Here is a 230,686-nt window from a genome sequence, read left to right as displayed (position 1 = left end):
CCGTATGAGAATAAATCGGCCTTAGCAATTGAAGTGTTTCAATAATCCCTTGTGGTGTTAAATTAAATTCAGATTGAATCGCTTTCAAAATACAATCTTTGGAAATCTTTTCAGTTCCATATGTTTCAACAAATACACTGGTTGGTTCTTGAACACCAATAGCATAAGACAATTGAATTTCAACCTTATCACATAATCCAGCAGCAACAATATTTTTAGCCATATATCTTGCCATATACGCTGCACTTCTATCTACTTTAGATGGATCCTTTCCAGAAAATGCTCCACCACCATGACGAGCAGAACCTCCATATGTATCAACAATAATCTTTCTTCCTGTTAATCCAGTATCTCCATGAGGACCACCAATGACAAAGCGTCCTGTAGGATTGATATAAACTTTATAATCGGTGTTCATATCATATTTTTTGACTACTTCTTTCATAATCACATTTTGAATATAATCTTTAAACTCCACTTCATTAAAATCATCATCATGTTGAATAGACATCAAGATTGTATCAATACGAGGTTGCATTGGATCAGTGTAATCAACAGTTACCTGAGATTTCATATCAGGACGAGCCCATTTGAATTCACCAGCATGTCTTTTTTCTGTTGCATAACGAACCAAATGGTGAGCAATAGAAACAGGCAAAGGCATATATCCTTCTGTTTCATTACAAGCAAACCCAAACATGATGCCCTGGTCTCCTGCACCACCAACTTCAACATTTGTTCCTAAAGCAATATCACTTGATTGACTATCCATCACAACTTCAACACGACAATTATCACAATCAATTCCTAAATCAGCACTTGTATAACCAATTTTTCTTAAAACCCCTCTTGCAATCTCTTCATAATTGACTTTAGCATTGGTAGTAATTTCTCCACCAATAACTAATAAATCAGTTGTTGTGAAGCATTCACAAGCAACCCTTGAATAAGGGTCTTCCTTTAAACATGCATCCAAAATTGCATCACTAATCTGATCGCAAACTTTGTCTGGATGCCCTTCTGAAACCGATTCAGATGTAAACAGTATTTTTTCCATTCTTTTCTTTCCTCCCACATTCAATAAAAAAAGCTTTCAAGAGGAAAGCTTTAAGGCTTCCTCTTATTGTTCAAGTAAACTTGCTAGGTCAGGCACCTTCTTTATTAAGGGTTGCCACCACTTCGTCGATCCTCATCTCGTGGTTCTGAATAAGAGCTTCTATTATTGATAAAATTTTGTTAATTCATCATGATCCAAGGATGTCATAGCTTCTATAAGTTCCATATCCAATCCTAAATCATATAGTATTGCAGCTATTTTTAACTGCTCCTGTTTTCTTGTATTCATAACATCACCTCTTATAGTTTATCCCTAAAAAGGAGACATTATTCTACAAATCAAGACTTTTTACATTATATGCGAACACTCTCTATAAATCAAGAGATATTTTCACACAATAAGATTATAACACATATTTTTGACAATTTTTCTCAAATTTGTCTCAATTTTATTTTTCTTTTAACAAATCCCTAATTTCAATAAGTAATTCCTCAGTCGTTGGTCCTTTTTCTTCCCTCATATCTTCTTTCTCTTCCTTTTGTCGCAATGAAGATATCTTCACTATAAACTTTAACATCAAAAAAATAACAAGGGCAATAATTAAAAAATCAATAACATTCTGCAGAAAACTTCCATACATTAAAGAAATTCCCTGACTTCCATCAACGGGTTCCTTCAAAACAATAGAAAGTCCAGAAAAATCAGTTGCACCAGTCATCAGAGTCACAATCGGCATAATGATATCATTGACAAGTGACGAGACAATTTTACCAAAAGCACTCCCAATAATGACACCAACTGCCATATCAATTACATTTCCCTTAACTGCAAACTCTTTAAATTCACTTATCAATTTTTTCATTAAATCGCTTGTACCTCTAGAACACCAGGGACTTCTTCAATTAAGATTTGTTCAACACCATCTTTAAGAGTTGCATCAAGCATTGTACATCCAGCACAGGCTCCATGCATCTGGACATAAACAATTCCGTCTTCAAACTTTATAAATTCAATATCTCCACCATCTCTTTGTAAATATGGTCTCAATTTATGGATAACTTTTTTAATTTCTTCTTCTTGATTCATGGATACTCCTCCTTCACGTCTACATATTATACCATAAATTTCAAAATATAAAAGTCACATGACTATCTTTTGACTTTATTGTAAAAGTGAATTGTGATATAATCACCTTGATTGGAGGGCTAGAAATGGAACATCGCGTTAAAGTCGGTGACATTATTGATGTAACCATTACTGGAATTCAACCTTATGGTGCTTTTGCATCTTTACCTGATCATTCATCAGGCTTGATTCATATTTCAGAAATTTCTGATAAGTTTGTCAGAAGTGTAGAAAGCTTTGTCCATGTTGGGGAAAGCATTCGTGTAAAAGTTATTGATATTGATGAAGTTACTCATCAAGCCAAACTATCTTTAAAAGCAATGCATTCAGCCAAAAGAAAGTACAAAAGAGCTTATAAGAGTCAAAGAGAAAAGATACAAGAAACACCTTTAGGATTTAGTCCATTAAAAGAGAAATTGCCTGAATGGATAACCATAGGCATAACACAGGAGGAAGAATTATGATTAAAGTTGATTTATCAAAAGCAAAATTAGCTGAAAATATGGATACATATAAAGAACAAGTTGCTTCTATTCATGATATGATCCATAACAAAACTGGTAAAGGTAATGATTTTTTAGGTTGGGTTGATTTACCTGTTAATTATGACAAAGCCGAAGCTGAAGCAATCAAAGCCAAAGCAGCAGAACTTAGAAAAGAAGTAGATGTTTTATTAGTTTGTGGAATTGGTGGATCTTATTTAGGAGCAAGAGCTGCTATTGAAGCAATAAACGGATTATTTCCTACAAATGATGTTCAAATTATTTATGTTGGAAATACATTTTCTTCTAACTATTTAGCTCAAGTTAAAGAATATGTAAAAGATAAAGAATTTGCGATTAATGTTATATCTAAATCAGGAACAACAACAGAAACATCTATTGCATTTAGAATCTTTAAAGATTTATTAGAAACAACAAAAGGAAAAGATGTTGCACAAAGAAGAATTGTTGCAACAACTGATAAAGAAAAAGGTGCATTAAAAACACTAGCTAACAATGAAGGATATACAACATTCGTTGTGCCTGATGATGTGGGAGGACGCTATTCTGTCCTAACTGCAGTTGGTTTATTCCCTATCGCAATGGCGGGAATTGATATTGATGCCATGATGAAAGGTGCTGCTGATGCAAGAGAAAAATACAATACTCCTAATTTATCAGCAAATGATGCTTATCAATACGCAGTCGCAAGACAAGTTTTATCAAAACAGGGATACCCTGCCGAAATGTTTGTCACTTATGAATTACAATTGGCTATGGTTGCTGAATGGTGGAAACAATTATTTGGAGAATCAGAAGGTAAAGAAGGTAAAGGAATTTTACCAACAAGTGCAACTTTCTCAACTGATTTACATTCACTTGGTCAGTTCATTCAAGAAGGAACAAAAGTTTTATATGAAACAATCTTTAAGATTGAAAAACCAGTTGCAGATTTAGAAATTCCTAGCGATGCAGGAAATTTAGATAACTTAAATTACTTAGCTGGAAAAACAGTTGATTATGTCAATAAAAAAGCTTGTGAAGGAACTATTGATGCTCATGTCAATACTGGAAATGTTCCAAATATTCAAATTACTTTAGATGAATTAACTCCATATTCATTTGGTTATATGGTTTATTTCTTTGAAAAAGCATGTGCAATGTCAGTTTATTTATTAGATGTTAATCCATTTAATCAACCTGGTGTTGAAGTCTATAAGAAGAACATGTTTCAATTATTAGGAAAGCCTGGTGCTTAAGAAGTGGGAAACCACTTCTTTTATTTTTGTGAATTTTGTCTTGACTTGAAAATATGTCCTATGGTATTATTAGTAAGCACTAAGAAAAACGGAGGTTTAGCTCAGTTGGGAGAGCATCTGCCTTACAAGCAGAGGGTCAGCGGTTCGAGCCCGTTAACCTCCACCATTTTAATACGCCGGCTTAGCTCAATTGGTAGAGCAACTGACTTGTAATCAGTAGGTTGAGGGTTCAAGTCCTTTAGCCGGCACCAGTGATGGGGAGGTAGCGAAGTGGCTAAACGCGGCTGACTGTAACTCAGTTCCTTTCGGTTCGGTGGTTCGAATCCGCCCCTCCCCACCATCTTATTGGGATATAGCCAAGCGGTAAGGCAACAGACTTTGACTCTGTCATCTCCCTGGTTCGAATCCAGGTATCCCAGCCAATTTATATTTGACCCGCTAGCTCAGTCGGTAGAGCATCTGACTTTTAATCAGAGGGTCAGGCGTTCGAGTCGCCTGCGGGTCACCATTCTTATATGCGGGTGTAGTTCAATGGTAGAACTTCAGCCTTCCAAGCTGACTACGTGGGTTCGATTCCCATCACCCGCTCCAATTATCCATAGCACATTTACTTTTATGTAAGTGTGTTTTTTTATTTCAGATTGTCAGGAGAGATGCAGTTATGATGCAACTTTGATGTATAATAGAGACAGAGGAGAACAATTTATGAATAAAATATTAGTCGTTGAAGATGAAAAAACAATTTCAGAACTCATAAGAATTAATCTGGTTGATAGTGGCTATGAGTGCCAATGTGTATATGATGGCAAACAGGCAGCTGACCTAATTGAAAACAAAAATTTTGATTTAATCCTACTCGATATTATGTTACCAATTATAGATGGCTATGAACTCATTGAATATATTAAACCATTTCATATTCCTGTCATTTTTTTAACAGCAAAAGCAGATGTCAAAGAGCGTGTCAAAGGATTAAAACTTGGTGCTGAAGATTATATTATCAAACCCTTTGAAATCACAGAACTCTTAGCACGTGTAGAAGCAGTCCTGAGAAGATTTCATAAAACATCTCAATTCTTAAGTGTTTACGATGTTACAGTTGATACATTATCGAGAATTGTTAAAAAGAATAATCAAATTATCAATCTCACTGTGAAAGAATACGATCTTCTTATTCTTTTTATTCAAAACAAAAATATAGCCCTTTTTAGAGACCGTATTTATGAAAGCGTTTGGGGAGAATGTTATATGGGAGATAGTCGAACAGTTGATTTACACGTTCAAAGAATGCGTAAAAAATTAGGACTTGAAGACAAAATTGTACCAGTTTATAAAATTGGTTATCGTTTGGAGGGAGAATCATGAAATTCTTTTGGAAGCTCTATCTAAGTATTATGTTGATAACCATTACTTTCTTTAGTATTGGAGGATATTTTCTTATTCAATCAAGTTTTCACAATTCGTTAGAACGCGAAATTGAAAGTGTTTATAAAGAGAATGATATTTATATTTCTTCATTACAAAGAGAATTCAACATTCCTATTGATGATCAAGAAGATTCTACCCTCGTTATCAAGCTTCTTCAAAATTCTATCGGAACACTAACAATACAGACCCTAAGTGGTAATCTTTCATTTTGCTTAAGAGATACACAAGGACAGATTATTTATCAAAATGGTGGTTTCAGTGATAAGAATAATTTTATAGATAAAGTTGAAGATAATCAGAGAGCCTATAAAATATTTAATGAAAAAAATCAATATACTCTTCATACTTTACGTCCTTTTCACTTTGCCAATGTTAATATATACATTCAAAATTCACGTAATATCTCTTCTCTTTTTCAAACACGCAATGATCAATATCAAATCTTCATTACTTATACAATTCTGTTATCTTGTATAAGTGCTATTGTTATTTTCATGATTACCAGATGGCTTATGAAACCACTCCATAAACTTTCTCTTGCGACCAAAGAAATTGCAAATGGAGATTTTATTGAAGATATTCCTGTGTCTAGTGAAGATGAAATTGGACAATTTACAAAAGACTTTAACACAATGTCTGCACGTTTAAAAACATCTATTGCATCTTTGCAGGATTCTGTAGAACGTCAGGAAATCTTCGTGAGTAATTTTGCACACGAGCTCAAAACACCTCTTACATCAATGATTGGCTATGGTGACATGATTCGCTCTAAAACATTGACTGATGAACAAGTCGTGACTTATGCTCATGCTATTGTTCAAGAAGGAAAGCGGTTAGAATCGATGTCAATGAAACTTATGGATTTAATTGTTTTAAAGAAACAAGATTTCATAATGCATCATATATCAGCCCATGTATTCTTTGAAATGGTGAAAGAAACATTTACACCAATTATCAATCAAGAAAACATTAATTTCACTATGGATATTGAAGAAAGTGATTTGTGGATTGAACCTGATTTGATGCAAACTGTTTTTTTCAATCTTTTAGACAATGCTCGCAAAGCAATAACAACAGATGGACAAATCTCTATTATTGGAAGAAATACACTTCAGGATTATGAAGTCAAAATTATCGATAATGGATGTGGTATTGATTCGCAAAACCTCAATAAAGTCAAAGAAGCGTTTTATATGGTGGATAAATCTCGCTCTCGCAATGCTGGAAGTGCTGGATTAGGATTAGCTATTACTGATCAAATTCTTCAACTTCATCATGCTACAATGACAATTGACAGCACTCTTTATATAGGAACAACAATAACTGTTCATTTAAAGAAAGGTGAAAACAATGAAAAAATATAAACATGTCTTTTATTTTTTAACTCCTATTTGTTTGCTTATTCTTATCCCACTTATTCCTTTCGCACTTTCAAAATGGGATGATGAAAGACTTTTATCTTCAATAAATATTGAAGAAGTTAACGATAAATCGCAACAAGCCTTTCAAACAAGCCAATTAAACACTTCAGAGAAAATCGGACTTTTATCTTCTTTTTATGGAGAAAATGAACAAAATATTATCCTTGTCAGTCAAAAAGAAACAAAACTCAACACTCATATACATGACATCAAATCTCATGTTCAAGTTGAACTTAACAAATTACAAAAACTCAATATTTTCCCAGTTATTGATTTTGAAAATGACTATAACTCATACAGTTATATAACAAGAGTATACAGTCAACCAACGAACCCTGAAAAATCTGTTGTTGTTGATATTATCACTTATTCAAGTAAAGATGGTTTTATAGAAATTTGGATAGATGCTCAAACCCAAACAATCTATCAGTATTTATTTTATTCAGATCAATTTTTTACAGTCCCAAGTCAAGAAAGCCATTCTGTATTTGGACATCAATATTTACATATATCTGAAGAAGATATACAAAGATATTATTATATGATTTCCAATGAAAAGAACCTTTGTATAGGTATAAATAATTTAAAAAACAATTAATGATGCAGATATGATGCCAAAAGTTTGTAACTCTGATGTTTCTCTTTTGTAAACTTTTATAAACAAAAAAAGATCAAGGAGGAACAAAGATGAAGTACAAACTTAAAAAATGGTGTGCTTTTTTACTAACATGTATAGGATTGATAAGTTTTAGTTTTATGATTTTCTTTTACTTTACAGATCAAAACGAACCAACTGTACCTGCTAGTCATAAAGCCACCCAACAAACCCAACAGACAAAACCCAAAAAGGATGAATTATTAACACTTGTTAATTACCAGAATCAGATTCCAGATAACTGGCAAATTGATTTGGTTAAATTAAGCAATGGCCAATCGATAGACAAACGCGCTTACCCAGATCTCCAGCAAATGATGGATGATGCAAGAGCACAAGGTCTTAGTCCCCTCATCTGTTCATCTTATCGTACCAAAGATAAGCAGCAAAGACTTTTCAACAATGAAGTTGTTGCTTACCAGCAGCAATCCTCAAGTCAGAAAGAAGCAGAAGAAAAAGCCTCTTTTTGGGTAGCAAGACCTGGCACAAGTGAACATCAGATGGGCTTAGCTGTTGATATTGTCGCAACAAGCAATCAACAATTAGATGAAAGTCAAGAAAGAACTGCTGAACAACAATGGCTTATTCAGAATTGTTATAAGTATGGTTTTATCTTACGTTATCCTAATGATAAAAATCAAATCACTAAAGTTGGATATGAGCCATGGCATTATCGTTACGTTGGTAAAGAACATGCTCAAAAAATTATGAAAGAAGGAATTTGTCTCGAAGAATATCTGGATAAATATTTTTAAAAAAATTCACAAAACCTCTTGCAATATTTTCATTATAATGGTATTATATACAAGCAGTAGTTGAGATGCTCTGTATATGCGGGTGTAGTTCAATGGTAGAACTTCAGCCTTCCAAGCTGACTACGTGGGTTCGATTCCCATCACCCGCTCCATATGATGATTAACACTTACTTCTTGTAAGTGTTTTATTTTATACTTAACCTAGAGAATGATTACAAGAGTCCAGCTCTGTTTGATTTTTTGCCCTCTGGATTATATTAGTCTGTCTATCAGATAATATTCATTGTCTGTAAGTCTTTTGATATGGACTGATAAATACTGATATCATGATGAGATAGTAATCTTAGACATAATAGCAGAATAAAGAAAGAACAAAACAAAGATACATATCACAAGCAGCAAACCAAAATATGTAATAAGCAAATATATTTCATAAAATATTTAACTCCTCCAAATTCTTAATAAATAAAAAGACCTTACTTTTTTATGAAGTAAGGTTTTCATTATCTATTTGGTAATTTTTTCTTTTCAATAATAATGGCTATAACAATAAATAAAATTGATATAACAGCAACATACAATATTCCTAATACAGGTACTGCCGTATGGTTTTCAAGAGACAACAACAATGACATGATTTGTTTTTGAGGAAAAACCTGAACAACTGCATTAAAGATTTCATTATCAGTCACCTGAACAAATCCACCTGAAACAATCGTCCCCACAATAGCAAACATATTACCAAGCATCATACTTTCCTCTAGTGTTTTTGATAAAACATTAATCCAAAGGCCAAATGCAGTTGCAAAAAAGCATAACAACATTAAGGTGAGAACAAATTGCCATAAAGCAATAGACAATGCGATATCAAAAATAAATAGAGCTCCACATATCACAGTAACAGCTGGAACAAATAGAAAACTAAAAACAACAATAAAATGACTTAACATATATTGATAACAATGTACTGAGGTTCCTAGTATCCTTTTATTAATCCCTTTTCTTTCATCAAAATAATATGAATAAATCTGAACTCCCAATAATGAAATAACCATCATTAAAAAACCTAGAATATTAGAGGCAGTTCCACGCCCTTTATCAGTAGATAGAGAATCTATTTGACCATTCATCAACAATTGGATAGCCTGATTATACTCTTCACCTTTTGTAGATAATACTTTGACATTGAGTCCTTCCTGATAAACAACAGCATCATATTGATTTAAAACCATCTGTGAATTTTTTGGAATCTCTTTTAATGGAATATATTGAATTTCATCATTAACAACTGTTTCAATATCCCCCACGACTCCTATTTGCATTTGATAAGACATAGTGTTCGTAAAATAAACAGCAATACCCATCACAATTGGAATTAAAACAAGATAAACTATTAAAAACGCTTTATCATGGCTAATACGATAAAATATTAATTTCATGAGTTTTAACATAATTCTTTCCTCCTAAATATAATCCTGGGGACGATAATTTCTATGAACAATCAGCAATAACAACAAAGATAAAGCAAGGAGTCCAAGAATAATCCACCAATAATTTGAACTGACTCCATCATAAATCAGCTGAAAGACACAGTCCACAGTCCATTTAATTGGAGAAAAGCTTGCAATTTTCTCAAAGAATGCTCCTAAACTTGCAATAGGAAAGAATATTCCTGATAGGAAGCCTAAAACTGCTGTTGAGTTTGATAAAATTATATTTGTCATTTCTTCATTACGGATAGTAACACAAATGGCACTGCTTAGTAATGTCAGAAACAAGACAAAATGACTTAATAACAAAATAACATAGATCATATTATTGCCACCAAAATTAACAAAAGAAACCCCTGAAAGACAATGATATTGAATGCTAGACATAATGACATAAATAGAAAGCAAGCCAATATTTTAGAAGAATAAACACTCACTCTTGATACTGGGCTATAAAAAATTCTTGTATTTGCATTTTTAAGATGTTTTTCCAAGAAAATATTCGCAGGAACAGTCGCTCCCATCATAGCAATAAAAATAATCATAGTCACACCATAAAAATCATAAGAACTGACCAAAGATGTGTTATACAGATTCTCAAATAAAAAACCCATTAATGAAATTAAAACAGTTGGAAAGATAAGAAAGATGCCTATAGTGCCAGGCGTTAAGAGATGATTTAAAGTTTGTTTAAATAAAGTCTAAAAGCCTCTCATCATCAATCCCTCAACTTCTTTCCTGTTAATTCCAAAAAGACCATCTCTAAATTTCCTTCTTCTGTTTCCATTTTTGTAATATGACAGTTCTGTTGAACCAATAACAAAATGATTTTATCTAATGCATCATCATTCTTAGAAACTGTAATCTTGAGCGAATCTTCAGTTTGTTCCACCGCTTCAACACCATCAATATCTGATAGTTGTTTTTCAACATCTGATGAGAACTTCTCTAAATATAATTTATATACCAATGTATCTTTATATCTTTCTAAAAGCTGTTTCAATGTTCCTTCAGCTATTTTTGTTCCTTTATCCATAATGACTATACGATCAGCTATTTCTTCGACTTCTTCCATATAATGAGTTGTATAAATAATTGTTGTCCCCATTTCCTTTAAACGTTTTAATGAAGATAAAATATGATTTCTAGATTGTGGGTCAATCCCTACAGTCGGCTCATCTAAAATCAACAATTTGGGTTGATGGGCAATTGCACAAGCAATATTTAATCTTCGTTTCATCCCACCACTAAATGTTTTAGGTGCATCATTTTTTTTATCTTCTAATCCTACAAATGCTAATGCATTCATCACACGTTCTTCTAATTGATTCTTTTTAAGACCATACAACGATGCAAAGAAAGCAACATTGCGATATGCTGAAATATCTTCATAAATCGCTATCTCTTGAGGGACAATACCTAATTGTCCTTTAATTTCATTGATATGTGATTCTAATGGTAAGTTAAATATATTTATCTTGCCAGCATCATTTTTTAAGATTGTAGACAGAATGCTAATTGTTGTACTTTTACCTGCTCCATTAGGACCTAACAAGCCAAGAATTTCACCTTCATTGACATGAAAAGACAAATCATTCACCGCTTTATTTTCACGATAACTTTTTTCTATATGTTGAACTTCTAAAATTTTATTCATACTATTTCCTCCTTGTCACCACTATAAAGTATTTTCATGAATTGCACTACACACTCTACTTTCCTTTTGAGAAACTATTGGTTGCAAATACTGGTTGCGGGCATTTCAAACACACATTTTCATAACTAATCATCTATTTTATTTTGAAACAAATAGAAATGTTATTTTCCATTTTCTTATGAATGATTGCATTCCTTTATGAATACTATGAGAAAGAAAGGAGTCCTTATGTTTTATATTCAATCTAATGACTGTACAAAATTAGCTGTTTATGATTATAACCCTCATGGCTCAAGGACAATTATTCTTGTGCATGGCTGGCCATTATCTCACAAAATGTTTGAATATCAAATTCCCACCTTATTACAATATGATTACCGTATTGTGACAATGGATATTCGTGGATTTGGGCAATCTGATGAATCAACCTGTGGATATGATTATAATCAATTGGCAACAGATTTATTTTCTATTATTCATCAAATGAATCTTTACAACTTTGCTTTGTTAGGGTTTTCAATGGGTGGAGCGATTGTTACACGTTATATGTGTCTTTATCAGGGATATGGTGTCTCTAAACTCTGTTTATTAGATGCTGCTGTTCCAACTTATTGTCAATCACCCCAAAATCCTTATGGCCAATCTGTACAAGATACAGATAAGCTTATTCAACTGGGTTATCATGACCGACCAAAGCTTAATCAATATTTTGGGAGTATTTTCTTTGCAAAAAAACATTCTCATCCATTTATGAATTGGCTGCAAGGTATCAGTGATGATGCTTCTGGTCTTGGTCAGATGCAAACTTTATTTTCTTTACGTGATGAAAATGTGTTTTGTGACCTCCAATCCATTCAAGTTCCTACAGCTATTTTTCATGGCACAAAAGACCAAATTTGTCGTTTTGAAATGGCTGAGATCATGCATCAAAATATCTCATCTTCCCAATTGTTTCCATTAAAAGATGCTGGTCATGGTGCTTTCTATGATAATTTAGAGGAATTCAACAATTTATTAATTCATTTTTTAGATGATAATAATGAAAAGCAGACAACCTAGTCTGCTTTTTGATTGCTTATCATTTTTTTAATATAAAAAGCTAACATGTAGGGAAGTTTCTCTTCAAAAGTAGAAAGTTCACAACTTAGCAATTCTTTGATTTTTGTCAACCGATAATTAATCGTATTTCTATGCATGTAAAGATGTTTAGCCATAGCTTGCTGGCTTCCATCATACACGAGATAGTAATATAGCGTTTTCTCCAATTCCCCATGATGCTGATAATCATAAGCTAGTAAAGGATTTAACAATTGATGATACATATCTTCTAAAACTTGATGATCCTCAATTAAAAACAACAATTGATAAACCCCCATTTCATCAAATGACATTAATGGATAATCAAACTGTTGTGCCATTTGTTGAGCAGCATAGGCACGTTTATAACTTAAAATAACATTTTTATAATCAAGCATTCTTGTACCGATACCAATATGAATAATGATATCTTTCATTCTTTTTTTAGATCTTCTATACATTTTATCAACAATCTCTTCTAAAACATCAACTTCTAAATTATTGACAACCAAAACAAATGCACCATCAAACCAAAAGAAACTATAAGGGCTCTCAATCTTTTCAAAACAGATTTCCAACTGAAATGCTATACGTCTTCTTGCAATGGTATCAAAACGGTCTGAATCTTCTATCCCTATTAATAGAATCTGAAAATAGCCATCTACATCAAATGTACTCATAAGCTGCTGACGATATTCTGCACTCAAATGTGGATTTATAAAAGTTTCTTGAAAATATTTTGAAATCTGACGATCTTCTTTCTCAGAGCTTAAACATCGCATACTAAAGTCCTTAATTAAATCTGCCATATGCACTTCCCATGGTGTTGTCAACAATGGAAAATCCTGTTCGTCACAATACCTCAAAATATCATCCGGAATATCAAAAATATATTTCCCTGTATTTATAATCAATCCAACACTATGATATTTAACAAGACATTGTACAAAATCCAATAAAGCATCATGTGTCTGAAACCCCAATCCCGTTGTAACTGCCAATTCTTTTCCCCACAACTGTTGAATAATTGTTGTATCTTCTATCATGTGTACCCAGCTAATCGCATTGCTGCAACCCGCTTTACCAGCTAGTAATGTTAAACAATACTGATCTTGTGTTTGGACCAATGCATCCTCAATTGTAAATCCCATGTTCTCACCTTCTTTTCTTTCATTGTAACATCTTTTGTGCTTAATGCACAAAAAAAGAATGTTTTTTTATATTTTCTGTCTCTTTCATTCTTGTTTATATATTATATAATAGAATTGTATTAAAAAGAGAACAATAAATCATAAAAATGGAGGGAACAAAAATGAATATCACTTATGACTATTATCTTATCTCACATGCATCTGAAGACATCTATCCAGCATGGATTAAAAGTGAACGATATGACTATTGTGAAAACTTCACACGTTTCTTATCATTCTTCAGAAGAAAATAATATAATAAAAAAGCAGGGATACATCGAGTATCCCTATTTTTTTAATTTATCTTCAATTTGTTGATATAAACTTTTGGTTTTTGCTTCATCTTTATCATTAAATACAACAATGCCAGATTCAGTATGCAAAACAATATATTCTTTACAACTTGTATAAGCATATAAATTGTAATCTCCATAAGTCTTATTTTTAAAATGCCCAGCATTTAAAACTGCACTTCCTACACCAAATGTTCTCTTGCCTAACTCAATATCTGAAACATACTCAATATTCCCAATATTTTCATAATCAACTTCAATAGTTTTTGTTGCCCATGAATCAGACCCTACACTTAAATACTGATCATAAAATTCAACTTTTACATGACCTGTAAACAAAGTCACTCCTACAAAAAGACACACACCAACTGTAAACAGTCCACTCCAAAATCCTTTGCTTTTCAAGATACCTTTTTTACCTGTTTTATCATTATTTTTCTCACCTTTATTATTACAGAAAAAGCTTGTTCCAACAAACATAACAATGACTCCCAACAATATACCAATAGAACAAAAATAAACTGCCATCTCTTCAAAAAGTTGTGCCAACAATAAGGAAATTGTTACTATAAGACAACCAACACCTATAACTCTGCAAAGTTTCTTTTCATCATATTTTAACTTATCCTCAACTTTTGCTGTATTATAGCCCGCAATCAAGAAAGCACCTTTCCCCATGAAGAAAACAATTGACAAAACTCCAAAAATTACAATCATAATCCAAATAATCATTTTTAATCACCCTTATTCTTTATATATTTTCTTTTTAAACGGAAATATAAATATGTATATATCCCCGTAGATATCACAATGCCCAATAAAAATATTCCTATGATAATAAGCAATGAAGCACCGAGTTCAATTTGGTAAAACATAATATTTATACATATGCCTATGCCCAACATAAATCCCATCAGTAATTGTGTATCTTTTTTCCAATAAAATTCTTTTTGACTTTTCGGCAAACTTTCATAGAAAGCATATCCGTTATCCAGCATTCTTATCATTTGATTTGAAGAATGACGTATTTTATAAATTCCCCATATCAAAACCAAATAAAGGATATCAATAATCAGATACTGCATATCATCACTCTCCTTATTTCATATACAATCCTGAAAGTTTCATATCTTTATCAAAAGAAATAGTATATGTTACACTTCTTTGATCATATAAAGCAACTAGTTCTCCTACTACATTGACTTCTCCTTTTTGAGTCACTTCAGCATAATTTTGACTTGTAATCTTTTCAAATTCGCCAATATCGCCTAGCCCATTCACCGCTGTTTCCAAGCGCTCCTGTGACAATGCCCCCTGTAACTCTTGATTAGATATATCATGAATGGCTTGGTAGTTTCTTTGACTAAGATTGACTACAATATCTAAAGATTGTTTTTCAACTTCACTCTGCTGAAAATAACCAGATGCACCTATATTACTGACTTGTGGTATTAATGAGTTTATATAAAAGAACCCTGCTAATAACAACCCAATAACAACAATACCAATATAAATCCATACCTTCTTTTTCGGAGAACTATTTTTAACACCTAAATTCTCATTAAATTCATTAGCTAAAACATGGGGTTCACCTAATCTTTCTTGAATATCTGACCAACTCTCACCATTTTTCATTGCTTCTTGAATATCTGCATCTAATTCCTCACAAATTAAATTCTTTTTCTCCTTATTACAACCAAGACTCTTTTTAAAAACAGACATATATCTTTCTTTATTCATCTTAATCATTCCCCCATTATATCTGTAACTGTCTTTGAAAATTCAGACCATAATATCCGCAATTCTGCCAATGCTTCTTGACCTGCATCAGTTATTAAATAATATTTTCTTGAAATTTCCTTACCTTGTGGCTCACTCCATTGACTTACAACCAAACCATCATCTTCCAATCGATAGAGAATAGGATAGAGCGTCCCTTCCCTTAATGTAAACATTTCATGACTCAATTGTTTCATTTCGATAATCAATTGATAACCATACATCTTTTTCTGTGATAATAATTTTAAGACCAATATCTCTAAAACTCCTTTTTTTAATTGTCTTTCATATTTTGGATTCATTCTTTCATCTCAATTCTATTTAGTATTACTAAATACATTCTAATACTTATATATAAAATAGTCAATATCTTGTCAATGAATTTTATAAGAGTTAATATTTAGGACATACTATAAGTCAATACTATCATAGAGGTGATAAAAAAATGGCTCAAAAAAGATTTGTATTTGACGATGAAAAAGAGACTGTCCAAACACAACAATCACTTTCACAAATAGATCAATATGAAAACTATAAACACTCAGAAGAAAAAAAGATTATTGATAAAAAAGAAACAATTTCAAAAATACCTAAAGATTCTTTTTCCCCTCAGTATTCAATGAAAGAAACAAGAGAAGAACCTATTCCCACAATGATTCACAAAAAAACAAAACCTCAACAGACAAAACTTATAGAAACCAGTAAGGAAGAACAACCAAGAAATCGTTCTTACAGTAAAAAGCCAAGGCAAAAGGTTAAGAAGAAAACCAAGAAAAAAACCAAAAACAAAACAAAAGTTATTAAAGAAAAAAAGCATCGCTCATGGTTTTCAACACTTATTCTCTTTTTTATCAGTTTATGTATTATTGCAGGTATTTGTGTTGGTGGATATGTCGCTTATCAGTATTATTTAAAACAGCAAGATCAAATTAATAATCTCCAAAATCAGTTACAAGACCAAGAAAAAACACCCACTCAAGATCCTCCAGTTCAAGACACTCCTCAAGACCCTGAAGAACAAAAGCCACCACAAGAGAATCAACCAACTGAAACGCCAGAGACAACTCCTCAAGAAACACCCGAAGATAACAGAGATGCACTTACAGATTAATCCTATGATTCTTATAAAACTGCTAATTTACAAATAATTTGTTTAGCAGTTTTTATTATATTTAGGTTTTTTTAAATATAATAATTCCTCATGATTTTATCATATATTTATGTCCATTTTATATTTTTGACATAGTATAAATAAGGAGGTTCATTATGCATATACTCTCTGTCATTCTTTTTGCACTATCAGCCAATATTGATTGTCTCGTTATTGGTTTATCGTATAGTCTCAAAAAAACCATTATTGATATCAATAGTAATTTATTAATTGCCTTTATGTCAACAATAGGTACTTACTTTTCTATGATGCTAGGAAGTTTATTAACACGGTTCTTATCTATAAACACAGCAAACCATATTGGATCATTAATCCTCATCGTTATAGGTATCAGTATGATCTTACAAAAACAGCAGGATATAAAACAATTTCAATCTCATAAGAAAATCACACTAAAAGAGACTTTCTTACTTGGTTTTGCATTATCATTAAACAACATAGGCTTGGGTATTGGTGCAAGCATCACAGGCTTACCATGCTTTTACACCTGTTTAGCAACACTGTGTGCATCTTTTGTTTTTATACTCATATCTCAATGGCTTGGTAAAACTTATTTTTCCAAATATATTTCTTCTTATGCTTCACCAGTTTCTGGTTTATTAATATTTCTATTGGGATTCTATGAATTGTGTATTTAAAAATGTATCTGAAAACATTCAGATACATTTATTCTTTAACAATATCTACTATAACATATTCGCTATGAGAGCCAGTTCTTAGTGGATATCCCCAGCCTGCTATACCCGAAGACACAATAACTGTCATATCACTCATTGCTTGGTAACCGTAATTCATTTCACCAAACCCCAAAACAGAAGTGATAAGGCCCACAGGAAACATCTGTCCGCCATGAGTATGACCTGATAATTGTAAATCAACATGCAGTTCATTATTCTTTTGAAGGTCTACTGGCTGATGATCCAACATTAAAATAAAATTTTCGTGATTAACATTCTTTATCAACTGCTGAGTGTCTTCACGCTCACCTAAAGAACGATCTTGACGACCAATGATAGTCATTTCATCTTGTATATTGACTTGGGAATCCAAAAGAATAGAAATGTGATGCTCTTCAATACTCTTTTTAAGCTGAGAAGGTGTAAAATGAGGAGAATTCAAGTAAAGAGCTTGATCATGATTTCCATAAACATAATAAATTCCATATTGATTTTCAATTTGTCCCAATACTTCAAATGCTTCTTTCATCTCTTGATACGTTGTATGTTCATCAACAATATCACCACCTAACATGACAATATCAGGTTTCTGTAAAGAGATATCTTGACAATATTTTTCTAGTTCTGATTTATTCATTGTATTACCAAAATGTAAATCTGAAAGAAAGGCAATACGATAGTCTTGAGTTATGGTTTTGTGAGTTGTAACACTATAATGTATCTTCAAAACATTTTTCATGTTCCAATACCCGTATCCTAACATAAGAAATAAACACAATATAGGTATAACCCCTATTTGATAAACCTTTAAAAAGATTTGATTTGTCATATGAAACTTTTTGTAGATAACAAAAATGCAATCCATAATAATAGCAAATGCAAAGAGATGCAAAACAACGACAGCCCAAAAACTAAAGAAAGAAGAAGCTGGAAGAACAAAGACAACCGCCAATAATGCACATATTATTTTATGCCATTTGTTTATATTTTGAAAAATACAGAGACATATTCGTTTTATGAAAAAATAAAAGTATATAGCCAAAGGAATCATGATTATGATGGGTAGAATTCTAAATATAAAATACATATCCTTGTCTCCTCTCTTGGGTTTCAAACTGTTTCTTGATTATTTTTAGCACCTTTGATATAAGGATTATGATAAAATGACCACGCGAGTTGTAGACACATGCAGCACCAAATCACTGGTTCACATATAATCACACCAAAATAATGGAGAACAGGTATAAATAAAGCAACAAATACAATTTTGCCTAAACATTCAATAACGCTTGAAACTAGAGGGATAATTTTCATACCTAATCCTTGTAAAGAATTACGTAAATTTAACAGTATTCCCAAAACAGCATAGAATGGTGCATTTATTCGTAAGTACAAAGTAGCATTATCAATGACAGTAGGTTCACGAGAACCAGAAATCAATTGAACAAGTAATGGAGCTCCAAAAAATAAAATCACTGTGATAAGAGCACCCCATGCACAAGCAATAAGATTCCCATATCTGACCCCATCTCGAATTCTTTGTTGCTGATTAGCACCTTTGTTCTGAGAAACAAAAGTAGATAACGCCAGTCCTATTGTTCCAGCTGGCATCATACAAAATGAATTGAGTTTACGCGCAGTTCCATGACCAGCAATAATCAGATAACCAAAATCATTAATAGCACTTTGTAAAATAACAGTCCCAGCTGAAACAATTGACATCATAAAGCCCATCGAAAATCCTTGTCCTAATAATTCTTTATAAAGTCCCTTATCAACAGTAAAATGTTCTCTACAAGGAATCAAGATAGGTGTTTTTTTGTATATATAAAAAATACAAAGAATAACTGAAATAGCTTGCGAAATCACTGTAGCAACTGCTGCCCCTTGAACTCCCATTGCAAATTGCGTAATCAATAAAATATCTAGTCCAACATTAATGAGTGATGAAATAATCAAAAAAATCAAAGGCATAACACTATTCCCAATCGCACGCAACAATCCAGCACACAGATTATAAGCAAACATAACTCCTACAAATATGGTCACTACAAATATATATGAATATGCCTCATCTATAATATGAATAGGTGTATGTAAAAGTTGTAATAAAGGATATAGAAACAAAAGAGAAATAAGCATAATTAATAATGTCAAGCCAATACCAATAACAATTGATCCAGCTACCGATTTCTTAATCTGATTCTCATCATTTGATCCATAATTTCTCGCTGTAACAATTGAGAGTCCATTACCGACTCCCAAAGCAAATCCAATTAACAATTCATAAACAGCTCCACAAGCACTAATTGCTGCTAATGATGTATCACCTAAGAAATTCCCTACAATCATCGTATCCATTGTGTTGTAGAGTTGTTGAAAAATATTAGCAATCAGAATTGGAAAAGCAAATAACAATAAAGCCTTTAATATATTGTCTTTTAATAAATCAATTTTAAAATGAAACATATTTCCCCTCTTCCCTATATTAAGTGCATTCAATACACTCACTATAATTCATCCAAGTGCGTTTATCTGCATCTCAAACAGGCAAACGCACAAACCAAAATTCTCACTCTTTAATGATCAAACTCTGCTCTTATCTATTCATTTTTAATGCTTGCTGTTTAAGAATTAATGCTTCAAATGCTTCATTTAAATCATTGATGTCATAAACTGTTGCTTCCATTGGACACATTCCTGTTTGATCTCTATTTTCAATATAATCAACAAGTTTTCGATATTCAAAAGGAACATGGTATTGTTCTAATATTTCCATTGCTTTTTGACTCAAAACATATGCATAAATAAATTCAACACCTGATAGAATCAATAACATAGCAGTGGCTTTCCCAATCACTTTATCAACAACAATAGCACCTTTAAAAAAAGATTGATCATCTTTCATTGGATCTAAGATTGGTGCAATCCCCCTTGAATAAGAAGTATAATATTCACCATTCTTATCAGCAATGAGTGTATAATTTTCTTTATTAAGCTTCTCTTGTAAAAGTTTCAGGTTCATTGAAATATCCTCCTCTATCAACAATTGTAACAATTGCAGGGACAAATAACAATTGGATGACAATTCCTGGCAATCCTGTCATTGTTGCCATAATAACCGCTTGAATCCCACCTAGAGGAATTCCAAAAACATAAGTTGCAATAGAAATAACAAAACCATAAACCAAACGACCAGCAATCATAGAAAGAAGAAGTGCCATGACTGAACCTAATTTCTTTTTAGAAAAGTGGAAATGATGGAATAATAAACCACTTACCATCCCATAAGTTGCAAGTTCACTCATCATAAATAAAACTCTTTCTGCAGTAGGCATTCCTGTCACAACAAAACTTGTAAGTGGTGCAAAAATGCCTAGAAACAAACCATAAATTGGTCCTAGTAGCATTCCACCAATAAAAACAGGAATGTGCATTGGCAAGAAAACTGATCCAGCTTGCTGCATACCAATGAGATGAAAAGCTTGAGGTAATAATAATGATAATGCTAAACACATCGCTCCAAATGTTATTTTTCTTGTTTTCATAAAAATTCTCCTATATTTCTTTATTTAATATTTTTTCATAGTTTTCAATCTTATAATTTAATTTCTCTAATGATTTATGAATCAATGATTGTTTTTCAATCAATTTATCACGTTCATTCACTAATAAATTCTTACGTTCTAAAATCGTTCCATCACCCTGTTGATAAAGCTCAATATATTTTTGTAAAACTTGAATACTTAATCCAGCATCACGCATACAACTGATAAACTCTAAGCGTCGAATATCTTTTGGCTGATAATCTCGATTTCCCTTCTTATCTTTACTTACAGGATCTAACAGACCAATTTTTTCATAATAGCGTAAAGTATCCTGAGTCAAATGAAACATATCACTAATCTCGCATATTCTCATAAGCACTCCTTAGTATCCAAATAACCAAACTGCATCTTTCATCTTCTGAATAATATTAACTTCAAATGGACAATTTGATAAACACTTACCACATGCAATGCAATCAGAAGCATGATGTTCCAAAGCAGCATAATGTTCACGTACTGTTTCTGGAATTTCTTGTTGTGCAGTACATAAATTAGCAAATTTGTTAACATCTGCTACCGATATCCCTTTTACACATGGTGCACAATGTCCACAATATACACAATTTCCAATAAAACTGTGTTTTGGGACACGACTTAACACCTCTGCAAAATCCTTTTGCTCATAACTTGCATAACAATAATCTATAGCTTCATTTAATTCTTTGACACTATGGCTTCCTGCCATAACAGAAGCAACACCAGGTCTTGTTAAACAATAATGAAGACATTGTAATGGTGTCATCTTGACTCCAAATGGTGATAATTTTTCATCTAGCAGATCACCACCGCCAAAAGCTTTCATAACGGTCAATGAAATATTTTCTTTTTCACAGTATTGATATAACTCCTGACGCGCAGGATCAATTTGAAATAATGGTTTTTGATAATTCTTATCGTCCCATAAGTCATCTACATTTTCACTTGGTGGTAACATATCATAACATGGATTTATAGAAAACATTATCACATCAATTAAGCCTGTCTGTGCTGCCTGTAAAGCAATCAAAGGATTATGAGAACTGATACCAATTGTACGAATAATTCCTTTTTCTTTAAGTTCTTTTGCAAATGCAATCACTTCACCACCAAAAACTTCATCAAAGTCTTTTTGAGCATCAATATAGTGAATCATTCCAACATCAATATAATCAGTATGTAAACGCTCTAACAAATCTTGAAATCCTGATTTCACTTCATCCATTTTTCTTGTTCTTTCATATTGACCATTTTTCCATGTTGTACAAAGATGACCTTGAATAATCCAATCTTGACGATGATTAATAATAGCATTTCCAAATGCACTTCTTCCTTGTGGATTAGACGAAAAGAAATCAATAAAATTAATCCCTTCCTGATGAGCCTTATCAACTAAAACTTTCACCTCATCATCACTTTTATTCATAAAGCCTTCACATCCCAAACCAATAATACTGACTTTTAAATCAGTTTTTCCTAATCTTTTGTACTCCATATATTTTCTTCCTCTCATAGAAAAGTTTGATAATCTTCATAATTTTTTTGTAAGAGTTCTGGTGTATTTAAACCATAGGGACAATGAGTCATACACTTCCCACAATGTATACAGTCTTTAATTTTATTCATTTCAGCTTGCCATTTTTCTAAGAGCCAGTTTTCAGCAGGTGCTCTTCTTAACATTAAGGACATACGAGCACATTGATTAATGATAATACCTTGTGGGCAAGGCATACAATATCCACAACCACGGCAGAACTGACCAGCCAATTCTTTTCGATCATGTTGAATAATCTCTTCAATGTCTTTCGTTAAAACTGGTGCTTGCTTTTGATAAGAGATAAATTCATCAAGTTCACTTTCTTTTTGAATTCCCCATATTGGTAGTGCATTTTTATATTGTAACAAATAAGCATAAGCAATATCACTTCTTGTAATTAACCCTCCTGATAAAGCCTTCATACATATAAAACCTACATTATGTTCTTCACAAAGGCGAACCAGTTCTTCTTCCTTTTCACTTGCTAAATAACTAAATGGAAACTGTAGTGTATCATACAAATCAGATTCAATAGCTTCCTTTGCAACCTCCCAGCCATGATTTGTTAAACCAATATAATGAATTTTTCCTTGACTTTTAGCTTCTAGCATTGCTTCATACAAACCCGTTCCATCTCCTGGTTTAGGACAAAAAGATGGATTATGAAATTGATAAATATCAATATAATCTGTCTTTAACATTTTTAAACTTGTTTCTAAATCTTCCCAAAAAGCTTGAACAGTCGTTGCCATTGTTTTGGTTGATATATAAATATTTTCTCTCACATCACTTAATGCCAAACCAATTTTTTCTTCACTGTCACTATAAGCTCTTGCTGAATCAAAAAATTGAATGCCATTTTCATAAGCTTTACGCAAAATGATTTTTGCTTCATTTAGTGATACACGTTGAACTGGTAATGCTCCAAAACCATTTTTTTGAACACATATACCCGTTCTCCCCAATATAACTTTTTCCATTATTTTCATCTCCTATGGTTTCTATCATATCACTTAGAGTCAACTCTAAGTCAAGCCATTTTCTAAAAAAATAACAAAAAAGAACATTTTATACAAACGCTCTTTCTTATTATTCTTTCTAAGACATTGTTTTCTCTATTTCTAATAAAACATCATCATATGTTTCAATCTTTTTATTTAAATGCTCTAAAGTCTCTTGAAGTTCTTTCATTTTTAATAAGATGACTTCACGCTGTTTCATTAGAATTTCTTTTCTTTGTGGAATCGTGTGCTCCCCTTGATGAAGTAATTCTATATATTGTAATAACATATCAATGCTCAAGCCAGATAAACGCATACATTTTAAAAACTGAATTCTTTTTAAATCTATTTCCTTATAATCACGAATACCATTTTCATTACGTTTAACTGGATCAATAAGTCCTATCTTTTCATAATAACGTAAAGTATCTGCTGAAATATTATACATTGTACTGACTTCCTTAATTGTCAATTCAATCATCTCCTTTACTTTATTTTATCATAACTTTATGTGAAATAAAATCATATTGACGCTTGTACACTGCTATGTCAATTTTCTCTTGTAAATAAACAGATATATACTGATTATCAAAAATAATCTGTTCTTTCTGGGACTTATCAAGCGTTTTTAACCAGTATTCTAACTGCGATGCTACCCTGCGATCTTGACAACTCCAATAAGCTTCAATCTGTAAAACACCATGAACTCTTGTATATTTAGCTGATTTCTTCCCTTGATTCAAATGTTCCTGATAACGTCTTCTTATATCTGTTGTTATACCAGTATATAAACTATTATCTTTACATCTTAACATATATACATAATACATATATTCTCCTTTGAAAAAAGCCCTACAATGTAGGACTTACTTAACTTTAATAATAAAGAAATAAAACATGTTCTTTCCTCTAGGAACTTCATAATGTTCCTCTAAAGAAAGATAACCTTCCTGTAATCTTAAATTCTTTCTCACAAGCGATATTTCACTTGTATATAAGAAAACATAGCCTCCAGGTTTGACCAAACGACGAATACGTTCAAAGAATCGATCATATAGATTTTGTAATTGTTCTTGATCTTTCATTTGAGCAAATGTAGGCATATCAGTTATGATTTCATCAAACATCTCATTATTCACAAAACGCAATGAATCTTTATGAACAAAATAAATATTCTGACCAGCTAATTTCGCATTCTTTCTTGCCGATTCTATTCCTTGCCCATAAACATCAATTCCCATAACAAAATGAGCTGACTTTGCAAAACAACGCTCAATTAATAAAGTTCCTGTTCCGACAAAAGGATCTAAAACCTTTGCATCCTCTATCATATATGGTTTCGCTAATTGAACCATTGTAGCCGCAACATAAGATTGCATAGATGTTGCACTCACCTCTCTACGATACTGAAAACGAGGATTGTTCAAATGTATTAATCTCAAATAAGCATTGACTTTTCCTCTTTGTACTTCCTTAATGACAATTTCTATATCATAATTTTCAGTAGCATTCAACAATTTCTGAGGGTAAAGTTCAAATAGCTTTTCTGATATCTTTTTAATCAATTGAGGTTTCTTTTCACGCATAGCATCAACAACTCTAAAATAGAAAACAGAATGATCATCATATAATCTATCAAAGATATCTTCAATATTACATCTTTCAAAACCATTCATAATTGTTTCTAATGACATATCTAAACCAGAAGCACCCTGCAAAGGAATTAACATATCTTTATAAGTACGAATTGGCAAGAGATCATAAATAGAATCAGTTCTCACCAAGACACCTTGTGATACAGGTTTATATCTTAAATGTAAAACATCAGCAAATAATACAAATTGATAATAAGGAAGAGAAGTTAATATAACATCTACAGGTGTATGTTTTAATTTAATAATTTTCTTTTTATGAATTTGATTTTTCAGAATTAAAGGATTTAAAATCTTTAACTGAGCTTGAACATGTTTTGGAGTTGTATCTTCTAAATTCATCAAATGACTTTGAATCATTTGCAAATCACGAAAATACAGGCGACAATCCTGCATACTCATCCCTTTTAAATAAGCATCTTTGACGTAATCTGTTTTCTCATGTTTATAAGCTTCTAATAGAATATCTACAGTACCTGGATAATGTCCTAATAAGACAGCACTGTTCTTTCTAACTTTTGGATCTTCATCATTTAATAAATGAATAAGTTTATCTTTTAATTCAGTATCATTTTGAATTGATGCTTCTTTTTGTACTTGTAATTTTAATCCTATTAAAGATTCTCTAATTTGTTCATTGTTTTTAATATTTGTTGCAAAATCCATATATACTTCCCTTTCAGTTAACTAGTATATATTATACCATATTATTGTCATTTATCCAACTTATTTTAGGTAGTGTGACATAAAAGGATAAAATATCCATCATTTCCTTATACATATTTCTTTCTTCTTCTAAATGAAAATAATAATTTTGAATATCTTGTGTACTCAATTGTTTCTTTAAGAATTGATCAAAAAAGGTTGAAGGGTATAAAATTCTTGCATATAAATAAATAATTTCATAAACATCATAATATTGACTTTCTAACAATTCTTGAATATTTTGATAAGTTATAAAGTGACTTCTTAATAAATTTACAATTTGACGAGGTCGTGTTGAAATAGTATAGTTTGCCGGATTGACTATTTCATAGACATAATTTTGAACTGGATATGTGAGTGATAAAGATAAAGTTATTGAAGCTTCTTGATCAATAATAAGAATTTCATTGAGAATATTAATACTGTTTTCAGCAATCCCACAATAGTAATATATCAAAGATATCATATCTTGATCATGTTTGAAACTATATGCATAGTCTTGAACATGTTCTCTGACGCAATCAATTTTATGAATCCATTGTTCTTTTATATCTCTAATCTTCATTTTTTGATAAGGCAGAGGCTGCATAAAAACTTGCAAATATGACGAAAACGCAAATGTACCAGAATGATACATTAACAAGATATGCTGTTGTGAAACAATATCCTGATTATGATTTTTCACAAGTGAATAACCCTCAATACCACACATATGCATTAAATATCGATAATAACGATATGTGTCTAAAAATTTTCCTACATCTGGAACAAAGCAAAAATAATACAACTGATTCTGATAATGAAAATATCCATCTTCATTAAGAGAAACATCAATACCGTAATACATTTTTAAAATATGAGACATAGACATTCTTCTTTCTATTGAGAATATACGAGAGGAACTTGTCCTTGAAATATTTCTAATAATACTGGAATTTTAATACTGTGAGTATGATATTGTTCAAAAAAAGGATAAACCATTGTTAAATTCATATTGATTTCTATAGAGAGTTCAACCATAACATGGTTAACTCCATAATTCTCAACATTCTTGACAATTGAACTTCCTACACTTGATAAATGTTTATATCTAACTGGTATACTTGGTGAGACAAAGGAAAAAGCGGGCAGATTCAATAAAGTTGCTATGGGAATATTTGAAATAATCCCACTCCTACTAACCTGTTGCAAACGTCTTTGATAATAGCTATCATCACTTGCTAAATAAGTGCCCTCTTCTAAATCAGCATATGTTTTCTCTATATCCATAACAATCGCTGTTGCAAGTTGATTCACTTTCACCATATCAAAATCAAGCAATTCAATCTCATTGTCTTCACCTCTTTCAATAATGACTAAATTATCATATTGGGAGTCACTTGTGAAATAACAATGTGAAATAATCAATTGATTAAATCTTTCAATTTCTAATTTTCCATATTCTTTAAGACTTGGTATCAATTTGATATATATCCCCGTACCAGACAGGGCAATAATTATGAAAAACACCAATATCACAATAAGCCATTTTTTCATCACATTCACCAAAACATTATATGAAATGACAAAACAAAAAATGCTATATCCTATCTAATAAATCAAATAACACAATGATGATACTTAGTATTTTTCAAAGAACTCAATTTCTTTTTAAATATATCTTAATATTTTATATATAATGATATAGAAAAAAACACATCTCAAATAATGTGCTCTATTCCAAGATATTCTCAACAATAATTTCATCCAAACAATAATCATATTGATCAATATCAATACTATGAATATATTGAAACGAAAAAGCTAATCCTAATTTATATCCCTGATATCCACTTGCAAAATATTTATCATAATAGCCTTTACCATATCCAACTCGATATTTGAATTGATCAAAAGCTAATAGTGGAACAATCATAAGATCAATATCTTGAGGTTGGATTTGTTTTGTTGTTATGGGTTCTAAAACATGAAAACATCCTTCTTTTAAATCATCTAAAGATTCAATTTCATAAAAATGCATGATATCCCCATGAACTTTAGGAACACATACACGATGAGTCTCAAGAGTTTTTTTTATGAGTGATATTGTATCAACTTCATACTGCAATGAAACATAGCAAGCTATTAACTTTGCTGATTGATAATATGGGTGATGAATAACTTGATGATATATACTTTGATTATATAAAGAAAACGTCTCTTGATTTAACAAAAGACGTTTTTCTTTCATCATTTGACGAATGGATTTCTTATCCAATGCTATCTTCTCCCATATCAAGCTTAATCAACTGATTTAACTCTACAGCATATTCCATTGGTAATTCTCTTGAGAATGGTTCAATAAATCCCATAACAATCATTTCTGTTGCTTGTTGTTTTGTAAGACCTCTACTCATCAAATAAAACAATTGATCTTCAGAAACTTTAGATACTGTTGCCTCATGCTCAATAATTGAATCATTATTCATCATCATATTGGTAGGAATTGTGTCACTCGTTGATATTGGATCAAGAATTAACGTATCACATTCTACCTTACTTTTTGCATCCATTGCTTTTTTAGAATGTCTTACCAACCCACGATAATTGACTTTACCGCCATTTCTCGCAATAGATTTAGAAATAATCTGACTTGAAGTATTTTTACCAAGATGAATCATCTTTGAACCAGAATCAATAATTTGAACATCATCTGCCACAGCAATTGTAATACATGTTCCTTTAGACCCATCGCCTGCTAAAATGCATGTTGGATATTTCATTGTGACAAGTGAACCTATATTTCCATCTACCCATTCCATAGAACCATTTTTTTCAACCTTAGCTCTTTGTGTTACAAGGTTATAAATATTCTTAGACCAGTTTTGAATGGTTGTATAACGACATTTTGCATCTTCCAACACAACAATTTCAACCACACCAGCATGTAAAGAATCTTTTGAATAAGACGGTGCTGTGCATCCTTCTACATAATGAATATCAGATCCTTTATCAACAATAATAAGCGTTCTTTCAAACTGTGCCATTCTTTCAGAATTAATTCTAAAATACGACTGTAATGGCTTGTCTAACTTTACACCAGGAGGAACATATATAAATGATCCTCCAGACCAAACTGCTCCATTTAAAGCCGAAAACTTATTATCATTATAAGGAATAACAGTATCAAAATATTTTTTAAATATTTCCGGATACTCTCTGAGTCCACTATCAATATCTAAGAAAATAACACCTTTTTCTTTCACTTCTTCTAACATATTGTGATAGACCACTTCTGACTCATACTGTGCAGAAGCACCTGCTAAGAAATGCTGTTCAGCTTCGGGAATACCTAGTTTATTAAAAGTATTCTTAATTGTTTCTGGAACTTCTTCCCATTTATCAGTCAAATTATCACTTGGACGACTATAATATGTATAATCATCAAAATTCATTTGACTCAAATCAACACCCCAAGTTGGCATTGGTTTATCTAAAAAACACTGCAAAGACTTTAAACGATATTCTAGCATCCATTCAGGTTCTTGTTTGATTTTTGAAATTTCTCTTACAATATCTGCATTTAATCCTTTAGGTGTCTTAAACACTGAAACATCTTCATCACGAAAATCAAATTCAGTATTATTTGTAGGAATATCAAGATCTTCAATAGCCACTATCTTATTCCTCACTTTCTTCTATTAACTTGACAAGCCCATTCCATCCAAGTGTTGCACACTTAATACGGTTAGCTTGTTTATGTGTATTTTTAAAAGCAATTGCTTCCTCTAATAAATCTTCATCATAATCTCTTTCATAGATCATGTTCATATAATTTTCAATAATTCTCTTTGCTTCTTCTTTCGTTTTACCAATCACAAGTTCACTCATAATTGATGTTGAAGAAGTACAGATAGCACATGCTTCTCCATCATAACGAACATCAGCAATCTTATCTCCATCAAACTTGACTTGAATATCTAAATCATCAATACATGTGTCTGAATTCATATTGACTTTTTTGTATGTTTCATCTTCAACCAATCCACGATTACGTGGATGATCATAATGATCCATAATAATTTCTCTCAATAATTGAGGGTCATCCAAAGAACGCATCTAAAAAGTCATCTCCTTTCTTACACACTTCAATAAATTGATCAATCTCTTCTTTTGTGTTATAGAAGTAGAATGATACTCTCAAAGTTGTTGAAACATTCAAAAATTCATCTAGTATCTTTGCACAGTGCTGCCCTGCTCTAACAGCAATCCCATATGTATTAAACAAACTGGCAGCATCTTGTGAGAAAACGCCTTTGATATTAAATGCAACTGCCCCATCACTATGAACATTATAAATTTCAACATTATCAAGCTCTTGCATTTTTTTAATACAATATTGGCGTAATTCTTTTTCATGAGCACAAATATTATCCATACCAATTTTAGATAGATACTCAACTGCGGCTCCTAAGCCTATGACACCTTCAATATTTGGCGTTCCTGCTTCAAATTTATAAGGTGGATTCTTAAGTGTCACAACACCACAACTGTTATAACGTGAATTTGATCCTCCACCTAAACGAGTAGGCTTTGTTTCACATAATAAATCATATTTTCCATACATAATTCCTACACCAGTAGGTCCACACATCTTATGCCCTGAAAAAGCGAGAAAATCAACACCACTGGCTTGAACATCAGTCACTTGATGAGGAACACTTTGAGCCCCATCAGCAACGACAATAATCTCACGTTCATGAGCATAATTACAAATTTCTTTCATTGGTGCGTCATATCCTAAAACATTTGTGACTTCAGCAATCGCAATAATCTTTGTTTTTTCGGTCACTGCTTTTTTCACATTTTCCAGTGTTAAACTTCCAGTTTCATCCAAATCAATGTAATGAACAATAGCACCAACTTTATTGGCGACATCAAACCATGGCAATGTATTGGATGCATGTTCAGCAACTGTCAGTAAAATCTCGTCACCTGCCTGTAAATGATTGAGCCCATATCCATAAGCAATCATATTAAGTGAATCAGTTGAACCAGAAGTAAAAACAATTTCTTCAACACGTGCTGCATTTATAAAGTCTTTAATCAATCTTCTGGCATCTTCAAAACGCTCATCAACTTCATGTGATAAATCATAATCACCACGATGTGCATTTCCTGAATAATGTGTTAAATAATCACATACAGCATCGATCACAGCTTGTGGTTTTAAAGTTGTCGCTCCATTATCAAGATAAATCAGAGGATGGTCATGCATAGTTTTCCCATTTAGCATTGGGAAATCTTTTCTAATGCTTTCAACATCTAACATGATTTAATCACCTACCTTTGATAAGGCTTCTTCAAAACGTTCCTTCAACATTTCATTATCAATCACTTCAATAACCGGTTTTAAATAACCATAAGTAATTAAATGCATAGCTTGTTTTTTAGAAAGACCACGACTTTGTAGATAATACAAATGATCTTCATCCATTTTCCCAACACCAGCTGCATGTGAAGCTTTCACATCATATTCATCAATATATAAATAAGGATTAGCACTAGCAATGCAATTCGCATCAAAAACCATAATCTTATTGGTTTGATGAGCGGCAGAGCCATGTTGACCTTTAGTAATAGTGCCAATTCCATCTATAACCAACTTTCCTTGATCTTTAACAACACCATAATTATCCATTTGACCAAACGTATGTGGCTGATTATGTTGAATCAGCACTTCATAATGTTTTTGTTCTTGTTCTTTAGACAAGACCGCCATTCTTATTTTGGCATCAGCACCTTCACCATCTAAATAATAGTGATAAGTTCCCTGATAACTTCCATCAGATAATTCAGCATAGCCACATTGGCAGATAGCATTTTCTTTTAAATAAACATTTTCATAACATTCAACTGTCTCTTGATTTTGACAGTTATTTTCACTGAAAATATGTACAACTGCATTCTCATCAATATGCATATCTTTATGTAAAACTGCACCTTGTGATAACACTTTTGTTTCAATGAAATTAACTTTAACGTTTTTCTTGATTTCAAAACAAATATTCATTTTTATATCTGCTTCTAATATATAAACAATCTGAACTTCTACAGGCTCTTGATTTTCAAATACAAAAACAGAATCTTGATAACTGATATGATCAGGCAAATGAGATTCAATGATTTCTCCATTCTTTAAAACAAGTGAGTAAGAACTACTCAATATATAATTATCCATTATTGATCTGTTCCTTTTTTCCACATGATTCTAAAATAATTGGTTTTCTTTCTTCATCCTGTTCAATTTCAATTCCAAGTTCTTTGACCCATTCATAACCTTCGCTATCAATTTTTTCAACAAGCTCATATCCACCAGTCATAACGATTTGTCCTTTCACCAGCACATGAACATGAGTTGGCTTAACAAGTTCAAACAATCTTTCATAATGAGAGACCATCACACAACCAAAATCATCATTACGCATAGAATTAATAGCTTCACTGACAACTCTCAATGCATCAACATCTAGTCCTGAATCAATTTCATCTAATAAAGCAAACTTTGGCTGTAATAATTTCATTTGCAGAATTTCATTACGTTTCTTTTCACCACCAGAAAATCCTTCATTTAAATATCGATGTGCTAAGTTTTCATCCATATCTAACTCTTCAATATTTTTATCCAATGTACGAATAAACTTAAATAATGAGACTGGTTTCTCTAATCTTGCATTCATAGCGGCTTTTAAAAAGTCTGAATTTGTGACACCAGGAATTTCTTGTGGATATTGCATACCTAAGAATAGTCCTGCTCTTGATCTTTGATCGACTTCCATTGATAAGACATCCTGTCCATCTAATTCAATACTTCCTTGTGTGACTTTATATTTAGGATGCCCCATAATGGCTGAAAGCAATGTTGACTTCCCATTTCCATTGGGTCCCATAATAGCATGAACCTCTCCAGTATTGACAGTTAAATCAATACCTTTTAAAATTTCTTTTTCTCCGACTTCAACATGTAAATCTTTAATTATTAAAGTTGACATAAAATACGCCCCTTTCGAACATATATTTTACGTAAATTTGTCAAAAATGACAAGTCATACGATAATAATTTTATTATAGACAGATTTTCTATTTTCAAAAGAAAAACTCTATAGAGCTTTGTCTATAGAGTTACCTGCTAACAAATTCCACAAATGATGACTAATAAAATAAATAATACAAGAATTAAAGTAAAAGATCCTTGATGAGCTAACATAGAATTCCCTCCTTTTTTTATTAAATACAACAACAGAATATAATCAACAAGATGAATAAAACAATTGTTGTCTCAATTCGACAACCATGACTTCCCTTATCCATGTCATGCCCTCCTTCTATGCACATTATATATTATGGTAAAATATCAATAAATTTTGTGTTATTGCCTACATAAGTTGAAAAAATATTGATATCGTGTATAATTATAGTGTTTATATCAAGGAGGTTTATATGAAACAAAAACGACTTTTAGGACTTGCCCTCGCAAGTTTGCTAGTTCTCAGTGGATGTTCTTCATCAGCTGTGAAAGAAGATGGTAAATATGTTGTCGCATCAATCGATGGCAAAAATATTCTTGCTGATGATATTTATGAAAAGCTATCTTCGTCTACTGCAGGGAAAAATGCTTTATTTACTTATTTATTAGATCAACTTATTACTGCAAACTTTCCTGTAACATCAGATATGAAGGATAATGCCTCTAATATTGTTTCTAATATTGAAGCAAGTTATAAAAATCAATACAGTGATAATGATGAAGCTCAAAAACAATTAGAAAGTGCATTATCATCAAGTGGTTATGAAAGTATGGATGCATATAAAGAATCATTAATTCAATCTTTACAATATTCTGAATTTATTAAAAAATATGTAAAAGCAAATTTTGATGAAGTTTTTGAAGATTATTATAAACAAGAAGCGCCTCGTTATATCAGTATGATTAAAGTATCAATGAGTGATCCAGACAAACCAACAGAAACTGAAACTGAGAAATTGAATGAAGTCAAATCACTTTTAAAAACTGATAAAGGATTTGCTGAAATTGCTTCTTCTTATTCAGATGATGACTCAAAGAGTGCTAAAGGTAATTTAGGAATTATTGATTCAACATCAGGATTAAAAGATTCTTATGGTGAAGATGTTGAAAAAGCAGCTTTATCTTTAGAAAAAGGAAAAGTATCTGATGCAATTAAAGGAACGAATGGTTATTATTTCTTATATTGTACAAGTACTGACAAGGATACAATCAAGAAGGATTTAGAGACAATCGATATTGATTCTCCTTTACTGGTTTATGATAGTTACATTGTTTATTTAGCTTTTAACACTTATGAATTAAAATATAGTGATGAAAAAATTGAAAAAAATGTTAAAGAAATCGTTGATGAAGCTTTAAAAGCGAGATCTGAAGAAAGAGAGGGATAAACATAATGAAAAAATTAATGATGTTACTCCTCTGTGGAGGATTATTAGTTGCTTGTTCATCTGATTCAGGCTATAGTGTAAAAGTCAGTAAAAGCGATGATGCTATGATTACTGGCAGTGAATTAAAAATGACAAAACAAGATTATTTCAATCAACTTTTAGATCAATATGGTGCTCAACAAGTGTTGAGTGAAGCTTTAACAACTATTGCTGATAAAGAGGTCACTGATCAAGAAGAAATTAATAAGCTCGTTGCTGAAAGAGAGAAAACATATGCTAAAAATGCGAATGGCGATTTAGAGAAATATGCAAAGAGTTTAGGATATGATTCTAAAGAAGAATATAGTCAAGAAGTTTTGGTTCCTGATGTTAAGCAAGAACTTCTAAGAAATAAGTATATCAAGGAAAATCTAGAAAAGATGATTAAAGATTATCAAGTTGTAAGTTTTAAGAAGATTGTTGTTACAAAAGAATCAGAAGCTTTGACAATTATCAAAGAATCTACAAGTGCAGAAATATTTGATAAAAAATTAAAAGATGCTGGTACAAATGGTGAAGATGCTGGAATTGTTACAAAGAATTCAACATTGGATGATAATTTAAAATCACAATTAAGTCAATTATCTGCTGTCAATAAAGATGGTGTTTATAGTGAAGCTATTAAGTTAAGTGATGATTCTTATGCAGTTTTATATCTTTATAATACTGATCATAAAAACACTGATGAGTTAATTAATAAATTAACTAGTGACGGTGATGTTCAAAAGGAAATTGAAGGTATCTATCTTAAAAAATACAATTTTAAAGTCAATGATTCAAAAATAAAAGATGCGATAAAAAAACTTTCTAGTGAATATATTGAATAAGGGTTCCCCTTATTCTTTTTTTGTTGTAAAATATGAGAGATGGAGGTTATGATTATGGATAATTGTATTTTTTGTAAGATCGCAAGTCACCAAATTCCTGGTAAAATTTTATATGAAGATGATGTTTGTATGGCGTTTCTTGATTTAAGTCAAACAACAAATGGACATACCCTAGTTATTCCTAAAAAACACTATCAGCATGTTTTAGATGTTGATCAAGAGACATTAGGACATATGATGTCTGTTGTCCAAAGAGTTGCATGCCAGATTGAAGAAAAAATGAATACCAAAGGATTCAATATTGTTTCTAATATGAATGAAGTTGCAGGTCAAAGTGTTCATCATTTTCATATTCACATTATTCCTCGTTATCAGACAGATGATCCTTTCCATATCCAATATACTGATCGCTCAGGTGATGTGGATTTAGAGACTATTTATCAACAAATCATAGATTGATAACGTGAAGCAAGAGTCATGAAAACAATTGAATTCTTGCTTTTTGTTTTAGACATACATATAATAAAAGAGTAAAGGAGTTTACCATGAAAAAAATTAAAATTAACATGTTATCAAATGCTGATTCAGTAGATGGTCAAGGAGTTGGAAGTGCATATTTAGAACAGGTTTCATTAATTCGAGATGAATTAAAAGATGATTTTGAAGTTGTTATTAATAATTCAAAACCTGCTGATATTATTCATTGTCATACAATTTTACCAAAATATCTCATTCAGATGAAGAGAAATAAATCAGTCAATGTGGCTTATGTTCACTTTTTACCAGATACACTTGATGGCAGTATCAATTTGCCAAAATCTGCTTTAAGTGTTTTTAAGAAATATATTACTTATTTTTATAATACTGCTGATTATTTGATTGTTGTTAATCCTATTTTTATTGAAGATTTGGTTTCTTTTGGGATTCATCGTGATAAAATTAGATATATACCTAATTATGTATCTAAGGATGCTTTTTATAAAGAAAATGATGATTCTATTGAAAAAACACGTCAAGATTATGGAATCAATAAAGATGCTTTTGTTGTTTTAGGCGTTGGACAAGTTCAAACCCGTAAAGGCGTGAAAGATTTTGTAGAAGTTGCCAAACAATTACCTGAAATGACATTTGTATGGGCTGGTGGCTTCTCTTTTGGAAAGATTACTGATGGTTATGAGGAATTAAAAGAAATCTATAACAATCCCCCTCAGAATGTTAAATTCATTGGAATTATACCTAGGGAAAAAATGAATCATATTTATAACATTGCTGACGTGCTCTTTATGCCTTCATATAACGAGTTATTTCCAATGGCTATATTAGAAGCCGTTAACAGTCAAAAACCTTTGCTATTGAGAGATTTAAACCTATATAAAGATATTCTATTCCAAAAATACTTATCAGACATATCGAATGAGGGTTTTGTGAATAAAATCAAAGAACTCCAAACAAATCAAGAACTCTATAATCTATATAGCCATTATTCTCAAGAAATTAGTGAATATTACTCTAAGGAAAATGTTAAAAAAATCTGGAAAGATTTTTATAACAGTATTGTCAAAAATAAGAAAATATCTCATAAATAAAAAAACAAAGAAAGTGGAGACATTCGCTCCACTTTTTATAAAGGAGGATATCTTTAATGAAAATAGCTATTATTTGTGCTAGCGATGATGAACTTGCTCCTTTTTTAAAAGCTCTTGAAAATGTTCAAATATCAGAAAAAGCAATGTTAAGATTTTATGAAAGTCAAATTGAAAATGTTGAAATAGTGACATTATATTGTGGGGTAGGAAAAGTTAATGCAGCATTAGCAACACAAATCCTTATTGATACTTTTCATGTTGATATCATCATTAATGCAGGTACTGCTGGAGCAATCTGTAATACGTTAAAACTTTTTGATACGGTTATTTCTAAAGAGATTGCATACCATGATGTCCAAGAAGATATACTTACAGAATTCCATCCATATCTTCCTACAGCTACCTTTTTTGTTAATAATAAATTATTGGATATTGCAAAAATAATATGTCAGCAAAATCAAAATACCTATTTAGGAAAAATAATAACTGGTGACTCATTTATTGACAAGGGACAACATGAAGCATTAAACAAAAACTTTGCAGCCCTTTGTGTTGATATGGAAAGTGCAAGTATTGCTCATGTCTGTTATGTCAATGCTATTGATTTTATTGTCATTAGGACAATAACTGATACACCAGTACTAACTGGACATCAAGCATTTGAGCAGAATTGTAAAAAAGCATCTGACCAAACAAAAGATATTGTTTTCAAATTTATAAACATGATTAAAAAACAGTGGCATTAGACCACTGTTTTTAATCATACATTTTTGGTTTATAAATCATTCTATTTTCTAAAGCAAAAACACGTTTTGAATATTCACCTGGTTCAACTTGTTCAAGAGCTTTATCAAACATATGCATTCTTGCATCTATATTATCTATGAGATAAACAATCTCAGCCTCTCTAATTTGAGGAAGAACAGGAGATCCAAATTCATTTTTACCATGATGGGAGAGAACCATATGTTGAAGTAAAATAACCTCTTCTCCTTCAATATTTAATTCTTTAGCAGCTTCATGAATCATTGCTTGAGATATTGAAATATGTCCAAGTAATTTTCCTTCAAGTGTGTATGTTGGAACAACTGGTCCACTCAATTCAACAGTCTTTCCTAAATCATGTAACAAAATACCTGCATAAATTAAATCAGCATTCAATTGTGGATAATTCCCTATCATTGCATCAGCCAATTTCAACATAGACAGTGTATGATATGCCAGTCCAGAAACAAATTCGTGATGATTTTTACTTGCTGCTGGATAAATCTTCAATTTTTCAATATTTTGCTCAAGAAGATACTTTGTTAATGTGTAAAGTTTCATATTAGATATGCGCTTGACATATTCCATCATTTCCTTAATCATCACATCAGCATCCAAAGGTGCTTTTGATAAAAATTGAACTTGTTGATTTTCTTGATAAGAAACATTGTCTATTCCAATGACTTTCATTTGGCGATCATCACTGTATTTGATAATATCCCCTTTTCCTCTTACAACTGCACCAGTTGTTAATGTCTTGATTTGCTCATCTGATGCATTCCATAATTTTGCATCAATTGTTCCAGTTTCATCTTGAAAAACAATACTAAGATAATTACTTTTGTTAGCTCCATTAGTTTTTCCAGTTGTGACATGAGAAATCATAGCTGTAAATTCTACATTATCATTTCCACATTTCATATCTTTAATTTTAATCATTCGGATCCTCCCATAATTCACTAATAATATTAACAACATCATCATATTCATAGCCTTTTTGGACTAAAAATGTAATAATCTTACTCTTCAATTGATGACTGTCATATCTCGTCTTATAACGATTATATACACGTTCATATTCTTTCGTTAATAGTTTCTTTGTATGTTCTTCTGGAAACACAAAATCAAAATTATTAATTGCACGTTCTACAACATCCTGTGAAAAACCTTTATTGAAAAGTTTATGTTTAATGTTTTGAATAAGTGCATATTGTGGTTTGTTTGTATTTTCATTATACAATTTCTTAACGATTTCAAAAGCCTTATCATATTCTAAATCTTGTGAGTAATTCGCTAAAAATTCATCAATGACAAATGGTGAAACACCATTATTCTTTAAATTAAATATAATCTTATTCATACCAAGACCTAAACGAATAGAACGCTGGAAATAATTTTTAGTATATTCCGCATCATCAATTAAATTCTTTTGAACCAGAATATCCATTGTCATATCAATCTGGATATCATCAAAGTCACCTTTATCAGCTAACTTTTTTTGCATCTTAGCATAAGTATAGTCCTTATATGTTAAATACTTTAAAGCCAAATGATACGCTCTAGAGACCTGCTCTTGATCTTTTAAGGCATCTAGTTCTTCTCTATCAACAACCTGTCCAACACTCAGACCATAGCGATCAATAACCTGTGAAGAAAGAGTGAGCATAACTTGATGATTATCAAATTGAAAAGAAACCTGATAAGTTTTGCCTTTATCTGGCACCATCGAAACAACCTTATAACAATAATGATGTTTCGATAAAGCCTTACGATAAGTATTCATAATCTTTTTATAAAAATTTTCACTACTATATTGCATAGCATCTTCAACAGCATGCATAGATAATTGGCTAAGATCAGTTTGTGCTAATTCTAATATCTTTTGAGTCAAATCTACCTTATCCTCAAAAAAGAAACCATTACGCCCATCCAAAATAACTCCTTCTAAATTTTTATCATAACGAGCCAAAGCAGGTATTCCACTTGCCATTGCTTCAATAAATGTTAATCCCTGTGTTTCAGTAATAGATGCAGAAACAAAAAGATCAGAGACATGATAATATGAAGGAACTAAATCAGCTTCTTTAGGACCAGTAAAATAAACACAATGTGTCAATTGTAACTCTTTTGTTAACTCCTGAAGTTCTTCAAGTTGTGGACCACCACCTACAATCATTAAACAAATCTGATGATTCTTTGAATAAATATCCTGCATCGCTTCAATCAATAAGTCTACACTTTTCTCAGGAGCTACTCGCCCTAAAAAAGTAACAACAAATTTATTTTCCAATTGATATTCTTTAATAATGTCATTCATCACTTTTTGATTCTTGTTTTTAACAGAAAATTTATCTAATTGCAATCCTGTCCCAATCACATTAATTGAATTTGAAATTCCATATTCTCTTAATGCATCTGCCGTCTTTTGCGAGGGAACAATCAGTTCTGAACAACTGTCACCATATATTTTAGAAATTTTTTCTATAATTTTTTTGGCCGCATGATCAACAGCTTTAATATTCCCAGGCGCAATATAATGTGAATAATCAGCCCACATTGTATGGTATGTATAACATACTGGAATATTTAAAATTTCACCAGCAATCTTCCCAAATATACCAATTCCAAACTCTGTCTGAATATGAATAATATCTGGTTCAAATTCTTTTAATTCTTTCATTCCTTTAAAAGAATAGATATTAGATGCTCGATAACCATATAGTTTTTTTAAATCTAAACCAGGTAAACGAAGAACCATATCATCTTCATCAATATAATCGCTATCATTTGGTAATATTGTTGTTACAACCAAAACATGATGACCATGTTTTTTCAACTCGTTTTTTAAGATATGTGTAGATGTAGCAACACCATTAATATCAGGTAAATAAGTATCACTTAATAATGCAATATTCATTTAATCACTCCAATCTCGAACTATTAATTTCTTTGTTTAATGAGAAAACCAACCCTCCAATAATAAGTCCTAAGTAATAAGACATAAATCTCCATAAAAATAATGAAGAAGACGTTCCAACAGTTCCTAAGAAACTAAATAACAAAACATAAATACCTTCACTACCACCACTGGCACCAGGAATTGGTAAGAAAGCATTAATTAAATAGATAAACGAACATAATCCTAAAAAATCTAAAAACTCCCACCACGAAACATTTAAATTCAATGCCTTTGCTGCAAAGAAAGGCATACTATAAATAATTGTTAACTTAACAAAATTACATAAACAAGATTTTACCAAAACCATCCTATTTTTTTGTAAAAATTTTAACTGTTCCCTAAAATCAGCCAAATACTGTTCTATTTTAGCACATGTCATCTCATAATCCTTAATAATATGCATCTTACATAATAACTTTAAAACATTATGCGTAACAAAATGTTGTAACCTTTTTGATTTAGCTCCACCAAACAACCCTAAGATAACAGCAAAATTGATCATAAATCCTAATATAGCTAGACTAAAAACACCTGCTTGTTCAGTCACAAAATAATTATATTTCAACAATACAACAACACCAGTATATAGAACCAATACACTTTGATAACAAATAAAACACATTAATAAAATACTTGATGAATTTGTAGGAACTATGCCTTGTTTATTAAAAATGTAAACTTGAGCAAATTGTCCACCACTTGCAAAAGGAGTTATGCCATTAAAGAAAGTACCACTAATTGCATTCACAAATGATTGTTTAAAAGTATAATCCTGTTTATATGCTTTTCCAAAATACCAAAGCGAAAGAGCATCAAATAAATAATAACTGAACATAATCAATCCCATAATAACAATCCATGATATTTTTGCTTCTTGAAATGATAAAAGTACTTGATCAAATTGTTCTCCAATTGATAAATAGATTGAAGTTCCACCAATGAGTAAAATAATAAGAATATTTAAAAAATATTTTTTATTTCTCATAAGTCATTTCTTTAAAGATAAAATATATCTTATCTTTAAAAACTCCTTTCTGATGATAAGAGAATCAGTTATCTATTATCTCAACCATCGCTATTTATAGATATCCATATATTTTATGTTTTGATTCTACAAAAATATACCTATCTTTATCATAATAATTTTACTACATTTTATCATATAAGGAAAGAAAAAGGGGAATAAAATAGGAAATGAAGGAAAGACAAAAAAAAGGATATCCAGTGTGGATATCCGAAGTGAACTGGCAGCTTGCTATTGTCGCGATTGCTCACTATCGTCGCCGTTATGATGCTTAACTTCTGTGTTCGGGATGGGTACAGGTGTTTCCATCATGCTATCGCTACCAGATCTCTCCTGGTGCCTTCCTCTCGGAGCACTCAAAACTGAACAGTAATCTCGCCTTCTTCTTGAACAACCTTCTTCTGGTTAAGTCCTCGACCTATTAGTATCAGTCAGCTTCGCACATCGCTGCGCTTACACCTCTGACCTATCAACCTCATCGTCTTTGAGGGGTCTTACTTCCGAAGAATGGGAAGTCTCATCTTGGAGGGGGCTTCACACTTAGATGCCTTCAGCGTTTATCCCTTCCAGACTTAGCTACCCAGCTGTGCCACTGGCGTGACAACTGGTGCACCATTGGTCTGTCCACCCCGGTCCTCTCGTACTGAGGGCAGCTCTCCTCAAACTTCCTACGCCCACGACAGATAGGGACCGAACTGTCTCACGACGTTCTGAACCCAGCTCGCGTACCGCTTTAATGGGCGAACAGCCCAACCCTTGGAACCGACTTCAGCTCCAGGATGCGATGAGCCGACATCGAGGTGCCAAACCTCCCCGTCGATGTGAACTCTTGGGGGAGATCAGCCTGTTATCCCCAGGGTAGCTTTTATCCGTTGAGCGACGGCCCTTCCATTCGGCACCGCCGGATCACTAAGCCCGACTTTCGTCCCTGCTCGACTTGTTGGTCTCGCAGTCAAACACCCTTTTGCCTTTGCACTCTACGCATGATTTCCAACCATGCTGAGGGTATCTTTGGGCGCCTCCGTTACTCTTTGGGAGGCGACCGCCCCAGTCAAACTGCCCACCTGACACTGTCCCGTCGCCAGCTTATGGCGTCCGGTTAGAACTTCAATACATGAAGGGTAGTATCCCAACGGCGACTCCTCGAATACTGGCGTATCCGTCTCTTCGTCTCCTACCTATCCTGTACATCATGCATCAAAATCCAATATCAAGCTACAGTAAAGCTCCATGGGGTCTTTCCGTCTAGTCGCGGGTAACCTGCATCTTCACAGGTACTAAGACTTCACCGAGTCTACAGCTGAGACAGCGCCCAAATCGTTACGCCTTTCGTGCGGGTCAGAACTTACCTGACAAGGAATTTCGCTACCTTAGGACCGTTATAGTTACGGCCGCCGTTTACTGGGGCTTCAATTCATGGCTTCGCTTGCGCTGACCACTCCTCTTAACCTTCCAGCACCGGGCAGGCGTCACCCCCTATACTTCGACTTGCGTCTTGGCAGAGAGCTGTGTTTTTGGTAAACAGTCGCTTGGGCCGTTTTACTGCGGCTCATCTCTCAATGAGCACTCCTTCTCCCGAAGTTACGGAGTCATTTTGCAGAGTTCCTTAGCTATAGTTCTCTCGCTCACCTTAGGATTCTCTCCTCACCCATGTGTGTCCATTTTCGGTACGGGCTGACAAAGAGTTGATTGCTAGAAGCTTTTCTTGGAAGCTTGCTTCGGCGACTTCTGTACTTATCGTAATGTTCCATACGCGTCACGCCTTCGGGTTTCAACATCCGGATTTGCCTGGATGTCCCCTACCTCGCTTGCACCAGCTATTCCAGCAGCTGGATCGCCTAGCCTGCTCCGTCACTCCATTGCCTCTTCATCAGGTACGGGAATCTCCACCCGTTGTCCATCGACTACGCCTTTCGGCCTCGCCTTAGGTCCCGACTTACCCAGAGCGGACGAACCTTCCTCTGGAAACCTTGGGTATTCGGTGCGTGGGATTCTCACCCACGTTCCGCTACTCACACCGGCATTCTCTCTTCCTGCCGCTCCACATGTCCTTGCGGTCATGCTTCCTCGCTGACAGGAACGCTCCCCTACCACTTATACTTGTCGTATAAATCCATAGCTTCGGTATTATGCTTAGCCCCGGTAAATTTTCGGCGCAGAGTCATTCGACCAGTGAGCTGTTACGCACTCTTTAAAGGGTGGCTGCTTCTGAGCCAACCTCCTGGTTGTCTGGACATCTCCACATCCTTTTCCACTTAGCATATATTTTGGGACCTTAGCTGATGGTCTGGGCTGTTTCCCTTTTGACTACGGACCTTATCACCCGCAGTCTGACTGCCAGATATGTTCCTGTGACATTCGGAGTTTGATTATATTCAGTACCTCGGGATGAGGCCATCACATATTCAGTGCTCTACCTTCACATAACTTTCACTCTGACGCTAGCCCTAAAGCTATTTCGGGGAGAACCAGCTATCTCCGAGTTCGTTTGGAATTTCACCCCTAGCCACAATTCATCCGCCAACGTTTCAACGGGGGTCGGTTCGGTCCTCCATCGGGTTTTACCCCAACTTCAACCTGATCATGGCTAGATCACTCGGTTTCGGGTCTATGACATACAACTCTCGCCCTATTCAGACTCGCTTTCGCTTCGGCTCCGCATCTCCTGCTTAACCTCGCTGCATATCATAACTCGCCGGCTCATTCTACAAAAGGCACGCCATCACCCCTTAACGGGCTCTGACTTCTTGTAAGCATATGGTTTCAGGTTCTCTTTCACTCCCCTCCCGGGGTTCTTTTCACCTTTCCCTCACGGTACTGGTTCACTATCGGTCACAAAGGAGTATTTAGCCTTTCGAGATGGTCCTCGATAATTCCGTCAGGATTCCACGTGCCCCGACGTACTCAGGTACTGTCTCGCATCACTTCACGATTTCGGATACGGGAATGTCACCCTCTTCGTCGCTCCTTCCCAGAAGCTTCTCCTATCATGTCATGTCTGCTTCGCTGACAGCCCTATAACCCCATCTTTGCGATGGTTTGGGCTCCTCCGCTTTCGCTCGCCGCTACTTACGGAATCGTTCTTTACTTTCTTCTCCTGCAGGTACTGAGATGTTTCAGTTCCCTGCGTCTCGCCACGCATCACTATTTATTCATCATGCGCTGACATCCCATTACGGATGCCGGGTTCCCCCATTCGGACATCGACGGGTCCTTGCCTGCTTACTGCTCGCCGTCGCGTTTCGCCGTTTGCTGCGTCCTTCTTCGCCTCTTTGTGCCTAGGCATTCGCCATACGCTCTTTCTTACTTAACCTAAAGTGTTCAAGTTCTACTTGTTTTTTTGTTTCGTGATCTCTCGATCACTCAGCTTGTTATCTTAGTTTTTTTACCACTTTGACTAGATGATTCAACCTTCTCATGAATTTCTATTCCTGATCTCGTTTCTTTCATCTTATCTTTTCGTTTGTAAAAAGTTTTGTTTTTACTAGATTACTATTCAGTTTTCAATGTTCCCTGAGTTCGCCCTCTTCAAGCTCACTCAAAACTAAACAGAAACTCACGCTCTTCTCCCTAGAAAGGAGGTGATCCATCCCCACGTTCCCGTAGGGATACCTTGTTACGACTTCACCCTAATCATCAGTCCCACCTTAGACAGCTCTCTCCTTGCGGTTAAGCCACCGGCTTCGGGTGTTACCAACTCTCATGGTGTGACGGGCGGTGTGTACAAGGCCCGAGAACGTATTCACCGCGACATTCTGATTCGCGATTACTAGCGATTCCAACTTCGTGCAGTCGAGTTGCAGACTGCAGTCCGAACTGAGAACGGGTTTTTGGGTTTCGCTCCACCTCGCGGCTTCGCTTCCCTTTGATCCGTCCATTGTAGCACGTGTGTAGCCCAGGTCATAAGGGGCATGATGATTTGACGTCATCCCCGCCTTCCTCCTCCTTGCAGAGGCAGTCTCGCTAGAGTCCCCAACTTAATGATGGTAACTAGCGACAAGGGTTGCGCTCGTTGCGGGACTTAACCCAACATCTCACGACACGAGCTGACGACAACCATGCACCACCTGTATCCCCTATAGCTATCTCTCTATCTCTAGAGCCTTTAGAGGTATGTCAAGACCTGGTAAGGTTCTTCGCGTTGCTTCGAATTAAACCACATGCTCCACCGCTTGTGCGGGCCCCCGTCAATTCCTTTGAGTTTCATTCTTGCGAACGTACTACTCAGGCGGAGTACTTATTGCGTTAACTGCAGCACTGAGGTTTGACCCCCAACACTTAGTACTCATCGTTTACGGCGTGGACTACTAGGGTATCTAATCCTATTTGCTCCCCACGCTTTCGGGACTGAGCGTCAGTTGCAGCCCAGATCGTCGCCTTCGCCACTGGTGTTCCTCCATATATCTACGCATTTCACCGCTACACATGGAATTCCACGATCCTCTACTGCACTCTAGCTATTTGGTTTCCACGGCTTACTGAAGTTTAGCTTCAGGCTTTCACCGCAGACCTCTATTGCCGCCTGCTCCCTCTTTACGCCCAATGATTCCGGATAACGCTCGCCACCTACGTATTACCGCGGCTGCTGGCACGTAGTTAGCCGTGGCTTTCTCATAAAGTACCGTCACTTATGAATCATTTCCTATTCATACCGTTCTTCCTTTATAACAGAGGTTTACATACCGAAATACTTCTTCCCTCACGCGGCGTTGCTCGGTCAGGGTTTCCCCCATTGCCGAAAATTCCCTACTGCTGCCTCCCGTAGGAGTCTGGGCCGTGTCTCAGTCCCAGTGTGGCCGTCCACCCTCTCAGGTCGGCTACGCATCGTCGCCTTGGTGAGCCGTTACCTCACCAACCAGCTAATGCGCCATAAGTCCATCCTCCTGCTATCCATACGGATATTTAATGAAGCGGTCATGCGACCCCTTCACCTATGCGGTCTTAGCTATCATTTCTAATAGTTATCCCCCTCATGAGGGCAGGTTACTTATGTATTACTCACCCGTTCGCCACTCACTGATAAAATCAGTGCGTTCGACTTGCATGTATTAGGCACGCCGCCAGCGTTCATCCTGAGCCAGGATCAAACTCTCCATTGTTTATCTCAAACAATAACTTGTTCTCTTGACTCTTTTTTCTTACTACTTTCTTTGACGTGTTTTCTGTTTAGTTTTCAATGTCCTTGACCCGTTTTTGGCACCTCTCTGGCGCCTCTCTCGTCGAGTGCTCACTTATAATATCATTTCTCCTCTCCCTTGTAAAGTCTTTTTTTCGTTTTTTTTATATTTTTTTCTACACAAATAGACACAAAATAAAAAAAGGTTGATTTCATCAACAAAAATGAAACATAGCCTTTTTAATATTTTATTTATAATGTAAAGCAGCTGAAATAGCACTAATGAATGTTGCTCTGATATTGCCTTTTTCCAATGCCTCAACGCCTCTAATTGTTGATCCACCTGGCGAACAGACATTATCCTTTAATATACCAGGATGTATATTTGTCTCTAACTGCATTGCACCTGATCCAAGAACAGTTTGAGCAGCCAATTTATAGGCCATACTTCTTGGCATTCCTTCTTTCACAGCGCCATCTGCTAGCGCTTCAATAACCATATATATGAAAGCCGGTCCACAACCACTAACTGTACCAGCAACTCCCATGAGATGACTAGGAACAATCTCTACTTCTCCAATAGAGGCAAACATATCTAGTGTAAAAGCAAATTCTTCTTTAGTTAATGAATGTGTTTCTTCTAACAACGACATTCCTTTTAATACAAGAGCTGGTGTATTAGGCATAACAAAAATATGCCTTGTAGATGCATCAAGTATTTCATTATACTTAGCATAATCATATCCTAACACAATTGAAATTATTGCCTTTTCTTTTAATAGGTCTTTCAATGGTTGTAAAACCTTCTCAACGACTTGAGGCTTAACACCTATAAAAACCATTTCACTTTGTTGTACAACATCTTCTTCACTATCCGCAATTGAGAAACCTAACTCTTTGACTTTATCTAATTGTCCATCCATAATATCAAAAGCAATCATATCACCTGCTTTTAAAAATCCAGACTTCTCAATGCCGCAGGCAATTGCTCCTGCCATATTCCCCATTCCAATAAATCCTATTTTTTTCATATATCCTCCTTATACAAGAAAAGCTAACATCAAGTTAGCTTATAATTTTCTATTTCTTAAAAATGCTGGAACATCATCGTCATCATCATCTTGAGTTTCAAAAACTGTAGGTCTTACAGTTGATTCATAAGGTGATGTTTGTCTAGGCATACTTTGTGTTTGAGTAGGCATTGGGGCAGGTTCTTCATCATCTTCAAAACCAGTTGCAATCACAGTAACAATAACTTGATCATCTAAGTTTTCATTAATAGCAACTCCCAATACTGTATTGACATCATTTCCAACTGCCTCTCTAATTGTTGCAAGAGCAGTATTCGCATCATATAAAGTAATATTTGTTCCACCTGTCACATTAACAATAGCATCTTTTGCACCTGCAATAGATACATCTAATAATGGCGAAGAAATAGCACGCATTGCTGCTTCTTCAGCTTTATTTTCACCATCACTCATTCCAATACCAATTAACGCAGAACCTCTATCTTTCATAACTGACGAAACATCAGCAAAATCAAGATTAATAAAGGCAGGAATAGCAATCAAGTCAGTAATTGTTTGAACCCCTTGTCTTAAAACATTATCAGCTTCTCTAAAAGCTTCACCCATAGGCTTTCTTCCAATTGCATCTAATAAACGATCATTAGAAACAACAATAATAGAATCAACATTTTCTCTAAGTTCAGCCAATCCACCTTTTGCTTGTCTTAAAACCTTTGGACCTTCAAAAGTAAACGGTGAAGTCACAACTCCTACTGTTAATGCTCCTAATTCTCTACAAATTTTCGCAACAACTGGTGCAGCACCAGTTCCAGTTCCTCCACCCATACCAGCAGCGACAAAAACCATATTAGCTCCTGATAGAGCTTCTTTAATTTCCTGTTCAGTTTCTAAGGCAGCTTTGCGTCCGACTTCTGGATTTCCTCCCGCTCCTAGACCATGAGTTAATTCTCTTCCTAAAATAATTTTATTTTCAATATCTATTCCTTTTAAAATTTGAGCATCAGTATTTGCAACATAAAAGTCAACACCCCTTACTCCATCTTTAGCCATTCTAGCGACAGCATTACAACCACCACCACCAACTCCAATGACCTTAATCTTTGCAACTTGTACAAAATCTAAATTACTATCCATATTTCCATCCTCACTTTTATATTAATCTTCTTCACTAAAGAAATTCTCAATAACCTTCGAAAATCTACTTTTATTCTTTTTATCACTATGAATCGGTTTGGATTTCGTCAATCCCTTAAATCTGATACTCATCGTACTTGAAATATCAGGTAAAATTAATGAAGGATCCATTTTTCCTAATATTCTTGAACGATCATTTAAATAATACATCATTCCTAAACAAGAGACAAAAGACATATCTCTTGCTCCGATTGTATCAGGTCGATAAGTTCTCACTGCACTCTCTAAAACAACGCTAGAAACTTTTTCAATATCAGGAAGTTCTCCACCACCACCCACAATGACTGTTTCATAACTTCTACCATCATTAATAATATCAATTTTCGTTTTGATGACTTCCATAATATCTTTAACACCTTCACTTAATACTTCAGCTAAATCTCTCTGTGTGTAGTGTGTCTCTTTGTCCTGATTTCTTGTTGTATGTATAATATCTTCATCACCAATATGGTAATCACATGTTCCATATTTGACTTTATAAACCTCTGCTCTATCCATCGGAATTTGCCAAGAGGTAGCAATTTTCTTTGTTAAATCATATCCTCCAACACCAGCTTGCGCGATATATTTCAAATAACCACCCTCAAAGAATGCAACTGTTGATGTCTTATAACCAATATCAATTAATATTGCTCCTTCTTGAAGATATACAGCATCGAAAGCTTCTTTGGCACATGCATAGGCATTAATTGTAATATCCAAAACCTCAACACCTGCTTTTTCGACTGCACTTATATAACTATAAAGAAGTTTTTTCTTTGTTGTAATGACTAATGATTCCGCTTTTAATGATGCTGATTTTTGCCCAATTGGAATCTCTCTCATAACTTTAGTATCTAACTGATATAATGTTGGAATGACAGAAATAACCTCTTCATTATCATCACGCTCAAAACGTCTTGATAATTTCAATGCACGAACAACATCATCACTTGTAATTTGATCTGAAGGAGAATTAACTTTTGTGATTCCATCACTTTGATAGATATGTGCGTGAAATGATGGAATACATAAAGCGACTTTTGTAATTGTTGCCCCTAACGCTGCTGAAGCTTCATCTAACAATGTTTTAATCTCACTTACAACAGTTGGCATACTTTCGATTTTCCCTTTACGAATACCATGACTCGTCATCTTTTTAGAAAATAATATATTTATATTTGCACTTACAACTTCACCCACTAAGAGTTTGACAGTTGCACTTCCTATATCTAATACAGCATAGATATCTTTCATAAATGATTCTCCTTTAAAAAATACTTCTACAATATTGTATCATAAAACCAACGATAAGAAAACAGATAATCTTGAAAGAATATATGTTTTTTTTGTCGAGAAAAAGAATTGTTTTCAGTCCCTCACTTCATTGATGACAGGTTGAAGTTCATTTTTTAAATTCAAGATAAAATCTTCACTTTTCTCATAGAGTGTTATCATTATTATATTTATTACTGTTAACTCTAAAATAATTTTCTATATTTAAATATACAATTTTTACAGGCAAAGGAATAATTAAAAATTATTCCACCACTCTATAATCTCTATTGCATAGTTCCAGTTGGTTTCTATCCTCTAAATCATATTATAGCTATCTGTCTGTTAGATAATTCCGATTGTCTGTAAGTCAGCTTATCGATATCAGTTATAACTTTTTTCTTTCATGATGATTATTTCGTTCACTATAGCTGTGTGTTATACCCTTGTTTACCTCATAACTATAATGATAATCCTCTTTAACTTTCCTCTATACATTATCCCTCTTCTTGCGATACCATATAATGCTACTTTATGGATCAGTATCCTTTAGGCTTCACTGGTGGTACTTAAGGAAAAACAATTATTGGTATGATAGATATTTTTAAGAGACTTCGAAATTATGATAGTAAATTGTAGAGATAGTGCTCTTAGGCATAATGAGACTCGTTCTTAAAAAAGAGCAAAACAAATACACATAAACATATGTATATTCATTTCACTTGGAAACCTTCCGCATTCTTGTTACAAAGCAAATGAACATCAAAAATTCTTAATAAATAATAAAAAAACATCAAAAGCAATATATCTTATTTCAAGATTGCCATAACATCACTAGATCTTATATCATCCTTATCATGCCTAAAAAAGGAGGGATTTCTCCCTCCTTTCATGCTAACATCCTTTGGGGTAATCCCCCCTTAAAAAGTTATATTAACGCTTTAAACACAGCACTGTTTTCAATCACCTTTTGTATAATGAACTGACTTTAAGCATCAATAACTTATTGTGAACTCTGTCCTTCTTCCTTCTTACCAAGAGTTTGTGAAGTTCCTTGACTTGGTACTGTTCCTGTACTTGGAACAGTGTTAGGAACAATAACTTCATTCACATGAACTTTAACACTTATGCTTTTTTCAATCACTTTTGGCTCAACGATTACATTTTCTTGTTTTGGTTTTACAAGAGGAGTAACAGCATACGTACTATTCGCTGTCTTAGGTATCCATGTAATAACTCCAGAAGATGGATTCGAAGCTATATAATCTGTAATCACTTGATTTGATGGATTATAATAAACAACCAAAGGAGTCGTATAACCTTCAACATTATCTCCATTATGTCCTGCATCTCTAAAACAATCCGTTATTGATTCGAGATTATCAGGCAATGAAATTATTCCGCTCATATATTCACAGAAATCAAATGTATAATTCATAGAAGTAATTGAATTTGGTAATGTTAATGTTACTTTTTTAAGAGCAGCATACTCAAACATATAATCAATATTTGTAAGTTTCTTAGCATTGGCAAATAAATTCGATGGAATTTGTTCAACCATTGACATCTCAAACATGGAAACAGCTGATTCGACTCTATTCGATAATTGATAATCATTAGGGACATTAGTAAATTGACTAGACTTAAATAAGTTATCAAAGTTGGAAATTGTATCTGGCAGATTTTCAGGAAATGCCTTAAGGTCAGGTGCTAAAAACGATATTGGCATTCTCCAATCGAGTGCATTACCGTTCTTGGCAAATCTTATATAACTTCCTCCAAGGGTGTTGCTAGTGAGATTAGATACTTCTTGACTAATATAGAAATTAGCAGTAGTAAAATTTGGATCAGTTAATAACTCTCCTATATTTTCATCATTTACATAAAGATAAGCTCTGGCATCAGAAGCACCCGTAAATGTCATCTTATAATCATCACGATAATCACCAAGTTCTTGTTTGAAAATCAAACGTTTTTTCGTTGTCGTATTTTCAAATATATTGCTTTCAACTTTATAACCACTAGTACTACTTGAACTAAAACTTTTTGGAAGAATTACATCCTCTGTATTATTTTCACCTGAAAACATCTTGTAAGTTGAAGTCACTTCAATTGATTCATTTTTCCCTTGCCACATAATTTTACCATTCATATCTGCATAAGCACTTAAATCCACTGTTTCTTCTGTTCCAATGTATTTAAGATAAGCACCATTATATGGACCATTAGGATCACTGACTTTTACAAACATTGTCTCATCTAAACTTTTACTTATCCAATCAATACGCGACTCTGGACTATCATCATAAAAATACTGAACATAATTAGCAATCTCCTCATTTGATCCATTATAATAAACTTTTAATCGTGGATTGTCTACATTAGTAGCAGCATAATCAAAAGACCACATCATATTATTAATATAATCTCCCAGTGTGATTTCTCCAGTGAGGTTTTCACAATTTTCAAACATAGCTTCTACATTTTTAATTGAGTCAGGCAATTTTATATTAACGTTTTGAAGCTGAGTACAACCATTAAATGCATGAGGTGCATTAACAAGACGTTTTGTATGATCAAAGAATCCATCTGGAATACTAGTGATTTGCGTATTCCTAAAGATAGACTCAATATCAACAAGGCTTGAGGCGTTATCTAAAAAGCCTTGTGGAATTTCGTCAATTGCTGTATTCTCAAACATACCTACTGCAGTAGTAACATTATTTGATATTTTAAAGTCATTAGCTATTTTTTGAATCTTCGAATCAGAAAATGCATAATTCAAATCAGTCAGTGTATCAGGCATATTTTCTGGAACTTCACGTAAATTATCCTTTATTAATGATAGTGATGTCCAATTCTTATTTCCTTCCTTGGCAAATCTAATAATGCTTCCTGATATATCAGTCAGATCAGTTGTTTCTGAAGAAATATATAAATACCCCTGCGGATGAGCAAAATTTATATCCAGTTTATTATCATCATTTACATAAACGTAAGTTCTTGCATCAGTAGCATCTGTAAAATTGATATCTTTATCATATTTATGATTAACTTCCAGCATCGTTTTATAAACCAAACGCTTTCTTGTTGTTGTTCCAGCAAATATATTTTCATTTACTGTATACTTCGGTCCGTACCGCATCCATTCTTCATAAAATGGGTTAAAGTGTACTGGAAGAATAATGTCTTCAGCGTTATTTACACCCTCAAACATCTTATAAGTTGAAGTCACTTCAATGATGTCATTATCACCATGCCAATAAAGATGCTCGACATTTCCATAAGTTGGACTTCTCTTGACAACCATATAACGACTTAAGTCTACTGTTTCTTGCGTTCCTATATATCTAAGATAAGAGCCATTATACGGTCCTGCAGAATCAGTCACTTTCTCAAACATTGTTTTATCTAAAATATTGTTTGTATCAAACCACATGACCTTGTCTGATTCAAAGTTTCCTGAATTCACATAATCTTTAATTTGAGAATGCGATGAATTGTAATAAATATGTAATGCTGCTGGAGTTTCTACCGGAATCTCTGAATCTGACGCAGATAAATAAAAACTATCCCTCAATGTAAATACACTGTTGTTAGGAAGATAAAGTCTTCCACATAATGTGCTCGCATAAGCAAAGAAAGCATCCATATTTGTTATTGAATCTGGTAATTTAATATTGAATTGTGTTTTCACATTAGTCGAACTAAACATCCCGCTAATATCAGTTAGTGATGATGCATCATCAAATAGATGTGATGATATTTTATTTAAGTTTTCTATAGATTCAAACATATCTTGAGTTGTTGTAACTTTATCAGACAGTCGGAAAGATTCTGGAATTTCCGGAATCGTAGAATGTCCAAATGTTGTTATATAAGAAGTCGTATTATCTGGCATATTTTCTGGGAATTCCTTCAACTGACAACCCTCAAATGTATTATTCATTTCAGTCCAATTAACATTTCCTTTTTTATCAAAGCGAGCATAATCTATTTCTCTATTCTGTAGTAGCGAATAGGAAAAATCATTCAAATTATCAAAATGTGAAGAAATATAGATATTCTTGTGCCCACTAGAGCCTACTTGTTGCACATTAGCATTATCCACATAAACATAAGCTCTTGCATCAGCAGCACCATCAAAGGTCATATCAGATATATTTTCCGACACATCCCTAAAAGTTAGACGTTTTTTCGATGTTGTACCTTCAAATATATTCGTATTGATGATATCTCTTGTAAAGTACTCATTTAAGATAATATCCTCTACATGATTATCTCCCTCAAACATTTTATATGTTGAATTAACTGGAATAATGGATTCTCCACTTCTCCAATACAATATTCCATCATCATTTACATAATCCGCAAAATCTATTGTTTGTTCTGAACCAATATATCTAAGGTAATGACCAGAATATGGTCCATTAGGATCTTTTACCTTCTCAAACATACTGTCTGTCAAATATTTTGCCATATTGCTATAGTCTATCCAAGTGATTTTATCATCATAATAACTATCCTTATAAGAACTTATCATTTGATTTGAAGGATTATGGAAAACGAGTAGCGGAGTATTGTAACCCTGATAATTGGATGCATCTACTCCCGCCCAGGAGAAACACCTTTCCATATCATCTGTAATACCATCTGACAATACGATTGTGCCTCGAAGAGCCCGTGTATCCAAAAACATATCAGTCATTACTGTGACCGAATTAGGTAATCCAATCGATACGTCAGCAAGAGAGGAACATAGAGAAAACATATTAGCGGTATTTTCTAGTTTTTTTGCTTTATCAAACAAATTCGAAGGTATAGATACAATATTTGTAGCCCTAAACATCCCTTTGGCAACTACAGCTTTATTAGATAGTTGAAAGTTTTCTATGTTATCTTTGGTAAAAGTAGCATAATCAAAAGTACTGGTATAATCAGTCACTGTATCCGGCATATTTTCCGGCATTTCATAAAGATGACTATTAGAAAATGTATATTGCATACTCGTCCAGTTAGCATTCCCTTTTTTATCAAAACAAACTCTTAAATCAATATTATTAGAATCCATACAAAGATCGTCAAGGCTCTCACATTCTGACGAAATGTAGATATTTCGATGAATTTTAGTAGCCCCTGCCTCAACTGCTGCTTTATCTATATAGAGATAAGCATGTGCATCAGCAGCATCTTCAAATACTCTGTTACTAATATAATCCTCACCGTAAAAAGTTTTACATTTTAGAATCAAACGTTTTTTAGATGTTGTGCCTAAGAACGTATTCGTAGCAATAATAGTTTCCTCGCGGTCAGACGCTGGTAAAAAAACATTTTCTACATGATCATTACCCATAAACATCTTAAATGTTGACTCCACATTGATGAGTGCATCACCATTCTTCCAATACAATTCTCCAGAAACAGTATCTCCATATTTGATCAAATCCACATCTTCATCTGTACCTATATATTTCAGGTATTTATGATTATATGGACCATCATTCCCATCATCAACCAATTGAAACATTGTATTATCTAGCAGTTTGGTGTCCTTACATATCCAGGTAAGACTTGATGGATTTCTGTTTTCAATATAGTTTGTAATCACCGAATTGAATCGATTATAAAAAACAACTAACGTTGATGGACGTTGATCATCATCAGGCAGGGATGCACTATCTCCAGTACGATCAAAACTTTCCTCCATTTCTTCTATATTGTCTGGCAATGTGATAAACCCTTGAAGATACTCTGCTCCACTAAACATATAATTAATATTTACTAGACTTGTTGCATTGTCAAAGAAATGTGATGGTAACTTTGTTAGTCCAGTATTCTCAAACATATTGTAGCTTTCTACAACTTTATCAGACAATTGAAAATCTTCTGGTATCTCCGTTAAGGACATACAGTCCCCAAATGTATATGAATAGTCAGTCACAGTATCTGGCATATTTTCAGGAAACTCATTTAAAGCTGTTCCATAAAATGCATTATACAGGCTTAGCCAGTCAGCATTTCCATCCTTATCAAAGCGTACTTTTTCAGTATTGTAGATACCATTATCAGCAGTTAATATATTACTTATATCTAGTACATCTGATGATATATACATGACGATAATCAAGTGACCAAAAATTGTGTCTAAGACTTTCATCCATATAAACATAAGCCCTTGCATCCTGAGCATCAAACTCAATATCCGATACATCTGTTTCAAGATATAAACTACTCAATCTTCTTTTCTTTGTTGTATTTCCAAATGTATTCGAATCAATTCCAATTGCCATAATTCCGCTTGGCAAAATGAAATCCTCTGCAATCAAATTATCATCTTCAAACATTTTATATGTTGAGTTAATTCTATATATTCCAGTTGCATCCTCAAAATAAATGTTATTAACATATGCGTATTTTGTTAAATCAATCTTGTCTATATTAGCTCCCTTGTACTTTAGATAAAATTTCTGTGTTATATGATCCTCATAAGGTCCAGCTATGTCATTAATTCTTTCAAAAAGATTGCTGACTCCGCCTTTTTCTCGATACTCAACCAGTTCTCCAGGTTCAGATGTCTTATGAGCACTAATAAAATTTCTAAGCATTGGGCTATGATAAGCAATAAGCGGCTGTGTACTATCTCCAACTGGAGCAGCTGCCGTTCCAGCATCACGGAATATAGAATTCATTTCAGAAATATAATCTGTTAAGTATATATTTCCAGTCACGTTTGCACATCCCTCAAAGAGATTGTTTGCTTTCTCTACTTTATCTGGCAAGACAAAATCCACATAGCCAATTGGAGTATTCGCAAACATACGACTTACATCTGTTAAATTCTTTAGATTAATTAATAGATTTTTCTGAACAGATGAAATTTGTGTTCCTGCAAACATACCACTCGCATCCATTACATTGACAAGATCATTTAAAGCCTCATCTCCAATGGTCGTTATCGGTGTTCCGGCAAACATCTCACTCACTGTTTTAATACTATTTTGCCCCGTAAATGAGTTTATTAAATCATTTGGAAGTTCTGTAACAAGTGTATTTTTGAACATTTTTGAGCAATTCTCTAGAGTATCTAATCTCTCTCTTATCAAATACCAAGAACAATCACTCAAATTAGAAACCAAGGTTCCCATAAACATACCCTCTACATTTTTAATTCCAGCAGGTAGAACAAGATTAGAAGGAATTATACTTATCTTGCTTTCTGCAAAACAATAACTTAAATCTGTTATTGTCACGTTATCCGTCAGTCTCGTAAAGTTTTCTGGTATCACTTCAATCTGACTATTGTAAAACATATGGTTTAAATCATTCCAGTTTAAATTATAATCTTCATCAATACAAACATCTTTGACCGCTGAATTACTGAATAATCCCACAAGAGAACTTATTTCATTTGGGACATAAACATTCATATAGTTCTTGACAGTATTTTTATTGCTATCAGTTATATATGCATAGATTTTTGCATCTGCATAGTTAAATGTTTGAGACGATAAATCGTTTGCTGTATTCCTATAGATCAAACGTTTACCTGTGGAAGTTCCATCAAACATATTTTTATTTATTTTCCCTGTATAACTTTCCGGAAGAAATATATACTTAGTTCCACGATTTTTTGCAAACAACATATATGTATCTGTAATTTCTGTTCCAGCAAGAGTGAACTTTCCATTCACCACTTCATCTTTAAAATCCACAGTCCATGATGTCGCTGTCGAATGCACATAATACTTCCCAAATCCATCTTTTTGATCATACGGTGCATTCGCATCTCCATAGACTCTTTCAAAATAAGTATTCTTTACTTTCACTTGCCCACTTGTCTCCAGGTTTTTTATATACCTTGCAAATGTGTATGTGCATAGAGCTAACATCACTGCACAGATGGCCATGATGATGACTGTTGTCCTCTTCTCTTTTCTTAATTCCATCTGTCAACTCCTCCTAGTCTTTCTGTACCGATGTTACTTTTACATTGAAACCAAAATCTCCTGCTGTATCAGGATATAGCTTAAGAATATAATGGTGTGCTGTTTCTGTAGTGGCAGGTAATAACATTTGATCATCTGTCGCTTTAACAATGCTCCCATTCTGATTAAGTGAGACTCCATCATTTGCTTCATCATATACTCCATTCTCATCACAATGGAAAAGACTATATTTGACTTTCCCTTTATAACCGGCATTTGTCACAACATCAATTGAATAAGTCATGCTCACTTCTGATATCTCTGCTCCATCTTTATTACTAACATAGAATCTATATTCTCCTACATTTCCCTTATCCATGTTGATTTCATTATTTCCCCCACGGACAAGTGATGTCTGTGGCTTAGCAATAGAGGCATGTGCCACACCACCTAATGAACCACTGTATCTTCCTAGAGTTATAAATACAATTGTAGCGATAACTGTCATAGCTGTAAACACAATAATAACTCTCTCTCTTTTACTTATTCTCAATTTCATCCTCTTCCTCCTTGTCTGGCCACAGAATAATCATCATTCCAATTCCTGCAACTCCTGCCATTCCTATAGGTGTCTTCAACTGTCTAATGACTGTCCCTATATAGGGCACAGAACAAACTACCTTTCCTTCTATCATATTTTTTGTAATTGGCTCATCCTCAACATTATTTGCATCACCTTGAACTACAATTTTCTCATCATCATGAATTTCGATAATTCTGTGAGTTATCAATGTGTAATCCTTTACATATGTCACAATATCATCAACTTCATAACTATCCTGTTCGTGTATCAGCGCTAGGCTTCCTGTCTTTATTGATGGTTCCATACTTCCTGATAAAAAGACAACTTCACCCCATCCAAAAATCTTAGGTAACCTATTTGTTTGCGTTGACTGTATCATCAGGTATAGTTGTATCAGATAAATCCCTATCACAATAACTGTTATAACTTTACTTATTACTCTTAAAATTCTTTTACACATCATTTTTTATTAATGCCTTTTTTGATAAAAAGTGTAACGGCTCCTGCACCACCGACAAAAACAGACGACACTATAATAATAAATCCCAGAAGACTCTTTTTCTCTGCTGATTCTAATTGTTCATCAATTTCCTGCTTTATAGAAGTATCTTCATCCTTTTTATCTGTTTCACTATTTCCATCTAGCTGATTTTCATCTGTTCCTGAGGTATTTCCTGATGAAGTATGAGTATTACTGGTAATACTGTTGTTATTTGTATCCCCTGAATTACTAACTATTTCATTATCTTGAATATTTCCATCAACACCTTGTTCTGAATCGATTATATCATTTCCATGATCAGGTATTTCTGGTTGTATCTCATCAGGGTGTTCTGTCTCAGGTGTTTCTGGTACATCTGGATATACTGGTTCCTCTTCATCTATATCTTGACCTGTCTGGTAGCCATCTATATGCAGATGAATTGTATAAACACTTCCATCTGCAACTTCATTATCTGATATACCATTTTGACTCCATCTCCATTTTAATGTAAGTGTATCCTTCTGGTTAATTTCCATATCATTTTTATACTTCTGTGGTTCTGACAGTGTCACCCATTCATCCTCAGTGCCAAGAATATTCTTGCCTTCGCTATTTTCCAATTGATACTCAATAGGTATTTTCTCATCATTTGTTTCACTCATTAACAGTTCATAGGCTGATGTAAAATGAGCATCGTTATGTATTGTAAACACGTACTCACCCCAATCACTATCTGTCAAATATTTGTTCCCATCTCGCTCTGGAAAGATATTTAAATCACTATCCTGAGTCCAGTATCCATCACTGTCTTCAACTATAATCCTTGGTTCCTTCAGTTCGTTTTGAGCACTTATATGCATAGGTAACCCCAACAGTAGCATTGTTGCTCCACCTATGCACAGTCCGATTCCTCTTTTCTTCCAGTCCTTCATTATTCTTTCCTCTTTCCTTTCTACCCTCTTCAATGAAATCTATTTTTGTAAATCACATTGAGAAGGATAGAACTCATCCTCCATCTCTTTAATCAACCTGTGTACATGTAGCTGTAACTGTCACTTCTGGCTGATTTGTACCTAAAGCAGTCACATCTTCACCAATAGCTGTATCAGTTGCTGTTTGAGATTCTCCAAATGCCCATCTCCAATAAAGCGTGATCTCTTTTCTCTTTCCTGTAGACATATCCAGCTTTGTAGTAGCTGGCTGCACTTGAGTAATATCTGTATTCCATGTTGAGTTATCTGTACTAAATTCAAGTGGTGCATTTAAACCATTGTATTCAAGTTTAAAAGTCATATCAAGATTGACATTCACATCTGAATTGTTTGTTACTGCTATCGTTGTTGAACCACTTGTCCCTGGTGCAATCTTTCCAGCAGCAACATCTGTTTCTGGTGTTAATCCATCTGAATCCATAATTGTCTCAAACAGTTTAATGTCTGCTGTTTTAGCTTTATCTAATTCACTTGATGTAATCTCAAAATGTGCAATCTCTGCAGAATCCATCCCCCCTAGTTCAGTCTGATACTGAGCGACTGTTCCTGCTGCTGCACATGTCATGAGTAAAGCTAACGCTAATAAAAATTTTCCTCTTCTTTCCTTCATACCCTTTCCTCCTTTTTATTTTCTTTATATATTAACGATTTCTTGTGTCGATAATACCTATATATATCTGGTGCCATTGCAACAGTACACCCCACCAGTAGCCATTCCATATGGCTTGTGATAAAAATAAATATTTTTCCTGCATAAGGAATCTTTCCTGTTTTTATACCTATAACCTGATGATGAGATATATAAATTCGCTGACTTCTGTTCTCGATATGACACCATTCTTTTGATGTCTCAATCACTTTTCCCATGCCTATCGTTTCTCTATCCCTATAGCAAACGACATCATCTTTTTTAGCTATTCTGTTCGGTATTTTTGCAATCATTAAATCACCCTTTTGCAGATTGAGAACATTATCATCTTTCCCAATAACATATGGTGCATATCCAATAATATTAGCTGGCATTTTGGGATGTGAATAATATGAAAAGATTAATGTTGCTTCTATCATTATCAGCATAAGCAAAAGAAATTGAACAATATAATCAATCATACTTGATTTCATCACTTTGTTTGGCTTCTTTTCTCCCAGATCACAATTTCATCAGCTTCCTTTTTGGTAATCTCCCTACTTCTATAAAAATACTGTTCCTCTCCTTTCTTATTCCTTAGTTGAATGACCTTTGCTCTTCTATAATCCTCATGTGTGTATCCCCTTTCACTCATAACCGCTTCCTCTCATTTTACGCGTATGCAATTTCTCTAAAACATCTAAATATTTTTGTTTAGAAATCGGTATTCGATATTCCCCTGCTAATTTCATTTCATATCTTTGAATACTATCAATATAATATTTATTCACCGCGTAACTCTTATGGACTCTTATAATCATTTTATCATTGATAGTCATAATTTTCTTTTCCACATCCAATAATAGCATTCTTGTTAAAAAGTCACCATTAGTTGTATGTATAAGCGTCCGATGATCAAAGGCCTCTAGAAAAATAATATTGCTAAGTTGTATAATATGATAAACATTTTGCTGATCCTTGATTTTAATCATTTCACTTTTCAGCTCTTTTCTTAACAGCATATTCATATATTCATGAGTAAAAATTCCTAACTTATGTGGAAAGATTTCACTTTCCTGAACATTCGCCATAGGATTAGAAACGTGAATATGCCTAATATAAAGCTGTTCTTTCTCCTCTTTCCAGCCAAATGTAACCCTTTGCATATCACGAAACAATTCTCCATTATTCATATCTGTAATACCTATATATCTACCAACAATAGTGCAACTGTTTCTATCTTGGAACACACATTCAAATTCTCTAGATGTCAATATGATATCTGGCAGCTCTTTTTTTTCTTCTTTTAAAACTTCTATTATTTTTTCCTTGCCATGATAATATTCACTGGCAATCGAGCCAATCCATAAACAAGCTTTATGCACATGTGCTTTAAAAACATCATGGTTCCCTCGATAATGAGAAGTCATAATATCTTCTGTCATCTGCAGACATTTATTAACTTTCTCTTTAAGCATCTTTCTTTCCCTCCTCTCTTACCACAACTACATAATTGCAACGATATGATATCAATTCTTTACACTATAATTTTTGTTTTATCTGATAAAAATAACACTATATATATATTAAAAGGATATTCTGTGTAAAGAATAACAAATTCTTTTATAATATTCAATGCGACTACGTAAACAGTAAATTATACGAGTATTTTGTTATAAATTGTCGTTTTTTTGTATGAATATTACAAAATAAAAAAGGACAAAACAAAGATACATTTGATAGATATTTAAATAATCACGAGGTTAACCTATTGGTTCAAACCTCCAAGTGGTTGGCTTTTTCTTGACTCTCAATTTCAACAGGATACTCTTTTCGTATGAAAAAATCCTTTCGTGTTATGATATGTTTACAGAAATAAGGAATCATTACTTAATTTAAGTGCTAAAAAGAAAACACATAAAATTCCTGAAAAGAAGAAAGTATAATAAAAAAAATAAGAATTGAACATTAATAATTGTTTCTGCACAAAAAAAGTATCATTCCTAACCCTATGGTTTTGAATAATACTTTTTTCTTTAAATTTCTGTGAGGCAACTCAATCCCTGTATTATTTTAGAATCTATTTTTGGTAACCCTATCAAAATTTAGAGATCCCATTTAACCTGTATATTCATTTCATTCTTAACAAGTTTTATACCAATATTATAACACAAAACATATATGAAAATATATTTAAACCTAAAACCTTAGAAATATGTTCTTTTGATTGTTAAGAAATTTATCACATCCAATTATAGTATTTTACCGACACTATTCATAGAAGTTTTTTATAAACTCAATTGATTTGAGACTACTCATTTTAAAAGATACATCACTTACATTTCTCCATATAAACATTGTCACCTTCAAAGCTAAACTCACAGCGATCACTATAAGCTGTCATAAACGCCTCATAATCAAACCGACTCAACTGATCAGCCATTGTTTCAACCCTCAGATAAAGAATCTTTCCATTCACCATTAAAAACTTCATTCTTGATTCATCGGCTGACTTTGGTGAATAAATGATATCACTTGTCTGATTTTTAATAAGTTCAGGAATTCTGATATATTGCTTAGCAAACTTTTCTAAGAATTTCACATCTTTAAAACCAATTAATTGTGGAGAAGATTGCAACGATTCAATCATTTTACTATCTGTTGTTTCACTAATATTACCAAGTTCATCAATAACATATGTGATTTTACCAATCACACAGTAAGCAACCTTATCTGCCTCTTCAATTTCAATTCGAATATGCCCAAACAAGTCTTTAGTTACACTTGTCTTTTTGACCAAAGGAATTGACTTGACTTCATCTTCAATCTTACCAGTATTCACTAATAAATAAATTGATTTTTTACTCACAGATATCTTTTCTAATATATCCTCGCTTTTCACTTCATCATTTCCTACAATTGTAATTGATTGAACTCTCGAATAATCACTCATAAAATAGGCACCAATCATAATAAAAATCATCAAAAACAATAAGATTTTGACACGTCTTTTTATTTTTTTCTTCTTTTTTGTTTTGAGAATTTTCTCAACCTGACTCTCATCGTGCTCATTATAATAATATTCATCATGATGAGCCATACCAATCACCTACTCCCAGTTGACCAGAATAACCTCTTTCTTAAGTTCTACACGAAAGCGATCAAACACTGTCTTTTCAACCAATAAAATCAAATCCAATATATCTCTTGCACTTGCATAACCATTATTAACAATAAAATTTGAATGTTTTGGCGAAACCTGAGCCCCACCAATTTCATGTCCTCTTAATCCACATTCATCAATATATTGCCATGCCGCTTTCTCTTCTGGATTTCTAAAAATACTTCCAGCACTTGCAAAATTCCATGGTTGTGTAGACATTCTTTTTTCTTTACGTTTATCTAACACTGCCATAATTTCCTGTGGATCACGTGGTGACATTGTAAAATGTGCCTCAATTAAAATCCAATCCTTATGCTTTTGCAATACTGATTTACGATAATCAAATTGCATCTCTTCTTTTGTCAATGTGATAAATTCACCATTTTCATTCAATACCAGCGCTGATGTAAAAACATCAGCCATACAGTATTTATAAGCGCCAGCATTCATATAAACACCACCACCTATTGTTCCTGGAATACCACCCATAAATTCAAACCCAGATAACCCAGTCTTCGCAGCCTCATAAGCCATATAAATCATTCCAACACCAGCTTCAGCACGAATCTCCAAACCATTTATATGCACCTTGTTTAACCCTGACAATGAAAAAATAACACCTTCATATTCACGATCAGAAAACAACAAATCCGAACCTTTTCCAATCACCATATGTGGAACTTCATGAGTTCGACAAAACTGAATTCCTTTTTTCAAACTTTCTACATCCTGAATACGAATATAAAATCGAGCAGGGCCTCCTACCTTAAAAGTTGTATGTTTATACATTGGTTCATTTTCTAAAACATCACCTATATCTAATTCAACCAAATCAAAAAACAATTGATCAAAATCCATTTCTATTTCCTTTCTAATGTCTTTAACATCTCTTGATAAATATCTTGACAAGCATGAGGCTTTCCTAATTCTTTTGCATGATTCTTTAAATCATTCAAAAGTTCAGTATGCCCCAATAAATCTCTTACTTCTTTCACAAATGTCTTAGCATCTAAATCTTTTTCTAATATCCATCTTGCAGCAGTTGCATCAACTAACTCTTTAGCATTATACTCTTGATGATTGGCGACAACATAAGGGCTTGGAATAATTAAAGATGCCGCTCCTAAAGCTGTTATCTCAGCCAATGTTGTTGCTCCTGCACGTGACACAATTAAATCACAAGAAGCTATCAAGCTTGGCATATCATCAATATAATCCACCAAATGAATAGATGAATTCAAATCGTGCAAATCTGCTCGCATTGATTCATAATAATTTTTACCAGTTACATAAATAACATCATATGCATCATGTTGCATGTCTCTTAACGCTTCTTTCATCACAGTATTGACTGATGATGACCCAAGACTCCCCATAACAATGACAACTGTTTTTCTATCACGAGGAATCTGATATAAATGATGTATGTCTTGAAGACGTCTTGAAGAAACAACACTTGCACGGGGATTCCCTAATAAAACAGTTTTTTCATGAGGAAATTCATTATACGCCTTTTGATAACAACATACAATCTTATCAACCTTTTTTATTAAAATTTTATTTGTCAATCCTATAATAGAATTTTGTTCATGAATCATTGTTGGGATTCCCATTTTAGCTGCTGCCAAAACAATTGAAGCACTCGGATATCCACCAAAACCAATCACAATATCGGGCTGAAAATCTTTTAAAATCTGTTTAGATTGTTTCAATGACTTCACAAAAATCATTGCATTTTTTATTTTCTGAAGAGGGTTTCCAACCAATCCTTTAACATGTAACCCTCGATATTCATAGCCCATTTGTGGAACAACTTGAGATTCTAAACGATCCGTTGTTCCAACAAATAAAAATTCTGTATTTTTATCCTGTGTCTTTATATAATCAACAAGAGCTAAAGCTGGATATAAATGCCCTCCAGTTCCTCCTGCACTTACGATAATTTTCATGACTAACTCACTCCCTACCTGACTATTATAACACACAATTCACTGATTTCGAGATATTAATTAAAATTCCTATACTCATTAATGTAATTGTTAAACTTGTTCCCCCATAAGACATCAAAGGGAGTGTTACACCTGTGACAGGAAATAACCCAACAACAACACCTAAATTAATCAGAGTCTGGATACCAATCATTGAAACAATTCCAATCATCAATAAACTCCCAAATAAATCTTTGACATTCTTACTGACTTGTAAAATTGTCTTAAAAAGCCATAAATATGCTCCAATTAATAATACTCCACCCAAAAAACCAAATTCTTCTGCTACAATAGCAAATATAAAATCAGTCTGTGGTTCAGGCAAATAAAAGTGTTTTTGAATACTCTTATCAAAACCTACACCTAGCAGCCCTCCTGGTCCAATAGCATACAAAGCTTGAATAGCCTGAAACCCACTCCCCAAAGGATCTTGAAAAGGATCAAGAAAAGAAAGAATTCTCTCCATACGATAAGGAGCAGATAAAATCATTAAAACAATCCCTACTACCCCTAATGCACCTAAAAACACAAAATAAATAAAGGGAAAAGGTGAAACAATAATCATTACAACAATACTGCATGCCATAACAATCCCACTCCCAAAATCTGGTTGCAACATAATCAAAAGAAATCCCAATCCCATAACCATTAATAGTTTTAAACTATAACGTAGTTTTTTCATTTGATAATAATTTTTCTCAATAAAAACTGCTGCAAAAATAATCATACCAATTTTAAACAACTCACTAGGCTGCAGAGCAAAAATACCAAAATTAAACCAGCTACGACTTCCACCTCTAACAACTCCAAGTCCAGGAATCAATACCAAAATAAGCAACAAGAAACAAACACCTATAATTTGTTTGTAGTACTTTTTATAAAGATGATAATCAATGCGAGAAGTCACAAACATGGCAATGACACCAATACATGCAAAAATAGCTTGACGCTTAATATAGTAAAAAGAATCATCATATTTATAGAGTGCCCATATATGAGATGAACTATAAACACAAATCAATCCAAAAATAACAATTGTTAAAGTTAAAGTAATAATCCGTTTTGTTTTCATGTTATGACCTCCATCATCTTATTTATATGTCAAAGGTCATCAAAAAAGAAGATATCTTTATATCTTCCCATAAAAACTATAAATTTAAATAATGCACGAAATCATTTATTCAATGAATTATTGTGTACAGGTATATAACAGCCAATTTTAGAAAAAAGATTGAAATATGTCCTTCATATCTCAATCTTACCTATCATTTTTTAATATATAACATTACTCTTTCATCATCTGTCGACTTGTCAAATAAGTCAGCAACATATATCCACCATAAATAATAACAATGAAAACGGTTGTCATCATAATGGATGGTAAAAGATTTTCTTCTCCAAATGACTGTAAGAAAAACTTACAAAACTCAATGCCAAATATAGAATGGATAACAGCCAAAATAAGAGGTGCTATAAAGAAGAGTGAAATTTGTGTGAATAATGCTTTATTTAACATCCTTTCATCAGTTCCAATTTTCCTTAACATCATATATCTTTCTTTATTATCAGCACTTTCACTTAATTCTTTTAATGCTAGAATTGCTGCACTTGATATCAAGAATATAACACCAATATAGATACCTATAAATGTCACCATTGTTCCAACACCAACACTTCCTTCATAGATACTTATTTTCGTTGAAGCATTGAGTTGAGTTAATCCTTTAGCATAAGGATGTTGAGCAAGTGATTGAACTTTTTCTTCAATCTTTTGTTTTTCAACTTCATCAGTAGCCTTATAATCAGCAATTAACACATTTTTCTCCTTATAATTTTCATTTATTGCCTGATCTGGAACAACAATAATTCCACTATTACTTTGGTTTGCACTAGGAGTTAAAAAACCATCCTGACATTCTTTATGTGCAGGTAAATACATTTTTCCTAAGAGTTCGATTTGAGTTCCTCTTTTCAATGCTTCATTACGTATTTCAATCATTCCACCAAAGTTAGCAATCACGATATACTCATTGTCCTGTAATTGATATGTTTGTTTCCCATATCTTTTTGCGACTTGATTATATTCGCTTAATCGCATGATTTTTTCTGCTGCATTTAATCTTAAATAAGGCATTTGAGAATGAACACTTGTTGCATAACTTCCTAATGTATCACCAAAAGTCAAATCATTTGTTGCATAGACATTAACAGTGATAACATCTTTCAAATTTTCATGAATAGAAAAATCAAGATTTACTAAAGTTTCGCTCACTGAAAGATGAGAATCAGCAATATCTTTTTGGCTATAAGGCTTCCCATTGGCTTTATTCCCTTTCAAATTCCAAGTCTTTTCAACATAAATATCAGTAGGTGATAATTCCTTTAAATTGGCTGTTGTGGCATTCTTCAAAGAAATTCCAGTTGAAAGCACACAGATCGTTACAAACAACATTAAACAAATCATCCCCATAGAGAAAACAGTTGTATTCATTTGACTGCTAAATTGTCTTAATGTAAATGTATTCAAGCCTTTATAATATGTTTTCTTTTTCGCCATAAAGATTTTTAATACAAAGCCTGATACTGACCAAAATATCAGAAATGTTGAAACAATTCCTAGTCCAATTGGAACAAAGATTTTTTCGGCTGTATCTAATTTTGTAATTCCAGCAGTCACAAGATAATAGGCATATCCCAGCATAATCATCCCAATGATAAAAACACCACTACACAACCACATGTTTTTCATTTTCACTTTTTCATTTTTGCGATGTGCTAACAGCAAATCAATTAACTCCTGTTTTCCAATAAAGAAAACATTAAAAATCATCACAACAATATAAATAACACCAAAATACAATATGGTCTTCAACATTGCTGATGAAGAAAAAACAAATGCAAAACGTGTCATATCAGCTTCAAACATACTGGCTACAAAAATACTCATCAATTGTGACAAAGCAACACCAATAACCAAACCAACTGCCAATGAAATAATACCAATAAAGAATGTTTCACATAAAAGAATACTTGAGATTTGACGTTTTCCCATACCTAAAGTCATATATATACCAAACTCTTTATTTCGTCTTTTCATTAAGAAACGACTCGCATAAACAATTAAGAAACCAAGAATAAAAGACACTAGCACGCTAACACCTGAAAGAATATTGACCATCATTCCAATAATCTCACGAGTCGAAGAAGAAACATTCAACATAACCGTTTGACTTTCAATTGAATTAAATAAATAAAAGATGGCAACACCCAAAATCAAGGTCATAAAATAAATGGTATAATCCTTAAAACTTCGTTTTATATTCCTTAAAGAGAGTTTCAATAACATATTATTCTCCTCCAAGCAATGTCACAACATCAATAATTTGATCAAAAAATTGTTTTCGTTCCTGATTCCCTCTTCTGAGTTCATTAAAGATTTGACCATCTTTAATAAAGATAACACGTGATGCATAACTCGCACTAAAAGCATCATGAGTAACCATTAAGATTGTTGTTTGAAGTTGTTCATTCAGTTTTTTTAGACTTGCCAGTAACATTTGTGATGAATGAGAGTCTAATGCTCCTGTTGGTTCATCTGCTAAAATCAGTTTTGGATCAGTAATTAAAGCTCTTGCTGAAGCCACTCTTTGTTTTTGTCCACCACTCATTTGATAAGGATATTTGTCAAGAACATCAGTGATATTTAAAGCTTGCGCAATGGCTTGGACACGTTTTTCAATCTCTTTAACTGAGACTTTTTGAATCGAAAGAGCCAGTGCAATATTTTCATAAGCAGTCAATGTATCAAGAAGATTAAAATCCTGAAAGATGAATCCAAGTTCCTCTCTTCTAAAACGATTCAAATGATTGCCTTTTAATTTTGTAATATCAGTTTTGCCAACATAAATATGTCCTGCTGTGACTCTATCAATCGTGGATACACAATTAAGCAAAGTCGTCTTTCCTGAACCGCTGGCTCCCATGATAGCCACAAATTCACCTTTATCAATGTTTAATGAAAGATGACTTAAGGCTTTTGTTAAATTAGATTTGTTTCCATAATATTTATCTATATTTTCAATTCTTAAAATAGGTTCCATTATACCTTCCTCCTTTGTCATCCTTATTATCTATTATTTTCTCGTTTTCAACCATCGATTTATATAACATAACCTTACAGATTTGTCATCTTATTTCACCACATCGTAATAATGATCTTTATGAAAAATAATCATCACTTTTGTATATTCATTTTGAACAGATTCAATATGTATTTGATGTCCTAAACGCTGACATAACCGTTGACATATATATAGTCCCATGCCAGTTGATTTCTTTTGAATTCTTCCATTATATCCTGTGAAACTCTTTTCAAAAACGCGCGGAAGATCACTTGGACAAATGCCAATACCATTATCCATAATCGTTAAAATAACCTGGTTATTGTCCTCCACAGCTGAAATGTCAATACGACTTTCCATCCTATGAGTACTATACTGAAAACTATTATTAAGAATTTGGTTGATAATAAATTCTAACCACTTAGAATCTGTTAAAACCATTTTATTTAAATCATGAAGACTGAGTTTTAATTTATGATGTATGAAGTAATCTTTATTTTTCATAATGACATTTTTCACAACCTTGGATAAAGAAGAACTTTTAATTAAATAATCTTTTTGACTATTTTCACAACGTACATAATAAAGAATTTGATCAACTTGATTTTCTAATTTGCGAACTTGTTCTAATATCTGTGGGCTCACATCACTTTTATGATTATGAACAGTTAATGTTAAATGTGCCAAAGGTATCTTGACTTCATGAATCCACATCTCAACGTAATCTTTAAAATCATTGACTTGGACATCTCTTTCATTCATCTTTTCTAACATTGATTTATTAATTGTATATAGTGACTGATAAAGAATTTTCCCATCTAGAAACCCAGGTTCTTTTATCAACTCACATATAAAATACTTTTGATCCAACTGTTCTAATTGTTTTTGATAAAAGCGATAAAAAGAAACTTGCCTGAAATAATCATAAAGAAAACAAATACTTATAAAAAATACAATCATTGTTATAATAAATAATATAAAAGCTTGATTCAATTGAAAAGCAAGCATCATCAATATCACCAATAACACCATAATCAAATGAATCAACAAATGGACTGCCTTATCCTTTATATACATCACAATCGTCATATCAAAATATACCCTAATCCCTTTCTTGTTTCAATCGCATCACCATAACCTAATGAGCGTAATTTATTTCTTAAACGACTCATATTAACAGTTAAGGTATTATCATCAACAAATTCTTCACTATCCCATAAATCCATCATAATTTCCTCACGACTGGCAATTTTCCCCTGATTCACAATAAGATATTTCATAATTAACATTTCATTCTTTGTTAAAATCAATGATTCATCATGACACTTCAAGATCCCTCGTTCTGGAACCAGCAATAAATCATGATATTTTAACACATTCACTTCATGATTCATTCTTCTTAAAACTGCCTCTATTCGCAACAATAATAAAGTCGGATTATAAGGTTTTGTAATATAATCATCTGCTCCAAAACTCATGCTTAAGACCTCATCAGTTTCATTATTTTGACTCGTCACCATAATGACAGGAATTTGACTCTCTTTTCTCAGTTCTCTCAGTAACATTTCACCATTCATATAGGGAATTCCAATATCCAATAATATTAAATCCGGACAAGTACTGATTATTTCTTCTTTAGCTCTTTGAAAATTCTGTAAAATAACGCCTTCATATCCAGCATTTTCTAATAAAAGTTTTAACTCACAGCATAACTCCGAATCATCTTCCACTATTAATATTCTCTTCATATTTCTCACTCCTTGTGTCTTTATTATACATGATTTTATAAGACATTCGCCTTACAAAATTGTAAGCAAAAAAAGAAAGCCGATAGAGCCTTCTTATCTTATTCAAATTTATTAACAATATGTTTGAACACATTTCCTCTTTCTTCATAACCACTAAATTCATCATAGGAACTTGTTGAAGGAGACAATAGAACAACATCACCACTTTTAGCAAGTTCTTTTGCTTTTATGATTGCATCTTTCATATATTTAACAATATCCGTATTTGGACACTTCATATCTTTAGCAAATCGTTCTCCTGCCTCACCAAAACAAATCAGATGAGAGATTTGTTTTTGATAATTTGCCATCTCTCTTAGATCTAATCCTTTTTCATGTCCACCCATTAACAATATCACTGGTTTTTCAAATGATTTTAATGCAATAATTGCAGCATCAGTATTTGTTGCTTTTGAATCATTATAATATTTAACACCCTGATATTCTCTAACAAACTCAATACGATGCTCCACCCCTGTAAAAGCAGCTAATGTATCATGAATAGATTGAACATCAATACCTGAATGAATACAGGCACAAATGGCAATCATCATATTTTGAATATTATGACGTCCTACAATTTTAATATCATCTAAATTGATAATATGTTGACCTTGATAATAAATAGCATCATTCTTGATCATACAATCAGCCTCTTGTTCTAATGAAAAGGAAACAATCTTAGCTTGTGGAGGATACTTTTGAAGATATTCTTTTAAGACCACATCATCTTTATTCTGTAAATAAATATCATTATGATCCTGATTCATATAAATCCGTGTTTTAGAAGTATAATACTCTTCTAATGATGCCATATAATCCAAATGATCAGGTGTCAAATTTATAATTGTTGCAACCCTTGGATGAAAAGCATCAATATCTAACAATTGAAAATTAGACATTTCCAATACCACATCATAATCACTCTTATGAAGCAAATCTTCATTTAAGACAAGTTCTGATAATGGCGTTCCAACATTTCCTGCTAAGCAAACCTGACGTCCTGCATTTTTTAAAATATCACGAATTAATGTAACAGTTGTTGTCTTGCCATTTGTTCCTGTAATAGCGATATAATTTTGAGGTTGAGACAAACGATAAGCTAACTCTATTTCTGTATATACAGGAATTCCCCTTTCTTTTAAACGCAATACAAATGGTTTATGATAATTAATACCAGGGTTTTTGACTACAAAATCAAAATCTCTTTCAAACAAATCATCTGGGTGACCACCCACAATCATTTCAATTCCACGAGCTATATATTCATCATAACACTCAATTTGCTCCTGAAGTGCAAATTCATTAACTGTAATTGTTGCATGTACAGCACTTAATAACTCCACAGCAGCCTTCCCGCTTTTTGCAAGCCCTAAAACCAAAACTTTCTTTCCACTTAACATCCTACATAACTCCTAACACAATACCAATAATTCCACAAATGAATCCTAAGAACCAAAATGAAATTACAACCTGCTGTTCTGTCCAACCTAACATTTCAAAATGGTGATGAATAGGAGCCATCTTGAAAACTCTTTTTCCACGTGTTTTAAACGATACAACCTGAATAACAACTGACAGTGTTTCCATTAAGAAAACGCCACCAATTAAAATAAGTAAAAGTTCTTGATTTGTTAAAACTGCTAATGCTGCTAACATACCACCTAAAGCAAGTGAACCAGTATCTCCCATAAAGATACGGGCAGGATGATAATTAAAATACATAAATCCAAGTAATGCGCCAACAATAATCATTGCATAAATAGCAATTTCATAATTTTTATTCATGATTGCAAAAATAACAAAGACTGAAGTTGCAATCATAGAAAGCCCAGTTGCTAAACCATCAAGCCCATCTGTTAAATTGACTGCATTACTTTCCGCAGTAAACATAATATAAACCAAGACAGGATAAAACCAACCTAAATCCACATTCATATGTAATAATGGAATTGAGATTGATGTATCAAAATCAGGAATAAAATATTTTGCTAACATATAAAATGCAATAGCCATTACAGACTGTAATGCATATTTATAAATAGGTTTTAATCCTTCATTTGTTTTTCTGACAACAATTAAATAATCATCTAAAAAACCAATTAATCCATACCCAACAAAAGCAAATGTTAATAAGTTAATATATGGATTTTGAAAGAATGAAAAATTCAAGATGTAAACAACCAATACAGCACAAAGAATAAAAACAATTCCTCCCATTGTTGGTGTTCCACCTTTTGCTTTATGAGACTCTAAGCCTTCTTCTCTTTCGATTTGGCCAAATTTTAATTTCTTTAAATATTGAATAGATTTAGGCATAACTGCCATGACTAAGACAAATGCCACAATAAAATTGATAACAATTTGTAAAAAGACCATTGAAAACATAATCATACTCCTTTACACGTATTTTACTTTTTACAATATATCATATTTTCCTCACAATAACAACCAAACAAAAGAAAAGATATGAAACATACAGCGATAATCTTCACTTAAGATAAAGGCAAACCAAAAGAGTGAAGATGCACTCTTCTCCACTCTCCTTTGCTTTATGAACTTTTGTTTCCTAACATAATCTTAACTTTCTGTCCATCCTCTATTTTTTCTCCAACACGTGGCAATTGATCGATAACATAATCTCCACTACCCATAAATTCAAATCCATAATTTTCACTCTTGACTTCTTTTTTAGATAACCCAACATAATTTTGAACATCAAAAGTTTTGACATCAGTCCATACATAAGCCTTTTCTTTTTGTTCAGTTACCTTCTTTACCCCTAAAGCTGGTAAAATATCAACTAACATTTTTCTTGCAATTGGAGCCGCAGTTGTACCCCCATATTGTACACAATTTTTTGGATTATCCATTGCCAAATACAAAACAATTTCTGGGTCATCAATTGGTGCAATCCCCAAGAAAGAAAGGATATATCCATTACCAGCATAAGTCCCATTCATAGCACGTTGAGCCGTTCCTGTTTTTCCACCAATACGATAACCATCTATATAAGCATTTTTACCTCCTCCATCAGTGACAACCCCTTCTAAGGCATCTCTTACTTTTGCAGATGTTTCTTTTGAGATAACTTGACGAAGTAACTTAGGTTGATTCTCTACAACAACTTCATGCGTTTTAGAATTATAAATTTTATTAACAATATATGGCTGATAGAGATATCCACCATTAATACAGGCACAGACTGCTCTCACAAGTTGAATAGGTGTAATAGATATACCTTGTCCAAAAGAAACTGTCGCTTGCTCAACTTCATTAAACTTATCATAATCAAACATAATTCCTGATGATTCCCCAGTCAAATCAATACCTGTTTTTTCAGTTAATCCAAAGTCTTTTACATATTTATATAACTTATCTTTTCCAAGACGTCTACCAATTTCAACAAAACCTGGGTTAGATGAATTCTGTAACACTTCCCTGAAAGTTTGTAAACCATGTCCACCTTTCTTCCATGATTTAATTCTTGCACCTTTGACAATTTCATAACCTTTGTCATAATACGTATCTTTATCCATATCAAAAAGATTTTCATTCAAAGCACTACTAAATGTAATAATTTTAAATGTTGAACCCGGTTCATATGATTTCCAGATTGGCAAGTTTCTATTATAGATCTCACTATCAGCATTTTTATAATCATTTGGATCATAATCCGGTTTAGAACACATCGCCAAAACCTTTCCATTCTTAGGATTCATTGCTAAACAGAGTATAGAATCTGGATTATATGTTTGATAAGCGTTGTTTAGCTCTCTCTCCACCACATCTTGAACACGAGAATCTATTGTTAATTCAATATCCATACCATTGGTTGGATAAATATAATCAGCTGGATAGATATTTAAATTTTGACTTTTGGCATTCATATAGTAATTAATACTTCCATTAACACCAGAAAGATATTTATCATATTTCAACTCTAGTCCAACCAAGCCCTGATTATCTATTCCTACAAAGCCTAGAGTTTGTGCTAAATAGTTTTTATGTGGATAATAACGTAATGTATCCTGTACTAAATAAACCCCTGGAAGTTTTAAACGATCTATTTGATAAGCCTTCTCCTCAGCCATCTGTCTACCCTCAGGCTGTATTCTTTCTACTGAAACTTTTTTCTTCACTTTCTCTAATATCTTCTCTTCTGAACATCCTAATATTTTTGCTAACTGTACAGCTGTATTGACAGGATCTTTCACTTGACTAGGAACAATAATTAATGAGGAAGTTGTCAAATTATCAACCAATACTTTTTGTTGACTATCATAAATTTTTCCTCTTGCTGCCTCTAACGGAAATCCCCTTTGCCATGATTCTGTAGCTTTTAAAGATAATTCTTGGTAAGCATAAAATTGGCTATAACCTAATCTTATAACTATAGCTGCAACAATAATTGTCATGACAATATTAACCCACTTTATTTTTTTGACCATTTTTGAAAAAATCATAGCATCACCCATACAGTTTATGTATGAAGATAAAAATATAGACTTCTTTTCTTTTATAGCGATAGTTTCACACAGTTTTATACCTTATCTTTAAAAAGCAATATCTTCTGTTCTTTATAAGTTAAATCTCAACTGATTTCTAGATATAAAATCTATGCTAGTTTACTATACAACGACTCTCCATCCCTTACATAACATTTTTCAAAGATACTGAAGCCTAGTTATATAGAACAAAAATAGAAAATTCATATGAACTTTCTATTTTGCTTGAACTTTAATTTCTTGATTTGATTTTAACTTTGTTCCTTTAGGAACATTTTGTTTATAGATTGTACCTACACCATCAAAAGTGATACGAACATCTGCCATAGCTGCAAATGCTTCCGCCTCTTTACGCGACCATCCATCCATAGATGGCATTGTAATATTTGTTCCATTTGTTTGTAAAAAGACTCTTGATTGAGATGAAACTTCTGTTTTTGCTTTTGGATATTGATCAATAACTGTATCACCATCACCTATCAACAATGTTGATAACTGATGTTTTGTAAGAATTGATTTTGCAAATTCAGTACTTTGATTCATATATGAATCTAACACAAATGTAGATGTTTCAACTTCCTTTACAGGTTGTGCATTGATCTTGTTTAATGCAGTTCTCACAACACCTTGAACAAGTTCAGCAGCAACTTTTGATGAAGCATTTTTTCCCTGATACCATAAAACAATAACAACTTGCGGATCATCATAAGGTGCTAAACCAGCAAAACTATTTGTATAAAAATTTTGTTTATATCCTCCAGTCTGTGCAACCTGACCTGTTCCAGTCTTTCCAATTAAATTGATATCATCCATATGATAAGAATAACCAGTACTTCCTTTAATATTAATAACACCACTTAATAAATCTCGCATTTTCTTGACAGTTTCATTTGTATAAATCTGCTTAGAATATTCAGTTTTTCCTTGATAAATTGTTTCATTCGTAGAACTATCAACAATCTTATCAACAAAATAAGGTGTTACCATTTTTCCATCATTGTTTGCAAAGACACTATAAGCACGTAACAACTGATAAGCTGTCCATGATGATCCTTGTCCAAATCCAGTTGTCAAATATTCAATATCTCTACCGACAACACCTTTATATCCTGCAAACCCTGATGCAGTACTTAACTTATCAACCGTTCCTGACTTAAAGAACCCTAAATCTTCATAATCCTGAAGTAATGAGACTCTATCATTCACAGTTCTTAACATATGACAAATAGCAGTATTACTTGAATAATAAAACCCTTGTTCATAACTGATTGTTCCCCAACCTTTACCACCATTATGGTCTTTTACGGAATCTTTTTTATTATTATTGTAATAAAACTTACCAGATTGATACTTGGTCTTTAAATTTAATCGACCATCATTTAGCCCATTTGCATAAACAAATGATTTAAAAACTGAACCTGGTTCAACTGCTTCATTTAAAAATAAATCTACATAGTTATCTATATCACGTTTATTGGGATCAAATGACGGATAATTACTCACAGCCAAAATTTTCCCAGTCTTTGCTTCCATAACTGCACAAGTTGCTTTTTCTGATTTTAATTTCTCAACCAGCTGCTTCATCTGTAAATCAAGTTCAGTTTGCACATCAGCATCAATTGTTAAATACATATCATTCCCTGCAACAGGTGCCGTTTCACTTAAAACACCATTAGGTAAAGTATAATTATTATTATCAACCAGATAAACTTTCTTACCATCTTTTCCACTTAATTCGTCATCAAATGCTTTCTCAAGACCCATTTGCCCAATAATTGATTTTGTTGTTTTTCCATTAATTTCATTTGTTAAGAGTTGAGCATATCCAACTTCATATGAAGCAAAATCGCCATATCTATAATTTCTGGTTGTAATTTCTTCAAATTCCAATCCTGGTAAACCTAATGCATCAATTTTATCTTTAACCAATGAAGAAAGATTGTTTCCATAACTTCCAAATTCAACCTGATATGTTTTTTTATTTAACTGTTCTAAAATCTTCGCTTTATCAACGCCTAAAATAGGTGCTAATTTCTTAGCAGTTTCTTCTTTATCCACAACATATGCAGGCTCTTTATCGACTGTCAATCTTGTTTCTGACAAAATGGCATATAATTTGTATTTTTTAACATCACTTGCGATAACCTGTTTATCACTAGAATAAATTGTTCCACGTTTGGCATACAACGTTTCTTCTTTTTGCTGACCACCACGATTTTCAGCATATTCCTTTATATTAGCTCCACTAACCAAATGTTTTCCTGTTGCTCCCAAATAAATAACATTTAGTACCATTAATATAATAATGAATGCAAAGACACATAACACGATCTTTGCACTCTGATTATTATTTTTTTGTTTTATAGTCGCCATCAGTCTCTTTGGACTCCTCTAACAGCAGTTGTCACAGTACTTTGTTTATAATCATATCCCTTTTTGCTTGCAACAGCTCTTAAACGTGTAAAAGAAGCAAGTTCCTGTTTTTGCATTGTTAATCCATCAATATCAGCCTGAATGACTGTGATTTCTTTTTCAAGTTCCTGACAACTAATATTCAATGATGACTCATAAGAATTGAGTGCAACAATTCCTAATACAAAAGCAGCAAAACTTACAATTAATAATCTTCTAGAAAATCTCGCAAATCCTGTTTCTTTTTTCTTACTTCTCTTCATTTTCATAAACCCTTTCTATAATTCTCAATTTAGCTGAATGAGAACGATGATTTTCTTCTAATTCTTTTTCACCAGCGACAATTGGCTTCTTTGTTATTTTTTGAAATCTAGGTTTCAAATACTCTGGAACAATAGGCATCCCCATAGGAAGTTGTGGTTGCTTTGTTACCTCATTAAAAGTATATTTACAAATCTTATCTTCTAAAGAATGGAAAGTAATAACAGCAATTCTTCCACCTACACAAATACAATCTAATGAATCATCCAAAGCCTTTTCAAAAACACTAAGTTCATCATTAACTGCAATCCTTAATGCCTGAAACGTTCTTTTAGCAGGATGACCACCTTTTCGTCTTGCTGGTGCTGGAATCGCTTCCTTGATGATTTCTACTAATTCAAATGTCGTTTCAATTGGTTTCTCTTGACGATGTCTTTCAATTGCTCTGGCAATTTGTTTAGAAAACTTTTCATCTGCATATTTATAAAATATTTTCACCAATTCATTGAATTCATATGTATTGACAATTTCATAAGCGCTTAATGTCTGATTACGATCCATACGCATATCTAACTTTGCATCATAGTTATAACTAAACCCTCTTTCACCATCATCAAATTGAGGAGATGAAACACCTAAATCAAAAACAATACCATCAACTTTTTGAACACCTAATTGATTCAATTCACTTTTCATATTTTTAAAGTTTGAATAAATAATTGTAAAATGGTCAGAAATTTGACTCAATCGCTTTGCAGCTACTTCAATAGCTACTTGATCTTGATCAAAACAATAAAGATGTCCAGTTGTTAATCTTTTTAAGATTTCCTGACTATGTCCACCACCACCAAGTGTACAGTCCACATAGATACCATCTTCCTTAATATTTAATCCTTCAATTGTTTCCTCTAATAAAACACTTATATGATTAAACATGCGTCTCTCCTTTACAGTTCAAATTCATCCAAATCTTCCGAAATATCATCAAAACTATCCTTATTATCATCATAGAATTGATCCCATGCACTCTGACTCCAAATTTCAACATGATCACCAACACCAACAATGACACATTCTTTTTCAAGATTTCCTTCTTGTCTTAATACAAGTGGAATATTAATACGTCCGAGTTTATCAAACTCACATTCACTCGCTCTAGAAGTCACTAAACGTATAAAAATACGAGTGCTTTTCTTTTTTTGTGGTAATGATTGAAGTTCATGGTAATAAGCTTCCCAGCCTTCCTGTGTATACAATGCGAGGCATCCATCATTGCCTCTTGTAACATAAACACACTCACCACACTGATTACGCATTTTAGCAGGGATACTTAAGCGCCCCTTTGCATCTATGTTATGTCTAAATTCTCCAAAGAACACTTAAAATCACCCACTTTATAACATTTCTATACATTCTTTAACACTTCATGCCACTATTATATAACATTTCATCCCCCTTGTACATAGAAATCACATGCCTTTTTTCTCTTTTTTAAACAAAAAAAGTAGCAGTTTCCCGCTACTTATCTTTGTTTTTTCAATTTTTTCCAATTAATAATATAATTCTATCATCCTTAATTCATCATTATAGGAATAAGTTGCATTTTCATTCCAACATTTGTTTTGACTTAAAACTTGATATCCCAAATAAGAAGATTCAAGATTTCTTTTCACTTTTTGATAAACATTGTCATTGATACATTTTATTTCTGCTACTCTGCTTTTATTTTTTAATCCTCTATTCACTGCATAAGATAAAACACTTTCATCATACTTTTCCATATAACATTTTTCATCCTTAAAAACATTGATCTGGTATTGTTGAGTCTTTTCATAAGGAACTTCAGGCTGATAGCACTTTAACATGTCTTCGCTACTCATCATAAAATACCCTAAACAGGCATGTTCTGAATTCTCATGAACAGCATCTCCCCATGTTGGATCACAATAATAATAGTCACCACTCAGATGAATCATAACCCACGCATGCCCGTCCCCATTCAATGTCTGAGAACGCGTTTCTTTAGCAGTTCCAACAATATAGGCATTTTCTATTCCTAACTGATTTAAAAGATACTGATATCCTCTTGCATATCCAGCACAGACTGATTTTCCATTAGCCAAAGCACTTACCATATTTTGATTGTTATCAACACCATCTTCATAAACAACATTTTCAACAATATAATTATATGCAAGTCGCGCTTTTTGCAATTGTGAAGTTTCTTTCTTAGCCTCATTTAAAAAAACTTCAGTTTTCTTTTCAATATCTTGATTCATTTTTTTTACTTCGTCTAAAGAATAGTCATATAGAGGTAAAAACTGTATAGTTTGCTTGTTTTCCTGATATTGAAACTGGGAATTAACATAATAGAGTTCTCCGTGGTCATAAATAACTTTTGTAAAAATATCTTTTACTTTTTCAATATCTTTTTCTTCTAAAGTCACTTCTTCTTGGTGCTGACTTAAAACATAATATATTCTTTGATACGTCTTTTGTTCAATTTCATTTAATTGATTATAAAAATATTGGTAATCCTTATTTTTCTGAAAAGCTTGTTCAACCGCATTTAAATCCAACACTGGAATTTCAAGAAATTCTCTTCCTACTATAACCCCAATTGCCATTCCTATAATCAATACCAAAACAATCAAAAGCATGCCTCTTTTACGTTTTCTCATATCAAATCCTCACTTTATCCTCATTATAAACTATTCTAAGCATTCGATTAGCAAAATATTCATCCTCATCTCATAAATTTAACCAATGCTTCTTTATTTAAAAACATTTATACTATTCATTTTTTAAATAAAAAAAGCCCTTTAATAAGGGGCAGTTTTTATAACACTTTTTGTCCGTTGTAAGTTCCGCAATGTTTGCATACTCTATGAGATAATTTGTATTCTCCACATTCAGGGCAAACAACTACAGCTGGTACTGTTAACTTGTCATGTGTTCTTCTTTTGTTTCTTCTTGTTTTAGAAACTCTTCTTTGTGGTACTGCCATAGGTACACCTCCTTATTCTTTATCCTTAAAATAATCTTTAAGTTTGGCAAGTCGAGGATCAATATAATCTTCATCCTTACCTTCATCTTTTTCATTTAATACTTTCCAACCATTGCCTTCGGTTTTCAAAGTTGCGCCATCTTTAACAACACGCATGGGAACATCCATCATAATTTCCTGAAAAACAACAGGAGTTAAATCAACAGTATCCCTTTTAACCTCAATAACATCTTCATCATCTAAAGGTTTATAAAAAGCAAATACAGTTGCCGACTTAATATCAAATGGGTAATCCACATCTTCTAATGAAACGGCACATGGTAGAATCATTTGACCTTTTACTTGAAAATCAACGTATAACTGATGATTTTTCATATCTAGACATCCTCGTCCTACAACATGAACATCTTTCAAACCATTGACTTGTGATAAATTATGAAACATTTCTGATGGAAACGTAAGTGTTTCATCAAAATCAAAACATCCATCTTTTTGTTTCAAAATCCATTGTAAATTCCATTTCAAAAAAATCACCCTTTACACCGCATAGTTGATTATATATAAAACAACCAAATATGTCAATCAAAATTTCGCATAATTCGTTGAATTCCTCACTTCTTTTAATCAATTCTATGCTTTCTTATAAAACTATGATAAACTAAGCAAAAAGAGGTGTCAATATGAGAGTTTTAGGAATCATTGTAGAATACAATCCATTTCATAATGGACATATTTATCATATACAGCGTTCCAAGACAATAACAAAATGTGATTATACAATTGCAGTCATGTCTTCATCATTCGTTCAAAGAGGTGAACCGGCTATTATAGACAAATGGACACGCAGTCGTTTAGCCATTGAATTTGGAGTAGATATCGTATTAGAATTACCCTTTGTATATGCTTGCCAGAGTGCTGATTATTTTGCCAAAGGGGCAATTGATTTATTACATGCTATTGGTGTGACAGATATCTGTTTTGGAAGTGAAGATGGTCGCATTGAAACATTTATGGATATTGCTTGCACTATTGAAATGCATCAAGAAGACTATAATATGCACATCAAGCATTACATGCAAGAAGGTTTGCGTTATCCTGATGCCTGCAACCAAGCACTAAGACAGATTATGGGAAAAGAAATCACAACACCTAACGATTTATTAGGATTAAGTTATGTCAAAGAAATTGTATCTCATCATTACGCGATAACACCCCACTGTTTTGCACGTACAAATGATTATCATGATACCAAGCTGCAGGATATTGCCAGTGCATCTGCTATTAGAAAGGCTATTTATGAAAAAAAAGATTTCAAATCAACACTCCCTCATCCTGAATATTATCAGAATGATTTGTTTTTTCTTCAGGATTTCTACCCTTATTTAAAATATCAAATCATGACTTCAACCCCCAAAGAACTTAGACAATACCATTTGGTTGAAGAAGGTTTAGAAAATATTTTAATTTCTCAAATCCATAAAACAAATTGTCTGGAAGAATTACTTGGTTGTTTGTTATCAAAAAGATATACCAAACCACGCATCCAAAGAATGCTTATTCATTTATTAATGAAAAACACAAAACAGCAAATACAGGCAGCTATGAAAATCGATTATTTAAGAATTCTTGCTATGAATGAACAAGGACGCCAATATCTCAATATCATAAAAAAAGAATGCCCTTATACAATCGTTACAAACTTCTCTAGATATCAGCATCCAGCACTAGAGATAGAATTCAAAGCAACACGTCTGCTTTCCCTACTCTCTCAACAACCTTATGATCTCATCAAAAAAGAATACGCAAGTATTCCTTATATTAAAGCAGATTAAGTTCTTCTAAGATTTGAATTCCTTTTGCAACAGCACCTTGTTCATTGGTTACCTCCAATGCATAAGATGCTTTTTCTTTTACCAGTTCTGATGCATTCGCTGGGGCAAATGAATATGGAAATGATTCTAGCATTCCAATATCATTGAATCCATCACCAAAAGTTGCCACTTCATAAACAGATAATCCTTTCTCTTTTAAAACCTCTTTTAGCATACTCCCCTTATCATGAACATCACTTGTAATCTCTATATTCTCTTCAAATGATGAAGAAATATGTAAATGATTAATATCTTTTAAAAGTTTCTCTACACCTTGTACACTTTGATAATCAATATGTCTAGCATCTATCTTTAAAGGCAATGCTTTAGACTTATACAATTCATCAACTGTTTTAACTTCATGAACATTTTTAAGAAAACCAGTTCTTGTAAAAAACGGTGTCTTTGGTAATAAAGAAGGATCATCAATACCTTTTGATTTCATCAATATCTTCTGATGTCTTAAAAAATAGGTTTCTTTATCTTCAAAAATATATTTTCCTTGCTGAGTATGAACCGAAATATGATATTCATATTCTAACAAAATAGCCATAATCTGTTCAAAAGACTTTCTTTCCATTGGATAATAGCGATTGATATGACCATCATAACTTCTATATTGAGTTCCATTATTTAAAATCAAAGAATTATAAATTCCTTTGCTTTGACATATATCCTCAACCATATCAAACCCACGTCCTGTCGCAAACATAAATTCAACACCCTGATCACTTTTTTCTAGTATCTTTTGATAGCTTTGTTCATCAAGCGTATTATCCTTATTTAAGATTGTTCCATCCATATCACAAACAATTAATTTAATCATTTTTTCCACCTCTCTACGTTCCCTTATTTTAACATAAGTAAGCAGTGAATGAAATCAAAAAAATTATCGAGAAATGCTAGGCAAGGGATAGGAAATATGATATAAATTATTATTGTGAGGTGAAAACATGGACGAAAAAGAAGTTTTACAATCTGTGAATGAAATTGGTTATTTATTACTAAGACATGGTGCAGAAATCTATCGTGTCGAAGAATCTTTACAACGTATGTGTGAAGGATTAGGATTTAAAAATGTTGAAGTCTTTGCAATACCTTCTTATTTTACATTATCATTAACATTGCATGATGGTACCCCTTATCATGTTTCTAAACGTGCACGTTCAAATCGTATCCATTTAGATCATCTCTATGAATTAAATTGTTTAGTAAGACAAATTAGTAATGGAGATATAGAGCTTCACAATATTCAAGAAAAAATAGAAAACATAAAATCACAAGAATTAAATTATCAATTAATATTGTTAGGATATATTGTATCTGCTGCCATGTTCTGTGTATTTTTTGGTGGTGGTGCCATTGATATGGTTGTTTCAGGAGTTATTGGTTTCGTGTTATATTACTTTATTTATCTACTAGAAAAGCTGAGGATTAATGGTATTGTTCGAACTATCTTATCAAGCATGGTTTTATCTACGATTGCTATTCTAGGAAATAAAATAGGAATTGTTGAGAATCAGCAATCTGTCATCACTGGAACACTCATGTTGTTAGTTCCTGGAATTGCAATTACCAATAGTCTTAGAGATATTATTGGTGGAGACTTCATTTCTGGACTTTCAAGGATGATTGAAGCGATTTTGATTGCTGCCAGTATTGCAATTGGAGTTGGTGTTATGATGATGCTATTGAGAGGTGCTTAATATGAACGAAATCATTCAATGCTTATCAGCCTTTGTAGGTTGTCTTGGTTTTACATTTATTTTTCGTATTCATAAAAATATAAAATTTGCATGTGTTGGTTCCATTGTAGGTACATTAGGTTGGGTTATTTACCTTGCCACACAATTCCTAGACAATATCTTTATACAAAGTTTTATTGCAATGTTATGTGTTGCTCTTATTGCTGAAATGATGGCACGCCATTATAAAGCTCCAGCTACAATTTTTATTATCATTGGTTGTTTCCCTTTAGTTCCAGGAAGTGGAATCTATTACACAATGTTATATGCAGTACAAGGATTAAACAATCTCTTTGCTGAAAGTTTTTTATCCACTATTGGAATCAGCATTTCTATTGCTTTAGCAATCTTAATATCTTCTACAACATTACAAGTCTATAAAATTATAAAAACAAAAAATTATGCAAAAATTGAATAAGACAGATTCTCATTGAAATCTTTTTTACTCAAATTAAAAAGGTAATAAAATTTATTACCTTTTTTTATTACCCTCTTAAATGAGCATTATATTCTGATTTCACTACTGCTAAAATATTTTCCATAACATCATTAATTATTGTATCTTCTAATGTTTTTGTAGGATCTTGGAAAGTTAAAGTAATAGCTACAGATTTCTTTCCTTCCTCAATATGTTCACCTTCATACACATCAAAGATTTCAGCTTTTGAAACTAATTTTTTCCCAGCCTTTTGAATCGAACGAACAACATCATATGTTTGAATATCTGTATCCATAACTAATGCAATATCTCTATTAACAGAAGGGTATTGCGGAATTGATGTCACTTTTAGTGCTTTTGTCTTTAGATTTAATAAAGTGGATAAATTCAATTCAGCAACAACCGTTTCCCCCTTAATGTCATATTTCTTTGCCATCAAAGGATGAATTTGTCCAATCACACCAATAATTTGTTTTCCCATCTTGATATAACCACTTCTTCCTGGATGGAAATTCTTATTATCAGCTTCTACTCTTACTAGACTATAACGTGATTCCTCAATACATAATTTCTTAAATAGAGTTTCAACAAATCCTTTCACCAGGTAAAAATCAACATTTCTATGAATTCCAGCCCAAGGAACACTATGATAAACTCCATGACATGCAATTGCTAGAGTTGTGATTTCATCTTTTGCATAAGTGTTTGAAATTTCAAACAGGCAAACATCCTTAGAAGCATGTGATTGATTATAATTGATGACTTGTAACAATGAAGGTATGACTGATTTTCTTGTGACACTACGTTCTTCGCCTAATGGTGACATTAATTTCACCTGTTCATCTAATGGATGAAATAAGTTGAAATCATTAACAGTCGATGGTGAAGTCAATGTATATGTTAATGTTTCATGTAGTCCCAAATCAACAAGAACATCTCTTATAAACCTTTCATTGCTTTGTTTTGGTGTTAAATTTCCTCTCGTCATTTCCATCAAAGGAAGTGTTGAAGGAATATTATCATAACCATACATTCTCGCAACTTCTTCAATCAAATCAGCAGCCATAGTTATATCATTACGATATGTTGGAACAACAACCTCAAAAGTCGATTCTTTTAAAGTATAAGAGAAACTTAAACGATCAAAGATATCTTGAATCTCATTCAACGCAATCGACATTCCCAATAATCCATTAATCTTATCCTGAGAAACAGATACAATCTTTTCTGTCACATTTAAATCAGTTGATACAGTCTTATAAATTTCCCTAGCATCAGCTTCTTGTACTAATAAATCAGCACAGCGATCTAAAACATGAAAACTATTTGCTGTATTCAATGCACCTTTAATATAATGTTGAGAAGCATCAGTTAATAAATTCATACGACGAGCTGTATTACGTAAAGTTGCTCCATCAAATGTTGCAACTTCAATCACAATATTTCGAGTATTGTCATCAATCTTCGTATCATTTCCTCCCATAACCCCAGCTACACAACCAATACCTTGATCAGTAGAAACAATAATATCTTCTGGCAATAATTCATACTCTTTTTCATCTAAAAGAACTGCTTTTTGATGAAAACCAGTTTTAATAACAAAAGATTTCTCTTTCATCTTATCATAGTCATACATATGAATAGGTTGACCAGTTTCTAGCATGACATAGTTAGAAATATCAACAATATTATTAATAGGCTTAATTCCACTTGCTAATAAATGATTTTTTAACCACTGAGGTGATTCTTTTGTTTTCACACCTTTGATTAACTTAGCTCCAAAGAAAGGACACAAATCAGTTTCTACAATAACTCGAATGTCACTATCTAATTCATCATATTTTTTAACTTCAGGTAATTTCACTTTTCTGTTTAATACCGCAGCAACTTCATAAGCCAATGAAGTCATTGCCATACAATCACTACGATTAGGTGTCAATCCAATATCTAAAATATAATCTTTCAATCCTAAATAAGATAATGCCTCTTCACCTAATGGAGCCTCTTCATCTAAAACATGAATACCCGCTTTATCCTCTTCCTTTAAAAGACGTGCATCTAATCCAAGTTCAGCAATTGAACAAATCATACCATTAGATACTTCACCTCTAATTTTTCCTTCTTTAATTTTAAAACCTTCACCTAAATTACAGCCTGGTAATGCAACAATGACTTTTTGACCAGCAGACACATTAGGAGCACCACAAACAATTTGTGTGACAACGCCTGGTTTCACTTCTACTTGACATACATTCAAATGGTCACTATCAGGATGTGGCTGACATTCTTTAACATACCCTACAACCAATTGATCACCATGTGCTAATTCATGCATTCCTTCTACTTCTAATCCAATACGTGTAATCATTTCTGCAAGAGCAGCTGGATCTTGATCACTAATATCTACATATTCATTTAATAATTTTAAACTTGCTTCCATGCCCTTACCCCTTTCTTCCAAACTGATTTAAGAATCTTAAATCATTATTATAAAAATCTCGAATATTATCAATGTTATATTTTAACATTGCTACACGTTCTAATCCAATTCCAAATGCAAATCCCTGGTAAACTTCTGGATCAAAACCACACATTTCAAGAACTCTAGGATTCACCATCCCTGCTCCTAAAATTTCAATCCAGCCAGTATGTTTACACATCGGACACCCTTTTCCCTCACAGTTATGACAGCTAATATCAACTTCAACACTTGGCTCTGTAAATGGGAAATAAGAAGGTCTTAAACGAATTTTACGTTTTTCACCAAACATTTTTTTAGCAAAGACTTCTAAAGTTCCTTTTAAATCAGCCATAGTAATATTCTTATCAATAACCAATCCTTCACATTGCATAAATTGATGTGAATGTGTTGCATCATCATCATCTCTACGATATGTTTTTCCTGGACAAATAACTTTAATTGGTCCTTTTCCTTCGGCTGCAATCATTGCATGTGCCTGAACTGGTGAAGTATGTGTTCTCATTAATGTATTTTCATCTATATAGAAAGTATCCTGCATATCTCTTGCTGGATGTCCTTTTGGCAAATTCATTAACTCAAAGTTAAAATGATCACTTTCAACTTCAGGTCCTTCTGCAATCTGATATCCCATTCCTAAAAACAATTCTTCAATATCATTTTTAACAACTGATAAAGGATGCAAACTTCCTAATGGCAAAGCAGTACTAGGTAAAGTAATATCAATATTTTCACTTGCCAATTTTGCATTCATTTCTGCTTCTTCTAAAGCTACCTTTTTATTTTCAATAGCTTGTGTAATTTCTTGTTTTACCTTATTAGAAACTTGACCAAAAGTTGCTCTTTCTTCCTGATTCATATTTTTCATAGATTTCATAGCCGCTTGCATTGGTCCTTTTTTTCCTAAATAAAAGACTCTTAAATCATTTAAATCCTTTAATGATATACAATCATGAATTTTAGCAAGAGCTTCTTCTTTAATCTTTAATAACTCGTCCATATTGTCCTCCTTCAAAATAAAAAATCGTTCCAGCTAGGAACGATTATAATCGCGGTACCATCCTAATTCATAACAAATTCTGTTATGCACTTGATTCACAGTAACGTTGTGTTGACGGCGATGATTAGTCGCACTCCAAGGTGAATTCAATAAATACATTGTAAGAAAACTCTCAGCTTACGTTTTCCTCTCTGCTACAAATTCTCTATCTACTTATCCTCTTCATCGTGTTTACTTCCCATATTATAGCCAAAATTCTTTATAAAAACAAGTCTTTTTTCAGTTATCATAAATATCCTACAAAATACTAACAAACACATTACTTTGATATATGATTTAAATCAAATTTATCCACCTTATTATATAACTTCATAAAATCGGAATCTAAATCATTGACATTTTCATTATAACTCTTATATGAGCCTGACGGTGTCACTGCCGCCTCTAGAAACTCTTCATACATATCAAACATCTCTTTAAGAGTTTCATATTTATCTTCTAATCCTTCAGGTGGATTTTTCATTTTATCCATAATTTCTTGAGTTTCATCAATATGCAAACTTAAAGCAACTCTATCATTCATAACAGTTTGATCTTTTGTCATATTTGTAAGTGCTTCATTAAAATCAGAAACAAATTTACCATTTGGTTTTACATATTTATCCGTTTTTGTATCAGATGTCTCCCAGATAGCATTTGACCATACTTTCAAAGTCAAATTACATACTTTTTCAGCATTTGCTGCTCCGCCTAGCATTTTTATTTTTAAAACCCCAATATCATCAACATATTGATTATAATTCATGACATATTCTTCTCGTGCCTTATTATCCAAATAAGTCTTCATCCCAAATCCAATTCCAGCAATAGCTAATAATGCAATGAATCCAATAATAATTAATTTATTCTTATTCATTTGTTTTTTAACTTTGCTTGACTGATTTGTCACATCTTCTTTTACTTCGATATTCTTAGACTCAACCTGCTCTCCATCTCCCACTTGTTCCTTTTCATTTAAAGGTGCACCACAATACGGACAAAACGCTGTTTTCTCCTCTAATTCTTTCCCACATTTATTACAATTCATATTTATTTACCTTCTTTCCCTTACCTATTTTATTATAACATAATCATTCATATTATCAACTTACATTAAAAAACTCTATTTATAAAAAATAAAGTTCTTTAATCATTTTATTTTCACTTATCCCAGCATTCACTATTTGGAATCCCCAATTCTCCTGGGTGAAAAACAGGGTTCTTTCCTTGACGTTTTTGTTGTTGATAATCTTTTAAAGCACTGAATGCATAACGATGTAAATATAAAATAACAACAATATTCATTAATGCCATAAATCCCATTAAAACATCTGCTAAATCCCATATCATCGAAAAATCAGCTTGTGCCCCAAAGAAAATAACTGCAATCGTTACAAGTCTAAAAACAAACAATAAAGTTGGATTGTTTTTTATAAACTTCAAATTACCTTCAGCATAACAATAATTTCCAATTAAAGAACTAAATGCAAATAGAAAAATAGATATTGTAATAAAATGAATTCCAAATTCTCCAATTTCATTGTAAACAGCCATTTGAACATAGGGCATACCAGTAAGGCCTTCTTCAATTCCAAAATTCAAAAGAATAAATGCCGTTGTTGTACAAACAAGCATCGTATCAATAAATACGGAAATCACCTGTACAAGCCCCTGTTTAACAGGGTGTGAGACATCAGCAGTGGCTCCAGCATTAGGTGCTGACCCCATTCCTGCCTCATTACTAAATAACCCACGTTTAATCCCATACATAACACATGAACCTGTAAATCCACCAAAAATAGCTTTGGTATCAAACGCATTTTCGAAGATCATTGCAAATAAATGAGGCAATTGATTGATGTTCATGAGAGTAATATAAATTCCCAATAAAATATATAATCCTGCCATAACAGGAACAATTCGAGAACTCATAACACCAATGCGATGAACACCACCAAAAATAACAAATGCACTGGCAATACTTAATATTGTTCCTACTAATAAGGCACATAACTGTTCATTATCAAAATAGTAAGCCATTGCACTACTTACATTATAAGATTGCAGTCCATTAAACCCAAAGATAAAACAAGAAATAAGCAACACTGCAAAGACAATTCCTAAAAAACGATTTCCTAAGGCTTTTTCAATATAATAAGCCGGTCCTCCACGAAATACTTCACCATCTTTTTCTTTATAAATCTGAGCAAGCGTCGATTCCACAAACGCACTTGCACCGCCAATCAAAGCAATAACCCACATCCAAAAAATAGATCCTGCACCGCCTGCTGCCAATGCTGTCGCAACCCCTGCAATATTACCAGTTCCAACCCGTGAAGCAGTAGATATCATTAAGGCTTGAAAAGAACTCACACCATCTTCGCTATGAGCTTTTTCTTTCAATAAAGAAATACCTTCCTTTAACATTCGTATCTGTACAAAGCGTGTCTTCAACGTAAAATACATACCTGCCACAACCAATAAAATAATTAGAATATTACTGTATAAAAACTCATTTAACCATGATAAAATTTCTTTCATAACTCAACCTCTTTCCTTTATTCTTCCCATTTCTTGGGTCCTAATCAAAAAGACATGAAAAAAGGCACGTAGCAAAATGCGTGTCTTTATTGATTGAACTTTATTCAGTATATCACAGAATATACATATTGTCTCATTTTTTTATATTTATCCTTTCAATAAATATAAATTTGACCAAAAACTCCATATTCATTTCTGACATTAAAATATATTCTTTTGTCAAATAAACATATCCAAACTTATTGACATTTCCTCTTTTTCCACAATCATCATTAGAGTTCTATTTTTGAAAATGATACATTGTTATAGCAGAAGCTATACCAACATTCAAAGATTCTACTGTTTGAATAGGAATATATAAACGATGTTGACATAATTCTAAAATTTCATCACAAACACCCTGACCTTCATTACCCATAACAAATGCCATTTTATCTTTGACCTGATATGTTTCAATTGAAGACGCATCTCTTAAACAAGTCCCATAAACATCAACCCCCTGATGCTTTAAGAAAACAATAGCATCTTTTAAATTCATAACGCAGACATTCATTTGGAACAATGCCCCTTGGGTAGCACGAATCACTTTATCATTATATAAATCCACACAATCTTCAGACATAATCATTTGATCATAACCAAATGCCAGTGCAGTTCTCATCATTGTTCCAACATTCCCAGGATCCTGAACACGATCTAACAATAGATATCTCTGACCATCTTCAACAATAAGACTGTGATTATTCTGACGACAAATTGCCATTATAGGTTGAGGTGATCTTGTAAAAGCTAATTTATTCATAACATTTTGAGAAACATGCAATGTTTCTTCTTCAAAGTCATCAGATAACGTTGTAATAATCTGAAGAATAGAATGCTTTTTACGAGCTTCTTCTATTAAATGAAAACCTTCAATAAGAAACATTTTCTTTTCATCTCTATATTTCTTTTGTTTTAATTTGACAATTTCCTTAATTGTTTCATTTTGTAAAGATGTAATCATACATGTTTCTCCTTCAACCGTTTTAATCTTTCTTTATAATCAGGCATACGCTTTGCTATTTCCTGATAGAAAAGCGTTGAATGATTGGCTTGTAAAAAATGTGTTAATTCATGAACAATAACATAATCAATCAACTCTTTATCAAGATGAATCAAAGAAAGATTAAATGAGACCTTTCCTTCTTTATAATAGCAACTTCCCCATCTTCCTTTGTATTTCTTAATTTCAATCCTTGGCATATTTAAATCAAAATCATATGCTAAATAATAAATTATTTTTTCTTCTATATAATTAAGTAAAATCCGTTTTAAATAGTTTTCTACACATTGTGCAATATTTTGATGATAAACATAGAGATATTGTTCATGGACTTCACATTGATACTGTCCTACCGCTCGTAAACGAATGATATAGCGTGTGTCAAAAATGTCAACATATCCATTTTCCTGATAACAGGCATATTCCTCATAATTATGAATTAATGGTAGCAGTTTTTCTTGATATTTTCGGATATTATCTTCAATAAGTGAACGTGGTGTATAGTAAGGTGCACTGACAACCAGTTTTCCTTGTTTAACACGCATACGAATGGAATTCATATGCTTATAAATAACATCATAATATATTTCTTCTTGATTTAATATAATTTGATAACTTTTCATAAAACTCCTGTATAAACTCCTTGCATTTATCCAATATTATATAAGAAAGGATGATATTATGCGCGAAGCACTCTTAATGAACTTAAAAGGCTTTTCAGCCTCTGACTTGCAAAAGACTATAGATGAAGGTATTGCCTCAAAAGAAGAAACTATTTTAATTGGATTAGGTGTTCTTTTTGAAGAATACTATAACTCTTTAGACAATTCTTCTAGACAACAATTTCTTCAAAGTTTGTCTTCTTTACTTTAGACCAGATTCTGGTCTTTTCTTTATTTTATTTAATAGTTTATGTGTCCAAGTAAAAAGTTCAGGTGTTCTTTTCCACATTTCTTTAATCATTCTCAAACTTATTAATACAAATAAGAAACATAAATTATATTGAAACAAATCTAAGATTGGAACAAAGAAAATGACAACACTGATGATAATTAAAATGATACAAGGAACAAAAGTCACTTTTTCTTCATATATATCATATAAAATCTTTGACATCTCAAAAACAATATAGTCAAATACCCAAGTCAATACAAAATAAAGTGTAGTATAAATATCATAAATCAAAAGACGTTGTAATGCTTGTGCTAATGAACATTGATAAAACTGCATAAATGAAATAATATATGCTAAAAGAGCTCCTAATAAAGTTGCTAATGCATTTCTAAACATATAGATTGTCATCAAATCTTTTTTTATTGTTTTATCCATTTGAATCTACCACCTTTATTGTTCCTTGAAGTTGAATCATAAAAGTATATGGTTGAGCTTGGGAATCATCTTGAGTCAAGGTCACAACACAACTTAATGTGCGTCCAAGAAGTGAATCCTGTTCATCATAATAGGCCACTTGTTTATCATTACCTTTTAATATATCAGCTGTCTTACCTTTTACATATGCAAATCTTTCATAATCATTAATATCATCAACCTGACCATTATCCTTTAAATACATATAATCAATAGTTATATTTGGATACTTTTTATCAATATCCTTAACAGAGCAAGAGAAATCTCCTGTTTTCAACCATGATGGTGTTGCATAAACATTTCGAATAGCATATTCTTTATTTCCACCATTAAAAACTGTCATGACTTGATTCTTCATAACTATATCTTCATCATAAACTGTTTTGTTATTTCTTATAATTGTCATATGCATCATAACATCAGCAAAATCATCATCATAAAGTTGCTTAGTTGTTTCAACTTCCTCAAGTGTAAACACTTCATTATCTGTTTTCATTTTTGTCTCTTGTTCATATCGATATTCTTCTTTAGATGTATTGACAACAAAAGTTGTTCTCACAAGATCACCTTTTAAAAAGAAGCGATCCTCTAAAGCCATAACTCTTGCTTTACCATTTTTTTGAATACGATCATTTTTATAAAATTCATAGCCATCAATAAGGACTGAATCATTTTCACCTGCAAAACAATACTGATAATCAGCAACATTCACATACGTATGAAACATAAAATTATCATACCAGAGAAACAATGTTGAAACCAGCATACATAACAATATTCCTGACAATATTAATTGTCTTTTTATTTCTTTATTCATCTCATCACCGCATTTATTATATAAGTTTTTAAAAGAAAAGGAAAGACCTTTTGTCTTTCCTTATGAAGAACCAAGTTTTACATTCACTGTAGATGTAGAACCATTACGGTTAATCGTTAATTTTACAGTATCTCCTGGTTTTTTAGAATAGAGTTTTGTTAAGAAATCTTTATATGATTCAATTTCTTCATTATCAAATTTTGTAATAACATCGCCAGTTTGAATTCCTGCTTTGCTGGCAGCTGAATCATTTTGAACATCTGCAACATAAATACCCTTATTCAAATTTGTTTGAATACGATACATATATAATTCATATGAAGAATATCCATCTAATGAAACGCCAGAGATTCCCAATGTTGGTCTATTCACTTTACCAGTTGAAATAATTTCTTCAACCATCTTAACAGCATCATTAATTGGTAATGCAAACCCCATACCTTCAACAGATTCAGATGAATATTTCATAGATGTAATACCTACCAGTTCACCAACTGCATTGACAAGTGCTCCGCCACTATTACCAGGGTTAATTGCAGCATCAGTCTGAATAACATTCATATCCCAATCCTCTTTACCATCATTGTTTAAATCAACAGAAACAGTACGTTTAGGAGCAGACACAATCCCCTGTGTAACAGTTCCTGCATACTCAATACCCAATGGACTTCCAACTGCTAAAACAGTTTCACCAGCATCTAATAAATCAGAATCTCCAGTTTTAAATGCAGTGACATCAAAATTGACTGTCATTTTTAAAACTGCAATATCTCCATATTTATCACTACCTATCAATTCAGCCTTCACAGATTCTCCATTGGAATAAATAACTTCAATCGATTGAGCAGATTCAATCACATGATGATTTGTAATAATATATACTGTTTTACCATCAATTTTATAAATTACACCACTTCCACTGCCTGATAATTTATTGTTTTGATAAACTGCAACACCAACAGTAGATTCTTTAGCAGCTTCTATAACTTTTGTTAAATCAGATTTCACATCATAATTAACTGTTTGAACTTTGGCATTTGATGTTCCATTTGTAGAACTTCCACCTTGCGTTCCAAGGACTTTATACATCAAAAAACCATTGCAAGCAAGCGATACAACCAATAAAACAACAACAATTGCTTTAAACAACATATTTTTATCTGGATTTTTCTTCTTTTTTTCTTTATGCACAGGACCACCCATATTTCCTTGATACTGCTCCTTTGAAGTATCTATAGATTCTTGAGTATTTTCAAATTCTTCTTTATTCATTTCGTCCATATTCATCTTCCTTTCAGTTATGACTGTTTTATATTTTACATTTATATCATAATATAGAATTACCAAGATATTATTTTAATATTGTGTGAAAATGTCAAAAAAATTCATTTTAATAACGCTCTAATCTTTTCTATATTCTCAACAGCCTGTTGATACCCATAATGATAAATCGCATCAATCTTATGCAAATCCTTTTCAAAAGAATCAATTTGCACATCTTCACTTGGTCTCAATATAACCGCTTTGCCAGTTTGTTCTAGCATTTCACAATAATTCAATGTCTCATTATATAACTCATGACGCGTTAATAAGGGTTTTACCAAATGTGGATAACGTTTTTTCAATCGACGACTAGCAATGATATTCGCTTTAGATAAATTTTTCTGATACCCTTTTGGTCTCGTCAAAACAATCAGCATCTTATCGTGTCCATCTCTTTTTGCTTGTTTCACAGGAATGGGGTCACAGATACCTCCATCATAATAATCTTGACCATTAAAAGTAATAACTGGAAAAGCAAAGGGAATTGCACAAGTTGCTTTTAACATTGTGCATTGCTTATCTAATAGTTTTCCATCAAGATATTCACATTGTCCTGTTTTAGCATTTGTCACACCAACTTTAATAATAGCTGGATTTTCTAAAAAAGTGTTCCAATCAAAAGGATATAACTCATTAGGTATTGTTTCATAAGCAAACTTCAAGCCAAATAAACTGCGATCACTTAAATAATTACGTATTCCAACATAACGCTTATCATGTCGATGATTCATTAAAATATCATAATTACGTTTAGTTTGCTTTGAAACATATGAAAAACCATCAGTAATTCCTGCTGACACTCCTATAACATAAGGAAAATCAACTTCATAATCAAGCAGTGCATCCATAACACCACTAGAGAAGATAGGACGAAATGTTCCTCCCTCCAGTATTAACGCACCCATTATCGCTTATCCTCAATCATCACTTTCATTAACTCTTCATCCAGTTTTTCAATAAAACAAGTTAATAATTGGACAACTGCATCAAAATCATCTTGATGAATAATTGTACGATGAGAATGCATATAACGTGATGGAATAGAAATCGTTAGATTCATAACACCAGCATCAACCTTACTTAATTCTCCTGAATCAGTTCCTCCAGCAGTATCTATTTCTAATTGATAAGGAATATCTTGTTTCTCACAGATACATTCTAATTCTTTCAATAAACCACTATGTGCAATAGCACTTCCATCCATAACTGTCAAAGCTGCCCCTGACCCAAGTTTGACATCACCCTTTTCACCAGGTAAATCCATTGAAAAAGTAACGTCAATCGCAATCGCAATATCCGGTTTTATCATCTGTCCAACAGTTTTTGCCCCACGTAAGCCCACTTCTTCTTGAACAGTTCCAGCTCCATATAAAGTTGGATAAATTGTTTTCCCTTTTAAATTTCTTAAAACCTGTATAATCACAGCTGCACCAATGCGATCATCCCAAGCCTTTGACATTAAACATTTCTCATTAGCCATAATTGTAAATTCAGAAACTGGTGTAATTGGATCACCTTTTTTAATACCTAAATCCAAAGCTTCCTGTTTACTGAAAACACCAATATCTATAAAAGCATTCTTCGGTTCAACAACTTTATTTCTCTCTTCAGGTGTTTTTCCATGAGGTGGCACAGAACCAAAAACACCCTTAATCTCTTTGCCATTTCTTGTTGTGATTACCATAAGGGAAGAAGGTAAATTTTGTCCCATCCAGCCACCTACTGGCTGAACTTTAATATACCCACTTTCATCAATATCACTGACAAGAAAACCAATTTCATCAATATGTCCAGTTAAAAGAAGTTTTAATTTTGAAGTTCCTCTTTTGATACCAATTAAACTCCCAATATTATCATATTGAATTTCATCAACACAATCCTCAATATATGATTTCATCATACGAGTTGCTTGTTTCTCATAACCAGAAATTCCATTAACAAGACTCATATTCTTTAACATTTCTAAATCTGCCATATCTAAACCCTCCTATTATTTCTTATTATATATCCTTTTCTACAATTAGACAAATCATTTAAATATATGAATAATCCAATCAAAGTATACACTATCTCATTATTTTTATACAAAAAGAGGAAATCAGATATTCTCAGTATTTCCTCTTTTGTTAGCTTTTTAAAAACTGGATAAAACGTTTTAAACTGGTCAAATAATTAACTCAATTCTCTATCTATTGATTATGAAATTCAAATGTTGTTCCCTAATGAAATAATCCTATAACCATAAGAAGAGTTTCATTTTCAAATAAAATATTTTCAAAGGGCAATTCTGGTTTTCTTTATCCATAAAGCCACAATTTAAAGATGTGGTCTTCATGCTTATTTTAATAAATTGAGAACATTCTACCACTTGCATTATTATGAATAGTAGTCATGTCTCAATTCATCCAATATTTATTATCTCATTATATAACGTAATAAGAGGTCCCAACTAATCTATAAATAATTTTTGTGATTCTGTTGAATTGACATCAACAATTTTATAAAAGTATTCTTTTTGAGTTAAATCTTTTCTTTCAATTGTTTCAGCAATTTGTCCATCTTTAATATAGAGAAGTTTCTGTGAATAACTAGCAATCATAGAATCATGAGTCACCATTAAAATAGAAACACCCTCTTCTTCATTGAGCCTTTTAAATAACTCTAGAAGATCATGTGAATTTTTAGAATCAAGATTTCCAGTTGGTTCATCTGCAACAATCAATTTAGGATTCGTGACAAGTGCTCTGGCAATTGATGCTCTTTGTCTTTGTCCGCCTGAACATTCACTTGGATACTTATCCAAAAGTTCATCAACACCCAATTTCTTTGCAATCACTTGAACACGTTGTTTGACTTCTTCTAAAGGAACATGAGATAACGTCAAAGGAACAGCAATGTTTTCAAAGATTGTTAATGATTCAAGCAAATTAAATTCTTGGAAAATAAAACCTAAATTTTCATATCTAAATTTACCAACTTCATTTTCTCCCATCGTTCTGACTTCTTGGCCATTAATAAAAACTTTTCCTTTGGTTGGAATATCGATTGTTGAAAGATTATTTATAAATGTTGATTTTCCTGAACCAGACGGTCCCATAACACATATAAAGTCACTTTCATACATCGTTAAAGAGACATCAGATAAAGCAGTAACAGGATTCTTTGTATCAATCCCATAAATCTTTGTCACATTTTCTGCAACCAATATTTCATTATTCATAACGTACACCCTCCTTTAGAACTTGTAAAACAGAATTTTTATATGAAACATAAGTGAATATCCCTGCCAATACTGCTGGAATCATTTGAGTAAGCACTGCAACAATTATAAAATCTAACGCAATACCTTCATGGATATATGATTGAATTAAGGCAATCATTGTATAAACAAAAGGCAATCCAATTAATATCACATAAAATGAGAAAACCTCTTTACGAATAATTTGTAAGAGCTGATGATAAGAATATCCTAGCTTATAGAGATTATAATAGAACATCCTTCTGGTTGATGCTTCCATTATATATTTATACATAATGCTAGCTAACAATAAGAGAATAACAACAATGAATCCAATAATAGCAGTCATCATTTCACGAGGATTTTCCTGCTGAGAAATCATAATAGCAATCATAACATTTGTTGATATCGCATAAATGCCAATCAATAAAATCGCACGGTTCAAAGAATATTGCAGATTAGATATTGAAATTAATTGAATCTTATCAGCCAAATATCTCTTCCATTTTCTTCTCCTAAAAAAAATTCCTAAACAATATTTTACTATTCCACTAATTCCAACCGCCCCTATACAACAAGGAACAATTGCAGATGTTGATTCATATGGCGTCGTGATTAACAAAATAATACCAAGCAAATAAATCACAATATAAATAACCGGTGGCAATTTAAACATACGCTGATCAACAGCATTATTACGCCCTTCTTGCGAAAGCATATATTGAATATCCTTACGATATACAAACCCTGATGCATAAATCAATTGAGCAACAATAATGACTACTATACAAATTACCGTATCAAGAATTGCTGTATAAGGGATATAGAAAAATGGCACTTGATATGATAAATACTGATATATAAGCTGATTAACAAACATTGATATTCCACTTCCAAGTACAATTCCTAAAGGGAAAGCAATTAAACTCATTATCAAATTTTGATAAAATAAATACATTGTTGCTCCAATAAAACTAGATCCAGACATCTCCATAATGGCTATTTCTTTGGTTTTCCTTGAAATATAGAAATTACTGGCAAATATAATCATAAATCCACAAAAGACAATAATAACAAACGATAAGGTCGATGAAAAAGGAATCGTCAGTTGTTGAGAAGAAGCTAATTCAACTTTTGTCACCAAGTACTTATTATCAATAATATTAAAAAATAAAAAAGTCACAGCGATTGTCAAACATAAAGTCAATGTATATACAAAGCTTTTTTTATACTCCTTTTTTAACATATTGACAGCAAACTTTAATGTCCCCATAATTTTCCTACCTTTCTTTCTCTATTTTAGAAATAGAGTCTAACTGAAACAATAGATTTATAAAATTCTGTTGTTCTTCATCACTTAAATGCTGAACCAAATGCTCAATATAATGATCAATAACATGTCTTGATTGTTCAATAACTTCTCGTCCTTTATTGGCCAAATGCAGAATTCTTTCACGGCGATCTGTCTTAGAAACTTCAACAACAATAAAACTAGCTTTTGTCATTCTAGCAATCAATCCAACCGAAGTTGGATGCGATATCCCAAAATACTGACAAATATCTTTCCCTGCAACTTCCTCTGTCTGTTCTTCTAAATACAAAAGAATTAAAAGTTGTTGAAATGTTAAATGATACTCTCTTAATTGATTATTCATTGTTGTTATCATTGCGCTTGAAAGTTTATAACACAATACAAGATGTTCATGATTCACTTTACCACCTCTTCCTAAATACGTAGCATACTACATATATAAGTATAAGTGACTTATCACTTTCTGTCAATCCCTTTCAAAAAATAAAAAAAAGCACAAATTTCATTGTGCCTTTACAAATCATTATTTTGCTAATGCTTTTTTAGCAGTATCTACAATTGCAGTAAATCCTTTTGGATCTGCAATAGCAATTTCAGATAACATTTTTCTATTCACTTCAACATTAGCTAATTTTAATCCATGCATTAATTGAGAATATGAAATTTCATTCATTCTTGCAGCAGCATTGATACGTGCAATCCATAATTTTCTCATTTCACGTTTTAATGCTTTTCTATCTCTGTATGCATATTCAAATGAGTTCATGACTTGTTCATGAGCTGTTTTATATAATGTATGTTTTGAACCAAAATATCCTTTGGCTAATTTTAAGATTTTCTTTCTTCTACGTCTAGTTGTATATCCGCCTTTAACTCTTGCCATATTTCTTTCCTCCTATTTCCAATTATCCTTGTAATCTTGACTTAATTCTCTTCATATCTGAAGGGTGTACTAAAGTTGCTTTCGCTAAGTGTTTCTTTTGTTTATGAGTCTTGTGATGAGATTGATGCGAAATATAAGCATGACTACGTTTCATTTTACCTGATCCTGTTTTCTTTAAACGTTTTTTAAGACCACTATGTGATTTCATTTTTGGCATAATTTTGTCCTCCTGTTATTTCTTTTTTGGTGCTAATATAGCAATCAATGTTCGTCCTTCCATTTTTGCTGGCTTTTCAACAATGCAATAGTCAGCACATTCAGCAACGAAATCTTCTAGTATTTTTTGACCAATATCAATATGAGCTAATTGTCTTCCTCTAAAACGAACAGCCACTTTGACTTTATCTCCTGCTTCTAACATTTTAATTGTTCTTTTGAGTTTTACATTTTTATCATGAACATCAATAGTTGGAGATAATTGTGTTTCTTTTAAAGAGACAACCTTAGAATTTTTCTTCATTTCTTTTTGTTTCTTTTGTTGTTCAAAACGATATTTTCCATAGTCCATAATACGACATACTGGAGTTGCAGCTTTCGGAGCCACACAAACCAAATCTAAATTTGCATTAGAAGCCGTATGCAAAGCTTGATTACGTGACATAACGCCTAATTGATCACCGTTTTGATCAATAACTAAAACTTCTTTAAAACGAATTTTTTCATTTACCAAGTCATCATTTGTTTGTTGGTTGTTATACTTGCTAATAATAGCCACCTCCTATAAATTTTGTAGTACAAATAAAAAGTGAGCACATAAGTACCCACATATTGACATTAAGATATGATATCTTAGTGACATTAGCCCAACGATATTCTCATTCGGGCGAGAAGTAGGCACTTCTTCTTTCCACTACTTTTCATTTACTGGTACATCATAACGAATTTAAACATATATGTCAACCCTTTTTAAAGAGTTTTTCAAAAGATTCAGGTGTTTTAGAAACAAAACGCATTTCTTTATGTGTCAGTGGATGAACAAACATAAACTCATGAGCATGCAGTCCTAATCTTTTGAGTGGATTAGATTGTGCACCATATTTAGAATCTCCTACTATCGAATGATGTAAAGAAGACAAATGAACACGAATTTGATTCTTTCTCCCTGTATCAAGATAAACCTCTAACATACTATAACGTTTATTTGATTGAATTTGTTTATAATGAGTAATTGCTTTTTTCCCTTGTTCTTTTGTTGTAATATAGACATTTTGTGTCTTAGATTCAGCCAAATAATTTTCAATAGTTCCTTTTGTTTTTTTCATCTGTCCTTCAACAATAGCAATATATCCTCTTGTTTTGACATATTTATTCCAATTTTGAGTGAGAATATCATAAAGTTTCTTGTTTTTAACAAACATTAATATACCAGATGTATACTGATCTAAACGATGAACAAGAAAAATATTTTCTTTTTTCTTATAAAGATATTGTTTTACATATTGATAAGCAGTTTTTTCATTTTCTTTAGCGGTTTGTTCACTTAATAAACCACATGGTTTATCAATCACAATAATTTCTTTATCTTCATAGAGAATAACAAATGGCATATCATTTTTCTTAGCCTGAATTTCCACAGTTTGTCCTACTTGTAAATCATATGCATAATGTGTTTCAATATGCCCATCAACCCAAACATTTTGATATTTCAAGAGATTCTTAATATCATTTCTTTTTTGTGAAGTTTTTTCCAAAAGGAACTGCATTAAAGGCATTGGCACTTCAACTTTATATTTCATTTATGATTTCCTCCATATGTTCAAAGATTGTTTTTTCTAAATTCTCCTGACCTTTTTTCAAAGCAATAGACAAAGGCATATAATGAGGTGTAATTGTATAAACACTTTTAAATCCAAGTTGTTTTAAAACATCTACATCTTCAATTTTACCAGCAAAAGCATATACATCTTTATGATATTTCTGAGCAATCTGTAAAACACCATAAGGTGTCTTTCCAAATTGTGTTTGTTTATCAAGTTTTCCTTCTCCAACAATAACCTTATCACAATGTAAAATTGCTTCTTCTAAATGAATTGTTTCACTAACAATTTCAAACCCAGAGCGCAATTTTGCTTTTAAGAAAGCCAACATAGCATACCCTAATCCACCTGCGGCACCAGCTCCAGGTTGTATCATATAATCCTTTTGAAACATGAAATCTGCTTTTTGTGCATATTGAAACATAGCTTGATCTATACTTTCTAATTTGGCTTGAGATAAACCTTTTTGTGGACCATATATATAAGTTGCTCCATTATTTCCGCATAAAGGGTTTATAACATCACAAACACCTATCCATTCAATATCTTTCAAACGCTGATTAAAGTTATCTAAACAAATATTACAAATATCCTTTAATCCTTCCATTGTATAAGAGACAACATGATGAGATTCATCTAAAAATTGAACACCTAATGCTGCTAACATACCAATTCCACCATCATTTGTTGCACTTCCCCCTAAACAAATCATGATTTTTGAAACTTGATGCTCAACAGCATGAACAATCAATTCACCTAAACCATATGAAGTTGTTTGAGAAGGGTCTTTTTGAGTTTCATCTAAAAGTTCTAGCCCACAAACCTTTGCACATTCAATAATCGCCATATCATCAACATAACCTATTGGTGCCATTATCTTATTAAAAAGTGGGCCTGTGACTTCATACTCCACTTTTTCTCCTTGTAAAGCCAAAACCAAAGTGTCCAATGTCCCTTCACCCCCATCAGCTAATGGGCAAAGAATTGTTTTGATAGTCTTATCATAACAATGAACACCTCTCTCCAATGCTTTCGCTGCTTCTTGAGCAGTCATACTTTCTTTAAATGAATCTGGCGCAATCACAATTTTCATTCTTTCACCTCCAAAAAAAGAGTAGATTTCTCTACTCTAAAATATGTGTCGAGTTATACATAACAGTTGCACTCACTAACATTTCTACCAAAATAGCAATCCATAATGGAAAACCATTGAAAGAAATCACACCAATTAAAACAACTAATTTCATTAGCACTGTTATAACATTATTAGCAATAGCTGTTGTTCGCATACTTCTAGAAATCAAGAAAGTTTCATAAACTTTATTTAACTCAGCATCAATCAAGACAATATCACTGTTCTCGACAACCTTAGAATCAGCTAACCCACCTCTTGAAATACCAACATAACTCTTTTGCAGTAATTCAATATCCTTAAAGCTATCTCCAATATAGACAATAGGTCCAACTAAAGAATCCATTTTACTTAATTTTTCCTCAACACTTAAATCATTATAAATTGTATATTGATCATTTTCTAAAGCTACAGGTCCATCATTAAATATAACCAATGTTCTTCCCATATGAGAAAGTTTTCTAAATAATTCCAACTCTTCTTCAGTCACTTCAACACCATCAAAACGATCATAAACAATTGTTTGACATGCATTTATAGAATCAAGACCTAAAGAAGATTCAATAATAATTCCATTACGAAAAGCTTTTGCAAAACCAGCTAACATACCTAATGATGTTGATTGATCACTAGATAAGGCTCCCGATAATATCAATAAAACAGCTCCAACATGAATATAAGAACGATATGTATGGAAATCAATGATAGGTAAAACAATCCCCAAGATCAAACCTAATACAACCATGATTGGCGTATAGAAACGTGATAATATCTTTGTATATTTTTCAATCTTTGATTCATAAACAGGGGCAGCACTGGCAATATTCATTAATTCGATATAATTAGAACTTTCATATGTAGAAGTAATTTTTATGTAGAGTGGTTTTTCTCCAACATTCACATCTCCACTACTTACAAGTGTTCCTTTTTTCGCACGCACAAGTTCATATGTACTCGTATTCGAATATGTACTCAAATCAGATGGTCCTTTTAAGACCTTACCTGGAATATGTACAGTTTCGCCTGGTTTAACAATCATTGTATCACCAATTTCAAACTCATATAGTGAAATGACTTCCTCACGTTCATCAAGATAACGAACTCCTGTTTCAGGCATCTCAACCGCTTCATCAATCTTAAATAAAGATTTCTCTAAAACTTTATTTAAGAATGGTGCAGCGACCTGATACAAAATAACAGCAAGACATGTTTCAACATATGCTTGTGCAGCTATACCTAAAATGAAAGCTCCAATGACCAAAACATCTTCTTTAAAGAATTTCAATTGTTTAACCTGTTTCCATGCACTCTTTAAAATAGGTTCTGCTAACAAGAACATTGTGACATACCACAAAATAGGTGTTATCTGATTATGATCTTTTGATGTAATTAAAGCCAATGCAATAACAACCAAAAATATACCTATACGAATATATCTATTTAAATACTTTTGATTAAAAACATCTTGCGAACGAATGGGTTTACGATGTTCCATAATTTCAATTGAAGGATTAATCTTAAATAATTCTTTTCTTAAATAACTCAACACATCTCTTTGAGAAGATACCAGTGTTAATATCTTATTTTTAGGATCATATTCAATATCATGATATTTAGAATCTTCCTGGATTTGATTGATCAATACATAAATATCATCTTCAGTCACCATATTTTTAAACATAAAATAATGTGGAACTTCTTTTCTTTGAGCAAAATCATATTGACGTTTGCTACCATCAATAACTTCTTTAACAATATGCTCTTTATTAACCCCTTGAATTAAACTTAACAAAGCATCTATATCTATACAATTAAAAACAATACTCTCTTTGCTTATTTTCATATGAGAGACTTGTTCTTGTTCATTTAGTTTTAAACTTAAATGATTCAATTCTTCTACTGATTGGATATTGGATATTTCAAATGTTTTCTTTTCCAAAATCATCACCCTTTCTTGCATCATCATATCATATTTTTTCAAAAAAACAAACATATCTCCAATTTCAATTCTATTTTTTATGATTTGGTTGATGTTTTATTAACTTAAAATGTTCCTTAAATTCACTCTCACTACAACTCAAAGCAAATTCTTTCCCATATATTTTATAATCATTGACTTCAGTGTCACTTGTCCTAATCATACAAGGATAAACTTCTTTAAATGCAAAAAGAATTTCTTCTTCTTTTCCAATAATCATTGTCATTTCTTTAATACAACGACAATAACAGCGTTTTCCTTCATTAGCCATAATGACACCTCCCTGAAAAATATTTTACCACGTTTTCATTAATCAAGAAAGAGATACAACTGTATCACCCCTGAAAAATCTTCTTACAGAATGTTTTTTGATAAAAAAAATTAGAAACAAAATTGTTTCTAATTCTTTGAAAACTCTGCTAATACTAAGTCGGGATTTTTATCAGTTGCCCAACGAACACCCCATTCATTAGAGAAGAGAAGCAAATACTGACCTTTAAGATCTTGAACTTTTTTTGTATCTGAAGAAAGATTTAATGTCTTTAAATCAATACTATCATTTTTTATCCATCTGACAAATTGATATGGCAATGGTGTATTCACAATATCAACATTATATTCATTCTTCAAACGATAAGCTAAGACTTCAAATTGTAAGACACCAACAACACCTACAATGATTTCTTCCATACCACCACCTAATTCAGTGAATATCTGAATAGCACCTTCTTGCGCAATTTGTTCAACACCTTTGACAAACTGTTTACGTTTCATTGTATCTGTATTGCGAATTAAAGCAAAATGTTCTGGTGCAAATGTAGGAATTCCATCATAAGCAAATTTATTCTTTGGTGTACATAATGTATCACCAATAGAGAAAATACCAGGATCAAAGACTCCAATAATATCTCCTGAATAAGCCTCTTCAACTTCTTCTCTACTTTCAGCCATAATTTGTTTAGATTGATTTAATTTGATTTTCTTATTTCCCTGATAATGAAAAACTTCCATACCTTTTGTAAACTTCCCAGAACAAATACGCATAAATGCCATTCTATCTCTATGAGCTTTATTCATATTGGCTTGAATCTTAAAAACAAAAGCACTAAAGTCTTCTGATAAGGGATCAATTTCACCTTTATCACTTTGACGAGGTAATGGTGATGTCGTCATATCTAAGAAATGTCTTAGAAATGGTTCAACCCCAAAGTTTGTTAAAGCTGATCCAAAACAGACTGGTGAAAGTTCACCTTTTTGAACTCTCTGTAAATCAAACTCTGCACCTGCACCATCTAACAGTTCAATATCATCTTGAAGCTGATGATAAAGAACATCACCCAATTCATCCTTTAAATGTTCATTATGGGCATCACAAATTTCAACATCGACTTCTTTTTTTCCACCTTGTACAGGAATAAAACGAATCACTTCTTTATTATTTCTTTCATACACACCTTTAAACTCTTTCCCACATCCAATTGGCCAATTGACTGCACAAGTTTCTACACCTAATTCACGTTCAATTTCTTCCATTAATTCATATGGATCTTTAGCTTCCCTATCCATCTTATTAATGAACGTAAAGATAGGTATATGACGCATCGCACAAACCTTAAATAATTTTCTTGTTTGATCTTCGACCCCTTTAGATCCATCAATAACCATAACTGCACTATCAGCTGCCATTAATGTACGATAAGTATCTTCAGAGAAATCCTGATGGCCTGGAGTATCTAGGATATTAATACAGAATCCATCATAATTAAATTGTAGAACTGATGAGGTTACCGAAATCCCTCTTTGTTTTTCGATTTCCATCCAATCACTAACCGCATGTTTAGATTGTCTTTTTCCTTTAACCATACCAGCTTCTTGGATTGCTCCTCCATAAAGAAGGAATTTCTCTGTTAAAGTTGTTTTCCCAGCATCTGGATGGGAAATAATCGCAAAGGTTCTACGCTTTTTCACTTGTTCAATAAAATCTGACATGATAATCCCTCCTTATGTCACGCTTATTAATCATAATCAAGATGACTGAATTTGTCAATTTCAAATCACTGTTTTTCTCTATTTATTATAGGGATAGTCCCTACTTTTTTATACATTTTCTATTTTTCATAAGAAAAAGCAATCTTTTGAAGATTGCTCGATATTAAAAAGCATAGTTTCCATTTTCAAAGACAACAAATTCTTCACCATTATCTAAAGTTGCTATGATTGATAAATCTTTTGTTCCAATCATAAAATCAACATGTGTTAAAGAATCATTAATTCCTTTTTCTAATAATTGTTCCTTGCTCATAGTTAAACCATTTTTAAGACATTCACCAAAACCTTTTCCAATCGCTAAGTGACATGCTGCATTTTCATCAAATAAAGTATTATAAAATAAGATGCCCATATTACGAATTGGTGAATTGTATGGAACCAATGCAACTTCACCTAAATAATGACTCCCTTCATCTGTTTCAATAATACTCTTTAAAACTTCATAACCAACTTCTGCATGAAAATCAACAATCCGACCATTTTCAAAAGTCATAGAAAATTGATCAACAAGATGACCATTATAATTTAAAGGCATAGAGCTATAAACAGTTCCATTGACTTGATTTCTATCTGGAGAACTGAAGATTTCTTCAGTTGGCATATTTGGAAATGAATAGATGCCATCTGTTGTATAACTTCCTCCTCCTGCAAAAAGATAACCATCATTAAGTCCAATTGTCAAATCAGTTCCTAAACTATTATGATAATGTAAAGATTTGATTTTTTTCTCATTTAAGATTTGAACTCTTCTTTCAAAAGAACGACGATGTTCATTCCAAGCTTCAATAGGATTTTCTTGATCACAACGTGTGACTTTATAAATCGCTTGCCATAATGCCTGAACTGCTTCTTGGTCACTCATATCAGGAAAGACTTTATTCGCCCATCCAACACTTGGTGCACCAACAATACACCAACGATCAATTCCCATATCTAAATGGTCAAAAAAAGTCTGACAAGTTTTATGAACAGCAATATTCCATGTTTGAATTTTCATAGGATCAATGCCTTTCATTGCTTCGGGATTACTTGAAACAATTGAAAGAACAGCAGCATGTTTTAAGGCATATTGATTCTTGAGTTCAGCAAAATATAGCGGAACTTCCTGAAAATGTTCAACAGGACAATTCTCATAGCGTAATCGGGTAACTTTCTCATCAGTATAATCAACAATAACATCTTTTGCTCCTACTGCAAAAGCTTGCCTAGCAACAGCACGTACAAGTTCGAAGCATTCAATTGAAGCAGTAATGACAAGTTCTTGTCCTTTCTGTAAATTCACTCCTTGTTTAACAATTAATTCAGCATATTTTTCTAACATATTCTAACCACCTTTTCTCTTATAAGAAAATGATACATTATTAAATTTCATTGTCAACAATAACTTGTATGAAAAACAAGACTATGCTATAATATCTTATAGCAAAGGAACAGAGCACGTAATTTTCAAAAGTATTAGTAATTCTTTAGGATTTCATAGTAGTTTAAAAATGAGGTACTGGGTTTTTTGCAAATTTTAAAGGAGGTACTTCATAATGAGTACAGGTAAAGTAAAATGGTTTAAATCTGATAAAGGATTTGGTTTCATCACTCTTGAAGGTGAAAACAAAGATGTATTCGTACATTTTTCAGCTATCAACACTGATGGTTTCAAAACTTTAGAAGAAGGACAAACTGTTGAATTCGATATCGTTGAAGGAGACAGAGGTCCTCAAGCTGCTAACGTAACAGTTATTGGGTAAACCAAAAAAGCACTCTGAGAGTGCTTTTTATATTGTCTTTTGTGAAGAAATCGTTTTAATTTTAAATATAAAGTAATAATATTTTATACAGTACAAACAAATAATCAGAATTCTCAAATAAATATTTTGACTAAATATCAAGGGGAAAGCTAACATAAAACTGGCAAAACCTAAGATAGATACTTTTGTTTTGAGGGTCATTGCACGTTCTTGAACAAATGAATCTAAGTGATTGCGATAGAGTTTGGTTTGTAAAAACCAGTCATTGACCTTTTGTGAACTTCTTGCAAAACAAAATGCTGCGGCTAATAAAAATGGAGTTGTTGGTAAAATTGGTAAAACCACACCAATTGCACCTAAAACAAAACAAACTATACCACCTATAAAATAAATCACCTTCATTATTCTTCCTCCTTATTTTTGAATAACATGTTTTATAGCTAAGATAGGATGATAAAATATCATCCTTGGTCCACTATAACGCATGACCTTTTTTATTTTTTCCTGCATTTCTTTTTGATAGCAATGGATAGGACATTGACTGCAAAATGTCTTTTTTTGCATCATTGGACATTTCTCAATCCGTCCTGCTGCATAACCTATCAGTTCCTGTTCATCAATATCATCATGATAACGACAATACAAATGAATCATCAATGAAACAATCTCAATCTCTTTTTGCCTTTTCTTTTCAATATCCATTTAACTCATACGCCCCATATCCATTTCAATCACTTTATCAGCAATTTTCATTGTTGATTCACGATGAGAAACCAAAATAATTGTTTTATTCTTTTGTTGTTGTAAAGAACTTAAAATGACAGCCTCATTTAAAACATCTAAGTTACTTGTAGGTTCATCTAACAAAATGCATGGTGCATCACTCAGAAAAGCTCTTGCAAGTCCAATTCTTTGTCTTTCTCCTCCAGATAATGATGCGCCTAATTCCGCTACTTTTGTGTTATATCCTTGTGGTAATGACATAATAAAATCATGAATACTTGCTTGCTGACAAGCTTCATAGACCTCCTGATTGGTTGCATTTAATTTAGCAATCTTTACATTATTAAGAATAGAATCATGAAAAAGAACTGTTTCTTGAGTTACATAGGCAAACATATGTCGCATGTCTTGAGTATTGATATTCTTTAAATCTCGATCTGAAATTCGAATGATACCCGTTGTTGGATCATAAAAGCGCATCATCAGTTTCAATAATGTTGATTTTCCACTACCACTTTTCCCAACAATACCTGTCACCTGACCTTGTTTAAAAATATGATGAACATCTTGAAGAATAACTTCTTCTTCATATGCAAACGAAAGATTATCAACATAAATATCACCAAATGATGTTTCAGTTTGGCCACTCACATCTTTAATGAGTTCTTCTTCATCTAACAAAGCCAAAACGCGTCTTCCACTGCTTAATGTGGAAAGAAGATTGTTTGCTAAATTGGATAGTGCCAAAACAGGACCAAAACTAGATAACATCAAAACAGTTGCCATAATCACCCTATAAACACTTATTTCACCTTGCAGATATAAAACAAACATACTTACAAACATCACAATCGCTGATAACGAAATCAGTATTTGTGATGCTACCAATTGAATGGCTTCAATATCTTTCATTTGTGATTGTAAATCTTCTATATTATCACTCATATCTATCATCTTTTTTGTTCGTTTATGTCCCATATGATATTGCAGGATAGTCGTTAATCCCCTAAAACTTTCTAATAAAAAACTACTCATATGACCTATTTCATTTCTATTTTTCTGCCCTATATCTTTTCCTTTCATATTGACATAAAAAGGGATAACTATAGCCATAGTTATATATGCACAAAGTGCAATAATCATAGCAATCATATGTAAATGAGCAAAGAATTTTAACATTATTAATGATGTTAAAAATGCAATCAGAACTGGAGAAATCGTATGAGCATAGAAAACTTCTAATAATTCAATATCATTTGTAATCAAAGAAATCAAATTGCCCTTATCTTTACGATCCAGTTTTGCTGGACACAAACGTCTCAAAACACCATAGACCTGATCGCGAATAATCGCTAAGAGTTTAAAAGCAATATAATGATTGGCTGCCTGTTCAGCATAATGAAGAAGCCCCCTTAACACTGCCATACCAAGTAAAAAGATTAACAACATAGACATATCTATATGGGGATACATCCCTGCAATTTGTAATAGAGCCATAACTGAAAGAACTGGTATCCCAATGGCACAAATAAATCCTAAAACACCCATAATGACTGCAAAAGACATTGGCAATGTTAACGGTTTGACAAGTGCCAGCATACGCCATACAACTTGAATATTATTTAATTCCTTTTTCATCCTTGATAAACCTCCAATTTTGCTTGTTTTGTAAACATTTGTGCATAAACACCATTTTGTGCCTTTAATTGTTGATGTGTCCCTTGTTCTATCAACTCTCCCTGTTTCATGACCAAAATATCATCACAGTCAATTACACTACTCAAACGGTGAGTAATAAAAAGAATCGTTTTTTCTTTAGACAAGTCCTTAATGACTTCTAAAATGGCATTTTCACTTTCCACATCAATATTACTTGTTGCTTCATCAAAAATATAAACATCTCCGTTTTTAAGAATAGCTCTCGCTAAATTTAATCTTTGTTTTTGTCCACCAGATAAATTACTTCCTGATTCTAATAAAAGTGTCTGTAATCCATTATGCTGATGAAAGAAAGAGGCCAAATTCACTTTCTCCAAAGCTTCCCAAATCTCTTTATCTTGATACTGATTTAACATATCTATATTTTCTCTTAATGTTCCTTTAAAAATCATAGGATCATGAGTCATATAAACAAAATGATTGAAGAAAACTGTATCATCAATATCATATCTTTGATGAGTTTGAATTCTGATTTCTCCCTGATAATCTTGATGATATCCCATAATTAATTTTGCGATTGTACTTTTACCAGAACCACTTTCTCCAACAATTCCTACAAATTGATTTGGCTTGATTTGAAATGAAACTTCTTTTAATAAAGGTTGTTCTTTTGTATATTGAAAAGATAATTGATCAACACATAACCCAAAATCTCCTTCTTTGAAATCAAATTTTCCACTTTGCTGATGTTCAATATCAAAAACTCTAAATAATTTTTCACTAGCCGCAATACCATTCATTGCAATATGAAAAAAAGACCCCAGTTGCCTTAACGGAATAAAAAATTCAAACGATAATAAGATAATAAATAATGCTATAAATAAAGATATCTCTTGATACATATAATGTGTAATTGCAAAATAACTTCCCAAACCAGCACCACCATATGCAACAATATCCATAACACTAATGCTATTCAATTGCATAATTAAGACACGCATAGTTACTTTTCTAAAATTCTCAGCTTCTTTATTCATTTCTTTTTGTTTAAATTCATCACTCTGATATATTTTCAAAGTTGTTAATCCTTGAAGATTTTCTAAGAAACTATCACCAAGTGTTGTATAGCTATTCCAGTATTTAGCTAATAACTTTTTAGCAATTTTTTGAATCAGAACTATTGACAAAGGAATCATAGGTACACATAAAAATAATACAAGTGCACTCATAAAATCATAAAATGAAATGATAATAAACAATGTCACAGGGGCGAGTACACTATAAAACAATTGAGGGAGATAAAGCGCAAAATAGGTTTCTAACTGATTAATTCCTTCTCCCCCTAATTGAACCAATTCACTTGTTGCAACATAATCCTGATAATGACCACCTAACTCTAATATTTTCTTAAATAATCTTTCACGCAATATTTTTTTGACAAGACTCGCTCCAGCAAAAGAAAATTGAGTTGCTTTCTTCAAAACAATACCTCGTATAACAAAAAGAATGATTGCGAAAACAATGCCAATCATTAAAATCTCAATTGTTAACTGTTCTTGAAACAACAAAACCAATGTATAACTCAATCCAACGGTAAATATGATATTCATAATCAATGCAATCCATTGGCATAGAACTTGTCTTTTTACATAAGCTTTTGCTTCAGGTATTTCTTTAATCAATCTCTTATCAAACATCTTTTTTCCTCCAAATTCAACATTTAGTTAGCGCAAACTAACTTCAATGATTAGATGTTAGCACGAACTAACTGAAGTGTCAATAAAAAAAGAGAACATTTTACTGTTCTCCTTCCTCCATACTTTCAGTATATTTTGTATTAAAAATATCATCCTGATCAAAATCCTCTTTCATTTCCTTTAATTCAGGTAATTCATCTAATGATGTCAATGAAAATGCATCCATAAATTCATCAGTCACACCATACAAAATCGGCTTTCCAGGTGTATCTTCTCTGCCAACTTCTTTAATCAAGGCTTTTGCAGCTAATTTTCGAATCATTGCATCACATCCTACCCCTCTAATTTCTTCAATACGCACACGAGTAACAGGTTGATTATAAGCAATTATAGCCAATGTTTCTAATGCTGCATTAGAAAGGGTATTTTCATTTTGTTCAATCATTCGCTGATAGAATTCATGATGTGAAGAAAAGGTAATCAGTTTAAATACACCACCAAAATTAACCAATTCAAACCCTTTTACTGCTCTTTCGTTAATAACTTGAATGAGTTCATCAACATAAGTTGTTGCTTCTTTTTTGCCAATTTGTAATACTGATGAGATTTGCTTAATGGTTAATCCTTCATCCCCTGATAAAAAGAGCATTCCTTCTATAACACTTAATATTTCATCATGTTCCATTAATTTCTCTCCTTTAAATATATGTTCTCAAAATTTCCATCTTGTTCAATAATTAATTCATTTGTATTAACCAAAACCAGAATAGATAAAAACGTAACAACAAAAAATGTTCTTGTTGGTTCTTCAAATAATTCCTCAAAACGAATACGTTGATTTTTATGCAACTTAAAATATTGTCTGATTTGATCACTTCGTTCCTCAATAGAAATCTCAACACGAGCAATACGTGATTCTAATGGAGCATGTAACACTTTTCTTTGAAACATTTTTTGCATTGCTTTAATTAAATCATAAACCTCTAAATGATCAGGAATTAATTCTGATGTATCCACAACATAATCATCCATTAATGCTGGTGCTTTTGTATGTAAAGTTTGTCTATATTCATAACATTCACGAACATCATCTAAGATATCCTTATATTTTTTATATTCAATCAATCTTCTAATTAATTGTTCTCTTGGGTCTTCTTGATAATCATCTTCTAATTCTACTTTTTCATTAGGTAGAAGCATCTTACTTTTCATCTCAATTAATTGTGCCGCCATAACAAGATATTCAGACATTGTTTCAAGTTGATCAGCATCCATTTGGTCAATATAGGCTAAATATTGATCAGTAATAACAGAAACCTCTAATGTTTCCAAGTCCATTTCCTTTTCTTTAATCAAATGTAAAAGCAGATCTAATGGTCCTTGAAAATCATCAATTACAACCTCATAACTCATACAATCACACTCCCGCAAGTTATTATATCATAATTATTTATAAATTTCTTTATTTATTTTTTACATTCTTTAAGAGTTTGACCATTCATGACACATACAATAATATAAAGATATATAACTCATTTAACTTGCCTTTTTCAATATATTCATCATATATTTATAGAAGTTTTGATCGCATTCATATCTCATATTCAGTGCCATTTCTTATATTGATAAATCAATTAACAGCACTTATTTACAAATATTTTATGAAAGTATCTCAGTTTGAGTTCTACTTTCTATCAAGTTAAATTCAGCCATAGAAAACATTCCATCATAGAAATATTCATGACATAGAAAAATCCAAGAAATCATTCCTTGGATTTTTATTAAAAACAATACTTTATACATTCCCTAATACTGTGAGACTACTTGAATATAACAACATATTCACCTAAGACAGACGCCTGTCCACTCATTTTGATCTTTAACTGATAGTTTTGACTCTTCATGACAATCATAGGAATAATTAACTCAACACCTTGAGAAACAAAGAATTGCCTATCTATCTGCAAAAGAGGATCACCTGCTTTTACATTTTGCCCCACTTTTACAAAAACATCAATTCCTGTACCACTCAATTTCTCAGCATCCAAACCGACTTCAATAAGAATTTCAATTCCATTTTCCATGGTCAGCTTAATAGCGTGATTATTTTTTGAAAGCATACTTACGAATGCATGACAAGGTGAATAAATCAGATTTCCATCAAAGCGAAAGGCTATCCCATCTCCTATTTTCTTTGTATCTAAAAGATCCTTTAACGCTATAATATCCCCATTAACTGGAGCATGTAAACCAATATATTTTTTACTTTTAAATAAATTTAACATCATTTCACCTCTATAAAAAAACTTCTTAAAAAACCAACCATAAATAGTATAACTATTGAAGGTTTATGTCTTTAAAGAAGTGACATCCCTACTTACTTTCATATTCTAGCATCAAGCAAAAGGAGTGTCAATGCTTTCACAAATATATTATCTTTAAAAAGACAATATACTATTTTTTTAGCGAAAATCACATAACAATTCATGATCATTATAAATACCTATCGCCTGTAAATAACTATAGATGATTGTAGGTCCAACAAACTTAAAACCACGTTTTTTTAAATCTTTAGATATTTCTATAGATAACTCATCAAAAGCTGGAACATCCTGAGTATTATTGTAATCATGAACAATCTGCTTATGTCCAACATATGACCATATGTACTCATCAAAACACCCAAATTCTTCTTGCACTTTTAGAAATGCTTGAGCATTACTTATAATGGCTCTCATCTTGAGTTTATTTTTAATTAACAATGGTGTCTCCATTAATTCATTATATTTATCTTCCTGATACTGAGCAATCTTGACATAATCAAAATGATTTAAAGCATCTTCATAAGCTTTTTCTTTTTTTAATATAATTTCCCAACTTAAACCAGCCTGTAAACCTTCTAATACTAACATTTTAAATAACATGATTTCATCATGCTGTGGTTTTCCCCACACATGATCATGATATTCTCTTAATTCATCACTATATGCCCATGCACATCTCTTCATTTTCATCACCAATTTCAGTATAACATAGATTAAATATTTACACAGCCCCTTTTGCTTTGTATAATGAGAAAAGGTGAAGACGATGAATAGATTATTTGAAAAACAAATGCAAGACATATTAAAAAATGAATATCCTGATTTTATGAAGGCATTAGAACAACCAGCTGTCAAAGCTTTTTATTTAAATCCTCATAAAAAAGAAGCAATAAAATATCTAAATAAAGAATTTATTCAACCTCATGTTGTTGTTAAAGATGGATATTATTTCAATTATGAAAAATATCCTTTAGGAAAATCTCCTTTCTTTTCATGTGGATTATATTATATCCAAGAACCAAGCGCTATGTTGGTGACACATTTTCTTAACATTCAAAAAGACGATTATATCTTAGATATGTGTGCTGCCCCTGGTGGAAAAACATGCGCTGCTGCTAGCCAGCTTTCAGAAGATGGTTTGATGATTGCCAATGATATTGTTCCATTACGTGCAAAAATTCTTTCTGAAAATGTAGAAAGATTTGGATTAAAAAATACGATTGTGACAAACTGTGATCCACTTGTTTTTGAAAACCAATTGAAGGGCTTCTTTGATAAGATTATTTTAGATGCACCATGCAGTGGTGAGGGAATGTTTAGAAAGAGTGATGCTGCTATTGAAACATGGTCACTAGAAAAAGTTCATGAATGTGCCCATATTCAAAGACAGTTACTGGATGCTGCTATGAATTTATTAAAACCAGAAGGTCAATTGATTTATTCAACATGTACATATAATACTATTGAAAACGAAGAACAAATTCAATACCTTTTAAATCATTATAATTGTTCACTGATTCCCTTAAAGAAAAGTCATGGTATGAGTCCTGGCATGAATATGGAAGAAGCTGTTCGTTTATATCCTCATCATTATCAGGGGGAAGGACATTTTATTGCATTAATTCAAAAACATGGGGAAATGACTCCATTCAAAAGTAAAAACTTAAAACCAGTCATTTCTAAACAGAATCAGTTACTTGTGCAAGACTTCTATAAAACTTATTTAAATTGTAAGGTTCCTACTTACTTATATGACAACAATAATCATATCTATGCAATCTTACCTCAATTTCCAGAACTCAAAGGCATTCGTGTTTTAAGAAATGGATTCTATTTAGGTGAATGTAAAAAAAATCGCTTTGAACCAAGTTTAGCACTTGCACTGACTTTACAGATAAATGATGTGAAACAATTCTATCGTTTTCATGAGAATGACCAAGAAGTTACTCAATATCTGCATGGTGAAACAATTGAAGGCAGTACTCAAAAAGGATATGGTATTATCTTTGTTGAAGATTATCCTTTATCATTTTATAAAGAAAGTAACCATCAAGCAAAAAATCTATATCCAAAGGGGCTAAGACGATGAACCATTTTGATCAGCTTAAACATATCTTTTATCAAAATATAGAAAAAGAATGCTTTGGTACTTCTAAAGAAAAAGCCTATTTTCATAGTTTAAGTGTCTGTCATTTGTGTCAAAAAATAGCTTTAGAAAGACATCTGAATATCCAAATAGCTTCAATTATGGGACTCTTTCATGATTACAGTCAATTTATCAATCACACTTCTTTTCATCACGCAAAAATCAGCAGTGAAATGACTCATCAACTGCTTTTAGAAACTGATATGGATGAAGAGGATATCGTTATTATTGTCAATGCGATTGCTAAACACAGTAACAAGGATTGTATTGATGATGACTATAGTGAATTATTAAAAGATGCAGATGTTTTAGCCCAGTATCTCGCTGAACCCGATATTATTTTTGATAAACACTCACAAGAAAGGTTAAAAAAATATCTCCCTAAATAATGGGAAATATTTTTATTTCAACATATTTTCTAAAGCTTCATAAGGAACAAATCCCATTTGACGATTCACTGGTTGACCGTTCTTAAATACAATTAAAGTTGGAATTGATTGAACTCCATATTGCATAGCAAGAGCATTTTCTTGATCAACATCTACTTTCACAACTTTTGCTTCTGGATGCTCAGCGGCTAATTTATCAACACTGGGTGCTAACATCTTACAAGGTCCACACCATGAAGCGAAGAAGTCTACAAAAACCAATCCGTTATTTGAAATAAGATCATTAAATTCTTGAGCATTTACATGTAATACATTTGACATATATAATCATCCTTTCTCTCTCTATTATGATATTTCTCTATCAATCTATACAGAGTCTATCATAGAGTATGCACTTTATCAACAAATGTGCATCTTAAAACATTATAACCAAATCTCTTTTGTTTTATGTGCCCCCTGTTCAAAATGATATTTTAAAATGCCACGATTAATATTCGCATAAGACCCTTGAGTCATTATCTCTACTTTATTATTTTTGAGAGTCACAAAAAATTTCTGTTGGTTCATCGCAGTTGGAGCTAACATCATAGCCTCCATTCCTAATAAAAACCAATCTGGCTTTTCATCAATACATTGATAAAGACTTTCCATAGGTTTATTCTTATGAGGTTTTCCTTGATTATCACCATAACCAATCGCTATAATACAAATCATTTGTTCATCATGATCTATTTGACAAACAACTTTTTTAGAACTATAAGTTGCCCCCACCCAACAGGTATTCAATCCCAACTGTTGTGCCTTTAATACAATTCTCTCTCCATAATATCCTAATCTTTCTTCCAAAGAATCATTCCTTCTGCCAACTAACACTATATAATTCTGAACATTTTTAAAACGTCCATAATGAACAAAAAATTGACGGAATGCACCAGGTTCCTGAAGAATGAGTTGTATATGCAATTGTCCTTCCTGATTACATTTATAGATTTCATTTTGCAAGACGTCAACAAGTTCTTGTGGAATGTCATGACTTCTAAAACGACGTACAGAATGTCTTTCTTGCATCGCCTGTATTATATCCATATAATCCCTTCTTTCATTTTTCATTATATCATATTCCAAAAAAAGGCACTATTATTCTTTTCAAAATCTCATATCACTCTAACATCTTAATCTCACATTCTAATTGATAACCAGTTTGTTTGTATACTGTCTTTTGAACATACTTAATTAACTGTAAGAATTCTTGACTTGTGGCATGTCCACAATTAATTAAAAAACCAGCATGTTTTAATGAAACTTGTGCACCACCAATTTGAAAGCCTTGTAAGCCACATTGCTTAATTAATGCTGATGCATAATGCCCATTAGGGCGCTTAAAAGTACTTCCAGCACTATAATCACTCATTGGCTGTTTTTCATGCCTACGTCTCATTAAATCATTCATTTGTTTTTTCATAAGTTCTTTATCGCCTATTTTTAGACAACATATCACTTCCAAGATAATTCCTTTTTGTTGAGAAAAATAACTATGACGATATGAAAATTGCATTTCACTATGCGATAGCGTTTTAACTCCTTTATCATCCAAATAAACAACTTTCTCAACGACATCTTGCATTTCACCACCATAAGCTCCAGCATTCATATAAACAGCTCCACCAATTGTCCCAGGAATTCCACAAGCAAACTCTAATCCTGTCAATTCCTGCTGTAAACAAAAATCACAAACATTCTTTAAAGTAGCACCACTTTGCACACAAATACGCTGTCCATCTAACCTCTTCATTTCACAAAACATAGTTAGGTTAATAATAACACCATGATACCCCTGATCCGAAGCTAAAATATTACTTCCTTTCCCTAAAACAACATAAATCATGTCATACTTCTGACATAACTTTAAGCACTGTTCTATTTCCTGAACTGACTTTGGAAAAATCATAATATGAGCTCGTCCACCAATATGCAATGTTGTATACTCTTTTAAAAATACATTTTGTTTATATTGTATCTGATATTGCATTAATTCTTGAATAAACATAGAACACTCCTCTCTCTTCTTCACACTTCTATTTCATTTTCCCCCACTATACAAAAAATATGAAGATATGACAACTTCTATGCTCTTTCTTTTATATTTCAAAAAGAAAAAGGTCTTTCGACCTTAATCCATTTCAATCGCACCAGTATATAACTGATAATACTTTCCTTTTTCCTTGATTAATGATTCATGATTTCCACGTTCAATAATACGCCCTTGTTCCAAAACCATAATGCAGTCACTATTCTTAATTGTTGATAATCTATGTGCAATAACCAAAGTCGTACGTCCATTCATCAATTTATCCATACCACTTTGAACTAGCTTCTCAGTACGTGAATCAATTGATGAAGTGGCTTCATCAAGAATCAAAGCTGGTGGATTTGCCACTGCTGCTCTAGCAATTGCTAATAACTGTCTTTGTCCTTGTGATAAATGACCACCATCACCAGTTAACATTGTCTGATAGCCATCAGGAAGATGCTTAATAAATGTATCAGCATTTGCTAACTTTGCAGCCTCAATACATTCCTCATCTGTTGCATTTAAACGTCCATAACGAATATTATCCATGATTGAACCTGTAAATAAATGTGTGTCTTGTAAAACAACGCCCAACGATCTTCTTAGATCATCTTTTTTAATTAACTTGATATCAATTCCATCATACGTAATTGTTCCCTTTTGAATATCATAGAAACGATTAATTAAATTTGTAATGGTTGTTTTACCTGCCCCAGTGGCACCAACAAAAGCGATCTTTTCACCAGGAGAAGCAAAAACACTCACATCATGTAAAACCATACGATCATCAAAATAACCAAAATCAACATTTTCTAAACGAATATCGCCCTTCATTTCAACAAGCTCAACACCACCATTTTGACGGGGATGACGCCATGCCCAATGTCCTGTTCTTTCGTTTGTTTCGACCATTTGACCATCAACATATTGAACACGACATAACGTGACAACACCTTCATCTGTTTCACTTTCCTGGTCTAACAAATCAAAGATACGTTTAGCACCAGCCTGTGCCATGGCAACACTATTGATTTGTTGTGAAATCTGCCCAATTGGCTGATTAAAGTTTTTATTTAATGTTAAGAAAGATACCAATGTCCCAATGGTAATGCCAGCATAACCATTTAAACTCATAACTGCGCCAACAATAGCACAGATAATATAAGATACATTTCCTGTTTGAATAGTGATTGGCATTAAAATGTTTGCAAACTTATTGGCTTGAAATGCACTTTCTCTTAGATCATTATTCATTTTTCTAAAATCATTAATAGCTTGTTCTTCATGATTAAAGACTTTCACAACCTTTTGTCCAGAAATCATTTCTTCAATATAACCATTCACTTTTCCAAGTTCATTTTGCTGCTGAACAAAATAACGTCCTGATAATCCACCAAGTTTTTGAGAAGTGAAAATCATAATACACAGCATAATCATACTGACACCTGTTAAAGGTAAACTTAAAGTCAGCATTGAAATAAAGACAGTTATAATTGTAATAGCACTTGATACCAACTGTGGTATAGATTGACTAATCAATTGTCTTAATGTATCTGTATCATTTGTATAAACAGACATGATATCACCATGAGGTGTCCTATCAAAATAACGAATAGGTAAAGACTCCATATGTTCAAACAAATGAATTCTCATATTTCTTAAATAACCTTGTGTTACACTCACCATAATGCGATTATAAGAATAAGCACAAATAATTCCCAAAAGGAAGAATCCTGCTACACGCAATAAAGCATGAAATAAACCTGTAAAATCAGGAGAAGCAGTTCCCATTAATGGGATAATATAATCATCAATTAAAACCTGCATGAATAATGTTCCTTGAACAGTTGCAATGGCATTTCCAATAATACATAGAAAAACAATAATCAAATGAACTTTATATTGTTTAAAGATGTCTTTAAGTAAGCGCCCTAATACATTTTTCTTTTTCATCATGCTTCCTCCTTTCCTTTTGTTTGTGTTTCATGAATTGTCTGATAAATAGCGTTTGTTTTCAATAATTTTTCATGTGTATCAAAACCGTCTACAACTCCATCATTTAAAACAATAATACGATCAGCATTTTGAACACTAGAGATACGTTGAGAAATAATAATTTTTGTTGTATCTGGAATACGTTCTTCAAATGATTGCTGGATACTTGCATCAGTCGCTGTATCAACGGCACTTGTAGAATCATCTAAGATTAAAATCTTCGGTTTCTTTAATAATGCTCTCGCAATACATAAACGTTGTTTTTGTCCACCAGAAACATTTGTTCCACCTTGCTCAATATATGTGTTATAGCTATCTTCAAATCTTTGTACAAACTCATCGGCACAAGCCAAGCGACAAGCTTCTTGACATTCTTCAAGGGTTGCATTTTCATTTCCCCATCTTAAATTTTGAAGAATTGTCCCACTAAACAAGACATTGTTTTGTAAAACAACAGCCACTTCATCTCTTAAAACTTCTAAATCATAATGACGGACATCATGTCCACCAACACAAACACTTCCACTTTCCACATCATAGAGACGACTAATTAAATTCACAAGACTGCTTTTCGCACTTCCTGTTCCGCCAATAATCCCTATCGTTTCACCAGAAGCAATATGCAAATTTACATCTCTTAAAACAGGTTCTCCATCACCATGCTTATATGAGAAGTTCACAAGATTGAAATCAATAGAACCATCTTTCACTTCCATTAACGCTTTATCTGGTGAAACCAAGTCAGATTGTTCATTAATAACTTCAGCAATACGTCTTGCTGAAGCAATTGACATTGTAATCATCACAAAGGCCATTGATAACATCATTAATGACATTAAGATATTCATTGTATAACTAAATAAACTTGTGAGTTGTCCAGTTGTTAAAGTTCCACCAACAACACTTTTTGCACCTAGCCAAGACAATAATAAAATACAGCTATATACTGAAACCATCATGGCAGGATTGTTAAATGCCAATACACTTTCAGCTTTCACAAACATCTTATAGATACTTTGGGCTGCTTTCTTAAACTTTTCATTTTCATGTTTTTCTCTTACAAAGGATTTCACAACACGAATTCCCACAACATTCTCTTGAACGCTTTCATTTAAATCATCATATTTTGGGAAAACCTGATTAAAATAACGCATTGCTTTATACATAATCATTCCTAACACCAATACCAAAAAGACAATTGCTGCCACAAAAATAAGACTTAACTTAAAATTAATGATCATTGCCATTGCTAAAGCACTCATTAAACTCATAGGTGCTCGGATACACATACGTATAATCATCTGATAGGCAACTTGTACATTTGTCACATCAGTTGTCAGTCTTGTGACTAATCCTGCTGTGCTGTATTTATCAATATTAGAGAAAGAAAATGTTTGGATATTGGTATACATAGCATCTCTTAAATTAGCTGCAAATCCTGTAGAAGCACGAGCAGCAAATTTCCCCGCTAAGAAACCTAATGACAATGTACACAAGGCAATCACAAACATCATAATTCCATATCTGGTAATAGCACTCATATTCTGAGCTTCTATTCCTTGATCAATAAGACCAGCCATTAATAATGGAATCATAATTTCTAAAATAACTTCTACAATGGCATAAAACATTGTTAATAAAGAATCTTTCTTATATTCTTTAATTTGCTTCATTAAGGTCTTAACCATATAATCACCCTTTCTTTTTATTTAGTACGCAACCAAACTGTTTGCTAACGAACAATATAATTGAATAAAAATCAGGATTTCCCTGATTTTATTATAGTACATTCTTTATATTATTGATGAGCTTATCTGAAATCTGAATATAAAATTCAATTTCTTCGTCTGTTAATCCATCAACTAAGCGATGATGTATGAGTTCCATTTGGCGAGACATACGAGCATTAAACTCACGACTTTGATCTGTTAAAACGATTTTCTTTAAACGTGCATCATGAACGACTGCAACTCTTTGAATCATCCCTTTTTGACACATCAGTTTTAACATTTCTGAAGTTGTTGAACGATTTATAGAAAATTCTTCTTCTATATCTTTTTGAAACGTATCTATCTTGGCATCTTCTCTATCTTGTAAAAAACCAATAATCCAAGTATGCATCAATGTTGCACGATCTGGACGATGTCCAAATTCTTTATCCATAGCACGTTTCATTAAATTATTTAATGTCTTAATCCTATGACCAACAGGGTCTCTATACATGTTTTCACTTCCTATTTGTTCGGCTACGAACTTAATATAACATATTTGTCAATTGTTGTAAAGAAAAAGAATAGAAAACTATTCTTCAACTTTTGAAAATTGATCAGTTCCTACACCACATAATGGGCAAACCCAATCGTCTGGAAGTTTATCAAACTTTGTTCCAGCAGCAATCCCATTATCTGGATCACCTAAATCTTCATCATAAATATAACCACAGACATCACACACATATTTCATCCTTACACCCTCCTTCCATAATTGACTTGATTAATATTTGAAACTCTGCTTTGTTTTTTTCACTCAATGTAGAGCGAATTGTAACAGTTGGTTCCATAATATGAATATTCTTCATTGGTTCCAAAATTTCGTTCATTGCTTTGATAGCACTTGGAGCCCAAGTTCCATTTTCAATTAACGCAATATCTCTATTTTGGAAATTCTTACTCTTCAAATGATGTAACAATGTTTCCATAGGACAGAAAACGCCACCATCATAAGACGAACTTGCTAAGATAAGCCGATCATATCGAAAAGCATCTGCAACAACATAAGACACATCTGTACGACATAAATCATGCATAACGACTGTTTCTCCCTGCATTTCCAAAAGATGAGCAAGATACATCACAGCATCTTTTGTGTTACCATGAATAGATGCATAAGCAATCAATACACCACTTTCTTCTGGTTGATATTGACTCCATAAACAATAATGATGTATGTATTCATCTAAATGATTATTTAATACTGGTCCATGTAATGGACAAATCATTTGAATATCTAACATTTTTGCTTTCTTAAGTACATTCTGAACTTGCAAGCCATATTTGCCAACAATATTAAGATAATAACGTCTTGCTTCCTCTTCCCATAATTCCTGATCAAAAGAGCCAAATGTTCCAAATGCATCAGCTGAAAAAAGGGTTTTTTCATGTTGTTCATAAGACATCATGACTTCTGGCCAATGCACCATAGGTGCCATTATAAATTGTAAATTATGTTTTCCAAGACAGAGTGTATCGCCTTCTTTAACAATCATTTTCTGTTGAATAAAATCGGTATGAAAGAATTGTTCCATCATTGTAAAAGTCTTCACATTTCCGACTATTTTCATACTTGGATATTTCTCAGATAAAATCTGAATACTAGCTCCATGATCAGGTTCCATATGAGAAACAACTAAATAATCTGGAATCTTATCCTTTAAAACCGCTTCTATATTTTTCAACCATATATCTTGACCTCTTTTATCAACAGTATCCATGATTGCTATTTTATCATCTAAAATAACATACGAATTATAAGTCACTCCATTGGGTATAGGATATTGTCCTTCAAACAAATCAAGAGTTTTGTCTTCAACACCTACATATACTAAAGAATCTGTTATTTTCACTTTATATCACCTCAAGATATTATTGTACTCGCTTTGCTCATAACTTCAATTATTATGCTCTCTAAAATACAATTTAAAACAAGAAAACATATTATACTGTTTTCTTGTTTTGATGAAAAGAACGTTTCTTCTGTTTTGGTTGACTATGCTTTTGTTTTTGAATTATCTTTTGTGTATTTTGATTTTTTTGTTTTTGATTATTCTTTTTTGATGTTTGATTAGATTTTTTCATCTGTGATGTTACTTTTTTAACAGGAACACTAAAGTCTTCCATTGGATAATAAGGATTCTCTATAACTGGAATCTTTTCACCAATAAACTTTTCTACTTCTGATAAATCTGATTTTTCTTGAAAGCAGCAAAATGTAATTGCCGTTCCATCTGCTCCTGCTCTGGCTGTTCTTCCAATACGATGCACATAGTTCTCAGCTTGCTCTGGTAAATCAAAATTAACAACATGTGTTAAATGATCAACATCAATGCCTCTAGCTGCTATATCAGTTGCTACCAGTACACGTACTTTATCTTCCTTAAATCGATTTAAAGCTCTGACCCTAGCATTTTGCGATTTATCCCCATGAATAGCTTCTGCTTCAATTCCTGCTCTTTGAAGTTTCTTACATAATGTATTGGCATTTCTTTTTGTTCTTACAAAAACGATTGCATTATAAATTTGAGGATTCTCCAAAAGTTTAATTAATAATTTTGCTTTATTAGCTTTATCAACATAATATAATGATTGTTGTATTCTCTCAACTGTCATTTGTCCTGAACTCACCATAACCTTTTCAGGATTATTCAAAATTTCATCAATCAAATGCTGAATTTCTTTTGGTAATGTTGCTGAAAATAACATCGTTTGTCTTTGCTTTGGTATATACTTCATAATCCTGCGAATATCATTAATAAATCCCATATCCAACATACGATCAGCTTCATCTAAAACAAAATATTCAATATGACTTAAATCTAGTAAACCTTGTTTATATAAATCACTCAAACGTCCTGGTGTTGCTATTAAAACATCAATTCCCCTTTCAATCTTTGTGACTTGTGAACCTTGACGAACACCACCAAAAATAACTGTTGATTTCAAATTCACAAAAGAATTCATAGATTGAAATGTTTCATCTATTTGCATTGCTAATTCTCTTGTTGGAGCCAAAATCAATGCCTTAATAGTTCTTGGATATTTTTCACTTTCATCTCTTAAATATAATTTCTGTAATATAGGTAAAGCAAAAGCAGCAGTCTTTCCAGTACCAGTTTTTGCACAACCAAGTAAATCTCTTCCCTCTAATAATAAAGGTATAGCTTGTTCCTGAATTGGTGTTGCTTCTGTATAATTTAATTTTTCAATTGCCATTTGTAATGGTTCTATTAACTTTAGTTCTTTAAATTTCATGTATATCCTCTTTTCTCAAATATCAACAGTATAACACATACTTTCAAATTATCAAAGAAGATGTCAAATTTATCACTATACTCCCCTATTTTTATAACTTTTATATTCATATTTTAATGATTTGTGATAAAGTCATAAACCTGCATAATTTCAATTATAAAAGACAAGTTCGAATAATGAATATTCATAAACTTGTCTCTTATCTATTTCTATTAAATTGTTACACTAACAGCTTTTCCATCAGGACCAGGAGTTTCATTCAGATAGGTTGCAACTTTCTCTCTGGTTTCTTGATTACTCACAACACAAGCAGAAACTTTAGTTGCTTCACCTTCAACAAGAGCATTTGCAAATCCAGAGCATCCTGGATATCCACATCCTCCGCAGTTAGCACCTGGAAGCATTTCAATAACATCAGCTATACGATGATCTTCTTCAACAACTAGATATTTATTTGCAATACCAAGAATACATCCTAAAACTGCTCCAATAGCCACCAATGATAAAACAGCACTAATATTCATCCTTGACCTCCTCCTTATGATGAGCAGTGTTGTGAGAACAAGCAATATTATTGCACCCACCACACTCGCTCAATTCTTCACACCCCTCAGGTTTAGGAGTGTTTTTGTTTAATAAATATGTTCCAATAAAGACAACAATTAAAATTGCCATCCAAACAAAAGCCCAAATATTCATTAAACAAGACCTGCGATTCCGGCAAGAGCACATGCCATAATACCAGCAGTAATTAATGCAATTGGAGTTCCTTTAAAACTTGCAGGAACATTTGCAATATCAAGTCTTTCTCTAATTGTTGCAAATACATAAATAACAATTGTAAAACCAATAGGAACTGCCAAACCAGCAACAGCTGCTTCAATAAAACTATAGTTAGCACTGATATTATCTAATGCAACACCAAGAACTGCACAGTTTGTTGTAATTAATGGTAAATAAACACCCATAGACTTATAAATCTCTGGACTTGTTTTCTTCAAAAACATTTCAACAAATTGAACAAGAGAAGCAATAACCAAAATAAATGTAATTAAATCTAAATAAGTAATTTCTAATGGTTTTAAAACCCCATGATAAATTGCATATGTGACAATCGATGCAACAAAAATAACAAATGTTACCGCATATCCCATATTTAATGCATTCTTTGGTTTCTTAGAAACTCCAAGTAATGGACAAACAGCATAGAATTTACTTAATACAACATTGTTAACAAATGTTAACCCAATAAACAAACTCACTAATCCCATACTATTTCACCTCCGCTTTCTTTGCTTTGTTTTCTTTTCTCACTCTTAAGAATTGAATAAAAGCAAGGATACAACCTAAAGTAATAAATGCTCCAGCAGGTTGTGTAAATAATGAAATGGAATAATCTTTAAAGAACTCAAATTGGAAAATCACTTGGCTTGCATCAAAGGGATTATATAAAGATAAACCACCAGAACCAATTAATTCTCTAAAGAACGAAATCACAACAACAGCAAATGTATATCCTAATCCCATTCCAATAGCATCTAATAAAGAATCAATAACACCATTCTTAGAAGCAAAACTTTCAGCTCTTCCAAGAATAATACAGTTAACAACAATTAATGGAATGAATACACCTAAAGACTCATATAAAGCTGGAGTATAGGCATTCATTAACATTTGTACACATTTTACTAATGTTGCAATAATAACAATAAATACAGGAATCCTAATTTCATTTGGAATTATCTTTCTAAGCAATGAAATAATGACATTACTCATAATCAAAACACAAATAACAGCCATTCCCATACCAATAGCATTTGTTAAAGTTGTAGTAATTGCTAGAGCTGAACATAGACCTAACAATAATACAAAGATTGGATTTTCAATAAATAATCCTTTTTTGAATATATCAAATTTTTTCATCTATGTTCCCTCCCTATTTAAAATTGTCTTCATAATGAGCAGTTGCTTCTTCAATACCTGTAATAACAGCACTTGAAGAAACAGTAGCACCAGAAATTGTATCAATAGAATCACCAATATTCTTTCCTACAATTCCATTTTTAAAGTCTGGTTCTGCAACTTTAGATCCAAAACCACTTGTTTCACCACTCGCATCAATAACTTCATAACCTTTATAAGTTCCATCATTATCTAAGGCAATAAGATAAACGATAGGTGTACTAGCACCACCATACCCTGTCACACTACATTTATATACATAACCATTTCCCTCTGCTTCATAAACACCTTGAATAGAAGGATACTTTGATGTATCAGTTTCTAACGCTTTAAATTCTGCAGAAGAATAAATTTTAACTAAATTTTCTTTTTCGCTTGCAATTTTAGCTTCTTGAATAATAGGATCAGTCATTTCGTAAACAACTGATAATGCTGCTCCTGAAAGTCCAGCAACGACTGCAAGGAAAAGAGCTAATTTTAATATTTTCATATATGATCCTCCTTATTTTGTTGCTGCAATTGCTTTTTTAATTGCAGAAACAATTCCTTTCGTTGTCATTGTTGCACCAGTTTTTGTATCAACACCATCGATATCAGCAAATCCAAATTCTTTTGCAAGATACTTATCATAGAATGCTTTTCCTTCTGGAGTTGCTACAGCTGTACCATGAATTAATTCAGCTCCATAGTATTCTGTTTCACCAGATGCATCTAAAAATTCAATTTTTGTTACCATTTGTTTTGCTTTATCAACAGTAATTTTTATTTTCATAGGTTCTGACTCTGTATATCCTACTTCACTCATTGTATAAACATAAGTATCACCTTTGACTTCACGTTCCATTTGTGACATAACAATAGCACCTTTAATCGCATTCACAATACCTTTTGTTGTCATTGTTGCACCAGTCTTTGTATCAACGCCATCAATATCACTTGTCTTAAACTCACCAGTTAAGAACTTATCATAGAATGCTTTTCCTTCAGGAGTTGCCACTGCAGTTCCATGAATAATTTCAGCTCCATAATATTCTGTTTCACCTGCTGATTCTAAAACCTTTACTGATTTAACAGTATCACCAGAAACTTTCACTTCAATTTTCATTGGTTGATCAGAAGAATATCCTGTTGTTTCCATAATATATCCGCCATCAACTTCTTCCAATACTTTCCAATTATAAGAATTAGCTTCTTCTTCAGCCTTTTTCTTTTCAGCTTCTTCTTTTTTCTTAGCTGCTAATTCTTCTTTTGCTTTTTTAGCTGCAATATCACTTTGAATACTATATCCTGCTCCAAAGACACAACCTATAGACACTGCCAAACAAACGCCAATTGTTGCCCATTGCTTAACAATTCTTGTATTTGTTCTTCCTAAAATAAATGAATCAATTAATGGTGTTAACATATTCATCATTAAAATAGAGAATAAAACACCTTCAGGATAATTTGCTTTTAAACGAATAATCATTGTTAAGAACCCGAGTCCAATTCCATAAATAATCTTACCAAGAGGACTCGTTGGAGAAGTGACTGGATCTGTTGCCATGAAAATAGCTCCAAACACGACTCCTCCAATACATAAATGCATAACAGGATAAGTGAATAAATCCAAACCATTCATGATTGCATAGACACCACTTAAAATAAGTACTGTTCCTAAATAGGCAACAGGAATTCTAGCATCAAAGACTCTTCTCAATGCCAAAACAACTCCGACAAGTAAGATTAACCAGATACATGTTTCTCCCAAAGTTCCACCATGTGTACCAGTCAATAAGTCCATCAATGTGTAGCTAAAGTCAGCACCACCCATCCAGTTTGTTCCAGCAAGCATTGTTGCAGGAGTCGCAGTTGATGTGATATCAACAATTCCTTGAGCTCCCGCCATCCCATTCACATATGGCAATAACTTATCACCAAATGATAAATGAACAAGGACACGACCTACCAATGCAGGATTAAAAATGTTATTTCCAAATCCTCCAAATACTAATTTTCCTAAGAAAATAGAAACGAAAGATCCAATTGCAACAACATATAAAGGTGTTCCTATTGGCAATGTTAAAGCAAAAATAACAGATGTAATAATAGGAAAACCATTTTTAATTTGTTCTAATACATTTGTTTTATGGATTAAGCCCCATACAGCTTCAGTTGCAACTCCCACAACAATTGAAACCACATAAATTAATGCAGCAGCAATTAATGGTTCATTAGTTGGGTAGTTATAGTAATAAAAATATAATGAGTAAGCAACAATCACCATAAGACCAATTGCCAAATCTCTCATAATTCTATGTGTAGAGAGCTTTTGTTTATAGTTTGGTGATGTTCTTTGTAAAGTAATCTTCATGATCAAACTCCTCTCTACGCTTTTCTTTTTTGTGCTAATTGATAACGACGTTTCGCTTTTGCAACCATATCTGTCACTTCAATCTTACTTGGACAGATGTAAGTACACATACCACATTCAACACAACGTTCAACATCTAATTTTCCAATCAATTCTACATTTCCAGCCTTTTCACCTTGCATAATACGTACAGGTTGTAAATGAGCTGGACAATGTAAAGTACATTCACCACATTTTAAACATGGTAAAGGCTGGATGTTTTCTTTTTTCATAACAGTGATGGCATTATTATGAGAATAAATAACGAATGTATCATTCATTACCGATTTTCCCATCATTGGTCCACCACCAACTAAGAATCCATCACAGTCATCATCAATATAACCACCAAGTTTTTCAACAATATAATTCACCGGTGTTCCAATCGCAACCTCTACGTTTTGTGGATTTTTAAGTCCATTCCCAGAGAATGTCACAACTCTATGTGTAATTGGCTCACCATTTCTAATTCCTTTAGATAAAGCAATTGCAGTTGATGAGTTATTGACTATAACACCAATTTCAGCAGGTAATTTATCAAACTCTTTCTTAAAGACTGTTTCAACCAAAACTCTTTCCCATCCCATTGGATAACGATCAGGAACTTCTCTTGGTTCAATATTGCTATAATTCTTTGCTTCTTCAACTAGTAATTCCATTAAGTCCGGTTTATGTTCTTTAATAGCAATAATTGCATTCTTCGCACCAGCAGCTTTCATTAAATATTGTGTTCCATCAAACAAAGCTTTAATATCTCTTTTCATTGCAAGATGATCACTTGTTAAAAATGGTTCACATTCAACACCATTAATTAAGATTGTTTCAATATTTTGAGGATGAGAATATTTGATATAAGTTGGGAATCCAGACCCACCTAACCCAATAATTCCTAATTCCTTAATTGCATTGAAGACTTCTTCCTGACTCATAGAATCAGGATTTTTAACTTCATACGCTTTCACTCTCTCATTTTTATGGTCATTTTCAATGACAATATGCTGTTGTAATCTTTTTGAAGCATGCATACGCTTTTCAATTCCCTTAACTGTTCCAGAAACTGATGAATAAATAGGAACATACATACTCTTGCGTGTTGCAATTTTTGTTCCTATACATACATGGTCTCCCTCTTTGACATGAACATCAAAGTCAGTTGCCATTCCTAAAACAAGGGGAATATAAACAACGTCAGGTGCTTCAATTGACAAAATAGGCTTATCTTTTGTTAAAGCCTTTTGTCCATTTAATTTTACTTTTCCTTTTCCAGATAAAATCGACATTGTATCCCTCCATATCTTAATACGTCATCATTATAACATTAACTCGCGATTTTGGGAACCTTTTCACGAGCCAATTTCTTATTTAGAAAACCAAAATAGGACTTTTTTTTGGCAATAATTATTTATTAAACAAAAAAAGGAAAAAGAATAAACAATATTTTCCAATCAATTATTCCTTTTCAATAATTTACATCGTTCTACAAATCTCATTTTTATTCGACATTTGCTATCACAACAGCCTGTCCAGATAACATAACACGAGAATTCTCTGTTATTGTCATATGCACACCTAAAATGGCATTGGCACCACGTTTCTCAGCTTTTTTAGTCAGTTCTTTCATCGCTTCTTTGATACTATCATCAACGATTCGACTCAACATCAATTGATCATCATATGCGTAAATATAACCCAAATCTTCAATGACTGTTTGATCTAAATAATAAGGTAGTGCTGAAATAATCATTTGCTTTCCCCCTCATCTTCTAAAATAACTGCTGTTCCCATTAACATCGGTTTCATTGTATCCCTTATATCAAAACAAATCCCTAAAACAGCATTCACACCTCTATCTTTTGCTTTATCTGCCAAACAATCTAAAGCATGATTCAAATACTTATCCATGTTCATAGCTATTCTGTTGAATCTAATTGCATCATCATAAGCAAAAACAATTCCTAGATCTTTGACAACTTTCTTACCAGGGTATGTTGATAATGTTGAAACAATCATATTTATCCCTCCTCGATTTGATTATATCACACAATAAAGCAAGGAAAAAACCAAACAGCGAAAAATCTTTCCCTTTATTTAATCATATTACTTGATTTTATAAAGTTACTATGTTAGAGTAGATTTGTAGACAAAGGAGGTCTTGATAAAATGAAACATTATGATGCTATTATTATTGGATTTGGTAAAGGTGGAAAAACGTTAGCTGGTGAGCTTGCAAAGCGTGGAAAAAAAGTGGCATTAATTGAAAAATCAAATCAAATGTATGGTGGAACATGCATTAACGAAGGATGTATTCCTTCTAAATCTTTAATTGTTCAAGCAGATACAAAAGAATATTTAGCAGCTGTTGAACAAAAAGAAAACTTAATTACAAAACTACGCCAAAAGAATTATGATAAATTGGCACAATTAGATAATGTTGATATTATTGATGGAACAGCAAGATTTGTAGACAATTATACAGTTGAAATTGATGGTCAAAAAACAATCTTTGCTGATTACATTTTTATTAATACTGGTTCAAAATCTGTGATTCCATCAATTCAAGGAATTCAAGAAGCCAAACATATATATACAAGTGCTACAATCATGAAAGAAACAACACTCCCAAAGAACTTAGCAATTATTGGTGGTGGATATATTGGTTTAGAACTTGCTAGTATGTATGCTCGTTATGGAAGTCAGGTCACAGTCTTTGAATTGAATGAACGCTTAGTTGGGCGTGAAGATGAAGATGTTGCTTTAGAAATCCAACATATCTTAGAAAATCAAGGTGTGCAATTTAAATTTAAGAGTCGTGTTCAAGAAGTCAGCAATCAAAATGAAAAAGCTGTCATTCACTACAGTCAAGATGAAACGCGATATATTGATCGTTTTGACGCCATTTTATTAGCAACTGGACGATCAGCAAATACTGCTGATTTAGGTTTAGAAAATACTGGTGTTCAAATGAATGAAAGAGGACAGATTATTGTTAATGAATATTTACAAACTGATGTTCCTCATATTTATGCAATGGGTGATGTTAAAGGTGGATTACAATTCACTTATATTTCATTAGATGATTATCGTATTGTTAAAGATCATCTTTTTGGAAATAAGACAAGAACCATTCATAATCGTGGTCATATTCCTTATTCAGTATTTATTTCACCAACATTCTCTCGCATAGGATTAAGTGAACAAGAAGCCACTCAGCAGGGATATGATGTCAAAATTGCAAAGCTCCCTACTGCTGCTATTCCTCGAGCCAATGTTGATGGCAAACCAGAAGGAATTTTAAAAGCGATTATAGATAAAAAAACTGATGCAATACTAGGTTGTGTCTTGTTATGTGAACGCAGTGAAGAAATGATTAACTTTGTTCAATTAGCAATGAATCAAAATATGAAATATCAAGATATTGCTAATCATATCTTTACTCATCCATCAATGAGTGAAGCTTTAAATGATCTGTTTAATATATAGGAGGAAAATTATATATGTCAAAAGTATTACATCGAAATGAAAATGAATTTTTAGATTTTTATCAAAATGCTGAATTACTCTTTATAGATTTCTTTGCTGAATGGTGTGGCCCATGTAAAATGTTAGCACCTAGTATAGATAAGTTGGCTGATGAACATCCTGAAGCAACAGTTGTGAAAATTGATGTTGATGCCACTCCTTTATTAGCAGCAAAATTCAATGTACAATCTATACCTAGTTTATTTGTTGTGAAAAAAGGTAAAATAACAAACAAGCAGTTAGGTTTTGTTCCCTATCCTGCTTTAGAGAATATGTTAAAGGGATAATTTATGAATTTTATCCTCGTCTTCTTTGAAGGGCTCTTCTCGTTTTTCTCCCCTTGCGTTTTGCCACTTATTCCTTTATATGTAGGATATCTTTCTGGTCAAAGCCATGATGAAGAAAAGCCTAGTCGTAAAAAATTATTTTTACTCACAACATGCTTTATTATTGGTATCTTTATAGCCATATTCTTATTAAATATATCAGTCCAAGTGATTAGTTCTTTTTTTAAAGAACATATGACCCTTATGACACGAATTGGTGGGATCTTGATTATTATATTAGGACTCTATCAGTTTGGTGTTATACGTTCACAAAAACTCAGTCAGACAAAACGTTTTTCTATGAAAAAATATATGCCATCACAATTTATATTTGCATTTGTTCTTGGCTTTACATTCGGTTTTGCTTGGACACCTTGTATTGGTCCAGCACTTGCATCAATTCTTATTCTAGGAACAAGTTCAGGTAGCTTTCTTATCAGTAACATATTGGTTATTATCTATGCTATAGGTTTAACTCTTCCTTTCTTTATTGTTGGGCTTTTTACTGACCAAACACTGGAATGGTTAAACAAACGTAAAAAATGGATGAACATTGCAGTCAAGGCAGGTGCAATTGTTCTCATTGTGATTGGTATCACGATGGTTACTGGTAAAATGAATGATATCTCAAAATATATGAGCAATGCTTCAACTCCCGTTGCGACACAAAAAGAACCTGTTGAACAAAATCAATTTCCTCTCCCTTATGCATTAAAAGATCAAAATCAGCAGGATATTTCTTTTCAGGATTTAAAAGGTAAAGTTGTCTTCCTTAATTTTTGGGCAACTTGGTGTCCACCATGTCAAAGAGAATTGCCTGAAATTCAAAAACTCTATGAAAAATATAAAGACAGCAATGAAGTTGCCATCATTACCATTGTTACTCCTGGCAATGGTGAGAAATCACAAGAAGAAATTATAGAATTTTTAGATGAAAAAGGTTATAATATGCCCGTACTCTTTGATAACGGTGAAGTGACTTCCTATTTCCAAATATCAAGTTTACCAACAACATTTATGATTGAAAAAACGGGCGAACCATATGGTTATGCAGTTGGTCAATTAAATTTGGAAATTATGGAATCGATGATTAATGAAGTTTTAAACAAGTGAGGTGAATAATGATGAAAAAACAATATGATATTGATTGTAATATTGCTCAAACATTAAATTTAATTGGTGACAAATGGACACTATTAATTTTACATGCTGTAAAAGTTGGATTCAAAACATATAAAGAACTACAAGAAAATCTCCCTGGTATTCCAACAAACCTTTTATCTAATCGTCTCAAAACTTTATGTGAAGATGATTTGTTAGATTGTGAGCTTTATTCAAAGCATCCACCTCGCTATCAATATAATCTTACTGATAAAAGCAATGATTTAGACGATATTTATAATGCCTTAATTATTTGGGGTGATCACCATTTACAAAAGAGTTTTAAATGCTTAAATCATAAAGATTGTGATGGAAATGTTCGTATCGTTTATGTCTGTGAAAAATGTGGCAAAGAACTTTCTAAAGATGAATTACTTGTTCATACACATTAAACTATAAATAAAACTGATGTTATCTTATAAAGAGATTTCATCAGTTTTTTTATGATTATATTTCTACCTTATTGAGTTGAGAGTCTTTGCACTTCTATGCTTATATAGACAAAGTTCATTTCCTTACTCATATCAATTCACTTGTATATACACAGTTCCTCTTCCACCTCAAGATAGCATTGTATTGATATTGATTTTCAACAATTCATATTTCTGTATTTATCTAACAAAAAGCGCTACACTATATATCTTTTATGAGCTCTTTTCATTACAGTAGTATTTATTTCTACCACCAAAAGTAACATTCTTGTTAATATATTACTACAGATTGTTTGTATAAGCATATTAAGTTATTCAGCTAATAATCTTTTATATTCACTCTTTATCTATATTCTCGATAAAAGAGTATAGACAATAGAATTTAAGCAAAAATAAAATGGATGCTCCCCATTCAATACAGGACAGCATCCATATACTAATATTTAATTCATAAATTTATATATCCAAGATTCTGGGTACATATTATTCTAATCAATTTCTTTAAATTTCATTATTTTCTTTTTAACTTCACAATTGTATCTAATTTAGATGTATATGGATATGTATCTAAAGGAATAATACTTTCAATTTGGTAATAACTACTCAATTCATCTAAATCCTTTGCTAGTGATGAAGGATGGTCACTTACATAAATAACATCTTTGACCTTTGATAATACTAAACTCTGTTTAATAGCACGACTTAGCTCTTCACATCTTATCACAGCAATATCAAATCTTTTCTTTTTACATTGCTGAACAGTTGCTTCGTCAATATTTTTACAGATAAATTCAACATTATCTTTATGTAAAAATTTCGCATTATCTTTTGCATCCTTAATATGATAATTTTTATCATCAATTGCAACAACATGTTGACTTAATGATAATTCTAATAATCCTATTCCACAGTTCAATGATAGTACACTCGTATTTTCAGGAATAAATGATTTCATTATATCTAATTTTTTCATTTCCATTTCTGGATTGATAGGAAATTCTGATTTTATAGAATATAAATATTGTTGTTCAAAACATTGAAAAGGCAATGTTGATTGACCATATATTTTTTTATAACCTTGTTGCTCAAAATCCTGATGCCTTGATGTATTGATTGTAAAATAAATACTTTTGACTTCTTCGATTTGCCCAATTGCTTTTGTCACTTCTTCACTTATTCCATCTTGTCCTGTAACAAAAAGCACTTGAATTTGTCCTGCAATATTTCTCACTTTCATAAAGCGAAGACCTTTTTTGACTTTATCATTATAATCTCTAACTTTATATTCATTTAAAATATTTTCAATTTTAACTAAACATTGATTAATTAATGGATCCTGCATCGAACAATTATTCATAAATGTTAAATACTTAGATTCTCTTTGATATATACCAACAGCAACTTTACCTTTAAAATAAGTCACTGGCAATGAAACGACCTTTTTATAACCAGTTTGTGTGATTGCTGGTATAACAGCTTTTATAGGAAGACTTTCTACATCAAAATCAGTATATTTCTTTAATGCATCTTTAAGTATTCCTTTCTTATGAGGAAGATGTTGTTTATAGGAAAGAGCAGTTAATGAACAACCTTGACAAAAATGATCTTCTTTACAGAAAGATTCAACTCGATCAGAGGAAACATTCATTGTCTTTAACACTTTTCCTTTTAAAAACTTACGATTATCTTCGATAATCTCTACTTCTACCATTTCACCAGGTAAAGCATTTTGAACAAAACATATCTTTTTATTGATATATCCAATCCCTTCACCATTAATTCCTAATTTCTTAATTTCTACTTGTTCTTTTCTCATCTTCTTTTCTCCTTAAATGTAACAAATTTGTAATATACATTCCAATATAAAATATTTCCGCTGCCCAATCAAACACAAACAAAATCACAACAATGAATGATAATGGTCCATAAACAGATTGAAAATCAGCAAACTGAAAATAAATATTTAATCCATAATATAAAACCAACATCAATGCACTTGCCACCAATGCACCTTGAAAAGCATCACTATGATGTGTGCGAATCCGTGGCACAATCATATAAATACTCATTAAACAAAATACCATCAAAAAATATAAAAAGATATGTCTTATCCCAAATAATGAATATAAAATATTAAATATATAAGCCAGTGGTCCTAAAGCCATGACTGCAATAATTCCAATAAACAATAGTAATAAGAATATTGTCACCTTAAATGTATAGATATAATAACTTATAAGACTCTCATCACGATCTTCCTGATACATATTCTTTGAGATTTCATAGATATTTCCAACACCTCTAGAAACTGTATAAATAGAAATAATCATAGTCACTAAAGCCACTGTATTAACAGAACGTGATTCTAAAACATCAATAATCATTGCTGAATATTCTGGCATCACAATCTGCTGAATAATATTTTCAATTAAGCTCATATCAATATTTAATAATGATGTCCCAACAGCAACCAGTGAAAAAGCAGGAACGATGATTAATAATAAATAAAACGATAAAGCTGCAGCCGCATAAGATGGTACAACAGCACGATAATCATCATAAATCTCTACACACTTATCATAAAAGTGTTTCACAATAATGCCTCCTTATTGATTAAGAAAGGAAAAACACTAGTCATGCTTTTCCTCTAATTCTTCTTCATCATTTTCTTCTTGGTTTAAAAGTTCTAATTGTAATTGAACGATTCTATTTTTATCAATCTGTTTAATTGTTAATAAAACTTGATCTATCTTTAAAACCTGATTTAATTCAGGGCTCCCATTACATTGACCTAAAACAAGACCTCCAATTGATTCAAAGTCTTCAGATGAAAATGTTGTTCCACATGTTTCATTCACTTCATCAATATTAAGACTTCCATCAATAAGATATTGTCCATTTTCTAATTCTATAATTGATGAATCTTCTAATTCATCATATTCATCATCAATTTCTCCAACAATCTCCTCAACAATATCCTCAAGAGTAACAATACCACTCATAACTCCATATTCATCAAGAACAATCGCTAAAGAAACATGTTCTTTACGCATAGCTTCAAAAACATCTGAGACATGATTAAATTCATACACAACAAATGTATCTCGCATAAATTCCTTCACATCAAATTTTGATTTCACAACTTTAGAAAGCATTAAGTCTTTAATATGCAAAACACCAATAATTTCATCATATGAATCTGAATGAACAGGTATTCTTGAAAATTGACTTTCTTTAAATGTTTTCATTAAATCATTATATGAAACATCATCAGCAACACTAGCCACATGAATTCTGGGTGTCATAATTTCTTTAATTTCGGTTTCACCAAATTCAAAAACATTATGAATCATTTCTTTTTCTTCATCTTCCAAGACACCTTCTTCATGAGAAACTGTCACAATTGTTTTTAAATCTTCTTCTGTCATTGTTGGTCCATTGTCTGTATCGCCACCTAATAGATGAATAAACAAACTTGAAATGACATTTAATACCACAACAACAGGTGTACATATCATTGTAATCAATTTAATAAAACGACAAACACCAAAAGCAATAGACTCGGCATTTTTTGTAGCTAAAGATTTTGGAGTAATTTCACCAAAGATTAAAATCATTAAAGTGACAAAACCAGTTGCAATTGCAACTCCAGTTCCTTCATTGCCAAACAAAGAAATCACAAATGATGTTGTTAATGAAGAAGCTCCTATGTTGACTAAATTATTACCCACTAAAATAGAACTTAACAAACGATCTTGATTCTCCAACAAAGAATCAACAATCTTCGCTTTCTTATTATTTTCCTCTGCTAAAGTTCTCACTCTAATTTTATTAACTGACATAAATGCTGTTTCACTCATTGAAAACAATGCCGATAAAGCAATTAATAAAATAAACATAAAAATCATAACTATCTGATTCGGGTCCACTTATAAAAAATCTCCTTATTACTAAATTTATTCAATCTTAATATAAATACGTGAAATTGTCAAATTTTCCTCTTTATTACATATATAATAGTATAATCTATTTTTATGAATTATCAACATTTAAAAATCATTTTAGGAGGAAATATGTATAAAATTGCCATAACTCTACGAAAGAAGGAAGATCACATGACCTTCTTTATGAACGATACTTATTATCAATTTCTTTCACCATATTTTGATATTGAACTTGTAGTTCCTAGAAAGGATCGTCAATATCAAGATGTTGTTAATAGAAATAATGCGCTACTTATTTGTGGAGGGAATGATATTGACCCTCATTATTATCACCAAGAATCACATCATTCAAACACTTTAGAAGATCATTTGATTGAAACTATGGACTTTGATATCTTTCAACAGTTTTATGAAGCAAAGAAACCTATTCTCGGTATCTGTCGTGGTATTCAAGTCATTAATATTTTATTTCAAGGAAGTTTATATCAGGACATTCCTTCACAATATCCAACGCTTATTCAACACAATAAAGATTATCACCATGTTCTTATTCAAAAAGATACATTATTAAGTCGCTATTTTCCATCTCAAATAAAAGTTAACTCTTCACATCATCAAAATATTAAAGATGTCCCTAAGACTTTAAAAATAAGTGCTATTAGTGAAGATGGTTTAATAGAAGGAATTGAAAACAACCAAATTCTAGCCGTTCAATGGCATCCAGAAAGAATGGATGAACAGCACCAAAAACAATTTATACAATATATCTTAGACTTTATACAAAATCATTCCTGAGATGATTTTGTATTTTTTATTATCTTAAACCAAAAATCCATAGTCTTCAATACATTTTTGCCATGACAATATAAAGACCACCCCGGCAAATGAAAGTTTCATTATAATTTAAACTCCATGATTTCACTATTATGGAAGCAGTATTTTTCTGTAACAGCTTGAATGATTATTTCATGTCAAGCCACAAACATCTTTTCATATCTTACATCTATATCTGCTGAACCAATTGATATACTGTTTTAACAATTCTAATCAAGCTTTTATATGACCTAGTCATTATTTTCTTATTAAGTTATCCATAAACTGGTCATTGTATATTTAATCAGATTGCTTTAAAAAATCTTTTATTGTTTCTATAAGTTCTCGATGTTGTTTCCTTCTTTGTACCAGAAATAAAATGGGGAATGTTACACAACAGGCAGCAATAATACCTAAAAACGCCATAATTAATGTTTGATTAATGAGTTCCATATATACACCTCTTTTGAGATTCAATTATAGCATAATTATATCAATTTAAAAATAAAGAATTAAACACTTTTCTATGTTTGATTCTCCATGAATTCACTATCCCAAAAGGCACAACTCATTTTACAATATCTATTAATATATAATTTCCCTAAATCATCTTTGATAACTCAAACACTCGTTACTTTGTACTAAAAATAAATACATGAATTGTAGACCTCTATTGTTAATATTAAAAAAGTAGTCATTCAACTACTTGTAAGTCTCTAAATGCTGATATAGTGTTCCAATAAGATTGGCATCATTTCTAAAATGGCATGGCACAATTTCAGGTTTATAAACATCAAATCCTAAATTATCATAAATAGCATCTAAATTTTTTTGGATGAATTCAATTAATAATGGCTGTGCACTAATTCCTCCACCAATCGCAACTTTCTCACAATCAAATATAATATGAACATTAAAAATTTGCGTAGCGACTTCTAATGAGAACTGATCAATCCCCTTAATGACCTTTTCATTTCCTTGATTTGCTAATTCAAAAATTTCTTTACCACTCATTTTTTTATCAGTTTCTAATTCTTCCTGAACTCTTTTTAACAAACCTTTAATTCCATTACGATCAGACCATGCATAATCCAACCCTATTGGATCTAGGCAATTCGTTTTCATAAATGAAAATTCTCCTGCACTAAAATGACGCCCTGTATGAACTTGATGATTCTTAATCAAACACCCACCAATTCCTGTTCCTAAAATAACAACAGCCCCATCTTGAATATCTTTTAAATTACCAAATCCAATTTCAGCATTAGCAGCACATTTAGCATCATTTCCAATCGTTATATTGATAGGACATCTTGCTTGCAGAACTTTTACAGTTTCCAATTTTTCTATGTAACGTAATGCCCCGCCAGTATAAGAATATCCTTTTTGAGGATCTATAATCCCAGGCATGCTTATAGCTATTCCAGAAATTTGAGAAGCATAACGATCATAAATTTCTCCTATAGTTTCAACAAAATGTTCCAATGAATCCATTGGTGTTGGCACACTTGATTTATCAAGTATTGATAAATCTTCTTGGATTAATGCATATTTAATAGCACTTCCCCCTACATCAAATGTTAAATATGTTTTCATTCCTTAAACCTCACTCTTATTTTCTCTTTTCTTTTATTGTAAACATATTTTTCAAGAAAGTAAACTGAAAACAAAGTATCACTTAAAAATTAGAAAAGAATTCACACAAAGTTATTATTGTCATCTGTATGTAAATTTGTTAAAATATGTACATTAGGAGGCATTTATAATGGAGTTTATTAAGAAGTTTGCAAAAGAAATTAGCGTCTTTGGTTTGGTGCTTGTTGTCTTTTTAGGATTATTTATTTATCGTCAAGCAACATTCAAAGATTATAAAACAATAAAACAATCTCATTTAACAGAAATGATTGAAAGCAAAGAAGACTTTGTTGTTGTCTTAGGGGATTCATCAAATACAACTGTCGCAGGTTATCAAACAATCATGACACAATATACAACAAAGAATCGTTCTACACCTTTCTATTATTTAGATACAAAAGATATAAAAAATATTAATGAGTATGTTGAAAAAACATTGGGAGAAAGTGTTTCTTACCCGGCAACATTTGTTATTAAAAAAGGCGAAGTTATTGCTAAAAAAGAAGGAAGTATGCAATACTATTCTTTATATGATTTCATCAAAGAAAATCTTAAGTAACTCTTGTTTTAAACAAGAGTTTTTCTATATCAAAATAACCAATCAAGATTCTCTCTTGATTGGTTATTTTATTATTTAACCACGATATATTTTCATGACCGTTGGCTGATAGATACGTTCTACACGTTCACTAATCAAACAAACAATTTCATAAGGAATTGTCTTTAATTCTTTAGCCATACGTGATAAAGTCATATGATCGCCAAAGATTTCAACTTCATCATGAACTTTGATATGTTCATCCACTTTAACCATCATCTGATCCATACAAACTCTTCCTACAATGGGATAATACTTACCTTGGATATAAACGTCTCTTCCTTGATTCGCACGGATAAAACCATCAGCATATCCAATTGGTAATGTTGCAATATATTCATCTTCAGGAGCCGTATAAGTTAATCCGTAACCTATTTTCTCTCCTTTTTTTATTTTTTTAATCATAACAACTCGACTATATAAAGACATGACTTGTTTTAAGTGTACACTCTCTTCACCAGCAGGATCCACACCATACATCGCTATTCCAATTCTTGCTAAATTGGATTTTTCTTCATGATGATACATCATAGAAGCAGAGTTTTGACAATGAATATAGCGAAACTGATGGTCTCCAACGATATCATAAAACATATTCAGTTGATTTTCATAAGCATCATTTTGCAGAGGATCATCAGCTGTTGCAAAGTGTGTAAAAACACCATCAATTTGAAAAATATCTTTAGGATAGTTTCTTAATACATCTTCAAATTCAGTTTTTGTTTTTAACCCAATTCTATTCATTCCTGTATCTATTTTTATATGCACCTTGACTGGCTTTTCATGATGATAAAGTTCAACAATCTCTTCCATATATTCCTTAGAGAATAAAGTTAATGTTATATCATAATCAATTACAAAATCAAGGTCTTTTAATGGAATTGCACCTAAAACCAAAATATCTTGTTCAATCCCTAATTTTCGTAAATCAATAGCTTCTTTTAAGGTTGCTACACCAAACATTGAAATGTGTTCATGATCCTTTAAAACATTGGCAACTTCCTGATATCCATGTCCATATGCATTTGCTTTAATAATTGCCATCATTGGCTTTTGAACTCTTTGGTATAATGTGTTGACATTGTCCTGCAAATAATCAAGACGTATCAATGCATGTGTATCACGATAATGTGTCACAGTAACACCCCTTTTCATTGTTCTAGTATAGTCTAATCAGCATTTTTTTTCAAGAAAAAATAGGGATTAATCCCTATTTCACATTAGATGCCTGCATACTTGATAAAACTGCAATCATTTCTGCTTTAGTTAAATCATTAGAATACAATGAGCATACAATGCCAGAAGAAACATATGTCATTTGATTCTCATTTTCAAAAGCAACACCATCAATTAAATCAATCATTTTTCCATTGACAACCTCTACATCAATATCATCACCTGAAGTCATTGCACTTTCAATAATTGTAAACGACTTATCTCCAGTAAATTTAAGAATATGATTTGTTGTATTTTGGATTTGAGATACTTTTTCATGTTCTAATGTTGATCCCATTAATGATACAGGATAAAGTGGTAGTGACGCAGAAGCACTTGTATATTGGTTTTTGCTTTCTTTCATAATTGTCTCTTGAACAAAGGCATCTTTCTTAATATCTTCATTAGATTTAAAAGATGTTGCAGTGAGTTTGATCACTTCTGTTCCATCGCCATCATAAACTGTTACATAAACAGGTTTTAAATCTTTATCGAATTTGACTTCTTGTGTTTTCACACGTTCATCGTTTTCATAAGTCATATTTCCATTTGCCAAATATCCATCTTTCACCTTCTCTGGTTTATTATCTTTTAAAAATGATAATAATGATTGATAGATGTATGGTTTTGGAGAGTTATTTGGCCATTCACTTTTAAATTGGAAAGCTTGATTTAATGAAGGTGTAAGTACAAATACACCATCATCATTTCTTACTATAACTTGTGCTTGATTTAAAGATTTATCATAAAGTTCTACTTTATAGTAATCTTTATCATCAATCTTAGCATAAGTTGATGTGACTTGATATGATTTTAATTCATCATTCTCAAGCATTTCCATATTACAAACCAATTGATAACTCTTATATTCATTGGCCTCTTTCATCAATTTATCCAATGAAGATGATTTAAACTTAAAAAAACAAAATCCACCCACCAAAAGCACAACCGCAGCAATGATTGCAATATATTTCTTATTCATCATTTTTCCTCCTCAACATAATTTATGATAAATGTCATGTTTTATGAATAAAGATAACATGTTTGGTTATACTATCACTAGGAGGAGTAGACTATGAACCTAATACAAAAGATTGCTTTGGTATTTACAATTATAGGTGCCATCAACTGGGGATTAATTGGTTTATTCAATTTTAATCTAGTTGAAAGTATTTTTGGTACCTCTATGTTAAGTGCTATTATTTATATGATTGTTGGTATTGCTGGTATCATTAACATTATGTTACTGTTTACTGACCTTGATCAATAGATCAATGTTATCAACAATGGTCATCATAACATTTGGTATGTTATGGAGACAAGATATAAAAAGTCTAATGATCACAATTGATTATTAGACTTTTTTTCTCATTATAATACCTTTTCTTTACCTTTATACTTAAACATCCTATAATAAAAAAAGGAGGTATATTTATGAGAGATGCAGAAAAAACAATCGGGAATTTAATAGATAAGCAAAGTGTTGCTTTTATCAGTTCAATTGATGAAGAAGGTTTCCCTAATACCAAAGCCATGTTACCACCACGTATAAGAGAAGGAATTAAGATTTTTTATTTTACAACCAATACTTCTTCAAGAAGAGTTGCACAATATAGAAAGGATCCCAAAGCGTGTATCTATTTTTGTGACAAACGATTCTTTAGAGGCGTTATGCTCAAAGGAACAATGGAAGTTTTAGAAGATGCACAAAGTAAAGAACTTATATGGCAAGATGGTGATACAATGTATTACCCTGAAGGTGTTACTGATCCAGACTATTGTGTTCTTCGTTTCACAGCAACACAAGGAAGATTTTACAGTCATTTCAAATCTGAAGATTTTGATATCTAATCTATACATAATTAAAGAGACAATCTCGAAATGAACCACGATTATTTGTACGTCTAAATAATGTGGTTCATTTATGTTATACATATCAAGATAGCAAAATGCAAACCTAGTGATATCTCTTCATATTCGATGATATTAAACAAACGAAAGTTAAATATTAAATATCAATAATACTGTTATGGAAAGTATAAATACCATATTTGTCTTCATTTCATAATTTCCTTCACATATCCCTTTATTGATTCTTATTATTTTAAAGTCAACTAATGTATATTATTTCTTCTCTTTCCTAACATATCTGTCACTGTCATTTTCAATACAGTCGTGACTTTCATCATATCTGTATTAAATTTAAAATCTTCTGCATGATATTGGCGCATTAAAATTTTTAATGATTCATATTTATCTTCATCCGCAACAATTTCTATAGTTCCATGTCCAATAACACTTGCATATCCCATAGTACAACTCATTCTTTCTTCATATAGAATAAAATTATGATCACAATCCATTTCAAATGTTGCACGATTATCCTTTGCTATTAAATCCAACTTTTTCCCTTCCATAGCAGCATGGAAATAAAAAAATACCTGATTTCCTTGTACATCCAAACCAAAATTGAGTGGAACAACATATGGATATTCATCATCGTTTAATGCAATTCTACAAACATCACATTTTTTAATAATATCAATTATTTCATTAAAATCAGTGATTTCTCTATCTTTTCTTCTCATATTTTTCTCCTTGTTATCGTTTGATTTTTCTAACTCACCTTAAATTTTTAATAAAACACCTCCACAAGAGGATATTACATAATAGAGCCATTTACCACTCTCGTTGTTATTTTTGTTATCACCTTCTGCTATAAAATCTTCATCTAGCCATTAGAGACTGTTATTTTCTATACTATACATTCATTATAGCATAAATTAAAATTGTTTTTATTATGATATAAAAAATTATACATTGAAAAAAGATAGCGTCATTCATTTTCTATTTTACAAATGAAATCGATTATATTCATCCAAAAAACACTTCAATATTAAAGTGTATATTTGGTCTTGAATTTAGTTTATAGTCAACACAAATAAAATAATGTAATTTTCATATCAAAATTAACACTTTCCAACTGGGTATTTTTTAATGTTTTTTTTCATTTTATTAGAAATCATCTTTTTGATATCAACTTTTAAAAAGGCAGATAATTGAAAACAATAGATAAAGACATCTGCCAATTCTTCACAGGCATGTTCAAAGTTATACTCATCTTCCCATTGAAAACATTCTAAGAGTTCAGCTGCTTCAATAATAATTGATTTTGATAAATTATCAGCTGTATGATACTGATGCCAATCACGTTCACTCACAAAATCATCAACAATCTTTTCTATCATCTCTAACTGATCTCTAGGTGATGTCAAATCATATTCAAACATTTCACAATAATCAATCCCATCCTCTTGACGATGCAAATCAGCTATCCCTGTAAAATAAAACCCGTGTCTCTGATATAAATAACGTGCTGGTAAATTTCCTTGTGTTAAATCTAAGCGTAATGCTAAACAGTGACATCGTTTAGCAATATCTTTGATAAAACGGATCATTATACCTGCATAACCCTGACCTTTGTATAATGGAGCAATTGCCAAAGTGTGAATAACCATAACTTCACTTTCTTTAGCATTAACAAGCCAATTTGCGTCTTCATACCCTAAGTCCTGTTGATGATTGAGAATAACACTTCCAATCGTTTGGTTCTGATCTTTTAATACAAACATTTCTTGTTTTTCAATGGCTTGCTTTGCAGAGTGAATTGTTGGATAAATTCCTTTAGGCCATCTTGGATAATTCACTGTCTGTTCTAAATCAGTATGGATATCTTCATAAATATGAGCAATATCTTCTAGGTCATCTAAACTTGCAAGTTCTAATTTTAAATTTTTTAACATCTTTTCTCTCTCTTTCCATAAGAAAAAGACGATAAACGTCTTATTCTTTAAATTCTATCATTTCACCAGTCTTTAATAAGACTCTTTTTTTATGTTTGACTAATGATAACATAGGAATATCATCATTAGAATCAGAATAACCATATGAATTTTCATAATCAATTTCAATATCCTGATTCTTTAGATACTCTTTAATCCGATTAATCTTTTCTTTCCCCTTACAATTTTTACCTATAATTTCAGATGTTTCATGATTTCCAATGCGTCTTGTTCTTGTACCAATCAACTGATCAATAGGCAGTTGATTATACTTCATATAGACTTCACTAGAAGCAGTGCACAAAATCACAACATAACCCTCATCTTTTTTACTTTGCATTTCTGCAACAACTTGTGGATAGTAATATATCTCAACATGTTGATGATAAAAATCCTCAAATTCCTGATCACTCATATAACGAACAGGAAATAACAAGGCTGATTTGGCTTTTTCAAATGATGACAAATGAATAAGATATAAACCATAATAGAAAGCCATTTGAATTAAGAATATACAATGCCAAGGATGCTTACGTATATCATACTGAAGCAATCTGGTTATCGTATTTCCACTTGCAACGGTATTATCAAAATCAAACAATGCCACTTTCTTTATCATTAAGCAATCTCCAATGCAATTTCCATCATGGCTGTAAAGGTTTTTTCTCTTTCTTCAGCAGTTGTTTCTTCCTGTGTCACCAATGAATCAGAAACAGTTAACAAAGTCAGGGCTTTCTTATCCAAATGTGCTGCAGTCGCAAACAATGCATAAGATTCCATTTCAACTCCTAAGCACCCCATCGAAGCCCATTTCTGTGCTGATCCCTGATCAGCATGATAAAAAATATCAGATGCAATCACATTTCCAACATGGTAATTTAAGCCTTTTTCCTTTGCTTTCACAACTGCTTGTTCAAGCAAGTCATAAGAACTAATTGCTGAAAATGTTCCAGGTAGTTCATATTGATGAGCAAAATTGCTGTCAGTACAACTTCCTTGGGCAATAATAATATCACGCAAATGAACATTTTTTTGTAAAGAACCACAAGAACCAATACGAATAATGGCTTCAACACCATATTGTGTAAATAATTCGTGTGAATAAATTCCAATTGATGGTTGTCCCATACCAGAACCCATAATAGAAACTTGTTTACCTTGATATGTGCCAGTATATCCTAACATATTTCTCACGGTATTAAATTGTTTGACATCTTCCAAATAAGTTTCTGCTAGAAATTTTGCACGCAATGGATCTCCTGGCATTAATACAGTTTTAGCAATATCTCCCATTTGGGCTTGATTGTGTGGTGTTGACATATTAAATTTCCTCCTTAATGAAATGTCTTTCCTTCTTGAAAATAATAAACATCTTTTAATTCTGATGAGATCTCTTCACCAGCAATCGCTTGATGAATTGCATCTATCATCTCTTGATCTGTTCCTATATCATATCCAACTTTTGCAAAATAACCATCTAAAACAATAAACGGAACGCTTCCAGCATCTTCATCAACATAGTAATCTTTTAATAAACTACAGGTTTTTGCATAAGCTTCAACTGATGCATCTTCATCAATATCCATTTTAGTAATCTTCATACTTTGACCATACTCTTCTTCCAGTTGTGGTATGACAACATGAATAAATGATTTACACATTGGACAAGTTTGAGAATAATATACATATAAATAATACTGCGGTTGCTTTTGACATCCTGTTAATAAAATAAGGAATGCTAAAAATAATTTCTTCATTTTAAGATTCCTTATACAAGAAACGATAAGCCTCTAATTCATATCCTAATTCTTCATGATTCACAGCTTTTTCTATATCTTTAGCAAGTTCTTCTTCATCACCTGATGTATATCCTACAGTTGCAAAATAACCTTCAACAGCATAGAAAGGTCCTTTTTTATAAAATTCCTGATCAAAATCCTGTAGTGAATCTATCACTTTATCATAAATAGGTTCAGTTTTTTCATCATCTAAATCATAGAGTTGTATAACTAATGAATCACCATACATTTTTTCTAAATACGGAATCGCTTCTTTCTTAAAGGCTTTACATTGTGAACATGTTTCTACATAGAAGAAAGAAAGCGTTGTTTTTTGTTTTAAAGTTTTGGTTGGTATTGGCGTTGATTGACAACCCCATAACAATAAGACAGATAATAATAGTAAAATCTTTTTCTTCATCATAATCTCCTTTGCTTCTTTATTATAAACTATCTTTATTTGAAAGTATACCTGATGAAAGTATAAAATTTATCTAATTTTGTTGCAAAAAAATAATTTTAATAATATAATGGTATTAAGGAGGGCGAGAGAATGAACTTTGAATGGTCTACAAATGATATTGCAACAATGACAGTGACTGTATATGAAACAAATTTAACATTAAATAAAGCAGCATGTGCTCATTTTGAAGATGTCAACTATGTCTTGTTAGGAATAGATAAAAAAACAAGACAAATAGGAATTAAACCTGTGACCAAGCAAGAATTAGATGACAATATCTATCCTGCTAGTCAACTCCATCGCATTTCATTAGGAAAGAGTTATGGTAGAATCTCCAACAAATCGTTTGTCTATGACCTAAGTCAAGAATTTAAATTCGATTTTAGTGAAAACCAGTGTTATAAATACAAAGCCACATATGATGTTGTACATGCTATAATGATAGTACAACTATAAGGAGGGAAATCAATGTCAATTACGTTCGTATGGACAATTGTCTTAGTTATTGCTATTATTGTAGAAGCTATTACAGTTGATTTAGTGAGTATTTGGTTTGGCTTAGGTGCCATTGCTGCATTAATTGGCGAGTTCTTTGGTTTAGATCAAACGCTACAAATTGTACTATTTACAATTATTTCAATTGTTTGTATTTTTGTAACAAGACCATTGGCTAAAAAATATTTACGTGGTAATACTATTAAAACAAATCTTGATAGAGTTATTGGAAAACATTGTTTAGTCACAGAAACAATTACAGCAGATAATAAAGGCGAAGTCAAAGTTATGGGGACTTTATGGATGGCTACAAGTTTAAACAATATGACAATTCAAGCAGGTGAATATGCTGAAATTGTTTCTATTGAAGGTGCTCATGTGATTGTTAAAAAAATAAATAGAGAATCGGGAGATGATGGATTATGATAGATTTTATTACAAATTATTTATGGATAGTTATTTTGGTGATTATTGCTATTATTGTGATTGCAAGAACAATTCGTATTGTTCCTCAATCTTATGCATACGTTGTAGAAAGAATTGGTGCTTATAATCGTACATGCAATGTTGGTTTACACATTTTGATTCCTTTATTAGATAGAATTTCTAATAAGGTGTCATTAAAAGAACAAGTTATTGATTTTGCACCACAACCTGTTATTACAAAAGATAACGTGACAATGCAAATTGATACAGTTGTTTATTTTCAGATTACTGATCCAAAATTATTTACTTATGGAGTTGTAAGACCATTAAATGCTATTGAGAACTTAACAGCAACAACACTTCGTAATATTATTGGAGACCTTGAATTAGATGAAACATTAACTTCAAGAGATATTATTAATTCAAGAATGCGCTCTATTCTTGATGAAGCAACAGATCCTTGGGGAATTAAAGTACACCGTGTGGAAGTGAAAAATATTATTCCTCCTCGTGATATTCAAGAAGCAATGGAAAAACAAATGCGTGCTGAACGTGAAAGACGTGAGGCTATCTTACAGGCAGAAGGTAAAAAAACTGCAGCCATCTTAACTGCAGAAGGTAAAAAAGAATCTATGATTCTTGAAGCCAACGCAGAAAAAGAAGCCCAAATTGCTCGTGCAACAGGTGAAGCAGAAGCATTAAGACTTGTTTATGAAGCTCAGGCAAAAGGTATTGCTTATATTAATGATGCAGCACCTGCTCAAGCTTATGTCACATTAGAAGGTTTCAAAGCTTTAGAAAAAGTTGCTGAAGGTGAGGCAACAAAGATTATTATTCCTAGTGATATTCAAGGATTGGCAAGTACAATTACATCAATTGCTGAAATTGCTAAAGATCCAAAGAAAAAAGGATAACAGAATGTTTAACAGAGATTCAAATTGAGTCTCTGTTTTTATTAGTCGTTTAAGTCGATTGACAGATAAAGATGAAATGGATACAATGATGAAGAAAGAGAGGATGAGAAATTATGCATTATGATTGTTTAATTGTTGATGATGAGGTTCCTCTAGCTCAAAGTACAACTGAATATTTTAATCTGTTTGATGTAAAAACTGTTGCTGTCTTTAATGCAAGAGATTGTATAGAATTCTTAAAAAATAATACTGTTGATTTAATATTACTTGATATTAATTTAGGTGAGACTTCCGGTTTTGATTTGTGTCAAGCTCTCAGAAAAACAACACAGATTCCTATTCTTTTTATTAGTGCTAGACAAAGTGATGATGATATTTTATTAGCTCTCCATATTGGTGGAGATGATTATATTCGCAAACCATATTCACTTCATATTTTACTTGCAAAAGTGAAAGTGACATTGAACCGTTATGGAACAAAAACTTCACATATCTATGAGAATCGGCATTTATATATAGATTTCTCTGCTCAAAAAGTAAGCATTCATGGTCAGCCTATAAAATTAAAAACTTTGGAATATAGACTCTTATGTTATCTCATTGAAAATAGAAATAAAGTTCTTACAAAAGAAGAAATCTTTAATAATGTATGGAGGGATCACTTTACAAGTGATGGAACTTTAAATGTTCATATTCGTCATTTAAGAGAAAAGATCGAAGAAAATCCTGATTCACCCATCATGATTCAAACAATCTGGGGTGTAGGATATACATTCGTGGAGCAGCTATCATGAAAAAGAAAGTGACACTATTGATGATCATCTTTTTCATAAGCCTTCAGGCTTTTTTGCTTATTCAAATTTACTCTTTGCAGGATAATCAACCCTTAGATACTGTTTTGATCAATGATATTAAGCAGTCTGCTTTACAACAATGGCAAACATTATCAATGACACAATCTTTTAACAACCCTGATCAGGATCATACACTTGATTTTACTATTATTAATAAACAAGAAGAGATTTTATATACAACTAATGCAGAATTTTTCATCAGTTCTCAACACTCACTTGCTCAGCGTGAGACTATTATCAATATTCAAAATCAAGATCAATATCTTGGTCAATTGATTATACATAATCCTATAAACTCTCAGTCACTCATAAACCAACAAAAAACAAGTTGGATTATTTCAATTATGACTATTTTAGAGATTATTCTTGTACTTGGATATTTTAGATATCTCCAGTATATTATCTTTCAACCATTTCAAAAACTCAAAGAATTTGCATCACGGGTTGCTCATGGAGATTTAGATTTCCCACTCACTATGGACCGTCAAAATATATTTGGTGCTTTTAGTGAAAGTTTTGATTTAATGCGTGAAGAATTAAAAATAGCACGTTTGCATGAACAACAAGCAAATCAAAGTAAAAAAGAATTGGTTGCTAAGCTAAGTCATGATATTAAGACACCAGTTGCTTCTATTCAAGCTGTATCCGAACTCATGAGTGTTACATCAACAAGTAGTAAAGAAAAACAACAATTGCAAATTATTCATGATAAAGCGAATCAAATTAATCAATTGATTTCAGATTTATTTCATGCTTCTTTAGAGGAATTACAGGAACTCAAAGTTACCCCTACTCTTCATCAAAGCCAAGAAATTTATCAAATAATTAAAAATTCTGATTATCAAAATATGACACATATCCAATCTATTCCTGAGTGTTTAATAAGTTATGATGCCATTCGTTTACAGCAGGTCTTTGATAATCTCTTAAGTAATTCTTATAAATATGAAGCATCCCAAATTGATATATCCTTTGAATTTAAAAAAAATCATTTCGTTATATTCATTTCTGATAATGGATTAGGAATAAAAAAAGATGAACTTCCCCTTTTATTTGAAAAATTTTATCGTGGCAGTAATAGTCAGAAAAAGAGCGGCAGTGGTTTAGGTCTCTATATCTCACACTATTTCATGAAACAAATGCATGGTGATATGAAGGCTGTAGAATCAATGCATGGTCTCTCTTTAGTTTTATCATTACCTTTAGCATCATAATTAAGAAACTGTTAAGAATTGAACAAAGACAAATAAGGATTTTCTATGATAGAGTGAATATGTCAATAGACAGAAAGGAATATATAAGATGAATGAAATTATACTTTCAACTCAAAAGCTATGTAAAACATTCTCTAGTCAGGGAAATCAACAACATATTTTAAAGAACTTAGATTTAAATATTTATAGAGGGGATTTTACTGTCATTATGGGACCTTCAGGGGCTGGGAAATCAACATTATTATATGCTTTATCTGGAATGGATAAACCAACCCTTGGAACAATTCAATTTTCAAATAAAATCATTTCTGATTTAAGTAATGATCAATTGGCGATTTTTAGAAGACAGCATTGTGGTTTTGTTTTTCAACAAATTTATTTACTTGATACAATGAGCGTTATGGATAATGTTATGGCAGCAGGATTACTGCTTTCACATAATCGCAAAGACATTTTAAATCGTGCTATCCAATTATTTAAATCAGTTGGTTTACCAAAAAGCTGCTGGTCACAGTTTTCATCCCAGCTTTCTGGTGGTGAAGCACAACGTGCAGGTATAGTTCGTGCTTTGATTAATCAACCTGAAATCATTTTCGCTGATGAACCAACTGGTCAATTAAATTCAGCTTCTAGTACTGATGTTTTAAATACCTTAACAAAAGTCAATCAATTAGGTCAAAGTATTATTATGGTGACTCATGATTTACAATCAGCTCGCCGAGGGAATCGGATTCTCTATTTACAAGATGGTGTCATTCGTGGAGAATGTCATTTAGGACCATATCAACCCAATAATCAAAAACGCCATGAGCTTTTAACATCCTTTCTGATTGAGATGGGGTGGTAATGATGACATATATTTGGCTTTTAACCAAGTCCCATTTACACAAAAACAAAGGGCAATCACTTTCACTTTTATTGATAATTATTCTTGCTGGTATTTTAATGAATCTAGGATTAATGGTTGGTCTTCATTATAATCAGTCATTTGATCAAAGAGCAAAAGATCTCAATAGTGCTGATGTCATTATTGCCCTACAAAAAAAAGACCCCAAATATATCAGTTCATTTGAACAAAAGCTCTATACTGATAAATTATCTTCTCAAATAGAAAAACAGTCTATTTTGTATTTATCTGGTGAATGTCAATATAATCAAGACGAGACCACTAAGCAATTTGCTATTATGAATGCTCAATCAAAGCATCAAATCAGTCAAATCTCTTATGTAGAGAAATCTAAGACATCTTATAATAATCCGATTTATTTACCTTATCTTTTTAAGACTGGTGGAAACTATGAATTAGGTGATACATTTCATTTAAGAGTATTTTCAAATGATGGTCAAGAAGAAAAGTTTTCATACCAAGTTGCGGGATTCTATGAAGAAACAATGTTAGCAACCCTTAATTCCACAACAACAGGATTGATTTTAGAAGATGCTCAATACCAACAATTATCTAAGGCATTTACTCATACTTTAGATGCCTACATGTATCACATTCAACTCACTGACCCTTCTTTAGCTGAAGTGTATACAACCAAACATACTCCTGATGTCAATCGCTCAACTACACTCTATGATTGTGTTTTCTATGATACAATTAAAATGGCCAGAACAATCACATCATCAATTGGATCATTATTAATCATTGCATTTGCATTTATATTAGCCAGTATCTCAGTCATTGTCATTAAATTTAGAATCAGTCATTCAATTGAAGAAGATATGCAAAATATTGGTGCTCTTAAAGCCATTGGTTATACTGGTAAAGATATTGTAAAATCACTTCTTCTTCAATTTTTAATAATAACGATAATTGGTTCATTTCTTGGAATTATCTGTTCCTATGCACTCTTACCTCTTCTTTCGCAAATGTTTGCTATTCAAACAGGAATTATTTGGAATCAAGGATTTGATATATTTTCATCATCATTAACTATCAGTTTATTACTTGTCTTAACTATCTGTGTTGCACTTTTTTCGGCACAAAAGGCAAGACATCTTCAACCAATTCAAGCACTACGTAGCGGTTTATCAACCCATAACTTCAAACATAATATTTTCCCACTTGATTCTTTTCCTGGGAATTTGCATATTTTACTTGCTGGAAAAACGTTCGTTCAAAGTTTTAAACAAAATCTTTTTGTTGGAATGATTGTTGCTAGTATTAGCTTTGCCGCTCTGTTTGCAAGTGCAATGTATGATAATATTTCAGTTAAATTTGATAAATTTTTAGAATATACTGTTGGAGAACTTTTTGATGTACAACTTTATATCAAAAATCCTGCCCATTTAATGCAAACAAAAGTTTTATTAGAAACATTCCCTGAAGTAAGAAAGGTTATTGATTATAATATTGAATATTTAAAAACTGATGAAGGCGCATCTGTTATTTGTTATGCAACTGAGGATTATGCCAATTATGATAATCAAGATATACTTTATCAAGGAAGATTCCCAAAACATACAAACGAAGTTGCTATTGGAGGACTCTTATCACAATCATTTCATAAGCAGATTGGTGATACAATTACTTTAATTAAAGGTGACAACCAGCAAGAGTATTTGATTACAGGTTTAATTCAAGGTTCTAACTTTATGGGACATGATGCCGCAATGACAAATGATGCTTATCAAGCATTGTCTCCTTATCATCAACAATCAACTCTTAATGTTTATTTAAATGATAACATAAATATTGATGACTTTATTCAGATGATTAAAGATAAATACCCTGATACATTTATCAGTGTTGTGAATAATATGAAAACCATTACAGCTTCGATGGGAACATACCGTGAAATTGTGAGTATGTTAGTCATTGTTATTGCTTTTGTAACTGCTGTTATTATCGCTTTAACATTATATCTTGTTATGAAGACTTCATTAACACGCAGAAAAAAGCATCTGGGAATTCAAAAAGCATTAGGGTATACAACTTCTCAACTGGTTTTACAGAATGCCTTAAGTTTATTGCCTGCTCTGCTCATAGGATCGTTATTAGGTTCTATAACTGCTTATTATACAATAAATCCTATCTTAAGTTTATTATTTTCAAGTATTGGCATTATGAAAGTTAATTTTGAAATCATACCAGCCATATTTCTGATTTTAAACTTTATAATTATTTTCTTTGGTTTTATTATTTCCATTTTTGTTGCTTTACGCATTCGTAAAATAACTCCATATTCATTAATGAGCCATTGATATTTCAAATAGATTGAGCAAGACATATGCTGAATCTATTTTTTTACTTTCAAATGAGGTATAATAAGAACAAAGGAGGAAAGATATTATGAGTTCAAAGACAACAAATTCTACAACAATGTTTATATATATTGCTATGGTTATTATGGGTGTTTCTATAATAGTCAGTTTAACAAATTATTTTTCATTCTTTAATATCCTAAGAGCCATTTGTGGGATGACAATTATCTTTGGATATTATTTATTAACTCAACAAAAGAAAGTCGGTTTTATAGTGATGTGGTTAGGAACACTCTTTTATGCATTGACTCTACAAATATTAGGTCCTGAAGGTGCAATAGTTTCTATTTTTATGTCATCAGAAATCATTTTAAATATCTTTGTGACATTTGCTGTATCAAAACAATTGAAAGATTATTCATAAAAAAAACAGCACCTTATAATGCTGTTTTTTTCCTAAATATAAAACTGACTCCTGTTTCTTGATTAACTGCATGAACCTGATATCCAAACATTGATGAAATCTTACTGACAATTGAAAGTCCTAATCCAAATTGACCTTTCACACCTTTAACATAAGGATTAAATAAAAAAGGTAAAGTTTCTTGATCAATATGGTCGCCATCATTATAAATCTCTAAATATTTTTCCTTAAGAATAATATGTATTTCAGTCTTTGCATATCGTGTTGCATTTTCAATGATATTTTCAATTGCAACACGCCAATGTTCTTCATCACCAATAAAACATACATCTTCTAAATCTGTTTTTAAGGTTAATTCTGGTTTTAAAGCATCCATTTGATTGACAATCTTTTCAATCAATTGTTTCATATCAAATGTTCCTAATTCATTATTCTCACCTTGTAGATAATCCAGTCTATTTAAATATAAGAACGACTTCACTTTATGTTCTAATCGCTCAGCATTCTCTAAAATAATATCCATAGAACTATTTTTATCACCATAAGGATAAATATCATCCTTAACACTTTGACCATATGTTTGAATCAAAGCAATTGGTGTTTTTAAATCATGTGAGATATTATGAATCATTTCTTCTTTAATGCTTTCTTGTCTCTCAAGATCTTCTTTCATTTCTACCAACGCCTGAGATACAATTCCAATTTCATCTTCTCTATCTATAAAGAGTTCATCATTTTTTCTATTTTTAATATTATCAATATAATTCTTTATTTTCTTTAATGGATTGATCAATGTCAAAACCCATAAAATCATCATAATTGCAAAAATAACAAAGAATCCATACTGAATATAAATAATTTGATTTCTTAAAGAAGTAATTAAATCATTAGAATAATCACTATTGACAATAGATATTAAATAATATTGTGAATCTTGAGAATATCTTGTAATCATATAATAAAATGTTTCATTACCAAAAGTTCCTTTATTCTTAACTTTAGAGTGGGATGTATTAACCAGTTGTTGTAAGTCTTTTCCAAAAAGATCCTGATAAAGTTCTAAAACAAAATTTTCAGAAACAATATTTGATTTTTCAAATATCTGAGTAGAACTGTTATAAATAATATGATACGTTTGCTTTGCTTGTTTATTTGGCATATAAGAATCATTAATAACCGCATACTGAGAGATACTTAATGTTTCATACATTTGACTATCAATAATAGAACTTAAGTTATAATCAACCAAAGGCATCATAACAGCCACAAGCAGCAAACCAACAAAACTCAAAACAACAATCAGCTGTTGAACAAGTGAAAGTTTTTTTAGAAAGTTTAGTTTTGAAATTTTTTCACGCATATTAATCTAATCGATATCCAAAACCATAAATTGTTTTTATATTTAAATCAGGCATTTTCTTTCTCAAGCGTCGTAATGTATCATCAACAACACGATCACTTCCAAAGTAATTTTCATCCCATACTTTGGCTAAAACTTGCTCTCTAGAAATAGCAATTCCTTTATTTTTAACAAAATATATTAACAATTCATATTCTTTAGTTGTTAATTCTATTTCTTCTTTATTAAATAAAACTTTACGCTTTTCTTCATCAATTGCATAACCATCAACATTAATTAAAGCAGGATCATCTTTATATACACGTTTTAAAACATTATGTATTCTTAAAATCACTTCTTTGATATTGAAAGGTTTTGTAATATATTCATCACAACCTTTTTCAAGACCAATAATACGATCAAACTCTTGATCTCTAGCACTCATGAAAACAATAGGCATGTTGGGCTTACAATATTTGATTTCATTAAGAAGATCAAATCCACTGCTTTTATCTAACATAATATCAACAATCCATAAATGGACATCATCATCTTTATGTAATAAAGCTTCTTCATATGTATAGAAGGAATAAACAATATATCCCTCTTTTTCTAAATAAGTTCTTACCAAATCATTTAAGTTTTTTTCATCATCTATGATGTTAATACGATATTTCATAAAATCACCTCACTATCACTATATACAAAAGATTGCCATAGAATATGGCAATAATTTGTGATAATATGTGAAACTTTTATTTTTCTACTGCATATCCTTTTGCTTTAATCACATTAACAACCTTTAATACATTTTCATGGCAGATTTCATCGCTTTGTGCCTCAACCATAACACGTACAACAGGTTCAGTTCCACTTTCACGTACTAAAATTCTCCCATCACTTCCCAGAATTTCTTCTACTTCTTTAACAGCTGCTTGAACATCAGGATCTTCTTGTGCTTTCTTTTTATCAGTTACACGAACATTAATTAATAATTGTGGATAAATATCAACCGCTTCAGTTAATTGAGCTAATGTTCTTTTATTTTCAACCATAGTTTCTACAACTTTTAATGATGTTAAAATACCATCACCAGTTGTTGCATGTTTTGAGAAAATAATATGTCCAGATTGTTCTCCACCAATACAGTGTCCATTTTGAACCATATTTTCATAAACATACTTATCACCAACAGCAGTCTTTTCATACTGAATACCCACTTTATCCAATGATTTATATAAACCAAAATTACTCATGATTGTTGTCACAATTGTGTTATTTAACAATTCACCTTTGGCTTTCATCTCTAAACCACATACATAAAGAATCAAATCACCATCAACAACTCTTCCAAATTCATCAACAGCAATACATCTATCAGCATCACCATCATATGCAAAGCCAACATCTAATCCATTATCTAAAACATATTTTTGTAAGACTTCAATATGTGTAGAGCCACAGTTTGTATTGATATTTAATCCATCTGGCTGATTATGAATAACATGTGTTTCAGCACCCAAAGCATCGAATACACTTTTAGCAATAGCACTTGATGAACCATTTGCACAGTCTAATCCAATTTTCAAATCTTTAAATGCACGTGTTGGAATGCTCATTAAATATCCAATATAACGATTTCTACCCATTGAATAATCAATTGTTCTACCAATTTTATCTTTTGTAGCATATGGAATAGAATCAGTTAATCCATCAATATACTGTTCAATAAGGTTTTCAACATTTGCCTCTAACTTTTGTCCTTTTCCATTAATAACTTTTATTCCATTATCATAGTAAGGATTATGTGAAGCAGATATCATGATTCCACAATCAAACTCTTCACTTCTTACAACATAAGAAACTGAAGGAGTTGTTGTGACATGCAACAAATACACATCAGCACCACTTGCAGTTAAACCAGCTACAAGAGCATATTCAAACATATACGAACTTCTTCTTGTATCTTTTCCAATTGCTATTCTCGCCTTACCATTTTGCGAATAATACCATCCAAGATATCTTCCAACTTGAAAAGCATGTTCAACTGTTAAATCAACATTCGCTTCTCCTCTAAAACCATCTGTTCCAAAATATTTACCCATTTCTCTAGTTCCTTTCAATATTAATAGTCACTTTTGACGATGATAATAACTCAATCTTAATTTTTTCATCATCTACAGCTGTCTTCACATCAACACGTCTTGTTCCTACTCTTAACCCGTCAACATCAACACTCGCCTGTATATTGTCAGCTGTTAAAGAAGCAATCTTAGCCTCGGTACCTGTAACAGATACTGTTGCATAACCACCTTCTCCAGCAAAAGACACCTTATAATTTTCTGTGTTATTTAACACCTTAATAGGGACTTTTTCAATCTTCTTGGTAATCACTTTTTCAACCTCTACTGTCACATCAACTGTTTCAGAAGAAAACTTATTAATACCATTTCCTCTTTTAAAAGCAACATTTGTTATTGTCGTATTAGACTTAACATCACTTACATCAACATCTACTTTCACAACAGAAATATCTTTAATTTTTTCTTCCAAACCATAAATCGTAATTTGACTTTGAGAAAGTCTATAATTAGATATTTCATATCCTGCAGGGATATCACCCACAAATTGAGCTTGTACAGGAACAACTTTACTATAAGAAGCCACATTACATTTGACATGGACAGTTGTAGGTGAAATTTCTACATTAAGCTCTTTATCATTAGCATCATATGCTTTGATTTTAGCATCCTGTTCAAAGGCCTCTGTCTTATCTGCAACATCAATATTTGCCTCTACCCTAACAACCTTTTGCAATGTCTCCTGACTTGCACGTAAAATCACACTTGTCTCAGCCATTTCTTCTACACTTACAGAATATTCTGTATCCAATTTTTCTTCATTTATGAAACGATAGCCTAAATCAAAAGTTGCATCTATTTTTGGTAAAAGTTTGATTTTCAAGGTTGATGGTACTGGCATCACTCTTAATGTTTCAGGAAAGTTACGCGATCTTAAATTGACAGTATACTCACCCTTTTCATAATCTGCTAAATCAAGATAAATTTGATAGTCTTTTGTAAAATTGACTTTATAAATATCCAAAGATGGACCAATCAATCCAACTGTAACGCTCTCTGGAACACCAGATAATTCTAAAGATGAATCTAAGTTTTCTACAACAACAGGAACATTCTCTAGAGTTGAACCAGATGTTGGGCTAGTGAGAATATCTTTCCCAGCAATACTATAGAAAAGAACTCCAGCCATTGCAAAAGAAAGAATCATAATACTGGCTTTACTTGATAAAATTTTATCTAATGTTTGATTAATATAATTATAGAATCGCCCAACTGTATCAATAGTTTTTGTTTTTGTAGCACTAATATTTTCTTTTGTAGTACTTTCTTTTGATGCTGCTTCCTTTTCTTTTTGTACAACTTTCAAAAAGAATTCAGTTGTTGAATCATGAACATCTCTTTTTTCTTTATTTTGTCTAGGACTCATGAGCTTGACCTCCTTCATCACCAGATTTAAACCAATTTAATTCATTAACTAAAGATGCACGTAACTCTTTTGTTGGAATCTTTTTTAATTCACCATTCATAGCAAATGAAATGGTCCCTGTTTCTTCACTGACAACAACTGTTAATGAATCTGTAATTTCACTAATCCCAATAGCAGCTCTATGTCTGGCCCCATACTTAGGACTCAATTCCTTATTTGTCGGCGGATAAAATGCTGCTGCACATGCTACACGGTCACCTTGAATAATTGTTGCTCCATCATGCAATGGTGTTCCTTCCCAAAAAATTGTTAAAAACAACTCACTTTTAATATCTGCATTAATCTTTGTCCCTGTATTAATATAATCCAATAAAGATTGCGTTCTTTCAAAAGTAATCAAAGCACCTGTTTGTTCTTTTGAAAGTGTTGTAATTGCACTTACTAACTCATCCATTAACCTTTCTTTTTCATCATCACTTATCTCTTTTTTCATTGTCATCTTTGTCTGACCCATTTTTTCCAATAAAGTTCTGATTTCTGGTTGAAAGATAATAATCATAGCAAGAACTCCCCAATTAATAATACTATCAACTAGGTAATTTAATGTCGTTAAACCTAAAACACTAGTTATGAGTTTAACAATTAAAATAAACAAGACACCTTTAAACAACTGCATTGTTTTCATATTTGTCTTAAACATCGAAATTACATAATATAAAATAAACCAAACTGCAATAAGATCTATAGAAGATCTTAAGAAGTTAATGATTTGAGACCAACTCATATTATTCATCACCCACATTTCTTTTCTATTATAACAGTTTTAAACCTAAAATAAAATGCCACAATTTTCATTTGATGAAATTTTTAGCTGCAATTTCTGACATCTTTATACAAATCATACACATATGAACAAAAACAAGCCTATTTCTAGGCTTTCTCTTTTCATGATAAATCATCACATATAGAGCAATATAAAATATCTGCTTTAGAAGCAAAAACACTAGCTACAGTCTGCAAATCAAGGATATCTATATCACAATTATCTAAATGTGATAATATTTTTAAAAATGCACTGATTTCTAGAACTTCTTTTTCCATCTCTTCATGAGTCATAAAACCACCTCCCGAATTATCATCAAGATGGTTTTATCATTTTGCAAATCTTTTCAACTTCTTTCTTTGTGATTTCACCATACTATACTTTATTTATATTAAAAAGTATTTTGATTGTTTATTTTATCTTTAAACATCAAAGTTGTTTTATATACAAAGTGTTTAAAACCTGTATATATCAATGTTTTGTACTTTTATCAAAAAAGATATATTTATTTGACTGAGATATTTTTTAACATTTCAATAAATTTTATTCCTTTTACAAAAAATGACATCAAAATTAGTGTAAATGTCTTTGCAAATCATGAAAAAAGTTGTAATATATGTATGTTAAATAGGAGGATTATTATGGGAAGAAAAATTTTAGTTGAAACATCTGCAAGACATGTCCATGTTTCACAAACTGATTTAGAAACATTATTTGGTGAAGGATATACACTTACAAATAAAAAAGACCTTTCTCAACCAGGGCAATTTGCGTGCGAAGAAAAAGTCACTGTTATAGGACCTAAAGGAGAAACAAAAATGTCTATTTTAGGACCAACTCGTGCAAGTACACAAGTTGAAGTTTCTTTGACAGATGCAAGATCATTAGGAATCAAAGCATTAGTGAGAGAATCAGGAGATATTGATGGAACTCAAGGATGCAAACTTGTTGGTCCTGCTGGTGAAGTGGAAATCCCTTGTGGTGTTATTGCAGCAAAACGTCATATTCATATGACTCCAGCTGACGCTCAAGAGTTTGGTGTGGAAGATAAGCAAATTGTAAGCGTTGAAGTGACTACTGATGGCAGATCATTAACATTTGGTGATGTTGTTTGTCGTGTAAGTGATACTTATGCATTAGCTATGCATATTGATACTGATGAATCAAATGCAGCTTGTGGACCTAACGAAGGCACAATTATTAAATAGAATTAACACAGCATTTAATCATGCAAAAAAGAATAATTATAGTAAAAAGAAGATTTCAGTGAAACCTTCTTTTTATATATAAATTTATAATTTTTTTATTTTGTCTGCAAATCTTCTAATTTCTTCATTATTAAAATTTTCAAAAATATCTTTATCTTTTTCTTTATGAATGACAGGCGATCTTTTATTCATAACCTGTAAAATCATCTTTTCAGTTAAAGATAAATCTGGATAATAAAGTGCTCCACCTAACCCAGCAATAACTTTGATATGTTTTAAAATATGATAATCAAAAGCTTGTGTCACATATGTCATAAATTCAGTTTGGAGAATACCAATGACATATAAAGAATATTTTCGAGATATCAACAATTCTTGATTTTTTTGAATAAATAAAACAATATCTGAATCTAAACGTCCATAATAAACTGGCACACCTATAATAATCATATCCGCCTTTTGCAAAATTGGATAATCAAGATTCTCAATATTCATAAGTAAACAGTCATGAAGATATTGGTTAATGACTTTTCCAATTTTTCTTGTCGCTCCATGTTTTGTCTTATATAGTATCACTCGCATCTCCATCATCTCCTAACTATAGTTTACATGAAATTATTCCAATAAGCACGTATTTTTAAAAAACATAAAATAAAAAAGTGCCTAAAAGCACTTCATTAATCATTATTTTTCGTTAACAACATTTTTTAAAGCAGAACTTGCTTTAAAAGCAGGGACTTTAGAAGCAGCAATTTCCATAGTTTCACCAGTTCTTGGGTTACGTCCAGTTCTTGCTTCTCTAGCTCTTACTTCGAAAGTTCCAAATCCTTTTAAAGTAATTTTATCTCCATCTTTTAATCCATCAGTTACAGTTGCAACAAAAGCATTAACTGCAGCTTCTGCTTGAGTTTTTGTTAATCCTGCAGTTGCAGCAATTTTTTCTACTAATTCAGTTTTGTTCATATTATAATCTCCATTCCTATGTAAATTTAGGGGGTTGCCCTATTTAGTATTATAATACAATTTTGCTGATATGTACAGTTAAAACCACGATTTATATAAGAAAAAGAAGACATGTCATCTTCTTACAAAGTTCTTATTAATTCGGCAAATTTCGTTGCTTCTTCAACAGGTGTAGCCCATGAAGTTACAATACGGATTCTTTCTTTTTTTTCATTTATTTTCTTAATATGAGTCACCATAAATTCTTTTTCAATAGCCTGAATAATATTTGAGTCTAGATCAACAAAAATCTGATTTGTAAAGGATGGGACATATAAAGAATAACCTTTTTCTTCAAATGCCTGCTTTATAATCATTGCCATTTCATTTTCATGACGTCCAATGTCTTCATATAAAGAATCCTTAAGCAATGCATAAAATTGCACACCTAGCAATCTTCCTTTAGCAAGCATCGCACCCTTTTGTTTCATTTGAAAACGAAAGTCTTTTTTTAAATTATTATTTATAATGACAAGCGCTTCACCAAACATTGCCCCCATCTTTGTTCCCCCAATATAGAAAGCATCTACATTCGCAGCAATTTCAGCCATATTAGGAGCATCTTCTAAAACCAATGAGCTTCCTAATCTAGCCCCATCTAAGAAAAGATATAGTCCTTTTTCTCTTGTAAAAGCATAAAGCGTTTGCAACTCTTTCAATGTATAATAACTTCCTAATTCAGTTGTTTGAGAAATATAAACCATAACTGGCTGAACCATATGTTCATCAGTATGCTCACTCAAGAGTGCCTGAATCATTTCAACAGTTATTTTACCTTCTTGGTGTGGTTTGGTAATGACTTTATGACCAGTCGCTTCAATAGAACCCGTTTCATGAACGTTAATATGTCCTTCATCACTTGCAATAACAGCCTGATAATCTCTTAAAACATAAGATATAAAAGTCATATTGGTTTGTGTTCCACCAACCAAGAAATGAACATCAGCATTTTGATTTTGTATTCTTTTTAAAATCACTTCTTTTGCTTTTTGACAATAAACATCACATCCATAACCAACTGTTTGTTCACTATTTGTATGAATTAAGGCATCTAATACTAATGGATGAGCCCCTTCACTATAATCATTTAAAAAACTATACATATTCTCCCTACTTTCTATATAATAAACCATATCTAACATAAATCAAATTTAATAAACTTAAAAAATTAATGGTTCCCTGCATTGATGATTCAGTATAATCACTTTCAGTCCCATCAATACAATATGTAAAATCTATCAAATCATTTTGAAATTCTTTATTCATAGTAATCAAAAGGATTTGAGGATTATGTTCATGAATCTTTTCTAATAAAGGAGCCATAAATTGTTTTCTGGCGCGAACTGTAATAATAATGACAAGACTATCTTCATCAATCATATCTAATCTTTGAATTTCATCTCCACGTTCTACAAAAGCATAAACAAATTTTTTTAATTTTAGCATCTTCATTTGGAAATCATTAGAAATAATTTTATTAAACTGATATCCAATCATATGAACCTTTTTAGCATTATAAATCATATGACAAATTTGATCAATACTATGAATATTAATACTTTGATGAACCAACTGCAAAGATGCAATTGTTTCTTGATACATTTTATCAACCAAGTATTGCGGCTGCTTGATAATCTCAGTGTAATCATGGGGATCAACATGAATCTCATCTCTAGCTATTTCAAGTGAGATAGCCATTTCATGTTTAAAACTAGCAAAATTCTTACAGTTTAAATCTTTACAAAAACGTGAAATTGTTGCTGGTGATGTATAACATAAATCAGCCAAATCGTTGATACTAATATCAGGAATTTTCTCAAGATGTGTAAGAATCGTATGAGCGATTGTATAATACATATCTTGTGAAGATGACACATTGACATATGACATCAGAGTATAAAGAATATCAACTTCATTATAATTATGTGTTGCCATCTTGCTTACCTCCTAAATAATTTTTTCTTCCTATTTCATACAAATCATTACCAAATGTATCAATAATAACTGTCAATGGAAAATCTTTAACATATAACTTACGAATAGCCTCTGGACCTAAATCCTCAAAAGCAATAACCTCACACGATTGAATACAACGACTGATATAAGCTCCTGCTCCACCAATTGCACCAAAATAGACACCACCATATTCTTTCATTGCCTCTTTGACAGCCTGATTGCGATAACCTTTTCCAATCATACCACGCAATCCCATTGACAACATTGTGGGGGTATATGCATCCATTCGTCCAGATGTTGTAGGACCTCCACTGCCAAATATCGAACCAGGCCTTGCTGGAGTTGGTCCAACATAATAGATTATTTGATCTTGGACATCAAAAGGTAATTCTATACCTTCTTCAATAAACTCAATCATACGCTTATGTGCAGCATCTCTTCCAGTGTATAAGACTCCTGTTAATAAAATCTGATCCCCAGCTTTTAAATCCAGAGCCATTTCTTTTGTAAAGGGTGTTGATAATCGTTTCATCAAAGAACAACCTCCTTATGTCTTGCCACATGACAGCAAATACTCACAGCTACAGGCAGCCCAGCAATGTGCGTTGGATAAGTCTCAATATTGAGAGATAACGCTGTTGTACGCCCTCCATATCCAGCTGGACCAATACCAGTTTGATTAATTTTTTCTAGCAATTCCTTTTCCAATGCTTGATAACGAGGATCCTGGTGATGACTGCCAACAGTTCTTAACATAGCCTTTTTAGCCAGCACTGTGACATAATCAAACGATCCTCCAATTCCCACACCTATAACCATAGGTGGGCAGGCATTAGGACCAGCATCGTAGACAACTTTCATGACGAAATCTTTAACGCCTTGTACACCATCACTTGGTTTCAACATTTTGATTTGACTCATATTTTCACTTCCAAAACCTTTTGGCGCAACAGTGATTTTTAGACGATCCCCCACAACAACATCATAATGGATAATGGCTGGAGTGTTATCCTTTGTATTCATTCGTTCAAACATCGGATCATCAACAACGCTTTTACGTAAATACCCTAACTGATATCCTTGACGTACACCTTCATGAATAGCCTCAGAAAGCGAGCCCTGAACATGAACATCCTGCCCCATCTCCACAAATACACAAGCCATACCTGTGTCTTGGCATATGGGCGCATTTGTATCTTGGGCAATATCTGCATTCTCATTTAATACTTCTAATGTCAGGCGAGAAAGACTTGAATCTTCTTGTACATATGCTTCTTTTAAAGCCTGTCTCACATCACAAGGAAGGACTGAATTGGCTTCTATACATAATTGTTTGACTGCTTCAATAATTGTTTCTTGATTAATTTCTCTCATTTTCTCTCCCTCTTTGTTAGGTCTATTATATATAATTTTATATCCAAGAACAAGAAAAAAGAATTAAAGGATATGCCCCTTTAATTCTTGTATTGATGGATAATATAAAGAATAGTAACGAAGTGACATCAATTCGACAGCAGTCAACAAGCTATGTTTACCCGTTTTACGATTCTTTGATTGTCCCAATAGAATTGTATGATCAATAGGAATCTTAATATCCAACTCAGGATTACATGTCATCAAGACAACTTTACATCCCGACTTTTTAAGATATTGTAAGATTTTAAAACCACTGCCTGTAAAATACCCATTTACAGTCATAATAATTGCCACGCTATCTTTTGTTAATTCCTTAGCACAATCTAACTGACGTGATGAATCCATATATGCCATAGTAAATTTCTCTAACATCAATAAATCAGTTTGAAAATGTAGAGCCGCACTTTGAGAAAATTGTGTTCCAAAAAAGGCCACCGAATCACAATCATGGATTAACTTTAAAGTTGCATCAATTTCTTTCCAATCTAATATTCTTGGTAAATCTGAAATATAGGCAATCACTTGATTGACATATTCCTGAGTTGCAATTTCTGGATTGGATTTCATTGTTTCTAATGGAATATTTATTAAATTATTAAATTTCTTATCATCAGAATGAAATGTATAGCACTCTTGTTTCAGATGTGCAAAATTCTCATAACCAAGAGCTCGACAAAAACGTGAAATTGTTGCTGGTGATACAAAACATTCACTTGCAAGTTCGCTAATACGCATATCAGCAATACGATAAAAATTATTTGCCATAAACCAGGCAATATTATAGTTTGTATCATTCTCCTGTGCTGTATCTAAAAAGATAATTAATCTATAGAATAAATTTTTCATAATTCCTCCTACTGTCTCTTATATTCTCCATTGAGGTCCGTTTCTAAATAACTTATCCCTCCCGATTCTTCTACTATAACACTATCACCTTTTAATGTAAAAAGCAAAGTATAACCATCCTCAGTTGTATCACAAATTGCTTTTTTCTTATCATCTTGTATATATCGTGTGAATTCACCAAATCCTATTTCTCCAAGTTCCATATTGAACTCAAAACCATTGGGAACCTCTTCATCATACATAATAATAAGTGTAACATCACCACGTTGATAAGTGCCTACCCATCCAATATCATCCTCTTTGTCCTTCGGCTCATCTACATAAGAGCTAGGCTTCTGTTGTGAACCACATCCCATTAACATAAAACATAAACATATCATCATTATTTTTTTCATAATTTATTCCTCTCATAATACTATAACGCATATTTTCCTATAAATCACATATTTTTTTACATTTCTTGCGAATTTCGCCCACATAATTGTTTTATACTTACCATGTAGTCAAAAAGATTATTTGTTTTCCCTTCAAATAAAGACTACTTCATGATATCCTTTCCCAAACTGATATCAAATAAAAAGCAGATAAGGACTCCCACCTTATCTGCTTTCTTTTTTCTTTAATGCCTTTGCAACAATTATTCCACCAAATGCACTTAAACACAAGAGTGATAAAATTAAAAGAGGTGTTTCATCAGATGTTTGAACCTCAAATAAACTTACAGGGGGAACCTTTGGTTCTTCAATCTTTACTATTGGTTCCTGCTTTTTCCAAACTGCATACAAAGTGATATCATGTGTTGTCACAGTGATATTTTGTCCCTCCTGATAAGTTATTCCGCTTCCATCAGGTGCAGTATTCCAACCCACAAATTCATAATTTTTACGTTCCAAAGAACCTTTTCCTAAAACCACTGCCTTTGCTTTCGTCTCATAACCCTGCTGATCTAAAATCCAAAGATTCTGACCACCATTCGCATGATAATGAATTTTAAATGTGTTTTTTACAAAACCAATATATGCATTTTGAGTTCGTGAATCCGTTGATAAAGGTGTTATCATTTTTCCATCAGTTACTTCAAATGAATTGCCTAACTCTTCATCTTTCATACATTTTGTTAAATGAAGACCATTCTGCTCTTCTACTTCAAGATATCCTTGTGATATCTCTTTTTGATTAACAAATTGATAATATCCATCTTTTGAAGTAGAAGTGGTAGCAATTAAATTTTCATTTTGCCACAAATTAACTTTCACTCCAGCCATAGGAATATCATTATCATCCATAATACCAGTTCGATTTAAATCTTGAAAAACATATCCCTGATACATAATAGGCATAAATTCGAGATGAATATGTAAAACTGATAATGATGCATTCTGAGACAACTCATTTAATAAATATTGAAAAGATAATGTCGTCTGTTGTAAAGATGAGATACGTTGTTTTTTTATAAAATCATTAAACTGTTGATAAGTTTCAGATTGTATATCCAAATATTGAGATATCTGATATTTTTGAGAAGCTGATATGAAATCTCTTTCATCTTGAAACCCAAAAGAAAGACATGTATTCAATTCATCTGGAATTTCTAATTTGACTTGAGTAAGTTGTAAATCATATGGGAATTCATTACGTATTGTCACATCTCTATGTATGACTTCTTGAGAAAGCAATGATGATAATTGGATATCTATATCTAAAGATAGTGATTGATTATCATCTAAAGTATTTTGGTCAATTGTAAAAGTATCATTATTTTTTGATGTTGTTGCTGAAACATTTTGAGTGAATAGACATAAAATGATTAAAAATAAGCTCACATACTTTTTCATAATAAATTCTCCTTTACACCTTATATGTTCTCCTACTTTTCATTATTTATACCTTTTCACTTTTTTCATAAAAAAAAGAACCATCACCAAGGTGATAATTCTTGATTTTTGTTTATAAAAGAACATTTTTGTAAACTCTTAGCACATTTTTATAGAAAATCTTTTCAATATCATCCTCATGAAATCCAGCATTCTGCAGCGCTTGATATAACATTGGCATATAAGAAGCATCTTTTATTTCAAGATTTTGTGGAATACCATCAAAATCACTTCCTAATCCAATACAGTCAATTCCAGCCAGATCACGAATATATATAATATGTTTCACCATTGATGATATTTTAGATAAAGCATCTTGCTGATCATTTTCATCTAAAAAATCAGCCGCAAAATTAATCCCCATAACACCACCACGTTGCGCCAATTTGACAATCATATCATCACTGAGATTACGAGCATGATCACAAACACCTCTTGCATTTGAATGGGAAGCAACAAAAGGTTGTGTTGTATATTCAAGAACGTCATAAAATCCAGCATCAGATAAATGGGAAACATCAATAATAATACCAAGCCTTTCACATTCTTGAACATATTGAATTCCAAAACTTGTTAATCCATTTTTTTCATCACAAGTATGATAGCCATGTGTCTCTCCTTGGATATCAAAATTTGGATAGCCGATTCCATTGGCAAAATTCCAATTCAATGTAATCATACGTACCCCCAGGCGGTAATAATTTCTTAGATAAGCCAAATCATTATGAACAACTGCGCCTTCTTCTAATGTTAATATTGCACTCATTTTTTGAGATCTCGCATTTTTTTCAATATCATCATAAGTATAAGCAATTTGAATCATATCTTGATTTTTCTCTAATTCTAAATAAAAAGTATCGATAAGATGTTGAACATGCTGGAATGGATCACCATCTTTTTTCAAATGAGTAAACATAGCGAAATTTTGCAGTAAATAATCACCTTTTTTCATTTTATTCAAACTGATATTCAAATGATTATCACGAAGCTCTACATTCTCTCCAGCTTTTTGTAAACGATTTATTTCATAGATTGTATCACAATGCATATCTATAACTTTCATATTTGATTCTCCTTAAAAATAGATTTCAGTCTCTTGATACTTTTTTGTTAATGATTGTGTTTCTTTTAACCATGTGATTGCTTGATCTAATTCATCACTTTCTAAATCTTCAAGAATATGAAAGTGAGATAATTGACAGATATCATATATACTTTGCCATAAATCATCAAAATTTTGACTTTCTATATCTGCCTGTTCACTTATTTCATAAGCATACATGGCATGTCCTATTTGAATTGCTTCTTCTTTTGTCATTTTCTTTTCTCCTTTATGCAATCAATAATAAAAGTGTTGATGCGACTATACATATCAATCCAAAGATTGTCTTGATATTTTGTTTTTCATGTAAAACAAATGATGCAAATAAAATGGAAACGACTATACTTAATTTATCAATCGGAACGACTATACTTGCTGGCCCATCTTTTAAAGCTGCAAAATAACATAACCATGACATTCCTGTCGCTATAGCTGAAAAGACAATAGCACCAACTTGTCTTTTCTTTAACTGCTTAAGTGGTTGATAGCTTTTTGTGACTCCCACAACTAGCCATGCCATGATGACAACAACGATAGTTCTTATTGCTGTCACTGTTTGACTATCAACATTTTGAATACCAATTTTGGCAAGAATTGAAGTGAATGAAGCAAATATAGCTGAAGTTATTGCATATATTAACCATTTTGAGTCCTTATTGTCAACATAATGTGTTCTTTTCTGCATAAGATAGGTTCCCAGAAACATAATCAAAATACAAACAATTTTTAACCATGTAATAGCTTCATGAAAAATAATAAAAGCAAAAATCATCGTTAAGAATGTACTTAATTTATCAATCGGAACAACTTGAGAAACATCACCTAAAGATAATGCCCGATAATAACATAACCAACTCATCCCAGTCGCTATTCCTGAAAGAATAATAAAAAACAAATGATAAGGCGTTAACCCTGCTAACGAACTTCCAGTGATAAAATACATCAACCATGTAAATAATAAAACAACAGTCGTTCGTAAAGCAGTCACATAATGAGATGATAAATCTTCTAATCCTATTTTAGAAAGTATAGATGTGAGACCAGCAAAAAAAGCTGAGAGAAAAGCATTAATAATCCACATAAAATGAATCAAACAACCCTAAATGCAAACATGCTTTATATATTCCATCATCATCTATTGAAGTCGTTACATATGTGGCAATTTCTTTGAGTAGAGGATTTCCCTGTCCCATTGCAACAGAAATATAGGCATGTTTAAACATTTCTACATCATTTAAAGAATCACCAAAAGCTATATATTGGTGTAAATGATATTGTTTTAATAGATATTCAATACCGGTTGCTTTACTCACATCAGCAATTGTTAAATCAGCATATGTTGATTCACCTGGCAAAACATTAATACCAGGAATTTCAAGAAATGGAGCATAGTTATATCCTCTTGGTCCATAAACAATCATGGCTTCGACACATTGCCCATCATATGTTCCTACCGGAGGAATGACACTCTTAAAAAATCTTTGAGACTTTAAAACATATTCATCTGGTTCCTTAGAAATGACTCTTGTCTTTGATTTTAAAACAACTGCATAATTTAATTGTTTAGCAATTTCTAATGTTTGTAGGACTGCTGATTCTTCCATACTTACCTGAAATAATATATTCCCATCAGCATCTAAAATTGTTTGCCCATTATTACAAACATAACCATCCCATTTTAACATTTCCATAAGCCCCGTCTTCATAAGAGAATCAACCCCTCTTCCTGAAGAAATAATTAATTTATAGCCTGATTCTTTTAAAATATGTAATGATTTTAAAGTAGAATCACTGACTTGATGATTGACATTATCACGCAATGTTCCATCAACATCAAAACACAACATTGGCTTTTCCATTTTTTCACTTCCTTTTGTTGTTATTATACTAGAAATGACATGATTTTCCCACTCTTTTCATGTATAATAACAATGAGGTGTCGAATATGAAAGAACATTTAACTATTAAATCTCATTTTGATCAATTACCTTTAGATGTAATTGTTATGAGTCCATCACATCCTCATGGGATTATTCAATTTTCACATGGTATGTGTGAACATAAAGAAAGATATTTTGATTTTATGGAATATCTTTGTCAACAAGGGTATGTCTGCATTATTCATGATCATCGAGGACATGGAAAAAGTATTTATCAACAGAATGATTTAGGATATTTTTATGACAATGGTCATATTGGTATTGTTGAAGATGTTCATCAATTAACCTGCTGGATAAAAGCACAATATCCTGAACTTCCTTGTTACTTATTTGGTCACAGTATGGGGTCTTTGATTGTCAGATGTTACTGTCAAAAATATGACTATGATATTGATGGGCTTTTTGTATGTGGAAGTCCAAGCCATAATGCTGCTGCTAATTTTGGAATTTGTCTTTCACGTATTATTGGACGTTTAAAAAATGATCATTATCGTCCACAAATGATTCAAAAGATAGGTTTTGACACTTTTAATAAAAAGTTTGATAAGACGCTTCCTAACAGTTGGATATGTAGCAATCAAGATGTTGTCAAAGCATATAATCAAAATCCACTATGTCGCTTTATCTTTACAACCAATGGTTTTGAATCACTCTTTCGGCTTATGAAAAGAACTTATTCTCTGCAAAATTGGCTTATGAAAAAGCCTCAATTACCAATTGTATTTATTGCAGGAAGTGATGATCCCTGTATAATTAATGAACATCAATTCAACAAAGCTGTTAATTTTATGAAAGAAATTGGTTATCAAAATGTATCATCACATTTATTTCCTAACATGCGTCATGAAATTTTAAATGAAATCAATAATCAAACTGTTTATCAGTATGTTTTAGATATATTAAAATCTTGGAGCAAATAACTCCAAGATTTATTTTTTTGGTAAAATATTCTGATAGCGTTTGGCAATATAATCATCTGGAAATTGTTCATCTAAATATTCGCTCACAAATGATTGAGGAGGAATATGCTGTTGGCGTTGATAAGCACGAATAAGTGCGAGTCCTGATATAGCAATATTATAAGCCATAAAAACAGATAAAACCCAAGTTAACTGTTTTCCCCATCGCACTGGTAATTCTTCAATCCTACGTGATAAAAAAGGATAAATATTTTGAATCCAGATAACTGCAATGAGTCCCCAAAAGAAACAAAAAAGCAGATTAATACGGCCATCTACATTAAATGGAATATCACTATAATCCCAAAAGCGAACACCAAACAATCCCTCAGCTATTAAACTACACGCATATTCATAAATACCTCCAGCTAAACTTCCTACAATAAATACTGAAAGATCACGTTGTCCTTCCATTTTATGCAATAACATCGTTAGAAGAACACACCCCAATCCCCAAACAATTGAAAACTGCCCATAAATCAAGCTGCTACGACTCATGAGTTTTCCCATAGTTAAATAACAAAAAACAATTTCTATAATTGCCCCTAAAAATGAACAAATAAAAAATATCCAGATTAATTTATAAATGTTATATCCCTTTGCAAAAGATTTCATATTCATAAGCTTTCCCTCACTTTTTGACATACTATACCATTATTATACAATATATGCAAATAAGAAAAGAACTTGTCTAAAAGACAAATTCTCCATATTCGTTTATCTCCTGTTCAATCACCATATGAGTCTTTAAAGAAGCCTGAATATCAATGATTCTTTGATTTGATGAACCTTTATATAATAATTCCATGCTTTTTAAAGACAAAATAAATTTTCCATCAACCAAAGTATCACAGAGTGATAAAAGTTTTTTCTCTTCATCACCTAATTCTAATATTTCTTCAAAAGTATAACCACTATAAATCATGACATGTAAATGCCTTTTCTTAACCTTCTGTACAAAATGAATAAGTGCCGTTGCCTGTAAAAAAGGTTCTCCACCAGATAGAGTCACACCATCCAGCAATGGATTCTGATCAATTTCTAACAGACATTGCTCTGTATCTTCAATATATCCACCATCTATAGCATGACTATCAGGATTATGACAACCAGGACAGTGATGCAAACACCCTTGTGTGAATATGACATATCTTAGACCAGGCCCATCAACAATAGAATCATTGACTGTGCCATACAATCTTATTTTCATTGATGAATACCATGTTTCACACGGTCAGCTTCTTCAGCCTTTTTACCGTCATTAAAACGATCAAGAGTACCCACCAAATATCCAGTAATACGACGAATTCTTTCAAAACCATCATGTTCTGATTCAGTGCGCCCACATTTCGGACAAACATCATCTATAATTCCATTGTATCCACAAACAGGATCTCTATCAACTGGATGATTAATGGCTCCATAACCAATATGCGCATCGTGCATTGCACGTACTACTTTTTCAAAAGCTGTTAAATTCTTTGTAGGATCTCCATCCATTTCAATATAACTAATATGTCCACCATTTGTTAAGGTATGATAAGGTCCTTCAATCCTAATTTTATCATATGCACTGATTGGATAATAAACTGGAACATGAAAACTATTGGTGTAGTATTCACGATCCGTAACACCTTCCATTTTCCCATATATCTTTCTGTCTAACTTAACAAAACGCCCCGACAGTCCCTCTGCTGGCGTTGCAATGAGTGAAAAATTGAGTTGATATTTTTGAGAAGCTTCATCCATACGTTTACGCATATGAGCGATGATTTGCAACCCTAAAACTTGCGCTTTTTCATTTTCACCATGATGATAACCAATCAAAGCTTTTAATGCCTCAGCAAGTCCAATAAACCCTACTGTCAATGTTCCATGTTTTAAAACTTCTCTGACTTCATCTGTTGATTTTAGTTTTTCTGAATCTATCCATACACCTTGTCCCATTAAAAATGGATAATTCATAACTCTGCGTTTACATTGAATTTCAAATCTTTCTAGCAACTGAGCAATACATAAATCAATCATTTTATCTAATTTTTCAAAGAACTCATCAACATCACCTTTAGACTTAATTGCTAAACGTGGTAGATTAAGAGATGTAAAACTCAAGTTTCCACGTCCTGGTGCAATTTCCTTCGTTGGGTCATAAATATTCCCCATAACTCTTGTTCGACATCCCATATAGGCAACTTCAGTTTCTGGTGTTCCTTTATAATATTGTAAATTAAATGGCGAATCTATAAAAGAGAAATTTGGGAATAAACGTTTAGCAGAAACACGGCATGCTAATTTGAACAAATCATAATTTGGCTCACCATTATTATAATTGATTCCTTCTTTGACTCTAAAGATTTGAATAGGAAATATTGGTGTTTCTCCACCACCTAAGCCAGCTTCTGTTGCCAATAACACATTGCGAATAGCCATTCTCCCTTCAGGAGATGTATCCATTCCATAATTAATCGAACTAAATGGAACTTGTGCACCCGCTCTTGAATTCATTGTATTCAAATTATGAATTAATGCTTCCATAGCTTGATATGTTTCTTTATCTGTTTCTTGATATGTCTCTTCACAAGTAAAGTTTTGAATCTTCTCAATTATTTGTTGACTAAAACCATATTGCAAAAGAATTTCTTTTTCAGCCAATAAATATCCATTATCCTCTAATGTAGGAAAAACATGAAGTGATTTTACTTTTTGTAATACCTCATTTACATTCATATCTGTTAATAATTCAAGAGCTTTTTTCAAATTTTTATAATACCATTTTTTATATGAACGTCTTACGCCTTCAGCCATACCATAATCAAAGTTCACAATTGCTTGTCCACCATGCTGATCATTCTGGTTAGATTGAATAGCAATACATGTTAATGCTGAATATGTTGTTATACTATTTGGTTCTCGTAAAACACCATGTCCAGTTGAAAATCCGTTTTTAAACAATTTTATGATATCTATTTGTGTGCATGTTGTTGTGAGAGTTAAGAAGTCCATATCATGAATATGAATATCACCAGATTTATGTGCAGCACTATGCAATGGATTTAAAACAAACATTTCATTAAATTGTTTGGCTGCTTCAGCTCCATACTTTAACATTGTACCCATTGGTGCATCAGCATTGACGTTAGCATTCTCACGTTTTAAATCGCTATCCTTAGCATCTTGAAAAGTAATTTCTTCCATTGTTTTCATTAAACGAGATTTACGATCTCGTGAACGAGTACGTTCTGCACGATACAAAATATAAGCTTTTGCAATTCTGACATATCCCTTTGATATCAATGTCTCTTCTACAGTATCTTGTACCAATTCAACAGTTGGAAGTTCACTATGTCTTGCTTCTAATTTTTCTTCCACCTCTTGTGCAACTGCAATAGCTGTATCTAGATCATATTTAGCTTCTGTTGCTTGAAAGGCTTTATAAATAGCTCCAGCAATCTTATTGACGTCAAACTGGTCCATTCGACCATCTCTTTTTCTTATATATTTTATCATATGCAACCTCCTTACATTATTTTTAGTATCTCATACCTCTTTATTTTTCTCAATTCATATGATGAATAGGTCACGTTTTTTTATAAGAAAAGGATATCTTTCGATATCCCCTCCATTATTATTCAATTGTTGAAATTCCCAGTTCATTAATTTTAGCTTTAATTTCCTCTATAGCCTGCTTCTCATCTCCACCATCTGCAATAATTTCTAATTGCGCTTTTGTAGGGATTCCTAAAGATAAAACTCCCATCATACTTTTCAAATTGACTTCTTTGTTTCCATAACGTAAAGAAACATCACTATGAAATTGTTTGACTGCATTAACAAGTTCTGTGGTAGGAGTAGCATAGAGTCCAACTGGGTCTGTTACTATGAATTTTAAATTTTGAGCCATATATGATTCCTCCCTTACTTTCTTAAGACCATTATACCACAATCATATTCAAGAGGACAAAGAAACAGACTTGAAAATTTAAAATATTTTATTTTTTTCTTCTTAATGAACGCTTAGAAGCGTTAAGACCTTCTTCTTGTTCATGAAAGTCCATAAATCCACCCATATCATAAACTTCATAACCCTTTTTATAAATCTTCTTATATGCCCTTTCACTAATTGCAGGATTAATAGCATAGACACAATAAATACAATCTTCTTCAGGATAATAATCCTCAAAATGGTCCATGATTCTTAATGGTAAACATTCAGCACCAGCAATGTGTAAATTATCAAAATCCTTTACTTCATCAGCACAAATAATAACATACTTATCAGGATTCTTCACATATCGACGATATCCTTCATTAATATCCAATTTCTTTATTTCTATTTTTTTACCAAATCCAAACATAATATTTCCTCCAATACTTTTATATAATATCATTTATTCATCATTTTTACTATTGCTTTTGTTTTTTTTATATGATATTATATTGTGGCAACAGAAATTGGCCTGTTGGAGAAACGGTTAACTCACATGCCTTTCACGCATGCATTCACGGGTTCGAATCCCGTACAGGTCACCATATTTTGTAGGGGTGTGGTTCAATGGTAGAGCATCGGTCTCCAAAACCGTGGACGCGGGTTCGATTCCTGCCACCCCTGCCATGAGAAAGTTAGAGCAAATCATTGCTCTTTTTTTGTCTAAAGTTAATCATATACAACCAAAAGTCATCTTTTTGTGATGAGTCATTTTGGCCAACATACCATTTTGATAACTCTTTATACTAACTAAAAATTATTTTCTATAAATTCAATATATTCTTTTTGCTATAAAAAAATAATTACTATGATATAATTATTTCAAAACATAAAAATGGGAGAGATATAATGAATAATTTAACTATGCAAAATTTAAATAGAAAAACAATGCAATATCTCATAAACAATATTTCTGTTGGTATGAGTTTAAAAGAAATCAAAGATATGTGTGAAAAATATATGCTTGAAAATGGTGCGGACTCTTTTTGGTATTGGAATGTTGGAGCATTAATATTTTCTGGTGATGAAACAACAATGTCCATTTCTGGAAAAAGATATAAAGTTGCAAATAGAATAATTACTAATAATGATATTATCACTATTGATTTAAGCCCACAAAACAATAAATATTGGGGTGACTTTGCAAGAACTATTATTATTGAAAATAGCAAAGTTATTAATGATATCAATAATATTCAAAATCAAGAGTGGAAAAATGGATTGTTAATGGAAAAATATCTTCATGAAAGGTTAATATAGATTGTAACAGATGATATGACTTTTGAAGAACTCTATTATATTATGAATGATATCATCAAGAAGAAAGGATTTGTAAATTTAGACTTCCTTGGTAATTTGGGTCACTCAATTGTAAAAAATCAAGAAGAAAGAATTTACATTGAAAAAGGTAATCAAACACAATTATCAAAGGTAAACATGTTTACCTTTGAACCTCACATTAGTATGCCGAACTCAAAATATGGATATAAAAGAGAAGATATTTATTATTTTAAAGAAAATAAATTAATCAAACTTTAAAATTTCAATCACAGTTTAGTGATTGTTTTTTTATTTAGCAATTATTGGATTCTTTTCTAGTTTATTAAGCCTCTCAATCAACAATTTTTGATTATTGAACTGATTTTACATTCATTTATAATTTGTAAATCTAACTAATTATCTACAAGATTTGATATCGATAAAATCATCTATCAAATTTTCATGAGAGCTTTTAAAACTGTTAACTCACTAGATGTTAATTGAAAACCTTGATCACTTGATTTTATAAAATGATCAGTTTGAAAATAATATTGTTTGATTATCTCCTCAGTTGTTTTGTTATAAAGCTTTTCCATATTCATAACATCTTCAAATTCATGTAATCTCTCTAATTTCTTTTTATTCATAATTTTCACTTCCTTTTTTATAATTTCCAATACCTTGCCTTAATCTCTTTAAGCCATCATTTAAGCGTTCTTGAGGGCAAGCAATATTCATACGTATAAAACTTTTTGCATTCTTTCCATATTCTTCACCAGAGGATAAATACAATCCAGTTGTACTTCTTATAAATTCAACTAACTCTAAACTGTTTTTACATACATGTGAACAATCAATCCATAAAAGATAAGTTGCCTCACTAGGAGTAACATGTAATTCGGGTAAATATGTCTTTATATAAGCATGAGCCATTTGCTTATTACTTTCAATATAACTTTTCAATTCCTCAAGCCACTTTCCACCTTTTTCAAAAGCCGTTATTGATGCTGTTATAGCAAAACTATTGGGTTCAGCAACTTCATCAGTGTTGATAGCACGATTGACCTTATGACGCAAAATAGCATTGGGTACAACAATACATGATGTTTGCAAACCAGCCAAATTAAATGTTTTTGTTGGTGCAATACAAGTAATACTGTTCATGAGATTTGTTTGAGAAACGCTTGCAAAAGGAACATACTCTTTCCCTGGTGTAACAATATCACAATGAATTTCATCAGAAACAACCACAACATGATATTGAGCAGCTAAATCACCAATTCGCTGTAATGTTTCTTGACTCCATATTTTTCCAATTGGATTATGAGGATTACATAAAATCATTAAGGTTGTTTGTGGCATAGCAAGTTTTTTTTCTAAATCATCAAAATCAATATTATATTCATATCCATCATAAACAAGATCACTTGATAATACACAACGCCCATTATTAAGAATTGAATTGTAGAATATATTATAAACTGGTGATTGAATGAGAACATTCTCACCAACAGTTGTTAATTTTCTCACAATTGAAGATATAGCTGGTACAACTCCAGTACAAAACATCATCCATTCTTTTTCCATATTATACTGATGTCTTGTTTGCCACCAGTATTGAATACTTTGAAAATATTCATCAGGAACAATATTATATCCAAAAATTTTATGACTCACTCTTTTTTCGATTGCTTCAACTATTTCAGGAGCTGTTTCAAAATCCATATCAGCAACCCACATAGGTAATTCATGCTTGGCAACATCCCATTTCAATGAATCTGTTTCTTTCCTATTTGTTAGTTTTGAAAAATTATACATATGAATCCTCCTTAAATTCTTTCGGCTATATTATCAACCATATTTAACAGTTTACATAATCACATTGATATGAGTCTCCAACAATTGGATTTGTAATCATAATTTTTGTATCTTGGGGATTAATTTTTGTTTCATCTAAAATAATTTCACCAATACTATGAGCTCTTATTACTCCAGATATAGGATTGGTTATACTATCAATATGCGAGACAATATCCGCATCAATATTTGAACAATACTCAAATGCCAAAGATGTATTGATTAACTTACAATTCACCATTTTCACATTATCCATATAACATAACCCTTGCAGACTTTCAATTGTACAATTGATAAAAGTTATATTTTTAGAATTCCATGCCAAGTATTCTCCAATAATTGTTGAATCATAGACAATAACATTCTCACAATTCCAAAAAGCATCCTTAGAAATTAACTTTGCATTATGAACTTCAATATTTTTAGCTCCATCAAAACAATAATTTCCTGTTAAATGCAAATCATCAATAATGATATTTTCACTACTCATTCCAAAATAATCACCTCTTGCACTGACTTTATTTAATCTTATATCATGACAATTCCAAAATGATTCTTGTGCAAATGGCATATCTACATTTTTTAATGTAATATCACTTGCACGTCTAAAAGTTTTAGGCGCCTCAATGATACACTCTCTCATATCAATATGATGTGTATACCAAATTCCTGAACGTGCTGTTTCTAAAAAAGTAGAATTTGTAACAACTACATTTTGACAATACCATAATGGATATTTCCATTTAAAAATACTTTGATTAATGTCTATATTTTGACTTTCTTTTAATGGTGATTCCCCATCAGCAAAAATAGAATCTTCAATTCTAACTCCATTACTTTGAAATAGAGCTCTTTCTCCACTTAAATATTTTTGTTTCACGAATTCCATAATCATTTCCTCCTTATTTATTAACTTGAAATGTGACTTTCACATCCTTGCTTCCAACTAAATTTTTTATATTTTTCAGATTATCAATATATCCTATCTTAGTATATTGATAAGGGGTGGAAAAACTTTCATAGAATAAAACAAGACAATTATTCCCAAAAAGCATAAGATCTCCTGTTTCAATTTGATCAATTGATTCGCTCATAATTGGCAGTTGAAAATCAAGATAATGATACTTCTCATTTCCATGTAATTCTTTCATTTGAATGGTTAATGGTAATCTATTGATTAGGCTTTCAACTGTATCATTTTGATAAAGATTGACTTGCCATTCTTGATTATTAATAATCATTGTTATAGTCTTCACTTGTTGCTCTCCTTGATTTGTTTTGAATTGATCATTGACAATTTTAGAATCTTTTTTTTGACAATTTAAGATTTTAAGATTTACGTTATGACAGCCTATAAGAATCATAATCAAACTGATGAGAATCATAATTTTTTTCATTGATATCACCCCCCTTTCTATTTAAGATTCATTTAATTCTACAATGATTTTTTTACCTCTTCATGGATTTCCTCTGTTCTCAATATTTTTTCCCATTTCATAAGCTTGTTCCAAAATATCATGATGATTGTTAACATCACCATATTGATCAATTCCCACCCCTTTAATAACACCTCTAAGACTTGAATGTTCAAAACAGTCTATCCAACCATATAAACCATGAATAAGATTGTCAATTGATTTTTCATTTTCATCAGCACAAGTTGCCAATAAGTAAACATCTCTAAAATGATAATCATCAATAAACAATGGATTTGTTCTATCTAATAATGTTTTCATTTGACCACTCATTTCATAGAAATAAACTGGTGTTGCAAAAACAATAACATCAGCATCTTTTATCTTATGGATAATCTCATTTGCATCATCTTTGATGATGCATTCAGTTCCTTTTTGACATACAAGACATCCCTTACAAAAATGAATATCTTGAGAGACTAGAGATATCTTTTCAACATGATTTCCTTTTTCCATCGCCCCTTTCACAAATGCATCTGCTAATAAATCAGAATTCCCACCCTTTCTTAAACTTGTTGAAATAACAATAACATTTTTATTTTCCATCACCATTCTTCTCCTTCTTTAACATAAAAATGAAATAATCTAAGCAATCTATTTCTTTTTGTACATGATGCATTTTTTCCATAAGTTTACATCTTTGACATTTTAAAAATAAAACTTGTTTATCAATATCACTATTTTGGCGAATCTCTAGAAATCTTTTTATTTGATTCTTATCACATCCAGCATCTTGTAAATTTTGTTCAATGTTCTCCTTTAAAAATTGAATTTTCATGATTATCACTCCTCATAAATTATTTTAAGACAAGATATATCAAATATCAAATACCTATATCAAATGGTAATGTATACTTGAAGAGCATATCTGAAATCATTATAATAAAAATGAGGTGAAGGATTATGGAATTAAGAGTTTTACAATATTTTTTAGCTATCGCAAGAGAAGAAACAATTTTAGGTGCTGCTGAACGCCTGCATATGACTCAACCAACATTATCTAGACAAATGAAAGAACTGGAAGAAGAATTAGGCAAACAATTATTTATTCGTGGCAATCGGAAAATCACACTGACTGATGATGGCATGTTGTTACGACAAAGAGCAGAAGAAATTGTCACTCTGGTTGAAAAAACCGAAAGTGATATTATGCTTTCTGACGCCTCTCTTTCGGGTGACATTTATATTGGAGCAGGTGAAACCGATGGTATGCGCTTAATCGCAAAGGTTATGCATAAATGCTGTGAAGTCTATCCAAATATTAAGTTTCATATTTTTAGTGGCAACTCACAAGATGTTGCAGATAAAATAGAAAAAGGATTGCTTGATTTTGGAATATTTGTAGAACCTGCTGATATATCTAAATATGACTTTATTAAACTACCATCATGCGATACTTGGGGACTCCTTATGCGAAAAGACAGTCCACTTGCAAATAAAGAAAGCATTCTTCCAGATGATATCAAAGATCTTCCATTGATTTGTTCAGACCAAGTTATGTTTCAAAATGAAATCTCTGGTTGGATGGAGTACAGTTATGATAAATTAAATATTGTTGCAACATACAATCTTATATATAATGCTTCATTATTAGTTGAAGAAGGTAATGGTTATGCCTTAACCTTAGATAGATTAATCAATACAACTGGTCATAGTCCATTATGTTTCAAACCACTTGAGCCTAAGTTACAAGTTGGATTGACGCTTGTCTGGAAAAAATATCATCTATTTTCTCGTGCAGCAGAATACTTTATTAAAACATTACGCCAAGAATTTGAGACTTATTAAAAAGATCTAGAATTGATATCTAGATCTTTTTGTTTGTATAGTTATGAAATTGTCTATCTAATCCATATTACAATACACGCATAAACAATCAGTGTTCCTATCAAATCAAATATCACAGTATTACTGGCATATGCAACATTTCGATCTTCACAAAAATGTGAAATATGAGTATTGGAAATAAAACATCAAAGACAATACTATTTGTACCATCTTTTTGCACTACTGTAATAAGTTCTTTAACTCTAGAAATAAATCATAATAAAACCATAATAATGTTGATATTGCTATCATAAATTTCTCCTTTTGTTCATTTACAATTTATATTCTAATGATAATTGTCATAAATCAAATACCTATTAAAAAAAACATCTTTATATCTTTTAAACATATGAAAACTCTTTATCAATATCATAAGTTCTCTGAGAAAAAAGTAAATATTTTCTTTAATAATTGAAGATAAATCAAGATATGAAACCAACTTTAATAAACTGATAATTATCTCAGAAGAAATTATACAGTATCAAATAATCAATAAAACTTTCAAATCATTATAAATAGCAGTTCAAGACCACATCAACAAACAAAAAAAGAGATGATTTTCAGTCATCTCAACAATCTTCTTCATAAAACTATCTATCATTCTTAACATTAACTCACATCCTCATAATCCCATATTCACTCTTATGATGATTATTTGCATGATTTTAACCTTAAATACATCATGAGCACTGTGACATTTATCACAAACCTTTCTATTTTCCTGACAATTCAGTTCTCTCTTGTATTGTCACATGAACTGTATCGCCTGGTTGCTTCCCTATTAATGCTCTTATATCTTTTCTTAAACCAAGAATATGATAAGGGGTTTTCATTCTCACCAAACTGCCATTGTACTCAACACCATCAAATGTTGCTTTGACTTTGACACGTCCTTTTTGAAATTCTTCACGAACATCATATGGAAAGATAATATATGCCCCATCAATATCTGGAACTTTTTGTATCTCAGCATCAAATTCATATAATTTTTCATTCATATTTTATCACCTTATTCATTATAACATCTTCTCTTAAGAATATACAATTTATACACGAATAATATTTATTATTTTGACAAATTCTTATTATTTTCTTTAACTTCACCCTATTTTCTATATAATGAAATCTAGGAGTGAAAGAGAATGAAAAAGGCGTTTAGTAATGAATTATATGTAGAATTACAATCAAAACATATCCAAGAAAGAATTGATCAGTTTGATAATAAACTTTACTTGGAATTTGGTGGAAAACTTTTTGATGATAATCATGCATCACGAGTTCTCCCTGGATTTGAACCAGATAGTAAATTAAAAATGTTATTGACTTTCAAAGACAAAGTGGAAGTCATTATTGCTGTTTGTGCAAAAGATTTAGAAAGACATAAAGTAAGAAGTGATTTAGGTATATCTTATGATGATGAAGTTTTAAGATTAATTGATGAATATCATCGTGTTGGTCTTTATGTTGGAAGCGTAGCAATTACACAATATCGCCATCAAAACGCTGCTGATACATTTAAAGCCAAATTAGAAAATAGAGGTGTAAAGGTCTTTATTCACTATCCTATTGAAGGATATCCTCATGATGTCAATCATATTATCTCTCAAGATGGATTTGGTAAAAACGATTACATAGAAACTTCAAAACCATTAGTTGTTGTCACTGCACCAGGTCCTGGATCAGGAAAGATGGCAACTTGCTTATCTCAATTGTATCATGAACACTTACATGGTGTGAATGCAGGTTATGCAAAGTTTGAAACATTCCCAATTTGGAATCTTCCTTTAAAACATCCTGTAAATTTAGCCTATGAAGCTGCCACAATTGACTTAAACGATGTCAATATGATTGATCCTTTCCACCTTGAAAAATATAATGAAACAACAGTCAATTATAATCGTGATATTGAAATATTCCCAGTCTTAAATGCAATGTTTAATAAAATCTTTGGTGAATCTCCATATGCTTCACCAACTGATATGGGTGTAAATATGGCTGGTTATGCAATTATTGATAATGAAGCAGCTAAAGATGCAAGCTGTCGCGAAATTGTTAGACGCTATTATCATGCTGAAGTTGATTATTTAATGGGAAAAATCAATACCAAATCACTTGAAAAAATGCAAATGTTATTATCACAGGCAAATGTCGATGCTAAAAATAGAAAATGTGCAATCTTTGCAAAAGAAATTGCAGAAGCAAGACAAGTTCCTGCATGTGCAATCGAATTGAATGATGGTCATTTGATTTCTGGAAAAACCTCTTCTTTGTTAAGAGCGTCAAGTGCAGCATTATTAAATGCTTTAAAATATTTAGCTGGTATTGATCAAGAAATAGAATTAATATCACCAGATATGTTACAATCTATTTTATCATTAAAAAATAATTATTTAAATATTGCTAATCCTTTATTAGACATTGATGAAGTTCTCTTGACATTAACAATAGCATCTTCATCACAACCAAATGCAAAACAATGTCTAGAAGTCTTACCATTATTAAAAGACTGTGAAATTCATTCAACAGTTATCTTAAGTAAGAAAGATACTGAGACATTAAGAAACTTACAAATGAATTTAACTTGTGATCCTAAGTCCGCTGGAGCTTAGGATTTTTTAGTAAAAAAAGAGAATCCTTTAGATTCTCTAATTATTGATTTGTGACATCTGTTGATATTCATCAGCCACACTTAAATAAAGTTGATAAAATTTATAATGAACATTATGCTCAGTTAACATGGCTTTATATGGAATTTTAGGTATCCCCTGCATCCTAAATAACTGTAATATAATATCTAACTGTTTATCACTCATTCCTGCAAAAAAAACAAACTCTTGTTGAAAATCACCAGAAATATTCTGTACTTCAGATTTTTCAAATCCATCAATATTTAAAATATGCCCCATTGTTTCATGTAATTGAGATTCATCAAGATATTGTATTTGAATATGTAATTGTTCAGCTATATTCTTTATATCTTTTTGAACATCATCAGCAACATGATATAGTAATAAAGTTTCTTTCATATAATTCCCTTTCCTACTGATCCAAATCACCAGTTTCTGTTTGAATCTTTTCTCCTGCCATTAACTGATCAATATAATTTGTTGTTTGTTGAATTGACAAATCAGATGGAACGACAACTGAAGCACTCACTCCACCTAAAGAATAGCAAGGCAAACTATCTGGCGTTCCTTCAATTTGATAAGATTGAATATCCCATGCTGGCATATCTGCTAATTGCATCTGCACTAATGCATTAATTTCACTTGATGAGAAATTCGTTTCAACACTTTGACTTACTGTATCAAGTACAGAAGAGAATGAAGTTAAAATAGCTGGTGAACCAATTTTCTTCACAATCGCTGAAATCATTCTTTGTTGATTACGTCCTCTTTCAAAGTCTCCATCAATAAAAGATTTTCTTTCTCTAACAAATGCTAAAGCTTGCTTTGCATTTAAATTGTTTTCTCCTTTTTTAATTTCATATTTCCCTATCTTTGTCGTAAAATCTTGTGAAGCATGAACTGTGACTCCACCTAATGCATCAACTATCTCAATAAATGAAGTAAAATTCATTCTAGCATAATAGTTGATGTCCTCATTTACTAAATCTTGTAAAGTATTGACACTTTCTTGTAAACCATAAATACCCGCATGTGTAAACTTATCCATTCCCTTACTTGTATGTAGTGGAAAATATGTATCTCTAGGAATACTGATCAATAAAATCTGTTTCGTATTGGGATTGACCCCTACTAGCATATTGACATCACTTCTTGAAACTGTTGATAAATCACCATATTCATCAATACCACTAATAAACACTAAGAATGGTTTTTGCGTCACATCAACACTCTTTGAACTAACTGCTTCTTCATCTTTTGTGACCTGATAAATAACACGTGTATCATCACTAAATGTATCTTTTTCTTGTTCTACTAAACTTCTAAATGCTTCATCTAAAAGAATAGCATCAACATTTTTATTATATAAAGCTGATAATAATGATTTAAAATCTTTATTATCTTTCAAATTAATATTACCAACATTCTTCTGAATTTCAGCAACTGCATAAGACATATTTTCTGTTCCAATTGATGAGATATACCCTACTTGATGTTTTGGTAGTTGTGTTTCATTTTTTATTTCAGAATTCTTTAAAACAATGACTGAAAAAGCTCTTGTTTGAAATTTATTTTCTGTCATTAAATTAACAGTTCTTCCTGCTTTATAAAAATAAAAAGAACCAACCATTAAACCACAACTTAATATAATACTTAGAATTTGCGTTATTAAAGACCTTTTGCTTTTTTCTTTTTTATAAAATATTAAAAAATATTCACCTACAAGCAAAGCAACAAAGAATACACCAACACCTATTAAATATTTCATTGGTATTAACTGTACACTATATGCCATTACTATTAATAAAATCATTGATATCATTTGAATACTAAAAACTATTCTTTTTAAATATTTGTTATCAAACGCTTTCATTTTTTCACTTCCTCATTTGATAGATTATCATATTTCTATAATTTTAGCAAATTATCTTTTTCTTTTGACAATTTCACACAGAGATGAAGAAAATATGAATGTTGATTTTTTTAATGAAATCATGTAGAATGGTTAAAATTATAAAAGGAGGGACTCACATGAAAAATACAATTTATGATTATGTTGATTTACGAGGTGATTTATCTCCTATTGACTTTCCATATAATGAAATAGACTTCTTGATTTTTAGTGAACTTTCTTATATTAACTTAGATGAAATTATTCAATTAGATTATGACCATATCATAACAATTCATGATGCATTTCTTGCATACAATGATTTTTATAAGAATACCAATATGCCACTAAATCCAACAATTAGAGAATCTTACACATTATTTGAAAAAATGGCTAAATCTTATCGTTATCAGAATATTCAAATGATAAGCTTTGTGAATGATATAGATAAAGAACTTATCAAACAATTCTCTGCAATGACATTGATATTAGAAAATCAGGATATGGTTGTTGTTTATCGTGGAACTGATGATTCTCTTGTAGGTTGGCATGAAGATTTTTTAATGTTATGTGAGAATGTAGTACCTGCACAATTATCATCTGTTGAATATTTAAAATATATCTCTGATTTTTCTTATTCTTATTCTTTGCTTGATTCACTCAAAAATAAATATTTGGCCCCATCCTTTTTTCAACGACTTAAGAAACACTTTCAATACAAAAAGCAAAGACCTATTTATTTAACTGGTCATTCTAAAGGTGGTAATCTCGCTATGTATGCCGGCTGCTTTATAGATTCAGAAATTCAAAAACGTATTATTCAAATCTATAATTATGATGGACCTGGTTTTCAAGATGAGATCATGTTATCTTCTGAATATAAGAATATGTTACCTATTATTCAGAGTTATATACCTCACTATTCTTTTTTTGGCATTGTGTTAGGTCATGAAGAGAATTATCATGTTGTTCATAGTCACTATACAGGTATGCTACAACATAATGGTTTTTCATGGGAAGTCGGACCTTATCATTTTGTTGAAGATGAATTGTCTTGTGAAAGTGTAAATTTCGCTATTAAAGTGTTACTTTTCTTAGAAAAGTTAAGTAATGAAGATAAACATCTTTTTGTTGATTCTATGTTTAAGTTATTTGACACATTAAATCTCTATACTTTTTCTGATTTATCACATATTTCTTATAAACATATTTTAGGTGCAATTAAAGAATTAACTTTATTAGATTCTAAAGTGAGAAAAATGCTTATTGAAGTCTTACATATGTTATGGCTCGAAGCAAAAAAGACAAAACCTGAATAGATAAACCATACAAGATTAACCTTTTTTCATATTTTATAATGAAAGGAGGTTTTTAAATGAAATCATATTCAAAAAATAGTTGTATTGTCATTATTATAGCACTCATATTAGCATTTGTTGCTTTTTTAACCCTTACCAATCTTGGCGAGTTATTTTATGAAGAATTCTTTCCTATTATTGTTATAGCAGTTGGTTTAATAGGGCTAATTAGTATATTTATAGGTTTTGCTATATTAGGTCAAAATGGAATTTATGATGCTTATAACGACTGTAGTCAGCTGGCTACAATTGGTGCAGCACTGCTAACAATCTTGGGATTTTTTCTTACCATTGTGAGTGGAGCATTAGGTATTATTTACTTTATTCTAGTTGCCGCAGCTATTTTTAGTTTAACTCTTATGGTTGGTGGCATATGGTGTTATCTGAATACTTTGCATCACCATAACAACAATTGCTGTTATCGTAACAACATGTAAAAGTTTTTGAAATTTATAGTTTATTTTATAATAATAGTTCCATTATCTAAAAAAAGATAATGGAACTATTTCATATATGATATATGACTTATTTTTTGGGTCTATGATTCTCTTCATCACTTAAAAAGTATAGTAATCACTTGGATCTCTATGACTCTCCCCATATCTCATAATATTTTGTTTTGGAGTCAAGGCTCTAACTTGCCACTTTGTTTTCTAGAATATGTTCTCACCTATTATCTAATTATATTATTTGATGATATTCTCCATTATCTTAAATAGTATTTTATTGGATATAGTGTTAGACCTTTGTAATGAATCAATAATATTGGCCTCTATTCCAAAATCACAATTGAATTCCTTTTCAAAATCAACACTTTGACCATTGGAAGTCGTAGCAGTTGCATTTGCTGCAATAGTAATGAGACGCTTCAATTTTGATTCCTTCTTTTCCTATATCACCATCTTTCATATGAATAGTCAGATATTATAATAAAAGGAACTCTCGTTTGTAGTCATAGATTTATTTTCAGTAATAGGATGATTAATAGATAAGAGAAGAAGGGATTCTATAAAGCAACAAAAAATACAACATACGATAATGTAATTATTTTACCAAACATTGAAAAAAGATCTTATCAATGTTACACATTATATACATCGAAAACAAGCTTAACAAGAAATATATTATAATCCCCAAAGAATGTACATTGCTTTAAACATTCAAATACCTTTACAATTTGAAAGAATTTGTAGTTCTACAAAGTAGCTTCACTTTATGTTTGTTTTTAAAGCAAATTCACAATTATATTTACACAATATTGTGTATGTATAATTGAAAATTCATCTCCTGATTCATCATGCTTCATAATCACTTGTGTATCTTTAAGGCGTATAAAAGTTTCTTCAATAAGAAGATTATAAGCCAAAACAGACACTACACCCATAAAGCAAACACTAAAAAAAACTGTACATCTGATTAAATTTTTCTTATTTATATATTTCCTCCCAAATTCTTGACTTTAGCCACAAAATATTTAGATTATTTCTGAATAATAAAAGTTAACTATGAGATAAATTTAATATTTCAAACAATAGCTTATTATCTATTTATTGTTAAATCATTCCATACATATATAAATTATAGCTTTAAAAAAAATAAAAAGTTACTCCAATATATTGCTCGACAAAATTTAACATTTAGAAATATAATAAATCTGTTTATAGAATAGTTAAAACAATCATCATTAACACCACTAAAATTCTATTTTGTCAAAATAAAAAGCTCTAAAGAAATATCTTTAAAGCTCATTTATATCTTGGTGCCATGATGGCTAATTAACTCGAACTGAACAGATTAAATATATAATAATTATGGTAATACACGTTGAAAGACTTTGGCAATTATCATTATTTAATTTGTTTTAACTACATATACAGTATACAAAATATTTCAATATTTGTCTAGTCGAGTTTGACTTTATTTTAAAGTTATTTTTGAATATATTCTATTTTAACAACTATCTTTGCATGAACATCTACAATGATTCTAGCAATATGATTATTAACAAAACTACATCTCTCTAAGTCTGTCATTTGTTCCCATCTTATAAAGTCTATAAGTTTATCAGTGCTGATTTTGGCCATTTGTTCTTTCTTATCATACTCTAATCTATAAAGTGATGTTAAATAAACATTTAGATCCATTTTATTATTTATATACTTATTATGTATATCTTGAATTTTTCTATTGATGCTATGATACTTCCTAAGTGCCTTATTTGTATTATTCTTTATCTCTTTAAGGCTAACCTCTGAAGATATAGCATATAAACTTTGTTCAATAATATAATCCTGGTTAATTCTCATTTTGCACTTTGGGCATACATAATAAAAATATTGCTTATTTCCTTTTTTTGTACTACTCAAATCAAGTATTTCACCACATACACATTTGATTTTATTTCTAAAATAGTATCTACTATCATAATTATCTGCCCTATGCCTTTTTGAAATCATTTTTTGTATTTCTTCAGCATCTTCTTCATTATAAATTTTAGGACATATATTTGTATAAGTTTTTCCTTTGTAATGGAACAAACCATAATACCATTCTCTCTTTAGCATTTTTCTTATTTGTAATGATGACATCGTAATATCATATTCTTTTAATAAATACCTTTCAACTTCTTTTATTGTCATTCCACTTTTTATTTGAACTACAATGTCATACAATATTTTCTTTTCTTCTTCATTTACACTTAATATGAGATCTTCATTTTTATTATAACCAAATGGTTTAGAAGCATATGGCCACTTTCCTTGTCGGACCATTTCTTCTAAACCATCATTAGTTCTTTCTATAATTGTCTCACGTTCCCACTGTGCAATAATTGCTAATATTCCAACAAACAAACGTCCATTAGCTGAATTGATATCTATGTTATCCATAACTGCAACTAAATTACATTTATGATCAATCAGCATTTCAATCATATTATATATATCAATAACTGACCTACTTAATCGATCTAATTTATAAATATATATTGCGTCTACTTTATCTTCTTTAACATCTTTAATTAATCTCTTTACTTCAGGTCGATTAAGATTTTTAGCACTTATTCCCTCATCAATATAATAATTAACTTCCTCAACCTCGACATCAAACAATGATAGATAAGCATCTATTTTACTTTTTTGAGCATCTATCCCATATCCATACAATGCTTGCTCTCGACTTGATACTCTACAATAAACTGCTATTCTTAATTTTTTACTACAATCATCTAATCCTATATTGTTACTTATTTTCCTCATTTTTCCTCCTACCGATAATTGCCTCTAACATTATAGAAAAATATTAGAATGTCTGTGGGAGTTATTTCAGAAAATAAAAAAATGCCTCAAGTATACACTTGAGACACCTTTCATCTTTCAACAAACATATAATATCATAACTTCATTAATAAAGCAAGTTTTAACAAGACAATAACCTCTGCAATGTTATTTCATAATAATCTGAATTTTTTTCAATACCAATATAGTTACGTTCCAATTCTTTTGATGCAACTGCAGTAGTACCAGATCCAAGAAAACAATCAAATACCACATCACCAGGTGCACTTGAATTTTGGATCAGGGTTTTAATGATATCTATTGGTTTAATAGTAGGATGCCCATACAATTTCTTATCTTTCACATTTGTGGGAGTGATCCAGTACGTTTTACCAGTCTGATATGTTGTATGAAGTGAAATACCCTTTCTAAAATATAAGCAGTATTCTTTATCATTCATATAATTCCTACCACAAGTAGGTATTGGGTTAGTTTTAATCCATGTAAGTATTTCAAAAGAACATTTATGAATACCTACAAAGTAGTTTAAGTATGGTAAAATTTGTTTCTTATTACACCATATGTATATATTTGGTTTTTTCATAATTCTCATGAATTCATCAAGAATATCTAACTTGATACCATTTGCAACATCCGAATCTTGTAATTCATTAGTTAATTTTAACATCTGTTTTGAAATTCTGCCATTACCACTACTACCTTTACTAATTAAATATGGTGGATCAGTAACAATAAGATCTATTGATTTAGAATCTATTTTTTTAATAACTTCATAGGCATCACCTAAGATTATTGAATTTAATTTAACTTCTTTAATCACCCTCTTATATTTTTTATTTTGAATAGCTATCTGTAAGATATTATATCAAAGATAAATTTAAATATAAGACTTGATTTTAAGAAAAGTAATGAAATTTCATTTTTAATCCATACTAAATTACTCTCTCCATTTCTTTTAATAACAGTCATATTATGTAAAGATTTATAGATAATGTACCAGTAACTGGTACATTATCTAATTCTTTTCTTCATGTTTTTTTCAATATTTTCAATATTTACATTCAACTCTAATAATTCTATTTCAGCTTTAATCAGATTTAATGCTTTAGTTTTTTCATCTATATAATCCAATTCTTTATCAGTTTTCATCTTGTCTTTAAACTTCAACAATACATTTTCAGCTATTTCTTCTCTGTATGTTTTCTCATTTTCATTTGTATTGTATTTTCTAATAAATATTGCTTGCATAACACTTAAAATTGATGCAACAATCAACATACCAACTATACACCATTTTAATATATTAAACGCAGATGTCCAACTCATCTCATATTGTTTAAGCCACGACATATCTACCCCATGATTACATATATATATCATAAAAAATAATACAAAGTATGTTGTCATACTTTCTGCAAAATATTTAAATTCTCCATATGTAATATACCATGTTCTATTTTCCAAAAATTTAATCTTATCAATTATCATTGCTATCCCATATATTCCCCAAAACATTAACATCAGCAAAATTACTATTGATGCAAATATATCTAACGCTTTAAAGCTAAAAATAGAATTGATATTAGTTTTCACATTTTCAGAAAATAAATCAATTATTTTATTATGAGTAATTAATTGATAAATATCAATTAACAAAAAAATAAAAATTAATTTATCAGCACTTCCTAATCCATTTCCTCCAGGAAGAATTGACAACAATGTATTTATAGGTTCTTTTGTTATTTTGGGTATTTTCACTTATTCTTACCTCCAACAGTTTCTAAAGGTATTTTATCATATTATATTAGTATTATCTATATATCATTATAAGTATTAATTAGTATTATTAAGTTATTTAAGTAGTATTAAGTATTGGTATATATTTTATATGGTTAGCGTTTTTATTTAGTCCATATGGTGGGTTATCTCAGTTAATATATAATAAGGATATAAATTATATAGTAGTTTACGGTATTAATTTTTCTTAATCTCTTGGAAAGTATTGATATACATAGATTTTGCTATGGTTTTAAGTATCGTAGTAGTGAGATAGCCAAGCCATAGTCAAACCATATTAAAAACCATACCTTAATTAGCCATATTTCCAAGTAATTTTATTTGTTGATCAGCATTAAAATCATAATAAATATCTTCTAATGGATGAGATATAATATCACTATACCTAGTAATCAAAACATTCATTTCTTTATGATTATCTGAGAGTGTTATTTTCTCTTTTAAAACATTATATTGACTATTGGTTTGTGCAACATATAAAACACGATAACTTATAATTGGTAATCCCCACATTTTTCCATAATCATTGTTTGAAAATGAAAAAAAGTAATTGATCATTTTGCTAGAAATACGCTCCATACTTGCATAGCTTCTTTCAAGTTCTACAAAAACAATAACACATCCTGGAGATCCATTTTTTTGCCTAAACAACAAAGCTGCATCAGGCATGTTACCAACCGATTCCAAATAAGATTCCTTTTCATTTAATATCTGAAAAAGTTCAAAATTACTATTCCCATTTTTATAACCTAATTGAATTGTATCACATACAGTTGTTAATTGGACTTGATGATACATTCTATATGGAGAAGCATTTTTAAGAATACTATTATAATCATGAACGATGACATCTGCTCCATCGAGTAATCTTTGAGCCATTACACCCAAGCCAATAATTTTATATGCTTTCATATTGGTTGATGAATATTCTGGTGGTATAAATGTTTTCTTCTCAAACAAATATCTATGATGAATAAGCTGATTAATTCTATCTGTAACAGTTCTTGGTTTACAATCAGTTTTATAAAATTTGTAGATATAATACATATCCACAAAACCATGTTTATTGATTCTTTGAAATAGTTCCATATCTCTAGAGTCTATCTTAGGATAATTTCTATTACCCATGTAAACCACCAACTATAAAAATAATTGTTAATATAGTTATAAGAGCATATACAAAACTGATCATTGAATTAATCTGATAATACCAACTATGATTATGATATGTTTCTTTAGATTGATTTTCTTGTTGATTATTTCTATCTGATTTTTCATCTCTTATACAGTATTTATATGTAATCCAAGCAAACACAGCTATTATTACCAAAATTAGAAGTCCCTTATTTTTAAAGTTTATAAACATATCCATAACATATGATACTGTATCGCCAATGATTACTAAGTATGTATTCTTTCCACCAGTAAAGCAAAAAGATATATACATTGCAAAATTATAATATCCTACTAATCCTAAAATTGAAAAATATAAAATAAATGGTCTTCTATATTTATAAGGAATAAGATTGATCAACTGATATCTCATTCCTTTTAAGATGTATTTTATTCGTCCCATGTTGTTTCTTCTCCTTTAATTTCTATTTTTGTTTTTTCGCCATCCTGAACGCTTAAAAGAGCATCACCCTCTGTTAAAAGTTCGTTCTCGATTTCTTCAATATGTTTTTTTCTGCCATGTCCTTTAAATACAATTTTTTCTGCTTCAGCTTTTGACATAAAATCTCTAGCCATTAATTCTTTTGCAAATTTTCTATTTTTATCTAAGTTCTTTTGTACTTCAGACGGATTAGTATAATCCACTAATTTCCCATTAGTATAGCGATATGGTGGTTTAGCCTTAATAAGAATACTTCTCTCTTTTCCTTGTTCTTCCATTGATAAATAGCCTACCATTGATGGTAATTGCATAAGATCATTTTTACTGACATCTTGAGATGGTATTCTTCTTTGCAGTTCCATTGCAGCTCTTGCTTTCTGCTTAAATGATATGATCGTATTTATATTACCAATAAGTTGTTCTGAGTAGTCAGGAGAGAATTGCTCAAGTAACTGTGTAATAAGTGTTAATGATAAACCTGACTTTCTTAATTCAGCAACTACTTTTGGAAAAATAGGCATCTGTATCTTGTGACTTTCATCAACAAGCAATAGATGCAACTTTGAAAAGTCAGGTCTTTTCTTGGCTTCTAAATAATATTGTGTAGTTAAATATCCACAGATAACCTTAATATCAAAATCACTCATAGATTTTAAGTTAAGCAATATGATATATCCCTCATCCATCCATTTTCTTATATCCTTTAAAGCATCATATTGGCTTGTCAAAGAAAACATCAATTTCTTTTTCTCTGAATTCTTAAATGATGCTAAACGATTTAATATCGGATCAGCAATCGACTGATTAAATTTAGTGTTCTTTAAAAAGTTAATTTCATCTTCAGCATAGATATTTCTAGAAATCTTATTTAACAGACGATCTCTAAAAGTTGAATCTCCTGAATTAAAGATCTTTTCAATATCAAAAACAGAATGCTCTTCATCGTCTAGCAATAATGATTTAATCGCTGAAGTGAGCATTCTGTCTACCTGGATAGTATTCAGATCTCCGTATAATGATTTAAAGAAATCTAATGTTTCTGTAGAATCAGTTGAAGGATTTAATAACGCCATTGGAAAAATATAATCATCAGCTGAAAGATCTACATATCTAACTTTTTTTAAGAGTTTATTAATATCATATCCATCATCTTTTAATTTTAAAATTTTATCAATAACACCTAAAGCTGATGTTTCAAGAGGATCTATAAATGTAAACCCTATATTATCCTTTCCAGTTACCTGATCATAAAGTATCTGATCTATCCATTCTTCTATTTCAGCAGATTTTCCTGATCCAGTTGTTCCAGTAACCAAAGCATGTTTACGAATATGATCAATATCAATATACGTTTTCCTTTCATTTTGTATAGGGTGATACAATGTTCCAGTATAGATACCAGTTGCAAATTCATTATCTTTAAGTGTAACTTGACCTGGGAGCAAATGATGAATCCTATTTAATGTAAGATCATCTTTTTTATTTAAAGTCGGTATCTGTATAAAATTCATTGCTTCACTGCCAGTAAGTTTAATTGGTCTTATGTCATATTTATATTTTGTCCATAACTGTTCTGATGAAGCAGTCAGTGATGATATACTATCTGAAATATTTTTAACTTTTGTTCTGGAGTATTTTGTATGTCCTGATACATGGATCATAAGTTCAATTAAAACATCTGTAGCCATTCTACTCATAAAAACATTGTTTTTATTGTTCATGGATGCTTTAACGACTTTAAAACTAATATCTATTCGTGTTCTTGGTTGCATCATTCCCAAAATATTCATAAAAATAGAATCATTACAATATGTTGCCAGTCTGGGCTTATCTCCAATTTTATGATCATTATTTAAATAAAGAGTATTAACAGTATCATGTGATTGCAGCTTCTCTTTAGCAACAAATATATCAGCTTGTTCACCCAACAAAACATGAAGAGCATTTATAATAACTTCGTGATTTAAATTATCTTCTATATCAATATAAAAATTAAGTTTATCATCTTCAGTACAATCAATTATATAATGCATTTGAAAATTTTGGATTATACTTTTCCAAGAAAATTTATTCTTAACAGATGCAATTGTCTTAAAGAACATATTCATTTTCTCCTGATTAAATTGATATGACTTTCTTGGTAATATCTGATATAACATTCCTTCTACCTCCTATATTTCTTAATCATAATAGATTTTATCTTTTTCATCTAAACTGCATAGTAATTCTTTTGATAGTTCAGTTTTGTTAGAATTTTTTAAATCTGTTATAGTTTTACAGAAACTTTCTAATGATTCAATATCATTACGAACAACTGTAAAGCATTCTCCATTAGATAATGTAAACTGCCACGTTTTATCATAGAAATATCTTTGTTCAATAAGTTTCATTTCTTTTATTTCAGGATGTGTTAAATAAAACTCATCTATGATTAATTGTTCCTTTTCATTACAAGTATCTTTTTTCTTCTTTCTTTTTCTAAATATGTTATACATAATTATCTCCTTTTATTTTTACTTTTGATATAATAAAAGACTACAAAAAGTAGCCTATAGTATTTAAATATGATATAATTATTGTCGAAGATAGTGATCTGTTGATTATGCGTTCACCGATTCCTCCCTGACTTGACAGTTAGGAGGTGATACTTTTGACTGAATACATTTTGATATTACTTATTCTCAAAGAGATAAAGGAAATCATAATTCAAATAAAAAAGTAGTCATCCTTCCGATAACTGACAATTAGCGAAGGATGACTAAACCAAATCAATAGCATTGCTATCTTCACCTTTTATTATACCGTTTTTTATGCATTTTGCAAGAAGAATATATCTATAATAAAATGTACCAGTCACTGGTACATTTTATTGTCCTCTTACTTTCATAATCAAATGCATGGTGGCTATTTGATCTTTTGAGTTATATGAAAAACCACCCATTTTTCCATTAAGTTGCACTGATAAGGAACCATTAGGAGATATTGATAACCCACTATTATAATCATTCATAAGATTATAGTTATTGAAGGCAAGATATATCTTTTTTGTATTAAATGGCATTCTCTTAAAATCATTGTTCATTTCAGCAAAATCAAATCCATTATACAGATTAATTTTTAACTTACTTATATCTATTGTTCCTATACAGTTATTTTGAAGAGATAATGCATTGATCTTTAGATCTACTTTTCCTGGAATTTGATAAATATCTAAAGATTCTGGAACTGTAACATCCAATAGGATAGAAGTCCATTGTGCATATAAAGTTATATTCTCAGCCCCCATAATTGATGAACTATTGACCAAAACACCTCCATTTATTGCAGTGAACCACCCATTGAATATATATCCTTCTTTTGTGGGGACTGGTAGGGCTCCATAATTTTGACCATATTTAACTGTTTTATCTGAAGATGAAACCAATCCACCATTTGGATTAAAATGTATTGTATAGGTATTTACTTGCCAATTTGCAATATAGTTCTTATTACCTATGCTACCATTTGAAATAGTAACATTTGTTTGAGCAGTGTTGCTATTACTTCCAGTCCATCCTAAAAATGTATGTCCTACTTTTGTAGGATTTTTTAATGTAAATGTAGGACTTGTAATATTATAACTAGATGGATTATTGCTAACTGTTCCACCATCAAGTTCATAAGATATGCTATATGTTGTAGGAGTCCATGTAGCAATTATTGTCTTGTTTGATGTTATATTAGTATATGATTCATTCCATCCTGAGAATGTATATCCTGGCCGAGTTGGTGGTGTTGGTGGAGTCGCACTACTACTATAAGAAACATTTTGTGTTTTTAATATATTGCCCATCCCATCATCAAACTTGACAGTATAGTTATTAATTTTAAATGTAGGCTTAACTGTTAAAGCATTACTGGTCATTCCTACCTCGATTTGATACCAACCATCCTTTGATGATATCGATGATGAACCAACTGTACTTCTTAATGCACCATTAAAATAATAATATGCTCGTTGTGTTTCTGAAATTGTCCATCCAGTAAAAGTATATCCAGTTTTTGACACCTTTGGAAGTCGAACATATGGTGTAGTTGCAGTAACATCAACAGTATTAAATGTAAGTGTTGATGCCGTATTACTACTCCAATTCCCACTAACATTCCCACCTAAACTATACCAATTTTTATTAACCTTTTTATCGGCATCATACCATATAAGTTGTGTTCCAGTTGCTGGAGCAATAGAATTATATACTGTTCCTCTTACATCCTCCTCACAATAATAGCGAACGCTTGGATTTTCAGTTATATTAACACCACTAAGATCTATGTTTAATGATTTTGTTAATGATCCTGATGAATTTGCAAGTATAACTTTAAATCGTTCTTCTAATGTCACTAATGCATATGAGTTTTTAAATGAATGACAAAAAATAAGAACTAAGACAATTGCCACAATACTTATTTTTTTAGATTTCATTATTTAAAACCTACAGTCATTATAATTTCAAATGGTTGATCAGCAACGATTTCAGTGGTAGCATTTGAATGTCCAGTAAAAGAAAGGTTCTCATCACATTCTGGATCTACTTCTATAACTTCTTTATAATCTGTCATCATATCATGATTTCTAAAGACAAGTGAGGCTTTCTTTGAGTTCATAGGTAGCTTTGAGAAGTCTGATATATCTTCAACTTTCGTATAATCATTGATTGCTAAAGCTGAAATGTTTTTAATTTGGATAACTCCAACTTTAGAATTATTTGTGATTTTCATATCATCAATATCTGCTTCATTAGAATTTGCTTTTACATACATAGAAATACTTTCAGGAACAGTATAGTCTAACACCGTTGCTTCAACATATAAATTAACTGGAACACTTTTATCTTGTTCACTTGCTACTGATACTCCTGACAACATTAATACAGATGTTAATAAAATAATATTTTTATTCATTTTTTATTCCACAATCAATTTTATCTCAGCATAATGATATCCCATTAACTTTTGCTTTAAATCATAGGACTCAATTTTTACTTTAATAAAATAATTTCCTTTCTCTAAATTTTTATTTAATTGATCTGTTTGAATAGTTCTATTGTATTCAACTAGTTGACTATCATAAACAATATCTTCATTGTATTCAAAAATATATCTTAAATATCTGTTCTTATTCAGATTTTTGATACCCATATTTAGCATATTTTTACCATCACATGATATTGCTGATGAAATAATTATCCTCATGTCTGTTGAACTTCTTTTTTGAATAATCTCCGTTGTTTGATCTTTTCCAGTATTATTAATTTTAAGATTTTTTCTTTCATCTATAGATGAAAAAAGTGCTATCACAGTAGTAATGCTTAATAACATAATGATAATAATTATAAGAATGGGAAACCGTCTTTTTAGGACAATGTATTCATTATTATTTACTGGTATATATCCTTTTTTGTAGCCTAATACAACTTTATGATATTTATAAAAGATATCATCACAGACAATGATATCTTTTTCTTTATCTTTTGTTTTCTTTAAAGTTGTTTGTCCTATCACTTGATGATTCTTATCAGGTCTTTTTATATAAGGTATCCCTTGAAAATATTTTATATCTGTTTGATCTTTTTGATAATCAATATATTTTATCAACTTTTTCTCTCCTATCTTTTTTAAATATTTTATTCTAAATAAATAAAGCCGGCAATTTTTCTTCCTCTAGTTATCAGGTTTTTTCTATACTGATTAAAATTATGTGTTGATACTCTTATATGTTTCAATGCCTCTTCATCACTTGCATAGATACCAACCCCATCAGGTGGCATATAACCAGTCCAGTTAACATTTCCTTCAGAAACCGTAATATTTTCTCCATCCCATGCCTCTATAAATGCAACATGTCCAAACGTTGTACCAGTGATAACCATAACACTATTTCTAGAGGGTGTAGAGCCCACTTTAAACCCCATATTTTTAGCTAAATCATACCAATGTTTGGCATCCCTAGTAGGCAATTCAACCCCAAACAACTGATTTGATCGTGACCAGGCAAACCAGGTACACTGACCATTAAACTTGGGCCACAAGGGGTTATTGTGCTTGTATGAGGGGTGATTTATATCAATGTTGGTTGTATCATTTGTACCAGTTATATCGCTACCTGAAGGTGTGTCTCTCGTTTTGTTATTAACAAAAGCCATTGGAAAAAGAAGAATAACAAGAAGAGAAAAAATGAAAGGAAGAATAAATAATTTCTTTATAATCTTCAATTTATTTTTTCCTCTAATCCAATAGTGATTCCATAAAATCATCCATATCTTTTACTTTTTCCTCTTCTACTTCTTTCTCTTTAATTACCTCCATATCTTCAAACTCATCTTCGACCTGATCTTCTTTAGTGATTTTCAAATCATCTAAAATATCTTTTTCTTGAGAACCAGTATCTTTAAGTTCATCATCCTGAGTATTCAGTGAACCACGTTCCTGATCATGAGGTTGAAGTTTTTCTTTTTGATCAGAATTATGATCCTCATTCAGAAGTGAATCTTCCTCAGAAAGATCACTCTCTTCTAACTCAATACGATCATCATTTTTTGCTTTCTCTAAGGAATCATCAACAACTATATCCTCATCTATTTGATGCTTCTCATCAAATTCAACTTCATCTTCTAATTCATTTTCTCCAAATTCAATATCATCATTTTTAAAATCAATAGCACTCTCTTGATCATCTGATTCAATATCTATATTATCATCCACTTCTGCTAGAGATTGAACAGTCTCTTCTGATTCATGAGTAGTGTCTTCTAATTCTTGATCAATATCTTCTTGAATCTCTTTTTCTGTGGAATCAGGATCTAGAGGTTCTTCATTTTCAGTAGAATTTAGATTGTTGTCTTTAGATTCTGCACCATCATTTTTTAATGGTTTTTCTAAAGCGTCATTATCGTTATTCGTTGGATCAATATCATTGTCATTTTCACTTTCTGAAAGATCATCATTATCTTTCGCCATTTTTGATAATGCTTTTTGTACCGATCCATTGTTTGAAGTATCATCAGATGGATCCGGATCCGTATCATCATGATTTTTAAATTGACTCCACATATCACCTGGTGTGATATTTCCACCAATAATTCCTTTGGCAAGATTAATAACTCCATCATTACCATCAATATCAAAAGTTGACATAATCTTTTGCCAAATTTGTGGTGCATGTGTTACAAGAAAATATATTGCCAAGCACAATATGACATCAAACGGAAGGATAAGTAGAAGTGATGCTTTTTGAGCTGATATACCATTTATTAATAAAACAATAAATGATAAAAACATGTTAAAGACAAGATTGGATAATATAAAAGCTATCATCCACTGCATTCTTCCCATAAACCAATTAAACCCTAATTTTCTATCTTTTTTAAAGAGCATAAAAACCAGTGCATAAACAGACGTTACTATTGTAATTTCTTTTAAAAAGCCTATGGCCAATAACAAAAGTGAAGATGCACCAATCAAAAATCCCATTAAAATTCTATGAATAAGAAAAATGACTGATATTCCTAATATTGCAAGAACTCGACCACTGCTATAGCCAATTTGATCATTACCTAAAATCTTACGCTCTTGATAAGAACGTCTTTGGCTTGGTTCATTGAGTAATTTTTCAACACGCTCTTTCCCAGTGACAGTTCTCTTTGTTCCATCACTTATTGGAACATTTTCAATATCACCAACTTGTTCTGCAGTTGTGACTCCGAAATGTCGAAGTACAAATCCTTGCTTTTGCATAATATCAAAAATTTGGCTTTTCACATTTATTTCAAGAGGCAAATCACTGTCATACTGATCCTCAAGTAAATTAAAATTCTGAACAACTGATTCAGTGGCCATAACTTCCACCTGAGAAATAATGCCTCTTCCATATTGAGCAATAAACACGATCACCATACATGATACAACAACTTGTGCAGTTATCGTTATAAGTGTACTGATAGTAAAATGCTTGTTCCATTGTGACATGAGTTTCATGGCAACTGATAAGGCTCCAAACATAAACAGTATCTTCATAAACCAGGAGTTGGGATTGCCCCAATTAAATATAGCTTTATCGAATATATCAAAAACCCCCTGAATGATTGTTTTCCAGAAACTACCTGAAGCAACATTATAAAGTATAAGAACAATCAAACTTATAGCTTGGCCAATCATTTCAATAAGGCTTATAACAATATTAACAATATGCATAATAATTGTATCAGGGTCTAATAAACTCAAATTATATGATAAAGCAGTCACACTTGAATTTGAAAAATTCTTAACATAATCTTGCTTTAACTCTTTTTCTGATATCTTACTATCAATTGACATGATAGCTCCAGTATAAAAAGGAGCAGTTGACAAATTAGCTGCTCTATCCTTGACACACTGATCACGCAATTCCTGAGTCGCATATGAATCACATCCAGTAGTATCTTCTTTATTCTCATCAGTTTCCTCTTTTTCAGTGTTATTATTCTCTTCAGTATTAGGTGGTTTCTGGTGTTCAGCATACGTTGGAACAATAGCAACTTTAAAAGAAAATATTAAAGCACATACAACCAAAAATGGTAACAATAAATTCTTTAGTTTATTCATATTGTCTACCTCCTATACTTACTGTTTCATCATCTTTTAAGGTTCTAAATATCTCACTGAAACATCTAGGAATAATAAGCTTTGTCAGACATTTTCTATTATTGTAATCTTGCATTAGGAAAACATATTTTTTATTTTCATCAGCTCCTTCAGCAGTTGTTCTATCTATTAAAGCACTGCGTACCGTTTGATGATTATTCAATTTCATTTCATCAAGTACAAATTCAATCTCTTCAGATGATTTTAACGATCCAACAAATATTTCTCCAGTATTATTCAACAATGAAGATGAAATATCAGATAGAGATTGTGTTATGATCAACAAATGAGTTTGCCACGACCTCACTTGTCGTGCACAGTTATCAATAATTACTTCTCCACCTGGTGTATCTTTGATTCGTTTGTATTCATCTACAATTAAGATATTTTCTTCATTACCGAACTGTTTCATAAAGTTAGTAATGATATTTTGTACTCTTGAAAAGGCAAGTGCAAAGATGGCATTATCCAATCTATTTGGATCATCCCTTGAATCCATATTTTGATCACGAGGAACTGGAGTTTTGATAAATGTAATAAGATTATACTGTTTATTAAGGTTAAAAGAAGAATCATATTTCGTATCTTCAGTAGCATAAAATAATCTGCCAATTTTTGTTCTTCTTAATGTAATAATTTGTCTTGCGATATATTCGTCATATTTTTCAAGTTTCTCAATAAAAGAAGTAAATGTTGCTCTTGGTATTATTTTATTTTTGACATCCTTAATCATTTCTGTATGAGCTTGAACAATTGCATTATAATCAACAGATATTCTTAGTCCTAGTGCTCTTACCATTGCATCTACATCCTTATAAACTTGTTCTAATGCATCATCATATTGACTATTTATAAGATAGGCATCAAACATTCCATCCTGACAATCATCAGATCCTATTTTCAAGTGTGATGCTCTATCTCCTAATAGCTTTATCTTTTTCTCACGATCTCCTTTTGGATCAATTGTCAATACTCTCATGCCCTTAAAGATCATATTTTGAAATGCTCTATGGTCTGCGAGTTGTGTCTTTCCACCACCAGTCTCACCTGCATAAACAGACACACTCGATGATGTTTTAGTTTGTCCTAACAATGGTTTTGAAATGTTGTAGAAAATAGGAATTTTACCAGGTACTGTATATGACTCAATCATTCCTTCTTCTTCATCACCAATATATAATCCACCTAAATAATTATAATTCACAAAATAGCTAATATCAGTTAATTGTACATACTTTCTGAATATGCTTCGATATGGAAAAAGATTATTTGCCAATGAGAGTTGTTCGCCAAGTTCCTGAGACAATCTAATGTTTACACCACTAAACTTCTCCATTAAAGCATCAGCACGTTTTTCAAGCATCTGAACACTATTTGAACGTATACGTAAAAACATTTGCCATTTTACTTTTACACGTTCAATTGATTCGTCTGCCTCCATACCAGAAGTTGCAACAATCTGAGCCTTAATGGCTTCCTTATCCTTGCGATCAGTTAAACTGATATAACGCTTATGAGCCTTTTTGATGCTCTCTTTCTTACCGGCCATGTCTCTCTTAAAATCCTTGGTATGTTCAAGATCAAATTTAATAAAGACATCAGTAGGATAGGATTCAAGTTGCAATGAATTAATAACATCATTTGCTCTTGTGATATCTTCAAGACGACTTCTTTCGAATTTACTTGCTACTAATGTTTTTGTATAGAGTTCATCAAATTCAGCTTTGTTGGATTGTTTATAGTGATATGTTAATGACATTGGACTTTCTTCCACACAATAATCAATTATCTTTTTTTCAATTGGTATAGCAATATAATTATGTAGTATTAAAGCCAGATCCTCACTGACTTTTTGTGCGTGAACACTGCGTGATAATTTTTTAAAGATTTCTTTTTCAGCAGTTTGATATAGTTCAAGTTCTGATTGCGTTAATGGTTTATTACTTTCACCAAACAATTTGATATTTTTTCTTTTTTTAAGATCTTCACGTCCATCACAAAAAACCAGGTAAATATCATATCTGTATTTTATGGCCTTTGATAATATTTCTTTTAATGATAAAATATAATCTTTTGCAAGATCCAGGAATTCAGGCTTGCCATACTTTTTAAAATTATCAGCATATGACTGATAAATCTTTTTATTATCAATCGCCTTTGGTCTAATGATAATACTACCTGGCATATTGACATCTGTAATAATGTTTGTCATTGCTTCTAACAATGTTGTCTGCTGAGTTTCTGGAGCAAACAGTGAATTGATAGGTGTAATTTTATAATAGTAATTTGCAACTTCTTTATGATAAATCAAATTGTCATAGACATATATCTTACCTACATGCATTGATATAAATCACTCCTTCCTTTTTGGGAGTCAAAAAATGTTTGACTCCATTATGATCATATACAAATCGATATTTCTTAATACTTGTAAAATACAATTCCTGAAGTCTATTCTTACCAGTTTCCTGGTTAATTTCATTAATGTATGTGATACTTCCCAATATTCCAATAATTGCTATTGCTAAAGCTATATAGAACCCTATTTCTCCCATTAGGAAAGAAAGAGGTAATCCTATAACAATAACGACTGTTGCAATACCAAGCACTGCCGAAAAAAAAGTCAGCCATCCATCAATTTCAATTCCAATATAAGGAATGACTAACTTCTGTTTATAATCTTCGGCAATAGAATAATTATATCCTTTCATTTACAATACACCTCTACAGTCCCAAGCCAAGTGTTTCTCTTAGAAATCTAACAATGAGATCCCAAAAGAACAGAATTGGACCTTTTAAGAAATTAACAATAGTCATCGGTTCATTACTAATAACAAGAGCATAAACAACAAGCCCAATAAAGCCAACAACAATTTCATCTATAATACTTGACCATTTTCCAGTCCTTTTAAAAGAAGCAACACCACTTTTAAATAGCATAATTCCTCCACCAACTACTCCCAAAGTTGCAATTACTTGATAAATAAATATTCCTAAAGATGTTGTAAAAAAGTTCATTTAAAATACCTCCATATTTTTGATTTTATTTTTTTCTTTATCAATAACAAAGTAATAGTTTCGTTTTGATATATAGATATCCTTGTAATTAGCATTAATTTGAGCTGTTACATAAATATTCTCATCATCAGAAGAGCAATCATTCATATGATCTAATGCTAGTTTTGTATTGAGATCAAGAGCATCAATAATTGATGGATCAGTTGTTAATAATCTTGCTTGTACAATATCTTCATTATATGTTTTCAAAAATAATGTTATTGTATTCTCAATTTCTTTTTTCTGATCTTCATCAAGTGTTTGAGTTGTTGTATGTGCTTCAAATTTAAATGAATCCAATATTTCCTTATCCTCAACAATTTTTCTTTCATGAGATACATTACTGATTGGTCGAATGACAAGATAAGAATCATTAATTTTAGCAACGTCGATTTTACAATAAATCTTCTCTGTAGATGCTTCTTTTTCTTTCATCTTCGTCTTATAGTCAGCACTTACATAATAATGTAAAACATTATCTTTTTTCTCATCACTTTCGACTTTATAAATTTCACACGATGTGATCTCACCACGTTCAAGATTTTGATTGAAATCATTTGATATATCTGTTTGTGATGTGTATAGCTTTAAAAATTCATTTGTCTCATCAGTCTTTGGATATACATAATAATTTTTTATATATTGAGTGATAAATGATTGATTTTCTATTTCTTCATGAGGTGTTTTTTTCTCTACTTGAAAGAGACTTTTATAACCACCAATTAAAGCTAATCCAATAACAGAATAAATAAGAATATTTTTTATTTTTCGCTTAAAATTAAGTTTTCTTAACTGCCTTTGAAATTGAAATTCCAATTCTTCTTCAGATAATTCTTCAGTTTCATCATTTTCATGTTTTGATTCCATTTCAACTTTATGTATTTTTTTGAATAGCATTAATCTGCTCCTTTCCAATTTTTTCAACTGCATTAATAAATGTATTCATGATATATTCCTTATCATCATTACTCATTTTTGAAATTTCAAGATGATTACCAAATTGTCTATAGATCTCTGGAAATAAAATCGACAATCTTTTTCTTTCAGTTCTAAAAACCGAAAAGATAGCAACATGCATCAATCGAGGATGCACATTCGCTATCTTTTTAAGTTTCCTAATATAATTTAGTATTTCATCCTGGTAATCTTCCAGATTGTTTTCATATACTAATGTAAATAACATTTTATAATACTCCTCCACTCTATGCCTCCTAACTCAATCTAACTTCAATTCCACACCAATATATAGATTGTTACTGTCTCTTATGGGATAACACCCTCCTGAATAGCCATCTTTCTTAGCATCATATAATTTACTTGTACAAAGAGTCATTGCACTATCCATGTCATATCCCTGACTAAACAAAAATTTCTGATTTGGAGGTTTAATTGTATTTAATGGTGATTGACTTGTGTGTTTTTTTGCATCATTGGAATTTTTTGATGAATTTGTAGAATTGCTATTATTTTTTGAATTGTTTTCATCTTTGCTTTCATTCTTTTTAATTTCTTCCTTTACAGTAAACTTTAAGATTGCTTTTTCAGTGTTGTTATGACTATCGGTAACTGTATAAACTATCTGATGTGTTCCAATAGATTTATAATCTGAAGGAACTTCTATTTTAGGATCTATTTTTCCTTCTACTGGGTCATATGACTCTTTTATATAGGATTTGAAATCTATATCTTTAAAACCTTTTATAACAGATACACTTTCTGTTTTTAGTTTGATAATAGGCTTAATACTGTCTACTACATTAAGAACAAGAATAAACTCTCTTTGATTTCCACTAGCATCAATTGCTACATATACGTATGTATGTTCACCAACTTTAGACGTATCGATTTTTGGATAAATAATATCCTGAGCATTTGTTTCTTTGATAAATGATATGGGTTCTAATTGAGTATTTATCTCATATTTATTTTGTGGTTCCTTAAATACAAGATGAATCTTATTATATGCCTCCTGGTATTCCATATACTTATATAAAACAACACCCATTATAGCTATAATAATTAGACACACAGCTATAAAGATAAGTTGCTTTTCCTTTCTATTCATATATCAAAATGTACCAGTCACTGGTACATCCTAATCATAAAAGTTAGGATCACCAGGTTGATCATCAATACTATGTCTAAAATATTTTATAGCAACTTCATCATTAAGATAGTCAAGTGATTCACTGTACTGTCTGTTGTTTAGATAGACAAAGTAGCTCATATCTCCCCAACAGTCCTTACAACGTTTTAAAACATACCCTTGATATTCATCAACAATTCTTGGTGCGTTTTCTATAACTTCTTCAAGTGCATCTAAAAACTCAAGAGTTGTAAACTTTCCAAGGCCTATTTTTTGTTCAGCTAAATTAATCATTTTATTACCAAAGTTATCGTAAATAAGATGCCAATATTCCTTATATATTGCATCTGAATCCTCTTCAGAAGTTTCTTCATCACGATTTAGCACATCCTGATAATTATTAACTAAGATTCTTGCTAATTCTAAAGTCTGCTCTTGATTCCTATCCACATTCTATTCCTCCTCTTTTTTTCTTCTATAAAATAAAAAGCAGCTTGCTAATGCACTACCTATTACCAAACATACAATGAAACCTATATTCATTTGATCACCAGTAGGCACGCTTGTGACTACAACTGGCAGTAAAGTATTCTCATATACAAAGCTATGTATATTTCCAACTCCTTCTAAATCATCATTAATGACAACTTTCTTTACTTCTGTACTTAATCTATATCCCAATGGTGCTTTAGTTTCTTTAATATAAACAACTCCATAAGGCACATTTTTAAAAGTTGCTGTCCCATCTTCAATATTAGCATGTACAATATCTAATACTATTGTACATTCTTGATCAGCATACATAGTAAATTCAAAATCTTGGGATTTAATAGGTAACTTTGTTAAACTATCTACTTTATTAACTTGAATATCAGTTAATACTTGTTCATCAATCATGGTGATGATCTGACTTTCTTTATCAGTTGTTACAGTGAACATAATATCTTCAGCTAATAAATAACCTTGTGGGGGATTGTTTTCATGTAGCGTATACTCTTTACCCTCGATAAGACCATTAACTTCATGTTGTTCCTCAGTTGATATCCATTGATCAATTTCATTTCCCTCGTGATCTAAAACTGATAGATCAGCACCTGGTAAATATTTATGATCAATATCCAGTTTAGAAACTATAACTTGCTTATCAATCATTTTTATTAATTGATTCTTCTGATCATCCTTAACAGTAAAGATAATATCTTCAGCCTTTACATAACCTTGTGGTGCTTCAACTTCTCTTAATATATATTCATAACCTACAATTAAGTTTTCAATTGAATGAATTGTTCCATCAGTTACCCATTCATCAACAATTTGTTTTGTTTTTGTAGAGATGACTTGTAATTTTGCCCCTTTAATATCATTAAATTGTGTATCCAATTTTGATACCTCAACCTTTTTATCAATCATAATAATTTCTTTTGTATCCTTTGTATAGATAAATTTGATATCCTTAGCAATTGTTAGTCCTTCAGGTGCAATTAACTCTATTAGTGTATATTCCTTTCCATAAACAAGTCCTTTGATCAAATGAGGATCTTCTGTTGTTACCCACTCATCAATAACATTATTTTTATCATCTTTGATTTGATAGGTTGCTCCTGACCTTACATGGCCATCTGCATCCTTTTTAATAAAACTTGTTTGTGTTAAATTGTTTTCAACTGATTTCTCGATAGTATATTCTTTAATCAAATTATCCTTAATGCTGAAATTAAAAATAACTGGTTCTTCTAAAAGATCATATCCATCTAATGTCTTTACTTCTTCTAGTTTATAACTTGCACCATCTACTCCAAGTGGTAATCCATCAATTATTAATTGGCCACTTTCATTAATTACATATAATCCATCTTCAGCAATATCAATATTAACCGCGTCACCTTTATTATAAATAACATTACCAGTAGCAGGATCTACAACATCAGAATGAGCAGTTAATTTAAAAATTGCTCCACCAAGAGCATTATCTTCTGTCCTTTCAAATATCTTATTTAAAACAATTTTACCAGTTGGTTCCTCATCTTTTACATAAACTGTAATGACTGCCTGATTATCGTCATCTAAGCTTATATGAGGGCTAGAAGAAGTAATATGAACATTTATATCTGATCCAATTAAAAAGCCTTCAGGGTTCTTTAATTCAACGATTGTATACTCACCTTGCTCAAGTCTGTTATTAAGAAATACATATCCTCGATCATCTGTAGACCATTCATCAACATATGAACCTGATACTTTCTGTTTTACAAAATTTCCATCCTTGTCCTTTAATTTAAAGGTAGCTGAACTTAAAATAACGTCATTTCCATCTTGGTCTTGTTTAACAATTTTTAACCATGACTGGAAAGGGACGTTATTAACTACTCTATATTCTATTTCTTTATCTTCATTAATTTCAACAAGGAAATCTCCACCAATACCATGATCAAGAACTCCTTTTGTTTCTCTAACAATATATAGACCATAAGGTAATGCTTTTGAGATAGCCATACCATTTGTATCTGTTACCAGGATATCATATGTTTTAGCTGCATCCCATCCAACCTTTGCGACTTCACTCTGTAATTTCATTGTAAACTCAACATCTTTTAATGGCTTAATGACTCCTGAATTTTCTCCAGTTGTTCCAACCTTTACAATTGAAAGTTGTCCTTTAATAACTTGTTCTTTCAAAATTTGATTGCTTGTAACAATAGTTGTTGTTTGATTTGATGAAGTAATTGAAAAAACATGCTTATCTGTATCTAATAAATAGCCGTTACTTGGATTAACTTCCTGAATATAATAACTTCCCATTGGTAAATTAGACCACTTAATTTTAGCATTACTGTCTGTTTTCTTTGTTCCAGTATCACCCCATGAGCCACTCCCAATATTTTTAACAGATATAGCTTCATCTTTTGCATATAAAACAGAACCATCTGATGGATTTAAAATATTTTCATTTGCTTTTAAAACATATTCTGCATCAACTAGAGTTGCATCACCTTGAGGTACTGAAGTATTTGTATCAGCATCTACTTTGGTTAAATTAACTGAACCTAATACTGGCTCATTGTAAACTTTTATACTATATGTTTTATTGTTTTCCACAACATCCTGATTTTGTGTTAGGGTCGCAATAACATAATTTTGTGGAGCACTCTTTTCTCTAACTATGTATGTTCCATAATCAAGTAATCCAGTTTTAGCAACTCCATTAGCATTTGTTGTAATTGTTGATACAACAGTTGATCCTTTTAATATTTCAAACTGCGTTCCACTTTTCTTAACAATTTGATTTGTTTTCTTATCATATTTTGTAACTTCAATATAACCTTGTTTCCAGTTATTAGTTTGTGTAAAAGTAACTGTTTCTCCAGTCTGTATTCCAACTGAGTGCACTGTATTATCTAAAACCAAATGATTAGGAACACTTGTTTCTTGGATATATACATTCTGTGGTGTTAAATCATTTATAGTTACAGATCCATCACTCGTAGTTGTATAAGTTCCTATCGGAGAAGTCATATCTGAATTATAGCTAATCTTAAATTGTGTATTTGGAACTACATTACCTTTATTGTCTTGCTTAGCAATTTTTAGATTACCTAATGATAACCAGTCTACCGTTAAAGAAGTTGTTTTACTAGGATCATATGTATACTCATAATACCCTAACGGTTGATAAGTTCCAACTTTAGCTATTGATCTAATAGGGGAGAATAAATATACTCTAGTTTTCTCTCCAGTTTTCCATTGTCCTAAATTAACATTTAATGGTGCTTCTAAATGAAAGGTAGTCTTTCCCTTTATTGTTACACTTCCTCCAGTTTGTCTTGTATTATGTGTTTCGTCAACATAAGTAACATTATTTTGCAATGAAACTGTAACACCAAAAGTATCACTACCACTTTTTAAAGTAATACTCTCTGTTTTTTGAATACTACCCGATTTATACGCTTGTACTTTTGCTTTTGAGAATTGCACTTGAAAATCTGGCATTGTTTTACTACTAACAAAATCAATAAAACTTTTAATTGTTGATGGTGATGAATTATCACCATAATAATAATAACTTAATGCAAGACTAGTCACAACAATTCCATGAGAACGATTTTTAAAACCACTCCATTGTTCAGGTCCTCCCCACCCATAATATAATACCTTTTGAACATTAGAGTTATTATATATTTCTGAAGTGAGTTTAACACCACTACCTGGTGTTGTAACTGGATGTGCCATACAAAACGCTTGCATTCCATTTATTGTAAAATCACCAACAATATTTCCATCGTAGTTAATTTTTCCGTTATATACGACACTATCTTCTTTGGGATAATTACCAGTGTTCGATGCTTTAACGGCTTTACTTTTAACTATATTTGCCTCAATTGTTCCAAAAGCCATTAAACATATTAGAATAATTTTAAATGCTTTATTAAAAACTTTTTTCATTAATTATTTTCTCCTTTCGTTTATTTAGTTTTTAATACAAATTAAACCTCCTTTCTAAAAAATAAATATCTTTATATTTTCATTCCCCTCCACCCACCAACGAATCTTTATATAAAAAAGATCAACTATAAAAGTCGATCTCTTTATATACACTATTTAATTAAATTACTATTTAAAATAGTCTTGCCATCCTTCTTCTAAGTCATTCCCTGATCCACTCCATGCACTATTTGCACCACCATTAAAATCTATATAACTATTTTCATCTCTTTTTGAATCCAGTTCTTGTCCTTTTGAAGCACCAGAACTACTAGATGATGATTTTGAATTGCTAGATTTGCCTGATTTATTTGAACTGGATGTTTTACCATTTGATGATGAATTATTAGAATCAGTATTTTTCTTATCACTTTTTCTTTCCTTAACAACAACACTTATTTCTTTTTTTGTCTCATTTCCGTTTTTATCTTTAGCAGTAACAACTGCTTTATAAGTTCCACTCTTTTTATAATTGACTTTGCTATCATCTAAAGAAATTTCAGTTTTTGAAAGATCAGTAACACTAAATTGTTTTATATTCATTTTAGATCCATACTCTATTTCGTATTTTTCTTTTAAATCTTTAAACTTAGGAGCAATAGTATCTTTTACAGAGACCTTAACTACTTCTTTCTGATTATCATTTTTTAAAATGATCTCATATTCACCAACAGATGGATATTCTTTATCTTTCTCATTTTTTGGAAGATTCTCAACTTTAATATTCTTTAGAAAGTCAGCATCATTTTTTAGGTAATCTTCAGCCTTATCTGAAATCACATTTCCATATTCAACAGTAAAAGAATTATTTTTTAATTCCATTTTTTCTTTAGTACATCCTGATAATATAGGAATAATTAAAATGCCTATAAATATTAGTTTAAATTTTCTTTTCATATTAGATTATCCTTTCTATAGTCTAATGATTTGGTGAAACAAATGAATTTTAAACATTAACATTGTAAACATTGTGTTCCATTTGTTTCTTGAAATGAATCTTTACTCATTCCAAGCATTCAACCTTGTGCATCTCGTATAACCCATTTCCCAATATTTCTAAATCAGTTCCAATTCTCAGGCCAATCAAAATCATCATATTCAATAGCATAATTATACTTTTTATCATGACCAGATTCTTTTCTATGCTTTTGGAACTCATTCCAACTTGTATAATAACCACAGTCTGCTCCTATGCATTGATAACCTGCTACTTTTTGTGTCTGCTCATTTTTTGTCCCTCCAGTAGAACTTGATGATGAGTTAGATCCGTTCGATTTCTTATTTGATGAAGACAAATTTGATTTATTACTATTTGAACTTTTATTACTAGATGCTGAATTTGAACTTTTAGAACCAGTCTCTTTCTTCTCTGCTTTTACAATTATATTGATATCTTTTTTTGTTTCATTATTGCTAGAATCTTTAGCAATAACAGTAGCCTTATAAGTTCCACTCTTCTTATAATTGACTTTACTATCATCTAATGTAATTTCAGTTTTTGATAGATCTGTTGCACTAAATTGTTTTAGATCTATTTTAGATCCGTACTCTATTTCATATTTTTCTTTTAAATCTTTAAACTCAGGAGCAACAGTATCTTTTACGGATACTTTAACTACTTCTTCCTGATTATCATTTTTTAAAATGATCTCATATTCACCAACAGATGGATATTCTTTATCTTTTTCATTTTTTGGAAGATTCTCAACTTTAATATTCTTTAAAAAGTCAGCATCATTTTTTAAATAATCCTCAGCTTTATTAGAGATAGTATTACCATATTCAACTATTAATGATTTACTCTTTAACTCCATTTTTTCCTTAGAGCATCCCATTAAAACCATCATAGTTAATATAAATAGTATTCCCCTTGATATATTCTTTCTCATATAATCCACCTTTTTTATCACTATAAATGATTAAATCAACAATATTTTAATCCTCTATATACAATATTCTTATCATATCAATTATAGCATTTTTTCGACCAAATAAAAGGCCAAATTTCGGTCACCAAAACGACACTCAAACGGACATCAAAACGGCCACAAAAATGACGCTAAAACGGTCAACAAAATGACGTTTAATCTTTTTTTATCTCAATATGCAATATAATTGCTATATTAAATAAAGCATTGTTCATGATTCTTCTTCTTTTTCGTTCAGAATAGCCTAGTATTTCATCAAGATCTTCATTTTTATACTGAAGTATATATCTAGTATAGATGACTTGCATTTCTTCTTCAGATAACTTCATAATTGCATTGTATACTTTCATGATTGCTTCAAATTGCTTATCCTTTTTTATAATCTTCTCTAATTGTTTTTGATCATAATTCAGATAATTCACAATAGTTGTAATACTATCATAACTTGGTGATCCAACGTTATATGAAGATGTCTCATGCAACTTTAAAAGATCACTAAAGTGATTAAGTTCTCTTCTTGCCATCTTTATTGTAGCCTTTCTATCCAATGTATCCTGATAACTCATAATTAATACCCCCTTAAAGTCTTGCTTAAAATCAATTTTTTAATCTTGCAACAAAATGAATAATCAATCTTGAATTGTCAATTTGACTCCTTTCCTCAATATATTTATAACGTATTTTATAAGACACTTAATCTATCATAGTGTCCAGTATAGAGTCTTGAACTGAATATCGTCTCCAAAAGGAGATGATATTTATTGATATTTCAAATATTACATATATCATTCTATCTATAAATACTATAGGTCTCATAAATCTAAGTAGTTTGTAAATCATTCACGTTTTTTATTTGGTAAAATGTCAGTTCATTTAAGTAGCATTTTATCTCACTCAAACTGAGATAATAGTTACCGATTCTATACTGGACACTATGATAGATTTTTTTATTTTTATTTTGTACCAGTGACTGGTACATCTTTTGATAGATCTTTATAGACTAACTCATCAATAGTAATATTGAAGAAGTCAGCAAGTTTCTTTAAAGTATGTATTTTCACATTGCTATTATCTTCATTTTCCAATCGATTAATACTTGCATAACCAATACCACATTGTTTTCCCATTTGGCGATAACTAAGACCTTTTTTTGACCTTAAAATTTTTAAATTATTTTTTAAATACATAATTTGACCCTCCATTTCTATTTATATATAATGTTTCATATACAAAACACTCAAATCTATCATAGTGTCCAGTATAGAGTCTTGAACTGAATATTATCTCCGAAAGGAGATGATATTTATGGATATTTTAAATATTATTTATATCATTCTATCTATAATAGATAAAATAATAATTGTTTATAAATACTTTAGATCATATAAATCTAAGTAGTTTATAAAGGGCTTTGTTTTATTAATTAGGTAAAATGTCAGTTCATTTAAGTAGCATTTTATCTCACTCAAACTGAGATAATAGCTACCGATTCTATACTGGACACTATGATAGATTTTTTACTTTTAACGATTTGTACCAGTTACTGGTACACTTTTCTTTTCGATACATTGTATTTGAACATAGGCATGAGATATTACTTTTGCATAAGTATATAGTTTTATACCTTCTTCAGTTAATAGCTTCTTACCATCTACAATATGATAGAAATCATAGTCTTTAGTAGATAAAAATGTTTTTAGCAATCTATAAAGATTGGTTCGTTCTTTTTGAAGCAGTTTTGCTACTAAAGTTAGATTAAAATTGTTTTCAGGAAGTAATGCAATCATCTGAAACAAGATTATATTTGGACTGTATTCTATTCTTCTTTTCATTGTCTGATCTCCTCGATGTATCTATTTAACTACGATATAATATATATATATGTTATATTTTCTGAGTACTTTATATCAGAGATTTGAGGAGGATAAAAATGAGTGATTTTTTTATGTTAAAAACTGACAAAGTACAAAAATTTATTGAATTAAGAGATGATACTTTAATTAAATGGTCTATATCTCCTATTTATTATGAAGATATTTGTGAAAACTGTCTTTTGTATGAAGTGGATGAAAGTGTAGGCGAAATAGCATATCAAGAGGTTCTAGAAACTTGTCCGTTATGTGTGAATGGTTCAAAGTTAAACTATAATGAGGATTATGCACCAATGTCAGAAGATGCACTGAAAGAATATTTAGCTATTGGAGATCCTGATAGCTTAACATTTATTGAAAGCACCAATACTGATACAATACTTTCAAACCTTGATTTCTATTTTCCATTTGAATATTCAGAACATAATTTTGAATTGAAGACTTTAGGACAGTTTTCTTTTATTGCTGAATGCAGAGAATATTCTACAAAATTATAATGGATTAATTTGAAATATAATCATGTATAATTATTATCATTTCATCTACAGACATATATTTTTTTCAGAAATCTTATTGGTAATAATATTTAATTGGTTTTCGCATGATACTATTAAATATTGAGCTCCAATAATATCTAAATGATTTATAAACTTTTTAGATATTTTTTGATTAATTATAGTTATCAAGTACTGTCTTTCTTTCAATGCAAAAGATTTGTTGTTTGTTATTTTTTGAATTGTTCCTTCTAATAATGAACAGTTCTTTTCATTTTTATCAATTCTTTTAATATTAATGTATTTTTGAGATGTTTTATTGTCTTTCATATTTTTCCTCTTTTCCATATAATTTAATTTTTTTCTTTTTTGTACCAGTCACTGGTACATTTTTAGTCATATATACTGAAATCTCTAGCAAATGAGATTTCCTGGTAAAGATCAAAAACTTTTTGATCTACTTGATCTGCATCTTCTCTAAACATAGGTATTGAGAAATGACTTTCTAGATTTGTCATGAGATCAGCATATCTTCTATTTTTTTCTTCTTGTGCATAATCATTACTGAATTGTATTTTTTCAAATTCCTCTTTTATCCATGTTAAGTATTGTTCATCAAATTCCATTATTATTTCCTCCATTTATTTTATATATTGTCATGCTCATCCTCTTTCAACAGATAACCTCTAATACTATTTGGGGAGATTAAGTATTATTCAAATAATGAGATTATCTGCTGAAAGAAGATGAACTTCTTGCGATAAAATCTATAATCCTATATCAGAAACAAATTCTTTAAATTGATTATATATTTCTTCAAGTTCCTCTCTTTCTTTTTTCCACTCACTATATTTTTCCATTGTCGCTAACATATCTTTGATAGAGTTACTTGCATTAGCACTCATTTCTTGTAAAGTTAATTTTTTTGTAGTTGGTTGTTCCTCTTCTAAATCAGTATCTTCTGAATCATCATAATACTGATTATCATCTTCATAATATTGGTCATAGTCTTCTTCAGCATCAAATTCAGTATAATTAGTTAAGACAATCTCATCATCTTCACTACCATAGTCTACTTCCTCATCATCTTGAAAATTTTCTAATTTTTTTGGCTTAGAATATAATTCTTCTTTATATTCCTTAATTGTCACAAGATCTATATGGTCTTCATTTTCAATAAACATAAGTTGATTTTCATGATCTAAAGTAGAGATTTCTAAAGCAACATTGAGTGGTAATTCTAATTTACGGATCAATTCCCTTAATTCAGGTGTTGCGTTATTGATAATATATTGATAATTACCAACTTGAGATTTGCTTAGATTAATATCATCTGCTATTAACTTTTGAATACGCCCTGGTATCCCATCTTGCTTTTTCTTTAATCTATAAATTTCTTCAAGTTCTTCTATAGCATCTAGCATTTCCGATGGTGTATATCCACTTTGATTTATATTATTTAAATGCAATCTTCTTCTAGCATCAACATCATCCATATGCCTTTTCACTTTACAAGGAATATACTCAAATTCACTATGACCTTTTTTTATAAGAATACCTATAGCTGAAAATCTACGATGACCTGCTATAATTTCATACTTATATGTAGAATTGTTTTCCAGTTCACGAACCAGTATATTATGTTCCAGTCCATCTTCTAAGATATCTTCAGCTAATTCTTCTACATTTCTAATTTTTCTGTTTCGATCAGCTACTTTTATATCCTTATAGTAAATGAGTTCTACATCACTTCTACTAAGTTCTCTCTTCTTTGTTTCGACAGAACCAAATGATCCTAAAATACTCTTTGCCATTTTAGATTCCCTCCTTTATAATTTCTTTGGCCAGTGCTTTATAATCTTTTGTGACATTAGCCATCTTGTATCTTTTGGCAAGTGGTTGATGATACTTTCTAGCACGTTGTACTGCATATTTGTGATATCTAATATATGTTTGAAATCTATGGTCAACATAAATTGTATCAAGTTCTTCTATATCATTTTCTATAGTCTTTAAACTCTCTACTTTTGTAAAAAGTAGTTTAAATGTTATCTGACTCCCACATAAATAATTAAGTTCATTAATGGTTGTTGTCATAGCATCCAGTGAATCAACTTCAATTTCAGTTGGTATAATAATAAGATCTGATACAAGAAGTATCTCGGCAGTTAACTCATTAAAATATGGTGATGTATCAATGATAATATAATCATATTGAGTGTTGAGAAGCTGCAATTGATTTCTCAGTATATTTTTTTCAATTGATTCAGATGCTAAATATAAATCACCTGGTATAATATCAATTCCATATCTTGTGTTATATATACATCTTTCGATTTTTTCATTTTTTAATACATTTGATACTGTTTTATTAAACTTTCTGCTTGCTAATCCCTTTGTGCTATTGCATTGTGGATCAAAGTCCAATAACAATACTTTTTTATTTTCCAGTATAAGGCTATAAGCTAAATTTTTTGCAGTGGTTGTTTTTCCAACTCCACCTTTACGATTTACGATTCCGATTACGTTCATATTTTCCTCCATTTGTACCAGTGACTGGTACATTTTTATTTTTTAACTAATTCTAAATGAATAAGTCTCATCTTATTAAATTCTTTTTTTGAATTGGTAACCTTACTTCTATCAATAATTTGATATTGTGTTTCTAGAAATTTGATTGCTTCTTCTAATTCTTCATCTTTATAAAATTCAATTCTCATTTTAATCATTCTATTTCCTCCATGTCATAATCACTATTTAATTTAAATTGTATTGGTTTCAAGTAAATTGCCTCATTAACCATTTGCACTATTGCTTCAGCAACTTCTGTATCGACACCAAAATAGAATATTCCATCATCATATGTACAAATCAGACAATCAGCAATATCTGTAATTGTTATTTTTTTACATTTCATCCTATTCTGAAGTATGAATGTAGATATTTTTTGAAGTGATCCTTCAAAATAATATTTATATTGATAACATCCATTTGGCTGATCAAAAACATAACCTATTACCTTCATAACTTTCCTCCTTTTTATTCTACACTTATATTATAAGTACATTTACTTATTTTGCCAATTGTTTTATAAGTTGTTTTACTTATATAATAATTTCATTTGATTATTAAGTAATTAAATGATATTATGATATTGAGGTGAGAACATTGGTTACTATTACAAGTAAAATCAAAAGTGTATTAAGTCGATATGGTTTTTCATTTGCTGATTATGCAAGACAGTTAAATATATTTCCACAAACCTTAAATAATAAGGCAAAGAAAAACGCATATAAAGTACAAGATCTAATTGAACTCGGAGATCTTACTCATTCAGAACTATGTCTACGTGATCTTGAAACAAAAGAAGTGATCATGACTTTTAAAAAATCTGATTTAGAAATAGGCAATGACTAATCAAAAAGTCCTTGCTTTTTCTTTACTTAATATTACACACCACATAATCATCTGCTCCTATAGTTTCTATCTCTCTATGCAACAAATCTAACTCAAGCAAAGTATAATAACTAAGATCAGTGTATCCATTTTTATCTTTAAAATATTCTTCTTTATTTTCATCATATACCATGATATATTCCTCTTCACTCAATCCTAAAATATCTTCAACTGTTAGTTTCATACTTATTTCCTTTCTTTTGTCATTTCCATAATTTATAGGCCTTATCATAATATTGCATTGTAAATTTTAGAATTTCTCCTATATCTCTATTGTCCAGTAAATTTCGTTTATAATCATCGAAATAGAATCCTATATCCTCTAGGAACAATTCACACTCATTTTTAAATGCGATTTTTGTAAGTGATTTAATCTGTTCAGATTGATAAAGGTCAAAAGTACTGATTATAATATGTTTTAATAGAGTAATTTCTTGATTTTGATTTTCAAATTTCAAATCATTAATTTGACAATTTTCAAATTCTAAAATGACATGGTTAAATAATGTATCTTTGGTTACTACTGGTTGATCGTAATAAATATGATAATACAGTTGTTGCTGAAAATAATTATATAAATTCATTTGTATCTTGCCATTACATATGTTTATATAAAGATCATCAATATCTTTAAAACTTAATTTTATCATGCTATCTTTCCTTTCATATTTTAGAGCAGTTTTAAATATTATTTATACTTGATAATTGCTCCATCTAATCTTTGAAAATCATTTTTAGAATAAGTACATTTTTCTATAATATATTTAGATGAGATTCTTCTCATAATTGATTTTACATAACAAGTGAATTCAATGTTCGTCATTTTCATTTGACTGTTAACTAATATTTTATACATTTTTGTTTTTCTCCTCTAATAATTTACAAACTAGATCTTTAATTTCAATTACCATAACATCCCCTACTAAGAACATCATAATAACTAAACAGATAGGTAAAACCATAATTGTAAACATAATTAATTGTTGAAAACTTGTAAGTTGTACAGATGATATGATGTATATTAGTGTTAAGAAAGTTTCATCAAATAAAATCTTTTGATTTATCCATTCTTTCAAAATATACTGTAATGTATTTTCATAGTTACAAATTATATAAATTACTAATATTTGAATTATCATGTATAATGTTATTTTTAATATACTTCTTACTTTCCAATATTTGTTAGTTTTTATGAAGAGCACCATATTCTATTACATCACCTTTAAACTTTCTTTTTTAAGTTTTCAATCAGTCCAGTTATACCAATAGCCATCAGCATTGATATTTCTAAAACATTCGACACATATGTTTGATTAGATGTAAGAGCAAAGGCAATAAAACCAATCATAAGACTAGCTGTATTAAATACAACTATCAAAATCCATATACAACGCATAAGCATTGGTAATACTTTTTTTAAGAATTCAATAATTTTTTTCATATAATATCTCCAATCTTTATTTGAAATCTTTTAAAACTGTATCAGCATTTTTTAAATTGCTTAACTCTTCAACATCATAGAATTGAAAATCATCATAATCATTATAAGAAATATAAAGATCCCCATCATCATCTTGTTGAAGCCATAATCCATCATCTAAATGTACAATATCAAACTTTGCTAAATCCACATAATCTTCATAAGATTTATTTTCAAAATAGTCTTTTCCCATTTCTTCAATGGCTTCATAACTTATATATAATTTTCCCATTCCATTATTCTCCTGAATCAATAGTAACATTAATATAAGAATCCTGAGCCTCAATATTTATAACTTCTTTATCCAACAACTCTAATTCATTGAGCTGATAATAATTAAGTGGATTCCCCAAATCAACAAAGTCATTTCTTTCATAATCCCAAATACAAATTTCACCATTAATAGCTACATCTAAAATTTCATCTACTGTCATTATTTGTTCTCCTATTTCTTAAATTAATAATGCTATATAAAAAATATATAAATTATGTTTATAATTTCTAATAGTGTTTCAGATTTATAACGATATTTAAGAAATTCATCACCTGATGCTATGTCCATTATATCTACTGCTTCTTTTCGTAATCTCTGTAAGTATTCTACAAATTCAAATGTATCATCTATATCTTGTAGAATCTCTTCAATACCATCACTATCTTCATTAATACTATTTAATAAATTTTTAAGTTCTATTATATTTACATCCATATTTTATCTACTCCTATTCCCAATCGACTTCATCAATTTTAAATTGATAATTGCATTCTGGACATTCTATTTCAATTTCATCACCATGTACTATTTCAAAAACTTCATTATCTGATATACCATAAAACGGGCTATAAATATCATCACTTTTTAATTTATTGTGACAATGAGGACATTCGCATTCATACCTAATAATTGTTTTAATAACTTGTAATATAGCCATCATTTATGCCCCCACAATCCTAACTTATTTTCTTTAGCTTTTCTTTCAGCAGCATTCAAAATTGAAGAGTATCGATAATTATTACATAAACATGTCATTTTCGCATAACCTTTCAGCAAAAGTTGCTCTTGAAGCAATTCACCATCAACAAATACATAAGCTAAAGTTCGATTGTATTTATCTATTTTATTAGATTCCTCATATTCTAATCTAATCTCTTTTGCATTTTTTAATGCATTAGATGTAAATTCACTTGCTTCTTTGCCATATGGCTGAACTGGTGTTCCTGGTTTAACTGTTTCAGGAGTATCTATTGCCAAGAATCTGACTTTAACATTCTTACCATTTATATAGAAATGTGCAGTATCTCCATCTACACATTTACTTAGAGTAACCTGATTTGAATCTAAAACTATGTGCTCATTAATATATTGATGTGAAAAATTAATAATAAATATTGAAAAAATCACTAAAATTAAAACGACTCTAAGTTTTTTGTTTTTTAATACATTGATAGTTTTCTGAAAAACTTTTAAGTTTGATCTATGCATTTTTTATGACCTCTTTCTCGTTTAGATTAGATAATCTCGCTTTAAGAAAAATATTTTCTTGCTCTAACTTATCTATAGTGCCAATTATATTTTTCACTTCATTTAGCATGATTTCTAGCACTTCTTCATCTTCACACCAGGAAGTAATGCAACCAACTAATCCCATAAC

At 31.4% G+C, this 230,686-nt stretch carries 250 protein-coding genes, 9 tRNA genes, 3 rRNA genes, 1 pseudogene, 1 riboswitch and 1 other annotated feature (2 of these 265 running past the window's edge); of the genes and pseudogenes, 56 read left to right on the top strand and 207 right to left on the bottom strand.

Annotated elements, in window-relative coordinates:
- The 4 genes from metK to GQF29_RS14950 all read right to left on the bottom strand — a co-directional run.
- Window positions 1–1,057, bottom strand: partial view of a methionine adenosyltransferase gene (gene metK / locus GQF29_RS14960; protein ID WP_008790592.1) — the 5' portion only. 86 nt of this gene lie to the left of the window's left edge; only the first 1,057 of its 1,143 coding nucleotides appear in the window; the start codon lies at window positions 1,055–1,057; the stop codon falls past the left edge of the window.
- A gap of 60 nt (window positions 1,058–1,117) precedes the next feature.
- Window positions 1,118–1,213: riboswitch (SAM riboswitch) on the bottom strand.
- A gap of 6 nt (window positions 1,214–1,219) precedes the next feature.
- On the bottom strand, window positions 1,220–1,345 hold the full coding sequence (locus tag GQF29_RS18915; RefSeq protein WP_017143799.1) for a hypothetical protein: 126 nt from the start codon (window positions 1,343–1,345) through the stop codon (window positions 1,220–1,222).
- Window positions 1,346–1,505: 160 nt separating this feature from the next.
- Entirely contained in the window at window positions 1,506–1,919 is a 414-nt protein-coding gene (gene mscL, locus GQF29_RS14955) for a large-conductance mechanosensitive channel protein MscL (protein WP_054689258.1), read from the bottom strand.
- Window positions 1,919–2,143 carry a NifU family protein gene (locus GQF29_RS14950; RefSeq protein ID WP_054325398.1) on the bottom strand — a complete coding sequence of 75 codons (225 nt, stop codon included), beginning with the start codon at window positions 2,141–2,143 and terminating at the stop codon, window positions 1,919–1,921. Before GQF29_RS14950 ends, mscL begins: the two co-directional genes overlap by 1 nt.
- 125 nt (window positions 2,144–2,268) lie before the next feature.
- Between GQF29_RS14950 and GQF29_RS14945 the strand changes: the two genes are divergently transcribed.
- The 13 genes from GQF29_RS14945 to GQF29_RS14885 all read left to right on the top strand — a co-directional run bounded on the left by GQF29_RS14945 (window position 2,269) and on the right by GQF29_RS14885 (window position 8,334).
- Window positions 2,269–2,646 carry a CvfD/Ygs/GSP13 family RNA-binding post-transcriptional regulator gene (locus tag GQF29_RS14945; protein WP_054325397.1) on the top strand — a complete coding sequence of 126 codons (378 nt, stop codon included), beginning with the start codon at window positions 2,269–2,271 and terminating at the stop codon, window positions 2,644–2,646.
- Window positions 2,643–3,923 carry a glucose-6-phosphate isomerase gene (locus tag GQF29_RS14940; protein WP_054325396.1) on the top strand — a complete coding sequence of 427 codons (1,281 nt, stop codon included), beginning with the start codon at window positions 2,643–2,645 and terminating at the stop codon, window positions 3,921–3,923. The genes GQF29_RS14945 and GQF29_RS14940 overlap by 4 nt, the downstream gene beginning before the upstream one ends.
- Window positions 3,924–4,013: 90 nt before the next feature.
- Window positions 4,014–4,089, top strand: a tRNA-Val gene (locus GQF29_RS14935).
- A 9-nt stretch (window positions 4,090–4,098) separates the two neighbouring features.
- Window positions 4,099–4,174: transfer RNA gene (locus GQF29_RS14930), tRNA-Thr, on the top strand.
- A 5-nt stretch (window positions 4,175–4,179) separates the two neighbouring features.
- Window positions 4,180–4,263: transfer RNA gene (locus GQF29_RS14925), tRNA-Tyr, on the top strand.
- A 6-nt stretch (window positions 4,264–4,269) separates the two neighbouring features.
- A tRNA-Gln gene (locus GQF29_RS14920) sits at window positions 4,270–4,345 on the top strand.
- A 10-nt stretch (window positions 4,346–4,355) separates the two neighbouring features.
- A tRNA-Lys gene (locus tag GQF29_RS14915) sits at window positions 4,356–4,431 on the top strand.
- 9 nt (window positions 4,432–4,440) lie between these two features.
- A tRNA-Gly gene (locus GQF29_RS14910) sits at window positions 4,441–4,514 on the top strand.
- Between the two features lie 114 nt (window positions 4,515–4,628).
- Window positions 4,629–5,288, top strand: coding sequence for a response regulator transcription factor (locus GQF29_RS14905; protein WP_054325402.1), 660 nt, complete (start codon window positions 4,629–4,631; stop codon window positions 5,286–5,288).
- Window positions 5,285–6,715, top strand: coding sequence for a sensor histidine kinase (locus GQF29_RS14900; protein ID WP_054689264.1), 1,431 nt, complete (start codon window positions 5,285–5,287; stop codon window positions 6,713–6,715). The genes GQF29_RS14905 and GQF29_RS14900 overlap by 4 nt, the downstream gene beginning before the upstream one ends.
- Window positions 6,702–7,370 (top strand): hypothetical protein, encoded by a 669-nt coding sequence (locus GQF29_RS14895; RefSeq protein WP_117599068.1) that lies wholly within the window; start codon window positions 6,702–6,704, stop codon window positions 7,368–7,370. The genes GQF29_RS14900 and GQF29_RS14895 overlap by 14 nt, the downstream gene beginning before the upstream one ends.
- A gap of 89 nt (window positions 7,371–7,459) precedes the next feature.
- Window positions 7,460–8,182, top strand: a complete 723-nt coding sequence (locus tag GQF29_RS14890; protein WP_117599069.1) for a M15 family metallopeptidase — start codon at window positions 7,460–7,462, stop codon at window positions 8,180–8,182.
- 78 nt (window positions 8,183–8,260) lie between these two features.
- Window positions 8,261–8,334 (top strand) — tRNA-Gly (locus GQF29_RS14885).
- Between the two features lie 351 nt (window positions 8,335–8,685).
- Here the strand turns inward: GQF29_RS14885 and GQF29_RS14880 are convergent.
- From GQF29_RS14880 to GQF29_RS14870, 4 genes are all read right to left on the bottom strand, one after another.
- Window positions 8,686–9,633, bottom strand: a complete 948-nt coding sequence (locus GQF29_RS14880) for an ABC transporter permease (protein WP_117599070.1) — start codon at window positions 9,631–9,633, stop codon at window positions 8,686–8,688.
- A 12-nt stretch (window positions 9,634–9,645) separates the two neighbouring features.
- Entirely contained in the window at window positions 9,646–10,059 is a 414-nt protein-coding gene (locus tag GQF29_RS18725; RefSeq protein WP_236916445.1) for an ABC transporter permease, read from the bottom strand.
- A complete protein-coding gene (locus tag GQF29_RS18720; RefSeq protein WP_236916509.1) occupies window positions 9,993–10,217 on the bottom strand; it encodes a hypothetical protein in 225 nt (74 codons plus the stop codon). The genes GQF29_RS18725 and GQF29_RS18720 overlap by 67 nt, the downstream gene beginning before the upstream one ends.
- A gap of 173 nt (window positions 10,218–10,390) precedes the next feature.
- On the bottom strand, window positions 10,391–11,329 hold the full coding sequence (locus GQF29_RS14870; RefSeq protein WP_054689270.1) for an ABC transporter ATP-binding protein: 939 nt from the start codon (window positions 11,327–11,329) through the stop codon (window positions 10,391–10,393).
- A 228-nt stretch (window positions 11,330–11,557) separates the two neighbouring features.
- Between GQF29_RS14870 and GQF29_RS14865 the strand changes: the two genes are divergently transcribed.
- A complete protein-coding gene (locus GQF29_RS14865; RefSeq protein ID WP_008790580.1) occupies window positions 11,558–12,388 on the top strand; it encodes an alpha/beta fold hydrolase in 831 nt (276 codons plus the stop codon).
- On the opposite strand, the gene GQF29_RS14860 is transcribed toward GQF29_RS14865, so the two are convergent.
- Window positions 12,385–13,557 (bottom strand): PucR family transcriptional regulator, encoded by a 1,173-nt coding sequence (locus GQF29_RS14860; RefSeq protein ID WP_117769017.1) that lies wholly within the window; start codon window positions 13,555–13,557, stop codon window positions 12,385–12,387. The genes GQF29_RS14865 and GQF29_RS14860 overlap by 4 nt on opposite strands.
- 161 nt (window positions 13,558–13,718) lie before the next feature.
- On the opposite strand from GQF29_RS14860, the gene GQF29_RS18910 reads away from it, so the two are divergent.
- On the top strand, window positions 13,719–13,850 hold the full coding sequence (locus GQF29_RS18910) for a hypothetical protein (protein WP_017143800.1): 132 nt from the start codon (window positions 13,719–13,721) through the stop codon (window positions 13,848–13,850).
- 33 nt (window positions 13,851–13,883) lie between these two features.
- Here GQF29_RS18910 and GQF29_RS14855 read toward each other — a convergent pair whose 3' ends face one another.
- The 4 genes from GQF29_RS14855 to GQF29_RS14840 are packed head-to-tail and all read right to left on the bottom strand — an operon-like array spanning window position 13,884 to window position 15,970.
- On the bottom strand, window positions 13,884–14,621 hold the full coding sequence (locus GQF29_RS14855; protein WP_008790578.1) for a DUF3784 domain-containing protein: 738 nt from the start codon (window positions 14,619–14,621) through the stop codon (window positions 13,884–13,886).
- A gap of 2 nt (window positions 14,622–14,623) precedes the next feature.
- Window positions 14,624–14,974, bottom strand: coding sequence for a hypothetical protein (locus GQF29_RS14850; RefSeq protein WP_008790577.1), 351 nt, complete (start codon window positions 14,972–14,974; stop codon window positions 14,624–14,626).
- A gap of 13 nt (window positions 14,975–14,987) precedes the next feature.
- Window positions 14,988–15,629, bottom strand: a complete 642-nt coding sequence (locus GQF29_RS14845) for a DUF3887 domain-containing protein (protein ID WP_236916444.1) — start codon at window positions 15,627–15,629, stop codon at window positions 14,988–14,990.
- 5 nt (window positions 15,630–15,634) lie between these two features.
- Window positions 15,635–15,970 (bottom strand): PadR family transcriptional regulator, encoded by a 336-nt coding sequence (locus GQF29_RS14840; protein ID WP_008790575.1) that lies wholly within the window; start codon window positions 15,968–15,970, stop codon window positions 15,635–15,637.
- A 143-nt stretch (window positions 15,971–16,113) separates the two neighbouring features.
- On the opposite strand from GQF29_RS14840, the gene GQF29_RS14835 reads away from it, so the two are divergent.
- Together GQF29_RS14835 and GQF29_RS14830 are read left to right on the top strand one after the other, a co-directional pair.
- Window positions 16,114–16,779 (top strand): hypothetical protein, encoded by a 666-nt coding sequence (locus GQF29_RS14835; protein ID WP_008790574.1) that lies wholly within the window; start codon window positions 16,114–16,116, stop codon window positions 16,777–16,779.
- Between the two features lie 155 nt (window positions 16,780–16,934).
- Window positions 16,935–17,477 carry a manganese efflux pump gene (locus GQF29_RS14830; protein WP_008790573.1) on the top strand — a complete coding sequence of 181 codons (543 nt, stop codon included), beginning with the start codon at window positions 16,935–16,937 and terminating at the stop codon, window positions 17,475–17,477.
- 28 nt (window positions 17,478–17,505) lie between these two features.
- On the opposite strand, the gene GQF29_RS14825 is transcribed toward GQF29_RS14830, so the two are convergent.
- The 19 genes from GQF29_RS14825 to GQF29_RS19060 form a co-directional block, all read right to left on the bottom strand.
- Window positions 17,506–18,603, bottom strand: a complete 1,098-nt coding sequence (locus GQF29_RS14825) for a metallophosphoesterase (RefSeq protein WP_008790572.1) — start codon at window positions 18,601–18,603, stop codon at window positions 17,506–17,508.
- A 23-nt stretch (window positions 18,604–18,626) separates the two neighbouring features.
- Entirely contained in the window at window positions 18,627–19,985 is a 1,359-nt protein-coding gene (locus tag GQF29_RS14820) for an MATE family efflux transporter (protein ID WP_008790571.1), read from the bottom strand.
- 130 nt (window positions 19,986–20,115) lie between these two features.
- A complete protein-coding gene (locus GQF29_RS14815) occupies window positions 20,116–20,541 on the bottom strand; it encodes a DUF1893 domain-containing protein (protein WP_008790570.1) in 426 nt (141 codons plus the stop codon).
- Window positions 20,510–21,064 carry an ECF transporter S component gene (locus GQF29_RS14810; protein ID WP_117769018.1) on the bottom strand — a complete coding sequence of 185 codons (555 nt, stop codon included), beginning with the start codon at window positions 21,062–21,064 and terminating at the stop codon, window positions 20,510–20,512. Before GQF29_RS14810 ends, GQF29_RS14815 begins: the two co-directional genes overlap by 32 nt.
- 10 nt (window positions 21,065–21,074) lie before the next feature.
- A complete protein-coding gene (locus GQF29_RS14805) occupies window positions 21,075–21,437 on the bottom strand; it encodes a MerR family transcriptional regulator (RefSeq protein WP_054689276.1) in 363 nt (120 codons plus the stop codon).
- 9 nt (window positions 21,438–21,446) lie between these two features.
- Window positions 21,447–22,595, bottom strand: coding sequence for an aldo/keto reductase (locus tag GQF29_RS14800; protein WP_054325666.1), 1,149 nt, complete (start codon window positions 22,593–22,595; stop codon window positions 21,447–21,449).
- 14 nt (window positions 22,596–22,609) lie between these two features.
- Entirely contained in the window at window positions 22,610–23,617 is a 1,008-nt protein-coding gene (locus GQF29_RS14795; protein WP_160340832.1) for an aldo/keto reductase, read from the bottom strand.
- Between the two features lie 118 nt (window positions 23,618–23,735).
- Window positions 23,736–24,119 (bottom strand): MerR family transcriptional regulator, encoded by a 384-nt coding sequence (locus GQF29_RS14790; RefSeq protein ID WP_236916443.1) that lies wholly within the window; start codon window positions 24,117–24,119, stop codon window positions 23,736–23,738.
- 10 nt (window positions 24,120–24,129) lie between these two features.
- A complete protein-coding gene (locus GQF29_RS14785) occupies window positions 24,130–24,468 on the bottom strand; it encodes a GIY-YIG nuclease family protein (protein ID WP_054689279.1) in 339 nt (112 codons plus the stop codon).
- Window positions 24,469–24,504: 36 nt separating this feature from the next.
- Window positions 24,505–25,956 (bottom strand): methyltransferase domain-containing protein, encoded by a 1,452-nt coding sequence (locus GQF29_RS14780; protein ID WP_008790564.1) that lies wholly within the window; start codon window positions 25,954–25,956, stop codon window positions 24,505–24,507.
- Between the two features lie 31 nt (window positions 25,957–25,987).
- Window positions 25,988–26,860 carry a hypothetical protein gene (locus GQF29_RS14775; RefSeq protein WP_017143803.1) on the bottom strand — a complete coding sequence of 291 codons (873 nt, stop codon included), beginning with the start codon at window positions 26,858–26,860 and terminating at the stop codon, window positions 25,988–25,990.
- 14 nt (window positions 26,861–26,874) lie between these two features.
- Window positions 26,875–27,531: a sporulation protein YunB gene (locus GQF29_RS14770; RefSeq protein WP_008790562.1), complete on the bottom strand. Its 657-nt coding sequence runs from the start codon at window positions 27,529–27,531 to the stop codon at window positions 26,875–26,877.
- A gap of 178 nt (window positions 27,532–27,709) precedes the next feature.
- On the bottom strand, window positions 27,710–28,252 hold the full coding sequence (locus GQF29_RS14765; protein ID WP_008790561.1) for a 5-formyltetrahydrofolate cyclo-ligase: 543 nt from the start codon (window positions 28,250–28,252) through the stop codon (window positions 27,710–27,712).
- The gene (gene sufB / locus GQF29_RS14760; protein ID WP_008790560.1) at window positions 28,245–29,651 is read right to left on the bottom strand and encodes a Fe-S cluster assembly protein SufB; all 1,407 of its coding nucleotides are present in this window, start codon (window positions 29,649–29,651) and stop codon (window positions 28,245–28,247) included. Before sufB ends, GQF29_RS14765 begins: the two co-directional genes overlap by 8 nt.
- Before the next feature lie 4 nt (window positions 29,652–29,655).
- Window positions 29,656–30,093, bottom strand: coding sequence for a Fe-S cluster assembly sulfur transfer protein SufU (sufU, locus tag GQF29_RS14755; RefSeq protein WP_008790559.1), 438 nt, complete (start codon window positions 30,091–30,093; stop codon window positions 29,656–29,658).
- Window positions 30,077–31,306 carry an aminotransferase class V-fold PLP-dependent enzyme gene (locus GQF29_RS14750; RefSeq protein WP_008790558.1) on the bottom strand — a complete coding sequence of 410 codons (1,230 nt, stop codon included), beginning with the start codon at window positions 31,304–31,306 and terminating at the stop codon, window positions 30,077–30,079. The genes sufU and GQF29_RS14750 overlap by 17 nt, the downstream gene beginning before the upstream one ends.
- Window positions 31,307–31,309: 3 nt before the next feature.
- Window positions 31,310–32,215, bottom strand: a complete 906-nt coding sequence (locus GQF29_RS14745; RefSeq protein ID WP_008790557.1) for a SufB/SufD family protein — start codon at window positions 32,213–32,215, stop codon at window positions 31,310–31,312.
- Window positions 32,208–33,026 carry a Fe-S cluster assembly ATPase SufC gene (gene sufC, locus GQF29_RS14740; protein WP_008790556.1) on the bottom strand — a complete coding sequence of 273 codons (819 nt, stop codon included), beginning with the start codon at window positions 33,024–33,026 and terminating at the stop codon, window positions 32,208–32,210. The genes GQF29_RS14745 and sufC overlap by 8 nt, the downstream gene beginning before the upstream one ends.
- 137 nt (window positions 33,027–33,163) lie before the next feature.
- On the bottom strand, window positions 33,164–33,241 hold the full coding sequence (locus GQF29_RS19060; protein ID WP_081652836.1) for a YjcZ family sporulation protein: 78 nt from the start codon (window positions 33,239–33,241) through the stop codon (window positions 33,164–33,166).
- Window positions 33,242–33,474: 233 nt separating this feature from the next.
- Between GQF29_RS19060 and GQF29_RS14730 the strand changes: the two genes are divergently transcribed.
- From GQF29_RS14730 to GQF29_RS14710, 5 genes are all read left to right on the top strand, one after another.
- A complete protein-coding gene (locus tag GQF29_RS14730; protein WP_017143804.1) occupies window positions 33,475–34,449 on the top strand; it encodes a peptidylprolyl isomerase in 975 nt (324 codons plus the stop codon).
- Between the two features lie 5 nt (window positions 34,450–34,454).
- On the top strand, window positions 34,455–35,315 hold the full coding sequence (locus GQF29_RS14725) for a peptidylprolyl isomerase (protein ID WP_008790554.1): 861 nt from the start codon (window positions 34,455–34,457) through the stop codon (window positions 35,313–35,315).
- A 54-nt stretch (window positions 35,316–35,369) separates the two neighbouring features.
- Window positions 35,370–35,774 carry an HIT family protein gene (locus GQF29_RS14720; protein WP_008790553.1) on the top strand — a complete coding sequence of 135 codons (405 nt, stop codon included), beginning with the start codon at window positions 35,370–35,372 and terminating at the stop codon, window positions 35,772–35,774.
- Between the two features lie 86 nt (window positions 35,775–35,860).
- Window positions 35,861–36,901 (top strand): glycosyltransferase family 4 protein, encoded by a 1,041-nt coding sequence (locus GQF29_RS14715; RefSeq protein WP_008790552.1) that lies wholly within the window; start codon window positions 35,861–35,863, stop codon window positions 36,899–36,901.
- Between the two features lie 56 nt (window positions 36,902–36,957).
- Window positions 36,958–37,647: a 5'-methylthioadenosine/adenosylhomocysteine nucleosidase gene (locus tag GQF29_RS14710; RefSeq protein ID WP_008790551.1), complete on the top strand. Its 690-nt coding sequence runs from the start codon at window positions 36,958–36,960 to the stop codon at window positions 37,645–37,647.
- A 10-nt stretch (window positions 37,648–37,657) separates the two neighbouring features.
- Here the strand turns inward: GQF29_RS14710 and GQF29_RS14705 are convergent, their stop codons facing one another.
- From GQF29_RS14705 to GQF29_RS14535, 35 genes are all read right to left on the bottom strand, one after another.
- On the bottom strand, window positions 37,658–38,605 hold the full coding sequence (locus GQF29_RS14705; RefSeq protein WP_008790550.1) for an HD domain-containing protein: 948 nt from the start codon (window positions 38,603–38,605) through the stop codon (window positions 37,658–37,660).
- Window positions 38,598–40,583 carry a glycosyltransferase gene (locus GQF29_RS14700; protein WP_008790549.1) on the bottom strand — a complete coding sequence of 662 codons (1,986 nt, stop codon included), beginning with the start codon at window positions 40,581–40,583 and terminating at the stop codon, window positions 38,598–38,600. The genes GQF29_RS14705 and GQF29_RS14700 overlap by 8 nt, the downstream gene beginning before the upstream one ends.
- 4 nt (window positions 40,584–40,587) lie before the next feature.
- The gene (locus GQF29_RS14695; RefSeq protein WP_008790548.1) at window positions 40,588–41,610 is read right to left on the bottom strand and encodes a lysylphosphatidylglycerol synthase transmembrane domain-containing protein; all 1,023 of its coding nucleotides are present in this window, start codon (window positions 41,608–41,610) and stop codon (window positions 40,588–40,590) included.
- Window positions 41,611–41,867: 257 nt separating this feature from the next.
- Window positions 41,868–41,976: ribosomal RNA gene (gene rrf, locus GQF29_RS14690) — 5S ribosomal RNA — on the bottom strand.
- A 74-nt stretch (window positions 41,977–42,050) separates the two neighbouring features.
- Window positions 42,051–44,962, bottom strand: a 23S ribosomal RNA gene (locus tag GQF29_RS14685).
- Between the two features lie 261 nt (window positions 44,963–45,223).
- A 16S ribosomal RNA gene (locus tag GQF29_RS14680) occupies window positions 45,224–46,748 on the bottom strand.
- The 16S, 23S and 5S rRNA genes sit together here, the layout of an rRNA operon.
- Before the next feature lie 265 nt (window positions 46,749–47,013).
- Window positions 47,014–47,796, bottom strand: a complete 783-nt coding sequence (gene proC / locus GQF29_RS14675; RefSeq protein WP_008790411.1) for a pyrroline-5-carboxylate reductase — start codon at window positions 47,794–47,796, stop codon at window positions 47,014–47,016.
- A 39-nt stretch (window positions 47,797–47,835) separates the two neighbouring features.
- Window positions 47,836–48,930: a cell division protein FtsZ gene (ftsZ, locus tag GQF29_RS14670; RefSeq protein WP_008790412.1), complete on the bottom strand. Its 1,095-nt coding sequence runs from the start codon at window positions 48,928–48,930 to the stop codon at window positions 47,836–47,838.
- Between the two features lie 21 nt (window positions 48,931–48,951).
- Entirely contained in the window at window positions 48,952–50,226 is a 1,275-nt protein-coding gene (ftsA, locus tag GQF29_RS14665) for a cell division protein FtsA (protein WP_008790413.1), read from the bottom strand.
- A 1,021-nt stretch (window positions 50,227–51,247) separates the two neighbouring features.
- Window positions 51,248–56,413 carry a leucine-rich repeat domain-containing protein gene (locus GQF29_RS14660; RefSeq protein WP_017143805.1) on the bottom strand — a complete coding sequence of 1,722 codons (5,166 nt, stop codon included), beginning with the start codon at window positions 56,411–56,413 and terminating at the stop codon, window positions 51,248–51,250.
- Window positions 56,325–58,190, bottom strand: a complete 1,866-nt coding sequence (locus GQF29_RS14655) for a hypothetical protein (protein ID WP_008790415.1) — start codon at window positions 58,188–58,190, stop codon at window positions 56,325–56,327. The genes GQF29_RS14660 and GQF29_RS14655 overlap by 89 nt, the downstream gene beginning before the upstream one ends.
- A gap of 13 nt (window positions 58,191–58,203) precedes the next feature.
- Window positions 58,204–58,728 carry a hypothetical protein gene (locus GQF29_RS14650; protein WP_202086392.1) on the bottom strand — a complete coding sequence of 175 codons (525 nt, stop codon included), beginning with the start codon at window positions 58,726–58,728 and terminating at the stop codon, window positions 58,204–58,206.
- On the bottom strand, window positions 58,709–59,215 hold the full coding sequence (locus GQF29_RS14645) for a signal peptidase I (RefSeq protein ID WP_008790417.1): 507 nt from the start codon (window positions 59,213–59,215) through the stop codon (window positions 58,709–58,711). Before GQF29_RS14645 ends, GQF29_RS14650 begins: the two co-directional genes overlap by 20 nt.
- Entirely contained in the window at window positions 59,212–60,168 is a 957-nt protein-coding gene (locus GQF29_RS14640) for a hypothetical protein (RefSeq protein WP_008790418.1), read from the bottom strand. The genes GQF29_RS14645 and GQF29_RS14640 overlap by 4 nt, the downstream gene beginning before the upstream one ends.
- 88 nt (window positions 60,169–60,256) lie before the next feature.
- Window positions 60,257–60,838: a hypothetical protein gene (locus GQF29_RS14635; protein WP_008790419.1), complete on the bottom strand. Its 582-nt coding sequence runs from the start codon at window positions 60,836–60,838 to the stop codon at window positions 60,257–60,259.
- Window positions 60,835–61,350, bottom strand: coding sequence for a hypothetical protein (locus GQF29_RS14630; RefSeq protein ID WP_017143806.1), 516 nt, complete (start codon window positions 61,348–61,350; stop codon window positions 60,835–60,837). The genes GQF29_RS14635 and GQF29_RS14630 overlap by 4 nt, the downstream gene beginning before the upstream one ends.
- A gap of 153 nt (window positions 61,351–61,503) precedes the next feature.
- Window positions 61,504–62,334, bottom strand: a complete 831-nt coding sequence (locus tag GQF29_RS14625) for a LytTR family DNA-binding domain-containing protein (protein WP_008790421.1) — start codon at window positions 62,332–62,334, stop codon at window positions 61,504–61,506.
- Window positions 62,335–63,188: 854 nt separating this feature from the next.
- Window positions 63,189–63,956, bottom strand: a complete 768-nt coding sequence (locus GQF29_RS14620) for a cell division protein FtsQ/DivIB (RefSeq protein ID WP_008790422.1) — start codon at window positions 63,954–63,956, stop codon at window positions 63,189–63,191.
- A gap of 9 nt (window positions 63,957–63,965) precedes the next feature.
- Entirely contained in the window at window positions 63,966–64,877 is a 912-nt protein-coding gene (gene murB, locus GQF29_RS14615) for a UDP-N-acetylmuramate dehydrogenase (protein ID WP_008790423.1), read from the bottom strand.
- A gap of 2 nt (window positions 64,878–64,879) precedes the next feature.
- On the bottom strand, window positions 64,880–65,968 hold the full coding sequence (gene murG / locus GQF29_RS14610; protein WP_008790424.1) for an undecaprenyldiphospho-muramoylpentapeptide beta-N-acetylglucosaminyltransferase: 1,089 nt from the start codon (window positions 65,966–65,968) through the stop codon (window positions 64,880–64,882).
- A 25-nt stretch (window positions 65,969–65,993) separates the two neighbouring features.
- A complete protein-coding gene (gene ftsW / locus GQF29_RS14605; RefSeq protein WP_008790425.1) occupies window positions 65,994–67,079 on the bottom strand; it encodes a putative lipid II flippase FtsW in 1,086 nt (361 codons plus the stop codon).
- 213 nt (window positions 67,080–67,292) lie between these two features.
- Window positions 67,293–69,353: an ABC transporter permease gene (locus GQF29_RS14600; protein WP_017143809.1), complete on the bottom strand. Its 2,061-nt coding sequence runs from the start codon at window positions 69,351–69,353 to the stop codon at window positions 67,293–67,295.
- Between the two features lies 1 nt (window position 69,354).
- Window positions 69,355–70,107, bottom strand: a complete 753-nt coding sequence (locus GQF29_RS14595; RefSeq protein ID WP_008790427.1) for an ABC transporter ATP-binding protein — start codon at window positions 70,105–70,107, stop codon at window positions 69,355–69,357.
- A gap of 90 nt (window positions 70,108–70,197) precedes the next feature.
- Complete coding sequence (locus GQF29_RS14590; protein WP_054688287.1) at window positions 70,198–71,217, bottom strand: sensor histidine kinase; 1,020 nt, start codon at window positions 71,215–71,217, stop codon at window positions 70,198–70,200.
- Window positions 71,214–71,876 (bottom strand): response regulator transcription factor, encoded by a 663-nt coding sequence (locus tag GQF29_RS14585; protein ID WP_008790429.1) that lies wholly within the window; start codon window positions 71,874–71,876, stop codon window positions 71,214–71,216. Before GQF29_RS14585 ends, GQF29_RS14590 begins: the two co-directional genes overlap by 4 nt.
- 98 nt (window positions 71,877–71,974) lie before the next feature.
- Window positions 71,975–73,318 (bottom strand): UDP-N-acetylmuramoyl-L-alanine--D-glutamate ligase, encoded by a 1,344-nt coding sequence (gene murD, locus GQF29_RS14580; protein ID WP_008790430.1) that lies wholly within the window; start codon window positions 73,316–73,318, stop codon window positions 71,975–71,977.
- Between the two features lies 1 nt (window position 73,319).
- Complete coding sequence (gene mraY / locus GQF29_RS14575; RefSeq protein ID WP_008790431.1) at window positions 73,320–74,303, bottom strand: phospho-N-acetylmuramoyl-pentapeptide-transferase; 984 nt, start codon at window positions 74,301–74,303, stop codon at window positions 73,320–73,322.
- Between the two features lie 164 nt (window positions 74,304–74,467).
- Window positions 74,468–76,381 (bottom strand): penicillin-binding transpeptidase domain-containing protein, encoded by a 1,914-nt coding sequence (locus tag GQF29_RS14570; RefSeq protein WP_017143811.1) that lies wholly within the window; start codon window positions 76,379–76,381, stop codon window positions 74,468–74,470.
- A gap of 258 nt (window positions 76,382–76,639) precedes the next feature.
- Window positions 76,640–78,796, bottom strand: a complete 2,157-nt coding sequence (locus tag GQF29_RS14565) for a penicillin-binding protein (RefSeq protein WP_008790433.1) — start codon at window positions 78,794–78,796, stop codon at window positions 76,640–76,642.
- Complete coding sequence (locus tag GQF29_RS14560; protein ID WP_008790434.1) at window positions 78,796–79,098, bottom strand: hypothetical protein; 303 nt, start codon at window positions 79,096–79,098, stop codon at window positions 78,796–78,798. The genes GQF29_RS14565 and GQF29_RS14560 overlap by 1 nt, the downstream gene beginning before the upstream one ends.
- The gene (gene rsmH / locus GQF29_RS14555) at window positions 79,085–80,032 is read right to left on the bottom strand and encodes a 16S rRNA (cytosine(1402)-N(4))-methyltransferase RsmH (protein WP_008790435.1); all 948 of its coding nucleotides are present in this window, start codon (window positions 80,030–80,032) and stop codon (window positions 79,085–79,087) included. Before rsmH ends, GQF29_RS14560 begins: the two co-directional genes overlap by 14 nt.
- A gap of 11 nt (window positions 80,033–80,043) precedes the next feature.
- Window positions 80,044–80,475, bottom strand: coding sequence for a division/cell wall cluster transcriptional repressor MraZ (gene mraZ / locus GQF29_RS14550; protein ID WP_117598687.1), 432 nt, complete (start codon window positions 80,473–80,475; stop codon window positions 80,044–80,046).
- 171 nt (window positions 80,476–80,646) lie between these two features.
- Window positions 80,647–81,777, bottom strand: coding sequence for a transglutaminase domain-containing protein (locus GQF29_RS14545; RefSeq protein ID WP_008790437.1), 1,131 nt, complete (start codon window positions 81,775–81,777; stop codon window positions 80,647–80,649).
- Between the two features lie 158 nt (window positions 81,778–81,935).
- Window positions 81,936–82,103, bottom strand: a complete 168-nt coding sequence (gene rpmF / locus GQF29_RS14540) for a 50S ribosomal protein L32 (protein WP_008790438.1) — start codon at window positions 82,101–82,103, stop codon at window positions 81,936–81,938.
- 12 nt (window positions 82,104–82,115) lie between these two features.
- Window positions 82,116–82,637, bottom strand: coding sequence for a YceD family protein (locus tag GQF29_RS14535; protein ID WP_237713633.1), 522 nt, complete (start codon window positions 82,635–82,637; stop codon window positions 82,116–82,118).
- Between the two features lie 146 nt (window positions 82,638–82,783).
- On the opposite strand from GQF29_RS14535, the gene GQF29_RS14530 reads away from it, so the two are divergent.
- A complete protein-coding gene (locus GQF29_RS14530; protein ID WP_008790440.1) occupies window positions 82,784–83,935 on the top strand; it encodes a nucleotidyltransferase in 1,152 nt (383 codons plus the stop codon).
- Here the strand turns inward: GQF29_RS14530 and GQF29_RS14525 are convergent.
- Window positions 83,922–84,800: a Cof-type HAD-IIB family hydrolase gene (locus tag GQF29_RS14525; RefSeq protein WP_008790441.1), complete on the bottom strand. Its 879-nt coding sequence runs from the start codon at window positions 84,798–84,800 to the stop codon at window positions 83,922–83,924. The two genes, GQF29_RS14530 and GQF29_RS14525, sit on opposite strands and share 14 nt — an antisense overlap.
- 127 nt (window positions 84,801–84,927) lie before the next feature.
- Here GQF29_RS14525 and GQF29_RS14520 point away from each other — a divergent pair, with 127 nt between their 5' ends.
- Both GQF29_RS14520 and GQF29_RS14515 read left to right on the top strand, forming a co-directional pair.
- Window positions 84,928–85,680: a threonine/serine exporter family protein gene (locus GQF29_RS14520; RefSeq protein WP_008790442.1), complete on the top strand. Its 753-nt coding sequence runs from the start codon at window positions 84,928–84,930 to the stop codon at window positions 85,678–85,680.
- A gap of 1 nt (window position 85,681) precedes the next feature.
- Window positions 85,682–86,137: a threonine/serine exporter family protein gene (locus GQF29_RS14515; RefSeq protein WP_008790443.1), complete on the top strand. Its 456-nt coding sequence runs from the start codon at window positions 85,682–85,684 to the stop codon at window positions 86,135–86,137.
- Window positions 86,138–86,204: 67 nt separating this feature from the next.
- Here the strand turns inward: GQF29_RS14515 and pheT are convergent, their stop codons facing one another.
- The 6 genes from pheT to GQF29_RS14485 all read right to left on the bottom strand — a co-directional run bounded on the left by pheT (window position 86,205) and on the right by GQF29_RS14485 (window position 93,882).
- Window positions 86,205–88,598, bottom strand: a complete 2,394-nt coding sequence (pheT, locus tag GQF29_RS14510; RefSeq protein WP_008790444.1) for a phenylalanine--tRNA ligase subunit beta — start codon at window positions 88,596–88,598, stop codon at window positions 86,205–86,207.
- Between the two features lie 4 nt (window positions 88,599–88,602).
- Window positions 88,603–89,637, bottom strand: coding sequence for a phenylalanine--tRNA ligase subunit alpha (gene pheS, locus GQF29_RS14505; protein ID WP_008790445.1), 1,035 nt, complete (start codon window positions 89,635–89,637; stop codon window positions 88,603–88,605).
- 32 nt (window positions 89,638–89,669) lie between these two features.
- Window positions 89,670–89,872 (bottom strand) — a binding site (T-box leader).
- Window positions 89,873–89,956: 84 nt separating this feature from the next.
- Window positions 89,957–90,724: a zinc-ribbon domain-containing protein gene (locus tag GQF29_RS14500; protein ID WP_008790446.1), complete on the bottom strand. Its 768-nt coding sequence runs from the start codon at window positions 90,722–90,724 to the stop codon at window positions 89,957–89,959.
- 113 nt (window positions 90,725–90,837) lie between these two features.
- Window positions 90,838–92,217 (bottom strand): alanine/glycine:cation symporter family protein, encoded by a 1,380-nt coding sequence (locus GQF29_RS14495; protein ID WP_008790447.1) that lies wholly within the window; start codon window positions 92,215–92,217, stop codon window positions 90,838–90,840.
- A gap of 280 nt (window positions 92,218–92,497) precedes the next feature.
- The gene (locus GQF29_RS14490; RefSeq protein WP_008790448.1) at window positions 92,498–93,220 is read right to left on the bottom strand and encodes a TrmH family RNA methyltransferase; all 723 of its coding nucleotides are present in this window, start codon (window positions 93,218–93,220) and stop codon (window positions 92,498–92,500) included.
- Window positions 93,217–93,882, bottom strand: coding sequence for a M48 family metallopeptidase (locus tag GQF29_RS14485; RefSeq protein WP_008790449.1), 666 nt, complete (start codon window positions 93,880–93,882; stop codon window positions 93,217–93,219). The genes GQF29_RS14490 and GQF29_RS14485 overlap by 4 nt, the downstream gene beginning before the upstream one ends.
- Window positions 93,883–93,940: 58 nt before the next feature.
- On the opposite strand from GQF29_RS14485, the gene sspI reads away from it, so the two are divergent.
- Window positions 93,941–94,132 (top strand): small acid-soluble spore protein SspI, encoded by a 192-nt coding sequence (gene sspI, locus GQF29_RS14480; RefSeq protein WP_008790450.1) that lies wholly within the window; start codon window positions 93,941–93,943, stop codon window positions 94,130–94,132.
- On the opposite strand, the gene GQF29_RS14475 is transcribed toward sspI, so the two are convergent.
- The 17 genes from GQF29_RS14475 to GQF29_RS14395 all read right to left on the bottom strand — a co-directional run bounded on the left by GQF29_RS14475 (window position 94,124) and on the right by GQF29_RS14395 (window position 110,497).
- Window positions 94,124–94,588 carry a hypothetical protein gene (locus GQF29_RS14475; RefSeq protein ID WP_008790451.1) on the bottom strand — a complete coding sequence of 155 codons (465 nt, stop codon included), beginning with the start codon at window positions 94,586–94,588 and terminating at the stop codon, window positions 94,124–94,126. The two genes, sspI and GQF29_RS14475, sit on opposite strands and share 9 nt — an antisense overlap.
- Window positions 94,581–95,444 (bottom strand): hypothetical protein, encoded by an 864-nt coding sequence (locus GQF29_RS14470; RefSeq protein WP_008790452.1) that lies wholly within the window; start codon window positions 95,442–95,444, stop codon window positions 94,581–94,583. Before GQF29_RS14470 ends, GQF29_RS14475 begins: the two co-directional genes overlap by 8 nt.
- 60 nt (window positions 95,445–95,504) lie before the next feature.
- The gene (locus GQF29_RS14465; RefSeq protein ID WP_017143814.1) at window positions 95,505–96,725 is read right to left on the bottom strand and encodes a S1C family serine protease; all 1,221 of its coding nucleotides are present in this window, start codon (window positions 96,723–96,725) and stop codon (window positions 95,505–95,507) included.
- 104 nt (window positions 96,726–96,829) lie between these two features.
- Window positions 96,830–97,672: a patatin-like phospholipase family protein gene (locus GQF29_RS14460; RefSeq protein ID WP_008790454.1), complete on the bottom strand. Its 843-nt coding sequence runs from the start codon at window positions 97,670–97,672 to the stop codon at window positions 96,830–96,832.
- Window positions 97,672–98,742 carry a M42 family metallopeptidase gene (locus GQF29_RS14455; RefSeq protein WP_008790455.1) on the bottom strand — a complete coding sequence of 357 codons (1,071 nt, stop codon included), beginning with the start codon at window positions 98,740–98,742 and terminating at the stop codon, window positions 97,672–97,674. The genes GQF29_RS14460 and GQF29_RS14455 overlap by 1 nt, the downstream gene beginning before the upstream one ends.
- A 474-nt stretch (window positions 98,743–99,216) precedes the next feature.
- Complete coding sequence (locus tag GQF29_RS14450) at window positions 99,217–99,987, bottom strand: ABC transporter ATP-binding protein (RefSeq protein WP_008790456.1); 771 nt, start codon at window positions 99,985–99,987, stop codon at window positions 99,217–99,219.
- Window positions 99,980–101,278 carry an FtsX-like permease family protein gene (locus GQF29_RS14445; protein WP_008790457.1) on the bottom strand — a complete coding sequence of 433 codons (1,299 nt, stop codon included), beginning with the start codon at window positions 101,276–101,278 and terminating at the stop codon, window positions 99,980–99,982. Before GQF29_RS14445 ends, GQF29_RS14450 begins: the two co-directional genes overlap by 8 nt.
- A gap of 7 nt (window positions 101,279–101,285) precedes the next feature.
- Entirely contained in the window at window positions 101,286–101,717 is a 432-nt protein-coding gene (locus GQF29_RS14440; protein WP_008790458.1) for a MarR family winged helix-turn-helix transcriptional regulator, read from the bottom strand.
- 123 nt (window positions 101,718–101,840) lie between these two features.
- Window positions 101,841–102,200, bottom strand: coding sequence for a 50S ribosomal protein L20 (rplT, locus tag GQF29_RS14435; RefSeq protein WP_008790459.1), 360 nt, complete (start codon window positions 102,198–102,200; stop codon window positions 101,841–101,843).
- Between the two features lie 22 nt (window positions 102,201–102,222).
- A complete protein-coding gene (gene rpmI / locus GQF29_RS14430; protein WP_008790460.1) occupies window positions 102,223–102,417 on the bottom strand; it encodes a 50S ribosomal protein L35 in 195 nt (64 codons plus the stop codon).
- Between the two features lie 15 nt (window positions 102,418–102,432).
- Complete coding sequence (infC, locus tag GQF29_RS14425) at window positions 102,433–102,975, bottom strand: translation initiation factor IF-3 (protein ID WP_008790461.1); 543 nt, start codon at window positions 102,973–102,975, stop codon at window positions 102,433–102,435.
- A gap of 181 nt (window positions 102,976–103,156) precedes the next feature.
- A complete protein-coding gene (locus tag GQF29_RS14420) occupies window positions 103,157–103,996 on the bottom strand; it encodes an RluA family pseudouridine synthase (protein WP_008790462.1) in 840 nt (279 codons plus the stop codon).
- Entirely contained in the window at window positions 103,986–105,110 is a 1,125-nt protein-coding gene (locus GQF29_RS14415; protein WP_008790463.1) for a glycerate kinase, read from the bottom strand. Before GQF29_RS14415 ends, GQF29_RS14420 begins: the two co-directional genes overlap by 11 nt.
- 31 nt (window positions 105,111–105,141) lie before the next feature.
- On the bottom strand, window positions 105,142–107,094 hold the full coding sequence (locus tag GQF29_RS14410) for a P-type ATPase actuator domain-containing protein (protein WP_236916502.1): 1,953 nt from the start codon (window positions 107,092–107,094) through the stop codon (window positions 105,142–105,144).
- Between the two features lie 64 nt (window positions 107,095–107,158).
- Window positions 107,159–107,398 carry a hypothetical protein gene (locus GQF29_RS14405; protein WP_008790465.1) on the bottom strand — a complete coding sequence of 80 codons (240 nt, stop codon included), beginning with the start codon at window positions 107,396–107,398 and terminating at the stop codon, window positions 107,159–107,161.
- A gap of 128 nt (window positions 107,399–107,526) precedes the next feature.
- Window positions 107,527–109,116 carry a peptide chain release factor 3 gene (locus tag GQF29_RS14400; protein WP_008790466.1) on the bottom strand — a complete coding sequence of 530 codons (1,590 nt, stop codon included), beginning with the start codon at window positions 109,114–109,116 and terminating at the stop codon, window positions 107,527–107,529.
- 163 nt (window positions 109,117–109,279) lie between these two features.
- Window positions 109,280–110,497, bottom strand: coding sequence for an aminopeptidase (locus GQF29_RS14395; protein WP_008790467.1), 1,218 nt, complete (start codon window positions 110,495–110,497; stop codon window positions 109,280–109,282).
- A 214-nt stretch (window positions 110,498–110,711) separates the two neighbouring features.
- Here GQF29_RS14395 and GQF29_RS14390 point away from each other — a divergent pair, with 214 nt between their 5' ends.
- Entirely contained in the window at window positions 110,712–110,918 is a 207-nt protein-coding gene (locus GQF29_RS14390) for a cold-shock protein (protein WP_008790468.1), read from the top strand.
- A gap of 27 nt (window positions 110,919–110,945) precedes the next feature.
- On the opposite strand, the gene GQF29_RS14385 is transcribed toward GQF29_RS14390, so the two are convergent.
- The 8 genes from GQF29_RS14385 to GQF29_RS14350 form a co-directional block, all read right to left on the bottom strand.
- Complete coding sequence (locus tag GQF29_RS14385; RefSeq protein ID WP_008790469.1) at window positions 110,946–111,320, bottom strand: YbaN family protein; 375 nt, start codon at window positions 111,318–111,320, stop codon at window positions 110,946–110,948.
- Between the two features lie 12 nt (window positions 111,321–111,332).
- Entirely contained in the window at window positions 111,333–111,620 is a 288-nt protein-coding gene (locus tag GQF29_RS14380; RefSeq protein WP_008790470.1) for a nitrous oxide-stimulated promoter family protein, read from the bottom strand.
- Window positions 111,621–113,279 (bottom strand): amino acid ABC transporter ATP-binding/permease protein, encoded by a 1,659-nt coding sequence (locus tag GQF29_RS14375; protein ID WP_008790471.1) that lies wholly within the window; start codon window positions 113,277–113,279, stop codon window positions 111,621–111,623.
- Window positions 113,276–114,997 carry an ABC transporter ATP-binding protein/permease gene (locus GQF29_RS14370; RefSeq protein ID WP_008790472.1) on the bottom strand — a complete coding sequence of 574 codons (1,722 nt, stop codon included), beginning with the start codon at window positions 114,995–114,997 and terminating at the stop codon, window positions 113,276–113,278. Before GQF29_RS14370 ends, GQF29_RS14375 begins: the two co-directional genes overlap by 4 nt.
- A gap of 100 nt (window positions 114,998–115,097) precedes the next feature.
- Entirely contained in the window at window positions 115,098–115,682 is a 585-nt protein-coding gene (gene scpB / locus GQF29_RS14365) for an SMC-Scp complex subunit ScpB (protein ID WP_008790473.1), read from the bottom strand.
- A complete protein-coding gene (locus tag GQF29_RS14360; protein WP_008790474.1) occupies window positions 115,682–116,410 on the bottom strand; it encodes a segregation/condensation protein A in 729 nt (242 codons plus the stop codon). The genes scpB and GQF29_RS14360 overlap by 1 nt, the downstream gene beginning before the upstream one ends.
- Window positions 116,411–116,817: 407 nt before the next feature.
- A complete protein-coding gene (locus tag GQF29_RS14355) occupies window positions 116,818–117,282 on the bottom strand; it encodes a PTS sugar transporter subunit IIA (RefSeq protein ID WP_017143815.1) in 465 nt (154 codons plus the stop codon).
- A gap of 177 nt (window positions 117,283–117,459) precedes the next feature.
- On the bottom strand, window positions 117,460–118,005 hold the full coding sequence (locus GQF29_RS14350; RefSeq protein WP_008790476.1) for a DNA-3-methyladenine glycosylase I: 546 nt from the start codon (window positions 118,003–118,005) through the stop codon (window positions 117,460–117,462).
- An 82-nt stretch (window positions 118,006–118,087) separates the two neighbouring features.
- On the opposite strand from GQF29_RS14350, the gene GQF29_RS14345 reads away from it, so the two are divergent.
- Together GQF29_RS14345 and GQF29_RS14340 are read left to right on the top strand one after the other, a co-directional pair.
- Complete coding sequence (locus tag GQF29_RS14345) at window positions 118,088–119,410, top strand: RsmB/NOP family class I SAM-dependent RNA methyltransferase (RefSeq protein WP_008790477.1); 1,323 nt, start codon at window positions 118,088–118,090, stop codon at window positions 119,408–119,410.
- A complete protein-coding gene (locus GQF29_RS14340; protein WP_008790478.1) occupies window positions 119,407–119,856 on the top strand; it encodes an HD domain-containing protein in 450 nt (149 codons plus the stop codon). Before GQF29_RS14345 ends, GQF29_RS14340 begins: the two co-directional genes overlap by 4 nt.
- Window positions 119,857–119,868: 12 nt before the next feature.
- On the opposite strand, the gene trxA is transcribed toward GQF29_RS14340, so the two are convergent.
- The 18 genes from trxA to GQF29_RS14250 form a co-directional block, all read right to left on the bottom strand.
- A complete protein-coding gene (gene trxA, locus GQF29_RS14335; protein WP_008790479.1) occupies window positions 119,869–120,177 on the bottom strand; it encodes a thioredoxin in 309 nt (102 codons plus the stop codon).
- Window positions 120,178–120,279: 102 nt separating this feature from the next.
- On the bottom strand, window positions 120,280–120,942 hold the full coding sequence (locus GQF29_RS14330; RefSeq protein WP_017143816.1) for a nitroreductase family protein: 663 nt from the start codon (window positions 120,940–120,942) through the stop codon (window positions 120,280–120,282).
- A 73-nt stretch (window positions 120,943–121,015) separates the two neighbouring features.
- Complete coding sequence (gene murB, locus GQF29_RS14325) at window positions 121,016–121,903, bottom strand: UDP-N-acetylmuramate dehydrogenase (protein ID WP_054688307.1); 888 nt, start codon at window positions 121,901–121,903, stop codon at window positions 121,016–121,018.
- Between the two features lie 123 nt (window positions 121,904–122,026).
- On the bottom strand, window positions 122,027–123,883 hold the full coding sequence (locus tag GQF29_RS14320; RefSeq protein ID WP_008790482.1) for an ABC transporter ATP-binding protein: 1,857 nt from the start codon (window positions 123,881–123,883) through the stop codon (window positions 122,027–122,029).
- On the bottom strand, window positions 123,880–125,610 hold the full coding sequence (locus GQF29_RS14315; protein WP_008790483.1) for an ABC transporter ATP-binding protein: 1,731 nt from the start codon (window positions 125,608–125,610) through the stop codon (window positions 123,880–123,882). The genes GQF29_RS14320 and GQF29_RS14315 overlap by 4 nt, the downstream gene beginning before the upstream one ends.
- A gap of 91 nt (window positions 125,611–125,701) precedes the next feature.
- Window positions 125,702–126,145: a MarR family winged helix-turn-helix transcriptional regulator gene (locus tag GQF29_RS14310; RefSeq protein WP_008790484.1), complete on the bottom strand. Its 444-nt coding sequence runs from the start codon at window positions 126,143–126,145 to the stop codon at window positions 125,702–125,704.
- Window positions 126,146–126,223: 78 nt separating this feature from the next.
- Window positions 126,224–126,385, bottom strand: a complete 162-nt coding sequence (rd, locus tag GQF29_RS14305; RefSeq protein ID WP_008790485.1) for a rubredoxin — start codon at window positions 126,383–126,385, stop codon at window positions 126,224–126,226.
- Window positions 126,369–127,544 (bottom strand): FprA family A-type flavoprotein, encoded by a 1,176-nt coding sequence (locus GQF29_RS14300; protein WP_008790486.1) that lies wholly within the window; start codon window positions 127,542–127,544, stop codon window positions 126,369–126,371. The genes rd and GQF29_RS14300 overlap by 17 nt, the downstream gene beginning before the upstream one ends.
- A gap of 91 nt (window positions 127,545–127,635) precedes the next feature.
- A complete protein-coding gene (locus GQF29_RS14295) occupies window positions 127,636–128,949 on the bottom strand; it encodes a DEAD/DEAH box helicase (protein WP_008790487.1) in 1,314 nt (437 codons plus the stop codon).
- 212 nt (window positions 128,950–129,161) lie between these two features.
- Window positions 129,162–129,473 (bottom strand): (Fe-S)-binding protein, encoded by a 312-nt coding sequence (locus GQF29_RS14290; RefSeq protein ID WP_008790488.1) that lies wholly within the window; start codon window positions 129,471–129,473, stop codon window positions 129,162–129,164.
- Window positions 129,463–129,648, bottom strand: coding sequence for a hypothetical protein (locus GQF29_RS14285; protein ID WP_008790489.1), 186 nt, complete (start codon window positions 129,646–129,648; stop codon window positions 129,463–129,465). Before GQF29_RS14285 ends, GQF29_RS14290 begins: the two co-directional genes overlap by 11 nt.
- Window positions 129,648–130,220 carry an electron transport complex protein RnfA gene (locus GQF29_RS14280; protein ID WP_008790490.1) on the bottom strand — a complete coding sequence of 191 codons (573 nt, stop codon included), beginning with the start codon at window positions 130,218–130,220 and terminating at the stop codon, window positions 129,648–129,650. Before GQF29_RS14280 ends, GQF29_RS14285 begins: the two co-directional genes overlap by 1 nt.
- Before the next feature lies 1 nt (window position 130,221).
- Complete coding sequence (gene rsxE, locus GQF29_RS14275; protein ID WP_008790491.1) at window positions 130,222–130,872, bottom strand: electron transport complex subunit RsxE; 651 nt, start codon at window positions 130,870–130,872, stop codon at window positions 130,222–130,224.
- Window positions 130,873–130,885: 13 nt separating this feature from the next.
- Window positions 130,886–131,401 (bottom strand): RnfABCDGE type electron transport complex subunit G, encoded by a 516-nt coding sequence (locus GQF29_RS14270; RefSeq protein WP_008790492.1) that lies wholly within the window; start codon window positions 131,399–131,401, stop codon window positions 130,886–130,888.
- A gap of 12 nt (window positions 131,402–131,413) precedes the next feature.
- Window positions 131,414–133,264, bottom strand: a complete 1,851-nt coding sequence (locus GQF29_RS14265; protein ID WP_008790493.1) for an RnfABCDGE type electron transport complex subunit D — start codon at window positions 133,262–133,264, stop codon at window positions 131,414–131,416.
- 14 nt (window positions 133,265–133,278) lie between these two features.
- The gene (locus tag GQF29_RS14260) at window positions 133,279–134,583 is read right to left on the bottom strand and encodes an RnfABCDGE type electron transport complex subunit C (RefSeq protein ID WP_008790494.1); all 1,305 of its coding nucleotides are present in this window, start codon (window positions 134,581–134,583) and stop codon (window positions 133,279–133,281) included.
- Between the two features lie 212 nt (window positions 134,584–134,795).
- Entirely contained in the window at window positions 134,796–135,047 is a 252-nt protein-coding gene (locus GQF29_RS14255) for a heavy metal-binding domain-containing protein (RefSeq protein WP_008790495.1), read from the bottom strand.
- The gene (locus GQF29_RS14250; RefSeq protein WP_008790496.1) at window positions 135,044–135,313 is read right to left on the bottom strand and encodes a YbjQ family protein; all 270 of its coding nucleotides are present in this window, start codon (window positions 135,311–135,313) and stop codon (window positions 135,044–135,046) included. Before GQF29_RS14250 ends, GQF29_RS14255 begins: the two co-directional genes overlap by 4 nt.
- A 150-nt stretch (window positions 135,314–135,463) precedes the next feature.
- On the opposite strand from GQF29_RS14250, the gene GQF29_RS14245 reads away from it, so the two are divergent.
- Genes GQF29_RS14245 through GQF29_RS14235 form a run of 4 tightly spaced genes read left to right on the top strand, consistent with a single transcriptional unit; the run spans window position 135,464 to window position 138,701 of the window.
- Window positions 135,464–136,783, top strand: coding sequence for an FAD-dependent oxidoreductase (locus tag GQF29_RS14245; RefSeq protein WP_008790497.1), 1,320 nt, complete (start codon window positions 135,464–135,466; stop codon window positions 136,781–136,783).
- A gap of 14 nt (window positions 136,784–136,797) precedes the next feature.
- Window positions 136,798–137,109: a thioredoxin family protein gene (locus GQF29_RS18425; protein ID WP_054325292.1), complete on the top strand. Its 312-nt coding sequence runs from the start codon at window positions 136,798–136,800 to the stop codon at window positions 137,107–137,109.
- A 3-nt stretch (window positions 137,110–137,112) separates the two neighbouring features.
- Entirely contained in the window at window positions 137,113–138,261 is a 1,149-nt protein-coding gene (locus GQF29_RS14240; protein ID WP_008790499.1) for a cytochrome c biogenesis protein/redoxin, read from the top strand.
- 11 nt (window positions 138,262–138,272) lie between these two features.
- Entirely contained in the window at window positions 138,273–138,701 is a 429-nt protein-coding gene (locus GQF29_RS14235) for a winged helix-turn-helix transcriptional regulator (protein WP_017143819.1), read from the top strand.
- Between the two features lie 550 nt (window positions 138,702–139,251).
- Here GQF29_RS14235 and rlmD read toward each other — a convergent pair.
- The 3 genes from rlmD to GQF29_RS14220 are packed head-to-tail and all read right to left on the bottom strand — an operon-like array spanning window position 139,252 to window position 142,669.
- Window positions 139,252–140,556, bottom strand: a complete 1,305-nt coding sequence (gene rlmD / locus GQF29_RS14230; protein ID WP_008790501.1) for a 23S rRNA (uracil(1939)-C(5))-methyltransferase RlmD — start codon at window positions 140,554–140,556, stop codon at window positions 139,252–139,254.
- On the bottom strand, window positions 140,531–141,334 hold the full coding sequence (locus GQF29_RS14225; RefSeq protein ID WP_008790502.1) for a YihY/virulence factor BrkB family protein: 804 nt from the start codon (window positions 141,332–141,334) through the stop codon (window positions 140,531–140,533). Before GQF29_RS14225 ends, rlmD begins: the two co-directional genes overlap by 26 nt.
- 36 nt (window positions 141,335–141,370) lie before the next feature.
- A complete protein-coding gene (locus GQF29_RS14220; RefSeq protein WP_008790503.1) occupies window positions 141,371–142,669 on the bottom strand; it encodes an HlyC/CorC family transporter in 1,299 nt (432 codons plus the stop codon).
- Window positions 142,670–142,813: 144 nt separating this feature from the next.
- Here GQF29_RS14220 and GQF29_RS14215 point away from each other — a divergent pair, with 144 nt between their 5' ends.
- Complete coding sequence (locus tag GQF29_RS14215; protein ID WP_008790504.1) at window positions 142,814–143,479, top strand: gamma-glutamyl-gamma-aminobutyrate hydrolase family protein; 666 nt, start codon at window positions 142,814–142,816, stop codon at window positions 143,477–143,479.
- A gap of 318 nt (window positions 143,480–143,797) precedes the next feature.
- Here the strand turns inward: GQF29_RS14215 and GQF29_RS18420 are convergent, their stop codons facing one another.
- The gene (locus GQF29_RS18420) at window positions 143,798–143,950 is read right to left on the bottom strand and encodes a hypothetical protein (protein ID WP_008790505.1); all 153 of its coding nucleotides are present in this window, start codon (window positions 143,948–143,950) and stop codon (window positions 143,798–143,800) included.
- Window positions 143,951–144,199: 249 nt separating this feature from the next.
- Window positions 144,200–145,093 carry an ROK family protein gene (locus tag GQF29_RS14210; protein WP_008790506.1) on the bottom strand — a complete coding sequence of 298 codons (894 nt, stop codon included), beginning with the start codon at window positions 145,091–145,093 and terminating at the stop codon, window positions 144,200–144,202.
- A gap of 169 nt (window positions 145,094–145,262) precedes the next feature.
- Between GQF29_RS14210 and GQF29_RS14205 the strand changes: the two genes are divergently transcribed.
- The gene (locus GQF29_RS14205; RefSeq protein ID WP_008790507.1) at window positions 145,263–145,691 is read left to right on the top strand and encodes a hypothetical protein; all 429 of its coding nucleotides are present in this window, start codon (window positions 145,263–145,265) and stop codon (window positions 145,689–145,691) included.
- A gap of 75 nt (window positions 145,692–145,766) precedes the next feature.
- Here the strand turns inward: GQF29_RS14205 and alr are convergent, their stop codons facing one another.
- Both alr and GQF29_RS14195 read right to left on the bottom strand, forming a co-directional pair.
- Window positions 145,767–146,867 carry an alanine racemase gene (gene alr / locus GQF29_RS14200; protein WP_017143821.1) on the bottom strand — a complete coding sequence of 367 codons (1,101 nt, stop codon included), beginning with the start codon at window positions 146,865–146,867 and terminating at the stop codon, window positions 145,767–145,769.
- A gap of 73 nt (window positions 146,868–146,940) precedes the next feature.
- Window positions 146,941–147,927 carry a LolA family protein gene (locus GQF29_RS14195; RefSeq protein ID WP_017143822.1) on the bottom strand — a complete coding sequence of 329 codons (987 nt, stop codon included), beginning with the start codon at window positions 147,925–147,927 and terminating at the stop codon, window positions 146,941–146,943.
- A 93-nt stretch (window positions 147,928–148,020) separates the two neighbouring features.
- Here GQF29_RS14195 and GQF29_RS14190 point away from each other — a divergent pair, with 93 nt between their 5' ends.
- Both GQF29_RS14190 and GQF29_RS14185 read left to right on the top strand, forming a co-directional pair.
- Window positions 148,021–148,215: a DUF378 domain-containing protein gene (locus GQF29_RS14190; RefSeq protein ID WP_008790510.1), complete on the top strand. Its 195-nt coding sequence runs from the start codon at window positions 148,021–148,023 to the stop codon at window positions 148,213–148,215.
- 164 nt (window positions 148,216–148,379) lie between these two features.
- Window positions 148,380–148,796 (top strand): pyridoxamine 5'-phosphate oxidase family protein, encoded by a 417-nt coding sequence (locus GQF29_RS14185; RefSeq protein ID WP_008790511.1) that lies wholly within the window; start codon window positions 148,380–148,382, stop codon window positions 148,794–148,796.
- 263 nt (window positions 148,797–149,059) lie between these two features.
- Here the strand turns inward: GQF29_RS14185 and GQF29_RS14180 are convergent, their stop codons facing one another.
- The 6 genes from GQF29_RS14180 to GQF29_RS14155 form a co-directional block, all read right to left on the bottom strand.
- Window positions 149,060–149,533 (bottom strand): pyridoxamine 5'-phosphate oxidase family protein, encoded by a 474-nt coding sequence (locus tag GQF29_RS14180; protein WP_008790512.1) that lies wholly within the window; start codon window positions 149,531–149,533, stop codon window positions 149,060–149,062.
- A 381-nt stretch (window positions 149,534–149,914) separates the two neighbouring features.
- Entirely contained in the window at window positions 149,915–150,748 is an 834-nt protein-coding gene (locus GQF29_RS18995) for a GNAT family N-acetyltransferase (RefSeq protein WP_008790513.1), read from the bottom strand.
- Between the two features lie 40 nt (window positions 150,749–150,788).
- A complete protein-coding gene (locus GQF29_RS14170; RefSeq protein ID WP_008790514.1) occupies window positions 150,789–151,406 on the bottom strand; it encodes an HAD family hydrolase in 618 nt (205 codons plus the stop codon).
- Window positions 151,406–152,107 (bottom strand): purine-nucleoside phosphorylase, encoded by a 702-nt coding sequence (gene deoD / locus GQF29_RS14165; RefSeq protein WP_008790515.1) that lies wholly within the window; start codon window positions 152,105–152,107, stop codon window positions 151,406–151,408. Before deoD ends, GQF29_RS14170 begins: the two co-directional genes overlap by 1 nt.
- Window positions 152,108–152,121: 14 nt before the next feature.
- Window positions 152,122–152,544 carry a hypothetical protein gene (locus GQF29_RS14160; protein ID WP_008790516.1) on the bottom strand — a complete coding sequence of 141 codons (423 nt, stop codon included), beginning with the start codon at window positions 152,542–152,544 and terminating at the stop codon, window positions 152,122–152,124.
- Window position 152,545: 1 nt separating this feature from the next.
- Entirely contained in the window at window positions 152,546–152,986 is a 441-nt protein-coding gene (locus GQF29_RS14155; protein WP_017143823.1) for a hypothetical protein, read from the bottom strand.
- Window positions 152,987–153,118: 132 nt separating this feature from the next.
- On the opposite strand from GQF29_RS14155, the gene GQF29_RS14150 reads away from it, so the two are divergent.
- The 8 genes from GQF29_RS14150 (at window position 153,119) to GQF29_RS14115 (ending at window position 160,565) form a co-directional block, all read left to right on the top strand.
- Complete coding sequence (locus tag GQF29_RS14150) at window positions 153,119–153,484, top strand: hypothetical protein (protein WP_008790518.1); 366 nt, start codon at window positions 153,119–153,121, stop codon at window positions 153,482–153,484.
- Between the two features lie 12 nt (window positions 153,485–153,496).
- Window positions 153,497–153,949 carry an NfeD family protein gene (locus GQF29_RS14145; protein WP_008790519.1) on the top strand — a complete coding sequence of 151 codons (453 nt, stop codon included), beginning with the start codon at window positions 153,497–153,499 and terminating at the stop codon, window positions 153,947–153,949.
- Complete coding sequence (locus GQF29_RS14140) at window positions 153,946–154,863, top strand: SPFH domain-containing protein (protein WP_008790520.1); 918 nt, start codon at window positions 153,946–153,948, stop codon at window positions 154,861–154,863. Before GQF29_RS14145 ends, GQF29_RS14140 begins: the two co-directional genes overlap by 4 nt.
- Window positions 154,864–154,976: 113 nt before the next feature.
- The gene (locus GQF29_RS14135) at window positions 154,977–155,657 is read left to right on the top strand and encodes a response regulator transcription factor (RefSeq protein WP_008790521.1); all 681 of its coding nucleotides are present in this window, start codon (window positions 154,977–154,979) and stop codon (window positions 155,655–155,657) included.
- On the top strand, window positions 155,654–156,931 hold the full coding sequence (locus tag GQF29_RS14130; protein WP_008790522.1) for a HAMP domain-containing sensor histidine kinase: 1,278 nt from the start codon (window positions 155,654–155,656) through the stop codon (window positions 156,929–156,931). Before GQF29_RS14135 ends, GQF29_RS14130 begins: the two co-directional genes overlap by 4 nt.
- 88 nt (window positions 156,932–157,019) lie before the next feature.
- Window positions 157,020–157,778, top strand: coding sequence for an ABC transporter ATP-binding protein (locus GQF29_RS14125; RefSeq protein WP_008790523.1), 759 nt, complete (start codon window positions 157,020–157,022; stop codon window positions 157,776–157,778).
- Between the two features lie 2 nt (window positions 157,779–157,780).
- Window positions 157,781–160,141 carry an ABC transporter permease gene (locus GQF29_RS14120; protein ID WP_008790524.1) on the top strand — a complete coding sequence of 787 codons (2,361 nt, stop codon included), beginning with the start codon at window positions 157,781–157,783 and terminating at the stop codon, window positions 160,139–160,141.
- A gap of 88 nt (window positions 160,142–160,229) precedes the next feature.
- Complete coding sequence (locus GQF29_RS14115; protein ID WP_008790525.1) at window positions 160,230–160,565, top strand: hypothetical protein; 336 nt, start codon at window positions 160,230–160,232, stop codon at window positions 160,563–160,565.
- Window positions 160,566–160,578: 13 nt separating this feature from the next.
- Here the strand turns inward: GQF29_RS14115 and GQF29_RS14110 are convergent, their stop codons facing one another.
- From GQF29_RS14110 to GQF29_RS18415, 6 genes are all read right to left on the bottom strand, one after another.
- A complete protein-coding gene (locus tag GQF29_RS14110) occupies window positions 160,579–161,925 on the bottom strand; it encodes a HAMP domain-containing sensor histidine kinase (RefSeq protein ID WP_017143824.1) in 1,347 nt (448 codons plus the stop codon).
- A gap of 1 nt (window position 161,926) precedes the next feature.
- The gene (locus GQF29_RS14105) at window positions 161,927–162,583 is read right to left on the bottom strand and encodes a response regulator transcription factor (RefSeq protein WP_008790527.1); all 657 of its coding nucleotides are present in this window, start codon (window positions 162,581–162,583) and stop codon (window positions 161,927–161,929) included.
- 76 nt (window positions 162,584–162,659) lie between these two features.
- Complete coding sequence (glmM, locus tag GQF29_RS14100) at window positions 162,660–164,009, bottom strand: phosphoglucosamine mutase (protein WP_008790528.1); 1,350 nt, start codon at window positions 164,007–164,009, stop codon at window positions 162,660–162,662.
- Between the two features lie 4 nt (window positions 164,010–164,013).
- Complete coding sequence (locus GQF29_RS14095) at window positions 164,014–165,411, bottom strand: CdaR family protein (RefSeq protein ID WP_008790529.1); 1,398 nt, start codon at window positions 165,409–165,411, stop codon at window positions 164,014–164,016.
- The gene (gene cdaA, locus GQF29_RS14090; protein ID WP_017143825.1) at window positions 165,401–166,195 is read right to left on the bottom strand and encodes a diadenylate cyclase CdaA; all 795 of its coding nucleotides are present in this window, start codon (window positions 166,193–166,195) and stop codon (window positions 165,401–165,403) included. The genes GQF29_RS14095 and cdaA overlap by 11 nt, the downstream gene beginning before the upstream one ends.
- Window positions 166,196–166,356: 161 nt before the next feature.
- Window positions 166,357–166,527, bottom strand: coding sequence for a hypothetical protein (locus GQF29_RS18415; RefSeq protein ID WP_008790531.1), 171 nt, complete (start codon window positions 166,525–166,527; stop codon window positions 166,357–166,359).
- Between the two features lie 348 nt (window positions 166,528–166,875).
- Between GQF29_RS18415 and pduL the strand changes: the two genes are divergently transcribed.
- Window positions 166,876–167,442, top strand: a complete 567-nt coding sequence (pduL, locus tag GQF29_RS14085; RefSeq protein ID WP_008790532.1) for a phosphate propanoyltransferase — start codon at window positions 166,876–166,878, stop codon at window positions 167,440–167,442.
- 84 nt (window positions 167,443–167,526) lie between these two features.
- On the opposite strand, the gene GQF29_RS14080 is transcribed toward pduL, so the two are convergent.
- The 13 genes from GQF29_RS14080 to GQF29_RS14020 form a co-directional block, all read right to left on the bottom strand.
- Window positions 167,527–168,024 (bottom strand): flavodoxin domain-containing protein, encoded by a 498-nt coding sequence (locus GQF29_RS14080; protein WP_017143826.1) that lies wholly within the window; start codon window positions 168,022–168,024, stop codon window positions 167,527–167,529.
- 102 nt (window positions 168,025–168,126) lie between these two features.
- Window positions 168,127–168,405: an HU family DNA-binding protein gene (locus tag GQF29_RS14075; RefSeq protein WP_008790534.1), complete on the bottom strand. Its 279-nt coding sequence runs from the start codon at window positions 168,403–168,405 to the stop codon at window positions 168,127–168,129.
- 122 nt (window positions 168,406–168,527) lie between these two features.
- Window positions 168,528–169,547, bottom strand: a complete 1,020-nt coding sequence (locus tag GQF29_RS14070) for a threonine aldolase family protein (RefSeq protein ID WP_029158186.1) — start codon at window positions 169,545–169,547, stop codon at window positions 168,528–168,530.
- A 7-nt stretch (window positions 169,548–169,554) separates the two neighbouring features.
- Window positions 169,555–170,379 carry a MurR/RpiR family transcriptional regulator gene (locus GQF29_RS14065; protein ID WP_008790537.1) on the bottom strand — a complete coding sequence of 275 codons (825 nt, stop codon included), beginning with the start codon at window positions 170,377–170,379 and terminating at the stop codon, window positions 169,555–169,557.
- Complete coding sequence (locus GQF29_RS14060; RefSeq protein WP_008790538.1) at window positions 170,366–170,932, bottom strand: Fe-S-containing hydro-lyase; 567 nt, start codon at window positions 170,930–170,932, stop codon at window positions 170,366–170,368. The genes GQF29_RS14065 and GQF29_RS14060 overlap by 14 nt, the downstream gene beginning before the upstream one ends.
- Complete coding sequence (locus GQF29_RS14055; RefSeq protein WP_008790539.1) at window positions 170,932–171,774, bottom strand: fumarate hydratase; 843 nt, start codon at window positions 171,772–171,774, stop codon at window positions 170,932–170,934. The genes GQF29_RS14060 and GQF29_RS14055 overlap by 1 nt, the downstream gene beginning before the upstream one ends.
- 63 nt (window positions 171,775–171,837) lie before the next feature.
- Entirely contained in the window at window positions 171,838–172,662 is an 825-nt protein-coding gene (locus GQF29_RS14050) for a MurR/RpiR family transcriptional regulator (protein ID WP_008790540.1), read from the bottom strand.
- 8 nt (window positions 172,663–172,670) lie between these two features.
- Complete coding sequence (locus GQF29_RS14045) at window positions 172,671–173,057, bottom strand: hypothetical protein (RefSeq protein WP_017143828.1); 387 nt, start codon at window positions 173,055–173,057, stop codon at window positions 172,671–172,673.
- 204 nt (window positions 173,058–173,261) lie between these two features.
- Window positions 173,262–174,497, bottom strand: a complete 1,236-nt coding sequence (locus tag GQF29_RS14040) for an InlB B-repeat-containing protein (RefSeq protein ID WP_008790542.1) — start codon at window positions 174,495–174,497, stop codon at window positions 173,262–173,264.
- Window positions 174,498–174,609: 112 nt separating this feature from the next.
- Window positions 174,610–175,599: a dipeptidase gene (locus GQF29_RS14035; protein ID WP_008790543.1), complete on the bottom strand. Its 990-nt coding sequence runs from the start codon at window positions 175,597–175,599 to the stop codon at window positions 174,610–174,612.
- A 12-nt stretch (window positions 175,600–175,611) separates the two neighbouring features.
- A complete protein-coding gene (locus GQF29_RS14030; protein WP_008790544.1) occupies window positions 175,612–175,854 on the bottom strand; it encodes a hypothetical protein in 243 nt (80 codons plus the stop codon).
- Window positions 175,855–175,867: 13 nt separating this feature from the next.
- Window positions 175,868–176,719, bottom strand: a complete 852-nt coding sequence (locus tag GQF29_RS14025) for an EamA family transporter (protein ID WP_008790545.1) — start codon at window positions 176,717–176,719, stop codon at window positions 175,868–175,870.
- Complete coding sequence (locus GQF29_RS14020) at window positions 176,706–177,497, bottom strand: Cof-type HAD-IIB family hydrolase (RefSeq protein ID WP_008790546.1); 792 nt, start codon at window positions 177,495–177,497, stop codon at window positions 176,706–176,708. The genes GQF29_RS14025 and GQF29_RS14020 overlap by 14 nt, the downstream gene beginning before the upstream one ends.
- Window positions 177,498–177,583: 86 nt before the next feature.
- Here GQF29_RS14020 and GQF29_RS14015 point away from each other — a divergent pair, with 86 nt between their 5' ends.
- A complete protein-coding gene (locus GQF29_RS14015) occupies window positions 177,584–178,498 on the top strand; it encodes an alpha/beta fold hydrolase (protein ID WP_008790547.1) in 915 nt (304 codons plus the stop codon).
- A gap of 9 nt (window positions 178,499–178,507) precedes the next feature.
- Here GQF29_RS14015 and GQF29_RS14010 read toward each other — a convergent pair whose 3' ends face one another.
- The 5 genes from GQF29_RS14010 to GQF29_RS13990 form a co-directional block, all read right to left on the bottom strand.
- Complete coding sequence (locus GQF29_RS14010) at window positions 178,508–179,158, bottom strand: putative ABC transporter permease (protein ID WP_017143829.1); 651 nt, start codon at window positions 179,156–179,158, stop codon at window positions 178,508–178,510.
- A gap of 70 nt (window positions 179,159–179,228) precedes the next feature.
- A complete protein-coding gene (nrdG, locus tag GQF29_RS14005) occupies window positions 179,229–179,747 on the bottom strand; it encodes an anaerobic ribonucleoside-triphosphate reductase activating protein (protein ID WP_008788017.1) in 519 nt (172 codons plus the stop codon).
- On the bottom strand, window positions 179,744–182,044 hold the full coding sequence (locus GQF29_RS14000; RefSeq protein ID WP_008788016.1) for an anaerobic ribonucleoside triphosphate reductase: 2,301 nt from the start codon (window positions 182,042–182,044) through the stop codon (window positions 179,744–179,746). The genes nrdG and GQF29_RS14000 overlap by 4 nt, the downstream gene beginning before the upstream one ends.
- 118 nt (window positions 182,045–182,162) lie before the next feature.
- On the bottom strand, window positions 182,163–182,438 hold the full coding sequence (locus tag GQF29_RS13995; protein ID WP_008788015.1) for an HPr family phosphocarrier protein: 276 nt from the start codon (window positions 182,436–182,438) through the stop codon (window positions 182,163–182,165).
- Between the two features lie 88 nt (window positions 182,439–182,526).
- Window positions 182,527–182,892: a hypothetical protein gene (locus GQF29_RS13990; protein WP_008788014.1), complete on the bottom strand. Its 366-nt coding sequence runs from the start codon at window positions 182,890–182,892 to the stop codon at window positions 182,527–182,529.
- Window positions 182,893–182,991: 99 nt separating this feature from the next.
- Between GQF29_RS13990 and GQF29_RS13985 the strand changes: the two genes are divergently transcribed.
- From GQF29_RS13985 to GQF29_RS13975, 3 genes and pseudogenes are all read left to right on the top strand, one after another.
- A tRNA-Glu gene (locus GQF29_RS13985) sits at window positions 182,992–183,067 on the top strand.
- 8 nt (window positions 183,068–183,075) lie between these two features.
- Window positions 183,076–183,149: transfer RNA gene (locus tag GQF29_RS13980), tRNA-Trp, on the top strand.
- A 222-nt stretch (window positions 183,150–183,371) separates the two neighbouring features.
- Window positions 183,372–184,061 (top strand): annotated as a pseudogene (locus GQF29_RS13975) (M24 family metallopeptidase).
- Between the two features lie 173 nt (window positions 184,062–184,234).
- Here GQF29_RS13975 and GQF29_RS18705 read toward each other — a convergent pair.
- Genes GQF29_RS18705 through GQF29_RS13950 form a run of 6 tightly spaced genes read right to left on the bottom strand, consistent with a single transcriptional unit; the run spans window position 184,235 to window position 187,892 of the window.
- Window positions 184,235–184,429, bottom strand: coding sequence for a hypothetical protein (locus tag GQF29_RS18705; RefSeq protein ID WP_008788011.1), 195 nt, complete (start codon window positions 184,427–184,429; stop codon window positions 184,235–184,237).
- Window positions 184,422–185,600 (bottom strand): MalY/PatB family protein, encoded by a 1,179-nt coding sequence (locus GQF29_RS13970; protein WP_008788010.1) that lies wholly within the window; start codon window positions 185,598–185,600, stop codon window positions 184,422–184,424. Before GQF29_RS13970 ends, GQF29_RS18705 begins: the two co-directional genes overlap by 8 nt.
- Window positions 185,601–185,643: 43 nt before the next feature.
- Window positions 185,644–186,528: a DUF3737 family protein gene (locus GQF29_RS13965; RefSeq protein ID WP_008788009.1), complete on the bottom strand. Its 885-nt coding sequence runs from the start codon at window positions 186,526–186,528 to the stop codon at window positions 185,644–185,646.
- Window positions 186,529–186,541: 13 nt separating this feature from the next.
- The gene (locus GQF29_RS13960; RefSeq protein ID WP_017143830.1) at window positions 186,542–187,036 is read right to left on the bottom strand and encodes a cyclophilin-like fold protein; all 495 of its coding nucleotides are present in this window, start codon (window positions 187,034–187,036) and stop codon (window positions 186,542–186,544) included.
- 60 nt (window positions 187,037–187,096) lie between these two features.
- A complete protein-coding gene (locus GQF29_RS13955) occupies window positions 187,097–187,660 on the bottom strand; it encodes a flavodoxin family protein (RefSeq protein ID WP_008788007.1) in 564 nt (187 codons plus the stop codon).
- The gene (locus tag GQF29_RS13950; protein ID WP_008788006.1) at window positions 187,650–187,892 is read right to left on the bottom strand and encodes a hypothetical protein; all 243 of its coding nucleotides are present in this window, start codon (window positions 187,890–187,892) and stop codon (window positions 187,650–187,652) included. Before GQF29_RS13950 ends, GQF29_RS13955 begins: the two co-directional genes overlap by 11 nt.
- Window positions 187,893–188,017: 125 nt before the next feature.
- On the opposite strand from GQF29_RS13950, the gene GQF29_RS13945 reads away from it, so the two are divergent.
- Window positions 188,018–188,902, top strand: coding sequence for a LysR family transcriptional regulator (locus tag GQF29_RS13945; RefSeq protein ID WP_008788005.1), 885 nt, complete (start codon window positions 188,018–188,020; stop codon window positions 188,900–188,902).
- A gap of 752 nt (window positions 188,903–189,654) precedes the next feature.
- On the opposite strand, the gene GQF29_RS13940 is transcribed toward GQF29_RS13945, so the two are convergent.
- Complete coding sequence (locus GQF29_RS13940; protein ID WP_008788004.1) at window positions 189,655–189,939, bottom strand: DUF1905 domain-containing protein; 285 nt, start codon at window positions 189,937–189,939, stop codon at window positions 189,655–189,657.
- Window positions 189,940–190,083: 144 nt separating this feature from the next.
- On the opposite strand from GQF29_RS13940, the gene GQF29_RS13935 reads away from it, so the two are divergent.
- Window positions 190,084–191,550, top strand: a complete 1,467-nt coding sequence (locus GQF29_RS13935; protein ID WP_008788003.1) for a DUF1846 domain-containing protein — start codon at window positions 190,084–190,086, stop codon at window positions 191,548–191,550.
- A gap of 36 nt (window positions 191,551–191,586) precedes the next feature.
- On the opposite strand, the gene GQF29_RS13930 is transcribed toward GQF29_RS13935, so the two are convergent.
- Both GQF29_RS13930 and GQF29_RS13925 read right to left on the bottom strand, forming a co-directional pair.
- Complete coding sequence (locus tag GQF29_RS13930) at window positions 191,587–191,967, bottom strand: DUF3783 domain-containing protein (protein ID WP_008788002.1); 381 nt, start codon at window positions 191,965–191,967, stop codon at window positions 191,587–191,589.
- A 13-nt stretch (window positions 191,968–191,980) separates the two neighbouring features.
- Window positions 191,981–193,441 carry an LCP family protein gene (locus tag GQF29_RS13925; protein ID WP_008788001.1) on the bottom strand — a complete coding sequence of 487 codons (1,461 nt, stop codon included), beginning with the start codon at window positions 193,439–193,441 and terminating at the stop codon, window positions 191,981–191,983.
- A 158-nt stretch (window positions 193,442–193,599) separates the two neighbouring features.
- Between GQF29_RS13925 and GQF29_RS13920 the strand changes: the two genes are divergently transcribed.
- On the top strand, window positions 193,600–194,778 hold the full coding sequence (locus GQF29_RS13920) for an Mbeg1-like protein (RefSeq protein ID WP_008788000.1): 1,179 nt from the start codon (window positions 193,600–193,602) through the stop codon (window positions 194,776–194,778).
- A 56-nt stretch (window positions 194,779–194,834) separates the two neighbouring features.
- Window positions 194,835–195,254 carry a hypothetical protein gene (locus GQF29_RS13915; protein ID WP_008787999.1) on the top strand — a complete coding sequence of 140 codons (420 nt, stop codon included), beginning with the start codon at window positions 194,835–194,837 and terminating at the stop codon, window positions 195,252–195,254.
- Window positions 195,255–195,503: 249 nt separating this feature from the next.
- Here the strand turns inward: GQF29_RS13915 and GQF29_RS13910 are convergent, their stop codons facing one another.
- The 27 genes from GQF29_RS13910 to GQF29_RS13785 form a co-directional block, all read right to left on the bottom strand.
- The gene (locus tag GQF29_RS13910; RefSeq protein WP_008787998.1) at window positions 195,504–195,689 is read right to left on the bottom strand and encodes a hypothetical protein; all 186 of its coding nucleotides are present in this window, start codon (window positions 195,687–195,689) and stop codon (window positions 195,504–195,506) included.
- A 353-nt stretch (window positions 195,690–196,042) separates the two neighbouring features.
- Window positions 196,043–196,201, bottom strand: coding sequence for a hypothetical protein (locus GQF29_RS18410; RefSeq protein ID WP_008787997.1), 159 nt, complete (start codon window positions 196,199–196,201; stop codon window positions 196,043–196,045).
- A gap of 544 nt (window positions 196,202–196,745) precedes the next feature.
- Window positions 196,746–198,074 carry a recombinase family protein gene (locus GQF29_RS13905; RefSeq protein WP_160340831.1) on the bottom strand — a complete coding sequence of 443 codons (1,329 nt, stop codon included), beginning with the start codon at window positions 198,072–198,074 and terminating at the stop codon, window positions 196,746–196,748.
- Window positions 198,075–198,234: 160 nt separating this feature from the next.
- Window positions 198,235–198,933 (bottom strand): DNA-methyltransferase, encoded by a 699-nt coding sequence (locus GQF29_RS13900; protein ID WP_054688336.1) that lies wholly within the window; start codon window positions 198,931–198,933, stop codon window positions 198,235–198,237.
- Between the two features lie 191 nt (window positions 198,934–199,124).
- Window positions 199,125–199,871 carry a hypothetical protein gene (locus GQF29_RS13895; RefSeq protein WP_160340830.1) on the bottom strand — a complete coding sequence of 249 codons (747 nt, stop codon included), beginning with the start codon at window positions 199,869–199,871 and terminating at the stop codon, window positions 199,125–199,127.
- Between the two features lie 330 nt (window positions 199,872–200,201).
- Window positions 200,202–201,038 (bottom strand): hypothetical protein, encoded by an 837-nt coding sequence (locus GQF29_RS13890; RefSeq protein WP_008787992.1) that lies wholly within the window; start codon window positions 201,036–201,038, stop codon window positions 200,202–200,204.
- Entirely contained in the window at window positions 201,031–201,486 is a 456-nt protein-coding gene (locus GQF29_RS13885; protein ID WP_054325807.1) for a hypothetical protein, read from the bottom strand. Before GQF29_RS13885 ends, GQF29_RS13890 begins: the two co-directional genes overlap by 8 nt.
- Window positions 201,474–203,684, bottom strand: a complete 2,211-nt coding sequence (locus GQF29_RS13880; protein ID WP_054688342.1) for a TraM recognition domain-containing protein — start codon at window positions 203,682–203,684, stop codon at window positions 201,474–201,476. The genes GQF29_RS13885 and GQF29_RS13880 overlap by 13 nt, the downstream gene beginning before the upstream one ends.
- A gap of 21 nt (window positions 203,685–203,705) precedes the next feature.
- Window positions 203,706–204,020 (bottom strand): hypothetical protein, encoded by a 315-nt coding sequence (locus tag GQF29_RS13875; protein WP_054688344.1) that lies wholly within the window; start codon window positions 204,018–204,020, stop codon window positions 203,706–203,708.
- Between the two features lie 371 nt (window positions 204,021–204,391).
- On the bottom strand, window positions 204,392–205,987 hold the full coding sequence (locus GQF29_RS13870; RefSeq protein ID WP_160340829.1) for an InlB B-repeat-containing protein: 1,596 nt from the start codon (window positions 205,985–205,987) through the stop codon (window positions 204,392–204,394).
- Window positions 205,987–206,466 (bottom strand): hypothetical protein, encoded by a 480-nt coding sequence (locus GQF29_RS13865; protein WP_054688346.1) that lies wholly within the window; start codon window positions 206,464–206,466, stop codon window positions 205,987–205,989. Before GQF29_RS13865 ends, GQF29_RS13870 begins: the two co-directional genes overlap by 1 nt.
- A gap of 3 nt (window positions 206,467–206,469) precedes the next feature.
- The gene (locus GQF29_RS13860) at window positions 206,470–207,159 is read right to left on the bottom strand and encodes a hypothetical protein (RefSeq protein ID WP_202086379.1); all 690 of its coding nucleotides are present in this window, start codon (window positions 207,157–207,159) and stop codon (window positions 206,470–206,472) included.
- 29 nt (window positions 207,160–207,188) lie between these two features.
- On the bottom strand, window positions 207,189–207,776 hold the full coding sequence (locus GQF29_RS13855; protein ID WP_236916442.1) for a CHAP domain-containing protein: 588 nt from the start codon (window positions 207,774–207,776) through the stop codon (window positions 207,189–207,191).
- A 13-nt stretch (window positions 207,777–207,789) separates the two neighbouring features.
- Complete coding sequence (locus GQF29_RS13850; RefSeq protein WP_160340828.1) at window positions 207,790–210,144, bottom strand: hypothetical protein; 2,355 nt, start codon at window positions 210,142–210,144, stop codon at window positions 207,790–207,792.
- Window positions 210,137–212,527 carry an ATP-binding protein gene (locus tag GQF29_RS13845; RefSeq protein WP_054688348.1) on the bottom strand — a complete coding sequence of 797 codons (2,391 nt, stop codon included), beginning with the start codon at window positions 212,525–212,527 and terminating at the stop codon, window positions 210,137–210,139. The genes GQF29_RS13850 and GQF29_RS13845 overlap by 8 nt, the downstream gene beginning before the upstream one ends.
- Entirely contained in the window at window positions 212,514–212,894 is a 381-nt protein-coding gene (locus tag GQF29_RS13840) for a hypothetical protein (protein WP_054688351.1), read from the bottom strand. Before GQF29_RS13840 ends, GQF29_RS13845 begins: the two co-directional genes overlap by 14 nt.
- Window positions 212,895–212,907: 13 nt before the next feature.
- A complete protein-coding gene (locus tag GQF29_RS13835; RefSeq protein ID WP_054325820.1) occupies window positions 212,908–213,201 on the bottom strand; it encodes a hypothetical protein in 294 nt (97 codons plus the stop codon).
- Window positions 213,202–214,137 (bottom strand): conjugal transfer protein, encoded by a 936-nt coding sequence (locus GQF29_RS13830; RefSeq protein ID WP_054688353.1) that lies wholly within the window; start codon window positions 214,135–214,137, stop codon window positions 213,202–213,204.
- On the bottom strand, window positions 214,115–214,423 hold the full coding sequence (locus GQF29_RS13825; RefSeq protein ID WP_202086377.1) for a hypothetical protein: 309 nt from the start codon (window positions 214,421–214,423) through the stop codon (window positions 214,115–214,117). Before GQF29_RS13825 ends, GQF29_RS13830 begins: the two co-directional genes overlap by 23 nt.
- A gap of 33 nt (window positions 214,424–214,456) precedes the next feature.
- Window positions 214,457–215,305: a hypothetical protein gene (locus GQF29_RS13820; RefSeq protein WP_202086374.1), complete on the bottom strand. Its 849-nt coding sequence runs from the start codon at window positions 215,303–215,305 to the stop codon at window positions 214,457–214,459.
- A gap of 30 nt (window positions 215,306–215,335) precedes the next feature.
- The gene (locus GQF29_RS13815; RefSeq protein WP_160340827.1) at window positions 215,336–215,776 is read right to left on the bottom strand and encodes a hypothetical protein; all 441 of its coding nucleotides are present in this window, start codon (window positions 215,774–215,776) and stop codon (window positions 215,336–215,338) included.
- Window positions 215,777–215,779: 3 nt separating this feature from the next.
- Window positions 215,780–219,766, bottom strand: a complete 3,987-nt coding sequence (locus GQF29_RS13810) for a SpaA isopeptide-forming pilin-related protein (RefSeq protein WP_160340826.1) — start codon at window positions 219,764–219,766, stop codon at window positions 215,780–215,782.
- A 168-nt stretch (window positions 219,767–219,934) separates the two neighbouring features.
- Window positions 219,935–220,702: a hypothetical protein gene (locus tag GQF29_RS13805; protein WP_054688359.1), complete on the bottom strand. Its 768-nt coding sequence runs from the start codon at window positions 220,700–220,702 to the stop codon at window positions 219,935–219,937.
- A 164-nt stretch (window positions 220,703–220,866) separates the two neighbouring features.
- Window positions 220,867–221,694 carry a hypothetical protein gene (locus GQF29_RS13800; protein ID WP_054688361.1) on the bottom strand — a complete coding sequence of 276 codons (828 nt, stop codon included), beginning with the start codon at window positions 221,692–221,694 and terminating at the stop codon, window positions 220,867–220,869.
- 194 nt (window positions 221,695–221,888) lie between these two features.
- Window positions 221,889–222,299: an ArpU family phage packaging/lysis transcriptional regulator gene (locus GQF29_RS13795; RefSeq protein ID WP_054688364.1), complete on the bottom strand. Its 411-nt coding sequence runs from the start codon at window positions 222,297–222,299 to the stop codon at window positions 221,889–221,891.
- A 387-nt stretch (window positions 222,300–222,686) separates the two neighbouring features.
- Complete coding sequence (locus tag GQF29_RS13790) at window positions 222,687–222,920, bottom strand: helix-turn-helix domain-containing protein (protein ID WP_017143837.1); 234 nt, start codon at window positions 222,918–222,920, stop codon at window positions 222,687–222,689.
- 336 nt (window positions 222,921–223,256) lie between these two features.
- Window positions 223,257–223,565, bottom strand: coding sequence for a hypothetical protein (locus GQF29_RS13785; protein WP_054688365.1), 309 nt, complete (start codon window positions 223,563–223,565; stop codon window positions 223,257–223,259).
- A 98-nt stretch (window positions 223,566–223,663) separates the two neighbouring features.
- Between GQF29_RS13785 and GQF29_RS13780 the strand changes: the two genes are divergently transcribed.
- Entirely contained in the window at window positions 223,664–224,101 is a 438-nt protein-coding gene (locus tag GQF29_RS13780) for a hypothetical protein (RefSeq protein WP_054688367.1), read from the top strand.
- 45 nt (window positions 224,102–224,146) lie between these two features.
- Here GQF29_RS13780 and GQF29_RS13775 read toward each other — a convergent pair whose 3' ends face one another.
- The 6 genes from GQF29_RS13775 to GQF29_RS18700 form a co-directional block, all read right to left on the bottom strand.
- Window positions 224,147–224,428 carry a hypothetical protein gene (locus GQF29_RS13775; protein ID WP_236916441.1) on the bottom strand — a complete coding sequence of 94 codons (282 nt, stop codon included), beginning with the start codon at window positions 224,426–224,428 and terminating at the stop codon, window positions 224,147–224,149.
- Between the two features lie 62 nt (window positions 224,429–224,490).
- Complete coding sequence (locus GQF29_RS13770) at window positions 224,491–224,724, bottom strand: hypothetical protein (RefSeq protein ID WP_054688369.1); 234 nt, start codon at window positions 224,722–224,724, stop codon at window positions 224,491–224,493.
- A gap of 141 nt (window positions 224,725–224,865) precedes the next feature.
- On the bottom strand, window positions 224,866–225,912 hold the full coding sequence (locus tag GQF29_RS13765; RefSeq protein WP_008787967.1) for a ParB/RepB/Spo0J family partition protein: 1,047 nt from the start codon (window positions 225,910–225,912) through the stop codon (window positions 224,866–224,868).
- Window position 225,913: 1 nt separating this feature from the next.
- Window positions 225,914–226,630 (bottom strand): ParA family protein, encoded by a 717-nt coding sequence (locus GQF29_RS13760; RefSeq protein ID WP_008787966.1) that lies wholly within the window; start codon window positions 226,628–226,630, stop codon window positions 225,914–225,916.
- 35 nt (window positions 226,631–226,665) lie between these two features.
- Complete coding sequence (locus GQF29_RS18405; protein WP_202086364.1) at window positions 226,666–226,827, bottom strand: hypothetical protein; 162 nt, start codon at window positions 226,825–226,827, stop codon at window positions 226,666–226,668.
- Window positions 226,824–227,123, bottom strand: a complete 300-nt coding sequence (locus GQF29_RS18700) for a hypothetical protein (RefSeq protein WP_236916440.1) — start codon at window positions 227,121–227,123, stop codon at window positions 226,824–226,826. The genes GQF29_RS18405 and GQF29_RS18700 overlap by 4 nt, the downstream gene beginning before the upstream one ends.
- Window positions 227,124–227,266: 143 nt before the next feature.
- Here GQF29_RS18700 and GQF29_RS13750 point away from each other — a divergent pair, with 143 nt between their 5' ends.
- Window positions 227,267–227,515: a hypothetical protein gene (locus GQF29_RS13750; RefSeq protein ID WP_054688373.1), complete on the top strand. Its 249-nt coding sequence runs from the start codon at window positions 227,267–227,269 to the stop codon at window positions 227,513–227,515.
- A 22-nt stretch (window positions 227,516–227,537) separates the two neighbouring features.
- On the opposite strand, the gene GQF29_RS13745 is transcribed toward GQF29_RS13750, so the two are convergent.
- The 11 genes from GQF29_RS13745 to GQF29_RS13700 all read right to left on the bottom strand — a co-directional run.
- Window positions 227,538–227,738: a hypothetical protein gene (locus GQF29_RS13745; RefSeq protein ID WP_054688543.1), complete on the bottom strand. Its 201-nt coding sequence runs from the start codon at window positions 227,736–227,738 to the stop codon at window positions 227,538–227,540.
- A 19-nt stretch (window positions 227,739–227,757) separates the two neighbouring features.
- Window positions 227,758–228,204 carry a hypothetical protein gene (locus tag GQF29_RS13740; protein ID WP_054688374.1) on the bottom strand — a complete coding sequence of 149 codons (447 nt, stop codon included), beginning with the start codon at window positions 228,202–228,204 and terminating at the stop codon, window positions 227,758–227,760.
- Between the two features lie 38 nt (window positions 228,205–228,242).
- On the bottom strand, window positions 228,243–228,410 hold the full coding sequence (locus GQF29_RS18400; protein ID WP_202086362.1) for a hypothetical protein: 168 nt from the start codon (window positions 228,408–228,410) through the stop codon (window positions 228,243–228,245).
- Window positions 228,403–228,630, bottom strand: coding sequence for a hypothetical protein (locus tag GQF29_RS13735; RefSeq protein WP_160340825.1), 228 nt, complete (start codon window positions 228,628–228,630; stop codon window positions 228,403–228,405). Before GQF29_RS13735 ends, GQF29_RS18400 begins: the two co-directional genes overlap by 8 nt.
- Before the next feature lie 146 nt (window positions 228,631–228,776).
- Window positions 228,777–228,995 (bottom strand): hypothetical protein, encoded by a 219-nt coding sequence (locus GQF29_RS13730; RefSeq protein WP_054688378.1) that lies wholly within the window; start codon window positions 228,993–228,995, stop codon window positions 228,777–228,779.
- Between the two features lie 16 nt (window positions 228,996–229,011).
- Window positions 229,012–229,266: a hypothetical protein gene (locus GQF29_RS13725; RefSeq protein ID WP_008787959.1), complete on the bottom strand. Its 255-nt coding sequence runs from the start codon at window positions 229,264–229,266 to the stop codon at window positions 229,012–229,014.
- A 4-nt stretch (window positions 229,267–229,270) separates the two neighbouring features.
- Window positions 229,271–229,468, bottom strand: a complete 198-nt coding sequence (locus tag GQF29_RS13720) for a hypothetical protein (RefSeq protein ID WP_054688380.1) — start codon at window positions 229,466–229,468, stop codon at window positions 229,271–229,273.
- Between the two features lie 32 nt (window positions 229,469–229,500).
- Window positions 229,501–229,743 carry a hypothetical protein gene (locus GQF29_RS13715; protein ID WP_054688382.1) on the bottom strand — a complete coding sequence of 81 codons (243 nt, stop codon included), beginning with the start codon at window positions 229,741–229,743 and terminating at the stop codon, window positions 229,501–229,503.
- A gap of 13 nt (window positions 229,744–229,756) precedes the next feature.
- Window positions 229,757–229,966, bottom strand: a complete 210-nt coding sequence (locus GQF29_RS13710) for a hypothetical protein (protein WP_236916439.1) — start codon at window positions 229,964–229,966, stop codon at window positions 229,757–229,759.
- Window positions 229,966–230,517, bottom strand: a complete 552-nt coding sequence (locus GQF29_RS13705) for a thermonuclease family protein (protein ID WP_160340824.1) — start codon at window positions 230,515–230,517, stop codon at window positions 229,966–229,968. The genes GQF29_RS13710 and GQF29_RS13705 overlap by 1 nt, the downstream gene beginning before the upstream one ends.
- On the bottom strand, window positions 230,510–230,686 hold the 3' portion of the coding sequence (locus GQF29_RS13700; RefSeq protein ID WP_054688388.1) for a hypothetical protein. It continues 21 nt past the right edge of the window; 177 of the gene's 198 nt are visible here — the last part of the coding sequence; the start codon falls outside the window, past its right edge; it ends in the stop codon at window positions 230,510–230,512. The genes GQF29_RS13705 and GQF29_RS13700 overlap by 8 nt, the downstream gene beginning before the upstream one ends.

The sequence above is a fragment of the Coprobacillus cateniformis genome, from assembly GCF_009767585.1.
GTDB classification, from domain to species: domain Bacteria; phylum Bacillota_I; class Bacilli_A; order Erysipelotrichales; family Coprobacillaceae; genus Coprobacillus; species Coprobacillus cateniformis.
Note: the sequence above shows the minus strand (reverse complement) of the source record. Positions and strands in the feature narration are given on the sequence as shown.

Coding starts and splice junctions, on each gene's coding strand:
- GQF29_RS14195 (WP_017143822.1), bottom strand. CDS start 147,927: ATGAATAAGAAATATATTGCAATCATTGCTGCGGTTGTGCTTTTGGTG.
- GQF29_RS14415 (WP_008790463.1), bottom strand. CDS start 105,110: ATGAAAATTGTGATTGCGCCAGATTCATTTAAAGAAAGTATGACTGCT.
- GQF29_RS18995 (WP_008790513.1), bottom strand. CDS start 150,748: ATGTTAAAAAATTTAAAATTAGAACTTGCAAGTTTAGATGACCTAGAA.
- GQF29_RS18720 (WP_236916509.1), bottom strand. CDS start 10,217: ATGATTATTTTTATTGCTATGATGGGAGCGACTGTTCCTGCGAATATT.
- GQF29_RS14880 (WP_117599070.1), bottom strand. CDS start 9,633: ATGTTAAAACTCATGAAATTAATATTTTATCGTATTAGCCATGATAAA.
- GQF29_RS18705 (WP_008788011.1), bottom strand. CDS start 184,429: ATGAATAAAAAGAAATTAGAGAGATTACATGAATTTGAAGATGTTATG.
- GQF29_RS14020 (WP_008790546.1), bottom strand. CDS start 177,497: ATGGAAAAGCCAATGTTGTGTTTTGATGTTGATGGAACATTGCGTGAT.
- GQF29_RS14260 (WP_008790494.1), bottom strand. CDS start 134,583: ATGTCGATTTTATCTGGAAAAGGAAAAGTAAAATTAAATGGACAAAAG.
- GQF29_RS14420 (WP_008790462.1), bottom strand. CDS start 103,996: ATGAAATATAAAGTTGAAGTGCCAATGCCTTTAATGCAGTTCCTTTTG.
- GQF29_RS13845 (WP_054688348.1), bottom strand. CDS start 212,527: ATGCATGTAGGTAAGATATATGTCTATGACAATTTGATTTATCATAAA.
- GQF29_RS14825 (WP_008790572.1), bottom strand. CDS start 18,603: ATGTATTTTATATTTAGAATTCTACCCATCATAATCATGATTCCTTTG.
- GQF29_RS14890 (WP_117599069.1), top strand. CDS start 7,460: ATGAAGTACAAACTTAAAAAATGGTGTGCTTTTTTACTAACATGTATA.
- GQF29_RS14720 (WP_008790553.1), top strand. CDS start 35,370: ATGGATAATTGTATTTTTTGTAAGATCGCAAGTCACCAAATTCCTGGT.
- GQF29_RS14115 (WP_008790525.1), top strand. CDS start 160,230: ATGAGTTCAAAGACAACAAATTCTACAACAATGTTTATATATATTGCT.
- GQF29_RS14245 (WP_008790497.1), top strand. CDS start 135,464: ATGAAACATTATGATGCTATTATTATTGGATTTGGTAAAGGTGGAAAA.
- GQF29_RS18415 (WP_008790531.1), bottom strand. CDS start 166,527: ATGACTCATGAAGAGATGGAAAAAGAAGTTCTAGAAATCAGTGCATTT.
- GQF29_RS14065 (WP_008790537.1), bottom strand. CDS start 170,379: ATGGCAACACATAATTATAATGAAGTTGATATTCTTTATACTCTGATG.
- GQF29_RS14780 (WP_008790564.1), bottom strand. CDS start 25,956: ATGGATTTTGCAACAAATATTAAAAACAATGAACAAATTAGAGAATCT.
- GQF29_RS13805 (WP_054688359.1), bottom strand. CDS start 220,702: ATGAAAAGAAAATTTAAACTAATATTTATAGGCATTTTAATTATTCCT.
- GQF29_RS14570 (WP_017143811.1), bottom strand. CDS start 76,381: ATGATTTTTTCAAAAATGGTCAAAAAAATAAAGTGGGTTAATATTGTC.
- GQF29_RS18910 (WP_017143800.1), top strand. CDS start 13,719: ATGAATATCACTTATGACTATTATCTTATCTCACATGCATCTGAAGAC.
- GQF29_RS14350 (WP_008790476.1), bottom strand. CDS start 118,005: ATGAAGAGATGTGCATGGGCATATAGTGATGAATTAAGAGAATATCAT.
- GQF29_RS14180 (WP_008790512.1), bottom strand. CDS start 149,533: ATGAGAAGAAAAGATAGAGAAATCACTGATTTTAATGAAATAATTGAT.
- GQF29_RS13770 (WP_054688369.1), bottom strand. CDS start 224,724: ATGGAATTTGATGAACAATACTTAACATGGATAAAAGAGGAATTTGAA.
- GQF29_RS18405 (WP_202086364.1), bottom strand. CDS start 226,827: ATGATTAAAATGAGAATTGAATTTTATAAAGATGAAGAATTAGAAGAA.
- GQF29_RS13990 (WP_008788014.1), bottom strand. CDS start 182,892: ATGTTTGGATTTGGTAAAAAAATAGAAATAAAGAAATTGGATATTAAT.
- GQF29_RS14095 (WP_008790529.1), bottom strand. CDS start 165,411: ATGAGTCCTAGACAAAATAAAGAAAAAAGAGATGTTCATGATTCAACA.
- GQF29_RS14815 (WP_008790570.1), bottom strand. CDS start 20,541: ATGAACCTGAAACTTTTACAAGAGAAGCTTAATAAAGAAAATTATACA.
- GQF29_RS14840 (WP_008790575.1), bottom strand. CDS start 15,970: ATGAATCCAAAATATGAAAGACAATTAAAAAAAGGAGTTTTAGAGATA.
- GQF29_RS14565 (WP_008790433.1), bottom strand. CDS start 78,796: ATGGCGACTATAAAACAAAAAAATAATAATCAGAGTGCAAAGATCGTG.
- GQF29_RS13905 (WP_160340831.1), bottom strand. CDS start 198,074: ATGAGGAAAATAAGTAACAATATAGGATTAGATGATTGTAGTAAAAAA.
- GQF29_RS14250 (WP_008790496.1), bottom strand. CDS start 135,313: ATGATTGTTTCAACATTATCAACATACCCTGGTAAGAAAGTTGTCAAA.
- GQF29_RS14625 (WP_008790421.1), bottom strand. CDS start 62,334: ATGCTTAAAGAGAAAGTTAATAAATGTCTGCAGATGACAGAAGATATT.
- GQF29_RS18725 (WP_236916445.1), bottom strand. CDS start 10,059: ATGTCTAGCATTCAATATCATTGTCTTTCAGGGGTTTCTTTTGTTAAT.
- GQF29_RS13740 (WP_054688374.1), bottom strand. CDS start 228,204: ATGATAAAATTAAGTTTTAAAGATATTGATGATCTTTATATAAACATA.
- rlmD (WP_008790501.1), bottom strand. CDS start 140,556: ATGAGAAAAGAACAAGTAGAAATTAAGAAATTAGGAATTAATGGTGAA.
- GQF29_RS14310 (WP_008790484.1), bottom strand. CDS start 126,145: ATGTATAGAGACCCTGTTGGTCATAGGATTAAGACATTAAATAATTTA.
- GQF29_RS13875 (WP_054688344.1), bottom strand. CDS start 204,020: ATGTATAACATATTTAGAAAAAGAAAGAAGAAAAAAGATACTTGTAAT.
- GQF29_RS13835 (WP_054325820.1), bottom strand. CDS start 213,201: ATGAACTTTTTTACAACATCTTTAGGAATATTTATTTATCAAGTAATT.
- GQF29_RS14035 (WP_008790543.1), bottom strand. CDS start 175,599: ATGAAAGTTATAGATATGCATTGTGATACAATCTATGAAATAAATCGT.
- GQF29_RS14055 (WP_008790539.1), bottom strand. CDS start 171,774: ATGAGAGAAATTAATCAAGAAACAATTATTGAAGCAGTCAAACAATTA.
- GQF29_RS13940 (WP_008788004.1), bottom strand. CDS start 189,939: ATGAATGAAAAATTATATGAATTTGATGCTGAGATACAAAAAGTTCCA.
- GQF29_RS14390 (WP_008790468.1), top strand. CDS start 110,712: ATGAGTACAGGTAAAGTAAAATGGTTTAAATCTGATAAAGGATTTGGT.
- GQF29_RS13915 (WP_008787999.1), top strand. CDS start 194,835: ATGAAATCATATTCAAAAAATAGTTGTATTGTCATTATTATAGCACTC.
- GQF29_RS14185 (WP_008790511.1), top strand. CDS start 148,380: ATGAGAGATGCAGAAAAAACAATCGGGAATTTAATAGATAAGCAAAGT.
- scpB (WP_008790473.1), bottom strand. CDS start 115,682: ATGGAACATGATGAAATATTAAGTGTTATAGAAGGAATGCTCTTTTTA.
- pheS (WP_008790445.1), bottom strand. CDS start 89,637: ATGGACGAGTTATTAAAGATTAAAGAAGAAGCTCTTGCTAAAATTCAT.
- GQF29_RS13880 (WP_054688342.1), bottom strand. CDS start 203,684: ATGTTATATCAGATATTACCAAGAAAGTCATATCAATTTAATCAGGAG.
- rsmH (WP_008790435.1), bottom strand. CDS start 80,032: ATGTTTAATCATATAAGTGTTTTATTAGAGGAAACAATTGAAGGATTA.
- GQF29_RS14745 (WP_008790557.1), bottom strand. CDS start 32,215: ATGGATAATTATATATTGAGTAGTTCTTACTCACTTGTTTTAAAGAAT.
- GQF29_RS14585 (WP_008790429.1), bottom strand. CDS start 71,876: ATGAAGAGAATATTAATAGTGGAAGATGATTCGGAGTTATGCTGTGAG.
- rsxE (WP_008790491.1), bottom strand. CDS start 130,872: ATGAAAAAATTTGATATATTCAAAAAAGGATTATTTATTGAAAATCCA.
- GQF29_RS14125 (WP_008790523.1), top strand. CDS start 157,020: ATGAATGAAATTATACTTTCAACTCAAAAGCTATGTAAAACATTCTCT.
- GQF29_RS13765 (WP_008787967.1), bottom strand. CDS start 225,912: ATGGCAAAGAGTATTTTAGGATCATTTGGTTCTGTCGAAACAAAGAAG.
- murB (WP_008790423.1), bottom strand. CDS start 64,877: ATGGATTTTGATCAATTGTTTTTTGATTTGGTTGAATTAGATATAGGT.
- GQF29_RS13760 (WP_008787966.1), bottom strand. CDS start 226,630: ATGAACGTAATCGGAATCGTAAATCGTAAAGGTGGAGTTGGAAAAACA.
- GQF29_RS14640 (WP_008790418.1), bottom strand. CDS start 60,168: ATGAAGGACTGGAAGAAAAGAGGAATCGGACTGTGCATAGGTGGAGCA.
- GQF29_RS14940 (WP_054325396.1), top strand. CDS start 2,643: ATGATTAAAGTTGATTTATCAAAAGCAAAATTAGCTGAAAATATGGAT.
- GQF29_RS14320 (WP_008790482.1), bottom strand. CDS start 123,883: ATGATGAAAAAGAAAAATGTATTAGGGCGCTTACTTAAAGACATCTTT.
- GQF29_RS14380 (WP_008790470.1), bottom strand. CDS start 111,620: ATGGATATTGAAAAGAAAAGGCAAAAAGAGATTGAGATTGTTTCATTG.
- GQF29_RS14285 (WP_008790489.1), bottom strand. CDS start 129,648: ATGAATATTTGGGCTTTTGTTTGGATGGCAATTTTAATTGTTGTCTTT.
- pheT (WP_008790444.1), bottom strand. CDS start 88,598: ATGGAAGCAAGTTTAAAATTATTAAATGAATATGTAGATATTAGTGAT.
- trxA (WP_008790479.1), bottom strand. CDS start 120,177: ATGTCAAATGTATTACATGTAAATGCTCAAGAATTTAATGATCTTATT.
- pduL (WP_008790532.1), top strand. CDS start 166,876: ATGGGAAGAAAAATTTTAGTTGAAACATCTGCAAGACATGTCCATGTT.
- GQF29_RS14495 (WP_008790447.1), bottom strand. CDS start 92,217: ATGAAAGAAATTTTATCATGGTTAAATGAGTTTTTATACAGTAATATT.
- GQF29_RS14870 (WP_054689270.1), bottom strand. CDS start 11,329: ATGAATAAAATTTTAGAAGTTCAACATATAGAAAAAAGTTATCGTGAA.
- GQF29_RS18420 (WP_008790505.1), bottom strand. CDS start 143,950: ATGGAACTCATTAATCAAACATTAATTATGGCGTTTTTAGGTATTATT.
- rpmI (WP_008790460.1), bottom strand. CDS start 102,417: ATGCCAAAAATGAAATCACATAGTGGTCTTAAAAAACGTTTAAAGAAA.
- GQF29_RS14070 (WP_029158186.1), bottom strand. CDS start 169,547: ATGTATAGTTTTTTAAATGATTATAGTGAAGGGGCTCATCCATTAGTA.
- GQF29_RS13995 (WP_008788015.1), bottom strand. CDS start 182,438: ATGGCTCAAAATTTAAAATTCATAGTAACAGACCCAGTTGGACTCTAT.
- GQF29_RS14715 (WP_008790552.1), top strand. CDS start 35,861: ATGAAAAAAATTAAAATTAACATGTTATCAAATGCTGATTCAGTAGAT.
- GQF29_RS14700 (WP_008790549.1), bottom strand. CDS start 40,583: ATGAATATTGCATTATTAAGTGATACTTATTTACCTGATATTAATGGT.
- rpmF (WP_008790438.1), bottom strand. CDS start 82,103: ATGGCAGTACCACAAAGAAGAGTTTCTAAAACAAGAAGAAACAAAAGA.
- GQF29_RS14355 (WP_017143815.1), bottom strand. CDS start 117,282: ATGTTAAATTTATTTAAAAGTAAAAAATATATTGGTTTACATGCTCCA.
- mscL (WP_054689258.1), bottom strand. CDS start 1,919: ATGAAAAAATTGATAAGTGAATTTAAAGAGTTTGCAGTTAAGGGAAAT.
- GQF29_RS14785 (WP_054689279.1), bottom strand. CDS start 24,468: ATGTATTATGTATATATGTTAAGATGTAAAGATAATAGTTTATATACT.
- GQF29_RS14905 (WP_054325402.1), top strand. CDS start 4,629: ATGAATAAAATATTAGTCGTTGAAGATGAAAAAACAATTTCAGAACTC.
- GQF29_RS14315 (WP_008790483.1), bottom strand. CDS start 125,610: ATGGTTAAGACCTTAATGAAGCAAATTAAAGAATATAAGAAAGATTCT.
- GQF29_RS13965 (WP_008788009.1), bottom strand. CDS start 186,528: ATGGAATTCGTGAAACAAAAATATTTAAGTGGAGAAAGAGCTCTATTT.
- GQF29_RS14140 (WP_008790520.1), top strand. CDS start 153,946: ATGATAGATTTTATTACAAATTATTTATGGATAGTTATTTTGGTGATT.
- GQF29_RS13745 (WP_054688543.1), bottom strand. CDS start 227,738: ATGAAACTAACAGTTGAAGATATTTTAGGATTGAGTGAAGAGGAATAT.
- rplT (WP_008790459.1), bottom strand. CDS start 102,200: ATGGCAAGAGTTAAAGGCGGATATACAACTAGACGTAGAAGAAAGAAA.
- GQF29_RS14455 (WP_008790455.1), bottom strand. CDS start 98,742: ATGGCAGATTTAGAAATGTTAAAGAATATGAGTCTTGTTAATGGAATT.
- GQF29_RS14520 (WP_008790442.1), top strand. CDS start 84,928: ATGGACGAAAAAGAAGTTTTACAATCTGTGAATGAAATTGGTTATTTA.
- ftsW (WP_008790425.1), bottom strand. CDS start 67,079: ATGAAAACAAAACGGATTATTACTTTAACTTTAACAATTGTTATTTTT.
- ftsZ (WP_008790412.1), bottom strand. CDS start 48,930: ATGGATAGTAATTTAGATTTTGTACAAGTTGCAAAGATTAAGGTCATT.
- GQF29_RS14080 (WP_017143826.1), bottom strand. CDS start 168,024: ATGCGAGTGATACTATATAAGACAAAACATGGAGCGACAAGAAAAATT.
- GQF29_RS18410 (WP_008787997.1), bottom strand. CDS start 196,201: ATGGGTGTAGTGTCTGTTTTGGCTTATAATCTTCTTATTGAAGAAACT.
- GQF29_RS14075 (WP_008790534.1), bottom strand. CDS start 168,405: ATGAACAAAACTGAATTAGTAGAAAAAATTGCTGCAACTGCAGGATTA.
- GQF29_RS14725 (WP_008790554.1), top strand. CDS start 34,455: ATGAAAAAATTAATGATGTTACTCCTCTGTGGAGGATTATTAGTTGCT.
- GQF29_RS14190 (WP_008790510.1), top strand. CDS start 148,021: ATGAACCTAATACAAAAGATTGCTTTGGTATTTACAATTATAGGTGCC.
- GQF29_RS14805 (WP_054689276.1), bottom strand. CDS start 21,437: ATGAGAATATGCGAGATTAGTGATATGTTTCATTTGACTCAGGATACT.
- GQF29_RS13785 (WP_054688365.1), bottom strand. CDS start 223,565: ATGAAAAGAAGAATAGAATACAGTCCAAATATAATCTTGTTTCAGATG.
- GQF29_RS14375 (WP_008790471.1), bottom strand. CDS start 113,279: ATGAAAAAGGAATTAAATAATATTCAAGTTGTATGGCGTATGCTGGCA.
- GQF29_RS14590 (WP_054688287.1), bottom strand. CDS start 71,217: ATGACGATTGTGATGTATATAAAGGATAAGGCAGTCCATTTGTTGATT.
- GQF29_RS13850 (WP_160340828.1), bottom strand. CDS start 210,144: ATGAATAAACTAAAGAATTTATTGTTACCATTTTTGGTTGTATGTGCT.
- sufU (WP_008790559.1), bottom strand. CDS start 30,093: ATGCGTTCTTTGGATGACCCTCAATTATTGAGAGAAATTATTATGGAT.
- GQF29_RS14545 (WP_008790437.1), bottom strand. CDS start 81,777: ATGAGAAAACGTAAAAGAGGCATGCTTTTGATTGTTTTGGTATTGATT.
- GQF29_RS13970 (WP_008788010.1), bottom strand. CDS start 185,600: ATGTATAATTTTTCAAAACTAACAAATAGGAAAGAAACAGATTCATTG.
- GQF29_RS14340 (WP_008790478.1), top strand. CDS start 119,407: ATGAACCATTTTGATCAGCTTAAACATATCTTTTATCAAAATATAGAA.
- GQF29_RS13810 (WP_160340826.1), bottom strand. CDS start 219,766: ATGAAAAAAGTTTTTAATAAAGCATTTAAAATTATTCTAATATGTTTA.
- sufC (WP_008790556.1), bottom strand. CDS start 33,026: ATGTCAACTTTAATAATTAAAGATTTACATGTTGAAGTCGGAGAAAAA.
- GQF29_RS14120 (WP_008790524.1), top strand. CDS start 157,781: ATGACATATATTTGGCTTTTAACCAAGTCCCATTTACACAAAAACAAA.
- GQF29_RS14385 (WP_008790469.1), bottom strand. CDS start 111,320: ATGAAGGTGATTTATTTTATAGGTGGTATAGTTTGTTTTGTTTTAGGT.
- ftsA (WP_008790413.1), bottom strand. CDS start 50,226: ATGAAAGATATCTATGCTGTATTAGATATAGGAAGTGCAACTGTCAAA.
- GQF29_RS14395 (WP_008790467.1), bottom strand. CDS start 110,497: ATGTTAGAAAAATATGCTGAATTAATTGTTAAACAAGGAGTGAATTTA.
- GQF29_RS14060 (WP_008790538.1), bottom strand. CDS start 170,932: ATGAAACGATTATCAACACCCTTTACAAAAGAAATGGCTCTGGATTTA.
- GQF29_RS14945 (WP_054325397.1), top strand. CDS start 2,269: ATGGAACATCGCGTTAAAGTCGGTGACATTATTGATGTAACCATTACT.
- GQF29_RS13800 (WP_054688361.1), bottom strand. CDS start 221,694: ATGAGAAAGAATATATCAAGGGGAATACTATTTATATTAACTATGATG.
- GQF29_RS14650 (WP_202086392.1), bottom strand. CDS start 58,728: ATGAAATTGAGAATAAGTAAAAGAGAGAGAGTTATTATTGTGTTTACA.
- GQF29_RS14290 (WP_008790488.1), bottom strand. CDS start 129,473: ATGAATATTAGTGCTGTTTTATCATTGGTGGCTATTGGAGCAGTTTTA.
- mraY (WP_008790431.1), bottom strand. CDS start 74,303: ATGTTTTCAATGGTCTTTTTACAAATTGTTATCAATTTTATTGTGGCA.
- GQF29_RS14800 (WP_054325666.1), bottom strand. CDS start 22,595: ATGGAGTACAAAAGATTAGGAAAAACTGATTTAAAAGTCAGTATTATT.
- GQF29_RS14475 (WP_008790451.1), bottom strand. CDS start 94,588: ATGGATAAAACAATAAAAAAAGATTTGATGACAATCTATATGTTTAGA.
- GQF29_RS14050 (WP_008790540.1), bottom strand. CDS start 172,662: ATGAAAAATTTATTCTATAGATTAATTATCTTTTTAGATACAGCACAG.
- GQF29_RS14000 (WP_008788016.1), bottom strand. CDS start 182,044: ATGATAAAATATATAAGAAAAAGAGATGGTCGAATGGACCAGTTTGAC.
- GQF29_RS14655 (WP_008790415.1), bottom strand. CDS start 58,190: ATGGAATTAAGAAAAGAGAAGAGGACAACAGTCATCATCATGGCCATC.
- GQF29_RS18700 (WP_236916440.1), bottom strand. CDS start 227,123: ATGAAGGTAATAGGTTATGTTTTTGATCAGCCAAATGGATGTTATCAA.
- GQF29_RS14860 (WP_117769017.1), bottom strand. CDS start 13,557: ATGGGATTTACAATTGAGGATGCATTGGTCCAAACACAAGATCAGTAT.
- GQF29_RS14410 (WP_236916502.1), bottom strand. CDS start 107,094: ATGATTTTGGAAAAGAAAACATTTGAAATATCCAATATCCAATCAGTA.
- GQF29_RS13885 (WP_054325807.1), bottom strand. CDS start 201,486: ATGGGACGAATAAAATACATCTTAAAAGGAATGAGATATCAGTTGATC.
- GQF29_RS14630 (WP_017143806.1), bottom strand. CDS start 61,350: ATGAAATCAAGTATGATTGATTATATTGTTCAATTTCTTTTGCTTATG.
- GQF29_RS14705 (WP_008790550.1), bottom strand. CDS start 38,605: ATGATTAAAATTAAAGATATGAAATGTGGAAATGATAATGTAGAATTT.
- GQF29_RS14600 (WP_017143809.1), bottom strand. CDS start 69,353: ATGTTATTGAAACTCTCTTTAAGGAATATAAAACGAAGTTTTAAGGAT.
- GQF29_RS14485 (WP_008790449.1), bottom strand. CDS start 93,882: ATGAAAAGTTATCAAATTATATTAAATCAAGAAGAAATATATTATGAT.
- GQF29_RS13930 (WP_008788002.1), bottom strand. CDS start 191,967: ATGAAAGAAACTTTATTACTATATCATGTTGCTGATGATGTTCAAAAA.
- murD (WP_008790430.1), bottom strand. CDS start 73,318: ATGTTAAGTGGAAAGAAAGTTTTGGTTTTAGGGCTTGCAAAAAGCGGG.
- GQF29_RS14010 (WP_017143829.1), bottom strand. CDS start 179,158: ATGAATATGAAATCTTTTGCAAAGGGATATAACATTTATAAATTAATC.
- GQF29_RS13925 (WP_008788001.1), bottom strand. CDS start 193,441: ATGAAAGCGTTTGATAACAAATATTTAAAAAGAATAGTTTTTAGTATT.
- GQF29_RS14750 (WP_008790558.1), bottom strand. CDS start 31,306: ATGTTAGATGTTGAAAGCATTAGAAAAGATTTCCCAATGCTAAATGGG.
- GQF29_RS14160 (WP_008790516.1), bottom strand. CDS start 152,544: ATGAAGAAATTATTTTTAGCATTCCTTATTTTATTAACAGGATGTCAA.
- GQF29_RS14560 (WP_008790434.1), bottom strand. CDS start 79,098: ATGAAGAGAAGTAAGAAAAAAGAAACAGGATTTGCGAGATTTTCTAGA.
- GQF29_RS14295 (WP_008790487.1), bottom strand. CDS start 128,949: ATGAAATTTAAAGAACTAAAGTTAATAGAACCATTACAAATGGCAATT.
- GQF29_RS14155 (WP_017143823.1), bottom strand. CDS start 152,986: ATGAAGAAAAAGATTTTACTATTATTATCTGTCTTATTGTTATGGGGT.
- GQF29_RS14525 (WP_008790441.1), bottom strand. CDS start 84,800: ATGATTAAATTAATTGTTTGTGATATGGATGGAACAATCTTAAATAAG.
- GQF29_RS14145 (WP_008790519.1), top strand. CDS start 153,497: ATGTCAATTACGTTCGTATGGACAATTGTCTTAGTTATTGCTATTATT.
- GQF29_RS13950 (WP_008788006.1), bottom strand. CDS start 187,892: ATGAAAATTCAATTTTTAAAGGAGAACATTGAACAAAATTTACAAGAT.
- GQF29_RS14270 (WP_008790492.1), bottom strand. CDS start 131,401: ATGAAAATATTAAAATTAGCTCTTTTCCTTGCAGTCGTTGCTGGACTT.
- GQF29_RS14215 (WP_008790504.1), top strand. CDS start 142,814: ATGTATAAAATTGCCATAACTCTACGAAAGAAGGAAGATCACATGACC.
- GQF29_RS14710 (WP_008790551.1), top strand. CDS start 36,958: ATGAAAATAGCTATTATTTGTGCTAGCGATGATGAACTTGCTCCTTTT.
- GQF29_RS14620 (WP_008790422.1), bottom strand. CDS start 63,956: ATGGCTCATCATGATGAATATTATTATAATGAGCACGATGAGAGTCAG.
- rd (WP_008790485.1), bottom strand. CDS start 126,385: ATGAAATATGTGTGTGATGTCTGTGGTTATATTTATGATGAAGATTTA.
- GQF29_RS13870 (WP_160340829.1), bottom strand. CDS start 205,987: ATGAAATCTAAAAAAATAAGTATTGTGGCAATTGTCTTAGTTCTTATT.
- GQF29_RS13955 (WP_008788007.1), bottom strand. CDS start 187,660: ATGGAAAATAAAAATGTTATTGTTATTTCAACAAGTTTAAGAAAGGGT.
- GQF29_RS14280 (WP_008790490.1), bottom strand. CDS start 130,220: ATGGGATTAGTGAGTTTGTTTATTGGGTTAACATTTGTTAACAATGTT.
- GQF29_RS14370 (WP_008790472.1), bottom strand. CDS start 114,997: ATGTTTGATAAGAGATTGATTAAAGAAATACCTGAAGCAAAAGCTTAT.
- GQF29_RS14850 (WP_008790577.1), bottom strand. CDS start 14,974: ATGCAGTATCTGATTATTGATATCCTTTATTTGGTTTTGATATGGGGA.
- GQF29_RS19060 (WP_081652836.1), bottom strand. CDS start 33,241: ATGTTAGCTCATCAAGGATCTTTTACTTTAATTCTTGTATTATTTATT.
- GQF29_RS14045 (WP_017143828.1), bottom strand. CDS start 173,057: ATGAAAAAAATAATGATGATATGTTTATGTTTTATGTTAATGGGATGT.
- GQF29_RS14770 (WP_008790562.1), bottom strand. CDS start 27,531: ATGAAAAAATGGCTTATTGTGATATTGGTGTTTTTCATAATTATTGCC.
- GQF29_RS13780 (WP_054688367.1), top strand. CDS start 223,664: ATGAGTGATTTTTTTATGTTAAAAACTGACAAAGTACAAAAATTTATT.
- GQF29_RS14265 (WP_008790493.1), bottom strand. CDS start 133,264: ATGAAGATTACTTTACAAAGAACATCACCAAACTATAAACAAAAGCTC.
- GQF29_RS14025 (WP_008790545.1), bottom strand. CDS start 176,719: ATGTGGATTATTAATGCTTTTCTCTCAGCTTTTTTTGCTGGTCTCACA.
- GQF29_RS13790 (WP_017143837.1), bottom strand. CDS start 222,920: ATGTATTTAAAAAATAATTTAAAAATTTTAAGGTCAAAAAAAGGTCTT.
- GQF29_RS14150 (WP_008790518.1), top strand. CDS start 153,119: ATGAACTTTGAATGGTCTACAAATGATATTGCAACAATGACAGTGACT.
- GQF29_RS14830 (WP_008790573.1), top strand. CDS start 16,935: ATGCATATACTCTCTGTCATTCTTTTTGCACTATCAGCCAATATTGAT.
- GQF29_RS14110 (WP_017143824.1), bottom strand. CDS start 161,925: ATGCGTGAAAAAATTTCAAAACTAAACTTTCTAAAAAAACTTTCACTT.
- GQF29_RS14015 (WP_008790547.1), top strand. CDS start 177,584: ATGAAAGAACATTTAACTATTAAATCTCATTTTGATCAATTACCTTTA.
- GQF29_RS13840 (WP_054688351.1), bottom strand. CDS start 212,894: ATGAAAGGATATAATTATTCTATTGCCGAAGATTATAAACAGAAGTTA.
- GQF29_RS13775 (WP_236916441.1), bottom strand. CDS start 224,428: ATGAAAGACAATAAAACATCTCAAAAATACATTAATATTAAAAGAATT.
- GQF29_RS14470 (WP_008790452.1), bottom strand. CDS start 95,444: ATGAATAAAGAAATAAAAAGACAATTAATATTGTCAGGAATATTGTTA.
- GQF29_RS13935 (WP_008788003.1), top strand. CDS start 190,084: ATGAAAAAGGCGTTTAGTAATGAATTATATGTAGAATTACAATCAAAA.
- GQF29_RS14405 (WP_008790465.1), bottom strand. CDS start 107,398: ATGGCTAATGAAGGAAAACGCTGTTATTGTCGTTGTATTAAAGAAATG.
- GQF29_RS18400 (WP_202086362.1), bottom strand. CDS start 228,410: ATGTATAAAATATTAGTTAACAGTCAAATGAAAATGACGAACATTGAA.
- proC (WP_008790411.1), bottom strand. CDS start 47,796: ATGAAAAAAATAGGATTTATTGGAATGGGGAATATGGCAGGAGCAATT.
- GQF29_RS14030 (WP_008790544.1), bottom strand. CDS start 175,854: ATGACAAAAGAAGAAGCAATTCAAATAGGACATGCCATGTATGCTTAT.
- GQF29_RS13820 (WP_202086374.1), bottom strand. CDS start 215,305: ATGAATAGAAAGGAAAAGCAACTTATCTTTATAGCTGTGTGTCTAATT.
- GQF29_RS14900 (WP_054689264.1), top strand. CDS start 5,285: ATGAAATTCTTTTGGAAGCTCTATCTAAGTATTATGTTGATAACCATT.
- GQF29_RS14660 (WP_017143805.1), bottom strand. CDS start 56,413: ATGTTTATATGGATGAAAGTCTTAGACACAATTTTTGGTCACTTGATT.
- GQF29_RS13825 (WP_202086377.1), bottom strand. CDS start 214,423: ATGTTATTTACATTAGTATATGAAAACAATCTGGAAGATTACCAGGAT.
- GQF29_RS14235 (WP_017143819.1), top strand. CDS start 138,273: ATGAAAAAACAATATGATATTGATTGTAATATTGCTCAAACATTAAAT.
- GQF29_RS14135 (WP_008790521.1), top strand. CDS start 154,977: ATGCATTATGATTGTTTAATTGTTGATGATGAGGTTCCTCTAGCTCAA.
- GQF29_RS14730 (WP_017143804.1), top strand. CDS start 33,475: ATGAAACAAAAACGACTTTTAGGACTTGCCCTCGCAAGTTTGCTAGTT.
- GQF29_RS13710 (WP_236916439.1), bottom strand. CDS start 229,966: ATGGCTATATTACAAGTTATTAAAACAATTATTAGGTATGAATGCGAA.
- GQF29_RS14130 (WP_008790522.1), top strand. CDS start 155,654: ATGAAAAAGAAAGTGACACTATTGATGATCATCTTTTTCATAAGCCTT.
- GQF29_RS18425 (WP_054325292.1), top strand. CDS start 136,798: ATGTCAAAAGTATTACATCGAAATGAAAATGAATTTTTAGATTTTTAT.
- GQF29_RS18915 (WP_017143799.1), bottom strand. CDS start 1,345: ATGAATACAAGAAAACAGGAGCAGTTAAAAATAGCTGCAATACTATAT.
- glmM (WP_008790528.1), bottom strand. CDS start 164,009: ATGGGTAAATATTTTGGAACAGATGGTTTTAGAGGAGAAGCGAATGTT.
- GQF29_RS14855 (WP_008790578.1), bottom strand. CDS start 14,621: ATGATTATTTGGATTATGATTGTAATTTTTGGAGTTTTGTCAATTGTT.
- GQF29_RS13830 (WP_054688353.1), bottom strand. CDS start 214,137: ATGCTATTCAAAAAAATACATAAAGTTGAAATGGAATCAAAACATGAA.
- GQF29_RS14790 (WP_236916443.1), bottom strand. CDS start 24,119: ATGATTGAATTGACAATTAAGGAAGTCAGTACAATGTATAATATTTCA.
- sspI (WP_008790450.1), top strand. CDS start 93,941: ATGCGCGAAGCACTCTTAATGAACTTAAAAGGCTTTTCAGCCTCTGAC.
- GQF29_RS14500 (WP_008790446.1), bottom strand. CDS start 90,724: ATGAATTGTAATAAATGTGGGAAAGAATTAGAGGAGAAAACAGCGTTT.
- GQF29_RS14820 (WP_008790571.1), bottom strand. CDS start 19,985: ATGTTTCATTTTAAAATTGATTTATTAAAAGACAATATATTAAAGGCT.
- GQF29_RS14400 (WP_008790466.1), bottom strand. CDS start 109,116: ATGTCAGATTTTATTGAACAAGTGAAAAAGCGTAGAACCTTTGCGATT.
- murG (WP_008790424.1), bottom strand. CDS start 65,968: ATGAAAATTATCGTAAGTGCAGGAGGAACTGGAGGGCATTTATATCCA.
- GQF29_RS14330 (WP_017143816.1), bottom strand. CDS start 120,942: ATGGATATAATACAGGCGATGCAAGAAAGACATTCTGTACGTCGTTTT.
- GQF29_RS13945 (WP_008788005.1), top strand. CDS start 188,018: ATGGAATTAAGAGTTTTACAATATTTTTTAGCTATCGCAAGAGAAGAA.
- GQF29_RS13720 (WP_054688380.1), bottom strand. CDS start 229,468: ATGACAGTAGATGAAATTTTAGATGTAGCTATTAATGGTGAAATTTGT.
- GQF29_RS14240 (WP_008790499.1), top strand. CDS start 137,113: ATGAATTTTATCCTCGTCTTCTTTGAAGGGCTCTTCTCGTTTTTCTCC.
- GQF29_RS14810 (WP_117769018.1), bottom strand. CDS start 21,064: ATGAAAACAAGAAAAATAACATTTGGAGCGATGTGTTTAGCATTATCA.
- GQF29_RS14595 (WP_008790427.1), bottom strand. CDS start 70,107: ATGGAACCTATTTTAAGAATTGAAAATATAGATAAATATTATGGAAAC.
- GQF29_RS14170 (WP_008790514.1), bottom strand. CDS start 151,406: ATGATAAAGAAAGTGGCATTGTTTGATTTTGATAATACCGTTGCAAGT.
- cdaA (WP_017143825.1), bottom strand. CDS start 166,195: ATGAGTTGGTCTCAAATCATTAACTTCTTAAGATCTTCTATAGATCTT.
- GQF29_RS14490 (WP_008790448.1), bottom strand. CDS start 93,220: ATGATTACATCTTTACAAAATGAAACAATTAAGGAAATTGTCAAATTA.
- nrdG (WP_008788017.1), bottom strand. CDS start 179,747: ATGAAAATAAGATTGTATGGCACAGTCAATGATTCTATTGTTGATGGG.
- GQF29_RS14775 (WP_017143803.1), bottom strand. CDS start 26,860: ATGTCTCATATTTTAAAAATGTATTACGGTATTGATGTTTCTCTTAAT.
- GQF29_RS14950 (WP_054325398.1), bottom strand. CDS start 2,143: ATGAATCAAGAAGAAGAAATTAAAAAAGTTATCCATAAATTGAGACCA.
- GQF29_RS14450 (WP_008790456.1), bottom strand. CDS start 99,987: ATGAATAATGAAATATTGGTTGCAGAAAATGTGACAAAGATTTATGGG.
- GQF29_RS14465 (WP_017143814.1), bottom strand. CDS start 96,725: ATGGACGAAATGAATAAAGAAGAATTTGAAAATACTCAAGAATCTATA.
- GQF29_RS14645 (WP_008790417.1), bottom strand. CDS start 59,215: ATGATGTGTAAAAGAATTTTAAGAGTAATAAGTAAAGTTATAACAGTT.
- GQF29_RS14635 (WP_008790419.1), bottom strand. CDS start 60,838: ATGAAGGAAAGAAGAGGAAAATTTTTATTAGCGTTAGCTTTACTCATG.
- GQF29_RS14345 (WP_008790477.1), top strand. CDS start 118,088: ATGAATAGATTATTTGAAAAACAAATGCAAGACATATTAAAAAATGAA.
- GQF29_RS13705 (WP_160340824.1), bottom strand. CDS start 230,517: ATGCATAGATCAAACTTAAAAGTTTTTCAGAAAACTATCAATGTATTA.
- GQF29_RS14895 (WP_117599068.1), top strand. CDS start 6,702: ATGAAAAAATATAAACATGTCTTTTATTTTTTAACTCCTATTTGTTTG.
- GQF29_RS14445 (WP_008790457.1), bottom strand. CDS start 101,278: ATGGGGACATTAAAGTTTGCTGTCAATATGTTAAAAAAGGAGTATAAA.
- GQF29_RS14865 (WP_008790580.1), top strand. CDS start 11,558: ATGTTTTATATTCAATCTAATGACTGTACAAAATTAGCTGTTTATGAT.
- GQF29_RS14515 (WP_008790443.1), top strand. CDS start 85,682: ATGAACGAAATCATTCAATGCTTATCAGCCTTTGTAGGTTGTCTTGGT.
- GQF29_RS13865 (WP_054688346.1), bottom strand. CDS start 206,466: ATGAATAAAAATATTATTTTATTAACATCTGTATTAATGTTGTCAGGA.
- GQF29_RS14255 (WP_008790495.1), bottom strand. CDS start 135,047: ATGATTATTTCAGCACTACCTTATTATTTAGATCAAACAGTCATTGAA.
- GQF29_RS13730 (WP_054688378.1), bottom strand. CDS start 228,995: ATGAAAAAAATTATTGAATTCTTAAAAAAAGTATTACCAATGCTTATG.
- GQF29_RS14460 (WP_008790454.1), bottom strand. CDS start 97,672: ATGGGTGCGTTAATACTGGAGGGAGGAACATTTCGTCCTATCTTCTCT.
- GQF29_RS14040 (WP_008790542.1), bottom strand. CDS start 174,497: ATGAAAAAGTATGTGAGCTTATTTTTAATCATTTTATGTCTATTCACT.
- GQF29_RS14205 (WP_008790507.1), top strand. CDS start 145,263: ATGGAGTTTATTAAGAAGTTTGCAAAAGAAATTAGCGTCTTTGGTTTG.
- deoD (WP_008790515.1), bottom strand. CDS start 152,107: ATGTCAACACCACACAATCAAGCCCAAATGGGAGATATTGCTAAAACT.
- GQF29_RS13890 (WP_008787992.1), bottom strand. CDS start 201,038: ATGGGTAATAGAAATTATCCTAAGATAGACTCTAGAGATATGGAACTA.
- GQF29_RS14105 (WP_008790527.1), bottom strand. CDS start 162,583: ATGAAATATCGTATTAACATCATAGATGATGAAAAAAACTTAAATGAT.
- murB (WP_054688307.1), bottom strand. CDS start 121,903: ATGTTTATTCAAGAATTAATGCAATATCAGATACAATATAAACAAAAT.
- GQF29_RS14360 (WP_008790474.1), bottom strand. CDS start 116,410: ATGAGTTATGAGGTTGTAATTGATGATTTTCAAGGACCATTAGATCTG.
- GQF29_RS13960 (WP_017143830.1), bottom strand. CDS start 187,036: ATGAAAAAAATTATGATTCTCATCAGTTTGATTATGATTCTTATAGGC.
- GQF29_RS14530 (WP_008790440.1), top strand. CDS start 82,784: ATGAGAGTTTTAGGAATCATTGTAGAATACAATCCATTTCATAATGGA.
- GQF29_RS13920 (WP_008788000.1), top strand. CDS start 193,600: ATGAAAAATACAATTTATGATTATGTTGATTTACGAGGTGATTTATCT.
- GQF29_RS14795 (WP_160340832.1), bottom strand. CDS start 23,617: ATGGAAAAAGTTATATTGGGGAGAACGGGTATATGTGTTCAAAAAAAT.
- GQF29_RS13795 (WP_054688364.1), bottom strand. CDS start 222,299: ATGAGTTATCAGGATACATTGGATAGAAAGGCTACAATAAAGATGGCA.
- GQF29_RS14695 (WP_008790548.1), bottom strand. CDS start 41,610: ATGAGAAATAAAAAATATTTTTTAAATATTCTTATTATTTTACTCATT.
- GQF29_RS14835 (WP_008790574.1), top strand. CDS start 16,114: ATGGCTCAAAAAAGATTTGTATTTGACGATGAAAAAGAGACTGTCCAA.
- GQF29_RS13725 (WP_008787959.1), bottom strand. CDS start 229,266: ATGGGAAAATTATATATAAGTTATGAAGCCATTGAAGAAATGGGAAAA.
- GQF29_RS13715 (WP_054688382.1), bottom strand. CDS start 229,743: ATGGATGTAAATATAATAGAACTTAAAAATTTATTAAATAGTATTAAT.
- GQF29_RS14845 (WP_236916444.1), bottom strand. CDS start 15,629: ATGAATAAAGAAAGATATATGTCTGTTTTTAAAAAGAGTCTTGGTTGT.
- GQF29_RS14210 (WP_008790506.1), bottom strand. CDS start 145,093: ATGAAAACATATTTAACATTTGATGTAGGGGGAAGTGCTATTAAATAT.